Raw genomic sequence first — 229,148 nt, 5'->3', positions numbered from 1 at the left:
GGTGACCCTGGCCGACCTGCAGGGGCAGAGCATCGAAGACTACGGCTACCAGCTCGGCCGTCACTGGGGCATTGGCCAGAAAGGCAAGGACAACGGCGCGCTGTTGATCGTCGCCCCCCAGGAGCGCAAGCTGCGCATCGAAGTCGGCTATGGCCTGGAAGAGCGCCTGACCGATGCGCAGTCGTCGGTGATCATCAACCGCATCATCACCCCGGCGTTTCGTCGTGGCGAGTACAGTCAGGGCATCGTCCAGGGCACGGCGGCGATACTCCAGGTGCTGGGCGGCAACCCCTTGGCCGAGCCTTCGCGGGCGCTGGGCAACGATGGTCAGGACGGTGCGCCGGCCTGGGGCATCGGATTGTTCATCCTGCTGATCCTGGTGGTGTTCGCCCTGCAGTCGCTGGGCCTTGGCGGCAGCGGGCGCGGCGGCATGGGTGGCGGTTTCGGCGGCGGCTACGGCGGCGGCGGTTTTGGCGGCGGCGGTGGCGGAGGGGGCTTCAGTGGTGGCGGGGGCAGCTTCGGCGGCGGTGGATCGTCGGGGGGCTGGTAAATGAACAACAACGAGTAGCGCAGCCCATGACTTTGCTCACTGAACAACAACAGCGCCAGGTCGCTGAAGCCATTGCCCGGGTCGAGCGGCATACTGATGCCGAACTGGTCACGGTGCTGGCCAGCCGCGCCGACGACTATGCCTATATCCCCTTGCTGTGGGCCAGCCTGCTGGCTCTGGTGGTGCCGGGCGTCGTCCATTACCTCAGCGGCTGGATGAGCGTGCACAGTTTGCTGATCGTGCAGTGGCTGACCTTTATTGCCTTGTGCCTGCTGTTTCGCATCCCGTCGCTGACCACCCGCCTGATTCCGCGCTCGGTGCGCCACTGGCGCGCGGCGAACCTGGCCCGCCGGCAGTTTCTCGAGCAGAACTTGCACCACACCGTGGGTGGCACCGGCATGCTGATCTTTGTCAGCGAGGCCGAGCGCTATGTCGAGATCCTCGTCGATGAAGGCATCTCCCGGCACCTGGACAACAAGGTCTGGGACGCGATCGTCAAGCGCTTTACCGCACAGGTGCGCCAGGGCCAGACACTGCAGGGGTTCGTCAGTTGCATCGAGGCCTGCGGCGAGCTGCTGCGCACCCATGTGCCGCAGACTCACGAGCGCAACGAGCTGCCCAACCGCCTGGTGGTGCTCGGTTAGCCGCGGCGACATCGGTCGACAAAAGCTGTGCAGGGAAAGCGCATCCACGTAAAATTCCCGGCACTGCGCATCCCTGCGCCCCCTCCGCAACCCGAGGCAGCCTTTCCCGATGTCCGATTCCCCCACCGCCCAGGCCGCGCCGGATGCGCGTGCGCAGTTTCTGAGCCTGCTCGCCACCAGCCTGGAACAGAACGCCCTGATCAAGCTGGTGCTGGCGCGCCATGTCGGCAACGAAGAAACCCTGCAGCGCATCATCGCCAAGCCGCTGACGGTCAAGGGCCAGGCTTGCGTGTCGTTTGTCTACCGTTACAAGACCCGCGACATCACCCGCAACCTGGGCAACGATGAAGCCCTGGCGCTGGTCGATGAGCTGCTGCCGGCGTCGTTTCGCAACGCCCATCTGCTCAGCCTCAGCGACGAAGCGCAGCTGGAATTCAGCAAGAAGGGCAAGCCGATGCTCCATCGCAGCGCCGTGCAGCAGGCGCGCCAGGCGCCGGCCGGGGAGCATGACCGGGAGAAAAAGCGCTACCTGGAGCTGAGCCGGCCGTTCTTGCACGACCTGGGCGTGACCGACAAGCAGCAGGCGCTGATCCCGGCGATGTCGCGCAAGTGGAAGCAGATCAACAAGTTCATCGAAGTGTTTTCCCATGCCCTGAATTCGGCGCCGCTGGCCGCCGACCAGACGCTGCGGGTGGCCGACTTCGGCTCGGGCAAGGGCTACCTGACTTTCGCCATCCACGATTACCTGCGCAATACCCTGCAGCGCGAGGCGCAGGTTACCGGCGTCGAACTGCGCGCGGACATGGTCGAGCTGTGCAACGCCGCGGCCTCGCGCCTGGAGCACCCGGGCCTGGTGTTCGAATGCGGTGACGTGCGCAGTGTGGTGCCCAGCGCCATCGAGGTGATGATCGCCTTGCATGCCTGCGATATCGCCACCGATTACGCGATTCATACCGGCATTCGTTGCGGCGCGGCGATCATCATGTGCTCGCCGTGCTGCCACAAGCAGATCCGCCCGCAACTGCACAGCCCAGGCTTGCTCAAGCCGATGCTGCAGTACGGATTGCACCTGGGCCAGCAGGCCGAGATGCTCACCGACAGCTTGCGCGCCTTGTACCTGGAAGCCTGCGGTTACGAAACCAAGGTTTTCGAGTTCATTTCCCTGGAGCACACCAACAAGAACAAGATGATCCTGGCGGTCAAGCGCCAGGCACCGGTTGAGGCTTCAGCATTGATGGAGAAGATCCAGCAGCTCAAGGACTTCTACGGGGTCAAGGAGCATTGCCTGGAGACCTTGTTGCGCGCCGATGGCTTGATTCCTGCCTGAATCATCGCGGGGCAAGCCCGCTCCTACAAAGGCGGTGCACAGAGGCCAACTCTGGGAGCGGCGGTGCGACGCCTCGACTTGACCCGCGATCGCGTCAGCCCAGGCCCCGCACAGGCGCAGGCTGCACCCGGGTCTTGCGCCCCAGCACCACCGTGGCAATCACCCCGGCGGCAAACAGCCAGGTAATCGGCTCGACCTGCTCGCCAAAGAACAGCGCCGAAAAGGCGATGGTGAAGAAGATCTGCAGCAGCTGGATCTGGCTTACCCGGGCAATGCCGCCCAGGGCCAGCCCGGCGTACCAGGCAAAGAAGCCGATGAACTGCGAGAACAGCGACACATAGCCGAACGCCCACCAGGCCTTGGCACTTACCGGCCCCTGGTGCTGCAAGGCCAGGTAAATCACCGGCCCGAGCAACAGCGGCGCCGACAGCACCAGCGCCCAGCAGATCACCTGCCAACCGCCCATTTCCCGCGCCAGCCGGCCGCCTTCGGCATACCCCAGGCCGCCCACGGCAATCGCCGCGAGCATCAGCAGGTCGCCGGCCTGGATCTGCCCGGCACCCATGATCATCGCGTAGGCCAGCACCAGCGCACTGCCCAGCGCGGCGCAGGCCCAGAAGGCTTTCGATGGCCGCTCATGGGACAACCAGGCGGCGTACACCGCCACGCATAAAGGCTGCAGGCCGTTGACCAGTGCTCCGTGGGACGCCGGCACGCTTTGCATGGCCCAGGCCGAGAACACCGGAAAGCCGAGGATCACCCCCAGCGCTACCAGGCTCAGGCCCTTGATCTGCGCCCAGGTTGGCCATTTTTCCCGGCGCCAGAGCAGCAGCGCCGCAGCCGGGATCGCCGCCAGCAAGGCCCGCCCCAGGCCGTTGAGCAAGGGGTGTAGCTCCTGCACGACGATGCGCGTCATGGGCAGGGTCAGGCTGAAAATAATCACACCGAGAAGGCCAAGGGCCATCCCGGTGTTTTCGCGGCTGGACATACGGAGCGCCTGTGGCAGATAAGTGCTTTCATTGAGCCACAGGGCGGACGGATGATCTTGTTACAGTTGCTGACAAGTTCATCCGTACAGTTGCCTCAGAAGAAGCGGGTGATGCTGACCTTGGCGTTCCGGCCCTGGCTGTAGGCGTACTCGCCACTGAGCTCGGAGCGGTAGTCCTTGTTGAACAGGTTGTCCACCGTCAGGTTCACCTCGGTGCCTTTCAGGTAAGGCTGCTGCGGCTTCCAGTTGGCGAACAGGCCATGGATCTGATAGTCGTCGTTGGCATAGTGGTCGTAATAGCGATCACCCAGGGCGCTGGCCGGGCCTTCGCGGTAGTTGTCGCTCGGCAGGCGGTCGGTCTTGCGCACGAACTGCGCCTGCCAGCCGACCTTGGCGTCCCAGCTGGGGATCTTCACACCCAGGGTGGTGATCCATTTCGGTGCCGGAATGTCCTTGGCCCAGACGTCCGGCCCCCAAGGGTTGGTGTAGGCGCCTTCATGTCGGCCGGTCATCCACGAGTAGGACACCGAACCGAACAGGTAGGTCGAGTCGTAGAAGCTTTCGACCTCGAAGCCCTTGATGGTCACACCCTTGAGGTTGCGGTAGTTGGACATCAGGCCTTTACCGCAGGCGTCGGAGATGCTTTCGCCCTTGGCCAGCTGTGCTTCGCAGCCGATGCCGGTGGCCTTGAAGATCTCGTCCTTGATCTCGTTACGAAACAGCGTGGTGCGGATCTGCATGCTGTCGTCAGCGGTGAAGACGTTGGCAAAGTCGGTGACGTTACCGGCACGCAGGGCGGTGATGCGTTCCGGGTCGAGGTTGCGGCTGCTGGCGGTGCGGCTGCCGATGCCCTGGACTTCGTATTGCTCATCAAGCACCGGAGCGCGCCAGGTCTTGCTGTAGTCGGCAAAGAAGGCGGTGTTGGCGGTGGCTTTCCAGAACACTGACAGGCGTGGCGACCAACCGGTGTAGGTTTTTTCGCTGTAGTCGTGGCCATTCTCGGCAACGTTGTAGTACGGCGCCTGGTTCGGCTTGCCCTTGTTGGCAACATGGTCGTAGCGCAGCGACGGGGTGATGGTCACGTCACCGAGGGTGATGGCGTCCTGGATGAAATAGCCCTGGCTGTCGACGGTGCCGCTGGGCATGAAGTACGGCTGGTAGTGGCCGTTGTTGTACTTGGGAATCTCGTAGCTTTTGCCGGGCATCCACATCTGTGTGTCACGGTCGTGGTGGCGGATCTGAAAGCCGCTGGTGAAGGCGTGCTCCAGCGGGCCGGTGGTAAACAGGCTGGTGTTGCGCACATCGAGCATCTGGTCCTGGTATTCGGTGTCCATCTTGCGCCCGCCGGTGGACGGCTGGAAGAACGCCGTGGCATCGCGCTCGTCGGTCTGCTTGGTGTCGGACTCGGAGTATTTGACCTGCAGGTCGATCAGCGGGTTGTTCACCGGCTGGTACTTGTAGGTGGTCGACCAGGTGGTGTCGGTGGTCGTGCGATTGGCCAGGAAGCGCTTGAGGGCATCCTTGTAGCCGAACCTGTTGATGTCCGACTGGGTCGGCGGCGTCGGGTAGGCGGTGGAAGAGAACGGCGCCCAGCGCTCACTTTCCGAGCGCGACCAGGAGAAGCCCAGGCTGTGCTCGTCGGTAAAGTGCAGGTTGGCCTTGAGCAGCGCGCCGTCCAGGTCCAGGGCACTGTTGGGCAGGCGCTGGGGGTTGATCGGGTAGCGGCCCTCGGGGTCGGGCAGGGTACCGGCCAGTTTCATGTCATCGCCGTCACGCTTGGTCAGGTACACCAGGGCGTCCATGCGGCCATCGTCGGTGCGACCGAACAATGCCGAGCTGTAGACCTGCTGATGGTCGTTGCTGGCATAACCATACTTGAGCATGGCGCCGCTGTTGCGACCTTCCTGGAGCAGGTCGGGGGCGTCCTTGGTGGTCATGTTGACGCTGCCGCCGAAGCCGCCGTTGCCGGTGTAGATCGAGTGCGGGCCCTTTTCTACTTCGATGTTCTTGATCAGCTCCGGCTCGATGAAGATGGTGCCTTGCTGATAGCGCTCAAAGCCGCTCTTGGTCGCGCCGTCGACGGTCATCGGCACGTCTTCGGCATCGCCCAGGCCCCAGATGTTGATGGTCTGGCCGCCGGGCTTGGCCGAACCGCCCATGTTCACCCCGGGCAGGGTCGCGAGCACGCTGGGGATGTTGCTCGGCTGATAGCGGTCGATGTCTTCCTGGGTCAGGGTCGAGCGGCCGACGGTGCTCGGGTCGACCTGCTGGCCGTTACCCACCACACTCACCGCGCCAAGCTGGATGCTGTTGTCGGCGGTAGCATCGTTGTCTTCACGCAGGCGCACCACATAGGTGTTGCCGACCTTGACCAGGGCAAAGCGGCTGTTGTGCAGCAACTGGCTGATCGCTTCGAGCGGTTCGTAAGCACCTTGCAGGGCCGGGGCCTGGACGCTGTTGAGCAAGGATTCGTCAAACAGCAGCTGCAGCTTGGCCTGCTGCGCCAGCTGGCTTAGCGAGGTTGCCAGCGGCTGCGCCGGCAGGTTCAGTTGCACCGGTGCGGCCTGGGCCTGCAGGCTCAGGGCCAGGCACGCGGCCAGCAGCGAAGGACGAACAGACAACGGCTTGAAAGGAGCAAACGCACGCAAGATAAAACCCCCCAATACGGCAACAAAGGCCAGAAAAGGCCTGCAGTGATTACGCAGACGGGAGGAAGACGCAGGGCTGCGGAAAACCCTCACATGCGAATGAAAAATATTCTCAAATTACTGTTTGCGTTCGATCCGCACCCGACCGTCGGCAAGGTTCACCGCCTTGATCGGCAGCAGCACTGGCAGCGCAGTGAGCAGGGCGTCAGGGTCGTTGACGTCGAGATTGCCCGAGACCTTGTAGCGGCCCAACGAGGGATCGGCGAGCAGCACCGGTGCCGTACGGTAGAGCGATAATTCGTCGATCAGGCTGGCCAGTTCGCGGTTGCGAAAACTCACGTGGCCGCTGCGCCAGTCGGCGATTTCTGCAGCGCTGAGGTTGTGCACGTTGAGGCTGCCGCGGGCCAGGTCATAAACCGCTCGCTGGCCGGCGCTCAATAGCAGCGGCGGGCGATTCTCGCCGGGGGTTTCCAGCGCTACCTGGCCGTGGGCGACGCTGAGCACCAGCTCCTGCTGGCCGCGGCGCAGGTCGAAACCGGTACCCACCACGCGTACCCGGGCGTTGCCGGCATCGACGAACAGCGGCCGCTCCTTGTCGGGCGCCACTTCGATGTACAGCTGGCCCTGGTCGAGGCGAATCAGCCGGCGTTCGTTGTCAAAACTCAGGCTCAGCCGGGTGCGGGCGTTAACGTCCAGCTGGCTGCCATCGGGCAGGGCCAGGTGTTGTGGGCGTTCGCTCTGCGCGGCCAGTTGTTGCTGGTGATGGCGGTTCGGCAGGCCGAGGTTGGCCGCCAGCAGCGCACACACCAGCCCGGCGGCGATGGCCAGGGCCGGGCGCCAGCGCAACGGTTGGCGGCTGGGCAGGGCGACCGGTTTGTTCAGGCTCTTGAGCGCAGCCAGGTCGTCCCAGAGCTGTTCGAACTGGGCATAGGCGCGGGCATGCTCGGGGTTTTGCAGCCACTGGGCGAAGGCCTTGCGGGCTGCGCGCGAGTTGTCGTTGCGGTTACGGGTAAACCAGCTGGCCGCCTGGGCATCGATGCTGCGCTTATCGATTTCAGGAGTGGGGGTCATTCTGGCTGCTCCATGCCGTTGTCACTGTCCAGGCGATGCTTGCAATGCAGCAGGGCCGCGGCGATGTGCTTTTCCACCATGCTTACGGAAATGCCCATGCGCGTGCTGATCTGCGCCTGCGTCAAACCTTCGAAGCGGTGCAGCATAAGGGCTTCGCGGCGGCGCGGCGAGAGTTCGGCGAGGACAAGTTTCAATTGTTCCAGGCGTTGTTGCTGCTGGGCATGCTTGAGCGGGTCGCTGGCGGTGCCGGCCGGTGTCTGTTCGCTGGCCTGGGCATCCTCGTCGAGCACGCTGTGGCGCACCTTCTGCCGACGCCAGTGATCGCTGAGCAGGTTGCGCGCCATCTGGAACAGGAACGCCCGTGGTTGCTCGACCCGCGCCCGGTCGCGATAGCCCAGCCACTGGGTGAACACGTCCTGGGTCATGTCTGCCGCATCGTTGGCATTGTCCATGCGCTTGCGCAAAAAATGCAGGATGTCGGCATAGAACCCGCGGCAGGTGTCGTGGGCAAAAGGGTCGGGTTTGGGGCGCGGCATGCAAGCTTTCCAGGACGGACCGGAGAGAAAGGTTGCGAATGGTATCGAGAATAATTGTTATTTACCATGCCTGTTTTTGTCGCCGCTCAATGTCGTTTGCGGATCGGCACCGGCACCGGCACTTCCAGCCCGGGCGCTCCCAGCGGGTGGCTGCTGGCATCGAAGAAGTGCAATTGCAGCGCGGGCATATCGGCAAAGCGCTGCACGTAGTGCTGCTTCTGGCTGATGATCGAGGCTGCGCTTAACGGCCGGATGGCGATGGCCAGGTGCGCCGGGCGTGCTTGCTTGATCGCCTCCAGCAGGTGGCGGTCGGTGCTGTCCAGGTGCTGGCCGAAAATGCACAGGCCGCCTTGATGGCCGGCCAGTTCACCAAGCGCCCAGCTTAAGTAATCGGAACTGCGGATGGCCTTGAGCTTGTCGTCGCTGCTGCTTTCGTTGACGAACAGCGGCACATCACCGGGGGTGTTGACGGCAAAGCCGTCGAGCAACTGGCCGTCGCTGGCGCTGCGCTGGCGGGTGCTGCCGTCCTGCTGCTTGAGCAGGTGCAGGCCGCCGTGCAGGTACAGCAGGCGCGTGCCCGGGCCGCGAGTGCGGCGGATATCGAAGTTGCCGTCTTCGTCGAACAACTGCTGGAAACCTTCCGGCTTCTGGCTGGCGGCCCAATGGCAGATCAGGTCGTAGTTGCTGGAGTAGACGCTCTGGTAGTTGCCCAGCTCGCGGTTGATCTGTTGCAAGGTCTGGCTTGGCAGCATGCGCCAGGGGATGTGCACGCTGCGGATGGCGTGGATCAGCGCTTCCTTGATCGCGTAGTAACGGTTCAGCGGCGCCGAGGAGCTGATCGCCAGCGCGGCGTTGATCCGCACCGTGGTGTTCAGGGCACTGAGCACCGGTTCGAACAGCTCGCTGCCCAGCGACTTGAACAGCGCCTGATCGCTCAGGTTCAGGGGCTTGTGCCGCACCCGCTGGGCCTCCTCGAACAGCGAGAAGTAGCTGAACGGCCGCCACAATGCACGGCTGGCGCCATTGCCCAGCAGCAGGCCGCTGCAGGGGTGGCTGGCGTTCAGGTCTGGCCAGTGGTTGAGGCTGGCGTCGAGGTCGGCGTGGGGCATCGGGCATCTCTGTGGCAGGGCAGGCAATCGCCGGCGACTTTAGCATGCAACCGGTCTGTCATCAGCGTTGGCGACTATGCTGGATTCGCTGCGCAGCAAAGGAAGCCTGAAGATGTTCAAAACCGTTAAACATGTATGTTGCCTGGCGCTATTGCCGCTGGCGGCGCTTGCCGAGGCCGGGCCGGGCAGTGAATTGGCCAGGGCGCAGGGCATTGCCTACCCGGCGGTGATCGCCCATCGCGGCGCCTCGTATGATGCACCGGAGTCCACGGCGCCGGCCTACCGGCTGGCACGGGAGCTGGGCGCCGATTACCTGGAGCTGGACCTGCAACGCTCCAGCGACGGCGTGCTGGTTGCTGTGCATGACGATAACCTGCTGCGCACCAGCGACGTGGCCGAGCGCTTTCCCGAACGCCAGGACCAGCCGGTGAGTGCCTTCACCCTGGCCGAGCTGAAATCCCTGGACGTCGGCAGCTGGTTCAACAAGGCCTACCCCGAACGTGCCCGGGCAAGCTTCAAGGGTTTGAAAATCCAGACCCTCGATGAAGTCATGGACATCGCCGCGGCCAACCCGCAACGCCAGCCCGGCTTGTACATCGAAACCAAGGTGCCGAACCTGTTTCCCGGTATCGAAGCCGACCTGAACAAAGCCCTGCAGGCCCGTGGCTGGCTCGAGCGGCCGGGCAGGGTGGTGCTGCAGAGCTTTGACCGCAACAGCCTGGCGCTGCTGCACCAGCACATGCCCCAGGTGCCCAAGGTGCTGTTGCTGTGGATCGGCAAGGGCAGCATCGAGCCCGCCTCGCAGCAGACCTTCGCCGAATCCGGTGAAGCCGACAAGGCCGCCTTCTATGCCCGTCAGCAACCCCGGGACAAGGCCGAGTTCGTGCGCTGGCTGGATTACGCCAAGGCCGCCGGCGCCATCGGAACCGGACCGTCGGCGGCGCTGGCCGGGGGCGGCGCGCAGAGTTACGCCGACCTGGTGCAGCCGTGGATGAACCAGCTCAGCCACGACGAGGGCCTGCTGGTGCACGTGTACACCGTCGATGAACCGGTGGATTTTCGCCAGGTGCTGGAGGCGGGTGTGGACGGCATCTTCAGCAACCGCAGCGGCCAGCTGCTGCGCTATCTGGGCCGCCCCAGTGCCCGCAGCGAGGCGCAGATCCTGCGTGCCGAGGGCTACTGAGAGGCTGGCTGGCGCCGCGCGGCTGCCGTAGACTTCGCGCCTTGCACGGACTTTCAGGACACTGCCCCGATGACCTTTTCGCTGCTGCTCGCGGTAATCGCTTCCGGTTTTATCTACGGTATTACCCCGGGCCCCGGCGTGCTGGCGGTGCTCGGCATTGGCGCCACCCGCGGGCGCCGCGCCGGCGCGGGGTTTCTTTGCGGGCACTTGCTCGGCGATGTGCTGTGGTGCAGTACCGCATTGGTGGCGATCGTCGGTGCCCGGCAAATCGGCAGTTCGGTGTTCGACATCCTCGGTGTGATCAGCGGCCTGTACCTGTTCTGGCTGGGCATGCGCGCCTTGCGCAGCCGCCCGGGCAGTGGCGACGGCGAGCAGGGGCCGGTGCGCAAGCCGTTCTGGCATGGCGTGGTATTTGGCCTGACCAACCCCAAGGCCTACCCGGTGGCGGTGGCGACGTTCACCGCCTTGCTCTCGAGCCGCGCCGAAGCGCTGGACTGGTCGATGCTGCCAGCCTTGATCGCCCTGAGCTTTGTTGGCGGCTTGCTGGCCTACCTGATTCTGATCGGCGTGGTCGGTGCCCGCCATGTGCGCACCCTGTACACCCGCTACGAACTGTGGATCACCCGTGCCTGCGGGGTGATGTTCATTGGTTTTGCCGTCAATGCCCTGGCCCACGCCTTGCCAGGGCTGCTGCCGCGCAACAGCTGAGGGCTGGCAGAAGGCCGTAGAGGTATGTGAGAATGATATGAATTCCTATTCATGTTTATCTTCCACGCCGGACCTTCATGACTTCGCTCTCCATGCCCTGGACCGCCGCTGCTCCGGCCCTGCAGGCGGTCGTCGACGATCTGCTGGCCAATTACAGCGACCTGCGCCGTTACCTTTGTGGCCGCCTGCGTAACCCGGATGATGCCGCCGACATTGCCCAGTCAAGCTTTGCCCAGGCTTACGCCCATGCTCTGAACGCGCCGGTGGTCAACGCCCGGGCGTTACTGTTCCAGGCCGCGCGCAATCTGTGCATTGATCAGTACCGGCGGCGCAGCAACGAGCTGGCGGCGCTGGAAGACTGGCTGAGCCGCGTCGATGTGCTGAGCCCCAGCGTCGAAGACATCATTATCGCCCGCGAGCAGTTGCAGCAATTGATCGAGCGTATCGAGCGCATGCCGCGCCTGCGCCGCGAGGTGTTCGTCCGTGTGCGTTTGCACGGCCAGCCCCATCGCCAGGTATGTGCTGAACTTGAGCTGTCGGCCAAGGCCGTAGAGCTGCACATCGCCCGGGCGGTGTTCGATTTGTCCGAGCTGAGCCTGGCGGCACGGCATGTCTGAGTCGTCGCCGGTTTCTCCACGCAAGGTGCAGCAAGCCCTGACCTACCTGGCCGCGCTGAACAGCGACGACCCGCAGCGGGTGCAGCAGACACGTGGCCAGCTGGAGCGTTGGCGCGGCAAAAGCAGTGAGCACGAACGGGCCTGGCAAGAGGCCGAACAACGCTGGCAACTGGTGCATCGGCTGACCCCGCAACTGCGCACGGCGGTAACGCCGGAGCCGGTCAATCTCAGTCGTCGGCGTCTGCTGCGCCAGGGCGGCGGCTTGCTGGTGGCGGTGGCCGGGGCCAGTTGGCTGGGCTGGTTGTGGCGGCGTGCGCCGCAGTTCGATCGCCTGCTGCAAACCGTGCATGCCGAGCCGCCGCGGCGGGAGATTCTGCCCGATGGCAGCCAATTGTTGCTGGCGGCCGAAACCAGCTTGCGCATCGAGTACAGCAACGGCTTGCGCCAGGTGCGCCTGCTGCAGGGCAATGTCTATTTCGATGTGGCGCGCGAGCGCATGCGACCGTTTCTGATCAGCACCCGCTTGGGCGAGGTAGAAGTGCTGGGCACGGCCTTCAGCGTCAGCGATCGCGGTGGCGAGATTCAGGTCGCGGTGGCTCGCGGGCGGGTCGAGGTGCGTGGCCTGCGTGAGGGCTCGCAGGTGTTGCAGGCGGGTGAGCGCATCAACCTCGACGCATACGGGCGCCTGCTCGCGCGCAGGGCTGATGTGCATGCTGCAGCGAGTCTTGAGCATTGGCAGCGGGGCTGGTGGTCGTTTACCGATACGCCGCTGGCCGAGGTAATCGCCGAGGTCAACGCCTATGCCCTGCAACCGGTGACCCTCGTGGCTAGCGCCGCCCAGTTGCACCTGACCGGTAGCTTCCCCAGCAACCAGCCGGAAATGCTCCTGCAGGCGCTGCCGAAAATCCTCCCGGTGAGCCTGGTCAACCAGGGGCAGCAGCGCACCCTGCAACGGCGCTGAAAATAATTTTGAGGGGTAACGCCGAGGTGGCCCGTCTTCATCGCTGAACCCACCTCTGCAAGGACAGATCATGTCGCTTCCCCATGCCCGCCCGGCACACCCTGTGGCTTTTCCCGGCACCCTGCGTCGATTGGCGCTGGCCTGTGCCCTGGGCAGCGCCAGCCTGTTGCCATTGAGCGCGGCCCATGCCGCCGCCCTGGCTGCCGATGCGCCGGCCTTGAGCCTGAACCTGCCGGGCCAGTCCCTGGAAGCCGCGGTGCATGCCCTGGCCCGCGAAGCCGGGGTGGCCATCGCCGCCGACAGCCAGTTGCTGGCTGGCCGTAGTGCCCCGGCCTTGCAGGGTCGGTTCACCTTGCAGCAGGCCTTGCAGCGCTTGCTGGCCAACAGTGGCCTGGTGGCCAGCGAAGAGAACGGCGTGATCATTCTGCGCAGCCTCGACAGCGATGGCGCCCTGACCCTTGGCGAGCTGAACATCAACGCCAACAGCAACGCCAACGGCATCCCCGAGACCTACAGCGGTGGCCAGGTCGCCCGTGGCGCGCGGCTGGGCATGCTGGGCAATCGCGAGGTGATGGAGACGCCGTTCAACGTCACCGCCTACACCGCCCAGCACATGGAAAACCAGCAAAGCGGCACGGTTGGCGCGGTGCTGCGCAACGACCCGTCGATCCGCTTCAGTACCGGCGAAGGCCACGCCTACGAGAACTTCATGATTCGTGGCTACTCCCTCGATTCCACCGAGCTTGCGCTGAACGGCCTGTACGGCCTGGCCCCGGACGGCCACGTGGCGACCGAGTTTCTGGAACGTGTCGAGGTGCTCAAGGGCCCCGGTGCCTTGCTCAACGGCATGGCGCCCAACGGCGGCGTCGGCGGGGTGATCAACCTGGTGCCCAAGCGCGCCGGCGAAGCACCGTTGACGCGCCTGACCAGCAGCTACGTGTCCGACGGTTATATCGCCAACCATATCGACCTGGGCCGGCGCCTGGGCGATGAGCAGCGTTTCGGCATCCGCTTCAACGGCGTCTACGGCAGCGGCGAAACCGGTGTCGACCAGCAGTCCAAGGACCGCACCCTGGCGTCGCTGGGCATGGACTATCGCGGCGATGGCTGGAAGCTCGAGCTGGACGCTTACGAAAGCCATGAAAAGCTCGAAGACGGCAGCCCGATGATGGCCGGCTTCAGCAAGCTGGGGCATGTCACCAAGGCGCCGAAACCGGACACCAACATCCTCGACGGCATCTACGCCAAGCAAGTCAGCAAGGCCGTGGTGCTGCGCGGCGAATACGACCTCAACGACGACTGGACCGCCTACGCCAGCGTCGGCAGCGCCCGAACCCGCTACAAGGGCTTTCTCAACGGCACCCGGGTGATCGTCACCGGCGCCAACGGCGATGCCAGCGGCGAGACCTACAACCAGGCCGGCTACACCCACAGCCTGTCCACCGAAGCCGGAGTGCGGGGCAACTTCGTCACCGGCCCGGTGAACCACCAGGTGGTGTTGAGCACCACCTTGCTGCACCAGGATATCGGCCGCGCCGCCACCGTTACCAGCAAGAAATACCTGACCAACATCTACCACCCGGGCAAGCCGATCATTGCCGGCGATATCGGCTCCAGCGACAAGACCGGCGACAACACCCTGTCCAGCTTCGCCGTCGCCGACACCCTGGGCTTTATCGACGACAAGGTGCTGCTGACCCTGGGCGTGCGCTCGCAACGGGTGCGGCAGAAGATGAGCAACCCGGCCTACGACGAACGCGCCCTGACCCCGGCCCTGGGCCTGGTGCTCAAGCCCTGGGACGCGCCGGTGTCGCTGTACGCCAACTACATCGAAGGCTTGACCCAGGGCGGCATGGTCACCGACCTTGCCGCTGCCAACTACGGCGAGCAGTTCGCCCCGTACAAGGCCAAGCAGATGGAGGCCGGGGTCAAGTGGGACCTGGGCGACTTCACCCACACCCTCAGCGTGTTCCAGATCGAGAAACCGAGCATGCTTCTGGACCGCGCCAGCAACCGTTACACCGACGATGGCGAGCAGCGTAACCGTGGCGTGGAATGGAACCTGTTCGGCTCGCTGACCCCGAGCGTGCGCCTGCTCGGTGGCGTCACCTACACCCGCGCCGAGCTGACCCGCACCGCTGGCGGCAGCTTTGACGGCAACACCGCCCGTGGCGTGCCGGCCTGGTCGGCCAACCTCGGCGCCGAGTGGGACACCCCCTGGATCGAGGGCCTGACCCTGACCGCGCTGGGCATCCACAGCAGCTCGCAATACCTCGATAGCGCCAACGACCTGAAGATCCCGCAATGGACCCGCTATGACCTCGGCGGTCGCTACAGCACGCGTATCCTCAGCAAGGACGTGGTGCTGCGCGCAAGCCTTGAGAACGTCGAGAACCGCGCCTACTGGGCCGGAGTGTTCAACGACGGTTACGCCACGGTCAGCGAGCCGCGCACGCTGAAACTCTCCGCCAGCATCGATTTCTGAGGTGACCATGCAATTATTCAATCAATGGCGCTGCGCCCTGGCGCTGGCCCTGTGCATGAGTGGCAGCGCGATGGCCAGTAGCGGCAACCTCCTGCAACCTGGGCAAACCGTCAGCGCCAGCTTTGCCCAGGGCCAGCAATCGGTCTGGACCTTACAGCTCAAAGCCGGCGACCTGGTTCAGGGGCGGCTGCTGGGCGATGCCAGCCTGCGCCTGCTCGATGCCCAGGGCCAACCTGTACGGCTGCTCATCGATGGCCAGGACCAGCCGCGCGAGTTCATTTTCATCGCCGAGCGCGATGGCGCCTATGGCCTGCGCGCCGAGGCGCTGGCCAGCCGCGCGCAAGCCACTTATGCACTGACCCTAAAGCAAGTAATCGCGGCCAGCGAGCAGAAGCGCACGGCCGCCCCGTTGCCAAGCCCGACCCTGCGCGAGTTGCAGCAACAGCTGGCTCAGGGCGCGAGTACCGAAGCCTTCTGGCAGGCCCGTCAGCAGCAGGGCACGCCGATGGTCGAAAGCGTGGCAGACCAGCCCGGCATGGCCCTGGTGACCTTCCTCTGGCGCGGAGCGCGGGACAACGTGCGGGTGTTCGGCGCGCCCTCGGGCAATCATGATGAACTGCAACGCCTGGGCGACAGCGACGTGTGGTTTCGCAGCTATCTGCTGCCGGCGTCTGCGCGCCTGAGCTACCAGATGGCCCCGGATGTTCCGGCCTCCGATGATCGGCGAATGATCCTCGCCAGCACTCGCCGCGATCCGCTCAACCCCAACGGCTTTGCCGATGGCAGCGGCGACCCGTTCCTCTCGCGCTCACGCCTGGAATTGGCGGCAGCACCGGAGCAACCCTGGGTTGCCGAGCGTCCCGGTATTGCTCGGGGCAGCCTGGAACGCAAGGTGTTGAGCAGTAAATTGCTCGGCAACGAGCGTGACGTTTACCTGTACCGCCCGGCGCAGTGGCAGCCGGGCGCCAAGGGCCAGGGTTTGCTGGTGCTGTTCGATGCCCACGCCTATACCCGCCAGGTGCCGACCCCGACGATTCTCGACAACCTGATCGCCGATGGCCTGATCCCGCCGACCGCGGCGTTGATCATCGCCAACCCCAGTGACCTCAGCCGCCAGCAGGAACTGCCGCCCAACCCGCAGTTCGCCCGCTTCATGGCTGAAGAACTGATGCCCTGGGCGCGCCGGCAAGGTCTTGCGGCAGCGTCAGAGCGCACGGTGGTGGCCGGTTCCAGCTACGGCGGCCTGGCGTCGGCCTACCTGGGCCTCAAGCACCCGCAGCTGTTCGGCAATGTCTTGAGCATGTCCGGTTCCTACTGGTGGGGACGTGAGGGCGAAGAGCCGGGCTGGCTCACCCGCGAATACGTCAAGGCACCCAAGCAAGCGCTGCGCTTTTACCTGCAGTCGGGCCTGTTCGAAGGGCCGAAAATCCTCGACACCAACCGCCATCTGCGTGACGTGCTGCTGGCCAAGGGGTATGCGGTGGAGCAGGTCGAGTACCCGGCCGGGCATGATTACCTGCAGTGGCGGGGCAGCTTGCCGTGTGGCTTGATCAGTTTGATCGGCAACGTTGCGCAAGCGCCCGAGGCCTGTCAGCTCCGGTAATGGCTCGATCGCGGGGCAAGCCCGCTCCTACCCATCTGTAGGAGCGGGCTTGCCCCGCGATGTCGTTTCCATCCCCGGTACCGTTGCCCTGCGACTGCGATTGCGCCACAACCGATACGCCCGGATCCCCGAGCGTACCGAGCCAAACAGCAAGCCGTTCTCCATCTCCCGCGCGATCCCCGAACGCACCAGCATGCGCAAGAAGCGTCCGCGTGCCCGGGCGATACCGAAGTAGATGCCGCGGGCTGTCAGGGTATCGCGCACCTCGCGCAGGGCCGCAATACCGCTGACATCGATGGAACTGACCGCTTCGGCATCGAACAGCACCGCGCGTGGTTGCTCCTCGCGCTGCACCGCCTCGAGCAAACGCATCTTGAAATAGTCGGCATTGAAGAACAGGATCGCATCGTCAAAGCGATACACCACCAGCCCCTGCACCGTGCGCGCATCCTGGTGGCGGCGGATGTCGACCTGGCCCTCGATGCCCGGCACCCAGCCGAGCACCGCATCGGTAGGCTGGTAGATGCTGTAGAGCAAACGCAGGATCGCCAGGGTCACAGCGATGATGATGCCCGGCAGCACACCGACGCCGAGCACGCCGACGGTAGTCAGCACGCACAGCCAGAACTCGAAGCGGCTGAGGCGGTAGATTTTTTTCAGCGACTGCACATCGATCAGCCCCCAACCGGCCATCAGCAAAACCGCACCGAGGGCAGCCTGGGGAATCCAGGCCATGGGCGTGGTGAAGGCCAGCAGGATCAGGGCGATGACCAGGGCGGCGATTATCCCCACCAACTGGCTTTTGCCGCCGACCATGTCGTTGACCGCGGTGCGCGAGTCGGCGCCGCTGATGGCAAATCCCTGGGAAACCCCAGCGGCGATATTGGTGACCCCGAGCGCGAGGAACTCATGGTTGGCGTTGATCGCATAGCCATGGCGGGCAGCAAAGCTGCGGGCAGTCAGCATGGCGCTGCAAAAGCTCACGGTGGCGATACCCAGGGCGTCGCGCAACAGGCTTTTCATTTCTTCCAGATTGGTTTGCGGCCAGGCCAGTTCCGGCATGCCGGCCGGCACCGGGCCGAGGATCGCCACGCCAAAGCGGTCGAGGCCAAACAGCCCGACTACCAGGGTGGCCACTGCCACGGTGACCAACGCCGCCGGCAGGCGCGGGTAGCGGCGCGGCAACCAGATCAGCAAACCCAGCCCGGCAACGCCGATCACCAGGGTCAGCCAGTGGATTTCGCCCAGGCGCTGCAGCAGGTTGATCAGGCTGAGGACAAAGCCGTTACCCTCGATCTGAAAGCCCAGCACCTTGCCCAGTTGCCCGGCCAGCAGGCTCAGGCCGATACCGTTGAGGTAGCCGATAAGGATCGGCCGCGAGAAAAAACTGGCAATGAACCCGGCCCGCGCCAGCCCGGCACCGATCAGCATCAGGCCAACGAGGATGGTGACAATCACCGACAACTGCGCCAGCCGCGCCGGATCGCCCATGGCCAACGGCGCAATGGCTCCGGCGACCATGGCGCAGGTGGCGGCATCCGGGCCGACCATCAATTGCCGCGAACTGCCGATCAGCGCATAGACCATCATCGGCAGGATGCACGCATACAACCCGTACTGCGGTGGCAGGCCGACGATCTGCGCATAGGCGATGGCGATGGGAATCTGGATCGCCGCCACCGACAGGCCGGCCTGCAGGTCATGACGAAACCATTCGCGGCGGTACTGCAACAGATTGGCCAGGCCAGGCAGCCAGCGGGAGAGAAACATGCACGGATCCTTTCGAGTGTTTCGCGGTGGGCTATTAAAGCGCAGCGCGCGGCGCCTGGGCAGGGCGCCAAGTCAAAAACACTGCTGTTAAGTCTGGCTCAAGCCGTGGAGAATGCCGGGCGATTACAGGGACAGTGAATGGATACCGATGGAACGCAGGATCAATCGCTGGAAAAAGCGCGCAATGTTGCTGAGCCTGGCCTGGTGCTGTAGTGCCCAGGGCCAGGGCGACATCTTTGGTAGCGGCGGCGACGTCGATGGCATGTTGACCCTTGGAGCCACGTTTTATCTGCCTTTCATGCTCACTGGCGCAACCACCTATGGACCCACCATGGCCTCTGAGGCCAGTTCCGGCAAAGATGGCAAACGCGTGATGGCGCAGGCTCGCAACGATGCTGCGGCGTTCATTGCCAGCGACGGGGCTTACCGGGGTGTCTATCTGGAATCGGCGTTGAACTGGTTGCGTAGCGAAGGGCGTGCGCCAGGCGCAACGGATCGCGAGCTGGCCCAGGGAATACTGGTGCTGGCAGCAGTTGAAGCGAAGGGGATCTAGCGAAACAGCCACCAGAGTGGTGGCCAGGGCCTCAGCGACGCTGAAACCTGAAGGAAGCTGGAGCGGGTGAAGGGAATCGAACCCTCGTTATCAGCTTGGGAAGCTGGAGTAATGCCATTATACGACACCCGCTTTCAGGGCTGACTTTGTACCAGAACTTCGTCGCGATTTGAAGCCCTATGTTGCTTAAGCGTCATCTGCCGGTGGCCAGTAGCGCGAGGTCGTGCATCTTCTGTTTGGCCTTTTGGGCCGTTGATGCAGGAGGCTGCGCTACCGGCGACCGTGCCGCTCAGATAGCCAGTGCATGATGCTCCTGGGTGTAGCTGTAACGCGGGCGCGATTCCTTCAGGGCAGGTTTGAGAAAACCCAGCAGGGCTTCGCGGGTATCGCGGCAGGCGGCCTTGTGTTCCATGTCGAGGAAGTGGCCGGTGGCGCGGATCTCGCGAAAGTGGCTGTTGCGCACGTGTTGGCCGAACTGGCGGGCATCTTCGGTGGTGGTGTATTCGTCCCACTCGCCATTCATGAACAGCACCGGAATGTCGATCACCCGCGCCGCCCGCAGGGCATCGCCCAGGTCGTGGTCGAGCACCTGGTTGATGTGAAAGTGCATCTGCGCGTATTCGTGGTTGTCCAGGCTGCTGACGTGGCGGTAGTTGAAGCGCTTGAACAGCGACGGCAGGTGCTTGCCGATGGTGTCGTTGACCAGGTTGCCGACCCGGTAACGATCGCAGGCGCTCAGGTACTGGCAACCGCGTTCGAGGTAGTCGCGCATCGGTTCGTTGATTACCGGCGAGAACGAGCTGACCACCGCCTTTTCGATGCGCCGCGGCTTGTGCGCCAGGGCCAGCAGGGTGCAGGCGCCGCCCCAGGAGAAGGACATGACGTGATCGGCGCCAAAGTGGTCGATCAGCTCCAGGAGGATCTGCCCTTCGGTTTCCTTGGTCAGCAAATGTTCGTTGCGGTTGTGCGCCTTGGACTTGCCGGCGTAGGGCTGGTCATACAGCACCACGTTGAACTGTGGGTGCAGGTTGCGCACCGTCTGGGCAAACGAGGCCGTCGTGGCCAGCGAGCCATTGATCAGGATGATCGTCTTCTCAGCGGCATCTGCGCGATAGAACTCCGTGTAAACCCGATACTGACCTTGTATATCAAGCACAGCGATTTCTGGCCTCATGTCGTCGACTCCTGGCGCAAAAAGGGTGTTCGCACATGCAAGGATGCGCGTTCTTTATGACAGGTAGGCATACGCCTTGAAGAGAAGCTGAGGGCCCTGGTCGATCCGCGTGGCACGTTGGTCGACCGGTATTGTTCTAGGAGGGCAATCTGCCGGACGCCGGGGCTTCGAGGCACTGGTCGCTGGCAAAAAGGTGTCTTGGACTACGATCGTGACTGACTGGTCACATGCAGACCGACGATTGGATTCAAGCAGGCACCCGGGCAACCCGCAAGTGCCGTTGGGACAATTGACGAAAATTTTCCGCCAGGCGGTCGCTGGCTCAGATCGCCCGGATTTCTTCAGGGTGGAGCGCGCGGTACTGACCGGGCTGCAGGTTGGGGTCCAGCTGCAACGGGCCCATGCGTTCGCGGTGCAGGCGCACGACCTTGTTGTCGAAGTGGCCGAACATGCGCTTGACCTGGTGGTAGCGGCCTTCGACGATGCTCAGGCGCGCGCTGCGTGGGCCGAGCAAGGTCAATTCGGCGGGCAGGGTGGTGAGGTCTTCAAAGGCGAAGTAGAAACCCTGGCGGAATTTCTCGATGTAGTGCTCGCCGATTTCCTGCTCGGTCTCGACGTAGTAAACCTTGGGCAGCTTGGTTTGCGGCTGGGTCAGGCGCCGCGACCACAGGCCATCGTTGGTCAGCAGCATCAGCCCGGTGGTGTTGAAGTCCAGGCGCCCGGCGATGTGCAAATCCTCGGTGTCGGCTTGGTCGATCAACTCGATCACCGTGGGGTGCTGCGGGTCCTGGGTGGCGCTGACACAACCCTGGGGTTTGTGCAGCATCAGGTAGCGCAATGGGCGCCCGGCCTGCAGCAGTTGCTCGTCGACTTCGATGCGGCTGAATTCGCGTACCTCAAAGTGCGGATCGCTGACCCGCTGGCCATCCACGCGCACGCGCTGCTGTACCAGCAGCAGGCGGACTTGCTGACGGCTGAAGCAGGGCAGGTTGCTGAGGAAGCGATCGAGACGCATACAAAACCAGGTGCAGGGCGCGACAGTTTAACCGGCTGGCGTGGCCTTGGCTGCCTGCAATTGCGCCTCGACCTCGGCGCAGCGCGGGCACAGGCAGGCCTGGTTGCGCAGTTCGGCGGGCAGGGCTTCGAGTACCTTGGGGTCGATGCTCACGCCGTAGCACCAGCAGGCCTGGGCGGCCGTACGCGGGTCGGCCAGGCTGCAATCGTTGCTGGCGCCGCAGGCGGGGCAGCGGCGGCTGTCATTCATGATCGGGGCTGTTCATGGTCGGTTCGGGGTATCTCGCTGCAGACACGGTTGCGCCCACTTTGTTTGGCCCGGTACAGGGCACGGTCGGCGCGGGCGATCAGGCTGTGCAGGGTATCGTCGGCCTGCAGGTTGCTCAAGCCGATGCTGGCGGTCAGGTGGATCGGCTGCTCGGCATAGGTAAAGGCCAGGGCCTCGGTCTTGCTGCGAATCTTCTCGGCCACCGCCGCGGCGTTCTGGCTGTCGGTGTCCTTGAGCAGCACGATGAATTCCTCACCACCCCAGCGGCAGATGATATCAGCATGGCGCAGGCATTCCTCCAGCACCTGGGCGAACTGGCGTAGCACTTCGTCGCCGGCCAGGTGGCCATGGGTGTCGTTGAGCGCCTTGAAGTGGTCGAGGTCGATCAGCAGGGCGATCAGCGGCTTGGGTTCGCGCTGGGCTTCCTGCAGCGCTTGCGCGGCCAGCAGGTCGAAGCCACGGCGGTTGGGCAGGCCGGTGAGGCTGTCGAGGGTGGCCAGGGCTTCGATGTTGTCCTGATGGCGCTTGACCATGGCATTGAGCAGCGACAACACCACCAGGGTGATCATCGCGCATATCGCCAGGTTCAGGTACAGCGACTGGCGAATGGCATCCATGGCGCCGTCTTCGCGCTTGTCGACGAACAGGTACCAGTTCAGTTCCGGCACCAGGCGCACGTTGAGGAAATGACTATGGCCATCGCTGCTGTTGTATTCATGGCTGCCGCTGACCGGTTGTGGCATTTGCCCGAGCCCGTCCAGTTCGACCAGCGGCTGCCCGGTCCTGGCGCCATGGGGACCGCCATTGGAGCCGGTAAGTACGATACGCCCCTGCGGATCGACGAAGAACACCTGGCGCTGGTAGCGCTGCTGGTAATCGTCGATCAGGCGGATCACCGCCTCGACCGTCAGGCCGATGCCGGCAACGCCGATGAACTTGCCGTCGTAATCGAACACCCGGTAGTTGATGAACACCGTGAGACGGTCCTGGTTGGCCATGTCGAGGTCGACGTTGATCTCGTAGGGCGTGTTCATTTTCAGTACCCGCTGGTACCAGGCATCACGGGGTTCTTGCGGGTCGATTTTCTTCAGAACGCCTTTGGTCTGGTAATAGATACCGCTGTTGCTGGAGACGAAGAACGCCGTATAGGCGTGGTGCTGGCGCATGATTTCGTCCAGGTAACGGGTGACCTGGGCGGTGTCGCGCTCGCCGCCCAGGGCCCAGTCGCGCAAGAAGGTGTCGTGAGCCATCATCGACGAGATCAGGATCGGGCGTACCAGGTCTTTCTGGATTTCCGAATAGACCGTATCGGAGGTCAGCGGCAGCTCGGTGTTGACGATGTTGTCGCGAATCGAGCTGCGTGAGGCGAAGTAGCTGAGCAGGGAGGTCGCCAAGAAGCCGCAGGCGAGCAACAGCAGTAATGTCAGGATCAGCGAGCGCTGCGAAAACAGGGCGGAACGAGGCGGCATGACATTCCCGGTCTGTAGGCCAATGGCCTTCATTCTAGTGGTGTGGCAGAAAAATAACTTTACGATTTTTAAGGGTATCGGCCTTGTATCAATTTATTGCAGCAATGGCACCGGACCTGGTTTTGACAGTCTTATTCAATGTCGATGAACACTTGCCGATCGACGCCGACCAGCGCCGCTGGGATGGGCAGTTTCGCGGTCCGGGAGGCCGCCATGTATCGCCGACTTCTACTGCTTGCAGTGTTGGGTTTGCTGACCACCGCCTGTGTCCCCTATGGAGGTAACGGTTACTACCGCACCGAGGTCTACACCGCCGATCGCTATGGCTATCCGGGGTACTACCGGCCGTCGTATCCCTACAGCCGCGGCTACTATGTAGCACCGCAGCCGCGCTACTACGTGGTGCCACCTTTGCGTTACTACGCGCCGCCACCGCACTACTACCGTCCGGCGCCCCACGGCTATTACCGGGAAACGCCGCATAACTACTACAAGCCTTACCCGGGGCGCGGCCATGACCGCTACCGCCAGGGATCGTCACGTCACGAGCGCAGCCGTGACGGCTGGCCGGATCGCAACTGGCGCCGCTGAGGCGCCATTCAGGCCAGGTCCGCCAAGGGGTGACGACCTTCCCACGCCTTGCTGAAATGCGCTTCAACCACTGCCGTTGGCACCTGGGCGATATCTGCCCAGTGCCAGCGCGGTTTCTGGTCTTTGTCGATCAGCCGTGCGCGCACCCCTTCGCTGAACTCCGGATGCTGGCAGCAATTGAGGCTCAGGGTGTATTCCATCTGGAACACCTGGGCCAGCGACAGGTACTTGGCACGCTGGATTTGCTCCCAGACCAGGTGCGCGGTCAGCGGGCAGCCTTCGAGCATGGTCTGCGCGGCCTTGGCCAGCAGCGGGTCGGCGTGGTTGCGCAGCTGGGCGATGGCACGCCAGGCGCACACCGGGTCGGCGACATCGAGCAACGCGTCGATCTGCTGGCGCCTGGGCAGCCACTGGGCTTCTGGCCTTTGCGCCTGGGCGCCGTTCTGCTGGGCCTTGAGCAGGCTGTTGAGCTGCAGGGCGGTCTGCTCCTGCCAGTTCAATTGCAGCAGGTCGTCGAGCAACTCTTCCTGCTGGCTTTCGCCCAGCAGACGGTCGGCCAGGCCCAGGTCGAGGGCATCGGTGGCGTTGATCGGCGCGCCGGTAAGGCCGAGGAACAAGCCCAGCTTGCCGGGCATGCGCGACAGAAACCAACTGCCGCCGACATCCGGATACAGGCCGATGCTGATCTCCGGCATGGCCAGGCGGCTGCTGGGGGTGACCACGCGTACACTGGCCCCCTGTAACAAACCCATGCCGCCACCCAGCACATGGCCGTGGCCCCAGCAGATCAGCGGTTTGGGGTAGGTATGCAGGCGGTAGTCGAAGCGGTATTCGGCGGCAAAGAACTGCGCGGCCAGGGGCGGTACCCGGCCGGGATGGTCAAGGCAGGCCTGGGCCAGGCTGCGCACCTCGCCACCGGCGCAGAAGGCCTTGGCGCCTTCGCCGCGCAGCAGCACGCAGACCACATCCGGGTCATCGGCCCAGGTCTTGAGCTGTTCGTCGAGTACCTCGATCATCGGCAGCGACAAGGCATTGAGGGTTTGCGGCGTATTGAGGGTGGCAACGCCGATGCGCGCGCCGTCGACGCCGGTGAGTTCTTCGCACTGTACTGCAGCCATGGGCGACCTCGTGGTTGATCCGCACAAGTATGGCCGCTGCTGGCGATTTCGGCGGTCGCCGGTCGGATCGATTGACAAGCGCAGGCAGCTTTCCTAGTGTCGCGCCATTGTTTTACGGACCCGACCATGACTGACGACGATCGCATCAAACTTGAACCGAGCTGGAAAGAGGCCCTGCGCGCCGAATTCGACCAGCCCTACATGCACCAGTTGCGCGCGTTCCTGCGCGAAGAGCACGCTGCCGGCAAAGAGATCTACCCACCTGGCCCGCTGATCTTCAACGCCCTCAACTCCACCCCGCTGGACCAGGTCAAGGTGGTAATCCTCGGTCAGGACCCGTACCACGGCCCCGGCCAGGCCCATGGCCTGTGCTTCTCGGTGCAACCGGGGGTGGCAACGCCGCCGTCGCTGGTGAACATCTACAAAGAGCTGCAGCGTGACCTCAACATCGAAATCCCCAAGCACGGCTGCCTGCAATCCTGGGCCGAGCAGGGCGTGTTGCTGCTCAACACCACCATGACCGTCGAGCGCGCCAATGCCGCGTCTCATGCCAACAAGGGCTGGCAGTTCTTCACCGACCGCATCATCGAAGTGGTCAGCGAGCACCAGCCCAACAGCGTATTCCTGCTCTGGGGCGCCCATGCCCAAAGCAAGCAGAAACTGATCGATGCCACCAAGCACCTGGTGCTCAAGTCGGTGCATCCATCGCCGTTGTCGGCCTACCGTGGCTTTCTCGGCTGCGGCCATTTCAGCCAGGCCAACCGCTTCCTCGAGCAGCGCGGGCTGACCCCGATCGACTGGTGTTTGCCGCCGGTTTGAAGCTGGCTACCTAGCATTTTTGTCAGTTTCGCGGCCAACGTCATAGGTATTAACTAGCTCCATCTTCTGAACAGGGGTGGAGCAAATGACGAACCGTCCGCTGGATACTGACTTGCTGCCGGCCCCCAGCATGCCAGTTGCCTTGCCGCCCGGTCCCAACGAGCACGCCTACCTCATTCACCGCAGTGATCGCCAGAGCGATCTCGAGGTGGTTATTGAAGAGGTATGGCCGGACCATGTCTCATTTGGTGAAACACAGGTGCGCCTTTACTGGGGGGCGGATCATGTTGACACCCAAACGCTTCCCGCTTTTTTTGATCCCCAGCAGTACTTTCCTCTTCACCTGTCCGTCCCCGCAAACAAGCTGCTGACGCCGGGCGAGTTCGGTGTTCGCTATGAAGTGATCGCCGGCAACGTTAGTCACTCGGAGTCCGTATGGGTGCTGATCGATACCGTGGCTCCCAATTATGGCGAACCTGGCGAGGTGCTGGGCTTTGCCGGCATCCCGCACGTTATCACCGAGCAAGTGCTTGCGGCCAATGGTCAGCAGTTGACCGCAACCACCACCTGGGAGGACATCCGCTATGGCGACGAGCTTTTCTGGTTCTGGATAAATACGCGTGGACCCACTACCGAGCTGCGGTTGGAGGATGCTGATGGCAGGGTGTGCGTCAGCGACCCGAGCCGGCCGGTGCAGGTGGTCATTCCGGGTGAGCTTGTTCGTCAGCGACAAAATGGCTTGCGCTCTTGTATCTACCGGCTCAGGGACCGCTCGGGTTACTCGGGTGATGTTTCCAAACCCAAGGACTTTGAAGTCGCGCTGGCGGCGGCACCTGTGCTGCTGCCACCAGAAATCCCCCGTGCGCAGCCCGATGGCCTGATCGATCTGGAAGATGCGCGCAGTGGCGTGGAGGTCGAGGTCCCGTTGATCGCCCACGCAAGCCCTGGCGATGAGGTAGAGGCCTTCTGGAACGGGCAGACCCTTGGCAAACAGAGCGTTGCATCGGCCTGGCCATTGCGTTTCCCGGTGTCATGGGCGGTGCTGAGCCTGGGGGCGCTGGACAACGTGATCGAAGCGCCGGTGCGTTATCAATGGAGGCCATTGAGCGGTGTGGGCGCGGGGTCTCCGGTTGTTACGGTACACGTCAACATAACCGTCGCTGGCCCCGGCAATCCGGAGAATCCGGGACCGGTCAACCCTCGTCTGCCCTTACCCGTCGTACTGGGCAAGACCGCAGACAACCACCTGGTTGAAGAAGACATCGGCTTTGCTGCGCAGGTTCGGATCACCCTGCATCCGCAATTGTTGGTCGATCAATGGCTGGGCGTGTACTGGGGCGCTCACACCCAAGCCTTCGAGCATCAGTTGACCGCGACAGACATCAGCCGAGGGGAGGTGGTGATCGAAGTTCCCTGGCCCATTGTTGAAGCTCAACCTAACCACGAAGCGCTGCCGGTGTTCTATCACACCTTCAATGGCTTCAATTACCAGCATTCGCCCAGTGCCTCGGTACTGGTTGAACTCTCGCTGCAGCGCGATCTGCCTGCCGCAACCTTTCCTGATGCCGACCGGAACTTGTGGATCAATTGTAATAGCGTGTGGCCGCCTTACCGGGGCATACGGATAAAAGTCGAGGGTGGCGCGCACCTGCAAATCGGTGACCGGGTGCGGTTGTCCTGGCAAGGCTGCCGGAACACCAATGGTTCGGCGCCCATCGCCGAAACGGCCATTGATCTGGATAAAGACCAACCGTTAAGCGCAGATGAAGTTCGCGATGGCTTTGTTCTGCTGTTGTTACCCTTTAGTCCTTTCATTGAGTTGCCTGGCGAAGTACCAGGTTCGGGGTTGGTGTCCTATCGCATCACCCGCTCAAACGGGCGTCGTCACTATTCCCAGTTGAGCTTTGTACGGGTGTCCATTGTGTATCCCGGGGGAACGTACTGTCGCGGCTAATTTAGTGCCGTGCGCTGAGTGTGGTCGTGACACAGGAATGTACTGGTCAATGAACCTTGAAAATTTGTTGGTTGGTGCTGGAACCCAAGTAGTTTAATTTAATTCCATCTCGGAGTTGGATCATGAACTTGCCAGAGAAAAAAGCCGGTGTGCTCGCTATTCCATCGTCGCCGAATAACAGTCGGGATGTTCCGCAACTCAATCCGCAGAATACATTGGAGGATGTGCCCGGGGAATCCCCGCCGCAACCGAACTTGTTGCCAAGAAGTCAGTGGGACAGAGGGCTTCAGTTCAAAATCGACCCTTTTGTCGGTCAACCTTCTTTTGGTAATCAAGGGCGCTTGATTGTTAAACTGGCCTCTGTTGAGGGGGAGGTTGAAGTTGTCAATCAACGCGTGCCGTGGCCGCCTCAAGCTGCAGACTTCGAAACGCTATATACGGTTTCCATTGCACAACTGGGTAACAATCACGGTGCGCGAACGCTGAACTACGAGATCTTTACCCCCGACGGCAATCGTCAATTGGGCGGTGCACTGACAGTGTCGATCGATAGCATTGCACCGGGTGACGCTACTCTACCTTCCGCCGACTTTGTCGATCCGGAACTTGCAGAAGGCTACATGACCCGAGAGTACCTGGAGGCCCGCACTCACGTTGATTTGCAAATCCCAGATTACAGCGGCAGGCAGCCTCAGGATCTGGTCCAGGTGTTTATTCGCGAGCAATCGCTGCCGGTGTACCCTGGTGTAGTACCGACGGGCACTGGCAGCTTTACCGTGGCCATTGAGTCCAGCCGCTTTCTGGCTTCTTCGCCAGGCCGTCGGCTGATTGAGTATGTGCTTTACGACCGTGCAGAGAACCCTAGCGTTCGCTCCTTTGTCATGCCGTTCGAATTGGTCCTGCATCCGATTCCGACCGGTTTGCTTGCGCCGACCATGCCCAATGCGCCTACCAACCTGGCGCAAGCGCGGGAGGGGGCCCTGGTCGAGATCCTGACGTATGACAATCCAGAAGTTGGCGACAGGCTCCAGCTTTTTGTCAATGACGATATCGTCGCCGTTACTGAACTTGGCAGTGGATTCAGCTTTCCGCTGGAGCTTCGCATCCCCTATCCATTGTGGATGAGCCTGGTTCCTGCTAATGGCAGCATCAAGCTTCACTATATTGTTTTGCGCGGTATTCCGGTGGCCTCACCCGATGCAAACTTCGACTACGACATGCGCGTAGTAGGGCCGGATCCGGATCCGCAAGATCCCGATCCGGTCAACCCTGAAATCCATACACCCACCGTCGTGCCGCCTGTTTCGGATACTGACAACCAACTGACACCCGATGATGCGAATCAACCTGCAACCATCCGGATCGCCTTGTACGACGGCGCCAAGCCTGGGGATGTGGTGACCGCGGTGTATGGCCACTTGCACACCCGGCTGGCGCCCGTCATTTTGCCAGACCCGCTGGTTGACCCTCTGGAATTTGATTTGCCTTGGGCAACAGTTCTACTCAATGGGCCGGGCACTGCGGTACCGCTTTACTATGAAATTTCCGATGGAACCCCTGAGGGTAATCATCAAGAGTCGGCAAGCCAGAGTGTATCGGTCAGGGTTGCGGAGGTGGTCGAGTTGGTCTCGGTGACGGTGCCTGATGTCAACAACAATGGCTTCATTGCCTGCTGTGAGCGGCCGTGGGAAGGCATCCGCATTCAGATGAAGGATGCTGAGCACGTCAAAGAAAATTACCACTTTGAACTGGACTGGCTACTTTACGATATTGGTAGCGGATTTCCCGGCACGCCTGTCGACGCTACACGCTATACTTTTGCGCCTCAGAGCGATGGTTCGGATCTTGTGAATTTCACTTTTACGGCCGCTGAAATAGCGAACGGAAAAGTGTTCACGGTACCCGGTTCACCTTATGCAGAAGGTACAGCCAATGGTTACTTTGCTGTGCGCTGGCGGCTATTTAACGGTGGGGTGCTCATTGGTGAGTCGGATATTCACAATAATGGTTTCAGTGTTTTGAACCAGGGCGGATGTATTTGCGGTCCGAGTGAGATGTGTGGCCAAAACTGCCGCGGCACATAGCGTCAGATCATTGGTAGCCTGTCATCACTGTTGATTCACCTTATAGGCTCCTAGGATTATTCCTACATAATTCTAGGAGCCTAATCTTTAACCTTCGCGCTCCCTAAGTAACCAGGCGCTTCGGTCAGACAGATCACTAGCGCTGATTGGAGAGCGAAACAAATCATGAAAACAACCCCACGTACGTCGCAACCGCGTAACCGGACGATCAAGGCGATTTCAACCCTTCCATTTCTGTTGCTGGCTGACACCGCATTGGCCATTGTCATCGAGGGCCCGTACACGGTCGATGCCCAGCACACTCTGACGCGTTTCGACCTGCGTCCGGGCGCGCAGCTCACGGTGCAGAAGGGCGCTCGTACCTTGAATATCGCTGCCGACCAGGCAGCCATGAGTCTCACCGGAGCCTCGGTCACGGCAACTGTGGGGACAGGCGTGAGGTTGCTTGACAGTCAGGCCGAAATTACCCAAAGCCGTATTGTCAGCAATGACGGTGTCGGTTTGCAGTTGGTTCGGGACTTGAACAGCGGTAACCATTCTGTCGCACGGGTCAGTGATAGCCAGGTTTCCGGCACTAATGCCGGCGCCTGGGTAACCGCCCGGAGTGAGCTGTATCTGCAAGGTAGCCAGGTCAAGGCAAGCGACTCCAATGGTTGGGGCGTCTTGCTACTCAATGGGCAACTGCAAGCGCGTGACAGCCTGATTGAGGGCGGGGGCATTGGTGTACTGATTGCCAACGAAAATGCCGGCCAACAAGGTGTGGGCGGGCTGGTCGATCTGGATGGCACCCGGGTGGTCGGCGAGGACGCTGCAGCCATCGAGGTGCGTAGCGCACAGGCGCAAATCAGGGTCGCCAACGGTTCGACCTTGCATGGCGGCAATGGCAACCTGCTGGAAGTGACCGAAGGTGGCTCGGCCACTGTCGAGGTCAGCCATTCCGAATTGCTGGGCGATGTACAGGTGGGCGACGCCAGCAACCTGAAGCTTACGCTTGACCAAGCGAAAATGCAGGGTGATGTGCGGGTCGACGGGCTTGGTGAGGCGAGCGTAAGCCTGATCAACTCCGCGCAGCTGCGGGGCAATCTGCACAATGTTCAAGCGCTGAACATCGCTAGCCAGGCCAACTGGATCATGGACGGCTCGAATCAGGTGGCAGCACTGAACCTTGACGGTGGGCAGGTCAGCTTCGGCGATTCCGGTGCTTTCCATCAGCTTGACGTCGGCACCCTGACGGGCCAGGGCACCTTCCATATGGCCGTTGATTTTGCCACGGGTGAAGGTGATCGCCTGAACGTGACTGGCGAGGCCAAAGGGGAGCACAGCCTGGCGATCAAAGCCAGCGGGCTGGAGCTTGATGCGGTTGAGCGGGTTACCGTGGTCACTACCGGCGGCGGCGATGCCGAGTTCAGCCTGGTGAACGGTCCGGTCGACCTGGGTGCGTTTTCCTACGGCTTGACCAAGGAAGGCAACGACTGGCATCTGGACACCGAGAAGAAGGTCATCAGCCCCGGCACCCGTTCGGTCCTGGCGCTGTTCAATACCGCACCGACCGTGTGGTACGGCGAGCTGTCGTCGCTGCGTACCCGCATGGGCGAGTTGCGCTACAACGAAGGTAAAAGCGGCGCCTGGGGCCGTGCCTATGGCAGCAAATACAACGTTGCCGAGTCGTCTGGCACCGCCTACAAGCAAACCCAGCAGGGCTTCACCCTGGGTGCCGATGCCCAGGTGGGCGACAGCCAGTGGCTGGTCGGTGTGCTGGCCGGTCATAGCAAGTCCGACCTGGACCTGAGCCGCGGTACTACCGGTACGGTCGACAGCTACTACGCCGGTGCCTACACCACCTGGCTGGACCAGGACAGCGGTTACTACTTTGACGCGGTGGCCAAGGTCAACCGCTTCGACAACAAGTCCAAGGTGGCGATGAGTGACGGCAGCCAGGCCAAGGGCAACTACAAGACCAACGGCGTCGGTGCGTCGGCCGAGTTCGGTCGTCATATCAAGCTCGATGACGGCTACTTCGTTGAGCCTTTCGCCCAAGTGTCGGCAGTGAGCATCCAGGGCGCGTCCTACGACCTGGACAGCGGCCTGAAGGCTGAAGGTGACCGTACTACTTCGGTGCTGGGTAAGGCCGGTGCCACGGTGGGTCGCAACTTTGATCTTGGCGAGGGGCGCTTTGCCCAGCCGTACCTGCGCGCTGCCGCGGTGCACGAGTTCGCCAAGAACAACCAGGTCAAGGTCAACGACAACGTGTTCAACAATGACCTGTCCGGCTCGCGTGCCGAGGTCGGTGCCGGTATTGCCGTGTCGCTGTCCGAGCGCCTGCAGTTGCATGCCGATATCGATTACAGCAACGGCGACAAGATCGAGAAGCCGTTCGGTGCCAACGTCGGGGTGCGTTTCACCTGGTAAGCCCGCAATGAAAAAGAGGAAGCCTTGGCTTCCTCTTTTTTTGTTTCAGTCGCAGCGTTTGTCCCAGTGCCTGAACAACGGCTCGGCCAGAAACAGCACGAACAGCAAACGCATGACCTGCAGCGCCGTCACCAGTGGCACCGACAGTTGCAGGGTTTCGGCGGTCAGGCTCATTTCGGCGATGCCGCCGGGCATCATGCCCAGGGTCAGCGAGCGCAGGTCGAGGTTGGTCATGACGCTGAGCACGCACGCGGCCAGGCCGGCGATCAGCATGGTCAAGGCTGTGGCAATCAAGGTGCGGCCGAGAAACGACGGTGCCCGGCGAAAGAACGCGCGGTTGAAGTGACAACCCAGGCCGCTGCCGATCAACCATTGGCCGATCTGGCTGGCGCCATCGGGCAGGGCCACCTGCAGGTTGGCGCTGACACTGGCCACCGCCGCCACCAGCAACGGCCCGAACAACCACGGGTTGGGTTGCTTCAAACGCTGCCAGCCCAGGGCCAGCAACACGCCCAGCGGGCAGATAACTACCAGCCAGCCCCAGTTGACGCTACCGGTATGGGTCAGCGGCACGCCATTGCCGAGCAGGAACTTGAACAGCGCCGGCACGCACAGCACCACCGCCAGCACCCGCAGGCTTTGCGCCGCCGCCACCTGGCTGAGCACCGCGCCGTTACGGGCGCCGAGGTTGACCATCTCCCCGGAACCGCCGGGCATGCTGGAAAAGAACGCCGTGGCGCGGTCTTCGCCAGTACGGCGCAGCAACCACACCCCGACCACACTGGAAACACTGGTGATCAGCGCCCCGCAGAAAATCAGGCCGAAGTTGCTCGCCACCTGCTCGACCACCGCCGGGGTGAAGTGCAGGCCGATACCGATACCGATGATCCACTGCCCGCACTTGCGCCCACCGGGGATCTCGCTCAATTGCCAGGGCGTCAGGCAACGCACGAGGATGATCGCCAGCAACGAGCCGACCATCCACGGCAGCGGCCAGCCGACCCTGCTGGCGAGGTAACCGCCGGCCAGGCCGACCAGGCCGGTGGCCCAGTACAGTTTCAAGCGGCCATCAGACATCGGCCAGGGCACGACGCTGAAGGCTGCGCTTGCGCCAGATGCGCAGCAGCGGCAAAAGCATCATGGCGATGGTCAGGCCCCACACGCTCATGCTGATCGGGCTTGACCAGAGGATGTCCAGGGCACCATTGGAGATCGACAGCGCCCGGCGCAGGTTCTGCTCCATCAACCCGCCGAGGATGAAGCCCAGCAAGATTGGCGACAGCGGGAAGTCCAGCTTGCGCAGGATGTAGCCGAAGATACCGATGCCGATCATCAGGAACAGGTCGAAGGTGGTGGCATGCACCGCGTACACACCGATCGCGGTGATGATCGCGATCACCGGCACCAGCGCCCAGTTCGGCACGGCGAGGATGCGGGTGAAGATGCGGATCATCGGGATGTTGAGGATCACCAGCATGATGTTGGCGATGAACAACGACGCGATCAGCCCCCAGACGATGTCCGGTTGCTGGGCGAACAGCATCGGCCCCGGGGTGATGTTGTACAGGGTCAGGGCGCCGATCATCACGGCGGTGGTGCCCGAGCCGGGTACGCCGAGGGTCAGCATTGGCACCAGGGCGCCGCAGCAGGAGGCGCCGATGGCGGTTTCCGGTGCGGCCAGGCCGCGCTTGTCGCCCTTGCCGAAGGTGCCGCTGGCACCGGCGATGCGCTTTTCGGTCATGTAGGCCACGGCGCTGGCCAGGGTTGCGCCGGCACCGGGCAGCACGCCCATGATGAAACCGAGCAGGCCGCAGCGAATGTTGACGACGAATACCGAGGCCGCTTCCTTGAAATTGAACAGCATGCGCCCGGTGGCTTTCACCGCTTCGTGGCCATGGTGGGTTTTTTCCAGCAGCAGGAGAATCTCGCTGATGGAGAACAGGCCTAGGACCAGCACCACGAACTGAATGCCATCGGCCAGGTGCACGCTGTCACCGGTGAAGCGGTACACGCCGCTGTTGGCGTCGATGCCGACACTGGAAAGAAACAGCCCGATCAGCGCGGCGATGAAGGTCTTCAACGGCCGGTCACCGGCCATGCCACCCAGGCAGACAATGGCGAACACCATCAGCACGAAATACTCCGCCGGGCCGAAGGCGATCGCCCATTTCGCCAATAGCGGCGCGAACAGCACCATGCCGCAGGTGGCGATGAAGGCGCCGATGAACGAACTCCAGGCCGACAGCGACAGCGCCACCCCGGCCAGGCCCTGGCGGGCCATGGGGTAGCCGTCGAGGGTAGTCATGACCGTCGACGCTTCACCGGGGATATTGAGCAGGATCGAGCTGATCCGCCCGCCGTATTCGCACCCCAGGTACACCGCTGCCAGCAGGATCAGCGCCGACTCGGGCGGCAGGCCGAGGGCGAAGGCAATCGGAATCAGCAGCGCCACGCCGTTGATCGGGCCCAGGCCCGGCAGCAAGCCGACCACGGTGCCGATCAGGGTGCCGCACAGGGCGGTAACCAGGTTGTAGGGGCTCAGGGCGACGCCGAAGCCCTGGCCGAGATAACCAAGCGTATCCATGTCAGTTCTCCAGAACGTCGAGCAGGCCGAGGGGCAGGGGCACATCCATCACACGGTCGAACAGCCAGTACAGGGCGATGCTCATCAGGCCGATGATCACCACGCTGGGCAACCAGCGCCCGCCATACAGGCGCGCCATCGGCACGCCGATGAGGATGCTGCTGACAATGAAGCCCAATGGCTCGAAGGTGGCGGCAAAGACCAGCAGCAAGGCGACGCAGAGGCCGATCTTGTTCAGGGTTTCGCGGTCCAGTTCGGGTTCGTCGTCCTTGTGCACGATCGGCGTGGGACGAAAGGCCAGGTACAGCAGGCCCGCGGCCATCAGGCCGAGCATCAGCAAGGGATAGGCACGTGGCCCGACCGGTTCGTAGGAAAAGGCTGCCTGGTAGGGCCAGGCCATTACGGCCAGGGCGGCGCACAGCGCCAGCAAAAACAGGGCGAAGAGACGTTGCAGGATCATTGCGGAATCCTCTTTTCGCGGGGCAAGTGGGAGCGGGCTTGCCCCGCGATGCGTTCGAAAGGGGAGAGGCTTACTGAATCAAGCCAAATTCCTTGGCCAGGGCCTTGTAGTCAGCCACCTGCTTCTTGACGTAGGTGTCCAGCTCGACACCGGTCATGGCGAAGGGGAACAGCTCGCGCTGATCGCGCAGCTTGGCGAACTCTTCGGAGGCCAGCAGCTTGTCGAACGAGGCTTTCCACCAGTCGTACTCTTCATCGGTGACTTTCGGCCCGAGGTAGAAACCGCGCACCACCGGCCAGACGATGTCGTAGCCCTGTTCCTTGGCGGTGGGGATGTCCTTCATTTCCGGCTCGTCCAGGCGGGTTTCGGCGAACACCGCAAGCAGGCGCATGTCACCGCTCTGGATGTGCGGCATGGAGTCGGAGATGTCGGTACTGCCGACCTGAATGTGCCCGCCGAGCAGCGCCGTGGCGATTTCGCCGCCGCCTTCCAGGGCCACGTAGCGCAGGTCGCGCGGGTTGATCCCGGCGGCCTTGGCGATCAGCGCGGTCTGCATCCAGTCCTGGCTGCCGACGGTGCCGCCGGAGCCGATCACCACCTTGCTCGGGTCTTTTTTCAGCGCCGCGACCAGGTCGTCGAGGGTCTTGTAGGGCGAATCGCTTTTCACGGCAATGGCACCATAGCTGGTGCCTACCGCCGCCAGCCAGCGCACGGCGTTTTCATCGAAACGGCCGAACTTGCCCTGGGCCAGGTTCAGCAACGAACCACTGGACCAGGCCACCAGGGTGCCGGCATCGGCCGGACGCTGGGCGACCACCGCGTTATAGGCCACCGCGCCGACACCGCCGGGCATGTAGGTGACGCGCATCGGTTTGCTGAGGATCTTTTCGTTGACCAGGGCGCTTTGCACCAGTTTGCAGGTCAGGTCGAAACCGCCGCCGGGCGAAGCCGGGGCGATGCATTCAGGGCGTTTCGGTTCGCCCGCCAGAACGTTGCCGGCCAGCAGCAGGCAACCGGTGGCGAGGGCAATGCGGCGCAGTGAAAAAGTCATCGTGTCTCTCCGTGAACGTTATTGTTATCAGGGATTACCACAGCGCAAGGCTGTAACTCACCAGCAGTCGCACTTCGTCGGCATCGCGGGCGAAGTTGGAGCGGAAGGTGGCGTTGCGCAGGCGCACGGCGACGTTTTTCAGGGCGCCACTTTGCACCACGTACTTGAACTCGGTGTTGCGTTCCCACTCCTTGCCCTCGCCACCATTGGCCAGGCTGACATTATCGCCGCTGATGTAGCGGCTCATGAAGGTCAGGCCGGGGATGCCGAGCTTGCTGAAGTCGTAGTCGTAACGGGCTTGCCAGGAGCGCTCGTCGGCGCCGGCGAAGTCGTTGATCTGTACGAAGTTGACCAGGTACGGGTCGGCGCCATCGACATAGGGGAAGGCGGTGTCGCCGGACAGGTGCTGGTAGCCGGCGCTGAGCTTGTGGCCGTTCAGGCCGTAGCTGAGCATGCCGTTGAGCGCGGTGTTGTCGATGTTGCCACCGCGGGCCTGGCCCTGGTCGTCACTGAAGGCCATGCGCAGGTCGGCGCCGAAGGTGCCCGGGCCCCACGGCTGGGAGGCGATCAGGCCGACGAAGTGCTGGCGGTAGACGTCATCGAGCTGGGCCCAGTGGTAGCTGCCGGTGATCTTGTCGGTGAACCTGTAGTCCAGGCCGGCCATGTCGAAATGGTTGCCGGCGACGGTGCCAAGAAATCGGCTGTTCTTGTTGTTGAGGGCGATGTCCTCGTTGTTGGTGCTGTCGCGGTCGCGGGCTTTTTCCAGGCGCCCGCCGGTGAAGGTCAGGTTGCTGATTTCGCCCGAGGTCAGCAGGCCGCCCTCGAAAGTCTGCGGCAGGATGCGCCCGTCGTTTGGCTGCAGGGTTGGCAGCTCCGGGATCAGCGTGCCGATCTTGAGTTCGGTCGCGGAGATCTTCACCTTGCCGGTCAGGCCGAGCTTGGAATACTCGTCGGCGGCGCGGCCATCGTCGTGGGTTGGCAGCAGGCCGGTGCCGGTGCGGTCGGGGCTTGAGTCGAGCTTGATACCGAGCATCCCCAGGGCATCCAGGCCGAAGCCTACAGTACCGTCGGTATAACCTGACTCGAAATTGAGCATGAAGCCCTGGGCCCATTCGTCACGCTTGGATTGCTGGGCGCTGGTGCCATCGCGAAAGTCGCGGTTGAAGTACATGTTGCGGGTTTCGAAGCTCGCCTTGCTGTCATCGAAGAAGGCGGCCTGGCTCAACGGGGCGACGCCGGCAAGGGCGAGGGCGCTGGCAACTGCGGTCTGGCGGGAAGGTAGACGTCGGGTAGGCGCGTACGCCTGCGGCTGCATGGACAGCATCGTGGAGTGACTCCGTTATTGTTCTTATTAGTTCGGACCTTGGGTCCGGTTTTACGGCAAGCAGAGTGAGCCGTGAGAGGATGCTAGGGCTTGAACCTTTCGCTAACCTTTCAGCAGCTTTTGATTGCGCCGAAGGCTTCACAGGCGGGCTGTCGGTTGTACACTCCGCGCCATTGAACGCGACGCAAAGGGGAGAAATCGATGCGTGTGCTGCTCGTCGAAGACCATCTGCAACTGGCCGAAAGCGTGGCCCAGGCCCTGAAAAGCACCGGCCTGACCGTGGATGTGCTGCATGATGGCGTGGCCGCCGACCTGGCCCTGGCCAGCGAGGAATACGCCGTGGCGGTACTCGATGTCGGCCTGCCGCGGATGGACGGCTTCGAGGTGCTGGCGCGCCTGCGGGCCCGCGGCAAGACCGTGCCGGTGCTGATGCTGACCGCGCGCAGCGACGTCAAGGACCGGGTTCATGGCCTGAACCTGGGCGCCGACGATTACCTGGCCAAGCCGTTCGAGCTGACCGAGCTTGAGGCGCGGGTCAAGGCCCTGCTGCGCCGTAGCGTGCTCGGTGGCGAGCGCCAGCAGCGCTGCGGGCCGCTGGTTTACGACCTCGATACCCGGCGCTTCACCCTCGGCGAAGAGCTGCTGACCCTGACCTCCCGCGAGCAGGCGGTGCTCGAAGCACTGATTGCGCGGCCCGGGCGGGTGATGAGCAAAGAGCAGCTGGCCGCCCAGGTGTTCGGCCTGGACGAAGAAGCCAGCGCCGACGCCATCGAAATCTACGTGCACCGCCTGCGCAAGAAGCTCGACGGCCATGCCGTGGCGATCGTCACCTTCAGGGGGCTCGGCTACCTGCTCGAGCACAAAGATGCGTAACAGCGACAGCCTGCGCGGGCGACTGCTATGGAACCTGGCAATCCTGCTGGTGGTGCTGATGCTGGCCAGCGGCCTGAGCGCTTACTGGAACGGCCGTGAAGCCGCCGACACCGCCTACGACCGTACCTTGCTGGCCTCGGCACGGACCATCGCCGCGGGCCTGTCGCAACGCGACGGCACCCTCAGCGCCGATGTGCCCTACGTGGCCCTGGATACTTTCGCCTACGACAGCGCCGGGCGTATCTACTACCAGGTCAACGATATTCACCAGCGCTTGATCTCCGGCTACGAAAACCTCCCGGCGCCGCCGCCCAATACTCCGCGTACCGACGATTACCCGGCCCTGGCGCGCTTTTACAACGCCCGTTACCTGGGGCAGGACGTGCGCGTGGTCAGCCTGCTCAAGGCGGTCAGCGAACCGAACATGAACGGCATGGCCGAAATCCGCGTGGCCGAAACCGAAGAGGCGCGGGTGCGCATGGCCCGCAGCCTGATGGCCGATACCCTGCTGCGCCTGGGTATGCTCGCCCTTGGCGCGCTGATGCTGGTGTGGTTTGCCGTCAGCGCCGCCCTGCGTCCGCTGGAGCGCTTGCGCAGCGCTGTGGAAGAACGCCAGCCCGATGACCTGCGGGCCTTACCGGTGGTCCAGGTGCAGCGCGAGCTGAGCCCGCTGGTGCGCGCCCTGAACCACTTTACCGAACGCTTGCGCGGCCAGTTCGAACGCCAGGCGCAGTTTATCGCCGAGGCCGCCCATGAACTGCGCACGCCGCTGGCAGCGCTAAAGGCGCGGGTCGAACTGGGCTTGCGCTCCAACGAGCCGCAAGTCTGGCGCGAAACCCTTGAGGCCGCCGCGCAAGGCACCGATCGCCTGACCCACCTGGCCAACCAGTTGCTGTCGCTGGCGCGGGTTGAAAACGGCGCCCGGGCGATTGCCGAAGGCGGCGCGCAATTGCTCGACCTCAGCCAATTGGCCCGTGAGCTGGGCATGGCCATGGCGCCGCTGGCCCATGCGCGTGGCGTCGCCCTGGCCCTGGAGACCGAGGGGCCGGTGTGGGTGCGCGGCGAGCCGACGCTGCTCAATGAGCTGCTGAGCAACCTGGTCGATAACGCCATGGCGTATACGCCCAAGGGCGGCGATGTGATTCTGCGCGTGGTTGAGCCGGGCATTCTCGAAGTCGAAGACGACGGCCCGGGGATTCCTGAAAGCGAGCGCGAAAAGGTCTTCGAGCGCTTCTACCGGCGCGGCGCCCAGGGCACTGGCCTGGGCCTGGCGATTGTCGGCGAGATCTGCCGCGCGCACCTGGCGCAGATCAGCCTGCACGATGGTGAGCGTGGCGGCTTGAAGGTGCGGGTCAGCTTCAGCGCTGACTAGCGGAACATCGCCTTGGCATTTAGCAGGTCGCTGGCCTGCAGTTCAGTGCCGGTAGGCAGGCCAAGGTGGCGGTAGGCGGGCAGGGCGGCCAGCGGCCGTTCCTTGCTGTTGCTGCTGAGCACCTGGGCGATCTGCACAATATCGACGTAGTCGACCTTGTCGGTGCCGCGATCCAGGTCCTGGATCAGCCCGGGCAGGTGCACCAGTTGCTCGGGGAACTCCCAGACGCTGAGGATCTTGTCGCCCAGTGCCGGGTGAATCTGTTCGATTACATAGTTCAGGCTGACCGGGTCGGAGAGCAGCTCGTTGTGCTCTTCGGCATACAGCAGGATCGGCAGTGCGCCAATCTGATGAACCAGGCCAGCGAGGGCTGCCTGGTCCGGCTTGAGCTGGGTGAATCGCAGGCACAGCTCATAGCTGATGCCAGCCACTTCGAGGCTTTTTGACCAGATCTCGCGCATTTTTTGCTCAACCACATCCGAGCGGGCATGGAAGATCTGCTCGATCACCAGGCCGATCGCCAGGTTGCAGCTGTAGTTGATGCCCAGGCGGGTGATGGCCGTTTGCAGGTCGGTGACCTCGGTGGCGGCGCGCAGCAAGGGGCTGTTGACCACCTTGATCAGGCGCGCCGACAACGCTGCATCGCGACCGATCACCTTGCTCAGGGTACTGACGCTGATCTCGCTGTCTTCGGCGGCTTCGCGAATGCTCAAGGCCACTTCCGGCAGGGTCGGCAGCACCAGGTCATCGTTGTCGATGGCGCTCAGCAGGTGGGCCTGGATCATCTCGGCCATCTTGTTCATGGTGATTCTCTACCGCAATTGACGAGTGCCCCGCCCGTGCAGGGCGGGCGCAGGCTCAGCGCTGGATTTCGCGATCGCGGTCCAGTTCGTAAGGAAGCGTCAGCAGCTCCAGGCGCGGACCTTCGGCGCTGCCCAGGTGCAGGTTGTTGTCGGCAACCGCGTCGGCGGTCAGCACGGCCAGCAGTTCGCAGCCCTGTTCACTGCGGGCAGCCAGTACCACTTCACCAACGGAGGAGTTGTGGGTGGGCGAGAACACTTCGGTGCCGGGCTGCGGCAGGTCACCCTCGGCCAGGGCCAGGCGGTACTGGCGGCGCTTGAGCTTGCCCAGGTACTGCATGCGCGCGACGATTTCCTGGCCGGTGTAACAGCCTTTCTTGAAGCTCACGCCACCCACGGCCTGCAGGTTGATCATCTGCGGAATGAACAGCTCGCGGGTTTGCAGCATGACCTGGCCGATACCGGCGCGGATCTGTCCGAGCAGCCAGTCGTTGAGCCCGGCCTCGGCCAACTGCGCCGCCAGTTGCGCTTGCACCGCCGGGGCCTGCTCGGCAGGTACCCACAACTCGATGCGCCCAGCCGATACGGCAATGGCGACCAAGCCGTTGTGACGGGTGACCGCGTCAGTCTGCACCGGCACTTCCAGGCCCAGGGCCGGCAGCGCGGCTGCACCGTCGTGCAGGCCGAAACGCACCCAGGCAGCGCTGTCGTCGGTCAGCTTGGCCTTGGAGAACACTGCGTACTTTTTAAGGTCGGCCAGTTGCGGTTCGAGCAGTTCGCGGGTCATCGCCAGCAAGTAGCCATCGCCCTCGGAGAGGATGCGAAAGCTCGACTGCATGCGGCCCTTGACCATGCAGCGGGCGCCAAGGCTGGCGGTATGCTCGTTGAGGTAACTGATGTTGCAGGTCAGCTGGCCTTGCAGGAACTTGCCGGCGTCCGAGCCGCGGACGGCGAGAACGCCTTCGTGGGAAAGGGTGCAGAAAAAAGCGGAATCGGCCATGGTTTATCGCAAGGTGATAGGACTGGGGCCCATGATAGAGCGCTGTCGGCAAAATAGGTAGTTGAGTACAGGCCTCTGTCATTATTTGCTCACATGTCCGGACCAACGTCGCGTGTCCCCCGGGCGCTGGCTCTGTATACTGGCGGCCTATTTTTGGAGGGCTTCATGGTCGAACAAATTGAACTCAACAAGCTCTTTTGGCACAGCCGCCGTGGCATGCTCGAGCTGGACGTGTTGCTGGTTCCTTTCAGCCAGGACGTTTTTCCAACCCTGAGCCCGGAAGACCGGGAACTGTACTGGCGCTTGCTCGGCTGCGAAGACCAGGACATGTTCGGCTGGTTCATGGAGCGCAGCGAGTCCGAAGACCCGGAGCTGCAACGCATGGTTCGCATCATCCTGGACCGTGTCCAGCCCAAGTGAGCGTTTCGAATGTCGCTGGCAGGGCTCAAGGGCACTGTTGGCGGCATACCTGGCCAGCCTGCTGCTGGCCTTGCTGGCCCTGAGCCTGCTGCAGGTGCCCCTGTGGCTGCGCCTGGCGGCCATTGCCTTGTGCCTGCTGCATGGCGCCTGGGTCATTCCCCGGCGCATCCTGCTGACCCACCCCAACGCCATTACTGCCCTGCGCCGCGATGCCCACGGCTGGCAGTTGTTCAGCCGCGCCCAGGGCTGGCAGGCGGTGCAACTCAAGCCCGACAGCCTGGCCTTGCCCGGATGCGTGGTATTGCGTTTTCGCCGGGCCGGGCGGCGTTTCAACGAGGGCCAGTGCATCGCCTTCGACGCGCTGGAGCCGGTGCAGCACCGGCGCCTGCGTTTGCGCCTGAAATTCAGTCGGCGTAGGTGGGCGGCTGCAGGATAGTGTCGCGGGCCTCTGTGAGCATGCCCGGGTAATCCAGGGTGTAGTGCAGGCCGCGGCTTTCCTTGCGTTGCATGGCCGAGCGGATCATCAGTTCGGCGACCTGGGCCAGGTTGCGCAATTCGATCAGGTCGCGGCTGACTTTGTAGTTGCTGTAGAACTCGTCGATCTCATCGAGCAGCAGGCGCACCCGGTGTTCGGCGCGCTGCAGGCGCTTGTTGGTGCGCACGATACCGACGTAGTCCCACATGAAGCGCCGCAGTTCGTCCCAGTTGTGCGCGATGATCACGTCTTCGTCCGAATCGGTCACCTGGCTGGCATCCCAGCACGGCAGCGCCCGGGGCATTGCAGTCTGGTCCAGGCGAGCGACGATGTCGTTGGCCGCCGAACGCCCGTAGACGAAACATTCGAGCAGCGAGTTGCTGGCCATGCGGTTGGCGCCGTGCAGGCCGGTAAAACTGGTTTCGCCGATGGCGTACAGGCCCGGCACGTCGGTCTGGCCTTGTTCGTCGACCATCACTCCGCCGCAGGTGTAATGGGCGGCCGGTACTACCGGGATCGGCTGGCGGGTGATGTCGATGCCAAAGCCCAGGCAGCGCTCGTAAACGGTGGGGAAGTGGCTTTTGACGAATTCGGCCGGCTTGTGGCTGATGTCCAGGTAGACGCAGTCCACCCCCAGGCGCTTCATTTCATGGTCGATGGCGCGGGCGACGATGTCGCGCGGGGCCAGTTCTTCGCGCGGGTCGAAGCGCGGCATGAAACGCTCGCCATTGGGCAGCTTGAGCAGGCCGCCTTCGCCGCGCAGGGCTTCGGTGATCAAAAAGCTCTTGGCCTGCGGGTGGTACAGGCAGGTCGGGTGGAACTGGTTGAACTCAAGGTTGGCCACCCGGCAACCGGCGCGCCAGGCCATGGCGATGCCATCGCCGCAGGCGCCGTCGGGGTTGCTGGTGTAGAGGTAGACCTTGGCTGCGCCGCCGGTGGCGAGCACGGTAAAGCGCGCGCCGAAGGTGTCGACTTCGCCGCTGGTGCGGTCCAGCACATACGCTCCCAGGCAGCGATCGCCGTCCAGGCCCAGGCGCCGCTCGGTGATCAGGTCGACCGCTACCCGTTGTTCCAGCAGCTCGATGTTCGGCCGCAGCCGCGCTTGCGCCAGCAGGGTGGTGAAGATCGCCGCGCCGGTGGCATCAGCGGCGTGGATGATGCGCCGATGGCTGTGGCCGCCTTCGCGGGTCAGGTGGAACTCGAAGCCGCTTTCTTCATCGCCGGCGTGTTCGTCGCGGGTAAAGGGCACGCCCTGGTCAATCAGCCACTGGATCGCTTCGCGGCTATGCTCAACTGTGAAGCGCACGGCGTCTTCGTGACACAGGCCGCCACCGGCATTGAGGGTGTCTTCGACGTGGGACTGCACCGTGTCGGTGTCGTCCAGCACCGCGGCCACGCCGCCCTGGGCCCAGAAGGTCGAGCCGTTGGCGAGGTCGCCCTTGCTGAGCACGGCGACGCGCAGGTGACCGGGGAGGGTCAGGGCCAGGCTGAGGCCGGCGGCGCCGCTGCCGATCACGAGAACATCATGTTGGAATTGTTGGCTCATGTCAGGACACTAGTATCTGAAGGGGGGGATCGGCACAATAGTCAGGCGCTTATGGCATTGTGAAACTATCGTGAATCTGGACCGGCTGCCTTTATAGCAGCCCCAAGGCCCTGATTTCCAATGGCGCTTGTGCAGTCCAGGGAGCCTTTTGTGGGAACTTTCCGTGATGTACGGATATCCATAGAAGGATGCCCGCACGCCACAATGCCGCGGCGACGCATGGCAGGCGCCCCTTGAAGGCACTGTTTGCGTATTCGAGACCCGATTATCGACGCAGCCGGCCGTGACCGCGCTGCGTTTTTCGTGCGAGCCGACCAAGGGCCGCAGGAAACTTGCTTGGAGGGGAGAACTTTTGCGCAAAGCCCGAGTCTATGGTTGCAAGCCTGAACGATGGCAGGTGCAACGCTCCTTCGAGTTCACTGAGGAGTGTTCATGCTAACCCAGGAAGAGGATCAGCAGCTTGTCGAGCGCGTGCAGCGTGGCGACAGGCGAGCGTTCGATCTGTTGGTGCTGAAGTATCAGCACAAGATTCTCGGGTTGATCGTGCGTTTTGTCCACGACACCCATGAAGCCCAGGATGTGGCGCAGGAAGCTTTCATCAAGGCTTACCGGGCGCTTGGTAATTTTCGCGGGGACAGCGCCTTTTATACCTGGCTGTACCGCATTGCCATCAACACGGCAAAAAACTATCTGGTGTCCCGCGGTCGGCGGCCACCAGACAGCGATGTAAGTTCCGAGGATGCGGAATTTTACGACGGCGATCATGGCCTCAAGGATCTGGAGTCCCCCGAGCGCGCGTTGTTGCGAGATGAGATCGAAGGCACCGTCCATCGGACCATCCAGCAACTGCCAGAAGATTTGCGTACGGCGTTAACTTTACGTGAATTCGATGGTCTGAGTTACGAGGACATTGCGAGCGTCATGCAGTGTCCGGTGGGTACCGTGCGCTCTCGAATCTTCCGCGCTCGGGAGGCCATAGACAAAGCCCTGCAGCCGTTGTTGCAGGAAACCTGAGACAGCGGCGACAGCCAAGAGAGGAACCGCCATGAGTCGTGAAGCTTTGCAGGAATCGCTGTCCGCGGTGATGGATAACGAAGCGGACGAACTGGAATTACGACGGGTGTTGAATGCCGTCGATGATCCCGAAACCCGTGCCACCTGGTCGCGTTACCAGGTAGCCCGTGCAGCCATGCACAAAGAGCTGGTACTGCCACAGCTGGATATCGCCTCGGCCGTATCCGCAGCCCTGGCCGATGAAGCCGCTCCGGCCAAGGTCTCCCGTGGACCCTGGCGCAGCCTGGGCCGCCTGGCCGTTGCCGCTTCGGTGACTGTCGCGGTACTGGCCGGTGTACGCCTGTACAACCAGGACGAAATCAGCGGTGCCCAGCTGGCTGCCCAACAACCGGCGCAGCAAGGCCTGAGCTTGCCACAAGCACAGGGCCCGGCCGTATTGGCAGGCTATAGTGAAAGTGCAGAACAGCCAGGCCCGATGGCCAATGGCGTGCTGCAGGGGCAAACCGGCTGGCACGACCAGCGTCTGCCTGGCTACCTGCGTCAGCATGCTCAGGAAGCAGCCCTCAAGGGTACCGAGAGCGCTCTGCCGTATGCACGTGCAGCCAGCCTGGAAAATCGCTAAGTAAGGAGGATCATGCGCGCGCTACCTCTCATACCGCTGCTGCTGGGTGGCTGGTTGACGCTACCGGCCCTTGCCGCCAACTCCTCTGCGCAGGCAGGTGACTGGCTCAAGCGTCTGGCCCAGGCCGAGCAACAGCAGAGTTATCAGGGTACTTTCGTTTACGAGCGTAACGGTAGCTTCTCCACCCACGACATCTGGCATCGCGTCCAGAGCGGCAAAGTCAGCGAGCGGCTGTTGCAGCTCGATGGCTCGGCCCAGGAAGTCGTGCGTGTCGACGGGCAGACCCAGTGCGTAAGCGGGGCCCTGGTACCGGGAGTGGCCAACACGCCGGAGTCTGCGGCGCGAGTGCTTGATCCTCTGAAACTGATGAGCTGGTACGACCTCGGGGTCGCCGGCAAATCGCGGGTGGCCGACCGTGAAGCGGTAATCGTCACCCTTACCCCGCGTGATCAACACCGCTATGCCTTCGAGCTGCATCTGGATAAAGAGACCGGGCTGCCGCTCAAGTCGTTGATGCTCGACGACGGTGGGCGATTGCTCGAGCGTTTCCAGTTCACTCGCCTGAATACCGCCGTCGCACCAAGCGATGAACAGCTCAAGGCCAGTGGCATCTGCAAGCCGGTTGCCCAACTGACCGCGCAGGCTGCACAACCTGTCACCGGCTGGCGATCGGACTGGTTGCCACCTGGATTCGAGCTGATCACCAGCTCCGTGCGCAAGGACCCGCAAAGCAAGAATGCCGTTAGCAGCCTGATGTACGACGACGGCCTGGCGCGCTTTTCGGTGTTCGTCGAAGCCCTCGACAAAGGCTCGGCCGCCGATATCCGCACGCAGCTGGGCCCGACGGTTGCCGTCTCGCGGCGCCTGACCACGCCCCAGGGCGAAATGATGGTGACTGTGGTGGGCGAGATCCCTATCGGCACCGCCGAACGCATTGCGCTGTCCATGCGCGCCCAGTATGCCCAGGCTAAAAAATGAGGCGCAGGCAATGAGGCTGACAGGTCGAGGATTGCTTGGCTGACATGATTGGCAAGCTTTGCAGTTTGCAAAAACTCCAGAATTTTTCTATAGGTCAGTCCTTTCGGGGGCTGGCCTTTCCTGCTTCTGCAGGTCCCTACTGCTAACCACGCTCGTTGTGACGGGAGCCGTATGTCAATACCACGCTTGAAAACCTACCTATCGATGGTCGCCGCCGTGTTCATGCTCGGTCAGGTGCTCACCGCCCAGGCCGAAGCCCTGCCGGACTTCACCACCCTGGTCGAGCAGGCCTCGCCTGCGGTGGTGAACATCAGTACCAAGCAGAAACTGCCGGACCGCAAGTACGCCGCCGGGCAGATGCCTGATCTTGAAGGCCTGCCGCCGATGTTCCGCGAATTCTTCGAGCGCAACATGCCGCAGACGCCGCGTTCGCCGCGCGGTGACCGCCAGCGTGAAGCGCAATCGCTGGGTTCGGGCTTCATCATCTCCAGCGACGGTTACGTGCTGACCAACAACCATGTGGTCGCCGACGCCGATGAGATCATCGTCCGCCTGTCGGACCGCAGCGAGCTGCAGGCCAAGCTGGTCGGCACCGACCCGCGCACCGACGTGGCCCTGCTCAAGGTCGAAGGCAAGGACCTGCCGACCGTCAAGCTGGGTGACTCCGAGAAGCTCAAGGTCGGTGAGTGGGTGCTGGCCATCGGTTCGCCGTTCGGCTTCGACCATTCGGTGACCAAAGGTATCGTCAGTGCCAAGGGCCGCACCCTGCCCAACGACACCTACGTGCCATTCATCCAGACCGACGTGGCGATCAACCCGGGTAACTCCGGTGGCCCGCTGTTCAACATGAACGGCGAAGTGGTGGGTATCAACTCGCAGATCTTCACCCGTTCCGGTGGCTTCATGGGCCTGTCGTTCGCCATCCCGATCGATGTCGCGCTGGATGTTTCCAATCAGCTGAAGAAAGACGGCAAGGTCAGCCGCGGCTGGCTGGGCGTGGTGATTCAGGAGGTCAACAAGGACCTGGCTGAGTCCTTCGGTCTCGACAAGCCGGCCGGTGCCCTGGTCGCCCAGGTGCTGGAAGATGGCCCGGCCGCCAAGGGTGGCCTGCAGGTCGGTGACGTGATCCTGAGCATGAACGGTCAGCCGATCGTCATGTCTGCCGACCTGCCGCACCTGGTCGGTGGCCTCAAGGATGGCGCCAAGGCCAAGCTCGACATCATCCGCAATGGCAAACGCCAGTCGCTGGACATCACCATCGGCGCACTGCCGGATGAAGATGCCGACATCACCACCAACGCCAATGGCGGCGTCGAGCGCAGCAGCAACCGCCTGGGTGTGTCGGTGGCCGACCTGACCGCCGAGCAGAAGAAGTCCCTCGAGCTCAAGGGCGGCGTGGTCATCAAGGAAGTCCAGGACGGTCCGGCAGCGCTGATCGGCCTGCGTCCGGGGGACGTCATCAGTCATCTGAACAACCAGGCGATCCTTTCGGCCAAGCAGTTCACCGAAATCGCCAAAGAGCTGCCGAAGAACCGGTCGGTGTCGATGCGCGTCCTGCGTCAGGGCCGCGCCAGCTTCATCACCTTCAAACTGGCTGAATAAGCCGGCTTGAGCAGAAAAGGGCAGCCTCGGCTGCCCTTTTTTCTGGGCGCCGCGCAGGTTTCCCGGGGCATGCACCGATTTCCCACAATCGCGGTACCCACAGTTCACGTGACGCCAACGTCAAGCTTCAGGTACAATTCCCGGCTATTTTTCGGTGGGCGTCCGGCCCGCAGCCTTTTTGAGTGTTGACCCGTGAGTGATTTGAGTCATATCCGCAATTTCTCCATCATCGCCCACATTGACCATGGCAAGTCGACCCTGGCCGACCGCTTCATTCAGATGTGCGGTGGCCTGACAGCGCGTGAAATGGAGGCCCAGGTACTCGATTCCATGGACCTGGAGCGTGAACGCGGTATCACCATCAAAGCCCACAGCGTCACCCTGCACTACAAGGCGCAGGACGGCAAAACCTATCAGCTGAACTTCATCGACACCCCTGGCCACGTTGACTTCACCTACGAAGTCAGCCGCTCGCTGGCGGCCTGTGAAGGTGCCTTGCTGGTGGTCGACGCCGGCCAGGGTGTAGAAGCCCAGTCGGTCGCCAACTGCTACACCGCCATCGAGCAGGGCCTTGAGGTCATGCCGGTACTGAACAAGATGGACCTGCCCCAGGCCGACCCGGACAAGGTCAAGGACGAGATCGAGAAGATCATCGGTATCGACGCCACCGACGCCGTGGCCTGCAGCGCCAAGAGCGGCATGGGCGTCGACGAGGTGCTCGAGCGCCTGGTGCACACCATCCCGGCGCCTACCGGTGACATCGAGGCGCCGCTGCAGGCGCTGATTATCGACTCCTGGTTCGACAACTACCTGGGCGTTGTCTCCCTGGTGCGTGTCCGTCACGGCCGGGTGAAGAAGGGCGACAAGATCCTGGTCAAGTCCACCGGCAAGGTCCACCTGGTCGACAGCGTCGGTGTGTTCACCCCCAAGCACACCCAGACCGCCGATCTCAAGGCCGGCGAAGTAGGCTTCATCATCGCCAGCATCAAGGACATTCACGGCGCGCCGGTGGGTGACACCCTGACCCTGAGCACGACCCCCGAGGTCGAGGTGCTGCCAGGCTTCAAACGCATTCAACCGCAGGTGTATGCCGGTCTGTTCCCGGTCAGTTCCGATGATTTCGAAGATTTTCGTGATGCATTGCAGAAACTGACCCTGAACGACTCGTCGCTGCAGTACCTGCCGGAAAGCTCCGACGCCCTGGGCTTCGGCTTCCGTTGCGGCTTCCTCGGCATGCTGCACATGGAGATCATCCAGGAGCGCCTGGAGCGCGAGTACGACCTGGACCTGATCACCACCGCGCCGAGCGTAATCTTCGAGGTCAAGCTCAAGACCGGCGAAACCATCTACGTCGACAACCCGTCGAAGCTGCCGGACGTGTCCTCGGTCGAAGACTTCCGTGAGCCGATCGTTTCGGCCACCATCCTGGTGCCGCAGGAGCACCTGGGCAACGTCATTACCCTGTGCATCGAGAAGCGTGGCGTACAGCGCGACATGCAGTTCCTCGGCTCGCAGGTGCAAGTACGCTACGACCTGCCGATGAACGAAGTGGTACTGGACTTCTTCGACCGCCTGAAGTCCACCAGCCGCGGCTACGCCTCGCTGGACTATCATTTCGACCGCTACCAGTCGGCTAACCTGGTCAAGCTCGATGTACTGATCAACGGTGACAAGGTCGACGCCCTGGCGCTGATCGTGCACCGCGACAATGCGCACTACAAGGGCCGCGCATTGACCGAGAAGATGAAGGAACTGATTCCTCGGCAGATGTTCGATGTGGCAATCCAGGCCGCCATTGGCGGGCAGATTGTTGCGCGTACGACTGTCAAGGCGCTCAGAAAGAACGTACTGGCCAAATGCTACGGTGGTGACGTTAGCCGTAAGCGCAAGCTGTTGGAGAAGCAGAAGGCCGGTAAGAAACGCATGAAACAGGTCGGCAACGTGGAAATCCCACAAGAAGCCTTCCTCGCCGTGCTCAGGTTGGATAGTTAGGTCCTATGTCGCTAAATTTCCCGCTGTTGCTTGTCATCGCCGTCGCCGTCTGCGGTCTGTTGGCCCTGGTCGACCTGCTGTTCCTGGCCCCGCGCCGGCGTTCGGCGATCGCCAACTATCAGGGCAGCGTCAGCCAGCCAGAAATGGCAGTGGTCGAGCGCCTGAACAAGGAACCGTTGCTGGTCGAGTACGGTAAATCGTTCTTCCCGGTGCTGTTCATCGTCCTGGTGCTGCGCTCGTTCCTGATCGAGCCGTTCCAGATTCCTTCGGGGTCGATGAAGCCGACCCTGGAAGTGGGCGACTTCATCCTGGTGAACAAGTTCTCCTACGGGATCCGCCTGCCGGTGATCGACAAGAAGGTCATCGAGGTGGGTGATCCGCAGCGCGGCGATGTCATGGTGTTCCGCTACCCGAGCGACCCGAACGTCAACTACATCAAGCGTGTGGTTGGCCTGCCGGGCGATCAGATTCGCTACACCAGCGACAAGAAGCTGTTCGTCAACGGTCAGGCGATCGCCGAGCAGCTGGTCGGCACTGAGCCGGGTACCCTGGGCAGCGCCGAGCTGTACAAGGAAAAGCTCGGTGAAGCCGAGCACCTGATCCGCAAGGAAATGAGCCGCTACCGCATGCCGCCTGACCAGCAATGGACAGTCCCGGCCGGCCATTACTTCATGATGGGCGACAACCGCGACAACTCCAACGACAGCCGTTACTGGGATGATCCCAACATTCCCAAGGAACTGCACGGCATGGTCCCGGACCAGAACATCGTCGGCAAGGCCTTCGCGGTCTGGATGAGCTGGCCAGAGCCTAAACTGAGCCACTTCCCGAACCTGTCGCGGGTCGGCCTGATCAAGTAACACCACAACGGCGCTGTCCTGGGACAGCGCCGAATGCGTTTCTGGCATAGGCTGTGTTCAGGGAAGCCTGGATTCAACCGACCACCCCGGCCAGCGAGCATGAGCCAAACAGTCTTTCAGGATGTTGATTTGAACAATGCGTTAAATCCGACGGTAGCCCCGATGGCGGCGTACCGAGTTGCAAAGTGTGAGCCCCGCGCCCAGGCGTGCGGGCTGAATTTCGGCCACGAACTGCGCGTGGGTACACTGTGAGCGTTTCCTTGAGCCGCCTCGAGCGCCAGCTCGGCTACACCTTCAAGAACCAGGAGCTGATGCTGCTGGCCCTGACGCACCGCAGTTTTGCCGGGCGCAACAACGAACGCCTCGAGTTCCTCGGCGATGCGATCCTCAACTTCGTCGCCGGTGAAGCGCTGTTCGAGCGCTTCCCCCAGGCCCGCGAAGGCCAGCTGTCGCGCCTGCGTGCGCGGCTGGTCAAGGGCGAGACCCTGGCGGTACTGGCCCGGGGCTTTGACCTGGGCGAATACCTGCGCCTGGGTTCGGGCGAGCTGAAAAGCGGCGGTTTTCGCCGCGAGTCGATCCTGGCCGATGCCCTGGAGGCGCTGATTGGCGCCATCTACCTGGATTCGGACATGCAGACCGCTCGCGAGCGGGTACTGGCATGGCTGGCGGGTGAATTCGAAAGCCTGACCCTGGTCGATACCAACAAGGACCCGAAAACCCGTCTGCAGGAATTCCTGCAGTCGCGGGCCTGCGAACTGCCGCGCTACGAAGTGGTGGATATTCAAGGTGAACCCCATTGCCGGACGTTTTTCGTCGAATGCGAAGTGACCCTTTTGACTGAAAAAAGCCGAGGGCAAGGCGTCAGCCGGCGTATCGCCGAGCAAGTCGCGGCCGCCGCAGCACTGATCGCCCTGGGCGTGGAGAATGGCAATGACTGATACCAACACTACCCGCTGCGGCTATGTCGCCATTGTCGGCCGCCCGAACGTCGGCAAGTCGACCCTGCTCAACCACATCCTTGGGCAAAAGCTCGCAATCACCTCGCGCAAGCCGCAGACCACCCGCCACAACATGCTCGGGATCAAGACCGAAGGTGATGTGCAGGCGATCTACGTCGATACCCCGGGCATGCACAAGAGCAACGAAAAGGCGCTCAACCGTTACATGAACAAGACCGCTTCGGCTGCCCTCAAGGACGTCGACGTGGTGATCTTCGTGGTTGACCGCACCAAATGGACCGACGAAGACCAATTGGTGCTCGAGCGCGTGCAGTACGTGCAGGGCCCGGTGATCCTGGCGATCAACAAGACCGACCGGATCGAAGAGAAAGCCGACCTGATCCCGCACCTGCAATGGCTGCAGGAGCAACTGCCGAACGCCGAGATCGTGCCGATCTCGGCCCAGCAGGGGCACAACCTCGAAGCGCTGGAAGGGCTGATCGCCAAACACCTGCCGGAAAACGAGCACTTCTTCCCGGAAGACCAGATCACCGACCGCAGCAGCCGCTTCCTGGCCGCGGAACTGGTGCGCGAGAAGATCATGCGCCAACTCGGCGCCGAGCTGCCGTACCAGATCACCGTCGAGATCGAAGAGTTCAAGCAGCAGGGCAAGATCCTGCACATCCATGCGCTGATCCTGGTCGAGCGTGACGGCCAGAAGAAGATCATCATTGGCGACAAGGGCGAGCGGATCAAACGCATCGGCTCCGAGGCGCGCAAGGACATGGAAGTGCTGTTCGACGCCAAGGTCATGCTCAACCTCTGGGTCAAGGTCAAGGGTGGCTGGTCCGACGATGAGCGCGCCCTGCGCTCGCTGGGCTACGGCGACCTCTGATCGCTCCAGGCCCGGTAGCGTCCGTTGCCGGGTCGAACCTTTTCTGAAGCGCCGCTCATGGAACTGCCAGTTGGCCAACCGGCCTACGTGCTGCACAGCCGGGCCTACCGTGAAACCAGCGCGCTGGTGGATTTCCTCACCCCGCAAGGACGCCTGCGCGCGGTCATGCGCCGTGCCCGTGGCAAAGGCGGCAGCCAGGTGCGGCCGTTCGTCCCGCTTGAAGTCGAGTTTCGCGGCCGCGGCGAGCTGAAGAACGTCGGCCGTCTGGACAGCGTCGGTGTCGCTGCCTGGCTGCACGGCGATGCGCTGTTCAGCGGGCTGTACCTCAACGAGCTGCTGATTCGCCTGCTGCCGGCTGAAGACCCGCATCCGGTGGTATTCGAACACTATGCGGCGACCTTGCAGGCGCTGGCCGCCGGTCGCCCGCTGGAGCCGCTGCTGAGGGCGTTCGAGTGGCGCCTGCTGGACGAACTGGGCTATGCCTTCGCCCTCGATCACGACGTCAACGGCGATCCGCTGGCGGTCGATGGCCTGTACCGCTTGCAGGTCGATGCCGGGCTCGAGCGCGTCTACCTGTTGCAGCCGGGGCTGTTCAACGGTGCCGAGCTATTGGCCATGGCTGAAGCCGCCTGGGAAATCCCCGGTGCTCTGGGCGCCGCCAAGCGCCTGATGCGCCAGGCCCTGGCCGTGCACCTGGGAGGTCGGCCGCTGGTCAGTCGCGAACTGTTTCGCAAGCGCTGAACAACGTCGTATGCTGTGGGGCTCAATCTTCAGGAGAGCCTCTTCGTGACTCAAAGCAACCGCATGCTGCTCGGCGTGAACATCGACCACGTGGCGACCCTGCGCCAGGCGCGTGGTACCCGCTACCCGGACCCGGTCAAAGCCGCGCTGGACGCCGAAGAAGCCGGTGCCGATGGCATTACCGTGCACTTGCGCGAAGACCGCCGGCACATCCAGGAGCGTGACGTGCTGCTGCTCAAGGATGTGCTGCAGACGCGCATGAACTTCGAAATGGGCGTCACCGAAGAAATGATGGTGTTTGCCGAGCGCATTCGCCCGGCGCACATCTGCCTGGTCCCGGAAACCCGTCAGGAGCTGACCACCGAAGGCGGCCTGGACGTCGCCGGTCAGGAAGCACGGATCAAGGCTGCGGTTGAGCGCCTGTCGCGCCTGGGCGCGGAAGTGTCCTTGTTCATCGATGCCGACGAGCGTCAGATCGAAGCCTCGCGCCGTGTCGGTGCGCCGGCCATCGAGCTGCACACTGGCCGTTATGCCGATGCGCAAACCCCGAGCGAAGTGGCTGAAGAGCTCAAGCGCGTGGCCGACGGCGTAGCCTTTGGGCTCGGCCAGGGCCTGATCGTCAATGCCGGTCACGGCCTGCATTACCACAACGTTGAAGCGGTGGCGGCGATCAAGGGCATCAACGAACTGAACATCGGCCATGCGCTGGTGGCCCATGCGCTGTTCGTTGGCTTCAAGTCGGCGGTGGCGGAGATGAAGGCGCTGATTCTGGCCGCCAGCCGGCACTGACAGATTCGACGCCAATCCTGTGAGAGCTGGCAAGCCAGCTCCCACACGATTGGGTGTAGGTTCATTTATTCGGTAGTATCGGCAAACACCAGGCTAAACCGCGTCACCCCCTGCAGCTCGCTCTGCACCTCAACCCGCCCGCCATGCACCTGCATGATCGAGCGCACGATTGCCAGCCCCAGCCCGGTACCGCCTTCCAGGCGCGAGCGCCCCGAGCCCACGCGGTAAAAGCGCTCGAACAGGTGCGGCAAATGCATCGCGGCAATACCGGGACCGCGATTTTCCACTGATACCCACACCGAGCCGTCGCGGCGTTCAATCGCGATGTTGATCGGCTGGCCCTCATCGCCATGGCGAATCGCATTGCTGAGCAGATTCGACAGCGCCCGCTGCACCATCAAGCGATCCCCCATCACCGTGCCCCAGCCCTGTACGCGCAGGGCAATACCTTTTTGCTCGGCGTTGCATTCGAACAGCTCGCAAACCCGCTGCACCTCGTCGGCCAGCACCACCGGCTTGAGCGGCACCTGCGCCTGCGGCTGGCTGACCTGGGCGAGGAACAGCATGTCGTTGATGATGCGGTTCAGCCGGGTCAGCTCTTCGATGCTGTTTTCCAGCGCTTCACGGTATTGCTCGTTGGAGCGCTCGCGGGTCAGGGTGACCTGGGCCTTGCCCATCAGGTTGCCGATGGGCGTGCGCAGTTCATGGGCAAGGTCGTCGGAAAACTGCGACAACCGCTGCACGCCGTCGTCCAGGCGGTCGAGCATGATGTTGATACCACCGGCCAGGTCGCCCAGTTCTTGCGGCAGGCCGGTTTCCGGCAGGCGGTGGCTGAGGGTTTGCGCCGAGACCTGTTCGGCCACCCGGCGAAAACGGCGCAATGGCAGCAGCCCGCGCTGGACCAGCTTCCAGGCGCCCAGGCCGATCAGCACCAGCAGCAGCGGCAAGGCCCACAGGGTCGAGCCCAGGTAGGCCTGGAGCAGGGCATGGTCGTCGGCGCGGTTGACCGTCAGCAGTACCCGCACCAGGGTGCCGTCCTGCAAGCGCATCAGCCGCGAGGCGGTGAGCAGGTGTTCGCCGTCCTGGTCGCGCCAGGGGCTGAAAGCCAGGTGCGGGCCGCTTTCGATCTGCAGCAAGGCGTTGGCTTCCAGGGCCGGGCCTAGAGTGAGCAGGGCTGAGTGACGGCCGGTCAGGGCAATGACGCTCAGGCTCAGGTTGTCGTGGCCCATGACCACATCCAGCAACGGATGCACCGGCGTGCCCAGGTCGGCGGCCTTGAGGTCAATCGTCAGGCTGTGTTCGATCTGCGCCATCTTGTTGGCCAGGTGCTTGCGTGCACGGCTGTCCAGCTCATGGTCGAGGGCAAATACCGCAAGGCATGCGAGCAGCAGCACCAGCGCCGCGCCCATCAGGCTGACGCTCAGGCCCAGGCGCAGCGACAGGCGCGCAGGTTTCATTCGCGGGCCTCAAGTACGTAGCCGACGCCGCGCAGGGTGTGGATCAGCTTGTTGTCGAAAGGATCGTCGATTTTCGCCCGCAGGCGGCGGATCGACACTTCCACCACGTTGGTGTCGCAGTCGAAGTTCATGTCCCAGACCAGCGAAATGATCTGTGTGCGCGACAGTACCTCGCCGCTCTGGCGCATCAGCAGGTGCAGCAGGGCGAACTCCTTGGCGGTCAGGTCGATGCGCTGGCCGCTGCGGTAGGCGCGGTGGCGGCTGGGGTCCAGCTCCAGGTCGGCGACCTTGAGGGTATTCGGTTGCAGGGCCTGGTCGTTGCGCCGCAACAGGCTGCGGATGCGCGCCAGCAGTTCGGGGAACTCGAAGGGCTTGAGCAGGTAATCGTCGGCGCCCAGGTCCAGGCCCTTGACCCGATCGGCCAGGCGGCCGTGGGCGGTGAGCATCATGATCCGCGTGCTGGACTCGGCGCGCAGGCGCTGCAGCACGGTCCAGCCATCGAGCTCGGGCAGGTTGACGTCGAGAATCACCAGGTCATAGGCCTGCTGGCGCGCCAGGTGCAGGCCGTCGGCGCCAGTGTGGGCGCAATCGACGATGTAGCCGTTTTCGCGCAGGCCCTGTTGCAGGTATTCGGCGGTGCGCAGTTCGTCCTCGACAATCAGTAGACGCATGGGATGACTCGTTGGCAGTGAAAGGCGCTGATTCTCAACCCTGTAGTAACTGTAAGGTCAAGCGCTGGAGTGCATTGAGCGGCGGATACTAAGCCATCCGCGCCTGCGGTTTGCCTGGATTACAGATTTGTAATACTTGAGTCATCCTGGCGATAAACCCCGATTACTAGAGTGCGGGCTCCGATCACGGCGCAGGAGTCCGCCATGTTCTGCACCCTGGAGCGGCCAGGCACAGGCCCTGGCCGACTATTGCTGGCCCTGTTGTTGCTGGCCTTGCCGTCGCTGGCCCTGGCGCAGGAGCCCGTATTAACGCTGGAATCGGCGCTGCAGACGGCCCGTGACAACAACCCCGAGCTGGCTGCGGCGCGTTGGGGCATCGACATTGCCGAAGGCGAGCGGCGCCAGGCCGGTGTACTGCCCAACCCGCAACTGAGCTGGGAAGTGGAAGACACCCGCAAAGGCTCGCAGACCACCACCGTTGGCGTCAGCCAGCTGTTCGAGCTGGGCGGCAAACGGGGGGCGCGCCTGGACGTTGCCGGCCGCGATGCCGAGCTGGCGGCGCTGGAACTGGAACGCCAGCGCAACGTGCTGCGGGCCGAGGTTATTGCTGCCTTCCAGGCCGCTGCCCAAGCCCAGGAAGGCTTGCAACTGGCCGAGCAGTCGTTGCGCCTGAGCGAGCGTGCGCTGCAAGTGGTGCAAGGCCGGGTCAGGGCCGGTAGCGCCTCGCCGGTCGAGGCTACCCGCGCCCAGGTGCAACTGTCAGAAGTGCGCCTGGAGCAGGGCCGCGCCGAGCAGGCGCTGACCGTTGCCTACCAGCAACTGGCCGCCGTCACTGGCGCTGCCAGGGTGCAGTTCAGCCGCGTTGACGGCGGCCTGCAGGCGAACAACGACATCCCCAGCCGCACACTGCTGCTCGATCGCCTGGAGCAGACGGCCGACTTGCGCCTTGCCCGCCTGCAGATCGACCAGCGCGAAGCCGCCCTGGGCCTGGCCCGCAGCCAGCGTATTCCCGACCTGACGGTCAGCGTCGGCAGCCAGTACAGCGAAACCGACCGCGAGCGCATCAATGTGGTCGGGCTTTCGGTGCCGATTCCTTTGTTCGATCGCAATCAGGGCAATGTGCTGGCCGCTGCCCGGCGCGCCGACCAGGCCCGGGACCAGCGCAATGGCGCCGAACTGCGCCTGCGCAGCGAAGTGGTCCAGGCCCTGGCACAGTGGAGCACGGCGGCCAGCGAGGTGCAGACCTTCGACCGCTCGATCCTGCCTTCGGCGCAGCAGGCGCTGGATGCCGCCACCCGCGGCTTCGAGCGCGGCAAGTTCGCCTTCCTTGATGTACTCGACGCCCAACGCACCCTGGTGGCTGCGCGCCTGCAATACCTGCAGGCCCAGGCCCAGAGCAGCGAGGCACGGGTGCGCCTGGAACGGATCTTTGGCGACCTGAGCCTCGCCAGTCGCTGATCGCGACCATCACCCGACACTTTGCTGAGGAACCTGCATGAACAACAAGTCCATCACGCTGCTGGTCGCGGCCCTGCTGCTCGGCCTGGGCCTGGGCGTGCTGCTGGCGCGCCAGGGCGGCCCGGTTGCCGCCGCCCCTGCCGCCGCCCACGCCCATGCCGAAGGCGATCATGAAGAAGAGGAACATGGCCAAGCGGAACAAGCCGAAGAAGGTCATGAAGAGGAGGGCGCGCTGACCCTAAGCCAGGAGCAGATAGATCTCGCCGGTATCGAGCTGGCCGCCGTTGCCCCGCGCCAACTGCAGCGCAGCCTGGCGCTGCCCGGCGAGATCCGTTTCGACGAAGACCGCACCGCGCACCTGGTGCCGCGCGCAGCCGGGGTGGTCGAGTCGGTCGCCGTGGTGCTCGGCCAGCAGGTCAAGGCCGGCGATCTGTTGGCGGTGATCGCCAGCCCGCAGATCTCCGAGCAGCGCAGTGAACTGGCGGCCAGCCAGCGCCGCCTGGAACTGGCGCGCAGCAGCTACCAGCGCGAGAAGGACCTGTGGCAAGAGGGCATTTCCGCCGAGCAGGATTACCAGCAGGCGCGCCAGGCCCTGCAAGAGGCAGAAATCGCCCAGGCCAATGCCCGGCAGAAGATCAGCGCCCTGAGCGGCAGTGTTGTGCTGGCCGGCGGCAACCGCTACGAGTTGCGCGCACCGTTTGCCGGGCAAATCGTCGAGAAGCACTTGGTGCCGGGCGAGGTGGTCAACGAAACCAGCGCCGCCTTCACCCTTTCGGACCTGTCACGGGTCTGGGCGACTTTCGGCGTGGCGCCCCGTGACCTGCCCAAGGTGCGCGCCGGCATGCCGGTGACCATCGTTGCCAGCGAGCTGGGCCAGCAGGTGAGTGGCACGGTTACTCATGTCGGCAGCCTGCTCGGTGAACAGACCCGTACCGCCGCCGTGCGCGTCACCCTCGACAACCCGCAAGGGGCCTGGCGCCCCGGCTTGTTTGTCGCCGTGCAGGTGCCCACCGAGCAGTATGCCGCCGCCCTCAGCGTACCGGACCAAGCCCTGCAGACCCTGGAAGAAAAGCCCACGGTGTTCGTGCGCACTGCTGAAGGCTTTATCGCCCAGGCGGTTGAGCCGGGCGCCAGTGCCAACGGTTTCGTCGAGATTCGCAAGGGCCTGCAAGCCGGCCAGCAAGTAGCGGCTCAGGGCAGCTTCATCCTCAAGTCGGAGCTGGGCAAGGCCAGCGCCGAACACGCCCACTGACCGGGAAGCTCACATGTTCGAACGCCTCATACAATTTGCCATCGAACAGCGCCTGATGGTGCTGCTGGCGGTGCTGCTGATGGCTGGGCTTGGGGTTGCCAGCTACCAGAAGCTGCCGATCGACGCCGTGCCGGACATCACCAACGTCCAGGTGCAGATCAACACCCAGGCCGCGGGCTTTTCGCCGCTGGAAACCGAGCAACGCATTACCTTCGCCATCGAAACCGCCATGGCCGGCTTGCCGGGGCTGGAACAGACCCGTTCGCTGTCGCGCTCGGGCCTGTCGCAGGTGACGGTGATTTTCGAAGAAGGCACCGACCTGTTCTTTGCCCGGCAACTGGTCAACGAGCGCCTGCAGCAGGCACGTGAACAATTGCCCGAAGGCGTTGAAGCGGCCATGGGGCCGATCTCCACCGGCCTTGGCGAGATTTTCCTGTGGACCGTCGAAGCGGCTGACGATGCGCGCAAGGCCGATGGCAGCCCGTACACGCCGACCGACCTGCGCGAGATCCAGGACTGGATCATCAAGCCGCAACTGCGCAACGTGCGCGGGGTGGCGGAGATCAACACCATCGGCGGTTTCGCCAAGGAATACCAGATTGCCCCAGACCCCAAACGGCTGGCGTCCTACAAGCTGACCCTGGGCGACCTGCTCACCGCCCTTGAACGCAACAACGCCAACGTCGGCGCCGGCTATATCGAGCGCCGTGGCGAGCAGTTGCTGATCCGCGCGCCGGGGCAACTGGCCGGTCTCGATGACATTGCCAATATCGTCCTGGCCAACGTCGACGGCACGCCGATCCGCGTGCGCAATGTCGCCGAGGTCGGTATCGGTCGTGAGCTGCGCAGCGGCGCGGCAACCGAGAACGGCCGCGAAGTGGTGCTCGGCACGGTGTTCATGCTGATCGGCGAGAACAGCCGCACGGTGTCCCAGGCGGTGGCGCAAAAGCTGGTAGAGGTCAACCGCTCGCTGCCGCCAGGGGTGAGCGCGATCACCGTCTACGACCGCACCAACCTGGTCGACAAGGCCATTGCCACGGTGAAGAAGAACCTCATCGAAGGCGCGATCCTGGTCATCGTCATTCTATTCCTGTTCCTCGGTAACATCCGTGCGGCGCTGATCACCGCCATGGTCATCCCGTTGTCGATGCTGTTCACCTTCACCGGCATGTTCAGCAACAAGGTCAGTGCCAACCTGATGAGCCTGGGCGCGCTGGACTTCGGCATCATCGTCGATGGCGCCGTGGTGATCGTTGAAAACGCGATCAGGCGCCTGGCCCATGCCCAGCAGCATCACGGCCGCCTGCTGACCCGTTCCGAACGCCTGCACGAAGTGTTCAATGCCGCCCGCGAAGCACGCCGGCCGCTGATTTTCGGCCAGTTGATCATCATGGTGGTGTACCTGCCGATCTTTGCCCTGAGCGGGGTCGAGGGCAAGATGTTCCACCCGATGGCCTTCACCGTGGTCATCGCCTTGCTCGGCGCCATGCTGCTGTCGGTGACCTTCGTGCCGGCGGCCATCGCCCTGTTCGTCACCGGCAAGGTCAAGGAAGACGAGAACCTGCTGATGCGCAGCGCCAAGCGTGGTTATGCGCCGCTGCTCAAATGGGTCATGAGCCATCGCCCGCTGGCGTTCTCCCTCGCCGCGATTACCGTGCTGCTTTCGGGTGTGCTGGCCAGCCGCATGGGCAGCGAGTTCGTGCCGAGCCTGAGCGAGGGCGACTTTGCCCTGCAGGCCCTGCGCGTGCCCGGCACCAGCCTGAGCCAGTCGGTGCAGTTGCAGCAGCGCCTGGAGCAAAGCGTGCTCAGCCAGGTGCCGGAGGTAGAGCGGGTGTTCGCCCGCACCGGTACCGCCGAAATCGCCTCGGACCCGATGCCGCCGAATATTTCCGACAGCTACGTGATGCTCAAGCCACAAGAGCAATGGCCCGATCCGGGTAAGAGCCGCGAGCAACTGATCGCCGATATCCAGCGTGCCAGCGCGCGGGTGCCGGGCAGCAACTATGAGTTGTCGCAGCCGATCCAGTTGCGCTTCAACGAGCTGATTTCCGGGGTGCGCAGTGATGTTGCGGTGAAGGTGTTTGGCGACGACATGGCGGTGCTCAACAGCACTGCGGCGAAGATCGCCAGTACCTTGCAGGCGGTGCCGGGCGCCTCGGAAGTGAAGGTCGAGCAGACCTCGGGGCTGCCGGTGCTGACCATCGACGTTGACCGCGACAAAGCCGCGCGCTATGGGCTCAACGTCGGCGATGTGCAGGACACCATCGCCGTGGCCGTTGGCGGTCGCCAGGCCGGGACCTTGTATGAAGGCGATCGGCGTTTCGACATGGTGGTGCGCTTGTCCGACACCCTGCGTACCGATATCGACGGCCTGTCGCAGTTGTTGATACCGGTGCCGGCCAGCAGCGGCAGTGGCGGCCAGATCGGCTTTATCACCCTGGGCGATGTCGCCAGCCTTGAGCTGGTGCAGGGCCCCAACCAGGTCAGCCGTGAAGATGGCAAGCGCTTGGTGGTGGTCAGCGCCAACGTGCGCGGTCGCGATATTGGCTCGTTCGTCGACGAGGCGGCGGCGCGCATCGACAGCCAGGTGAGCATTCCGGCCGGTTACTGGACCCGCTGGGGCGGTCAGTTCGAGCAGTTGCAGTCGGCGGCGCAGCGCCTGCAAGTGGTGGTGCCAGTGGCGTTGCTGCTGGTGTTCGGCCTGTTGTTCATGATGTTCAACAACCTCAAGGACGGGCTGCTGGTGTTCACCGGCATTCCGTTTGCCCTGACCGGCGGGGTGGTTGCCCTGTGGCTGCGGGATATCCCCCTGTCGATCTCGGCGGGCGTGGGCTTTATTGCGCTGTCTGGGGTCGCGGTGCTCAACGGCCTGGTGATGATTGCCTTTATCCGCGGCCTGCGCGAGCAAGGTCGTTCGCTGCACCAGGCGATCGACGAAGGCGCACTGACGCGCTTGCGCCCGGTGTTGATGACTGCCCTGGTGGCGTCCCTGGGCTTTATCCCCATGGCCCTGGCCACCGGCACCGGTGCCGAAGTGCAGCGACCGCTGGCCACTGTGGTGATCGGCGGCATTCTCTCGTCGACGGCGCTGACCTTGCTGGTACTGCCGGCGTTGTATTACTGGGCGCACCGCAAGGATGAAGAGCAGGAGGTCGCATCCGAGGTGACGAAACTGTAATTCGCCGCTCATCTTCGGGTTATTCAGCCCTTGTCAGGATACCCATGGCGCCCGCATTGCGGGCGCCATGGGTATCTCTGCCAATAATCAGGAGTTGAAGATGGGGAACAAATCCACAGCCTGTTTTACCGGCGCCCTGGCCCTGGCCAGTTGTGCGACCGCCAATGCCGTCAGCCAGCCCGCAGGCGGAGGCTTTGTCGAAGACAGCAGCCTGACGGTGCTCAGCCGTAACTTCTATTTCAACCGCGACTACCGTAACGGTGAGCAATCGCCTACCGGCAAGGCCGGTTACGCCGAGGCCTGGGCCCAGGCCTTTATCGCCCGCTTCGAGTCAGGTTACACCGAGGGCACGGTCGGTTTTGGCCTGGATGCCCACGCCATGCTCGCCCTCAAGCTCGACAGCGGCGATGGCCGCAGCGGCGGGCGCAGTTCGTTCGACATGCTGCCGGTGGACCGCAATGGCGATACCGCCAGCAACTTCAGCAAGCTCGGTGGCGCGATCAAGGCGCGCTTGTTCGACACCGAGCTCAAGTTCGGTGACGTGTTCCCGACCACTCCGGTGGTGCATTTCGGCGACTCGCGGCTGTTGCCGGAAAGCTTCACCGGCTGGACCCTGGAGAACACCAGCCTGGCCGGCCTGAAAGTGCAGGGCGGGCGCCTGCATGCCATGAGCCAGCCGCTGTCGAGCAACAACCGCGACGGTTTCGTGACTTTCTACGCCGGCCCCGTGGATTCGCCCTGGCTGGGCTATTTCGGCGGCGATTACCAGGCCACCGACAACCTCAGCCTGAGCCTCTACAGCAGCCGCCTGAAGGACGCCTGGGACCAGTACTACGCCGGAGTCAGCTACAAGTACCCGATCACCCGCGACCTCACCGGCTTTACCAGCTTCAACTACTACAAGGCCAAGGACGAGGGCCAGCAACTGCTCGGCACGTTCGACAACGACATCTGGAGCGCCCGCGTTGGCGTCAGCTATGGCGCCCACACCCTGGCCTTGTCGCACCAGCGCAACCAGGGTGACAACGATTTTGACTATCTGCGCCAGTCCGACTCGATCTACCTCGACAACTCGATCCAGTACAGCGACTTCAACTCGCCGAAAGAGCGCTCGTGGATGCTCCGTTACGACCTCGACATGGCCGCCTATGGCGTGCCGGGCCTGTCGTTCATGAGCCGCTACGGGCGCGGCAGCGGCATTGATTACTCCGATGCCAACGGCGTGTACATGCGCCGCGATGCCGAGGGCAACCCGCTGACCGGGCAGAAGCGCTGGGAGCGCGATATCGAGGCGAAGTATGTGGTGCAGTCCGGCAGCCTCAAAGACCTGTCGCTGCGCGTGCGCCAGGCCACGACCCGGGCCACGGCATTCGAATCGGACCTCGATGAGGTGCGCCTGATTGTCGAGTATCCGCTGACCGTGCTGTAAGGCGAATCTTGCAGCACTGTAATGTCCGCCTCACCTTGGCGTTAGCTTGCCCCCCGTAAGATTGAACTGTCCTGAAATTCAATCACGAGGTGAGCAACATGAGCCTGAACAAGTATGTGCTGATGGCCGTATTGGCCCTGGGCAGTAGCGCGGCACTGGCCGAAGGCGGGGCGGAGCGTTCCAGGCAGTTCTGGGAAAACTTCCGCCTCAGCCAGGAGCAGATTCACGGCAAGAAGGACCAGGCCGTGGCCGAGTCCGAGCGTGAGAGCAAACAGAAGCAGGTCGCCAAAGAGTAGCTCCGTTCACCTTGGAAGCTCCCCAGCTCCTTTGGAAAAGGTGAATCTTCGGCGCCCGTTACGGGCGCCTGTTTTATTTGCGCGCCACCAGTACGGCGCGGCGCGGCGCTGGCAGGCCTTCGATGGTGCGGCTGTGGTCGTCGGGGTCGAGGAAGTCGCTGAGCGACTGGTAGCGCATCCACTCGGTGCTGCGCTGTTCTTCGATGCTGGTGGTGCTGACATCGACGCAGCGCACATCGCTGAAACCGGCACGGCGCAACCAGCGTTCAAGGGCCGGCACCGACGGCAGGAACCAGACGTTGCGCATTTGCGCGTAGCGGTCTTCCGGCACCAGCACCTGGTTTTCGTCGCCTTCGATCACCAGGGTTTCCAGCACCAGTTCACCGCCCTTGACCAGGCAGTCCTTGAGCGCCAGCAGGTGCTCGATGGGCGAGCGGCGATGGTAGAACACGCCCATGGAGAACACCGTGTCGAAACCTTCGAGGTTGGCCGGCAGGTCCTCCAGGGCGAAGGGCAGGTGCCAGGCCGGCAGCTGCGGCAGGTAGCGCTGCACCGCCTGGAACTGGCAGAAGAACAGCCAGTTGGGGTCGACGCCGATGACGCTGTCGGCTCCGGCGCCGAGCATGCGCCACTGGTAGTAACCATTACCGCAACCGACATCCAGCACCCGCTTGCCCTTGAGGTCCAGGTGCGGGGCGACGCGCGACCACTTCCAGTCCGAGCGCCATTCGGTGTCGACGTGCACGCCGAACAGGTCGAACGGCCCCTTGCGCCACGGCGACAGGCCCATCAGCGCCTGCTGCATGCGCGCGCGGGTGTCGTCGTCGCAGTCGCAATCGAGGTTGAGGCCGTTCTGCAGATCGATGCGCGTGGGTTCCAGCACTGGCAAGGCATCCAGCGCCGCTTGCCAGCGTTCCAGGTCGCCATGACCTTTTTCCATCTTGGCGTCGAGTTGCGCTTGCAGGCCTTGCGCCCATTGCGCCAGGGGGGTGCCCGCCAAGCGGCGGACCAGGGGGGACAGATCAATCATGGCAGGGCAATCAACGAGGCAAAGTTAAGGCATTGGAACCAGGGCACAACCTTGGAGAAACCAGCCGCCAGCAGGCGCTGGCGGTGTTCTTCGAGGCTGTCGGGCTTCATCACGTTCTCGATGGCGCTGCGCTTCTGGGCAATTTCCAGTTCGCTGTAGCCATTGGCGCGCTTGAAGGCCACGTGCAGGTCGGTGAGCAGCGCGTGTTCATCCGCGTCTTCGAAGCGCAGCTTCTCCGAAAGGATCAGCGCACCGCCCGGCAGTAGCGCCTGGCGAATACGTGTGAGCAGCTCCAGGCGTTGTTCGGGGGCAATGAACTGCAGGGTGAAGTTCATCGCCACCACCGAGGCCGGCTGGAACTCAAGGGCAAGGATGTCGCCTTCGATCACCTCGACCGGCAACAGCTCCTGGAACATCGAGTCCTGGGCATTGAGGTACTGCCGGCAGCGCTCGACCATGGCCGCCGAATTGTCGATGGCAATCACCCGGCAACCGTCGCTGCGCACATGCCGGCGCAGCGCCTGGGTCACCGCGCCGAGCGAGCTACCCAGGTCATACAAGGCGGTGTTGGGCTGGGCGAACTGGGCGGCGAGCACGCCGAGGTTCTCGACAATGGTCGGGTAACCGGGCACCGAACGCTTGATCATGTCCGGGAACACCCGCACCACGTCTTCGTTGAAGGCGAAGTCGGGCACCTGGCCAAGGGGCTGGGCGAAAAGGCGGTCGGGTTCTTTGCTCACGGGGGCAATCCAGGCGTTGGGCGGTAAAAGGCCGGCATTTTAGCCAAACTGGCGCCAGGATGCATGGCCCGCTGACCAGCGCGGCCTACTTGACCGTGATTGCGCAGTCGAAGGTCTGCACCGGGCGCACTTCCGGGGCCCAGGGTTGCTGGTAGACCAACAGCAGATGGCCTTCACCGGCGCCCTGGGCCTGGAAACGCCACACCGATTGCCCGGCGCTACCGACGATGCCGGCATCTTCCGGGTGGCTGTAGACCTCGGGGCCGAGGCTACGCAGGATGCCTGCGGCCGGGTTCTGCACCAGCCAGCGATAGCCGGTGCTGGGGTTGCTCGGTAGGGTCAGGGTGAGGTTCTGGCCGTTTTGCAGTTGCAGCGGGCAGTCGGCCTGGTTGTCCAGTTCGACGTTGTGCACAGGTTTTTGTGCGCAGGCAGCTAGCAGGGCAAGGCCCAGGGGAACGAGCAGGCGGGCGGCAGTCATGATGGCTCCGGATAGGCGACGAAAGCGCAGCATAACCGAAGATGATCGCGGGGCAAGGGCCTGCATCGTCTGTGGGAGCGGGCTTGACCCGCGATGAGGCCGGTACAGCCAGCACTCCAGGTGAAGCCTGAATTGCGCCCGCTGCGCGCCCGATCGCGGGGCAAGCCCGCTCCCACATCTATGGTCCGGGGTTAGAACAGCACCTTCGCCACATCACTGAAGCGCTTGGCGAAGTGCACGCTCAAACCCTCCTTGAGGTAATCCGGCAATTCTTCGAAATCACCGCGGTTGGCTTCCGGCAGGATCAGCTCGAAGATTTTCTGCCGCCGCGCCGCAATCACCTTCTCGCGCACCCCGCCAATCGGCAGGACCTTGCCGGTCAGGGTCAGCTCGCCGGTCATGGCCACGCCTTTCTTCGGCGCCTGGTCGCGCGCCAGCGACAGCAGCGCACTGGCCATGGTCACCCCGGCGCTGGGGCCGTCCTTGGGCGTGGCGCCTTCGGGTACGTGCAGATGAATGAAGGCCTCGTTGAAGAAGCTCGGATCACCGCCATATTGCTTGAGGTTGGCGCTGACGTAGCTGTAGGCAATTTCAGCGGACTCTTTCATCACCTCACCCAACTGGCCGGTGAGCTTGAAACCACGATTGAGGGTGTGGATGCGCGTCGCCTCGATCGGCAGGGTAGCGCCGCCCATGCTGGTCCAGGCAAGGCCGGTGATCACGCCTTTGCCGGTCAGCACCTGTTCGCTGCGAAACACCGGCATGCCCAGTGACGTTTCGAGGTCCTTGGGGCCGATCTTGATCTTTTTCTCGGGATCTTCGAGCAGTTGCACCACGGCCTTGCGCACCAGCTTGCCCAGCTGTTTTTCCAGCTGGCGTACCCCGGCTTCGCGGGCATAACCCTCGATCACCGTGCGCAAGGCGCTGTCGCTGATGCTCAGGCTGGTCTTGGCCACCCCGGCCTTTTGCAACTGCTTGGGCCACAGGTGGCGCTTGGCGATGGCCAGTTTTTCTTCAGTGATATAGCCGGACAGGCGGATCACTTCCATGCGGTCGAGCAACGGCCCGGGGATCGAGTCGAGGGTGTTGGCGGTGCACACGAACAGCACCTTGGACAGGTCCAGGCGCAGGTCCAGGTAATGGTCGAGGAAGTCGACGTTCTGCTCCGGGTCGAGGGTTTCCAGCAGCGCCGAGGCCGGGTCGCCCTGGTAGCTCTGGCCCATCTTGTCGATCTCGTCGAGCATGATCACCGGGTTCATCACCTCGACGTCTTTCAGCGCCTGCACCAGTTTGCCCGGCTGGGCGCCGATGTAGGTGCGGCGATGGCCCTTGATCTCGGCCTCGTCGCGCATACCGCCGACGCTGAAACGGTAGAACGGTCGGCCCAGGGATTCGGCAATCGACTTGCCGATGCTGGTCTTGCCAACCCCCGGCGGGCCTACCAACAGCACGATGGAGCCGCTGATCTCGCCTTTGTAGGCACCCACGGCGAGGAACTCGAGGATGCGTTCCTTGATGTCATCGAGGCCGGCGTGATGCTGGTCGAGCACCTTGCGCGCGTGCTTGAGGTCGAGCTTGTCCTTGCCGTAGACCCCCCAGGGCAGGGCGGTGGCCCAGTCCAGGTAGTTGCGGGTGACGGCGTACTCGGGCGAGCCGGTCTCGAGGATCGACAGCTTGCCCAGCTCTTCGTCGATGCGCTTTTGTGCGGCTGCGGGCAGGGTCTTGCCTTGCAGGCGCTGCTCGAATTGTTCGAGGTCGGCACTGCGGTCGTCTTTGGTCAGGCCCAGCTCCTGCTGAATGACCTTGAGCTGCTCCTTGAGGAAAAACTCGCGCTGGTGCTCGCCGATCTGCCGGTTGACCTCGGCGGAGATCTCGTTCTGCAGGTGCGCGACTTCGACCTCTTTACGCAGCATCGGCAGGACTTTTTCCATGCGCTTGAGCATCGGTACGCAGTCGAGCACTTCCTGCAGCTGATTGCCGGTGGCCGAGGTCAGCGCCGCGGCAAAGTCGGTCAGCGGCGACGGATCGTTGGGACTGAAGCGGTTGAGGTAGTTCTTCAGCTCTTCGCTGTACAGCGGGTTGAGCGGCAGCAGCTCCTTGATCGCGTTGATCAGGGCCATGCCGTAGGCCTTGACCTCGTCGGTCGGCTCGCTGGGTTGATGCGGGTACTCGACCTCGACCAGGTAAGGCGGGCGATGGTGCTTGAGCCAGGTACGGATGCGCACCCGGGTCAGGCCCTGGGCGACGAACTGCAACTTGCCGTTCTCGCGGCTGGCGTGGTGAACCTTGACCAGGGTGCCGTACAGCGGCAGGGCCGAGGTGTCGAAATGACGGTGGTCTTCCGGCGGCGTGTCCATGAAGAACAGGGCCAGGGAGTGGTGCGGGGTCTTGGCGACCAGGTCCAGGGTTTCGGCCCAGGGTTCTTCATTGACGATCACCGGCAATACTTGCGCGGGGAAGAACGGGCGGTTGTGGATCGGGATGATATAGACCTTGTCCGGCAGCTGTTGGCCCGGCAAAGCAAGGCTATGGCCGCTGTTTTCGGCGGCTTCGAGATGCTCGACTTCGGCGTTTTCCTCGGGACGTTCCGGTAGATCCTGCTGATCGCTCATGGCGCACCTGCTCAATGACTATGGTGCTTAGATGGGGCGGGTGGAGCAAAGATTCAAGCTTCAAGCTACAAGCCGCACGTGAGGAGCGCGGTGCTTGCAGCTTGAAGCTTGTAGCTGGCAGCTAAGGCCTACTCAGCCAGTTTGTAAGCGATTACGTAATCGCCCATCTTGGTACCCAGCGAGCCGTGACCACCAGCGGTCACCAGCACGTACTGCTTGCCGTCCTTACCGGTGTAGGTCATCGGCGTGGCCTGGCCACCGGCCGGCAGGCGCGATTTCCACAGTTCCTTGCCGGTGTTGCTGTCATAGGCACGCAGGTACTGGTCCAGGGTGCCGCTGAGGAAGCCCAGGCCGCCGGCGGTGACGATCGAGCCGCCCATGCTTGGCACGCCAATCGGCAGGCCGATCGGGATCGGCGAGCTATCGCGGCTGGTGCCGTTCTTGTGCTTCCACACTACCTGGTTGGTGGTCAGGTCGATACCGGCCACGTAACCCCAGGCTGGCGCCTGGCACGGTACGCCCAGTGGCGACATGAACGGGTGCATGATCACCGCATAGGGTGCGCCGGTGTTCGGCTGCACACCGCTGGTTTCGCTCTCGCGCTTGCTGCCGGCGGCGACTTCGGCGCGCGGCACCATCTTCGAAACGAAGGCCATGTAGTTGGGGCTGGTGAACAGCAACTGGCGGACCGGGTCGACCGAGACGCTGCCCCAGTTGAACACGCCGACGTTACCCGGGTAGACCAGGCTGCCCTGCACCGACGGTGGGGTGTACTGGCCTTCGTAGCGCAGTTCGCGGAACTGGATGCGGCAAAGCATCTGGTCGAACGGGCTGGCGCCCCACATGGCCTGTTCGGTCAGGTCCGGGCCGAGCAGGTTGAGGTCCGAGCGGGCCTGGGTCGGCGCGGTATGATCGCCTTCGACCGCACCTTGCGGTACCGGGATTTCGCGGATCGGCACGATCGGCGTACCGTCGCGACGGTCGAGCACGTACAGGCTGCCTTGCTTGGTCGGGGCGATCAGCGCAGGTTTGACGCCGTCTGCGGTCTTCAGGTCGAGCAGGGTTGGCTGGCTGCCGACGTCCATGTCCCACAGGTCGTGGTGGGTGAACTGGTAGTTCCAGCGGACTTTGCCGTTGGCAAGGTCCAGCGCAACGATACCGGCGCTGTACTTCTCGGCGCCCGGGGTGCGATCAGCGCCCCACTGGTCGGGGGTCTGGTTGCCCAGCGGGAGGAAGACCATGCCCAGTTTTTCGTCGACACTTGCCAGCGACCACATGTTCGCCGAGTTGCGGCTGTAGGTCTTGCCCGGCGCCAATGGTGCGGTGTCGTCCGGGTTGTTGCTGTCCCAGTTCCATACCAGGCGGCCATCGTGCACGTCGTAGGCGCGGATCACCCCGGACGGCTCGTTGGTCGACTCGTTGTCGGTGACATGGCCGCCGATGATCACCAGTTCGCGGGTGATCGCCGCAGGCGAGGTGGAGTAGTAACCGCCGGCGGTGAACGGGCCGATGCCGGTGGTCAGGTCGATCACGCCCTGGTTGCCGAAACCTTCACAGACCTTGCCGGTGTCGGCGTTGAGGGCGATCAGACGGGCGTCGGCAGTCGGCAGGTAGAGGCGACGCGGGCAGGCGACGGCAACGGCCTGGCCGGCATCGCTGATTTTCGGCGCCGGGCTGCCGTCAACGTTGACGTAGTTGTTTTCGTCGTAATACGACACACCACGGCAGGTCATATGGGCGAAGCCCTTGAAGCCCACCGGGCTCTTGATCTGCGGGTCGAAACGCCAGATTTCGGCACCGGTGTCCGGGTCCAGGGCCAGCACCTTGCTGTGGGCGGTGCAGGCGTACAGCTTGCCGTTGACCTTCAGCGGGGTGTTCTGGTTGGTCAGCTCGACCGGGTCGTTGTCGGTCGGCAGGTCGCCAGTGCGGATGCGCCAGGCTTCCTGCAGCTTGTGCACGTTCTGCGGGGTGATCTGGCGCAGCGGCGAGTAGCGGTCGCCGAATTCGGTACGGCCGTAGGCCTGCCACTCGCCATCCGGCATCTGCGGCGCAGTGCTGCTCATCTCGGCGCTTTCGCGGCCCAGCTCGCCCTTGATTTCACCCGGGTGGGTGAATTGGCTGGCCACTGCAGTAGCGCCCGATAGCACTACGGCCAGGCTCAGCAGGCCGCTGTTGACCTTGGACGGGTTGCCCAGCAGCGGGCGGCGTGCCCACGGCAGCAGCAACACCACACCCAGGGCGAACCACAGGGCCAGGCGCGGCACCAGCTGCCACCAGTCCAGTCCCACTTCCCACAAGGCCCACAGCGTGCTGCCGAGCAGCACCAGGCCATACAGGCCCAGGGCGTGGCGGCGCAGGGCCAGCAAGAGGATGCCGGACAGGGCGAAGCCGATGCCGGCGATCAGGTAATACAACGAACCGCCCAACTGGCTCAGTTTGATACCGCCAGCCAGCAGGGCCAGGCCCATCAGCAACAACAGCACACCGATCAGTCGCGGCAGCCAGCGGGTTCTACTCAAGGCACCATCAGTGCTCATCGTGTGTTCTCCGTTAGGTGAAAAGGGTGGTTAGAAACTGCTCTGGATCTTGATCCCGCCGATCAGCGCGTCATCGACCTGGCTCACGCCACCGGGGTGGCGGATGTACTGCAGGTTCGGGCGCACGGTCAGCCAGTCGGCCAGGTGGATGCCGTAGTACAGCTCGGCGCTGTATTCGGTGTCCTGGATCGGACGGAACAGGGAGTCGTTGAAGTCGCTGACGTCGCGGGCCTGGTTGATGGCCTGGGCGTTCTTGCGGTAGGCAGGGTTGACGTGCACGCGTGCCAGGGCGAAACCGATGTCGTCCTTGGCGCGGGCATCGAAGGGCCCCTTGTACACCACACCTGCCTGAACATAGTTGTCGATGGCATTGGTCTTCTTGTCGTGCAGCGTGGCGTTGGCGAATACGCTCAAACCACGCGAATGGTCAGATGCCAGCGACGTCACCTGTTGCTGGGCACCGAGCCAGAAGCCGTGCTTGCTCGAACTGCTGCGGTAAGCCTGGCCGCTCAGTGCTGCCGGTTGATCGTTGCTGTCCTTGTAGACATCGCTTGCCTTGGCATTACTGTAGTAGTAACCGGCGCGATATTCCCCTTTCAGGCCATTGACCGCCGGGCTCCACACCAGTTCGACCGGAATCACCGCGCCCTGGGTGCCGCTGCCGCTGAGCTTGAAGCCGTTGCCGCGATCGAGGTTGGAAGGGTTCTGTTCGTAGGCGCCGATCTGCGCGTACAGCTCGGGAGTCAGGTTGTACTTGACCCGCAGGGCCCACTGGCTGACCGGCCAGTTGTACCAGATGTCACCGACCCAGTTGCCCACCTGCGAGCCGCAGAACGCCAGGTTCTGGAAGTCGCACGGGAAGCTGTTGAAGTCCTCGCCCTGGCCGAAGCGGCCGAATTTCACATCCAGCGCGCCGTCGAAGTATTTCTGCTTGATCCACATCTGCGTCAGCCGCCAGGTTTGCCCACGTCCCCAGACTTCCTGGGCCGAGGTAAAGCCGCCAACGCGCGGGTCGTTGATGCGGTCATTACTGATGTTGTTGCCGTGACGCTCGGTGACCGTCAGCTGGAACTCGGCATCATGCCAGCCAAGGATCTTCTGCAGGTCCAGGTGGGTGCCGAGGGCGAACTGGTCGCTGTAGCGCGCGGTCTTGTCGTTGTCATGGCCGCCGTGCAGGTTGGCGCCCATCTCGCCGGTATAACCGAGGGTGAAGTCGTAGCCGCGTTCAGCCAGCTCCGTGCGGGTGCCGCCCCAATCGCCAAGCATCCATGGCGAGTCGCTGGCGAACATCGCCGCGGCCTGGGCGCAAGGCGCGAGGCTGGCGATGGCCAGACCCGAAAGCAGTGTCCGGGTGGCGGGGGAAAAGCGGAAACGATCGTTCTGAGGCATGAGATAGCGCTATCTTTTGATTATTGAAAAAACGGCAAGGCCACCGAGTTCCGAGGATCATCGGCGATAAAGCTGCAGGGAAATAGACTGAAGCGGTTCAGCTTGCGGCGGGGAGGATATAGCTGAACTTGTAAGAAAAAAAGTCAATTCAGCAAGAGGCACCGTTGCCGGATTGGTAACAGTGCGGTTGAGGCAGGCGACTCTGATCCGCTGTGGGAGCCAGCAAGGCCGGCGCCCACAGGGGGCTATTGTTTTAGAAGGTGGTACGCAAGCCGACTTCGACACTGCGCCCTGGTGCCGGGGCGATGTCACGCAGGATCGAACTTGAGTAGCGCACGGTCTGGTCGGTCAGGTTCTCGCCCCGGACGAAGGCCAGCCACTGGCTCTGGCCGATATCGAAGCGGTAGCCGACGCTGGCGCCGAGGGTGGTGTAGCCGTCGGTGCTGGTCTCGTTGGCCGGTTTCTTGTGCTGAGCGCTGGCGTGCTGCACGTCCACCCGCGCCTGCCAGCGATCCAGTTCCCACAACAGGCCGCTGTTCAGGCGCAGCGGGGCGATGCGCGGCAGGTCTTCGCCGGTGTCGAGGTTCTTGGCCCGGGTATAGTCGCCGGACAGCTCCAGGGCAAAGCTGCCATAACGGTTCTGCGCCAGTTGCCAGCGGTCCTGGGCCTCGATGCCGTAGAAGCGCGCGCGAACCCCGTGGTAGAGGTATTCGGGTACATCGCCGCCGTGGTCATGATCATGGTCGTGATCGTGGTCTTCATCGCCGTGATCATGGTCGTGGTCGTGGCCTTCGCGCAGGTTGCCGCTGGCCAGCAGGCCGATGTAATTGCGAAAGTGGCTGTAGAACACACCGACGCTGCCCTTGTGCGTGCCGTTGTCGAAGCGCAGGGCCAGGTCGCTGGAGATGGCTTTTTCCTTGCTCAGGTTCGGGTCACCGACCTCGTAGGTGCCGGTGGCGACGTGGGCGCCGTTGGCGTACAGCTCGTAGAAGGTCGGAGCACGCTCGGTGTAGCCCAGGGTCGCGGCCAGGGACCACACCGGGGTCAGCTCGTAGACCGCGCCGGAGGACAGGCTGGCGGCGGTGAAACTGCTTGAACGATCAGCCTCGGCAAAACGTTCGCTGCCCTTGCTGTCGGGTTCGACCCGGGTGTGCTCCAGGCGCCCGCCGAGGCTCAGGTTCAGGCGTTCGGTGGCTTGCCACTGCTCGAGCATGAACAGCGCCAGGCTGTTGGTGTCGGTGTGCGGCACGAAGGCTTCTTCGCCGAGGGCGGAGAACTCGTTGCGGCTGACCTGGGCGCCAATCACCCCTTCGACTGGCCCCAGTGGCTGATGCCGCGCCTCGACCCGCGCCTCGTAGCCTTTGTTCTTGAAGGTGGTGTGCACCTCGCCGCTTTCCAGCTCGCGGTGCTGGTAGTCGGTATAGCCAAGATCGACCTTCACCGAACTGAACGGGCCGTCGAGGTCGCGCAACTCCGAAGCGAAGCCGTAATGATCCTGCTGCATGTCCAGGCGCACGCCCGGTTCGGCCACCGAGCCGTAGTTGGAGTCATAACGGCTGTAGGAAAGGCCCGCATAGCCGTGATCCCAATGGTAGGAACCGCCAACGGCACCGCCGTCCTGGCGACCGTCGCTGTTTTCCAGGCGATGCTTGCTGCCCGGTTCGTCGGCGTCGCGCACTTTCGAGCTGCGGGCTGCGCCTGGGATGCGCAGGTCATTGAACTGGCGGCTGTTGGCGTCCAGGTGCAGGGCGAAGCGGCCATCACCAGCCTCCAGCTTGCCGGCGCTGCTGCGGGTGGTGTCGGCGCCGCCATAGCGCAGCTCGCCGGCGCCGTGAATGCCGTCGATGGGCGAAGTCGGAATGCGGTTGTCGAAGCTGTTGACCACCCCGCCGATGGCGTTGCCACCGTAGAGCAGGGCGGCCGGGCCGCGGACGATTTCGATACGCTCGACGGTGGCCGGGTCTAGCGGTACGGCGTGGTCATAGGACAGCGACGAGGCATCCAGGGCGCCAACGCCGTTGCGCAGGATGCGGATCCGGTCGCCGTCCAGGCCGCGGATCACCGGGCGGCTGGCACCGGGGCCGAACCAGGTCGAGGCGACGCCGGGCTGGTTGTTGAGGGTCTGGCCGAGGCTGCCTTTTTGTTGCAGGGCCAGGTCGTCGCCATCGAGCACAGTGGTGGGCGCAGCCAGCTCGCTGTTGCCCAGCGGGTTGGCGGTGATCACCTGGGGTTGCAGTTCGACAGCCTGGCTCACGGGGGACGCGAGCCAGAGCGCAGCGGCAAGGGGAGAGAGGCGCAGGGGTAAGTGACGCATGGAGGAAAGGGGTCCTTGGCAGTGTTATAGTGTTGATACAATATAACATTACCATCAAAGATAAAACGCTCAAGCGCTGGCTAGAGCCTTTGCCCACACTAGAATGTCTGTTAGCAGCACCTGGGATGCGAAAAGTCTGAAGACTTGCAGCCGTGCCTCGGCTAAGGTGCGCACCTTTCGTTGGCTGGAGCACAGGCATGACCGCCGCTAATCAAAACCCGCTGCATGGCGTGACCCTGGAGCAGATCCTTACCGCGCTGGTCGCGAAGTACCAATGGGACGGCCTGGCTGAGCGCATTGATATCCGCTGCTTCAAGAGCGACCCGAGCATCAAGTCGAGCCTGACCTTCTTGCGCAAGACCCCCTGGGCCCGCGAGAAAGTCGAGCGCCTGTACCTGAAAATGCAGCGCGGCCGCTGAGCCGGTGAGCCGGCGCAGGCTGCTGATTGCCCTGGCTGCGTGCCTGGGCTGGAGCGCGCTGGCGATCCAGATGTACCTGCTGTTGCTGGCACGCTGGCAGGAGCAGGCGAGCCTGCTGGGCGGCCTGGTGACCTTGTTCAGTTTTTTCACCGTGCTCAGCAACACCCTGGTCGCGGTGGTGCTGAGCCACGCGGCATTCGGCCGCGAGTCGGCGCTGCGACGGTTCTTCCTCGCGCCCTGGGTCAGTTCCGGGATTGCCGCGAGCATTATCCTCGTGGGCCTGGCCTATAGCCTGTTGCTGCGGCACCTGTGGCACCCGCAAGGTTGGCAATGGCTGGCGGACGAGCTGCTGCACGATGTCATGCCGCTGCTGTTCGTGGTCTATTGGTGGTGCTGTGTGGAGAAGGGCAGCCTGCGTTTCAGGCATTTGCTGGCCTGGCTGCTGTATCCGCTGGGGTATTTTGCCTACGCACTGCTGCGCGGGCATGTGATAGGTGTCTATCCCTATCCGTTCATCGATGTGGCCGAACTGGGCTATGGCCAGGTGCTGCTCAATGCGCTGGCGATTCTCACCGGGTTTGTCGCCATCAGTCTGCTGTTGCTCGGCCTCGATCATTGGCAGGGCGGGCGCCTGGCCAAGGCCAGGACGCAACCCTGAGGCAGCCGTTCATTCGTCGTGCGGGTCGAGCTGCCAGTACGAGGCGGCTTTGATCAGGTCTTCCTTGACGCCCTTGTCATCGATCAGCAGGCGCTTGGCCTTACGCATCAGCGATTTTTCCAAGGCTACCCAGGTATACAACTGACCGCTTGGCAAGGACAGATCCTTCACTACTTCAAGCAGATCCTGCTGCTGGCGCAGAACCCAGATCACTTCGACCTGCGCGGCGCTGGCCAGTGCTTGTTGCTCCTGGGCATTCTCGATCTCGATCACTGCCAGCACCTTGCGGCCGGCCGGCAGTTCTTCCAGGCGCCGGGCGATGGCCGGGATCGCGGTTTCGTCACCGACCAGCAGGTAGCTGTCGAAGATATCCGGGACCACCAGCGAGGCCCGTGGCCCGGCCATGTTGAGCACCTGGCCGACTTGCGCCTGGGCCGCCCAGGTCGAAGCAGGGCCGTCGCCGTGCAGGACAAAGTCGATGTCCATCTCGCCGCCGGCCAGGTCGATGCGCCGCGGCGTGTACTCGCGCATGGTCGGGCGCAGGCCGTCGCGGCTGAAGTCGAGGTTGTCGAGCACGGCCTGTTCTTCTGCCGAGCAGGCGAACATCAGTTTGACGTGATCGTCGCTGCCAACGCTGGTAAAGCCCTGCAGTTCTGGCCCGCCGAGGGTGATGCGGCGCATGCGCGGGGTCAGCTCGGTGACCCGCAGCACGTTCAGGCGGCGGTGCTTGATCTCGTGGTTGACGCGGTGAATGGTGGCGTTTTCGCTAACAGTCATTCGGCTTGCTCCGTTGAGGTCGCAATGGGCCCTGCGACGATGGCTTTGGCGGTGTCGTTGAGCAGGGTGCGGACCCGCTCGATTTCTGCCGGGTTCCAGCGCCCGCTGTGCATCTGCAGGGCATGGCGCAGGTTGTGGACCGCTTCGTGGATCTCGGCCGGGCGGTCGTGGCCGCGCAGCGAACGCTTGCTGACTTCAATGCGCATGCGCACCCCGTCCAGGGCGATGGCCTGGTCGGCCAGGGACTTCTCCCCGGCTGCGGTAATGCCGTAGAGGCGCTTGCTGCCCTGGGTCTGGCCGCTGATCAGCTCGGCTTCTTCAAGAAAATTCAAGGTCGGGTAGATCACCCCGGGGCTGGGGCTGTAGCTGCCATCGAAGAGGCTTTCGATCTGGCGGATCAGGTCGTAGCCGTGGCAGGGCTGCTCGGCCAGCATCGACAACAACAGCAGTTTCAGGTCGCCTGGGGCAAACACGCGGGGGCCGCGATCGCCGCGTTCACGGCCGTGACGGCGTTCGAAGCCGTCATGCCGGTCGCCATGCTCGCGGTGGGGATGATGGTCACGCATGGGGGATCTCCGTTTGCGTTAGATGTATCTTCAGATATTACTCAAGATATATCTTAAAGCAAGCGCGAGAATAAGAATATTTCTCATGAAAAGCGTAGGACGTGCTGAATTCGTGTAGGAATGCTTAAGGTTTTTCCTACAAGCGCCTCAGATTGGCTTGATCTACACCCACGGAAATCACCCCTAAGATTCGCCACGTTTTCTTCACCTGTGAGTATTTCACCGTGGCGCGTTCAATTTTTTTCATCAGCCTGCTCTGGGGGCTGTCGTTTTTTGCCCAGGCCAATTTCTCCGTTACCCAAATCGCTCGCGAGCACACGGTGCGGCACGAGCTGGAAGCCAACCTCGATCGTCTGGTCGAGCGTGCACACGAGTTGATCGGCGTGCCGTACCGCTGGGGCGGCATGTCGGTCAAGGGCGGGTTTGATTGCAGCGGCCTGCTGGTCTACCTGTTCCGTCACGAGGCCGATATCAGGATTCCGCGTACCACCGCGGCGATGCTCAAGTCCGGTGCCCGGACCATCAAGCAGAGCCAGTTAAAACGTGGCGACGCGGTGTTCTTCAACCGTAATGGCCAGGGCCGGATCGGCCACGTCGGCCTGTACATCGGCGAAGGGCGTTTCATCCACGCCCCACGAACCGGCAAGAACATTCGTATCGATTCGCTGAGCAACAGTTACTGGGCCAAAAGCTACACGACCGCCAAGCGCTTCCACTAACGCTGGACCATCCGCGGCGGCTTGCACAGGGTGTGGCTGCCTGGTTCCAGGTAGGGCATCAGGATTGGCGCCATGCCCTTGAGCACCTGCACCGGCAAGGCCGAGGTAAAGCGGAAGGATTCCGCCGCACGGCCAGGCACGAAGGCGGTGAGGGTGCCGAAGTGGTTTTCGCCGAGGTAGAACACGAAAGTCGCGGTGCGGTTCAGCGAGCGTGAGCCGATCAGCCGCCCGCCGGCACCGAAGCTTTCGATGCGATTGTCGCCGGTACCGGTCTTGCCGCCCATCACCAGCGGGGTGCCGTCGGCCAGTTTGAAGCTGCCCGACACCCGCCGCGCAGTACCGGCGTCGACCACTTGCGAGAGGGCGCCGCGCAGGGCCCGGGCAACTTCCACCGAGAGCACCCGCTGGCCGAGGTCGGGGTCGCTGGTCAGGCGGGTTTCATACGGGGTGTCGGCGGCGAAGTGCAGGGTGTCGATGCGCAGCACCGGCAGGCGTACGCCATCGTTCTGGATGATCCCGATCAGCTCGGCCAGGGCTGCCGGACGGTCGCCGGAGCTGCCGATGGCGGTGGCCAGCGACGGCACCAGGTGGTCGAACGGGTAGCCGACACGTTTCCAGCGCTGATGAATATCGAGGAAGGCTTCGATTTCCACCAGGGTGCGGATACGGCTGTCGCGTGCGCCCTTGTGCCGGCTCTTGAACAGCCAGCCATAGACTTCCTGACGCTCGAAGTGACCGGCCTCAGCCGCCTCCTGGAAGGTGGCGCTGGGGTGCTGGAGCAGGTAGCCAAGCAGCCACAGGTCCAGTGGATGGACCTTGGCGATAAAGCCCTGGTCGGGCAGGTCGTAGGCGCCCGGGCGGTAGGCTTCGTACAGCTCTTGCAGGCGTTTCTCGGTGACGGTGTTCTGCTTGGTCGCCGGGGTCTTGTTCTCGACCCGGTCCTTTTTCAGGTGCGCCTGGACGAACGCGTTGAAGGTCGCCTGGTCAGCCTCGGGAAACAGGTAGCGGTGCACTGCGGCCAGGCGGATCGGGGTGACCCGCAGGCTGTCGAGGAAGGTGTCCAGGCGCTGCTGCGACGTCTTGCGCTGGTACTTCTTCCAGAACCTGCGCATGTAATCGGTGCCTTCCTTGTCGGCAAAGCGTGCCAGGTACTCCTGGCGGCGTGGCTCGGCATCGTCCTTGAGCAGGCTGGCGCTGTTGCCCGGCTGCTGGTAGGTGCTGTAGCGCACCAGGTCGCGCATCAGGCGAATAAACGGCAGGTTGATCGACTCGCGCAAGGCGTCTTTGAGGGTAGGGATACGGCCGTTGTCTTCCTTGCGAAAGTTGTTGAACACATGCAGGCCGCCGCCAGTGAAGAAGGCTTCGCCGGGGCTGGCGGAATACTTGCGCTCAAGGGCGGCGTTGAGCATGGCGCTGAGGTCGCGGTACTTGTTCTGGATCAGGTAGTCGATGGCCCAGCGGGTAATGAAGTCCAGTTCCGCCACCGGGACTTTTTTCAGCTCCGCAGCCGGGGTGTTGGCGTACTTGTCGTGCAGTTCGCCGATGATTTCCAGGTAGCTGGTCAGCACTCGCAGCTTGGCGGTCGAGCCCAGCTCGAGCTTGCTGCCTTCGTTGATGTCGAACGGCTGGTCGGTGCTGTCGGTCTGCACCCGCACCCTTGAGCCGTCGGCGGTGCGTTCGAGCAGGGTGAAGCTATAGCGCACCTGGGTGGTACTGGTCGGGGTCAGCAGGCGTTCGCCGAACAGGCCCATTTTTTCCGCAAAGGCCGGGTCGGCGAGGTCCTTGAGGTACTGGCTGACCTGGCCCTGCAAATCCGACTGCAGGGTGCTGGTGGCCGACAGGTCGAGACGGTCGAGGTCGTACAGTGGCCGGCCGAGGGCCGAAGACAGCCGGCTGCGGGCAACGCTGATGCCTTTGTTGGTGACGATTGGCTGAATGGTCGGCTGGGCCACCCAGTCGCGGTAGATGGCCTTGCTGGCCAGGGCGGCGTCCGCCAGCGGCTTGTCGATGATGTTGCTGGCCGCGAGGATGCGGATGTGGCTGTCGGTCAGCAACGCCAGTTCCGCCCGGCCCTTGGACAAAAAGTGCGAGGGCCGGCGTTGAGCGATCATCAGCGACAGCACCTGGCGCAGGGCCAGGCCACGGGCGGCGAGGCTGGCCGGGTCGGTGTCGGTGGACGACAGGGCCTGGTTGACCTGGGCGAAGTCGGCGCCGTACCAGACCCGCAAGCCTTCGGCCATGCCATGTACTTCACCATGCCCGGGAACCGCCGACAGCGGCACGCTATTGAGGTAATCACGGACGATGCGCTGGCGGGCTTGCAGGGTCTGCGGGCCATCCTGATAAGCGCGCACGCTGGCGGAAATCATCTGGCGAATCTTCTCGCTGCCCGAGGCGGTCAGGCCGTCGGGCGAATGCCGGTATTTTTCCAGTTGGGTCGCCAGGGTACTGCCGCCTGCCGACTGGCCGGGCAGGGCCAGGTACTTGGCCACCTGGGTGTAGGCCGCTTTGGCGAAGCGCGGCCAGTCCACGGCGGGGTTGTTCAGTGGGTCGTCGGGGTCGAGCAGGTCGCGGTTCTCGATGAACAGCAGGCTGTGGACGATGACCGGCGGGATCGAGGCGAAGTCGGGGTACAGGTGCTGCGGGTAATGAAACTGGTACAGGGCGTCGCCCTTGCAGTCGGTAATCGACAGGCCTGCCTGAATCTTCTCGGCATAAGGCACGAAAAAGCCATGATCGACGTAGTCCATCAATGCGGGCGAAAAACGCGTCTGTTCATTGATGACGTAGTCCCGCTTGAGCAGGCGCGGCAGGAACTCCCCCAGCGAGCTGTAGCCCAGGCGCTTGTCGAACGGGCCGTCGCCAGGGTAGCGAATGGCATCGCTGGGGCCGGGTTGCATGGAATAACTGAGGGTCGCGGCGAACTGGCTGAATTCTCGCGCCTGCAGGCGCGAAGTGCGCATTTCTTCGGAGGCGGCATAGCCCAGGGCGATCAGGGCGAGCAGCAGCACCAGCCACAAAAGGCGCCACCAAAGACGGCGCTGGCGTGGGCTTTTCGGCAATGGCGAAGGTTCGAGGTGTTCAGAGGGAGCTTCCGTACTGTTCGGTTCCGATTGCCACAATGCGCCCATAGTCTTCAGCCCGGCTACGTATTTTCGTCTTGCTTGCCTGAAGCTTAGACGGTGGCCGGGTTTGGTGAAAAATTTGTAGTCAGTTGCCGGGCATTTCCTAAAAACGTGTCAGAAATGCGCCTTTGGTGGAGCTTGAATTGCCCCGTTTTGGTGCTATGTTAGCCGCCCTGTTTCCTGCAGAGGCTCTAGCACGGGGAATGCCCCTCCGTAGAAGCGGTTTTTGCCGAGAGTTCTCGCCAAATATCGCGCTTTATACAGTGAAATGCCCTGCAGGGGCCTTTCTATACTGCTCGCCCCTTTCGCTCTGCCGGTTTTGCACACCCGGCAGACGGGTCCGCTCACAAGGTGGTGCCCGGCGAGGCAGCGCATCCAGCCTATCGGCGGTGCCAGGCCTGCACGAATGGTCATATCCAATAACAAAATGAGGTTGTATTTCTATGCCAGTCGGCAACCACCCTTCTCATGGTGAGACCGCCCAGGGCGGCCCACTCAAGCGAGAACTCGGCGAACGCCACATTCGCCTGATGGCGCTGGGCGCCTGTATCGGTGTCGGCCTGTTCCTCGGTTCGGCCAAGGCCATCGAAATGGCCGGTCCGGCCATCATGCTGTCGTACATCATTGGCGGTCTGGCGATCCTGGTGATCATGCGCGCCCTTGGCGAGATGGCCGTGCACAACCCGGTAGCCGGCTCGTTCAGCCGCTACGCCCAAGACTACCTCGGCCCCCTGGCGGGTTTTCTCACCGGCTGGAACTACTGGTTCCTGTGGCTGGTGACCTGCGTGGCGGAAATCACCGCGGTGGCCATCTACATGGGCATCTGGTTCCCGGAAGTGCCGCGCTGGATCTGGGCCCTGGCGGCCCTGGGCAGCATGGGCGCGATCAACCTGATCGCGGTCAAGGCCTTCGGTGAGTTCGAGTTCTGGTTCGCCCTGATCAAGATCGTCACCATCATCGCCATGGTCCTGGGCGGCGTCGGCATCATCGCCTTCGGTTTCGGCAACGATGGCGTGGCCATGGGCATCTCCAACCTCTGGAGCAACGGCGGCTTCATGCCCAATGGCGTGACCGGCGTGCTGATGTCGCTGCAGATGGTGATGTTCGCCTACCTGGGCGTCGAGATGATCGGCCTGACCGCCGGTGAAGCGCGCAACCCGCAAAAGACCATTCCCCAGGCCATCGGCTCGGTGTTCTGGCGCATCCTGCTGTTCTACGTCGGCGCCCTGTTCGTGATCCTGTCGATCTACCCGTGGAACGAAATCGGCAGCCAGGGCAGCCCGTTCGTGATGACCTTCGAGCGGCTGGGCATCAAGACTGCTGCCGGTATCATCAACTTCGTGGTGATTACTGCCGCGCTGTCGTCGTGCAACGGCGGCATCTTCAGCACCGGGCGCATGCTCTACAGCCTGGCGCAGAACGGCCAGGCGCCGGCCACCTTTGCCCGCACCTCGAGCAACGGCGTACCGCGCAATGCCTTGCTGCTGTCGATCGCAGCCTTGCTGCTGGGCGTGCTGGCCAACTATCTGGTGCCGGAGAAAGTCTTCGTCTGGGTAACCGCCATTGCCACCTTCGGCGCGATCTGGACCTGGGTGATGATCCTCCTGGCCCAGCTGAAGTTCCGCGCCGGCCTGAGCAACGCCGAGCGCGCTGCCTTGAAGTACCGCATGTGGCTGTGGCCGCTGAGCTCCTACCTGGCGCTGGCGTTCCTGATCCTGGTGGTCGGCTTGATGGCCTACTTCGAGGAAACCCGCGTAGCCCTGTACATCGGCCCGGCGTTCCTGGTGATGCTGACCGTGCTGTACTACGTGTTCAAGCTGTCGCCAAACAGCGTGGAACAGCGCGCGGCAAGTTCGGCGTCCTGATCCTCGCGTAAGTAAAAAATCCCGTATCCTTGGATACGGGCTTTTTTTTGGTTCTTCACGGAATCCCGGGGGCTATGATTCTTGGATTGGGTTGCGGGCTTATCCATTCGGTGTGGCGCCGCTGTTGGCCCCTTCCGCCCTTACGGCGGGTCCCTTTTGTTCTTGTGTATGGACCGGAGACATCGCTGACACATGTACGGGGACATGGTTGACACATTATCGCTTGCCATCCGGGTTGTTGAAATCGATGGTTCTCAGCTTGCGGTGGCAGAAGTAGACGTCGAAGTGATCAGGTCCCTTCTCGCTCGGGCGCAAAGCCAAAATGTGGCCCACCAGCGCTTTTGCTATCCGGAATGAGCGCTTCCTGAAGCGGAACTGACTATCGTAGGGTTTGACTAGGATATCTTCGGGTCCGTATTCAAAGGTTGGTACCCGGCTTGGAAACGGCCGTGTGCTCATCTGGTAGCGCTCCCTCGGTACTTGGTAGTCCAACTGCTGGTGGGGTCGCTTGTAGTTGTAGACGCCACGCCACAGGTCGAACGCCTCCTGCGCCTCCCGCAAATCACGGAAGGTGCGGTCCCTGAGCACCTCTGTCTTGAGCGTTCGGTGGAAGCGCTCGTCTTTACCGTTGGTCTGTGGGTGCCCTGGCCGGCTGAAGGTCAAGCGTATGCCCAGACGCACTATCCAGATCCCTAGTGGCGTCAGCTCTCCAGGGTTTCGTGGTGCCCCCCAGGGCGCGCCATTGTCTGCGTTGATCTGCAGGGGAAGGCCATACCGCCTGAACAGATCGGTCAGGTGCTCCTGGACCAATTCGGTTCGCTGATGCGCACAGGCTTGAATCGCCAAGTTGAAGCGCGAGTGATCATCGATCAACGTCAACGGGTAGCACGGCCCCTGACCTGTCTGGAAGAAGCCTTTGAAGTCGATCTGCCAGAGATCATTAGGAGCCTCGCGTTCATAGCGTTTCCACGGCGTAGCTGCAGCACTGGCTTCGGAGGTGATCAGCCCGTGGCGATGCAGAACATTGGTGACGGTACTGGCGCAAATGCGCTGACCCAGTAGATGCCTGATCTTGCGGCCACCCCAGGCAGGGTGCTCCTTGCGGATGGCGATCACTTCTTTCTCAAGCCCACGATCCGTCAGCCTAGGGCTGCTGGCAGGTTTTCTGGATCGTTCCAAAAGGCCTGCCGCACCCTCCTGCCGGTAGCGGTTAAGCCACTTGTAACCTGTCTGGGGACTGATACCGAAGCGTCGGCACAACTCCCTGACATTGGCGTCTGGGTGATTGGCCAGATGAACGAACTCTTCTCTCAAGCTCATGGCGTCTCTCGCGTTCCAAGGCATGGTCGAATTCCCGGCAGGTTTGCTTGCCGAAAAGTGTCAACCATGTCCCCGTACACCTGTCCACCATGTGTCCGGTCCATACATTCTTGGCAAAAGGAACCAAAACCGCTCGCTCCAGCATACGGCCCTACGCTGCGCTCCGGGTTCCTTCGCTACGGTGCCTTCCAGGGGCATCGCGGCCTACGACTTGCTTCGCCAAGTCTACGTCTCGCGACTTCGGCTCAGGCCGAAGGGTGCTACGCACCAGCCCCCTCCAGACACCTACGCTCAGCCTCCTGAAGTCGCGAAGTTACGGGCGGCGCCTGCACTGATGCATCTACGAAAGCAGATGTTGGCGAAGCCATGCTGACGCAGGAGCGGGACAGCCCGCTGATAAAACGAACACCAACTTGATCTTGATATTCATGCACGCACTTCCAGACGCCGCGAAAAGCGACTTCAGGAGGCCGAGCGTAGGTGCCTGTAGGGGCGGTGCGCAGCACCTTCGGCGGCAGCCGAAGACGCGAGATGTAGACTTGCAAAGCAAGTCGTAGGCCGCGATGCCCCGGAAGGTGCCGTAGCGAGGGGACCCGAAGCGCAGCGTAGGGCCGTATGCAGGAGCAAGCGGTTTTGCCTACTTCTTCCCAAGAGAAAAGTAGGCCGCCGTAAAGGCGGAAGGGGCCAGCAGCAGCCCCACACTGAATGGATAAACTCGCAGCCTCAACATCCCAACCCGGGATTCCGTGAAGAACCTTTTTTTACCTGCGCAAATCAGGTAGCAACCGCCCGCATCGGCTGGGTCAGGCGCTTGTTGAAGTCCAGCCAGGCACCGAGCAGGGCCATGATCGCGACGCCCACCAGGGCGGTGAATACCTGCATGGCAAAGGCATCGCCGGCCATGGCATTGATCATGTCCGCCAGCGGCGCCAGCAGCACCCCCAGGCAGAATACTTCAAGCGAATAGCGGCCCATGCGCCCGGTTTGCTGCGCCAGCCAGTTCTGCGTCCAGCCGCTGCCGGGCAGCAGCTTGGCGGTGACGTAGGCCAGGGCCAGGAAGTGCAGCAAGCGCACCGGCGACAGGTCGGTCTTGCTGATCGGGTACAGCAGGTTGTTGAGGCTGGCCGGCATCCACGCATCGTGAATCTCTGGCCAGCGCCAGGACAGGGTAATGATGCCGGCTGTCAGCGAATAGGCGGCAGCTGCCAGGAACAGTGGCTGGCGGCGCAACGGTCGGGTTTGTGCTGGCCGCGCCTGCTGCCCGTACAGCGCCGCGGCGCCGCCCAGCACGAACAGGAATTGCCAGGTGACCGGGTTGAAGTACCACACGCCATCGGAAAAATTCGCCAGGTTCCAGCCCATGCCGGGGGCCGCCAGGTACACCGCCATCGATACACCGACCACCGCCAGGGTGTTGCGCATCAGCAGCCCCAGCCCCAGCGCCAGGCCGGCCAGTAGCACGATGTACAGCGGCAGCGGGTCCATCAGGTTGGGTTTGAAGCGCAACAGCAGCTCGTCGGTCAGGGCTTGCTGAGGGTTGGTGACGAAGTGGGTAAGACCCATTTCCTCGACCAGGTCGCGAGTTTCTACATGGCTGTTGGCAAAGAACACGATGCCCATCAGCATCGCCAGCAGGAAGATATGCACCACATACAACACCCAGGTGCGGCGCAGGATTTTCACGCAGGCGATCAGATAACCGTCGCGCTGCAGCACCTTGCCGTAGGCCAGCACTGCAGCGTAGCCGGCAAGGAAGACGAAAACCTCGGCGGCATCGCTGAAGCCGATGTTACGCAGGGTGATCTGGCCTAAAGGGTTGTGGGGGACGTGATCCCAGAAAATGAAGATCAACGCCAGGCCTCGAAAGAAATCGATGCGCGGGTCGCGTCCGTTAAGCATGGCAGCGGGCTCTTGAACAGTGGGTTTAATAGTGACAGGCAGACGCCGGCAAACACACGCGCCGCACGTCGGGCGGGGGGCAGGGTGGCGGTATTGGCAGCGAATTGCAAAAGTTGCGTATTACCGGATGTCTCGATTGTCCCTTGAGCAGCAGACCGTTGGTCGTAAATCGTTCGCTCCTGTTATTAGTATCAGTAGACGAACCGCCAATGGCGTGGCCTGCTGAGCCCAGGCGCAACGGTCAGCGAGGCGTGACAGGCAATGGCCAGCATATGGAAAGGATTTTCCACCTACAGCGTAATCGGCATCGCCAACTCCCTGGTCCATTGGCAGCTTTTTTTCGTCCTGCGGGTAGCATTCGATCTCAGTCAGGCCCTGAGTAATTTGCTGGCATTCTGTGTTGCCGCGACTCTTTCCTTTTATGTAAACGCCCTCTACACCTTTGCCGGGCCGCCCTCGATCGGCCGCTACTTGCTGTTCATGCTGTGCCTGGGCGCCGTCAGCCTGGCCGTGGGCTGGCTGGGCGATCATTGGCGGTTGCACGGGATGATCACCGTCGCGAGCTTTTCTCTGATCAGCCTGACCTGCGGCTTCTTGCTGGCAAAATGGGTGGTGTTTCGCAGGTCGGAGCCATGAACGTCTCGCTGATTGTGTCGTTATTCAACGAGGAACGCAGTGCTGATCCTCAGGCCGCTGCCACCTCTTGCGGCTCGAAGCTGTCCGCCCGCGCCATCTGCCACATCCGCGAATAGAACTCGCCGTTGACCTCGCCGTTGAGCAATTCACCCGGCTTGAGGAACACATGCATCTGCGAGAACAGCTTGATCTCGGTGGCCGAGATGCGCCGCACCAGGTGCTTGGCTTGCAGTTGCGAGGGGTGATCGAGGCCGGCGGCGGCGAGCATTTCAGCCAGGGCCTTGAGGGTGTTGTGGTGAAAGTTGTGCACCCGCTGGGCCTTGTCGGGCACCACCAGGGCGCGCTGGCGCAGCGGGTCCTGGGTGGCAACGCCAGTCGGGCACTTGTTGGTGTGGCAGCTTTGCGACTGGATGCAGCCGATGGCGAACATGAAGCCGCGCGCCGAGTTGGCCCAGTCGGCGCCGATGGCCAGGACGCTGGCGATGTCGAAGGCGCTGACGATCTTGCCGCTGGCGCCGAGCTTGATCTTGTCGCGCAGGTTCAGGCCCACCAGGGTGTTGTGGACGAACAGCAGGCCTTCGCGCAGTGGCACGCCGATATGGTCGGTAAACTCCACTGGCGCCGCGCCGGTGCCGCCTTCCTTGCCGTCGACGACGATGAAGTCGGGCAGGATGCCGGTTTCCAGCATGGCCTTGGCGATGCCCATGAACTCCCAGGGGTGGCCGAGGCAGAACTTGAAGCCCACCGGTTTGCCACCCGACAGTTCACGCAATTGGGCGATGAACTGCATCATCTCGATCGGGGTAGAGAACGCACTGTGGCGTGACGGCGAAATGCAGTCTTCACCCATCATTACCCCGCGGGTTTCGGCGATTTCGCGGGTGACCTTGTGCTTGGGCAGGATGCCGCCGTGGCCGGGTTTGGCGCCCTGGCTCATCTTGATTTCGATCATCCGCACCTGCGGGTTGCGCGCCTGCTCGGCAAAGCGCTCGGGGTCAAAGCGTCCGTCCGAGGTGCGGCAGCCAAAGTAGCCGCTGCCCAGTTCCCAGGTCAGGTCGCCACCGTGTTCGCGGTGGTAGGGGCTGATGCTGCCTTCACCGGTGTCGTGGGCGAAGTTGCCCAGCTTGGCGCCCTGGTTCAGGGCACGGATGGCGTTGGCGCTGAGTGAGCCGAAGCTCATCGCCGAGATATTGAACACCGACGCCGAGTACGGCTGCGTGCACTGCGGGCCGCCGACGATTACCCGAAAGCTCGACGGGTCGCTGAGCGGCGCCGGGCGCATGGAGTGGCCGATGAACTCGAAACCGGACTGGTACACGTCGATCAGGGTGCCGAAAGGCTTGTCCGAAGCTTCGTTCTTGGCCCGCGCATACACCAGCGAGCGCTGCGCCCGGGAAAATGGCAGGGCATCGCTGTCGGCTTCAAGCAAGTACTGGCGGATTTCCGGGCGAATGCCTTCGACCAGGTAGCGAATATTGCCCAGGATCGGGTAGTTGCGGCGCACCGCGTGACGGCTTTGCAGCAGGTCGCCAAGGCCGATCAGGCTGAGCACGGCGGTCACCACGGTGAACGGCCACAGCCATTCGTGGTGGAGGAAGGGCAGGCTGACCAGGGTGAACAACACACAGGCAGCGAAGAAGGCGTAGCGGCTGAGAAGTGACAGGCTCATACGGTTTCCTTGCGATGGCACGGTCAGGCTCAGGGCCTGGACAAACCCCGACCTTAGCCCGGTTGGGGTTTCCAGCGCCAGCCCGCAGCGCGCAAGGGCTGCAAGCTTCATCTTGGAATCGAAAATCATTTGTATTTGCGAGCAATTGATATGTTATATAGTATCAGCTCTTATTCGTTCATTTTCCCAAGAGGCTTGGCCATGAAACCCGGCATTCACCCCGACTATCGCCCCGTGCTGTTCCACGACACTGCCGCCGATGTGTACTTCCTGATCGGCTCGACCGTCGACACTGACCGCAGCCACACCCATAGCGACGGCAAAACCTACCCCTACGTGGCCCTGGATGTTTCCAGCGCTTCGCATCCGATCTATACCGGCCAGCAACGCAAGACCACGGTCGAAGGTCGGGTGGCCGGTTTCAACAAGCGCTTTGCCGGGTTCGCCGCGCCGCAGGTCAAGTGACCAGAGCAGCATCGCGGATCAGGCGATCGCGCCATTCGCCATGCGCCGCCAGTTCATCTTCTGCATTGAACTGGAGCTTGCCGGCAATCAGCATCGCCACCGGCACACCATCGCGATAAAGCAGGCGATTGCCGCTGACTGCAGGCACCTTGCTGCCAGGCAGCAGGGTGCCGACCAGGTTCAGCGGGTCGCTGGCGCTGATCGCCACCAGGCTGCCATCGAGCGGGCGCCGGCGCACTTCGCGCAGCAGTGCCACGGCCTCGGGCAGGGCGAACTGCTCGCCGGCCAGGCCGCTGATAAAGCGCCCGCCACGGATTTCGCCGCGGGCTTCCAGGCGGTGGTAGCAGCGCAGCAGCTCGCGCCAGCTGGGCAGCCAGTCGGCCTCGCGATCCAGCAAGCGCCAGCACATCACGCCATAGCGGCGCAGCAAGGTGCGGGCGATGTGTTCAAGGTCCTCGTCACGCTTGGCAGTGGGTTTGCGCAACAGCGCCCAGCGCCCGGCGTCTTCCATACCGCCGAACAATGGCCCGCGACCGCGGCGATGGCTACGGCCCTGGCGTTTGCTCGCCGGGGTAATCAGTGCACGCAGGCCGGCAAAGCTGTCGGCGCTGATCAAACCGGCGGCCACCAGCTCTTGCAAGGCGTTTTCCAGTTCGCTGGGCAGCAGGTGGGCGTCGTGCACCAGCTCATCGAAGAACAATGCGCCGTGTTCGCTCAACACCGTGTGTACGCGTTGGGCTCGCAGGCCCAGTTCGCTGCTGTCCAGCGCCGGGCTCAGGGCCCGCCACAAGCCCAGGCGGGGGCGTGGCAACAGCACCAGCGGCGTGCTGCGCAGGGTGCTCGCCGCGGCGCTCGGGGCCAGGCGCGCCCAGGCATATTTGCCGGCGCGGCAGGCCTCGTCGAGCCAGCGCGGGCTGTAGTCTTTGAGCCGGGTGGGCAGCAGGTCGCTTTCCCAGGCCGCCGCCGCTGCCGGGTAACCTTCGAACTGATCGAGCACGGCGCTCAGCGCGGCCTGGCCTTGCAGGCGCGAGCCGGGTGCCAGGTGCTGCCAGTCGAACAGAAAGCGGGTGAAGTTCTGCAGGCTGACCGGTTCGATTTCCCGGCGCAGGCGCTTGATGGTGTAGCGATGAATCCGCGCCAGCAGGTGCCGTTCGCACCATTGCAGCGCCTGCTGGCCCGGTTGCTGGTTCGGTTGCTGATTTGGTTGAAAGTAGTACCCGCGCATCACGTAGCCTTCGCCTTCCAGGCGGGCCAGGGCCTGCTCGATGGCGCTGACCGGCAGTTGCAGCGGCGCGGCAATCTGCTCGGTCGTCAGCGGGCCGAAGCCGCTCAGGCGTGCGCGCAGCAGCTCGACCAATGCGGCTTCGGCGTCCATGGCCTGATCAAAGCCGGGCAGGGCGCTGACGTCGGGTGTCAGGGGTGCGTTTGGGTACAGGGCGCGCAGCAGCATCAGGCGTTCGCGGGCCAGCCACAATGCTTGGCCACCGCTCAGTTGCAGGCGGCAGGCGCGGCCTTCATTGCCCAGCGCCGCCAGCCACTCTTGCCAGCCGTCATTGGCCTCGGCTTCGGCCTGGCTGATGCAGGCCAGGCTCATCAAAGCCTCATGCATTTCATCGCTGCGGGTGGGCGTCGGCCATGCCTCGCTTTGTACGGCGGCGATGGCCTGCGGGTCGAGCGCGCCGAGGTCATCGCTGCTTTGCGCCTCGTTCCAGCGGCGATTGAGTACGGCCTGGGTGCGTCGTTCTTCTAGCGGCGCATCATCCAGGAAGGTATAGGGCCGGGCGTTGAGAATGGCCGAGGCCAGCGGCGAAGGCGCGGGGAGGTCACGGGCAATCAGCGTGATCTGGCCGTGTTCGATACGCCGCAGCAGCGCCAGCCAGCCTTCGCTGTCCATGGCTTCGTGCAGGCAGTCGTCGAGGGTCTGCTCGACCAGTGGGTGATCGGGAATCTGCCGCTCGCCGGCGAGGTTTTCCAGGCAGGCAATCTGGTCGGGGAACACTGCGGCTATCAGGTCTTCGCTTTTCATCCGCTGGATTTGCGGCGCCACCTTGCGCCCGCCGACAAAGCGCGGCAGGGCCAGCGCGGTGCCGGCATTCCAGCGCCAGCGCACGCCGAACAGCGGCGCATCGAGCAGGGCCTGGATCAGCACCGCCTCGGCGCTGTTGCTGTGCAGGTAACGCCAGACTTCTTCGAGGGCAAAGCTGTGGCTGGCCGACAGCGACAGGACAATCGCATCTTCGCTGGCCGCCGCCTGCAGCTCGAAGTTGAAGGTACGGCAGAAGCGCTTGCGCAGGGCCAGGCCCCAGGCGCGGTTGATGCGGCTGCCGAACGGTGAATGGATGATCAGCTGGGTGCCGCCGGACTCGTCGAAAAAACGCTCCATCACCAGGGTCTGCTGCGAGGGCAGGGCGCCGAGCACCTGGCGGGTATGGGCCAGGTATTCAAGCAACTGCTCGGCGCTGTCCAGGCCCAGGCTCAGCTCGGCCGTCAGCCAGTCGAGCAGCGGTTGCAACTGGCCGTCGGCAGCGCCCAGGCGCTGGTCGATCTCGCCTTGCAAGCGTGCCACGCCTGCCGACAACTCGTCACTGCGCCCCGGCGCTTCACCGAGCCAGAACGGGATGCTCGGCGGCAGGCCCTTGGCGTCCTCGACCCGCACCCGGCCGCTTTCCACGCGCAGGATGCGGTAAGAGGCGTTGCCCAGCTGGAAGATATCGCCAGCGATGCTTTCCACCGCGAAGTCTTCGTTGACCGTGCCGATGTTCAGGCTCTGCGGTTCGAGCACCACGCTGTAGTCGGCGTTATCGGGGATGGTGCCGCCGCTGGTCAGCGCCGTCAGTTGCGCGCCACGGCGCCCGCGCAGGGTACCGTTGACCGCATCGCGGTGCAGATAGGCGCTGCGGATACCCTGGCGACCATTGAAGCCTTCGCCGAGCATGCGCAGCAGCGCCTGGTAGTGGCCTTGATCCAGCTCGGCGTAGGGCATGGCCCGGCGCAGGCAGTCGAACAGCGCCTGTTCATGCCACTCCTGGCTGCTGACTTCGGCGACGATCTGTTGCGCCAATACGTCCAGCGGTGCCTGCGGCACCTGCAGGCGATCGAGCTCGCCGCGCCGTACGCAATCGAGCAACGCTGCGCATTCGATCAGGTCATCGCGCGACAGCGGGAACAGCCGACCCTTGGGCGTGCCTTCGACCTGGTGCCCGGAGCGCCCGACTCTTTGCAAAAACGCGGCAATCGAGCCGGGCGAGCCGATCTGGCAGACCAGCTCGACCTCACCGATATCAATGCCCAGCTCCAGCGAAGCGGTGGCCACCAGGACCTGCAGCTCACCACGCTTGAGCCGTTGCTCGGCGTCCAGGCGGTACTCCTTGGCCATGCTGCCGTGGTGCGCGGCCACCGCGTCGCGGCCCAGGCGTTCACTCAAATGGCGGGTCAGGCGCTCAGCCAGGCGCCGGGTGTTGACGAACACCAGGGTGGTGCGGTGCTCGCGGGCCAAAGCCGCCAGGCGATCGTAGACCAGGCCCCAGACATCCGTGGCCATCACCGCGCCAAGCGGCACCGGCGGCACTTCCAGGCCCAGGTCGCGGGGGCGGGCATGGCCGATATCGACAATCGCGCACTCGCGCCCCTGGCCCACCAGAAACTGCGCCACGCGCTCGACCGGGCGTTGCGTGGCCGACAGGCCGATGCGCCGCAGTGGCCGCCCGCACAGCGCTTCAAGGCGTTCCAGGCTCAGGGCCAGATGGCTGCCGCGCTTGTTGCCGGCCAGGGCGTGGATTTCGTCGACGATCACCGTGTGCACGCTGGCCAGGCCCTGGCGCCCGGAAGCCGAGCCGAGCAACACATACAGCGATTCGGGGGTGGTCACCAGAATATGCGGCGCCTGGCGGCGCATGGCTGTGCGTTCTTTTTGCGGGGTATCGCCGCTGCGCACCGCCGTGCGGATCTCCAGCGGCGCCAGGCCTTGTTCGGCCAGTACCGCGTTGATCCCGGCCAACGGCGCCTGCAGGTTGATCTGGATATCGTTGGACAGCGCCTTGAGGGGCGAGACGTAGACCACCTGGGTCTGGTCCGGCAGCTGGCCGGCGGCCAGACCCTGCGCGAACAGCTCGTCGAGAATGGCCAGGAAGGCGGTGAGGGTTTTGCCCGAGCCGGTAGGCGCTGCCACCAGCAACGATTGCCCGCTGCCGATCAACGGCCAGGCCCGGGCCTGGGCGGCGGTTACCGTCGGGAACTGGCGCTGGAACCAGGTGCGGACCGCGGGGTGGAAGGCGTCCAGTTCCGGGTGCTTGCGGGCGGGAAGATTCATGGCCTGTTTATGCGGCCAATGGCGCGGGGTTGCAAGGGGCGTTCGTCAGACCGGCCCAGGATTGAAAGGCACCTGCCAACATGTGATCCTTGCGCGCTTTCCTGTTCACGAGCGTCCCATGAGCAAAACCATCCGCATCGCCGCCGCCCTCCTGCTTGACCCGCAAGGCCGTACCCTGCTGGTGCGCAAGCGCGGTACCCAGGCGTTCATGCAGCCTGGCGGCAAGATCGAGGCCGACGAGCAGCCGGTCAGCGCCCTGGCCCGCGAGCTGTTCGAGGAGCTGGGCCTGGCGATCGAGGCGCAGGACGCCGAATATCTGGGCCAGTTCAGCGCCCCGGCCGCCAACGAGCCGGGTTTTGTCGTCCAGGCCGAGATTTACAAGGTGCACACCGCCATGCCGGTCGAGCCTGCCGCGGAAATCGAAGAGGTGGTCTGGGTCTCGGCGCGCAAACAACTGACCCTTGAGCTGGCGCCGCTGACCCGGGACTTGATTCTGCCGCTGTACCGGCAGTTAACTACAGCACCTGCCTGATCTCACTTGCAAAGGAATGCCGATGATCCCCACCCATGAATGGCTGCTGTTTATCGGCGCCGCGCTGCTGATGGTGCTCACCCCCGGGCCGAACATGATCTACCTGATTTCCCGTTCGATCTGCCAGGGCCGCATGGCCGGGGTGACGTCGCTGCTGGGGGTGGTCGGCGGCTTTCTGGTGCACATGACGGCCGCAGCCATTGGCCTGACTGCTTTGTTCATGGCCGTGCCGCTGGCCTACGACCTGCTCAAGTGGGCCGGTCCCGGCTACCTGCTGTGGCTGGCCTGGCAGGCGGTCAAGCCGGGTGCCCGTTCGCCGTTCGAGCCTCGCGAGCTGGCGCCGGACTCGCCGCGCAAACTGGTGTTGATGGGTTTTCTGACCAGCGTGCTCAACCCCAAGGTGGCGGTGTTCTACCTCTCGGTGCTGCCGCAGTTCGTCTCGCCGGAAAACGGCTCGGTGCTGCTCCAGAGCCTGGCCCTGGGCCTGACCCAGATCGCCGTAAGCTTTTCGGTCAACCTGCTGATCGCATTGTTCGCCGCCGGCATCGCCGGTTGGTTTGTGCGCTACCCGCTGTGGCTGATGCTGCAGCGCTACGTGATGGGTTTCGTCCTGGCCGGCCTGGCGCTGCGCCTGGTGCAGGAGCAACGCCGGGCGGTGTAAGGCTCAACGTACCGCACTGACGCCATCGAGGGTCGAGAACGAGGTGTCCTTGGCGGTCAGCAAAAAATCACGCATGTATGGCGCATCGAGCATGTCACTGCGCACCGCCGCGTAGAGCGTGGCGAACAGGCCTTTCTCGCCCAGGCGCTTGGCCTTCACGTAGCCGCGCGAGCTGTACTCGTGCAGGGCCCAGTGCGGCATGCCGCAGACCCCGCGGCCGCTGGCCACCAGTTGCATCATCATCACCGTCAATTCGGCCGTGCGCACCTGCGCGGGCTCGACGTCGGCCGGCTCCAGGAAGCGGGTGAAGATGTCCAGGCGGTCACGCTCTACCGGGTAGGTGATCAGGGTCTGCGTGGCCAGGTCTTCCGGCACCATGTACGGCTTGTGCGCCAACGGGTGCTGGTTGGCCACGGCGAGCATGGCTTCGTAGGTAAACAGCGGCACGTAAGTGATGCCGCTGAGCTCCAGCGGGTCGGAGGTCACCACCAGGTCGAGGTCGCCGCGGGCCAGCGCCGGCAACGGGGCGAAGGCAAAGCCCGAGGCCAGGTCCAGTTCGACCTCCGGCCAGGCATCGCGGAACTGGTCGATGGTCGGCATCAGCCACTGAAAGCAACTATGGCATTCGATGGCCATGTGCAGGCGCCCGGCAGTGCCGCCGGCCAGGCGGGCGATGTCACGCTCGGCGCCGCGCAACAATGGCAGGGTGGCATCGGCCAGCTGCAGCAGGCGCAGGCCGGCGCTGGTAAAACGCAGCGGCTTGGTCTTGCGCATGAACAGCGGCATGCCCAGGCGCTCCTCGAGCTCCTTGAACTGATGGGACAGTGCCGACTGGGTCAGGTGCAGGCGTTCAGCGGCCTCGACCAGGCTGTCGGCTTCGCGCAAGGCGTGCAGGGTTTTCAGGTGGCGAATTTCCAGCACCGAGGGGCTCCATGAGTAAACTTTGAGATGAACACGAATTTATTGAGTTTGTCTCATGTTGGTCTGACTGTCGACAATAGCGTCATCTTTTACAGGGAGGACGTTTTCTCATGGCACTGGCCCACAACCTTGGATTCCCGCGCATCGGCGCTGACCGCGAACTGAAAAAAGCACAAGAAGCCTACTGGAAAGGCGATCTCGATCAGGCCGGCCTTGAAGCCGTTGGCCGCGAACTGCGTGCCCGTCACTGGCAGGTGCAGAAAGACGCCGGGATCGAGCTGCTGCCGGTTGGCGACTTTGCCTGGTACGACCAGGTGCTGACTCACTCGCTGACCTTCGGTGCAATTCCCGAGCGCTTCGCCCAGGTTACCGGTGATAACGGCCTGCCGACCCTCGATACCCTGTTCGCCATGGCCCGTGGCGCCAGCACCTGCTGCGGTGCCAGCCACGGCCAGACGCAATATGCGCAAGAGCTGACCAAGTGGTTCGACACCAACTACCACTACCTGGTCCCGGAATTCAGTGCTGACCAGCGCTTTTTGCTCAGTTGGGAACAACTGTTCGAAGAAGTCGCCGAAGCCCAGGCCCTCGGCCACGCGGTGAAACCGGTGCTGATCGGCCCGCTGACCTACCTGTGGCTGGGCAAGGCCAAAGGCGGCGAGTTCGACAAGCTCGACCTGCTTGAGCGCCTGCTGCCGGTGTACGGTGAAATCCTCAGCCGCCTGTCGCGCCAGGGTGTGGAGTGGGTGCAGATCGACGAGCCGATCCTTGGCCTGGACCTGCCGCAGGAATGGAAGAACGCCTTCGAACGTGCCTACCACATCCTCCAGTACTCGCCCCTGAAGAAACTGGTCGCCACCTACTTCAGTGGCCTGGAAGACAACCTCGGCCTGGCCGTCGGCCTACCGGTGGATGGCCTGCACATCGACCTGGTGCGCGCCCCGGAACAACTGCCGGCCGTGCTCGATCGCCTGCCAACCTACAAGGTACTGTCGCTGGGTGTGGTCAACGGCCGCAACGTCTGGCGCTGCGACCTGGACAAGGCCCTGGAGCAGCTGCAACAGGCCCAGCAGCGCTTCGGTGCCAACCTCTGGGTCGCCGGTTCCTGCTCGTTGCTGCACAGTCCCGTGGACCTGTCCCGTGAAGACAAGCTCGATGCCGAGCTGAAAAGCTGGCTGGCCTTCGCCGTGCAAAAGTGTGAAGAGATCGCCGTGCTGGCCAAGGCCCTGGAAACCCCGCACCTGCCAGCAGTACAAAACGCCCTGAGCCACAGCCGCGCGGTACAGAAAAGCCGTGCCGAGTCGCCACGCATTCACAAGCCGCAGGTCCAGGCGCGCCTGGCCGCCGTCACCGCTGCCGACAGCCGGCGTCAGTCGGCCTTCGCCCAGCGTATCGAAGCCCAGCGTCAGCGCCTGCAACTGCCGGCATTCCCGACCACCACCATCGGTTCTTTCCCGCAGACCTCGGCGATCCGCCTGGCGCGGCAGGCCTTTAAGCAGGGCAAGCTCTCGGCCAACGATTACACCGATGCCATGCACAGCGAGATTCGCCATGCCGTGCAGGTCCAGGAGCGCCTGGGCCTGGACGTGCTGGTGCACGGTGAAGCCGAGCGCAATGACATGGTCGAGTACTTTGCCGAGCAGCTGGACGGCTATGCCTTCACCCGCTTTGGCTGGGTGCAGAGCTACGGCTCGCGTTGCGTAAAGCCTGCGATCATCTACGGCGACCTCAGCCGTCCGCAGGCCATGACCGTGGCCTGGATCGAATACGCCCAGCGCCTGACCAGCAAGGTCATGAAGGGCATGCTGACGGGCCCGGTGACCATGCTGATGTGGTCGTTCCCGCGCGAAGACGTGTCGCGCAAGGTCCAGGCCGAGCAACTTGCCCTGGCCATTCGTGACGAAGTGCAGGACCTGGAAGCCGCCGGTATCAAGATCGTGCAGATCGACGAAGCCGCGTTCCGTGAAGGTCTGCCGCTGCGCCGGGCGCAATGGCAGCAATACCTGGGTTGGGCGGTGGAAGCCTTCCGCCTGTGCTCAAGCGGCGTGCGCGATGAAACCCAGATCCACACCCACATGTGCTACAGCGAGTTCAACGATGTGATCGAAGCGATCGCGGCCATGGACGCCGACGTCATCACCATCGAGACTTCACGTTCGGACATGGAGTTACTGGAGGCCTTCGAAGCTTTCGACTACCCCAACGACATCGGCCCGGGCGTCTACGACATCCACTCACCGCGGGTGCCGGACACGGCCGAGATGGTCAAATTGATGAGCAAGGCGGTCAAGCGCATCCCGGCTGAACGCCTGTGGGTCAACCCGGACTGCGGCCTGAAGACCCGTGCCTGGCCGGAGACTGAAGCTGCGTTAATCAATATGGTCGCGGCGGCGCGGCAACTGCGCAGCGAACTGGCGTAGAGCGCGAACCGGGCATCCTGTTCAAGGATGCCCGGTGTGGTTTCAGAAGAGGTTGGCGAAGACACGTTCGGCCAATGGCCGGCCCAGGTCACCTCGCCAGATTTGCACTTCTTCGATCTGGCTGCTTTGCCATTCTGTGCCCAGTTTGCGCTGGGCCGGTATTTTCAAATGGGCTTTGTCGAACTCGGCAAAGCGCGGCTTCTGCTTGTTGTAATGGAAGTGCGCATACCAGAGGGTACGTCGCGGTTGTTGGGTGCGATCATAGATGACGTACTCCTGCAGAAAGTCCGGACGTCCATCGGGGCGTTTTCTTAGTTCCACAAGGCCGCCAACCTTTTCGATCTCCAGCACACCCCGTTGATTCTCTAAGTACTCAAGGTGGCCGCCGTTAGGCTGTTTGGTTTGCAGAATTTGCTGGACGCGCAGTTGACGTCCATCGTTCACCAGCTGTCTTGCGGCTTCGCGCAGTTCGTTGATCAAGTCGTCGGTGGGGCTTAGGCGTTCGATTGTGTTGGCGGCAGCATTCAGGTCGTCGGCCCGTTTGAGCATCAAGTCCTCAAGGCTGGCGGGTTCCAGATTTTGAGTGGCATAACCATCTACTTTGTTGCGAAACGCAGAGGATCCGTCGAGAAACTTGCGTGCCTCGGAGCGGCGTTGTGAAAGCGACGGTTGACTGGCTGAACCTGCGGACGTGTCGGGGTTTTGCAGGATGAACTTACCGTCGGCGCCTTGAATGTAGATTTCGTCACGGCCATTGATGCCCGTGAGCGTGTAGGTGTTGCGCTGTTGTGTGGGAGTACCAATAAGGTAAAGGTCGTCAGTGGTCTGAAACACCCGAGCGCTTGTGGGCTGGTTTTTCGGCACGGTTGGAAGATTTTCGGTGGGTGTATTCAAGTAGCGGCTGTAGTAATTGATGCTGTCGTCGAGGCGACTCTCTAGTACCTTTACAACAGCGGCGTCGAAGTACTCATCATCGCTGATGCTCCAGTAGCGCAGATTGTTCTTGAAGGCTTGAAGTTCATCGACCCCTTGTTTGAGTATTGCACTGCGTTGCGCTCTGCTATGGCTGACCGAAGCAAGCTGGCTCAGGGCATAGAGCATCCGGTCAAGGCGATTGCGCGGTGCTGACAATTTTATCTGAAGATTGGCCCAGCCTAGGTCGAAACCGCTTAGTGGTTTACTGATCAGCTCTTTGAGCTGGTCGATTCGCAGGCCGTTGAGCACCACGGGTGTTAGGGAATCGGTCACTTGGTCGATGTCGCTGATATAGTCCCGTCGGTCAATGCCCCGGGTGATTTTGAGTTTCCAGATCCTCATGTTGTCGAGATGGCGTGCCATCAGTTCAAGCGCTTCAAGAATGTTGCGGCGAAGGGGCAGTGCCTGATTTCTCTTCTGCGCCAGTTGACGGGCAAGGGTGTAAAAAACCTCTCCTGCGGTTCCGTCCGCCGCCAGGGTTTGCGGGATTCTCTGGACCAGTCTGTTGACCTCCAGGCCGATGTTCGCTATTTCGGTATTAATAGACTCGATGCGTGTGATGGCGTTGTTCAATCTGAGGTGGTAACGGCTGGTCAGCATTTTCGCTGTGACGCTCATTTGATCTTTTGTTGCCTGGGCATTGGAGCGTGTTGCCAGTGCCAGGAAGTCTTCGTAGGTTGTGTACAGCGCAATTGCGTCCTTGATGTCCTTTTCGAGCTCTTGTTCTGTGACAGCGAGCCCTTGGCGGTGTTTGTCATTGACTCTGCGTGTTTGCAGTTGAAGGGCTTCACCGTCTGACCTTAACTTGTTTAAAAGCCTTTGGTATTGGCGCTGACGCAGATCTGTCCATGATGTCGGCAGCCGCTCGCGAATCGCCGCTGGCCAGTACGGTGCCAGGGCGTCCACCAAGTTTCCCAGCACCTGCCCGCCGCCTGCACCGCCGCCACGCAGGTGCACGCCATACAGCGCGAAATGGGTGTCCCACTGGCCGTTTTCATTCAGCGCGATATTTTTCCGCCAGGTCTTGAACTGTGTGCCACGCAGACGCCAGGTGTGTTCCGTCTCCAGCCATTGCACCTGGCAGGGGCGGTCGCCCACCAGGATAAAGTCGCCTTTAGCGTGCTGGTAGATGCCTTTGTATTTGCCGATTCGACCCGGTTCGATTCCGGCCAATGACAAGGGGGCCTGATACTCATAACCTTCAAAGCGTGCCAGGCGTCGGGCCGTGCTGGCGCTTACAGGGCCGATGCCAGCCGTCGGGCCAGCTTGCAGCAGTTGCAACTGGCGTTTGCGAGTCAGCAGGCGCGCAGTCAGGGCCTTGATACTCAAGCCTGGCAGCAGGTCAATGGCGGCATCGATGAAGGCCAGCAGGGCTTGTTCGAGGGACTCCAGCGCCTTGTATACTTCATCCTGCAGCAATGCCCTGATCCCCTTGGCACAGGCGTCGAAAAAGTCGTAGACACTGACGACGCTGCCTATCACTGGTATGAAACCCAGTGCCATCTTGATGTAGTTGAAAACCATCCCGCTCTGGTAGGCAAAGTTTTCCAGCCACAGGTCACGGTTCGATCGCGAGGTCGCTCTGTGGGCTTCGAGCCTGCGTCCGGCTTGGGCATCCAGCAGGTGCTGGGCCAGGGATGTGGTCGAGGGCCACGCCGAACCCAGGCCGATGATGCCGTCGAAACGGTGCTCGATGGCCTGGCGCATCCGCGAGCGGTGATTCTCCGGATTGCCCAGCAGAGCGCGGTCGGCAAGGTAGTCGATCTCGCCGCTTTGTTTGCTCAGTTCATACAAGCCGGCGCGGGCCTCTTCGAGGCTAGAGTATTGGCGCACCAGCCGGGTTGGATGGTCGGGGCGGTAGAGCACGGTGACGCCGCTATTCTGGTCAGTGACGAAAGTGACCCCGGACAGTGTGGTGCCGTAGCTTTCGGTGTCCTCGCCCCCTGCGGTCAACCGGGCGGGGATCAGGCGAATGTCGTGGCCGTCGGCCAGGTAGGCCGCTGCGCTATCGGCGTCGATGGCGATGTTGAAAATCTTCTGGCCCTTGTCGTCCAGCTCGCCCTTGGCCCTGGCCTGAACACTGTGCAGCTTGAGCATCTGACGAAAAGGTTCGCCCAGGCATTGGCGACGATAGGCCCGGGCAAAGGGGCTTTCATGAGTGCCACGATATACTTCGGAGAGTTTATCCTCGTACTTCTGGGCCAGATCCAGGTCACTGGCTAGGTCGCTCAGGTAGGTTTTGTCGATGCCGTCTGTCAGCTGTTGAGCCAGCGTCTGGTCCGGCGTTTGCAACTTGAGCTTAAGAAAGCTCAAGCGGTCGCGCATCGCCTCGTCGACGTTCTCCAGCAAAAGATTTTCCAGCGTCAAGTCTACCCAAGTGCTGCTGGGCTTGAGCGTCAGCTTCGTGGCAATGCCCTGCGGGCTTGTGCTGTCGACCACAACCCGGACCCACGCGGCGCTCTGTGGCAGGTGGAGGGTGATGGGGCTGTCATCGTATTCAGGAAAGTCCAGCTTCAGGCGCTGGCTTACGAGCTGGCGGCAGAACAGGTCGATGGGCGGCAGGTCGCGAGCGACAAGCGCCTGGGCGCGGTACATGGCGGTAATGAAGCCAAGGGTGCCGGACTTCAGCTCTTGGCGGTCACCGTCGGACAGGCCTGCCAGCCAATCCAGGGAAATGTTGCTCAGAGCGGCACTGGTCTCCTGTTCCTGGATTAAGGTGAACGCATACTCGCGGGCGGCATGCCGAGGCACGCTCAGGCGCTGCGCCAGCGTTTCGCTCACCGCCGCGGACGATGGGTCGCCAGCGAGTGCAATCGTGGCTTGGGCAGCTTGGGCAAAGTGATGGGCCAGCACCTGGGCCAGGACATCGCCGGTCACCGGGCTCAGGCTCAAGGACTCATTTTCCTCGGCACTGACCGCGAAGCAGCGTGCAAGCTCGTCATGGTTGGCGCAGCGCAGCAATCCGCCGGCCTCGCCTGGCCAGTACAGCAGCAGGCTGTGCGCCGCGTCATCGCTCTGCAGGGTTACCACCAGGCAGCCGTGCAGGGTGGTGCTGGTAGAGGTTTCGGTGCCCTCGTCCATCGACGTCGAGGTGAGCACCGGATGTGCCGCGACGATGCTGGAACCCTGGCGCGGGAAGCTTTCGGGGTGATCGAGAAGACTTTCCAGCCATCTCATTTCCTCGTCGTCGATCTGTCCCATCAGGTTCTGGAAGCGGGCATGGGCACGTAAGCCCTGATAATGCGCCTTGAGCAAATCTGCACTGGCAGCAGGGGGGGGCTCGGTGGCCCAGGTGTTGGCTTGTAGCTGTTGCTCGATGGCCTGTTCTGCTTGTTGGCAAGCATCCTCCAGGGCTTGCTGATGATCCTTGAGCGATTGCAGATTGGTTTCGGCCAGGCTGGCCATCAGTGTCTGCTGGGTGATGATCTGTTGCAGGCGGATGGGGTAGGGAATGTCGAGGCTCAGGCTGCCGAAATCATAGAGCGAACGCGGCTGGGGGGCGTCGCTGTCTAGCATTTCAATGGCCGGCGCCACGCTCAATGCTATTGAATCACGCTGCTGGGTATCGACCCAATGGATGAGCGACAGGGCGAGTTCGCCAAATTGCTGGATATCTGCGCCGGGCTTGTTGTCCAGTGCGTCCAGACGCTTATTGAGAAGGCTGTTGAACAGCGAGGCGAAGCCGGCCGAGAGGCTGTCTTGGCTTTCATAGCTGAAGCTTGAGGCCGAGGAGCCCATGGCCTTTTCCAGATTCGACTGGGAGGTGTAGGCACTGAAGTTGGGCGTGCTGCCGGGGCGATAGAGCATCAGTTGCGGTTCGTCTTCGATGTTGAACAGCAGCGCCCCCGGCATGACTTGGCCGTCAATCGAAAGTGTCCTGATATCGATGGGTTTGCCTTCCTGGCGGAGCCATTCAGGGTTATTGAGCACGCCGCTGACCGAGCGCTGCTGTTGAGCATTGAAGTTTCCCGTTGCCACCGCCACATCCCAACTGGCCCTGAAAACCTCCAGGTACTGGTTCAGGGCATGACTGCGGCGGCTGATGGCGGTATCCGAGGCCCGCGCATGCCAGTAGTCATCCCACTGCCGTCTGACTGCTGCGGGAATATCCAGTTGGGCAAGTGTGGCGAGCAACTGCGTGGGTGTCAGGCGCATAAGCGGATGATCGGCGCCCAGGCCTGTCAGTTGGGCGCGCTGGTCGAGGTCTGCCGGGGGCTGAGGATATTGGCGCGTGTGGGCCGCAAGGGCGACCAGGCTGACATCGCTGTGGTGCGTGTCAGAAATCTTGAATCGCAGAGCAGTACTGAGCGGATCGACACCCAGCTGTTCGCGTACTACGTCCTGTAGTGTCTGGTAAACGCCGGGTGCTTGTGCAAGCAAGGAAGTGAAGGTATCGCGATGGTCTTTCCAGCGTTTGCTGGCATCTGCCAGCAACGCAGTGTCGTGGTTTATGACTGAAATGAAATCCACAGGAGAGTGAGGGGCGGGGACTTCTGGCAAATCGCTCATGGCGGTATCCCAAACGTGAAGTTATGGCCGGAAATGGCGTTCACATTGGGCGCGAGGCGTTGCCGCTAGATGCGGTACATAGGTACTGCGGATAACCGTCGGGCGACATTCATCAAACTGTCACGCAACTGTGGCAGCGCGCTTGAACGAATTTCATCAGACTCGCGCTCTACTGGGGATTTGCATTCTGGTGTTTCGCTCATGCGGGCTTTGGTTTTTTTTCTGGCGCTGATGTGCGCCATTCCTTCTTTTGCAGCGTCGCGTTGCGACGTCAACGTGCCCACTGAACGGGTCGAGCTGGCGCAGGTCAGCCTGGCTTACCAGAGTATCGGGCGTGATTCTGACCCGGCCTTGCTGCTGGTCATGGGCCTGGGCGGACAACTGATCCACTGGCCCGATGAAGTGGTGGTGGCCCTGTGTCAGCAGGGCTTTCGGGTGATCCGCTACGATAACCGCGATGTCGGCCTGTCCAGCTGGAACCAGGCGCCAGACGACGCCAACCTGACCTTCGAAGTACTGCGCTACAAGCTGGGTTTGCCGGTGGCCGCGCCTTACACCCTGAGCGACATGGCCGAAGACGGCCTGGGGTTGATGGATGCCCTGCAGGTCGAGCGCTTTCATGTCCTGGGCGTGAGCATGGGCGGCATGATCGCCCAGCATCTGGCGGCGCTGGCACCGCAGCGGGTCGAGAGCCTGACCCTGATCATGTCCAGTTCCGGTGCCCAGGGCCTGCCGGCACCAAGCCCGGCGCTGGTGCAGTTGCTGGCCAGGCGCGGTGCGCCGAATCGCGAGGTGGCGCTTGAACAGCAGGCCGACTTGCTGGCCGCCTTAGGCAGCCCCGAGGTCAAGGATGATCGTCAGGCGCTGCTTGAGCAGGCAGCGATAGCCTACGACCGCGCCTTCAACCCCGAAGGGGTCAAGCGCCAGATCATGGCGATCCTCGCCGAACAGAGCCGGGTTGAGCTGCTCAACAACCTGCGCCTGCCGACCCTGGTGGTGCATGGCACCGCCGACCCGCTGCTGCCGGTGATGCATGGCGTACACCTGGCCGCGCACATCAAGGGCAGCCAGCTACGCCTGATTCCAGGCCTGGCGCATCGCTTTCAGGAGCAGTTCAAAGGGCCGTTGCTGGGTGCGGTGTTGCCGTATCTGAACACGCAGCGCCTGGCCGATACCCATGTGGCGGTGTATTGAGACTGCTGCTGCCCTGAACAGGTCAATGCAACCTGACCCAGACACTCACCAGCACCGTCGCCGCCACCAGCCAGGCCAGGGTCGCCAGGGCCAGCGAAGTTTCCAGGCGCAGGCGCTCGACCAGCAGGTACAGCGTCGCCAGGTAAACGAAGTAGGGGATGATCGACCACGCACTGAACAGGATGGTGGTCTTCAGGTCCTCCAGTGAACGCCCCTTGCCGACGATGTAGTGGGCGATCAGGGCGAAGGTCGGGAACAACGGCACCAGGCCGGCTATGTAGTAGTTGCGGGTCTTGGCCAGGGCGGCAAGGATCACCACCACGGCCGCACCCAGGCAGGCTTTGAGGATCAGGTCCACGTTTTGTTCCGTTTCTGCGGCCGGTCAGCCCAGGCCATACTTTTTCACTTTGTCGAACAGCGTGGTCTTGGCCATGCCCAGCTCCTGGCTGGCCTGGCTGAGGTTGCCGCCGGTACGTTGCAGGGCATCGCCGAGCAGGTTGCGCTCGAAGGCCTCGACCGCTTCGGCAAAGCCCAGGCCCTGGTTGGCGCTGGCACCGGCCTTTTTGAATGCCGGCAAACCCAGGGCATAGCGCTCGGCGACGTTGCGCAGTTCGCGCACGTTGCCTGGCCAGTCGTGGGCCATCAACCGCGACAGGGTCTGGCTGTCCAGTTGCGGGACTTCCCGGTCGAAGCGCAATGACGACTGCTGCAGGAAGTGTTCGAACAACTGCAGGATGTCTTCGCGGCGTTCGCGCAGCGGCGGCAGTTCCAGGGTCACCACGTTCAGGCGGTAATACAGGTCGCTGCGAAACTGCCCGCTCTGGCCCAGGGCGTCGAGGTCGGACTTGGTCGCGGCGATCACCCGGCAATCGACGGCGATGCTCTGGTTCGAGCCCAGGCGTTCCAGGGTGCGTTCCTGCAGCACGCGCAGCAGCTTGATCTGCAGGTTCAGCGGCATGCTTTCGACTTCGTCGAGGAACAGCGTGCCACCGTTGGCGTGCTCGATCTTGCCGATACGGCGCTTGCCGGCGCCGGTAAAGGCATTGGCTTCGTGGCCGAAAATCTCGCTTTCGAACAGGTTCTCCGGCAGACCGCCGCAGTTCAGCGCCACGAACGGCGCGCCCTGGCGGCGGCTGAAATCATGCAGGCAACGGGCGACCAGTTCCTTGCCGGTGCCGGTCTCGCCCTCGATCAACACATTGGCCGAGGTATCGGCGACGTTGGCGATCAGTTCACGCAGGTTCTGCATGGCCGGCGAGCGGCCGATGATTCGCCCTTCAAGGGTACTCTGCCCGGCCAGTTGCCGGCGCAGGGCAAACACTTCGCGGGACAGCCCGCGCTGCTCCAGGGCACGGCGCACCACTTCGACCAGGCGCTCCGGGGCGAAGGGTTTTTCCATGAAGTCGTAGGCGCCGTTGCGCATGGCGCCGACCGCCATGTCGATATCGCCGTGGCCGGTGATCAGCACCACCGGCAGGCTGCGGTCGCGGGCCTTGAGGCGGCTGAGCAGTTCCAGGCCATCGATGCCGGGCAGGCGGATGTCGCTGACAACGATGCCGGCAAAGTCATCGCCGATGCGCTGCAGGGCCTCTTCGGCGCTGCCGACGCCTTCGCAGGCAATGTCTTCCAGGGCCAGCGCCTGCTGGCAGCCGAGCAGCACATGCGGGTCGTCTTCGACGATCAGGACAGTTAGGGGCGCTTGGTTCATAGGGACTCGGCTGATTCTGTGGGGGCATTGACCAGCGGCAGGCCGAGCACGAACGCAGTACCGCCGCTGGCGGGGTGTTCGACGCTGAGGCTGCCCTTGGCGGCGGCGGCGAGGCTGGCAGACAGGGTCAGGCCCAGGCCCAGGCCGTGCTCTCCCGGTTTGGTGGTGAAAAACGGTTCGAACAGGTGCTTGCGTGCTTCGTCATCGATACCGTGACCGTTGTCGCGTACGCGCAGGCGGTACTTGTCGCCCTGCAGCTCGCCTTCCAGCCACAGCTGCGGCATCGGTTGCGCGGCCATGGCATCGAGGGCGTTGCCGATCAGGTTGACCAGAATCTGCTCCAGGCGGGTCTGGTCAATGGCCAGCTTCTGGTCTTCGTAGTTGCTGTGCAACTGCAGGTGACAGCCGGCGATGCGGTTGCCCAGCACTTGCAGGCTGGCCTCGACGGCCTTGCCCAGCGAGGCCTTGCCGCTGTCTTCGCCTCGGCGGGCGAAGGAGCGCAGGCTGGCGGTGATGCGGCCCATGCGGTCGATCAGGTCGTTCATGGTGCGCAGGTTGGTGCTGACGGTTTCCAGCGCGCCGCGTTCGAGGAAGCGCACGCTGTTGCCCGACAAAGTGCGCAGGGCCGCCAGCGGCTGGTTCAGTTCGTGGGCGATGCTGGTCGACATCTGGCCGATGGCGGCCAGCTTGCCGGCCTGGACCAACTCGTCCTGGGCGTGGCGCAGGGTCTGCTCGGCATGTCGGCGTTCGCGGATCTGGCCCTTGAGGCGTTCATTGCTGGCGCGCAGGTCGGCGGTGCGTTCGGCGATCTTGCGCTCCAGCTGGCTGTTGGCTTCTTCCAGCGCTTCACGGGCGGCCAGGCGCGTGGCGATCACCTTGCGCCGTTCGTTCCAGGCAATCAGCAGGATCGCCAGCAGGGCAAAGGCGACGCCGACCAGGATGCCCTGGACCATGGATTCGCGGCGCAGATCCTGCAGCGGCGTGAGCAGGGTGAAGTGCCAGGGGGTGTCGCTCAGGCGCCGGGTTTGCGCCAGGTACGCCACTTCGCGGCGGCCATCGCCGAGTTCGGCATTGGCCGGGAAGCTCAGCTTCTCGACGCCGTCGGCGATTTTCTCCCGCGACAGCGGCTCCAGTTCATTCAGCGGCCACCAGTAGTACTGCAGGCTGCGCGCCAGGCGTTCCTTGATTTCCGGGGTCAGCGGGCGCACCGACTTGAGCCGCCGTGCCGGGTCGCTGGAAAGGATGATGATGCCGTTCTCGTCGCTGACGAACGCCTCCAGGCGCGCCCGTTGCCAGCGCTCTTCCATGGCCTCAAGGCGCACCTTGATCACCGCCACGCCGATGATCTTGCCGTGTTCTTCCAGGCCGTGGGCGAGGAAATAACCCGGCTCCCCGGTGGTGCTGCCGATGCCATAAAAGCGCCCCGGCTGGCCGCGCACGGCGTCCTGGAAATAGGCGCGGAACGACAGGTCTTCGCCGAGGAAGCTGTCGACATCGCGCCAGTTGCTGGTGGCCTGGACCCGGCCGCTGGTGTCGAGGACGAAGATCGCCCGGCTGCGACTGCGGCGGTTCAGGCCTTCAAGGTATTCGTTGACCGCCTGGCGGTGTTCGCCATCGGCTTCGGTGAGCAGGCTGGAAACGCTGTTTTCAAGCTCCAGCAGGCTTGGCAGGTAGGTGTACTTGCTGATCTCGCTCTCGACCGCGCGCGCGTGCAGCTCGAGCTGGCGCTCGCCGTTTTCGCTCAAGGTGCGGATGCCGTTGTGTTCGCTGATCATGAAGCCGGCCACGCCCAGGCCGATCATCAGCAGGATGATCAGTGGCGGTAACAGCAGCTGGCGAATCAGACGGGGTTTCACGGCAAGGGCAGGCTTGGCAGGGCGAAAGAGCGTAGGGTCGCATTTCATCACAGTAGCCTTGGTACGGCCAGCACGCTCTGCCGGCGTACACCGGACAGAGCGTGATGATCACCTCAGTGTTGCAGGATCTTGCTGAGGAAGTGCTGGGTACGCTCATCGCGCACGCTCTGGTCACCAAAGAACTCTTCCTTGGTGCAGTCTTCGATGATGTTGCCCTTGTCCATGAAGATCACCCGGTTGGCGACCTTGCGGGCAAAGCCCATTTCATGGGTCACGCACATCATGGTCATGCCTTCGTTGGCGAGCTGGACCATGACGTCGAGTACTTCGCTGACCATTTCCGGGTCCAGTGCCGAGGTCGGTTCGTCGAACAGCATGACGATCGGGTCCATGGCCAGGGCGCGGGCAATCGCCACGCGCTGTTGCTGACCACCGGAGAGCTGGCCCGGGTGCTTGTGGGCATGCGCCGAGAGGCCGACCCGCTCAAGCAGTTGCAGGCCCTTCTTGGTGGCTTCTTCCTTGCTGCGGCCGAGCACCTTGATCTGCGCGATGGTCAGGTTTTCGGTGATGGTCAGGTGCGGGAACAGCTCGAAGTGCTGGAACACCATGCCGACCCGCGAACGCAGCTTGGGCAGGTTGGTCTTGGGGTCGGCGATCGAGGTGCCGTCGACCACGATGTCACCCTTCTGGAAGGGTTCCAGGGCGTTGACGCACTTGATCAGGGTCGATTTGCCCGAGCCCGACGGACCGCAGACGACAACCACCTCGCCTTTCTTGACCTCGGTGTTGCAGTCGGTCAGAACCTGGAAGTCCCCGTACCACTTGTTGACGTTCTTGATGGAGATCATACGGTTATCCTTTTCTGCAGACGCTTGACCAGGAAGGAAGCGGAGAAGCTGATGACGAAGTACACGGCGCCGGCAAACACCAGGAACTCGTTGGAGCGCCCGATGATGTCGCCACTGGCCCGTGCCGAGTTGAGGAAGTCGACCAGGCCGACGGTATAGACCAGCGAGGTGTCCTGGAACAGGATGATGCTCTGCTGCAGCAGCAGCGGGGTCATCTTGCGAAACGCCTGAGGCAGGATGATCAAGCGCATGGTCTGGCCGTAGGTCATACCCAGGGCTTGGGCGGCGCCCATCTGGCCCTTGGCGATCGACTGCACGCCGGCGCGGACGATTTCACAGAAATACGCCGCCTCGAACATCATGAACGCCACGACGCAGGAGGTGAACGCCCCGATCGGGGTGTCTTCGCCAGTGATCCAGCGCAGCACGAACGGTACCGCCAGGTAGAACCAGGTGATCACCAGCAGCAGCGGGATGGAGCGAAAGTAGTTGACGTAGGCGCCGGCCACGTTCGACAGCAGCTTGTTCGACGACAGGCGCATCAGGGCCAGGATGGTGCCCAGTACGATACCGCCGACAACGCCCATGACCATCAGCTGCAGGGTCATGAGCATGCCGTTCCACAGGCCCGGCAGGGCAGGAATGATTCCACTGAAGTCCATTATTTACCCCCCACGGAGATCAGGCCGGGCACGGCGACTTTCTTCTCGACCAGGCGCATCAGCAACATCAGGCCCATGTTCAGGGTGAAGTAGATCAGGGTCGCCAGGGTGAAGGCTTCAAACAGGTTGGCCGAGAACTCGGCGGTCTGTTTGGTTTGCGCCAGCAGCTCCATCAGGCCGATCAGCGAGGCCACCGAGGAGTTCTTGAACACGTTCAGAAATTCCGAGGTCAGCGGCGGAATGATGATCCGGTAGGCTTGCGGCAGCAGCACGTTCCAGTACACCTGCGGCAGGCTGAAGCCCATGGCGCGGGCGGCGGCTTCCTGGCCGCGGGGCAGCGCCTGAATGCCGGTACGCACCTGCTCGCAAACACGCGCGGCAGTGAACAGGCCCAGGCAGACGATCACGCTGATCAACGCCGAGGTGGTCGGGTTGAGGTCCTGCTTGTACCACTCCTGCAGGTTCTCTGGCAGCAGGTCGGGCACCAGGAAGTACCAGATGAACAGCTGCACCAGCAGCGGTACGTTACGAAAGAGTTCCACGTAGGCGGTGGCAATGCCCGACACCAGACGGTTTGGCACGGTACGCATGACGCCGAGTATCGAACCCAGCAGCAAGGCAATGATCCAGGCGGCGATGGCAATGGCGATGGTCCAGCCCAGGCCGGTGATGTACCAGTCCAGATAGGTTTCGCTGCCCACGCCAGTGGACTTGAAGAATACGCCCCAGTCCCAGTTGTAATTCATCGGGATCTCCCCTCAGATCAGTTTTTCACGGGCACCTTCGAGCATCCGGGGGCGCGCGAGGCACCCTCGGATGAAAGGTTAGACACTAACTAGCTGGGGATCAGGACTTCTTTTCGTCTGCAGCTTTGTCGGTTGGTTCGGCGATCAGCTTCTTGAGTTCGTCGCTCATCGGGAACTGCAGGTTCAGGCCTTTAGGTGGCACTGGCTGGTTGAACCACTTGTCGTAGATCTTGTTGATCTCGCCCGACTTGTAGAGGGCGACGATGGCATCGTCGACGGCTTTCTTGAACGCAGGATCGTCCTTGCGGACCATGCAGCCGTAGATTTCATAGGACTGCGGGGTGCCGACAATTGCCCAGCCCTTCGGGTTCTTGGCCTTGGCCATTTCACCGGCGAGCAGTGCGTCGTCCATCATGAAAGCCACGGCACGGCCGGATTCAAGCATCTGGAACGACTCGCCATGGTCTTTGGCCGAGATGACGTTCATCTTCATCTGCTTGTCGGCGTTCATGGCCTTGAGGATGCGCTCGGAAGTGGTACCGGCGGTGGTAACCACGTTCTTGCCGGCCAGGTCCGCGAAGTCTTTGTACTTGGCGTTTTCCGGCTTGCCGTCTTCTGCTTTGGTCAGCAGGCGGGTGCCCACCTCGAAGATACCGACCGAGAAGTCGACCTGCTGCTGGCGCTCGACGTTGTTGGTGGTCGAGCCGCACTCGACGTCAACGGTGCCGTTCTGGACCAGCGGGATACGGGTCTGGGAGGTGACGAGGTTGTATTTGACCTTCAGGTCCGGCTTGTTCAGGTCCTTTTTCAGGGCCTCGACGATTGCCAGCTGGATGTCATGGGAGTAACCGACGGGTTTGCCCGAAGCGTCGGCGATGTAGGAGAACGGAATGGAAGCGTCGCGGTGCCCCAGGGTAATGGTGCCCGACTCGTTGATCTTTTTCAGGGTGCCGGTCAGTTCGGCAGCGAAGGCTGGCGCGCTGATCAAAGCGGCCGCAACAGCGGCGCCCAACAGATGGGGAACGATACGCATCAAAATTTCCTCGACGTTGTTTTTTTTATGGAGCCGTTGGCCGGCTCTTTCGTTCAGCGAACACTGCAGTGAAGCGTTTTGCGCATTCGGGTACTGAGTGTAGAGCATGACTCGTGCCAAGCCCTGATTTCGATCATAACGCCATGAAAAATCGGGGGATTAATCTTTTTTGACGGTTTGCGGAAGGTAGGATTCGTCCGGATGGCCGAATGAGGTGGTGTTTAGTGTTCGGAAATCCGAATGAATGGGTTCATCGCGAGGCTTTGCCCCGCGATGATGTTCAGCGATCAGGCCGCCTGAACCCGCGCGCGGTTCAGTTCCAGGCGCTGCAGGTAATCCTGCAACGCCTGTTGTTCGGCGGCGGTAGTGAACAGCCCCAGCTTGCTCCGGCGCCAGAGGATGTCGTCGGCATTCACCGCCCATTCCTCGCTGCACAGGTAATCCACCTCGCGGGTGAACAAGCCGCCGCCAATCGCCTCACCCAGGTCTTGCGGGCCCTGTACGCCTTCGAGCAGGCGCCAGACGCGGCTACCGTAGGTGCGTGCCCAGCGCTTGGCAATCTCCACCGGCAACCAGCCACAGCGGGCCAGGATGGCATCCACCAGCGCCTGCGGGGTGCTCATGTCTTCACCGCCCGGCAGGGGAGCGCTGGCGGTCCAGCTGCCGCGCATCTGGGAGAAGAACGGCGCCAGTTCGCTCATGGCCGACTCGGCCAGTTTGCGGTAGGTGGTCAGCTTGCCGCCGAACACCGATAGCAGCGGTGCTTCGCCGGTGCTGGCCGACAGCGCCAGGGTGTAGTCGCGGGTGACGGCCGACGGGTTGTCGGATTCGTCGTTGCACAGTGGGCGAACACCGGCATAAGTGTGGAGGATATCGGCGCGGCTGAGCTGGTGGTTGAAGTGCTCGTTGACCACTTTCAGCAGGTAATCGGTCTCGCCCTCGGTGATAGCTACCTTGGCCGGGTCGCCGGTGTACTCGTGGTCGGTGGTGCCGATCAGGGTGAAGCGTTCCAGGTACGGAATGGCGAAGACGATGCGCTGATCTTCGTTCTGCAGAATGTAGGCATGTTCGCCGTCGTACAGTTTTGGCACGATCAGGTGGCTGCCCTGGATCAGGCGGATGCCGTACGGCGCATCGAGCTTGAGGTCGTCCTGGATGAACTTGGCCACCCACGGGCCCGCGGCATTGACCAGGGCGCGGGCCTTGATCGACTGCTGGCTGCCGTCGGCGTTTTCCAGTTGCACGTTCCACACCCCATCGACCCGGCGGGCGCTGATGCAGCGCGTGCGGGTCCGGATGTCGGCGCCTTTTTCGCGAGCGGCCATGGCGTTGAGCACCACCAGGCGGGCGTCATCGACGGCGCAGTCGGCATATTCGAAGCCACGGGTAATCGCCGGTTTGAGCGGGTTGCCCGGGCCAAAACGCAGGCTGCGCGACGCACCGAGCTGCTTGCGCTTGCCCAGGTTGTCGTAGAGGAACAGGCCGGCGCGGATCATCCAGGCCGGGCGCAGGTGTGGGCGGTGCGGCAGCACGAAGCGCATCGGCTTGACGATGTGCGGCGCCTTGGCCAACAGCACTTCGCGCTCGGCCAGAGCCTCACGCACCAGGCGGAATTCGTAATGCTCGAGGTAGCGCAGGCCGCCGTGGATCAGCTTGCTGCTGGCCGAGGAGGTATGGCTGGCCAGGTCGTCCTTTTCGCAAAGGAACACCGAAAGACCGCGTCCGGCTGCATCGGCGGCAATCCCCACACCGTTGATGCCACCGCCGATTACAGCGAGGTCATAGATTTCGGCAAGGGCGGGCGATGGCAAGCTGGATTGGGACACGGGTGGCCTCCTGAAGGTCTTTCCGACATCGAATCTGAACATTAATGTTCACTTTCGAAAATACTAGCGCAACAGAATGCGGCTCGCCAGTCACTTCCCATAGAAAATACTGATCAGATGACAAATAAATGAAAAATAACGAACATTCGAGCTGCCACCGTTGCGGTGGCAGCGTGCGCCGGCTCAGACCACTTCGAGGCGGATCTTGTACTGGTTGAGCAATTGGCTGAGGGCGGGGACCGGCGCCTGGTCGGTCACCAGGCAGTCGATCAGGCTGATCGAGCCCAGGCGCACCATGGCATTACGGCCGAACTTGCTCGAGTCGGCGGCCAGGATCACCTGGCGGGCATTGGCGATGATCGCCTGGGAGACACGCACTTCCTGGTAGTCGAAATCCAGCAGGCTGCCGTCCTCGTCGATGCCGCTGATACCGACCAGGGCGAAATCGACCTTGAACTGGTTGATGAAGTCGACACTGGCCTGGCCGACCACGCCGCCGTCACGGCGCACGTTGCCGCCGGCCAGCAACACTTCGAAATCGTCCTTGGCACTGAGGATCGACGCCACGTGCAGGTTGTTGGTGATGATTTTCAGGTGGTTGTGGTTGAGCAGGGCGCGGGCGATGGATTCGGTAGTGGTACCGATATTGATGAACAGCGAAGCGTGGTCGGGAATCTGCGCGGCAATCGCTTCGGCGATGCGCTGCTTTTCATCGCGCATCTGGTCGGCGCGCATGGCATAGGCGGTGTTTTCGATGCTGGAATCGTAGGCCGCGCCCCCGTGGTAGCGGCGCAGCAGATTGACCTCCGCCAGCTGGTTGATATCACGGCGGATGGTTTGCGGGGTGACGACGAACAGCTGCGCCATTTCTTCGATACTGACATAACCGCGTTCGCGGACCAGTTCGAGGATTTGTTGTTGGCGAGGGGGCAGATTCATGGGCGGTCCTTTGGGGCAGCCGGGCAAATTGCGCCATGAAAACAGCTCAAGCTACAAGCTGCAAGCCACAAGATGATTCGCGTCTTACGCACTTGCAGCTTGTAGCTTACAGCTTGCGTCTACTGCCTACTCTTCGTGCGGTTCCCAATCGCGGGTGCGATCCACGGCTTTCAGCCAGCCGGCATACAGCTTCTCTTTGGCCACTTCGTCCAGTTGCGGAGTGAACTCGCGCTCGATGATCGCCTTGCCGCGCAGTTCATCCAGGCCGCTCCAGAAACCGCAGGCCAGGCCCGCCAGGTAGGCGGCGCCGAGGGCGGTGGTTTCGCGCATTTGCGGGCGCTCGACACAAGTGCCGAGGATGTCGGCCTGGAACTGCATGAGGAAATTGTTGGCGACAGCGCCGCCGTCAACCCGCAGTTCGCTCAGGCGCTGGCCGCAATCCTGCTGCATGGCGTCGAGCACGTCGCGGGTCTGGTAGGCGATCGACTCCAGCGCCGCGCGGATGATGTGATCGACCTTGACCCCGCGGGTCAGGCCGAACAGTGCGCCGCGGGCGTACGGGTCCCAGTACGGAGCGCCGAGGCCAGTGAAGGCCGGCACCAGGTATACGCCGTTGCTGTCCTTGACCTTGCTGGCGAAGTACTCGGTGTCGTGGGCATCGTTGACGATCTTCAGTTCGTCACGCAGCCACTGAACGGTAGAGCCGCCGTTGAACACCGCGCCTTCCAGGGCGTAGGCCACTTCGCCGCGCGGGCCGCAGGCGATGGTGGTGAGCAGGCCGTGGGAGGAGGTCACTGCCTTGTCGCCGGTGTTCATCAGCAGGAAACAGCCGGTGCCGTAGGTGTTCTTGGCCTGGCCGGGCTCCACGCACATCTGGCCGAACAGCGCGGCCTGCTGGTCGCCAGCGATACCGGCAATGGCGATACCGCTCTTGGTGCGGCCGTAGACTTCCGAGGAGCTGCGCACCTCGGGCAGCATCTGCCGAGGGATGTTCAGCACCTCGAGCATCTTCTCGTCCCACTCCAGGGTGTGGATGTTGAAGAGCATGGTGCGCGAGGCGTTGGTGTAGTCGGTGACGTGCACTTTGCCGCCGGAGAATTTCCAGATCAGCCAGCTGTCGACGGTGCCGAACAGCAAGTCGCCACGCTCGGCGCGCTCGCGGGCGCCTTCAACGTTGTCGAGAATCCACTTGAGCTTGGTGCCGGAGAAGTAGGGGTCGGTGACCAGGCCGGTGGTTTCGCGGATGTAGTCCTGCAGGCCGTCACGCTTGAGCTGCTCGCAGATCTCGGTGCTGCGCCGGCATTGCCAGACGATGGCGTTGTACACCGGGCGGCCGGTCTCCTTGTCCCAGACCACGGTGGTTTCACGCTGGTTGGTGATACCGATGGCGGCGACCTGGTCATGGCTCAGGCCAGCCTGGGCCAGGGCTTCGACCATGGTCGCGCTCTGGGTGGCGAAGATTTCCATCGGGTCGTGCTCGACCCAGCCGGCTTGAGGGTAATGCTGTGCGAATTCGCGCTGCGAGGTGCCAACTACGTTGGCGTCACGGTCGAAAATGATGGCCCGCGAACTGGTCGTGCCCTGGTCCAGGGCAATGATGTAGTTCTTGTTCTGGGTGTCTGTCATGTCGTTGGCCTTGCACTAAATGGGGTAGAGATCAGGGCGCGGCGAGCCTGGCTCGCCACCGCAGGCATCAGGATGCCTGGGTCTTGCCCTGAGGGTTGGCGTCGGTCTGGGCGTTTTCGCTCTCGGCAACCGGCAGGTTGCGGGCGATCACGCCGCGGTACAGGGCGGCCCCAAGGCTCGCTCCTATGATCGGCGCAAAAATCGGAATCAGGAAATAGGGAATATCACGACCGCCAGTAAAGGCGACTTCGCCCCAGCCGGCGAGGAAAGTCATCAGCTTGGGCCCGAAGTCCCGCGCCGGGTTCATCGCAAAGCCGGTCAGCGGGCCCATGGCGCTGCCGATCACGGCAATCAGCAGGCCAATCAGCAGGGGTGCCATGGCGCCACGCGGCAAGCCGTTGTTGTCGTCGGTCAGGGCCATGATCACTGCCATCAGCACGGCGGTGATGATCACTTCGACCAGGAAGGCCTGGCTGGTGGACAGCGCCGGGTGCGGGTAGGTGGAAAACACCGAGGCCAGCTCAAGGCTGGCCTGGCTGCCGCGGATCATTGCGTGGGCCTGTTCGAAATCGAAGAACAGGTTGCTGTACAGCGTGTAAACCAACGCCGCGCCACAGAAGGCGCCGGCGATCTGGGCAACGATGTAGAACGGTAGTTTGTGCTTCTCGAAACCGGCGAACAGGCACAGGGCGATGCTCACGGCCGGGTTCAGGTGCGCGCCGGACACCCCGGCGGTGAGGTAAATCGCCATGCTCACGCCGACGCCCCAGATGATGCTGATTTCCCACAGGCCGAAGCTGGCACCCGCAACCTTGAGCGCAGCAACGCAGCCGGTGCCGAAAAAGATCAGCAGCGCGGTGCCGAGAAATTCGGCCATGCACTGGCTTGAAAGTGTTGGTTGTCGCAGAGCAGTCGTCATTCGTTACCTCGGTTCTTGTTGTTGTGAGGCGCAGTGAGCGCTCGACAAAAACCCGACAGAAATCCCCATTTCGGTCGGGCGGCGGCAGGAAATGCACCTTATCGGGGCATAGCTATATTCAGAATCGAAAAAATATAGACAAGAAACGCTTATGTCAAAGGTCGAAAGTGAACCACCGTTCACAATCTGACTATTGGTGGCGCTGATGGGCGTTGGTTGCGCCTGGGCTTTTGCCCTAAAGTAACCGGCGAAATGGCATTCACCCTTCTGCTTGGAGTCCTGCATGACCCCCGCCCTGGATCTGCTGAAAAAGGTTCGCGCCGAACACCACATCCACAGTTACGAACATGACCCCAAGGCTGCGTCCTACGGCCTGGAGGCGGCGGAAAAGCTCAACCTAGAGCCCGCACGGGTGTTCAAGACCTTGCTCGCCTGCAGCGAAAAGGGTGAGTTGCTGGTAGCGGTAGTGCCGGTAGTCGGTAGTCTGGATCTGAAAGGTCTGGCCCATGCGGCCGGGGTGAAGAAGTGCGAGATGGCCGATCCGGCGGCGGCGCAGCGCTCGACCGGTTACCTGTTGGGCGGGATCAGCCCCTTGGGGCAGAAAAAGCGCCTGCGCACTTTTATTGATGAAACCGCTCAAACCTTTGAAACAATTTTCGTCAGCGCTGGCCGCCGCGGCCTGGAAGTCGAGCTAGCTGCGGCAGTGCTGGCCGAGCATAGCCAGGGTAAATTCGCCGCCATTGGCCGCGACTGACATCTGTATGCTCAAAATCGCTTGATTCTGTCTCTGTCGGCCGAGGCTGTCTGGCGGGCATGCTCTGCGGCCCGCCACTCTGAGATTCACCTCATGCCGCTTGAATTCCATCAGGTCGATGCCTTCAGCGACCGTCCTTTCGCTGGCAACCCGGCCATGGTCTATCGCCTCGACAGCTGGCTCGCCGATGAGCTGATGCAGCAGATTGCCGCCGAACACAACCTGGCCGAGACCGCGTTCGTCGTCCCCCATGCCGAAGGCTGGCAGATCCGCTGGTTTACCCCGAGCACCGAAGTGCCGCTGTGTGGCCATGCAACCCTGGCCAGCGCTCATGTGCTGTGGGAGGTCTATAAAGAGCCCGGTGAGCGCTTGTTGTTCCAGAGCAAGTCCGGTCCGCTGAGCGTCAGCCGTGACGGTCCGCGCCTGCAACTGGATTTCCCCCGGGTCGAGCCACAGCCGTTGAATGAAGCGGTAGCGGTGGCCGAAGCACTGGGCTGCCCGGTGCTGGAAGTGTGGAAAACCAGTGAGCTGCTGGTTCGGGTCGAATCCGAGCAGGTGTTGCGTGCCTGTACCCCGGACATGGCGGCACTGGCGCAATTGCCGGGGCTGGGGGTGATCGTTACCGCGCCGGGTATCGAACACGATTTTGTTTCGCGCTACTTTGCGCCGGGTATCGGCATTCCTGAAGATCCGGTGACCGGCTCTACCCATTGCAGCCTGATCCCATACTGGGCGCAGCGCCTGGGCAAGAACGAGCTGCGGGCGTTCCAGTGTTCGAGTCGCGGCGGCGAATTGTTCTGCCGGCTGGAAGGGGAGCGGGTGAAGATTGGTGGGTATGCCAGGCGTGTGGCCAGCGGGGTTTTGACGCTGGACTGACAAGGCCTACGCCCGCAGGGTAGAACGCAGACCTTGTGGGGGCCGGCTTTGCCGGCGATGGGCTGCAAAGCAGCCCCGCTGTCAGACCGCCGAGCTATACCGACGAACGCCGTTCTCCGGCACCGGCAACTGCGCTGCGACACTGCCAGGCACGGCAAACACCACCAGGTGATCCGCCGCCACTTCGATCCCCACTTCGCTGCCGACCTGATGGTCATTGTGGCTCGGGAAAATCGCTTCCAGCTGGCTGCCGGTCGGCAGTTGCAGGCGGTAGAGGGTCGAGGCGCCGAGGAAACTCTTGCCGACGATCAGCGCTTTGAGCTCGCTGTCCGGTGCATGAATGATGTCGTCCGGACGCAGCAGCACATCCACGGCGCTGCCGGGCGTCAGGGTATAGGCGCGGTTGCCGCGCAGCTCGCCGAGCTCGGTGCGTACCGACTCCGGGCTGGTCAGCTGGCCACGAATGAAATAGCCCTGGCCGATGAAGCTGGCTACGAACGGTGTCAGTGGTTCGTGGTAGAGGTTGTAGGGGGTATCCCACTGCTCCAGGCGACCTTCCTTGAACACCCCGACGTGATCGCTGACGGCAAAGGCTTCTTCCTGGTCGTGGGTGACCAGGATTGCGCTGGTGCCGCGGCTTTTGAGGATGTCGCGCACCTCGTGGCTCAGGCGTCGGCGCAGCTCGACATCGAGGTTGGAGAACGGCTCGTCGAGCAGCAGCAGTTGTGGCTCGGGCGCCAGTGCGCGGGCCAGGGCCACACGTTGCTGCTGGCCACCGGAAAGCTCGTGCGGGTAGCGTTTGCCCAGGCCGCCGAGCTTGACCAGCTCGAGCATCTCGTCGACCACCTGGCGCTGCTGCGGGTGCTTGCCGATGCCGAAGGCGATGTTCTCGGCCACAGTCAGGTGCGGGAACAGCGCGTAGTCCTGGAACACCATGCCAATCCGGCGTTTCTCCGGTGCCAGGGTGAACCCGGCTTTGGAGATGACTTCGCCGCCCAGCTGGATTTCGCCCTCGTGCACCGGCTCGAAACCGGCGATGGCGCGCAGGGTGGTGGTCTTGCCGCAGCCGGAGGAGCCCAGCAGACAACCGATGTCGCCGGCGTTCAGGTGCAGGTTGAGGTTCTGGACGATGCGCTGCTCGCCATAGCCACAGGCGAGCTCGCGCAGGTTAAGCAGTAAAGGTTGACTCATGCGTGGTGATAGGCCGGTTCAACAAGAAATTCGAGAAGCGCCTTCTGTGCATGCAAGCGGTTTTCGGCCTGGTCCCAGGCGACCGAACGGGGGTCGTCGAGCAGGTCCAGGCTGATTTCCTCGCCGCGATGGGCGGGCAGGCAGTGCATGAACAGGGCATCGGGTGCTGCCAGGTCGAGCAGTTCGCGGGTTACCTGGTAAGGCGCGAACAAGGCCAGACGCCGTGCAGTTTCCTCTTCCTGACCCATGGAAGTCCAGACATCGGTGCTCACCAGGTGGGCGCCCTGCAGGGCTTCTTTGGGTTCACGGAAGATTTGCACGCGGTCACCGGCCTGGGCCAGGAACTGCGGATTGGGCTCGAATTCGGCCGGGCAGGCGATGCGCAGCTGGAAGTCGAACTGGATGGCCGCTTCTATATAGCTGTTGCACATGTTGTTGCCGTCGCCGATCCAGGCCACGGTCTTGCCCTGGATGGCGCCGCGGTGCTCGAGGAAGGTCTGCATGTCGGCCAGCAGCTGGCACGGGTGCAGATCGTCGGACAGGCCGTTGATCACCGGTACGCGCGAATTGGCGGCGAATTCGGTCAGGGTGCTGTGGGCAAAGGTGCGGATCATCACCGCATCGAGCATGCGCGACATGACGATGGCGCAATCGCCGATCGGCTCGCCGCGGCCCAGCTGGGTGTCCCGTGGCGAGAGGAAGATGGCCTGGCCGCCGAGCTGGATCATGCCGGCTTCGAACGACAGGCGGGTGCGGGTTGAGGACTTCTCGAAGATCATCCCCAGCACGCGGTTTTTCAGCGGTTCGAACAGTACGCCGCGGTTACGCAGGTCCTTCAGCTCGATACCTCGACGGATCACACTGAGCAGTTCTTCGGGTGTGAAATCCATCAGGGAGAGAAAGTGCCTAGCGCTCATGTTTGACTACCTTTTTGCAACAGACCGCAGATCAGCCATACCGGTTTTTTTTAACAACGGAAGTGACCTGCGGCGAAAGCCGCACGGGGCGACGAATTAGGGGAAGACGCAATACTATAATTAAATGTCGCGTCATACCAAGAGGGGGTTTCGTCGCCGATGTTTCAGGCAGTGTCGTAACCCGTTGGATAGAAGCTTTTTTTATACGTTACACAGGGGTTTTACACTGCCTGCCAGCGCCTTGGCAAACCCGGTAGCGGGCCTGTGCTGAATCGCCTTGCCTGATGGACGAAGATTCACGCGACGAACCTCACTGGCCGCAAGCTCGGGTCAGGCTCATAGTCGGTTGATCCCAGACACCCGAGCAAGAGGTGGCCATGAACAAGACCCAGCATCACCGTGCCTGTCATCTGTGCGAAGCCATCTGCGGCTTGACCCTGGAAATCACCCACGAGCCCGACGCCCCACGGCGTATCAGCTCGATCAAGGGCGACCCCGAAGACAGCTTCAGTCGCGGCCACATCTGCCCCAAGGCGGTGGCCCTGCAGGATATCCAGAACGACCCTGACCGACTGCGCGCGCCGCACAAGCGTGTCGGTGACAGCTGGCAAGCCATCAGCTGGGAGGAGGCCTTTGCACTGGCTGCGCAAAAGCTCTGGGCCATCCAGCAGGCCCATGGGCAGAACGCCGTGGCGGTCTACCAGGGCAACCCCAGCGTGCACAACTACGGGTTGATGACCCACAGCAACTACTTCCTCGGCCTGCTCAAGACCCGCAATCGTTTCTCCGCCACCTCGGTGGACCAGCTGCCGCACCACCTGACCAGCTACCTGATGTACGGCCACGGCTTGTTGTTGCCGATCCCTGACATCGACCACACCGAGTTCATGCTGATCCTGGGCGGCAACCCGCTGGCCTCCAACGGCAGCATCATGACCGTGCCGGACGTCGAGAAACGCCTTAAGGCGATCCAGGCCCGTGGCGGCAAGTTGGTGGTGGTCGACCCGCGCCGCAGCGAGACTGCGGCGATGGCCAACCAGCATGTGTTCATTCGCCCCGGCACTGACGCGGCGCTGCTCTGTGGCCTGCTCAACACCCTGTTTGCCGAAGGCCTGACTCGCCCCTCGGCCTTGCCGGTGGATGGCCTGGACAGGGTACAAGCGGCCATTGCGCCGTTCACCGCCGAGGCCATGAGCGCCCTATGCGGTGTCGACGCCACGGTGATACGCCAGTTGGCGCGGGATTTCGCCAGCGCCGACAAGGCCGTTTGCTACGGGCGCATGGGCGTCTCGACCCAGGCCTTCGGCACCTTGTGCCACTGGCTGGTGCAGTTGCTCAACCTGGTCAGCGGCAACCTCGACCGTGTCGGTGGCGCGCTGTGTACCGAGCCTGCGGTGGATCTGGTGGCGAGTACTTCAGGCGGGCATTTCAATGCCTGGCAGAGCCGGGTCTCGGGGCTGCCCGAGTATGGCGGCGAATTGCCGGTGGCGGCCCTGGCCGAAGAGATGCTGGTTGAAGGCCAGGGGCAGGTTCGCGCGCTGGTGACGGTGGCGGGTAACCCGGTGTTGTCCACGCCCAATGGCCGCCAGCTTGAACGCGCCCTGGACGGTCTTGAGTTCATGCTCAGCATCGACCTGTACATCAACGAGACCACCCGTTACGCCGACCTGATCCTGCCGTCCACCTCGGCATTGGAGAACGATCACTACGACACCACCTTCAACCTGTTTGCGGTGCGCAATGTCAGCCGCTTCAATCGGGCCATCCTGCCCAAGCCCGAAGGTGCCTTGCATGACTGGGAAATCTTCGTCGGCCTGGCCAAGGCCTTTGCCGCCCTTAGCGACAAGCCTTTGAAACCGACCCTGCCGCCGGCACAAATGATCGATATCGGCCTGCGCCAGGGCCGCTATGGCGAGGCCTCGGCGTTCAAGCTGTCGCTTGAGACTCTCGACCAGCACCCCCATGGCATCGACCTGGGCCCGCTGCAGCCCAACCTTGCTGCACGCCTGAAGACGGCTAACCAACGGATTCAGGCCGCACCCCAGGAGATCCTCGGCGACCTGCAGCGCTTTGCCGGGCAGCAGCCGCTGGCGGCGGGTCAACTGCTGCTGATCGGGCGCCGCCATGTGCGCAGCAATAATTCATGGATGCACAACTATCATCGCCTGGTGAAAGGCAAACCCCGTCATCAGTTGTTGATGCACCCGGACGACCTGGCCGGTCGCCAGTTGCAGGATGGCCAGCGTGTGCGCGTCAGCTCGCGGGTCGGCGAAATCGAGGTCGAAGTGCAGGCCAGCAGCGACATGATGCCGGGGGTGGTCAGCCTGCCGCATGGCTTTGGCCATGCCCGTGCCGGGGTGCGCATGGAAATCGCCCAGCCCGGCGCCAGCGCCAACGACCTCACCGATGAGCGCCAGCTCGATGCGGTGTCGGGTAATGCGGCGCTTAACGGCGTGCCAGTGCAGGTGGTTGCGGCCTGATATCGGCAAGGCCGAGCGTCCTGCTCGGCTTTCCGATACAATGCGTCACCGTGCCGACAACCAGGTCGGAAAGTTCAGCCGCGAGGTGCTTCATGGATATCATCGAAACAATCAAAGAGCAGATTGCCAACAACACCATTCTGCTTTACATGAAAGGCTCGCCGAATGCCCCGCAGTGCGGTTTTTCGGCCAAGGCGGCGCAAGCCGTGATGGGTTGCGGCGAGAAATTCGCTTACGTGGATATCCTGCAGAATCCGGAAATCCGCGCCAACCTGCCAAAATACGCCAACTGGCCGACCTTCCCACAGCTGTGGGTTGCCGGCGAGCTGGTCGGCGGTTCCGACATCATGGCTGAGATGTTTGCCAACGGCGAACTGCAGACCCTGATCAAGGACGCTGCAGCCAAGGCTGAGGCGGCCAAGGCCTGACCCCAGGTTTGGTCAAAAAAAGCCCCGCAGTGCGGGGCTTTTTTGTGCCTGTAGGGCAGGGCAGCGAACTTACTCGCCCATTTGCGACTGCAGGTAGTTCTCCAGGGAGACCTTGTCGATCAGGCTCAGCTGGGTTTCCAGCCAGTCGATGTGCTCTTCCTCGGCTTCGAGGATGTCTTCGAGCAGCTCACGGCTGCCGAAGTCGCCGACGGTCTCACAGTGGGCGATGGCGGCCTTGAGGTCGACCAGGCCTTTTTGCTCGATCTTCAGGTCGCACTCGAGCATTTCCTTGGTGTGTTCACCAATCAGCAACTTGCCTAGGTCCTGGACGTTGGGGATGCCTTCGAGGAACAGAATACGCTTGATCAATTTGTCAGCGTGTTTCATCTCTTCGATGGATTCTTTGTACTCGTGCTTGCCGAGCTTCTCCAGACCCCAGTCCTCGTACATGCGCGCATGCAGGAAGTATTGGTTGATTGCGACCAGCTCGTTTCCGAGGATCTTGTTGAGATGCTGGATGACGCTAACGTCGCCTTTCATGATGGGGTCCTGCCCTGTAAGTGTGTCTATAAAGGCAAGTCTGAGCCCCGCAACTTCTACTGTCAAACCTAAGTTATTGAATAATAAATGAAAATTAATCGGAATAAGAATGTTTGTGTTCCGCGTTAAACCCCTAACTACTTGAATTACAGGCATAAAAAAACCGGACACTGGGTCCGGTTCTTGGAATTCGTTGAATTATGCTGCAGTAAATTCTACAGGATAGGGCAGGGCAGCCTGGCTGACCTGAAGCTCGGTGAGGGTTTCGCGCACCACCTGCTTGGCCAGGCAGGCACATTTGCCACACTGGCTGGCCACGTTGGTGGCGCTTCTGACTTCCTTGTAGCTGCAGCATCCTTCATAGATCGCATCGCGGATCTGTCCGTCGGTCACACCAACACAAAGACACACATACATAGGGCTGACCATCGCTGGTTAAGGCTCAATGCGAAGAAGCTTAATGTTAATGAGAATGCTTGTCAAAACTCTTTCTGTAATGGGCGAACTAGAGCGACCGACGGCAGATTATCGAGCGTTCGGACTGAAATTCGGCGAGCGGCGCCGGGCGGTGTATGATGGTCGGCCATTTCGCTGCCGGGCCAGTGCACGCTGGCCTGTGCAAGATGATTCCACCCCATCAGGAGATATCGCATGAGCGTACTCGTTGGCAAAAATGCCCCGGACTTCACCGTTCCAGCTGTTCTGGGCAACGGCGAAATCGTCGACAGCTTCAACCTGGCTTCGGCCATCAAGGGCAAGTACGGCCTGGTGTTCTTCTACCCGCTGGACTTCACCTTCGTCTGCCCGTCCGAGCTGATCGCCCTGGACCACCGCATGGCCGAATTCAAGGCGCGCAACGTTGAAGTGATCGCCGTGTCGATCGACTCGCACTTCACCCACAACGCCTGGCGCAACACCCCGATCAATGCCGGCGGCATCGGTCAGGTCCAGTACATCATGGCTGCCGACATGAAGCACGACATCGCCAAGGCCTACGACGTAGAGTCCGAAGGCGGCGTAGCTTTCCGTGGCGCGTTCCTGATCGACGACAAGGGCGTTGTCCGCTCGCAGATCGTCAACGACCTGCCACTGGGCCGTAACATGGACGAACTGCTGCGTCTGGTCGACGCCCTGCAATTCCACGAAGAGCACGGCGAAGTCTGCCCTGCCAACTGGAAAAAAGGCGACAAGGGCATGACCGCTTCGCCAGAAGGCGTTGCTGCTTACCTGAGCGAGAACGCTGGCAAGCTGTAATTGCCAGGCATAAAAAAACCGGCCTTGATGGCCGGTTTTTTTATGCGCGGTGCACAGGCTTCAGTCGTTGAAGTCCTGCCAGCCGCCCATTTCCTTCCAGCGGTTGACGATGCCGCAGAACAGCTCGGCAGTCTTCTCGGTGTCGTAACGCGCCGAGTGCGCCTCACGGCCATCAAAGTCGATGTCGGCGCTCTGGCAAGCCCGCGCCAGCACGGTCTGGCCATAGGCAAGGCCGGCCAAGGTGGCGGTGTCGAAGCTTGAGAACGGATGAAACGGGTTGCGCTTCATGTCGTGGCGGGCCACGGCGGCATTGAGGAAGCCCAGGTCGAAGCTGCTGTTGTGGCCGACCAGGATCGCCCGTTTGCAGCCATTGGCCTTGAGCGCCTTGCGCACGCCACGGAAGATGTCGGTCAATGCCGACTCTTCGCTGACGGCCATGCGCAGCGGGTGATCGAGCTTGATCCCGGTGAACTCCAGGGCCGCTTGCTCGATGTTGGCGCCTTCGAACGGCTCGACGCGGAAGAAATAGGTGTGTTCCGGGAACAGGAAGCCCTTTTCGTCCATGCCGATGGTGACTGCGGCGATTTCCAGCAGGGCGTCGGTGGCGCTGTTGAAACCGCCGGTCTCGACGTCGACCACTACCGGCAGGTAACCGCGAAAGCGTTCAGCCATCGGGTGGCGCGGACCGCCGCCATGACCTTCCTGGTCGTCTTCGTACTGATCTTCGCTCACGCAGTTTCCTCCAGCAGGCGCCAGCGCAGTTGCTCACCGGCGCGCAGCGGGATAACGGTCTGCTCGCCGAACGGCAAGCTGCTTGGGGCGGTCCAGCTGTCGCGGACCAGGGTAATCGTATCGGTGTTGGCCGGTAGGCCATAGAAGCTTGGGCCGTGCAGGCTGGCGAAGCCTTCGAGCTTGTCCAGCGCGTTACGCTGCTCGAATGCCTCGGCGTACAACTCGATCGCGGCATAGGCGGTGTAGCAGCCGGCACAGCCACAGGCGGCTTCCTTGGCGTGCTGGGCATGTGGCGCCGAGTCGGTACCGAGGAAGAACTTGCTGCTGCCGCTGGTGGCGGCGTCCAGCAAAGCCACCTGGTGGGTGTTGCGCTTGAGGATCGGCAGGCAATAGAAGTGCGGACGAATGCCGCCCACCAGCATGTGGTTGCGGTTGTACAGCAGGTGCTGGGCAGTGATGGTCGCGCCGACGTTGGCCGGGGCCTCGTTGACGAACTGCACGGCTTCGCTGGTGGTGATGTGTTCGAACACCACCTTGAGGGTCGGGAAGCGCTCGACCACACGGCGCAAGTGCTCGTCGATGAACAGCTTCTCGCGGTCGAACACGTCGATCTCGGGGCGCGTTACTTCACCGTGCACCAGCAGTGGCATGCCGACCTCGGCCATGGTTTCGAGCACCGGGAAGATCTTGTCGACACTGGTCACGCCGGAATCGGAGTTGGTCGTCGCGCCGGCCGGATACATCTTGGCGGCATGGACAAAACCGGTGGCCTTGGCCGCGCGGATTTCCTCGGGCTGGGTGCGGTCGGTGAGGTACAGCACCATCAGCGGCTCGAAACGGCTGCCGGCAGGGCGTGCGGCAAGGATGCGCTCACGGTAGGCACCGGCTTGGGCGGCGTTGCGCACCGGTGGTACCAGGTTGGGCATGATGATTGCGCGGGCAAAGGTGCGCGCAACGTCACCGACGGTATGCGGCAATACAGCGCCATCACGAAGATGGATGTGCCAGTCGTCGGGACGCAGGAGGGTCAGGCGGTCGGACATTGGGGATTCCAGGCGGGTCGAACTCAAGGTGAATGCTACCGGAAAAGCCGGTTACGAGCACTCGCTATCAAGTTTTGCCGCGACCGACCGATAGCGTGCAGGTATACCGTGAAAATCTGTGGAGCCGCCCGTGCGCCAGCGTTATCTAGCCCTGCTCAGTGTGTTTGCCAGCATGCCCGCCATGGCACTCACTTTCCAGACCCGTCTGGAGAACGTCGAGTGGAAGGTCGAAGGCGATCAGTTCGAATGTCGGCTGGTTCAACCCATTGCCGATTTCGGCAGCGGCGAGTTCGTTCGCCGGGCCGGCGAGCAGCCAACTTTCCAGCTGCGCTCAAGCAGTAACGTCCTCGGTGCCGGTTCCGCCACCCTGCTGGCGGCGGCCGCGCCGTGGCAGCCCGGACGTGGCGATATCAACCTGGGCGCGGTGCGCATGGCCCGCAGCGGCGTGCTTTTTACCAGTTCCCAGGGCCAGGCCAGCCGCTTGATCAACGGCCTGCTCGATGGCCGCAGCATCGTGGTGCGCAACTACGCCGGTGAAGCCGGGCGGACCATGGAAGTGCGGGTGTTGCCGGTCAAGTTCAGCAAGGCCTACGGCGACTATCAGGCCTGCGCGGCAAAACTTTTGCCGATGAATTATGACCAGGTGCGTCAGGCGCGGGTCGGCTTTCCGGGCGGCGGCATTGACCTGGATGCCGATGCCCGGGCACGCCTGGACGTGATCCTCGACTTCCTCAAGGCCGACCCCACTGTTAACCATATCGAACTCGACGGCCACTCCGACAACAGCGGCAACCGCCTGACCAACCGCGACCTGTCGCGGCGCCGGGCACTGGCGGTGATGGAGTACCTCAAGGCCCACGGTATTCCCGAAGAGCAGATCACCGTGCGCTTCCATGGCGAGCGTTACCCGCTGGCGCGCAACAACAGCGCAGCCAACCGCGCGCGCAACCGACGGGTGAATATTCAGCTTGATCGGGTTACGCCTGTCGAAAAGCCGCTGGAAAAGCCCGTTGAACCTGCAACCAAACCACCGGCCGCACCTGCTGCCGCAGCCAGTACCGCGAAGCCCGTCGCCAAGTCCTGAGGTGCGACCGTCCGTCGCGCTCTCGACAGTTCCTGTCGCTTTGTCGTCACAAGCTGTCGCCCCACTGTAAATTTTGTCGCAAGGCCGGTAGAATCGACGGCTTTCCGTACAACCCCGTGGAGTGATGGCATGGCGGACGTAAAAAAGGTCGTACTGGCGTATTCCGGCGGCCTTGATACTTCGGTGATTCTCAAGTGGCTGCAGGATACCTACAACTGTGAAGTGGTGACCTTCACCGCTGACCTTGGACAAGGCGAAGAGGTCGAACCGGCCCGCGCCAAGGCCCAGGCCATGGGCGTCAAGGAAATCTACATCGATGACCTGCGCGAAGAGTTCGTACGCGACTTCGTGTTCCCGATGTTCCGCGCCAACACCGTCTACGAGGGCGAGTACCTGCTGGGTACTTCCATCGCTCGTCCGCTGATCGCCAAGCGCCTGATCGAAATCGCCAACGAAACCGGCGCCGATGCCATTTCCCATGGTGCCACCGGCAAAGGCAACGACCAGGTCCGTTTCGAACTGGGTGCCTACGCCCTCAAGCCAGGCGTCAAGGTCATCGCGCCATGGCGTGAATGGGACCTGCTGTCCCGTGAAAAACTGATGGACTACGCCGAGAAGCACGGCATCCCGATCGAACGTCACGGCAAGAAGAAGTCGCCGTACTCGATGGACGCCAACCTGCTGCACATCTCGTATGAAGGCGGCGTGCTGGAAGATACCTGGACCGAGCACGAAGAAGACATGTGGCGCTGGACCAAGTCGCCAGAAACCGCCCCGGACGTTCCGACCTACCTGGAACTGACCTACCGCAACGGCGACATCGTTGCTCTGGACGGCGTTGAAATGTCGCCGGCCACGGTGCTGGCTACCCTCAACCGCATCGGCGGCGAGAACGGTATCGGTCGTCTGGACATCGTCGAAAACCGTTACGTCGGCATGAAGTCCCGCGGCTGCTACGAAACTCCAGGCGGCACCATCATGCTGCGCGCCCACCGGGCGATCGAGTCGATCACCCTGGACCGCGAAGTCGCTCACCTCAAAGATGAGCTGATGGTCAAGTACGCCAGCCTGATCTATACCGGCTACTGGTGGAGCCCTGAGCGTTTGATGCTGCAACAGATGATCGACGCTTCGCAGGTCAACGTGAACGGTGTCGTGCGCCTGAAACTGTACAAAGGCAACGTCATCGTCACCGGCCGCAAGTCCGACGATTCGCTGTTCGACGCCAACATCGCCACCTTCGAAGAAGACGGCGGCGCCTACAACCAGGCCGACGCAGCGGGCTTCATCAAGCTCAATGCCCTGCGCATGCGTATTGCTGCGAACAAGGGCCGCAAGCTGGTCTGAGGCTTGTTGTGCAGAAAAACCCCGGCCTGTGCCGGGGTTTTTTTTGCCTGAAGATTAGTGTGCCGGACCATTCAACGGCCGCGTCAGCAACACGGTTTGCCTCCTGCTTTCGAGATTGCACAAAATCCATTTGCTGTCCGGTGCGGGCGGGGATTTGAGTGCGTGCAAGGCGAAGTAGCTTATCAAGTCAGCCGCTGCGGGGCCGCGCAGGGTAATCGTGATGGTAGTGCATCCGCTATTAATGGCGGGTACTTTCGCTGTTTCGATTGCTTCCGGAGTTTCTATGGGGCAGTCGGCTGGAGTATCAACCGAACTGGAAGTAACAAGGACGGGGGGTGGAGACTCAAGAGTAGTTTTTGCATCGGCAGTGTCAGGTGTTGGAATAACGCCTGGTGTCGGTTCGTTCAACTCAGGTGAGTAAAGCGATTTGTAGTTGAAGTTAAGGGTCAGGAAGAACAATACCGTGAGGAAGAACGGAAAGCCCACCAGGAACCAGGTATAAATACCCTGGCTGTCTTCACCCAGAAATGGCAGCGAGGCTAGCGCCGAGGCTTCGATGATGCCGGCGAAAATCGCAATGATCGTCAAAGGGCTTTTCGGCTCGATTTTGCTCATCCAGGATTCCCATGTGCCCACCGGGGCAAGTTCGCAGTAGCTGCGAGGTTTACATGGGCTGCGCCATGCCAGGCAGCATGCTGTGTTTCTCGGTTGGGTAATGTGTCCAGTGCTGATATGTAACGATTATACACAAATTGCAATATTGGTTTTATCAAACAGGTCTATAGGATATTTCCTTCAGGTAATAAGGCTAGGTTTTATAGGTTATTTTATTCTCTGGTGCTACCGTGATAGAGAAAGTTTTTTACGGCCTTTACACGGTCTGCAATTACCAGCGAGATGTTGATTCCTTAAAGAATTATTGGTAATTCCCGCTTGTAGGATAATTCTTTAATGGTTGTAGGTTGTGTCCTTGTGTGCATTTGCTTGTTAATGGCGCAATACAATATGTCGTGTAACTAGGCTATTGTGCTGGCTCAAAAAATAGAACAGCGAACAATTGGATTTTGCCCATGAATAAAGTCCTGATCGTGGATGATCATCCGGTCATTCGCCTGGCTGTACGCATGTTGATGGAGCGGCATGGTTATGAAGTCATTGCCGAGACGGATAACGGCGTGGACGCATTGCAGCTGGCACGCGAGCATGGTCCGGATATCGTTATCCTGGACATCGGCATCCCCAAACTTGACGGCCTTGAGGTGATCGCCCGGCTGACCGCCAACAATGCCAGCATCAAGGTGCTGGTACTGACCTCGCAGGCGCCCGGGCACTTTTCCATGCGCTGCATGCAGGCAGGGGCTGCAGGCTATGTCTGCAAGCAGCAGGACCTGACCGAGTTGCTTAGCGCTATCAAGGCAGTGCTTTCCGGGTATAGCTACTTCCCCAACCAGGCACTGCATTCGGTTCGCTCGAACCTGGGCGGCGCCAGTGAGGCGGACATGGTCGAGCGTTTGTCGGGCCGGGAGATGATGGTGCTGCAGCAACTGGCCCGCGGAAAAACCAACAAGGAGATTGCCGATGGCATGTTCCTCAGCAACAAGACGGTGAGTACCTACAAGACGCGACTATTGCTCAAACTCAATGCTCGCTCGTTGGTTGACCTGATCGAACTGGCCCAGCGCAACGGGCTTGTTTGAAACGCCCAGAAACAACAAAGCCTCCATCAAGGAGGCTTTTGTGATCTGTCGGTATCGATCCTTCAGAGGTCGAAGTCGTAATCGGCCAGCTGTTTTTGCAAGCGACGTTCTTCCAGCAGGTTGTCGATGGTGCGGCGTTTGCTCAGGTTGGTTTTTGCCACTTCAACAACGGGCTCGTCGTCTGCCTCGTCAGTGACGAGGTCGTCATCTACAACCAGGTCTTCTTTATCGGTGCTCATAAGTCACTCCAAGCCAAGAGGGCCATTGGCGCACCTTATAGCGAGAAATTTTGACCGGGTAAAAAAGATTTTTTCAATCGACCAAGCTGTCTTTTCACTATCGGCTCAATCGTCCGAAGTTTTCTGCTTGTACTCGCACAAATCTTCGATCCGGCAACTACCGCAACGGGGTTTGCGCGCCTGGCACACATAGCGCCCGTGCAGGATCAACCAATGGTGGGCGTCAAGCAGGTACGGCTTGGGCACGAACTTCATCAAGGCCTTTTCAACTTCCAGAACGGTCTTGCCCGGGGCAATGCCGGTGCGGTTGCTGACCCGGAAAATATGCGTATCAACGGCCATGGCCAGTTGCCGAAAGGCGGTGTTGAGCACCACGTTGGCGGTCTTGCGGCCAACCCCGGGTAGTGCTTCAAGCGCTTCGCGGGTTTCTGGTACCTGGCTGCCATGTTGCTCCATCAGCAGGCGACAGGTTTCGATGACGTTTTTCGCCTTGCTGTTGTACAGGCCGATGGTCTTGATGTACTCCGACAGGCCGTCAACACCCAGGGCATGGATGGCTTGCGGGGTATTGGCGACCGGGTACAGTTTGGCCGTGGCCTTGTTTACGCTGACGTCGGTAGCCTGTGCCGAGAGGATGACCGCAATCAGCAGTTCGAAAGGATTGGTGTAGGCCAGCTCGGTTTTCGGCTCGGGGTTGTCTTCATGCAACCTGCGAAAAATTTCCAGGCGTTTGGCGGCATTCATGGGGTCAAAGCGTTCCTTGACGACGGGAAAGGGCTCGCCGTTGGCAAACCCGGTTATACAGGGCGAGTATCAGGCCCAGAAGGATCAGGGCGCCGGGCAACATGCCGGCCAGGCGCAGGTTGGCAAACTCATTGAGCAGCTGGCGCGTGAACCCTGCGGCCATGCACAGCGCAGCAAATGCTGCCAGTGTGGTAGCTGCGGTACGCCAGCGGGCACTGTTACCCAGGGCCAGCTCGAACAGCAGGCATTGCACGGCGATCAATGCCGGATAGCGGCCCAGCTCCAGTGCCAGCGGCAGGGCCCAGGCGCGCAAGCCTAGCTCAAGGCAGGTGACCAGCAGGGCGGCCATCAGCACGCTTGCGAACAGGCGGGCGCCAGCGTCCAGCTGTTTGCGCAGGGGTGTCATGCACAGACGGTGCAGGCCGACGGCCACCAGGCTTAGCAGCGCCATGGTGCTGGCCTGCAGCAATGTCTGGGTGGCGCCCAGCACGGGCGCCAGGCTTATTGCAGCGAGCCATTGCCTATTCATCCGCACCTGCGCTTAGCAACTGTTGGCGATGCTCGTCGAAATAGCGCAGGGCATCGTGGGTGGCTTGAATGACGGCGCGGGAGGTGACGGTGGCACCGGCCAACTGATCGAACTGGCCGTTGTCACGCTTGAGCGCCCAGGCTGAATCAGGCGTGTTTTGCCGGCTGTTGCCGACAAAGCCTTGCAGCCAGGTGTTGCCGGGTTCCACCAGCTTGCCGCCCAGGCCTGGCGTCTCCTGTTGTTGCAGCACCTTGACGCCGATCAGGCGCCCCCCCTCATCAATGGCAATCAGCAGGTCCAGCGGACCGCCGTAACCCTGGCTCTGGCTGTGTAGCACAACGGCGCTCGGCTGGCCTTTCAAGGTTGCCAGATAGCCTGCGAGCAGCCGGCTGTGGTCCAGGTTGGTGGCGCCCACAGTCAGGGGCTGTTGCAGCGGTTGGTTGTCGTAGGCCTGCTGCACCAGCACGCTCAGCCAGCGTTGGGCCTTGAGCTGCTGCTCGGCGGCAGTGATGCGCGCGGTGGTGAACTGTTGCCAAAGCACCGTGCCACCCACGGCCAGCACGGCAAGGCTCAGTAGTAGGGCGGTGGTGCGAATCGACGAGGTGCTCATGATGTTTGCCCGCGTTCTGCCCAGCGCTCCAGGGACGGAACACAAAGATTCATCAGCAGGACCGCGAAGGCGGCGCCGTCGGGGTAGCTGCCCCAGGTTCTGATCAGGTAGATGAGCAAGCCCGCGCCGACGCCAAACAGCAGCTTGGCCTTCGGGCTTTTCGCTCCTGAAACCGGCTCGGTGACAATGAAGAACGCCACCAGCATGGTCGAACCGGACAGCAGGTGCAGCAACGGCGAGCCGTTGGAATCCGAGCCCGAGCCGTTCCAGCACAGCAGGCTGGCCACGAACAGGCTGGCCAGCAGGCCGACCGGCGCATGCCAACTGATGACCTTGCGGTGCAACAGCAGCAAGCCGCCGAGCAAAAAGGCCAGGTTGACGAATTCGCTGCCGCGACCGCCAAGGTGGCCGAAGCCTGGATGACTGGCGAACAACTCATCGATGGTCAGGCTGCGGTTGTTGCGCAGGCCGTCGAGTACCGTGGCTTGCGCCCAGGCGTCGGGCTGGTTGCCCAAATCAAGGCCGAACACTTGCTGCAGCGTGTCGGTCAGGCCCAGCACCTGGGTGACCGGCCACTGGGTCATGTGCTGCGGGAACGACAGCAACACCAGCGCATAGCCGAGCATCGCCGGGTTGAACAGGTTCTTGCCGACGCCGCCGTACAGTTGCTTGCCCAGGGCAATGGCACTGCTGGCGGCAATTACTGGCAGCCACCAGGGCGCGTAGGCGGGCAGTGCCGCTGTCAGCAGCACCGCAGTCACCAGGGCGCTGCCGTCGTTCAAGGCTGGCAGGCCTGGCCGTTGTTGCAGTCGCAGCAGCGCCGCTTCAGTTGCCAGCGCCGCAACGGCGCACAGCAGCAGGTTCAGCAGCAGCCCCCAGCCATGCAGCCACAGCAGGGTCAGCAAGCCGGGTGCGCTGGCCAGCAGCACCATGGCCATGGTGCTGCGCAGGCGCTCGCTGCTATCAGCCGTGGCCATTGGCGGCCGCCGGTTGCAGTGCTTGCAGGCGAGCCTGGGCCTGTTGCGCTTCGTGCTCAAGTTCAGCCAATTGTGCTTGCTGGGCCTGGTTCGGCGCCTCGCCAAAGGCGCTTCGGGCCTTGCTCAGTTGCGCCCGGCTCATGGCGGCGGCGATTTTTGCCTGCTTCAGCGCTGCATCGGCGGCCGCGGCTTTCTGCGCCTTGACCCGTTCGATGGCGGCCTTGATCGGGTCGTCGACAGCGGCGCCCGGCGTGGTGATTGTGGCAGTGGCCGCACGCTGGCTGCGGGCCAGGCGGTCGGCCTGCTTGCGGGCTTCTTCGCGCTGCAGGCGGTTGTTGCGCTGCTCGAAGCGCCGCCGCGCCTGGTTACGCTTGTGGCTGCGGGCCTCGAGGGTCTGGGCATCTTCGGCCAGGCCGCCGACAATCGGCACGATGTTGCTGTTGGCGGTCAATGGCAGCAGGTCGATGCAGTCCACCGGGCACGGTGCTACGCACAGGTCGCAGCCGGTGCATTCGGCGCTGATCACGGTGTGCATCAGCTTGGCCGCACCGATGATGGCGTCCACCGGGCAGGCCTGGATGCATTTGGTGCAGCCGATACATTCGGCTTCACGGATATAGGCGACTTGCGCCGGTGCACGGCCGCGCTCGTGGTCGATCTCGATCACCGGCACGTGCAACAGCTTGGCCAAGGCTGCGATGGTTTCGCCGCCTCCGGGTGGGCATTTGTTGATCGCTTCGCCCGCCGCCAGGCCTTCGGCGTAAGGCCGGCAACCAGGATGGCCACATTTGCCGCATTGGGTCTGCGGCAACAGGGCGTCGATGCGTTGAATCAAGCTCATGGGTTGAATAGTCCGTTGAATCCGAGAAACGCCATGGCCATGATCCCGGCGCCGATCAGCTCGATCGGCAGGCCGCGAAAGGCCAGGGGGATGTCATCGTGGTCGCTGCGCTGGCGCAGGTCGCTGAACAGGCCCAGGGCCAGCCAGAAACCCAGGCCACCGCCCAGGCTCCAGCCCAGGGTTTGCAAAATCCCATAGCTGCCTTCACTGGCTTGCAGGCTCAAGCCTAGCAGCGCCAGGTTACCCACCATCAGGGGCAACAAACCGTCGAAGGGCAGGGTTGGCAGCAGGCGTGTCAGCACTGCGAGCAGCGGCTTGATCGGTAACACGCACAGCGCCAGGAACACAAACAGGCGCAGGTATTCAAGCTGCAGGGGCAGCAACGCCAGGTGATAAATCAGTTGCCCAAGCCCGACCGCCACTACCAGCGACACCAGGGTCGCCAGGCCCAACGCATGCACCTGGCGCCGATCCGGATCGGTGTCGCTGCGCAGCAAGGGGTCGATGGCCAGCCCCTGGTGCAGGACCAGGTTGTTGATCAGCGCGGCGCTGACCAGGGCCAGGAAGAATTCGCTCATGAGGGGGCCGAATGCTGAGGCTGTCCGCCATTATCCGGCAATGACGCGAAGATGAGAACGCCCCGGCCGCAATCGGCCGGGGCGTGAGCCTTACTTGATGCGCTGGCCCGGCTTGGCGCCGCTGTCAGGGCTGAGCAGGTAGATTTCTTCACCGCCGGGGCCTGCGGCCATGACCATGCCTTCGGAGATGCCGAAACGCATTTTGCGCGGCTTGAGGTTGGCGATCATCATGGTCAGGCGACCTTCGAGCTTGGCCGGGTCCGGGTACGCCGACTTGATGCCGGAGAACACGTTGCGTTGCTCGTCACCGATGTCCAGGGTCAGGCGCAGCAGCTTGTCGGCGCCCTCGACGGCTTCGGCCTTGAGGATCAGGGCCACCCGAAGGTCGACCGCGGCGAAGGTGTCGAAGTCGATCTCGGCCGACAGCGGATCCTTGGCCAGTTCGCCATTGCCGGTGACAACGCTGGTCTGGCTGGCGGCCAGGTCTTCCTTGGAAGCGGCGGTCATGGCTTCGACCTTGGCCGGGTCGATGCGGCTCATCAGCGCCTTGAACGGGTTGAGCTGATGGTTGCTCAGGCGGGTCTGGTGATCGGCCCAGGTCAGTGGCGCGACATTGAGGAACGCCTCGGCGTCGGCGGCCAGCACCGGCAGCACCGGCTTGAGGAAGATTACCAGCTGGCGGAACAGGTTAATGCCCTGGGCGCAGATCGCCTGGACTTCGTCCTGCTTGCCTTCCTGCTTGGCCAGCGACCACGGCGCCTTGTCGGCGATCCAGGCGTTGGCGCGGTCGGCCAGGGCCATGATTTCGCGCATGGCACGGGCAAAGTCACGGCCTTCATAGGCTTCGGCAATACCCGGGGCGGCAGCGAGGAAGGCCTCGGTCAGTTCCGGTGCGGCGTCGCCGGCCACCATGACGCCGTCGTTACCCTTGTGGATGAAGCCTGCACAGCGGCTGGCGATGTTGACTACCTTGCCAACCAGGTCGGAGTTGACCTTCTGGATGAAGTCTTCAAGGTTCAGGTCGAGGTCGTCGACGCCGCGGCCCAGTTTGGAGGCGTAGTAGTAACGCAGGTATTCCGGCGCCAGGTGATCGAGGTAGGTGCGGGCCTTGATGAAGGTGCCGCGCGACTTGGACATCTTCGAACCGTTGACGGTCAGGTAGCCGTGCACGTTGATGCCGGTCGGCTTGCGGTAGCCGGCGCCTTCGAGCATGGCTGGCCAGAACAGGGCGTGGAAGTTGACGATGTCCTTGCCGATGAAGTGGTACAGCTCGGCTTTCGAATCCTTGTTCCAGAACGCGTCGAAGTCCAGCTCCGGGCGGCGGGCGCACAGGTTCTTGAAGCTGGCCATGTAGCCGATCGGGGCGTCCAGCCAGACGTAGAAGTACTTGCCCGGCTCGTCGGGAATCTCGAAGCCGAAGTACGGCGCATCACGGGAGATGTCCCATTCCTGCAGGCCAGCATCCAGCCATTCGGCGATCTTGTTGGCCACCGCGTCCTGCAGGGTACCGCTGCGGGTCCACTGCTGGAGCATGGCCTGGAAGTCTGGCAGCTTGAAGAAGAAGTGTTGCGAATCCTTGAGCACCGGGGTGGCGCCGGAAATCGCCGACTTGGGGTTCTTCAGCTCGGTTGGTGCGTAGGTGGCGCCGCATTTTTCGCAGTTGTCGCCGTACTGGTCTTCAGCCGCGCACTTGGGGCAGGTGCCCTTGATGAAGCGGTCGGCCAGGAACATTTTTTTGTCCGGGTCGAAATACTGGGTGATCGAGCGGGTAGCGATGTGCCCGGCGTCACGCAGCTTGAGGTAGATCTGGCTCGACAGTTCGCGGTTTTCTTCGGCGTGGGTCGAGTGGAAGTTGTCGAAGTCGACCAGAAAGTCGGCGAAATCCCCGCTGTGCTCGGCCTGGACGGCGGCAATCAGTTGCTCGGGGGTGATGCCTTCTTTCTCGGCGCGCAGCATGATGGCCGAGCCGTGGGCGTCGTCAGCGCAGACATAAATGCACTGGTTGCCGCGAAGCTTCTGGAAGCGCACCCACATGTCTGTCTGGATGTACTCGAGCATATGGCCAAGGTGAATGGAACCATTGGCATAGGGCAGGGCGCTGGTGACGAGAATCTGACGTGGCTCGGACATGGGGGCTCGGCTACTTTTTTCGGCTACTTGAGATGAAACGGTGATCGGCCACTATAAAACGCCGGGAAATATATTTCACCCCATGGACGTATCTGAAGAGGGATGACGGGTTAGCATAGTGGTCTGTTTTGCTCAGTCTTTATCACGGGAGTCTCCATGAGTGCCGTCACTCGCGCAGCCGTCGAAGCCGTTCTTCGCCAGTACACCGACCCATACCTGAACCAGGACCCGGTCAGCGCCGGCTGTGTCCAGGCCATTGATATCCAGGGCGATCGCGTCAGCGTGCAGCTGCAACTGGGCTATGCCGCCGGCCTGTTCAAAAATGGCTGGGCGCAGGTGCTGCAAACGGCTGTCGAAGGTCTCGACGGGGTTACCTCGGCGCGGGTCGAAATCAACTGCGTGATCGCCGCACACAAGGCCCAGGCGCAGATCCCGGGCCTGGCCAACGTCAAGAACATCATCGCCGTGGCCTCCGGCAAGGGCGGTGTCGGCAAATCGACCACCGCCGCCAACCTGGCCCTGGCCCTGGCTCGCGAAGGCGCGCGGGTAGGCATTCTCGATGCCGACATCTATGGCCCGAGCCAGGGCGTGATGTTTGGTATTGCCGAAGGCACCCGCCCGCAGATTCGCGAGCAAAAGTGGTTCGTGCCGCTCAAGGCCCATGGTGTCGAGGTCATGTCCATGGCTTTCCTGACCGACGACAACACGCCGATGGTCTGGCGCGGTCCGATGGTCTCCGGGGCCTTGCTGCAACTGGTGACCCAGACCGCCTGGGACGATCTCGACTATCTGGTGATCGACATGCCGCCTGGCACCGGCGACATCCAGCTGACCCTGGCGCAGAAAGTCCCGGTGGCCGGCTCGGTGATCGTTACCACCCCGCAAGACCTGGCGCTGCTTGACGCCAAGAAGGGCGTGGAGATGTTCCGCAAGGTCAATATCCCGGTGCTGGGCGTGGTCGAGAACATGGCCGTGCACATCTGTTCGAACTGCGGCCATGCCGAGCATCTGTTCGGTGAGGGCGGTGGCGAGAAGCTGGCGGCGCAGTACGGTGTCGAACTGCTGGCCTCGTTGCCGCTGTCGATGCTGATCCGCGAACAGGCCGACAGCGGCAAGCCGACGGCGATTGCCGAGCCGGAAAGCCAGATCGCCATGGTCTACCAGGAGCTGGCCCGTCAGGTCGGTGCACGGATCGTGTTGCAGGAAGCGGCGGCGCCGGCGATGCCGAATATCACTATCAGCGAGGACTGAGGTGATTTTCGCGGGGCAAGCCCGCTCCTACGGTAGGAGCGGGCTTGCCCCGCGATGAGGTCAAAATCCAGGGCATAAAAAAAGCCCCACCTGTTAAGGGCGGGGCTTTCTTCAAGCTGTAAAGCGGAAGTTAGATAACTTCTACTTCTTCAGCCTGCATGCCTTTCTGACCGCGGGTAGCGATGAAAGAGACCGCTTGGCCTTCTTTCAGGCTTTTGAAGCCGTCAGCTTTGATGGCTTTGAAGTGTACGAACAGGTCGTCACCGGATTGTGGGGTGATGAAGCCGAAGCCTTTTTCATCGTTGAACCACTTAACGGTACCGGTTTGGCGATTGGACATGGTCTGTCTCCTTGGACAAAGTTAACTACGACTCAGGAAACGCCCTGGCCGAGACTGAGTGCAAAGAGGCAGAAAATTCATGAAGATGGGTTGATCGAAATCTTGCATCAGGTAGATATTCTCAGTGACACGTGCAGCACAGTGGCGTCACCTTAACCCTTTTTCCAGAACGTGCCAATGGTCTTGTGACGCTTTCTCATAATTCATGACTGACGGTGCCTCGCGCTCCCGTGCAGGCCCCGTGGTACGGGGATCCGACGGTTGATGCTGCATGGAACTTTGAACCCGGCGCCGGGCCCGGTAAGATGCGCCACAGAATTTTTTCACCACGCAATTTCAGGACACCCCGCCATGAGCATCAAATCGGACAAGTGGATTCGCCGCATGGCGCAGGAACACGGCATGATCGAGCCGTTCGTCGAGCGCCAGGTGCGCGGTGAGAGCGACAACCGGCTGATCTCCTTCGGCGTCTCCAGCTACGGCTACGACGTGCGCTGCGCCGACGAATTCAAGGTGTTCACCAACATCAACTCGGCGACCGTCGATCCGAAAAACTTCGACGCCGGCAGCTTTGTCGACGTCAAGAGCGACGTCTGCATCATCCCGCCGAATTCCTTCGCCCTTGCCCGCACCGTCGAATACTTCCGTATCCCGCGCAACGTGCTGACCATCTGCCTGGGCAAGAGCACCTACGCCCGCTGCGGCATCATCGTCAACGTCACCCCGCTTGAACCCGAGTGGGAAGGTCACGTGACCCTGGAGTTCTCCAACACCACCACGCTGCCGGCGAAAATCTACGCCAACGAAGGCGTGGCGCAGATGCTCTTTCTCGAATCCGACGAAGAATGCGAAGTGTCCTATAAGGATCGTGGCGGTAAATACCAGGGCCAGCGCGGCGTTACCCTGCCACGCACCTGAGGCGACAAGGCGAGGGAATTCCTTGCCTGCGGCGTACTCCAAAGAGTTGAACTGTTCCGCCCGGCAACACGCCAGGCGGACGTCAACCAGGAGCCGCCCATGAAACTCGACCCGACCATCAGTGCCAAGCTGGCCGTGCTGCAGCCCAACAGCGTTGGGATGTTGGCCTGGTCGCTGCTGGCCCATCCGCACCCGCACATCCTCCACGCAGGCGGCGTGCCCGGTCAGCCTGATCCAGACACGCCTATCCCTGCACAGCCGGGTGATACCCCGCCGATGGAGCCGGGTGAGCCCACTCTGCCTGACGAGCCGCCACCGGCCCCCGTCGCCTGACCGCTACTTGAGGTTGCCGCTGAGAAACTGACGCAGGCGTTCGCTTTTTGGATTGCCCAGTACCTCGTCCGGCGGCCCTTGCTCCTCCACCAACCCCTGGTGGAGGAACATCACCTGGCTCGCCACCTTGCGTGCGAAGGCCATTTCGTGGGTCACCATGATCATGGTCCGACCCTCTTCGGCCAGGCCCTGAATCACCCGCAACACTTCGCCGACCAGCTCCGGGTCCAGCGCCGAGGTCGGCTCGTCGAACAGCATGACTTCCGGCTCCATGGCCAAGGCCCGGGCGATGGCCACCCGTTGTTGCTGGCCGCCGGAGAGAAATGCCGGGTATTGATCGGCCACCCGCGGTGCCAGGCCGACTTTGTCCAGGTAGCGCCGGGCGCGTTCTTCGGCCTCGTGCTTGCTCACGCCCAGCACCCGTCGCGGCGCCATGGCGATGTTGTCCAGCACGCTCAGGTGGCTCCACAGGTTGAAGTGCTGGAACACCATGGCCAGGCGCGTGCGCAGGCGCTGCAGCTCGTCCGGATCGGTGACGTGCAGGCCATGATGGTCCTGGGTCATGTGCACCGGCTTGCCATCGAGGGTCATGCTGCCTTCGTTGGGTTGCTCGAGGAAGTTGATGCAGCGCAGGAAGGTACTCTTGCCCGAGCCGCTGGCGCCGATCAGGCAGATCACGTCGCCGGTCCTGGCCTTGAGCGATACGCCCTTGAGCACATGGTGCTCGCCGTAGCGTTTGTGCAGGTCTTCGATGGTCAGTTTGTACATGCGCAGGCTCTAAAGGTAAGGGGTCAAGGCGACAGCAGGTAGCCGCTGCGGTAGGCCTGGTTGCCGGCCACATGGGCGATGACCATGCCGGCGGTGGCCATGCGCCGCAGCGAGCGGGCATAGAGCAGGCCGGGCTGGCTGTTGCGCACCGCGGTGACCCGGTCGCTGAGCGGGTCGATAACTTCGGCGATCAGTTGGTCGGCCTGTAGGTACTGGCCCGGCTTGGCGTGGAACACCAACAGGCCGCCCAGCGGCGTTGCCACCGGTTCCACCCCGGCCAGCGGCGTTGCCGGGTAGCTGAGGGCGGGCAAGGTGGCAGGTTCGCCTTCAATGGCGCCGTAACGGGTCAGGTAGTCGAGAATCGCCGTGCAGTCCTGTTCCGCCAACGGATGGCTGACATCGCCCTGGCCACGCAATTCGACGGTCACCGAAAAGCTGCCCTGGGGGATCGGGAACTGCTTGGCGAAGCGCTGCTGCAATTGCCACCAGACCAGGGTGAAACATTCATCGAAGGACTGTCCACCCGAGTCGGTGGCCAGCAGGCTGGCCTGGGCGCCCAGGTAGCGCGACAGCGGTTCGACCTGCGGCCAGGCTTCGGGGGTGGTGTACAGGTGCGCCACGGCTTCGAAGTCGCAGTGCAGGTCGAGCACCATCTCGGCGTCGCAGGCCAGGCGTTGCAGGGTCAGGCGCTGGGATTGCAGCGGGGTGTGCGCGGCATGGGCATCCAGGGCGCGGCGCAGGCTTTCACGGATCAGGGCAATGTTGTGCTGCGGATCCTGGGTCAGGTGATCGGCAATCTGGTCGCCGATCTGGTCGCTCAAGTCAACGAAGTGGCGGTTGAAGTTCTCGCCGCTTTGCAGCTCGTAACGGCCCAGCGGCACATCCATCAGTACCTGTTCCAGGCCTACCGGGTTGGCGATCGGTACCAGCACGATTTCGCGGCGCAGCAGGCCCTGGGCCTCAAGTTCGGTCAGGCGTTGCTTGAGGTGCCAGGCCACCAGCATGCCGGGCAGTTCATCGGCATGCAGCGAGGCCTGGATGTAGATTTTGCCGGCGCCGCGGGGGCCGAAGTGAAAGCTGTGGATCTGGCGGGCAATGCCTGGAACCGGCGCCAGAATGTCATGGGTCGAGTGATGCATATCAGTCCTAGTGTGTCGGTCCTAGAAAAGCCAGCCAGCGACGTTCGGCGATGCGAAACAGCCCTACCAGGGCGAAGGTCACGCACAGGTAGATCAGCGCGGCGATGCCGAACGACTGAAAGGTCAGAAATGTGGCCGAGTTGGCGTCGCGGGCGACCTTGAGGATGTCCGGCACGGTGGCGGTGAAGGCCACCGTGGTGGAGTGCAGCATCAGGATCACTTCGTTGCTGTAGTAGGGCAGCGAGCGGCGCAGCGCCGACGGCATGATGATATAAGCATAAAGTTTCCAGCCGCGCAGGCCATAGGCCTTGGCGGCCTCGACTTCACCATGGTTCATGCTGCGGATCGCCCCGGCGAAAATCTCCGTGGTGTAGGCGCAGGTGTTGAGGGCAAAGGCGAGGATGGTGCAGTTCATCGCATCGCGAAAAAAGCTGTCGAGCAGCGGCTGCGCGCGCACCGCTTCCAGGCTGTAGATCCCGGTGTAGCAGATCAGCAACTGGATATACAGCGGCGTGCCGCGGAACAGGTAGGTATAGAACTGCACGGGCCAGCGAACCCAGAAGCGCGGCGAAACCCGCGCAATCGACAACGGGATCGAAACCACGAAGCCAATCGCCAGGGCTGCGGTGAGCAACCACAGGGTCATGGCCAGACCGGTGATGTGGGTGCCGTCGGTGTAGAGGAAGGCACGCCAGTATTCCTGCAAGAGCTCGATCATCGGATGGCCTCCCGGGTGCCGACGTTGTAGCGCCGTTCCAGCCAGCGCAGGGCGACGTTGGAGGCGCTGGTGATCAACAGGTAGATGAACGCCGCGACCATCAGGAAGTAGAACAGCTGGTAGCTGCTCTTGCCGGCGTCCTGGGCGGCCTTGACCAGGTCGGCCAGGCCGATGATCGACACCAGAGCAGTGGCCTTGAGCATCACCATCCAGTTGTTGCCGATGCCGGGCAGGGCGAAGCGCATCATTTGCGGAAAGACCACGAAGCGAAAGCGTTGCAGGCGCTTGAGGCCGTAAGCAGTGGCCGCTTCGACCTGGCCGCGCGGCACGGCGAGAATTGCGCCGCGAAAGGTTTCGGTGAAATAGGCACCGTAGATGAAGCCCAGGGTGATGACCCCGGCGGCGAACGGGTCGATTTCGATGTATTCCCACTCCATGGCGTCGGTGAGGCTGGTCAGCCAGGTTTGCAGGCTGTAGAAAATCAGCAGCATCAGCACCAGGTCAGGCACGCCGCGAATCAGCGTGGTGTAGGCCTGGGCGATCAGACGCAGCGGGCGCAATGGCGAGAGCTTGGCACTGGCGCCGAGCAGGCCCAGGCCAACGCTGACCAGCAGCGACATGAAGGACAGTTTGAGGGTCATCCAGGTGCCCTGCAGCAGCAAGGGGCCGAAGCCCTTCAAGCTGAATGCCGAGAGCCCCAGGAACTGCAGCAGGTCTTCGAACATGAAGCGAACCTATGCCAGTGGACGCGATCATGCGGGAACCGGCGTTTGCCGGTTCCCGCAGTGGTTATTTGCCGCTGTAGAGGTTCAGGTCACCGAAGTGCTTTTTCTGGATCGTGGCGTAGGTGCCGTCGTCGTGTAACGCTTTGATACCTTTGTCCAGGAGTGCCTTGAGCTCAGTGTTACCTTTTTTGATACCGACTGCGGTCTTGGACGGCAGCAATTCGCTGTCGACCGGCTCACTGACTTCATAGTCGGCGCCTTGTGGCGACTTGAGAAAGCCCAGTTCGGCCTGGAGCATGTCCTGGATCGAGGCATCCAGGCGTCCGGAGGTCAGGTCGGAATAGACCTGGTCCTGGTTCTGGTAGGCCTGGGTCTTGACCCCGGCCTTGTCCAGCACGGCCTTGGCGTAGGCTTCCTGGATGGTGCCTTGCTCGTAGCCGACAGTCTTGCCCTTGAGCGAGGCCGGGTCGGCGGTCAGGCCTGCACCTTTCTTGAACACCAGGCCGGTAGGGCCGGAGAACAGCTCGCTGGAGAAGTCGATGACTTTTTCCCGTGCCGGGGTAACGGTCATCGACGAGATCACTCCGTCGAACTTGTTGGCCTTGAGCCCCGGAATCATGCCGTCAAAGTCACTTTCCACCCACTTGCACTTGACCTTGAGCTCAGCACAGATGGCATTGCCCAGGTCGATGTCGAAGCCCACCAGGGAACCGTCGGCGGCTTTCGATTCGAACGGTGCATAAGACGGATCGACGCCGAAGCGCAGCTCCTTGTATTCCTTGGCCAGGGTGTTCCCCGCAGCCAGACACAACGCGAGTGCGGAAAGCGTCAGCCATGCTTTTTTCATTGTGTGTCCTTGGATTCGCAAAGTGTTGGGGTGGCAAAGGGCCGTTACCGGTCGATGCCAGACAACACAGTGATAGCAAGTTTCACACCATATTCCAGGCCAGCCCCACATTCAGTGGGAACTGGCCTTGCCTGCGAGGGGCCGCAGCGCGGCCCCGAATAGCCTCAGTATCGCGCATCCACCGGCTTGCCGCCGTTGGGCCAGTCCTTGACCTTGTCCGGGAAGTCCGGCCGTGGCTGTTGCGAGAACCAGGCCGCGACGTCCACTGCCTCCTGATCACTCAAGCCGCCCTGGCCCAGGGGGAATTTCTCGTGAAAGCCGATCGGCATGTTGCGTTTGACGAACGCCGCAGCGGTATAGGTGCGGGCCATGCCGGCGCCGATGTTGAACGACTGATCGCCCCACAGCGGCGGGTACACCAGGCTGCCGTCTTCACGGGCCAGGCCCTCGCCATTGCTGCCATGGCACACCGCGCACTGCTCGGCATACACCTGCTTGCCGTTGTCCAGGTCTGGCTTGATCGCTGTGTCGATCTTGCCGACCCCACGCCCGGCCACTTTGTCGCCCGGCTGGGTGTTCATCTTCATCCAGTCGAAATAGGCCACCATCGCCTGCATGTCCGCCGATTGCGGCGGGATTGGCTTGCCGTTCATCGAGCGCCGGAAGCAGCCGTTGATGCGCTCTTCAAGGGTGACTTCCTTGCCTGCCCGCGGGGCGTAGCTGGGGAAGAACGCCGAGACGCCGACAAACGGCGAGCCGTCGGCCACGGTGCCGGCATTGAGGTGACAGCTGGTGCAGTTCAGCGCGTTGCCGACGTTGTCCGGCAACAGCTCGCGGGTTTGCAGGTGCAAGCGCATGCCGCGGATCACCTGGTCGGCGTTGGCTGCGGCGAGCAGGTTGGCCAGGCGCGGGGTTTCAAAGGCGCTGGAGTCGGTGGTCTGCGGATTGAGCTGGTCACGCAGGGTTTTCACCTGCTTGGCAGTGATCGGCGAGCTGTTGTTGCCCCAGCGACCGCGCACGAAGGTGAGGATCTCGGCGATCTCTTGATCGGCCAGGCGGGCGAAGCCAGGCATGGTGTAAACCCGCGAATGGGTGGCGGTTTGCGCGGTTTCCCAGCCGGTGAGGGTGATGTGCAGCAGCGAGGTCGGGTTGGTCGAGGCGATGCTCGGGTTGCCGGCCAGTGGCGGGAACAGGCCCGGGACCCCACGCCCGTCCGGGCGGTGGCAATCGCTGCAGAACTGGGTGTAGCCCAGGCCGCCACGGCTGCTGAACAGGTCATCCGGGGCAACGGCTGCGGCCAGCGGGATATCCGGCATCGGCAGGTCATCCTTGCCCGGCGGCAGCGATTTCAGGTAGCTGGCGATAGCCACCAGGTCGCCGTCGCTGAAGTGCTGGGTACTGTGATGAATGACGTCGGCCATGTTGCCCGACACCGTGGCAAAGCGGTTCTGCCCGGTCTTGAGCAATTGCACGGTGTCTTGCACGGTCCACAGGTTGCGCAGGCTCAGGGCCTGCCAGTGCTCTACGGTTTCACCGGCGAGGAAGTGCTTGCCGCTGCGGCCGGCGTCGCTCATGGCCTTTTCCTGGAAGGCGATGCCGCGTGGGGTATGGCAGGCACCACAATGGCCCAGGCCCTGCACCAGGTAGGCACCCCGATTGAGCACTTCGTCCTTGGCGGGATCGGGCTCGAAGGGCTCGCTGTCGACGAAGGCGAAGTTCCACAGCGACAGGCCCCAGCGCATGTTGAACGGCCAGCTCATGTCCGCTTCCTGGTTGGACTGGCTGATCGGCGTCACGCCCTGCATCAGGTAGGCGTACAGGGCGCGCATGTCCGCTTCGCTCATTTTCGCGTAGGACGGGTAGGGCATTGCCGGGTACAGGTTGGTGCCGTCCGGGGTCACGCCTTCGCGCATGGCCTTGTCGAACTGCTCGAAGCTGTAGCGGCCGATGCCAGTGTCCGGGTCGGGGGTGATGTTGCTTGAGTAGATGGTGCCCATCGGCGTTTTCAGCTGCAGGCCACCGGCCATTTCCGGTGCTTGCGGTGCGGTGTGGCAAGCAATGCAGTCGCCGAGCTGGGCGATGTATTTGCCTCGGGCAAGCAGCTCGCTGTCGGCCGCCGCTGCCGGGGGCGGCTCGCTGGCGAATACGGAGAACGAGAACACGGTCGTGGCCACCAGGGCCAGACGGGAGAAGGCAGATGCCATTGCATTATTCCTTTAGTCACCTGGCCTGGGGTGGTCCCCTGGGCGCAGGGCTGCAATCGTTTTTATGGTTCATCAGGCAGAGGCGGGTAACGAAACCTGCCTCAGTTTCGTTGTAAGGGATTTGTCGGCGGGGGCTGTTGATATGGATCAGCGCAGCCGGCATTGCACCGGCTGCGCGTGCGGATTGCGCGGTTTTACCTGCCCGGTACCAGGGTCAGGCGCTTGTTGCCGTAGGCGCGCTCGAAGTTTTGTGGTTGCAGCGGCAGGCTCATGTAGCGGCCCTTGAACCAGGCATCCAGACCATCGGCAAAGTGCGGGCTGGCCGGGTTGCCGGACTGGCCGCTACTGCTTTGCAGTTGCAGCGGTTCAATCTGGCCGAAGTCCACCACCATGCGCAGCGACGGTGCCAGTTGTGCGTTGAAGTCCTTGCCCCAGGCGTAGGGCGCAAGGTTCAGGGTGCTGTGGTCGCCGCCCGTGGCCAGCGGGCCGCGACTGACCGCGTCACCCAGGCCATGAAAAGTCGGCGCCGGCCAGCGGTACTGGTGCAGTTTGCCCCATTGCCAGGCGCGCTGATTATTGCCCAGTTGCACTTCGCCGGCAGTGATTGCTGCTGCCAGGCTGCGGGCAAGAATGGCCGGCTTGTCTTCTTTTTGCGCGGTGTTCTGATCGTCCCAGAACGGGCTGTCTTCGCGACCGAGCAAGTGGTCGGCCTGGGCCGAGTACGACAGCCGGGCGTTACCGACAAAAGCCTGCCAGCTCGGGCTGGATTCAGGGCCGAGCTCGTCGAGGAAGGTCAGCTTGGCGCTTTCCTGCAGGAACAGTTGGTACAGGGCGGCATCTGCCGAGGTGGTGCTCAGTCGGCCGTCGAAGGCCATCAAGCGGGTGTAGGCTTCGCGTGCCTTGGTCCGTTGCTCGGCAGGCAGGGCGTCGATTGCCTGCTTCAGCGGTTGGGCCATGCCGGGGGCTTGGAACATTTTCTTCAGCTTGTCGGCAAACAGCGTGGTCTGGTCGCTTTGCATCAGCATCAGGCTGCGGCTGTCGTGCTTGCCGTTGCCGGCCAGTTGCGCCAGGCGCTCGGCACGCTCGGGGTAGTACCAGCTGTTGGACAGCTGCATGCCATAGCCTTTGGGCACGCTGCGCTGGTTGGCATTGCCGATCCAGCCTTGGGGCGGGTCCTGGTCGTAGGGGTGGAGCATCGGGTCGGCGTAGCCGTCCCAGTCGTAGCGACCGTCCCAGCCCGGCGACGGCAGCAGGCCCTGGCCCTCGCGGCGGTTGGGGAAGCGCCCGCTGACCTGCCAGCCGATATTGCTGGCGTCGGCAAATACGAAGTTCAGCGCCGCAGCGCCAATCTCGCGGGTGTTGTCGAAGGCGCGCTCAACATTCTGCGCCCGCGACAGGTTGAAGAACGCATCCAGGCTCTGGTCGCCCTTGAGCTCGGGCATGCGCAGGGCCAGGCCCAGGCTGGCGTTCTGCGGCTGGCCGAGCAGGGTGCCGTGGCGGGTGTCGTACAGGGTTTCACGCAGCGGGCGCTGGCCCTTGATGAAGAAGGTTTCGTTGCGGGCCTGGGCTGGCAGCCATTTACCGTCGGCCTGGTACATCAGGCGGCTGCCTTCCTTGCGCAGTTTTTCCAGGAACAGGTCCTGGTTGTCGGCCATCACCGCGCTGGCGCTCCAGGCCAGCTTGCCGTTGTAGCCTGAAAGCACCAGCGGCAGGCCGGCGATGGATACGCCAGCGGCCTGGTACTTGGGCGAACGGATCTGCACCGGGCTCATCGCCCAGGCACCAAGGGTATCGCTGGCCATCAGGCTCTTGCCGCTGCGGCTACGCTGCGGGGCAATCGCCCAGTTGCTCGAGCCGGCGCTGCCGAGCAGGTTGAGTGCGGCCAGTTGCTCGCTGACTGCGGTCAACGGTGCCAGGCCCGCGAGCTGGGTGTTCAGGTTCAGGCCTTTGAGCTTGTCGGTTTCGCCCAGCGCCAGCGGTTCGTCAGGGTAGCTTGGCAGCAGCCAGGCCAGTTTGTCGGTACCGACTTTTTGCGCCAGGCCCAGGGCTGCGAGTTCTTCCTGCAGGTTGACCGACTGGCTGAAGTTGTACAGGCAGAAGATCAGCGCCGAGTCCTCGGGCTTCCAGTATTCCGGACGGTAGCCGCTTTGCGCCAATGGTGCCGGCAGCTTGTCGCGGTAGCGGAACATATAAGCGTTGACGCCACGGGCATACACCTCGAAGAAACGCTTGAGGCGTGGCGAGGCATCGGCATACAGCTGGTTGGCGCTGGCCTTGAGGTTGGCCGCGCGCATCAGGCGGTCGACTTCCAGCACGTCGGCACCGGCCATTTCCGCCAGCCGGCCTTGAGCCAGCAGGCGCATGCCAACCATCTGCCCGATGCGGTCACCGGCGTGGATATAGCCCAGGGCGAACAGCGCGTCGTGGAAGTTGTTCGATTCAATCAGCGGCATGCCCAGGGCGTTGCGGCGCACCGACACATTCTGTGCCAGGCCTTTGAGCGGTTGCACGCCCGTGGCAGGCAGCACGCTGTCGCGCTGGCCGGCCATCTGGCAGCCACCCAGGCTAAGCAGCCCGAGCATCGCAGCGGCTACGCCGAACCGGGGGGTAAAAGGGGGAAGGGCTGGCGCGGCCATGATCAGGCTCCTGCAGGGCGTGGCGGTAAAAGGCGCTACGTTAGTGAGCGCGATCACACCATGCAAGCGGGGCGCAGCCTTTATTTTCACCAGCTGACGAGGCGTCGGGCCGGCAGGGGAGCTAGCGGTCGCGCCGGCGTACTGCGCAAGCGCCGACCACTAGCAAAAGGCCGCGATCAGGCGCCGTGGCACTTCTTGAACTTCTTGCTGCTGCCGCATGGGCACGGATCGTTGCGGCCGACGTCCTTCAGGGCGTTGCGCACCGGCTCCTGGTGGCCGTGGTTGCAGTGCGGGCCGTGTACATGGCCATGGTCATGGTCGTGATGATCATGATCGTGGTTGCAGTCAGGGCCATGGACATGGGGTTGCTGGGTCATCTTGGGTTACTCCGGAATAAGATCGCCGGGAATTATCTCACCACTGCGCGACAAGTGCAGGTCGCGGGCGAAGAATAATCCGCTGCTCATCTCACCTTCCAGGCGATAGCGCAGTGGGCCTTCGCTGCCTTTGAGCAGTTTGGCCAGGGGTTTGACCTGCTGCCAGAGGTTGGTGCGCACCGGGATCTTGAAGATGCGCCGCGCGTGCGGGCCGACACTGCGCCACAGGCTGGCCTCGCCTTCGGTCAACGGCAGGTCGTTGATCAGCACCTTGTAGCCCAGGTAACGGATGAACAGGCGGCTGTCGTTGGGGTTGTCGACCTGGACATGCAGTACGAATTCCTGCTGCAGCAGGCGCATCTTCAGCGGTTCAACCTTGAGCAGATGCACCTGTGGGTCCTGGTAGTCGCTGTCCAGCCAGCTGGCGCAGCCCGCCAGTTGCAGGAGCAGAACGCTGATCAGCAGCAGGCGGGCCATCAGCTCAGCTACCCAGGTAACTGGAGCAGCACTTCTTGAACTTCTGCCCGCTTTCGCATGGGCAGGGATCGTTGCGCGTGGCCTTGAGGCCGACGGTCGGATCAATGAAGTACCAGCGGCCGTGGTTCTGCACAAAGGCCGAGCGTTCGCGATGGCAATGCTCGCCATCGCTGTCGTGCCAGCGAGCGGTAAAGGTGACGAAGGCATGTTCGGGCTTGCCGCCGAACACCTCGGCGCCTTCGACTTCAAGGCCCAGCCAGGTGCTCTGCTGGCTCCAGTTGCGGATCGCCTCGCGGTCGAGCCCGGCTTGCTGCGCTGGCAGGGTGGTGGTCACCAGATAGTCGACCAGCCCCAGCACGTAGGCGCTGTAGCGCGAGCGCATCAGGGTCTGCGCGTCGGGGGCGGGGAGCCCAGCGTGATAATGCCCGCAGCAGGTATCGAGCAGATCGCCGCTACCGCAAGGACAAACCGAGACACTCATTGCTTCACCACCAGTACTTGCCAAAATTTTCCGGGTTGGCCCAGAACTTGGCGTTGAGCCAGTCCGGGACCTGTTTGTATTCACGTAGATCATAGGTGAACAGGTTCAAAACCTGCGCATCGCGCTGGAATTTTTCACTGGCTTGCAGGGCCAGGGCGAAGAAGTCGGTTTCTTGCCAATCGCAGGCGCTCAGGTCGGCCAGCACCGCCACGCGGCTGGCATTGAGGTTGCGGATGCCGCCGAGCAATTGCAGGCCATCGCGTTTGCTCAGGTGCTCGAGGCAATCGACCAGCAGCGCCAGGTCGAAGCGTTGCGCCGCAAGCTCGGCCGGCAGAGCGCCGGGGTTGGCCACGGCGATTTGCGCCTGCGGGTGCGCGTGGGCGAAAGCCTCCAGAGCCGGAAAGCGCTCACCTATCAATAGCAGGCGTTGTGGCGCATAGCGATCAAGCAGGGCGGCCAGGGCCTGTTGCGGGGTGCGCTGGGAAAAACCGTCCATCATCGGGAATCCTCGGTCAGATGGGGCAAGACTAACGGTCTGGCGCCACTTGGCATAGTGCCGCGGCGCCGCATCATGGCCTATTGCTGGCGGATATCAATGAGGCGGTCTTTACTCCCAGAGCATCGGTTTTGCACCGATTCCCCCTAGGAGATGCAACAAAATGAGCATAGTACGCACAGCATTACCTCTGGTTCTGCTAACCAGCGTGTTGACTGGTTGTGCAGGTTTGCAAAAAACCGACTGGCCGAAGTGTGCTGCCGTCGGGGGCGTAGGCGGCGCAGCCCTGGGCGCTATCGAGAGCTCCAGCTGGGCAGGCTGGGGCGCGCTGCTTGGCGCGGGCATGGCCGCCGGTTACTGCTGGGCCCACGGCGATGGCGACGAAGACGGCGATGGCGTGCCGGACAGCCGCGACAAGTGCCCGGGCACGCCACGTGGCGTGCAGGTCGATGCCAACGGATGCCCGCCGGAGCCTGTCGCCGTGGTCGAAGAAGTCGCCGTGGTCAAGGAAGAGGTCATTGTCATTCGCGATGTTCACTTCGAGTTCGATTCGGCCAAGCTGACCGCAACCGACAAGGAGCGCCTCAATACCATTGCCACGCGCCTGAAAAACGAAGCGGCGAGCGCGCGCTTGAGTGTCACTGGCCACACCGACAGCAAAGGCTCCGATGCCTATAACCAGAAACTCTCGGAGCGCCGCGCGCATTCGGTCACCGAATACCTGATCGAGAGCGGCGTGCCACGTGCCAGCTTCGTCTCGGTGCGCGGTGCCGGTGAGACCCAGCCGGTTGCCGACAACGCCACTGCCGATGGCCGGGCGCAGAACCGTCGTACGGAAATTCGCATCGAGCGCTGAAGCGCCAGCGGCCTGCGGCTTGAGAAGTACCGCAGGCCGGTCTTTACTCCTGTGTGACCGGTAGAGGCCGGTGACACAGGAGCAATTCTCATGAGTGTTCTCTTCAAGGCCACACTGCCGGTCCTTCTGGCCGCAAGCCTGCTCTCCGGTTGTGCGACCCACAGCGATGGCAGCGCCCCACTCAATCAAAGGACCTGGCCTATCTGCAGCCTGCTTGGCGGCCTGGTCGGTGGCGGTCTGGGTGCCATCGAAAGTTCCGCCTGGGCAGCCGGTGCCGGTGCTGCCGGCGCGATTGCCGGCGGCCTGATCTGTTATGCCCAGGACGGTGACGAGGATGAAGACGGCGTGTTCGACCGTCGCGACCTCTGCCCCGACACGCCGGCCAACACCCCGGTCAGCCATACCGGTTGCCCGCTGCCGCAATACCCAGCGAGCCAGAAAGCGCCGGAGCCTGCACCGACCTCGGAAGTGATTACCCTCAGCGACCAGGGCGCGGTGATGTTCGCCTTTGACTCGGCGCAGTTGACCAGCGCGGCCCAACAGCAGTTGCAGGCGCTGACCAGCAAGCTCAATGGCGCCAATGTAACCAGCGTCAAAGTCGTCGGCCATACCGACAGCCAGGGCTCGGACGCCTACAACCAGGCGCTGTCCGAACGGCGGGCCAGCAGTGTTGCCGAGTACCTGATCAGCCAGGGCCTGTCGCCCGCCAAGGTCACCAGCCAGGGCCAGGGTGAAAGCCAGCCTGTCGCCGATAACGACACTGATGCCGGGCGGGCGCAGAACCGCAGGGTGGAACTGCACCTTAATTGATCGGGCCACTGACACAAGGACTGGCACAAGGAGCGTGTCAGCCGTTACTGTTGCAGGCGATGCCAGCACCCCTGGCATCGCCACCGAAAAATAACAACGGGGGGCGCCTATGCAAGGGTTACTGGGGCTGGCCAAGGCCCTGACTGTGGTGTTCTGGTGGGTGGTACTGGTCAATCTGCTGATACCGCTGGAGCACCCCTTCCACCTGCTGATCAATGCCGCCGGTGCCGCCCTGCTTGGCCTGCACTTGCTGGAAGTATTGATGTTCAATGGTTGCCTGCGTGAGCGCAGCCATCGTTGGTTCGATCGCTTGCAGATCCTGCTGGTCGGTATTTTTCATGTTCTTTCAATTCCGGCACCCCGCAAGGAAGCTGCTAATGCGTAAATTGATCATTCTGGCTGCATTGTTCAGCCCCCTGGCCCTGGCCGACGCCATCAGCGTGGCGGCCCACTCGGTGCTGCGCCTGCCAAACAAGGCCAGCGTCGTGCATTTGCAGCGCCTGGAGGTTGCTGATTCCGCCACCCTGGTGCTGCCCGCCAGCCTGGTCGATCTCAGGGTCGATGAGTTGCACTTGGGCCAGGAGGCGCGAATTGCCATCGTGCCGGCCGAAACCACCCTGCAGCTTGAAGTGCAACGGGCCAGCTTCGGCGAGGGCAGCCAGATCGTTGCCCATGGTGCCCCGGGCACTTACGAAAAAGCGGCAAAGGCCGGGCGCAACCTGGAACTGCAACTGCATGAGCTCAAAGCCTCGACCCTGGCCATTGATGCCCGTGGCGGCGCCGGTGCGCCGGGTTATGTCGGCCTTGATGGCGCCAATGGCAAGCCGGGGGGCTGCACCTGGGGCCAGGCCAGCCGCGGCGCCAATGGCGACAACGGTGGCAATGGCCATGACGGCGCGCCGGGTGGCCGGGTGCGGCTGGCGTTACCGGCAGGTTTTCCTGCTGAGCGCATCGTGGTCCAGCTTGATGGCGGTGCGCCAGGCGTGGCGGGTGCAGCCGGCAAGCCGGGGGCCGGTGGCGCAAGCAAGGGCTGCCTGGTGTACAGCACTGCGGGTGGTGCGGCAGGCAAACCTGGGGCTGCGGGTCAGCCGGGAGCGGCGGGTGCAGTTGGAGAGTTGATCTTGCAGCGCCTGTAAAAGCACGCGCCGGCCCCTGTTGGAGCCGGCTTTGCCGGCGACGGGCTGCAAAGCAGCCCCTTGACCTGGTTCACCACAGCACCCCACCCGACAACACCACCGCAATCCCCAGCACCAGGTTAAGCCCGACCATCCGCCGAATCCTCGCCATCACCGCCGCACCCGCCGGCCAGTCCTCAGCCTGCACCGCCTGGCGCAGTTCCGGGTACAGCAACGACTGGACACGAAAGAACACGGCAAACATCGCAATCGCACCGCCGATCATCACCTGGACATGCCGTGGCGTGGTCTCGAAGCTGGCAAAACGGGTGTTGACCATGAACATACCGCTGATCGCCAGCACCGCGATTGCGATCCATACCCAGCCAAAAAAACGCTGAAACACTTCTACCCACAGGCGTAGGCGAGCGGGGCCTTCCAGGGCTGCAACCGCCGCCGGGCGCAGGATCAGCCAGGCAAAGAACATCCCCCCGACCCACACCAGGGCGGCCAGAACATGCAGGCTGTAAGACAGGGCAAAGACGGGCATGGGGATCTCCATTCGGCGCAAAGGGCAATAGCGGGGTATGATAGCGACCCAATCGAAACACTGAAAATTTATCCAGCCCTTCGGGCGCCCGACACCATGATCAGCAACGAACTCAAAACCACGATTCAGGGCGCCTATTCGCGTTTTCTCGAAGCCAAGAGCCTCAAGCCGCGCTACGGCCAGCGTCTGATGATTGCCGAAGTGGCCAAGGTGCTTGGCGATATCGACTGTGACGACGAAGGCCGGCGCGTCGGTGAACCAGCGGTGGTCGCGGTCGAGGCCGGCACTGGTACTGGCAAGACAGTGGCCTATAGCCTGGCCTCGATTCCGGCGGCCAAGGCGGCCGGCAAGCGCCTGGTGATCGCCACCGCCACGGTTGCCCTGCAGGAGCAGATCGTCTTCAAGGACCTGCCCGACCTGATGCGCAACAGCGGCCTCAATTTCAGCTTCGCCCTGGCCAAGGGCCGTGGCCGCTACTTGTGCCTGTCGAAACTCGACGTGCTGCTGCAGGAAGGCCAGGCGCAATCGGCCACTGCCCAGCTGTTCGAGGAAGAAGGCTTCCGGATCGAGGTCGACGAGGCCAGCCAGAAGCTGTTTACCAGCATGATCGAGAAGCTCGCCGGCAACCGCTGGGATGGCGATCGTGACAGCTGGCCCCAGGCTCTGGAAGACCAGGACTGGGCGCGCCTGACCACCGACCACAGCCAGTGCACCGGGCGCCATTGCCCGAACTTCGGCCAGTGCACCTTCTACAAGGCCCGCGAAGGCATGGGCAAGGTCGATGTAATCGTCACCAACCACGACATGGTTCTCGCCGACCTGGCCCTGGGCGGCGGCGCCGTGCTGCCGGACCCGCGCGACACCATTTATGTATTCGACGAAGGCCACCACCTGCCCGACAAGGCCATCGGCCATTTCGCCCATTACACCCGTTTGCGCTCAACTGCCGACTGGCTCGAGCAAACCGCCAAGAACCTGACCAAGCTGCTGGCCCAGCATCCGCTGCCGGGCGACCTGGGCAAATTTATCGAGCAGGTGCCGGAGCTGGCCCGCGAGATCAAGGCCCAGCAGCAGTTCATGTTCAGCGCCTGCGAGCAGGTTGCCGATTTCCGCCCGGGCGAAGACATGGAAGGCCGTGAGCGGCCCCGTCATCGTTTCGAAGGCGGCGTGGTGCCTGAGCACATGCGCGAGATGGGCATCGAGCTGAAAAAGGGCTTTTCGCGCCTCAGCGACCTGTTCACCCGCCTGACCGAGCTGCTCAAGGAAGGCATGGATGGCGAGGTCAATATCGGCATCGCCAGCCATCAGGCCGAGGAGTGGTACCCGCTGTTCGGCAGCCTGCTGATGCGCGCCCAGGGCAACTGGGAGTTGTGGACCGCCTTCACCGCCGAAGACCCGGAAGACAGCCCGCCCATGGCCCGCTGGCTGACCCTGGCCGAAAGCGGCGCGTTGTTCGATATCGAGGTCAATGCCAGCCCGATCCTTGCCGCCGAAATGCTTCGGCGCAACCTGTGGAACGTCGCCCACGGCGCCCTGGTGACCTCGGCGACCCTGACGGCACTGGGCAAGTTCGATCGTTTTCGCATGCGTGCCGGGCTGCCCAAGACCGCTGTTACCAGTGTTGTGCCGAGCCCCTTCCACCACGTTGACGCCGGCGTGCTGCGGGTGCCAGACCTGCGTGCCGACCCGCGCGATGCCGCCGCCCACACCGCGGCGATCATCCGCGACCTGCCGGAGCTGGTGGAAGGCTCGCGCGGTTCGCTGGTGCTGTTTTCCTCGCGCAAGCAGATGCAGGACGTGTTCGATGGCCTGGACCGCGACTGGCGCAAGCAGGTGTTCATCCAGGGCAACCTGTCCAAGCAGGAAACCCTCAACAAGCACAAGGCGCGGGTCGATGGCGGTGATTCCAGCGTGCTGTTCGGCCTCGCCAGCTTCGCCGAAGGCGTCGACCTGCCGGGCGCATATTGCGAGCACGTGGTAATCGCCAAGATTCCTTTCGCCGTGCCGGATGACCCGGTCGAAGCCGCCCTGGCCGAATGGATCGAGGCCCGTGGCGGCAACCCGTTCATGGAGATTGCCGTGCCGGACGCCTCGTTGCGGCTGATCCAGGCCTGCGGGCGGCTGCTGCGCACCGAAGAGGACCGCGGCACCATCACCCTGCTTGACCGGCGGGTGGTCACCCAGCGCTACGGCAAGGCTATTCTCAATGCGTTGCCACCGTTTCGCCGGGAAATTTCCTGAAAACCCGGAGCGCAATGCTCCGGGCGTTGTCTATCACTCAGTTCAAGGCCCCATGGGCCCTCAAGGAGAGCTCCAGCCCTATGATTCGCCGTACCTTGCCTGCCGTATTCGCACTGTTGTTCAGCACGCCGCTGCTGGCTGGGCAACAGACGCTGTTCAGCTTCGTTCGCCCGGCCGCTGTGGTCAATGTGCTGACCGAAGATGCCAGCCTGCCGCAGTACAACGCAGAGCAGACGGCCGAGGGCGAGGTGCTGCGCCGCGTGGTGTTCAACCCGGTGGCGCAGCCCAAGCTGCGCCTGACCCCGCAGGCCGGGGCCTGGGACTGGTCCAGCGCCACGGCCCTGACCTTGCGTCTGCAAAGTGCCATGGACTGGGCACTGACCGTCGATGTCACGGTGCTAAGCAGCGACGGCAAGACCCTCACCAGCCGCATCGACCTGCCGGCGGGCCCGGCGCAAACCGTCTATGTGCCGCTCAAGGCCAGTTCGCCGCTGAGCCAGGGCATGCGCGCCGGGCCGCCGATGCCTTGGGTGCACGAGGGCCAGAGGGTACTGCTGACCAGCAGCGCTGGCGAGGTCGATCTCAAGCAGGTGGTGTCGGTGACCTTGTCGATGAACAAGCCCAACGTCGCCCAGAGCATCCTCATCGAGCGCGTCGGCACCCAGGATGACGAGCAATTGCAAAAGGCCGTGTACACCGGCCTGATCGACGGCTATGGCCAGTCGACCCGCGGTCGCTGGCCGGAAAAGATCGTCAGCGATGACCAGCTCAAGGCCGCCGCCGGCCGCGAACAGCAGCAGCTCAAAGGCTGGCTGGGCGAACGCAGCAAGCTCAAGCTCGACAAGTTCGGTGGCATCACCGAAGGCCCGGCGTTCGAGGCCAAGGGCTTCTTTCGCACCGAGAAACGCGAAGGTCGCTGGTACCTGGTGACCCCCGAAGGCCATCCATTCTATTCCCTGGGCGTCAACACCGTGGCAGCCGACGGTGGCCGCACCTATGTAGCAGGGCGCGAGAGCATGTTCAGCGCACTGCCGCAAGCAGGTGAGGCGCTGGCGCAGTTCTACGGTGAAGGCAACAACAACGACGGCAATGGCTCGGCCCGTGGTCGCAACTTCAACCAGGGGCGCTGGTTCGACTTCTATGCCGCCAACATCGAGCGCAGCCATGGCACGCCGTGCACGCCGGTGGCAGCCAGCGACAAGGCGCCGGCGCTGGAATGCCCGCCCGCGGGCCTGGACAAGCAGCGCTGGCAGGGCCATACCCTCGACCGCCTGCAGGCCTGGGGCTTCAATACCCTGGGCAACTGGAGCGAGCCGACGCTTGGCCAGGCCAACCGCATGCCGTACACCTTGCCGCTGTCGATCGTCGGTGACTACACCAGCATCAGCACCGGCATGGACTGGTGGGGCGGCATGCCTGACCCGTTCGACCCGCGCTTTGCCATGGCCACCGAGCGTGCGGTGGCGATTGCCGCCCGCGATCACCGCGACGACCCCTGGCTGATCGGCTACTTTGCCGACAACGAGCTGGCCTGGGCCGCCCCCGGTGACGATCCCAAGGCCCGCTACGCCCTGGCCTACGGCACCTTGCGCCTGACCACCGATGTACCGGCCAAGCGTGCCTTCCTCAAGCAGTTGCGCGACAAGTACCGCAACCAGGCCGGCCTGTCCAAGGCCTGGGGCATCGATCTGCCCGCCTGGGAGCTGATGGAAGACCCAGGGTTCGAACCGCCGCTGCCAAGCCCTGAGCACCCGGAAATCGAGGCCGACTTCAAATACTTCCAGAAGGTCTTCGCCGAAACCTATTTCAAGACCATTTCCGACTCGCTGAAGTGGCATGCGCCCAATCATCTGTTGCTTGGCGGCCGTTATGCCGTGAGCACCCCGGAAGCAGTCGGCGCCTGTGCCGAGTACTGCGACGTCATCAGCTTCAATTTCTACACGCCCAAACCGCAGGACGGCTACGACTTCAACCAGCTCAAGGCGCTGGACAAGCCGGTGCTGGTCTCCGAGTTCCAGTTCGGCTCCCGCGACCGCGGCCCGTTCTGGCCGGGGCCGATGGAGGTGGCCAAGGAAGAGGGCAGGGCGCCGGCCTATGCCAGCTTCATCAAGGCCGCGCTGGATGAACCGTCAATCGTCGGTGTGCACTGGTTTCAGTACCTCGACCAACCTGCCAGCGGGCGCCTGCTCGATGGCGAGAACGGCCATTTCGGCCTGGTCGGCATTACCGATGTACCGTTCCAGGGCTTTGTCGACGGCGTGCGCAAGAGCAATCTGCAAACCCAGGAACAGTTCGGTAAAACCCTGGTGACCCCGGAAAAAGCGCCGAAGACTCCCTGACACCTGCTGCCGGGCATGCACCGCCCGGCTTCTGTCTGTTCCCAAATCGTGCGCAGGCTGAAACAATGCACAGCCATTTGATAAGCCGGTTTCGCGGGAGTTGCTGGGTGCAGATTCAGGGTCATTACGAGCTTAAGTTTGAAGCGGTACGTGAAGCCTTTGCGGCGCTGTTCGACGATCCTCAGGAGCGTGGCGCGGCGCTGTGCATCCAGGTTGGCGGCGAAACCGTCATCGACCTCTGGGCCGGCAGCGCCGATAAAGACGGCGCCGAGGCCTGGCACAGCGATACCATTGCCAACCTGTTCTCCTGCACTAAGATGTTCACCGCCGTGACCGCCCTGCAGCTGGTCGGCGAAGGCAAGCTGGCCCTGGATGCGCCGGTGGCGCGGTACTGGCCGGAGTTCGCCCAGGCCGACAAGCAATCGATTACCTTGCGGCAACTGCTCAGCCATCGCGCCGGTGTGCCGGCCCTGCGTGAGCTGATGCCGGCCGAAGCCCTCTACGACTGGCACGCCATGGTCCAGGCACTGGCTGGCGAATCACCGTGGTGGACCCCGGGTACGGCCCACGGCTATGCGGCCATTACCTTTGGCTGGTTGATCGGCGAACTGATTCGCCGTGCCGATGGCCGCGAGCCAGGCGAATCGATCGTCGCCCGCACGGCCAGGCCGCTGGGCCTGGACTTTCATATCGGCCTTGGCGAAGAAGACTTCCCCCGCGTTGCGCATATCGCCCGCAGCAAAGGCAACATGGGCGACGAGGCGGCCCAGCGCCTGCTCCAGGTCACCCTGCGCGAGCCGCAAGCCCTGTCGACCCGGGCCTTTACCAACCCGCCGGGGATGCTTACCAGCGTCAACAAACCCGAGTGGCGGCGCATGCAGCAACCGGCGGCCAACGGCCACGGCAACGCCCGCAGCCTCGCCGGTTTCTACGCAGGCCTGCTCGATGGCAGTTTGCTGGAGTCGGAGCTGCTCGATGAGCTGACCCGCGAGCACAGCCTTGGCCAGGATCGGACTTTGCTGACCTCGACCCGTTTCGGTCTTGGCTGCATGCTTGACCAGCCGAGCGTCGCCAACGCGACCTTTGGTCTGGGCGCGCGCGCCTTCGGTCACCCGGGGGCGGGCGGTTCGGTGGGCTTTGCCGATCCGGAACACGATGTTTCCTTTGGTTTTGTTACCAATACCCTGGGCCCTTACGTGCTCATGGACCCTCGGGCGCAGAAGCTGGTGCGGGTATTGGCCAGCTGCCTTTGATCGGTTAACCCCCATGGGGCCTGAACCCTTTGGCTATTCTGAATTCCAAAGCCCTGCATTGCTGGGCCAAATTTCTTTCATTTTCATGGTGTATCGCTGATGTCTTCGCATAAATCCTTAGCTCTCGCCCTGTGCCTGGCCGTGACCGGCTGCGCGCAGCATCCTCAAAAAGACGGGGCCGCAGATGCCGGCTTCAACTGGTGGCCGTTTGGCTCGGACCAGGTCGTCGACAAGGAAGTTAAGGAAGTGGTCACCGAAAAAGTCGCCAAGGCCGACGCCAAGTCGGAAAGCGCCAGCCGCTGGTGGTGGCCGTTTGGTGACGACGCCAAGGGCAAGGCCGCTGCCGTACCGAAAATCGACCACAAGGCCACCCAGGCCTGGCTGGACAGCTACGAGCCAAAGCTGCGCGAAGCGATCAAGGACAGCAAGTTCGAAGTCGAGCGCCGTGAAGACGTATTGGTCGTGACCGTGCCGGTCGACAGCTCCTACAATCCGGATCGCCCAGCGATGCTGCTGCCGGTCACCCTCGGCCCGATCACCCGGGTCGCCAAAGCCGTCGAGGCCGACAAGCAGACTGCCGTGCTGGTCCTGGGGCATGCCGACACCAGCGGTGTTGCCGCCGCCAACACCAAACTCAGCCAGGAGCGCGCCGGATCCGTGGCGGCGATCTTCCGCCTCAGCGGCCTGGAGCGTGATCGCCTGATGTTGCGCGGCATGGGCTCGCAAATGCCGCGTGCAGCCAACGACAGCGTTGAAGGCCGTGCCTTGAACCGTCGTGTAGAACTGGTACTGACCCCGCAGAACACCATGGTTGCCCTGCTGGCCAAGTACAAGCAGCCAACCCCGAGCCCGGCCGAACTGGTTGCCGTGCAGGATGCCAAGGCACCGGCCAAGGCTGCAGCGAAACCGGCTGCCAAGCCTGCAGCCAAGGCGCCAGCGAAAAAAACCACTGTGGCCAAGAAAGCCGCGCCGGCCAAGGCCGCTGCCAAGAAGCCTGCCGCCAAGCCAGCGGCGAAGAAGGCCGCGGCGCCAGCAGCGAAAAAAGTCGCTGCCAACACCAGCCCTGCGAAGACCAACTGATCGTCAAGGAACGCAGTAATGACCCAGTCCCTGGCCGATATGCGCCGCGATTACACCCGCGATGGCCTGACCGAAGCCCAGGCTCCGGCGCAGCCGTTCGCGTTGTTTCGTCAATGGTTTGATGATGCTTTGAAAACCGAGCAGCCGCCGGTAGAAGCCAACGCCATGACCCTGGCGACGGTGGATGCCGAAGGCCGCCCGCATTGCCGGATCGTCCTGCTCAAGGGCCTGGACGAGGAGGGTTTTACCTTCTTCACCAACTACGACAGCGCCAAGGGCCAGCAACTGCTGGCCAACCCGTTCGCGGCCATGACCTTCTTCTGGCCGGCGCTGGAGCGTCAGGTGCGTATTGAGGGCCGGGTGGTCAAGGTCAGCCCGCAAGAATCGGACGAGTATTACCAGGTGCGCCCGCTGGGCAGCCGCCTGGGCGCCTGGGCCTCACCGCAGAGCCGGGTGATCGCCGACCGCGCCGAGCTCGAGGGCCTGGTCAAGGCCACCGAACAGCGCTTTAGCGACAACCAGCCACACTGTCCGGAGCACTGGGGTGGCTACCGCCTGCTACCCGAGCGCATCGAGTTCTGGCAGGGCCGCGCCAGCCGCCTGCACGACCGCCTCAACTATCGCTTGCAGCAAGGTAACTGGCTGCGTGAGCGCCTCGCGCCTTAATCGGCCTGGTAACCGGCGGCCTCGCGTTCCAGCCAGGCCGCCAGTTCACTGCGTTTGACCTTTTGCGCCTTGGCGCTGTCCAGACGTTGTAGCATGAAGGCTTTCTTGCCTTCGTCCTGGCCTGCCAGCGACAAGGCCAGGTCACGGTCCATCCAGCGCTTGATGCGAACGTAGATCCACCAGTGGAAGTACAAGCCTGCCACGGTGGTTATGACGACGATGAAGTAATCCATGTCTATCCTTGCGCTAGAAGTTTCTACAGGCTGCCCCGATAGCAACAGGCTGTACGGAAGCTGAATGGAAGCAATTTTACCCCGCATGTGTCGTGACAGTCGTCAATGCGCGGAGTCTAATGAGCATCTGTCTTACGGAGATCATCCAATGCGTAAATCTGTTCTGCTGGTGGCAAGCTTCACCACAATGTCGCTGCTGCTTGGTGGTTGTGCCTCGAGCCTGACCGGCGATTCGTACTCCCGTGATGAAGCGCGCCGTGTGCAGACCGTGCGCATGGGCACCATCGAGTCCCTGCGGCCGGTAAAAATCGAAGGGACCAAGACCCCGATCGGCGGCGGCGCCGGTGCCATCGTCGGCGGCGTCGCCGGCAGTGCGGTAGGTGGTGGCCGCGGCAGTATCGTTGCCGCCGTGATCGGCGCCGTGGCCGGTGGCCTGGCAGGCTCCGCCGCCGAAGAAGGCCTGACCCGCACCCAAGGCGTGGAAATCACCGTGCGTGAAGATGACGGCAGCATGCGTGCCTACGTGCAGGCCGTGCAGCAGAACGAGATCTTCCGCGTCGGCGAGCGTGTGCGGATCATGACCGTCGACGGCACCAGCCGCGTCACTCACTGAGTTTTGCACCACCCATTAAAAACCCCGACTCGGCAACGCCGGTCGGGGTTTTTTATTGCCTTGAGACTCAGGCCGTGACGGGCTTGCGACTCGACAGCGCGGTGATGCCATAGCCGATCAGCGCGGCCAGAATGGAACCGGTGAGAATGCCCATGCGGTCCATGCCGGCGTATTCGCTGCTACCCGGCACGAAGGCCAGGGAGCCGACAAACAGGCTCATGGTGAAGCCGATGCCGCAGAGAATCGCCACACCCAGCACCTGGCCCCAGTTGGCACCCGCCGGCAAGGCGGCCATGCCTGCCTTGATCATCAGCCAGGCGAAGCCGAACACGCCGAGGGTCTTGCCTACCAGCAAACCTACGGCAATGCCCATCGGCACGTGATGGGTGAAGCTTTCGAGGCTGACCCCGGCCAGTGACACACCGGCGTTGGCGAAGGCGAACAGCGGCAGGATGCCATAGGCAACCCAGGGGTGCAGGGCATGCTCCAGGCTCAGCAGCGGCGAAGGCTCGGCGTTCTTGGTGCGCAGCGGAATGCACAGCGCCAGGGTGACACCGGCCAGGGTGGCGTGCACACCGCTCTTGAGCACGCAGACCCAGAGGATCAGGCCGACCACCATGTACGGGCCAAGCTTGACCACGCCCATGCGGTTCATCGCGATCAGTACCAGCAGGCAAGCTGCCGCCAGGCCCAGCGACAGGCTCGACAGGGTACCCGAGTAGAACAGGGCGATAACGATGATCGCCCCCAGGTCGTCGATGATCGCCAGGGTCATCAGGAACAGCTTGAGCGAAACCGGTACGCGCTTGCCGAGCAAGGCCAGCACGCCGAGGGCGAAGGCGATGTCGGTGGCCATGGGGATTGCCCAGCCAGCCACGGCAGCCGGGTTGTCCTTGTTGAGGAACCAGTAGATCAGCGCCGGTACCACCATGCCGCCGATAGCGGCTGCGCCGGGCAAGACGATCTGCGAAGGCTTGGACAGATGCCCGTCGACCACCTCGCGCTTGACCTCCAGGCCAATCAGCAGAAAGAACAGGGCCATCAGCCCGTCGTTGATCCATAACAACAGGGGCTTGGCGATTTTCAGCGCGCCAATCTGGGCGACTACGGGAACATCCAGCAAGCCGTTGTACAGGTACGACAAGGGCGAGTTGTTGATGATCAAGGCCAGGGCAGCTGCAGCAATCAGTAATAGACCGCTGGCAGCTTCCAACTGAAAGAAACGAGTGAAAGTGCTACGCAGGGGCAAGGGCGCTCTCCATCCTGAAGGTTCTGATAGGGGCACACCCTACCCTGTGGTGATATTCTTTAAAACAAAAACTATATTCTTTTTTGTTATAAGCTGTAACCAACTCACGCCATGCAGCCTAGCAGTTGCAGTCGATAATTCACCGTGGCTGTATCTGTAGCAATTATCAGAATTTTCCTAACATGTTCTGCTGAACTTCGAACTTTTTGCCCGAGAATCGACCATGACCGATCACCGCCAGTGGGCCCGTGAAGCCATCCGCATCATCGAAGCGGACTTCCAGCGCAGCGCCGATACCCACCTGATCCCGCTGCCGCTGCCGGGGTTTCCTGAGGTTGAGCTGTATTTCAAGGATGAGTCGAGCCACCCCACTGGCAGCCTCAAGCACCGGCTGGCGCGTTCGTTGTTTCTTTATGCCCTGTGTAACGGCTGGTTGCGTCCGGGCGCGCCGGTAATCGAGGCGTCGAGCGGCTCGACGGCGATTTCCGAAGCCTACTTTGCGCGCTTGCTTGGGCTGCCCTTCATTGCCGTGGTACCAGCCAGTACCTCGCAGGAAAAGATCGCCCAGATCGCCTTCTATGGTGGCCAGAGCCACCTGGTGCAGGATCCGACGCAGATCTACGCCGAGTCCGAGCGTCTGGCCCGGGAAAGCGGCGGACACTTCATGGACCAGTTCACCTATGCCGAGCGCGCTACCGACTGGCGGGCGAACAACAACATCGCCGAGTCGATCTTTGCCCAGATGCGCTTCGAGCAATTTCCCGAACCGAGCTGGCTGATTTCCAGCCCCGGTACCGGTGGCACTACCGCGACCCTGGGCCGTTACGTGCGTTATCGCCAGCACGCCACCCGGGTGTTGTGCGCCGATGCCGAGCGCTCGGTATTTTTCGACTGCTACAAGACCGGTGACCGTTCCCTGCGCCTGGACTGTGGTTCGCGCATCGAAGGCATCGGCCGGCCGCGGGTCGAGGCGTCGTTCCTGGCGCAGGTGATCGACGCCATGGTCAAGGTGCCGGACGCCCTGTCACTGGCGGCCATGCATTACCTGGCCCAGCGCCTGGGGCGGCGGGTCGGCGGCTCCAGTGGTACCAACCTGATCGGCGCCCTGGCGGCGGCGCAACACATGCGCGCGGCGGGGGAGGCCGGCTCGATCGTGGCGATCCTCTGCGACGGCGGCGATCGCTACGCCACTACCTACTATGACCAGGACTGGTTGAGTGGGCAGGGGTATCAGCTGGAGGGGATGATCGCGGCGGTGACGGCGTGTGTCGAGCGCGGTGAAGCGCTGCCGGAGTCGGTATTGCGCGAGGGTGTTTGAAGGCGGGCTGCCTTGCAGCCCATCGCGGATCACGTCGAGTCGTCGCACCGCCGTTCCCACAGGATTGCAGATATCTCTGTGGGAGCGGCGGTGCGGCGACCCGACTTGACCCGCGATAGCTACTTAGGCCTGCAGACCGAGCATGCTGCGCGCCACCGCTTCCGCAATGCGAATCCCGTCGACACCTGCGGAAAGGATCCCGCCGGCATAACCAGCACCTTCACCCGCCGGGAACAGGCCCTTGAGGTTCAGGCTCTGCATGCTGGCATCACGGGTGATGCGCAGCGGCGATGAGGTGCGGGTTTCGATCCCGGTCAACACCGCGTCTGGCAGGTTGTAGCCCTTGATCTGCCGATCGAAGGCTGGCAATGCTTCGCGAATGGCTTCGATGGCAAAATCCGGCAGGCTTGGCGCCAGGTCGCCGAGGTTCACCCCCGGTTTGTAGGACGGCTCGACACTGCCGATGGCGGTGGACGGCCGTCCGGCAACGAAGTCACCGACCAGTTGCGCAGGTGCCTGGTAGTTGCTGCCGCCCAGCACGTAAGCGTGGGCTTCGAGTTTTTCCTGCAGCTCGATACCGGCCAGCGGGCCACCCGGGTAGTCCTGCTCGGGGGTAATGCCGACAACAATACCGGAGTTGGCATTGCGCTCGTTACGCGAGTACTGGCTCATGCCGTTGGTGACTACCCGGCCCGGCTCGCTGGTAGCGGCAACCACGGTGCCGCCCGGGCACATGCAGAAGCTGTAGACCGAACGGCCGTTCTTGGCGTGGTACACCAGCTTGTAATCGGCTGCACCGAGTTTCGGGTGGCCGGCATACTTGCCCAGGCGCGCCTGGTCGATCAGCGATTGCGGGTGCTCGATCCGAAAACCGATGGAGAACGGCTTGGCTTCCATGAACACGCCACGGGCGTGCAGCATGCGGAAGGTGTCACGGGCACTGTGGCCCAGGGCCAGGACGACGTGGCGCGAGTGCAGCTGTTCGCCACTTTCCAGGACTACGCCATTGAGCTGGCCGTCGTCCATCAACAGGTCGGTGACCTTCTGTTCGAAGCGTACTTCGCCGCCCAGTGCCTGAATTTCCTGGCGCATGTTTTCGACCATGCCGGTCAGACGGAAGGTACCGATGTGCGGCTTGCTGACGTAGAGGATCTCGTCCGGTGCACCGGCTCTGACGAACTCGTGCAATACCTTGCGGCCGTGGTGCTGCGGGTCCTTGATCTGGCTGTACAGCTTGCCGTCGGAGAAGGTCCCGGCGCCGCCTTCGCCGAACTGCACGTTCGACTCGGGATTGAGCACGCTTTTGCGCCACAGGCCCCAGGTGTCCTTGGTGCGCTGGCGAACTTCCTTGCCGCGCTCGAGGATGATCGGCTTGAAGCCCATCTGCGCCAGCAGCAGGCCGGCGAAAATCCCGCACGGGCCGAAGCCGACCACAATGGGCCGCTCCTGCAGGTCGGCAGGTGCCTGGCCAACCACTTTGTAGCTGACATCGGGGGCGACGTTGACGTTGTGATCGTCGGCGAACTTTTGCAGCAGTTCGGCTTCGTTGCTCGCCTGCAGGTCGATGGTATAGATGAACAGCAGCTCGCTGTTCTTCTTGCGCGCATCGTAGCTGCGCTTGAACAGGGTGAAGTCCAGCAGTTGCTCGTCGCTGATCCCAAGGCGTTGCACGATGGCCTCGCGCAGGGCTTCATCAGGATGATCCAGCGGCAGCTTCAGTTCGGTGATTCGTAACATGGCAGGGTCCAGTATCCCGGCCATGAACGGCCGGCGGCTTTACACAAACCGCCAAGTATAAGCTGTTCGCCGCCTTTGCAGGCAGGTTAAACGCAGGCGCCGATGATCAGTCGTTGCGTGAGCCACCGTAGTAGGCGCAGCCGCGCAGGGTCTGGCCGTCCACCCGTAGCTCGGCGATCAGATGCTGGACACTGCCGGTGGCGCTGTCGACGCAGCGTTGCGGAGCGACCCAGAGCTCGACTTTCTGGCCGTTGGCCTCGGTGTTGAGGCTGAAGCGCCCGTCGGGCAGCTGTTCTTCCAGGAAAGGGACCGCCAGTGTTGGCTGGCCGAGGCGTTCGAGGACCATGCCCTTGCCGCCGGCCTTGAGGTTCCAGTCCGGCTCGTGGCCACTGGCGCGCAGGGTCAGGCGCTTGAAGTTGGGGTCGCTGCAGGCGCTGCTGGAGTGTTCGATGCGGTACAGGCGTTGTACGTTCAACTGGCCGTCGTTGCCGGCCTTTGCGCTGGCCGACAAGGTACCGCGCACGTCGGCGAACAGGGTGCCGGGGGTGGCCGCCAGCGCGCTGGCTTCCTGCAGCAGGCCGGTGTTGCCGCTGTCGGTCACGGCAAAGCGGCGGGTCTCTTCACAGGGCTTGAACAGCAGCTGTCCGCCCTGGGCCGTCAGTTCGCCCTGCATGCGGGTCTGGCCGGCGGTAGAGGCGGCTTGCGGTTTTTCAGCCAGCATCTGGCAGCCGGCGAACAGCGGCAACAAGGCGACAAGCAACAGCGAAGGGGCGGCACGCATCAAGCAAACTCCAGCATCTCGAGCAAAAGGTGCCGCCACGTTACGCAGGCTGGTCGCCGATCACAAGGCCTTAGCCCACCTGGTAGGTCTGGCCGGTTTGCAAACCTTCGACGCTCTTGGCATAGGCCAGTGCCACGTCGGCGGCCGGAACGGGTTTGAAACCGCGAAAATATGGCGCATAGGCCGGCATGGCTTCGACCAGTACAGTGGGGCTGATGGTATTGACCCGCAGGCCACGGGGCAATTCGATGGCGGCAGCTTTGACGAACGCATCGAGGGCGCCGTTAACCAGCGCGGCCGAGGCCCCGGTGCGAATCGGGTCGCGGTTGAGGATGCCGCTGGTAAAGGTGAACGAGCCGCCATCATTGATGAACTCGCGGCCGATCAGCAGCAGGTTGACCTGGCCTATGAGCTTGTCGTTCAGGCCCAGGGCGAAGTGCTCTGCGTTCATTTCATCGAGGGCGGCGAAGGTGACATTGCCGGCGGCGCAGACCAGGGCGTCGAAGCGGCCGGTTTGCTCGAACAGGCGCCGGATCGAGGCACTGTCGCTGATGTCCACCTGATAGTCGCCGCTGCTGCGGCCGATGCGCAGCACTTCATGACGTTGCTCCAGCTCTTTGGCAACCGCCGAACCGATGGTACCGCTGGCGCCGATCAACAAGATTTTCATTGAGCCATTCCTCGTAGGGTGTGTAGACAAGGCTCAAGTCTAGGGTGGATTTTTCTGTAGATAAGCGTGCTAATAGGCAACCTTTGGTTTTCATCTGGAAACAATCCATGAGCGACCTCGATGACCTGGCGGCCTTTGCCGTGCTGATGGATGCCGGCAGCTTTACCTTGGCCGCGCAACAACTGGGCTGGAGCAAGGGGCAACTGTCCAAGCGCATCAGCGCCCTTGAAGCCAGCCATTCGGTGAAGTTGCTGCACCGCACTACCCGGCGGCTGAGCCTGACCGCTGCCGGCGCCATGTTGCTGCCCCAGGCGCAGGCACTGGTGCGGCAAATGGAAGGGGCGCGGCAAACTCTGGCCATGCTCAAGGACGAACTGGCGGGACCGGTGCGTATCACCGTGCCGGTGTCGTTGGGCGAGACGTTTTTTGAAGGATTGCTGCTTGAGTTCGCCGCTCGCTACCCGGACCTGCAAGTGGAGCTTGAGCTCAATAACGGCTATCGCGACTTGTTGGGCGACGGCTTTGACCTGGCGATTCGCACCGATGTCCAGGATGACGCGCGACTGGTTGCCCGCCCGGTGCTGGCCATGCAGGAGCTGACATGCGCCAGCCCGGCCTACTTGCAGCGCTATGGCGAACCGATGGTGCCGGGCGAACTGAGCAGCCATCGCTGCCTGCTCAACAGCCATTACAGCGGCCGTGAAGAGTGGTTGTATCACCAGCAGCACGAACTGTTGCGGGTGCAGGTGGCGGGCAGCTTTGCCAGCAATCATTACAGTTTGCTGAAGAAGGCGGCGCTGTTGGGCGCCGGGGTCGCCCGTCTGCCGTCGTACATGCTCCATGCAGAACTGGCTGACGGCCGCTTGCAGTGGTTGCTGCGCGACTATCAGACGCGCAGCGTGCCGTTGTTCCTGGTGCACCCCTATCAAGGCGGGATGCCGCAGCGGGTCCAGGTGCTGGCCGATTACCTGCTGGCCTGGTTCAGGCGCAGCAGCCAGGCCTTGCGGACCCTGTAGGGGTTACATCTTGTCGTCGTGCATTTCGTTTTTCATCATCTTGCCGTTCTTGTCCATCTTCTTGTCCATCTTCATGTCGTTGCTCATGTCCATCTTCTTGTCGTCGGCCATTTTCTTGTCCATTTTCATGTCTTTCTCCATGCTTGCTTCCTTGCTCATTTTCATGTCGTCGGCGGCGTGGACAACAGGCAGAAAGGCCAGGCTCGAGCCCAGGGAGAGGATAAGTGCGGCGGCGCTGAGGGACTTGTTCATGATGAGGCTCCAGTAGTAAGGGGAGGTTAGAGCCAGCGCTTCTGGCCCACCTGCAGCACTAGAGTCCGGTGCCCTGGAGGCGTTACAGCAGGCAAGAAAAAAGGCCCGAAGGCCTTTTTTCATTTGTGGCATATAGCGTCTGGCATCAACCGCCCAGGTAGGCGTCGCGGACTTTCGGGTCGGTCAGCAGCGCTTCACCGGTGCCTTCCATCACCACCCGGCCGTTTTCCAGCACATAGGCACGGTCGGCGACTTTCAGCGCCTGGTTGGCGTTCTGTTCGACCAGGAACACCGTCACGCCATCACGGCGCAGTTGTTCGATGATGTCGAAGATCTGCTGGATGATGATCGGTGCCAGGCCCAGCGATGGCTCGTCGAGTAGCAGCAGCTTGGGTTTGCTCATCAGCGCCCGGCCGATGGCGAGCATCTGCTGCTCGCCGCCGGACATGGTGCCGCCACGCTGGCTGAAGCGCTCCTTCAGGCGCGGGAACAGTTGCAGGACCTTGTCCATCTGCTCCTGGTAATCGCCCTTGTCGGTGAAGAAACCGCCCATGGCCAGGTTTTCTTCCACGGTCAGGCGGGCGAACACGCGGCGGCCTTCAGGGACCACAGCGATGCTCTTGCGCATGATGTGCGAGGACGGCTGGCCGACCAGCTCTTCACCCAGGTAGCGGATGCTGCCGCTGCTCGCTTGCGGCGAGCCGCAGAGGGTCATCAGCAGGGTCGATTTGCCGGCACCGTTGGCACCGATCAGGGTGACGATCTCGCCCTGGCGGATCTCGACGTTGACGCTGTGCAGTGCCTGGATCTTGCCGTAGAAGGTGGAAACGTTTTCGAACTGCAGCATTTACGCTTCCCCCAGGTAGGCTTTGATCACTTCAGGGTTGTCGCGGATCTGTTCCGGCGTACCGTCGGCCAGGGGCGTGCCCTGGTTGATCACCACGATGTGGTCGGAGATGCTCATGACCAGTTTCATGTCGTGCTCGATCAGCAGCACGGTGACGTTGTGCTCTTCACGCAGCACGCTGATCAGCGCCTTGAGGTCTTCGGTCTCTTTCGGGTTGAGGCCGGCCGCCGGTTCGTCGAGCATGATGATCCGTGGACGGGTCATCATGCAGCGGGCGATTTCCAGGCGCCGTTGCTGGCCGTAGGCAAGTGTACCGGCGGGGCGGTTGGCGAACTCGAGCAGGTCGACCTTCTCCAGCCAGTACCGTGCGTACTCTTTTGCTTCCAGCTCGCTGCGGCGAAAGGACGGGGTCTTGAGCAGGCCGGCGAAGAAGTTGGTGTTCAGGTGCCGGTGCTGGGCGATCAGCAGGTTTTCCAGGGCGGTCATCTCTTTGAACAGACGCACGTTCTGGAAGGTCCGCACCACACCCTTGCGGGCGATCTGATGGCCGGCCAGGCCCTGGATCGGCTGGCCGTCGAGCAGGATACTGCCGGCGCTCGGCTTGTAGAAACCGGTCAGGCAATTGAACACCGTGGTCTTGCCGGCGCCGTTCGGGCCGATCAACGCCACTACCTGTTTTTCCTTGACGGTCAGGGCCACGCCGTTGACCGCCAACAAGCCGCCGAAGCGCATGCTCAGGCCGCTGACTTGCAGAATTTCGCGGCTCATCGACGCAGCTCCATATGTGGACGTTGCATAGGCAGCAGGCCTTGCGGACGCCAGATCATCATCAACACCATCAGCGCACCGAACATCAACATGCGGTATTCGCTGAATTCACGCATCAGCTCAGGCAGCAGGATCATCACGATGGCCGCGAGGATCACGCCCAGTTGCGAGCCCATGCCGCCGAGCACGACGATGGCGAGGATGATGGCCGATTCGATGAAGGTGAACGACTCCGGTGTCACCAGACCCTGGCGTGCGGCGAAGAAGCTGCCGGCGAAACCGGCGAAGCAGGCACCCAGGGTGAACGCCGAGAGCTTGATGATGGTCGGGTTCAGGCCCAGTGCGCGGCAGGCGATTTCGTCTTCACGCAGGGCTTCCCAGGCGCGACCGATCGGCATGCGCAGCAGGCGGTTGATCACGAACAGCGCCAGCAACGCCAGCAGCAGCGCCACCAGGTAGAGGAAGATCACCTTGTTGATCGAGTTGTACTGCAGGCCGAAGAACTCGTGGAAGGTCTGCATGCCCTCGGCGGCCTTGCGTTCGAAGGTCAGGCCGAAGAAGGTTGGTTTCTCGATGTTGCTGATCCCGTTGGGGCCGCCGGTAAGGCCGGTGAGGTTTCGCAGGAACAGGCGGATGATTTCACCGAAACCCAGGGTCACGATGGCCAGGTAGTCGCCGCGCAGACGCAATACCGGGAAGCCGAGCAGGAAGCCGAAGGTCGCCGCCATCAGGCCGGCGATCGGCAGGCAGATCCAGAAGCTCAGGCCGTAGTAGTGCGACAGCAGGGCGTAGCTGTAGGCGCCGACGGCATAGAAGCCGACATAACCCAGGTCGAGCAGACCAGCCAGGCCGACCACGATGTTCAGGCCAAGGCCCAGCAACACGTAGATCAGGATCAGGGTGGCAATGTCGACCGCGCCGCGCGAGCCGAAGAACGGCCAGACCAATGCAACCATGATCAGACCGATGATTATCCAGCGCTGGGTCTTGGGCAGGGTCAGGAAGTTGCTCATGGCCGGCGAGATCAACTTGCGCCCGGAGCGCTGGCTGGTTGCCGCGCTCCACTGCTTGTCGAACAGCACGCGCAAGAACATCAGCACCGAACACACGGCGATGACCGTGAGGGTGAAAGGCCCCTGGCTGTGAACAATCAGGTTGATGCCGTCAATGCTGAGCTTCAGGCCCAGCACCGGGAAGGCGACGGCCCAGACCAGCAAGGCGCTGAAGAACGCCTGTTTAAGATTTTTGTTCATACTTTTTCAACCTCCGGACGGCCGAGGATGCCGGTCGGACGGAACAACAGCACCAGAACCAACAGGCCGAATGCCACGACGTCCTTGTACTGGTCACCGAAGATATCGGCGCCAAAGGCTTCAGCCACCCCCAGCACCAGCCCGCCGAGCATGGCGCCCGGAATGCTGCCGATGCCGCCCAGCACAGCCGCGGTAAAGGCCTTCAGGCCCACCAGGAAACCGGCGTTGGGGTTGATCACCCCGTACTGCATGCTCAGCAGCACGGCCGCCACGGCCGCCAGGGCGGCACCGATGACGAAGGTCAGGGCGATGATGTTGTTGGTGTTGATGCCAAGCAGGTTGGCCATCTTGATGTCTTCGGCACAGGCCCGGCAGGCCCGGCCCAGACGCGAGCGGGAGATGAACAGGGTCAAACCGGTCATGGCCACCAGGGTGACTACGAAAACCAGGATCTGCATGTAGGAGATCAGCACTTCCTCTGCGCCGCCCGGGCCGAAGGAGATACTCCCAGGGATCAGGTTGGGGATGGACTTGTCCTTGGAGTCCTGGGATAGCAATACGGTGTTTTGCAGGAAAATCGACATACCGATGGCAGAAATCAGCGGGATCAACCGGTTGCTGTTACGCAACGGACGGTAGGCGACCCGTTCGATACTGTAGCCATAGGCACTGGTAACGAAGATCGTGGCGACGAAGGCGACGGTCATCAATATCGGCAGTGAATCGATCCCCATCATGGCCAGGCCCGCAAGGGCGATGAAGGCCACGTAGGAACCGATCATGTACACCTCGCCATGGGCGAAGTTGATCATTCCAATGATGCCGTAAACCATTGTGTAGCCAATGGCTATCAAGGCATAGGTGCTGCCAATGGTCAGACCATTAACCAGCTGTTGGAAGAAGTGATAGATCTCAGGCATTACAGCGCTCCTAAAAACCTGATACGCATTTCACTGGTGGGGATGCCCCCGGCCTGGTCTTGTGGTCTTGGCCACTTCGGCACAGGCAACTGCCAGCGAACCGCTGGTGACGGTTTTAAGATTTTCAGGTGAACCTGCTCCCGGATCGCGGGAATCAGGCCCATGAACCTCGTAAAACAAAGCCCACTGCTCGCACAGTGGGCTTGTAGTCATATAGTCAGACGGGATTACTGAGGGGAAACTTCGGTTTTAGGTTTGCCGAAATGCCATTCGTAGACCACGAATTTGAAGTCTTTCAGGTCGCCTTTGGCGTCGTACGACAGGTCGCCGGTCGGGGTCTTGAAGGTGCCGGCATGGATGGCTGCAGCCACTTTGTCGGTGTCTTCGGACTTGGCCGCCTTGATGCCTTCGGCGATCAGCTCGACAGCCGAGTAGGCCGGGAACACGAACGGGCCGCTTGGGTCTTTGCCGTCAGCCTTGATGGCATCGGCGATGGCCTTGTTCGCAGGGTCGGCGTCGAAGGATTTCGGCAGGGTCACCAGCAGGCCTTCGGAGGCGCCTTGGGCGATCTGCGAGATGGAGTCGTTACCGACACCTTCAGGGCCCATGAACTTGGCGTTCAGGCCTTTCTCTTTGGCTTGACGCAGGATCAGGCCCAGCTCCGGGTGGTAGCCGCCGTAGTAGACGAAGTCGACATTGGCTTGCTTGAGCTTCTGGATGATCGAGGAGAAGTCCTTGTCGCCGGCGTTCAGGCCTTCGAACACGGCAACCTTGACACCTTTGCCTTCGAGGGTGGTTTTGACCGCGCTGGCGATGCCTTCACCGTACTGCTGTTTGTCGTGCAGTACCGCAACCACTTTCGGTTTCACATGGTCGGCGATGTAGTTGCCAGCCGCAGGGCCCTGGGCGCTGTCCAGGCCGATGGTGCGGAAGATCAGCTTGTAGCCGCGGGAAGTGATTTCCGGGCTGGTGGCAGCCGGGGTGATCATGATCACGCCTTCATCTTCGTAGATGTCGGACGCAGGCTGGGTGGAGCTGGAGCACAGGTGGCCGACCACGTATTTGACGCCGTCGTTGACCACTTTGTTGGCGACTGCCACGGCCTGTTTAGGGTCGCAAGCGTCATCGTATTCTTTGGCTTCAAGCATCTTGCCGTCGACGCCGCCCTTGGCGTTGATGTCCTTGATGGCCTGTTTTGCACCGATGAACTGCATGTCGCCGTACTGAGTGACCGGGCCGGTTTTCGGGCCGGCGATGCCGATCTTGATGGTATCGGCTGCAAACGAATGGCTGGCAACCCCGGCCAGAACCATTGCGGCAAACAGTTTGGAAATCTGCTTAGTAGCCTTACTCATAGTGCTCCACTCATTCTGTTGTAATTTTTATAGTCCTGGCGGCCAGAGCTTGAGGACCGGATCAGGTTCCATGAGAGGCCACGCCTCGTCACGGACCCGGATAACCCCCGGAACGGCCCTGGCAACTGTACCGGTACAGTGTAGAGCGCTGCTTTGTCGCTTGAAAAGCAGGCCCGCCGGGGCAAAAACCAGGGGTGTCGCCTAATCGACAGAAAGTTATAGAAAAACGCCGTTGTTTTGCCAGTTTCTCTGGTCAAACCCGGGCATTTACTACCTTGTCGATCAATTACTTATTTTGAAACTGGGTTTTTCTGCAAAAATACCGACCTTTATCGCGGTCGAATTATTTCTGGTAGGAACCCATGACAGATCAACCAAGCACCCTCTATGCCAAATTGCTCGGCGAGACAGCAATAATCGAGTGGAAAGCGCTGGAGCGTTTTTGGGCCAAGGGTGACCTGATTTGGGTCGAGCCGACCCTGGACCTGATCGATGTTGCACAGGCAATGGCCGAAAACCGTAGCGAAAGCGTCGCTGCATGGCGTAATGCTGGCACTGTCGGAGCGGTCACTGCAGAGCAGGCACTAGACCTTCAGAGCCGCGATCCAGAGATCTGGGCCGTGGTGGTCTCGCCGTTTATTGTGATTCAGGAAAAGACCAACGGCTGATCACGCGCCAAAATGGTGCGTGAAAATGCACAGCGGGATGGTTTTGGTGCGCGGGACTGTTCAGCCGGGGTGGCTGTTGGTAACAGTTGGGTGTGCCAAGGCAGTGCGGTAACAGTCTGATCGCGGGGCAAGCCTGCTCCTACCGATGTAGGAGCGGGCTTGCCCCGCGATGCTTTCAATCAGTAATCCACTTTGCCGGTATGGCTGTTCAACGAGATCACCCGGGTCTTGCCGATGCGGTGACGGTAGATCTCACGCAGGTATTTCACCGCTTTCTTCACGCATTCGCGTGATAGCCGGATGTCATTGATCGAGACGAACTTGCTCTTGTCGTTGATCAGCTCGCGGTATTTCTTCTCGTACATCGGTTTGATCGCGTACCAGTTGGTATCGAGGATCTTCGCCGGGTTCTCGAACTCGTTGAGCAGGTCATCGATGCGGTCTTCATCGAAGGCATCGCTGGTGATGAACTCAAGGATGGCATTGTCCAGGGTATCGTCGAAGCGGTACGGGTTACGCGCAAAACAGCGCTTGATAAAGGCCACGATCAGGGTCAGGAAGTCGTCCGACAGGCACGGGCTCTTGGCGATCAGGGTGGTCAGCGACAGGTTCGCCGAGGCACCGATCACCAGCGCATAGCGCTTGAGCGTGGTGTTGGGGAACAGGCTGTTGAGGTGAGTCTTGAGCCGGTTCAGGTCCATGTACGACAGCTTGTAGTCCTTGGGCAGCGACACGATCGACACCACCGACGAGCAGTTCTTGAAAAAATGCAGGTCGTGCAGCGCCGCCGCGTCGTAGCCGGAGGCCTGGTATTGCTCAAGGGCGGCGCGGTAGCGGCGGGATTCAATCGGCAGCAGGCTGATGCCTTCGATCGCCTGGGTCACCTTGTTGAAGTGCGGCAGGTCGATGGAGCGGAAGAACAGGTCGTCGATGTTCAGCCGTGGCTGCTCTTTCTCGAACACCTTGAATTTGTCCGAGCTGGGCGAGGGCTGTTCCGGCACTACCGATTCGGCGTAGGCGATGGCCACGGGGCCTGCCAGGCTCATGAACAGGTCGTTGGCATCCAGGCGGATGGTTTCGCCGATGTCGATGCCGGCACGACGGAAGTAGTTCTGGTCGTAGTCGGTGGTCACTGCCTGGGCGGTGAGGATGTTGAAGATCTGCTGGGAGATGTACTGGTTGGCATGCTTCTCCATGGCGTTGACGTCGATGTTCTGGATGTTGCCGTCATCGTTCTCTTCGGCGTAGCGCATGATGTCGTTGGAAATCAGCATCATCGCGTTCCAGGGGCGGATGCGGCCCATGACGCTGGCCTCGCTGCTGTCTTCATTGTCGAAGTTGTACGAGAAGTCCCATTCCTCGGACAGGTACTTGCACAACAACCGGCCGGCGTTGATGTGCAGGGCTTCGGACATTTCGCTGCGATGATCGGAGATGTTCGGCAGCACGCAGATACCGCTGGTGAAGATCGGCTCGAAGACGAACGAATGACCGCTCTTGCCGTCGTTCTCGTCGGCCGGCTTGGTGTCGAACGTCTTGTTCATGTACGAATATTGCTGGGCCAGGCCGAACTCCGAAGCCATGCCCGAGCCGGTACCGCCACCGGCGCTGAAGATGTAGAAATACAGGCGTGACTGGTTGGCCTTGATCCCGCAGGAGTCGATCAGGTACGAGTGGATCAGCTTCCAGTCGGCGCTGGAGAAGCGGTGGGTTTCCTTGTTGAGGATGATCTTGGCCAGGTACTGGCCGAGGATCGGCGCGTTACCGGCGCCACCGGCATGGACTTCCGACAGGTCCATGATTTTCATTTTGCTGTAGTCGCGGATAAAACCGCTCTTCTCACCCTTGCGCGAAAAACGGATGCGCCCGGCGATGTCCTTGTCGAGGTCGCCGAGCATCACCAGCGGCTCTACCAGGAACACCGGCTTGGTGCCCTTGTTCTGCACCAGGCGCAGGTTGTTGCGAATCCAGCGCGCCGGGCTGTAGTTCGGTTCGCTGCCGGCGCGGTCTTCGTTGTTGAATTCGTTGAGGTAGAAGGTCCTGGCGTTGTATACAAGTTCTGCGACATCCAGGGCGATGTTCGAGCCACAACGGCCCAGGCCAATCAGGCACACCGAGGGGAACTGCTGGTCCAGGCGCAACTGGGTGTCGTCTTCGACATGCACGCTGGGCGGGAACACCAGGTCACGCAGGCCATCGAGGTTGTCGAGGATGCGCTGGATATCGGTTTCGGTGAAGTACAGGTACTGCTGCGGGTTGAGCGCCCGCGGGCTGTAGTAGCTCGAGCCGGGAGCGCTGTACGCGGGAGTGGGTGATGTCAGCTCGGAAACCGCGTTGGCAGAAGTAGTCTTGGAGGTCATTTTGCGCCATTTGCCTGGGGGTGGGTGGCTGTTCTAGTAGGTAGCATAGAGCCATCACTGGATGAGGTTCGCGACTGTATCAGTGCGCATTTGGCGTGGGCGATAGGGGTTAACCCGATGCCTGTGTAGGAGTTTTCCTTGCCACGCCTGCAAACTGAATCGTCCGATCAGTCAACTTCTTTAATCTGTCTGGAGCTGTACATGAGCACTGCACGTCCTTCGTTGGGGTTTGCCGGTATCGGGCTGATGGGCTTGCCCATGTGTCGGCGGTTGCTGGCCGCGGGTTATCCGCTGACGGTGTGGAACCGCTCGGCGGACAAATGCGCCGAACTGGTCAAGGCCGGTGCCCGCCAGGTGGCGACTCCGGCCGAGCTGTGCCAGCACGCCGAGGTGCTGATGCTGTGCCTGGCCGACACGGCGGTGGTGCGCGAGGTGGTGTTTGGTGAGCAGGGCATTGCTGGCGCAGGCAAGGCCGGCCAGTTGCTGGTGGATTTCTCCAGCCTCGAGCCGACCGCTACCCGTGAGATGGCCAGCGAACTGGCGGCGAAAACCGGCATGCACTGGCTCGACACCCCGGTCTCCGGCGGCACGCCAGGCGCCGAAGCCGGCACTTTGGCGATCATGGTCGGTGGTGAGGCGGCCGACCTTGAGCGCGTGCGCCCGCTGTTGTTGACCCTTGGTCAACGCGTGACCCACATGGGGCCGGTCGGGGCAGGGCAGGTAACCAAGGCCTGCAACCAGATGATCGTTGCCTGCAATGCGCTGGTGATTGCCGAGGTGGTGGCGCTGGCCGAGCAATCAGGCGTCGACGCCAGCCTGATCGCCGAGGCCCTGGCGGGTGGTTTTGCCGATTCAAGGCCGCTGCAGATCCTGGCCCCGCAAATGGCCGCCAGTCGCTTCGAGCCGGTGAAGTGGCACGTGCGCACCTTGCTCAAGGATCTGGATAGCGCGGTGAAATTTTCCCGCGAACAGGGTTCGTCGACCCCGATCAGCGGCCTGGCCGCCCAACTGATGCGCTTGCATGGTAGTCAGGGCTATCTGCAAAAAGATCCGGCGACACTGATTGATCTGTACCGGCGTAAGGATTGATGCTGCTCAGCGCCTGTTCATGGCGCTGGTTGAGTTCGCCCAGGATCGGCCGCAGTTCACCCAGTGGCACGGGCCGGCTGAGCAGGTAGCCCTGGAGGTAATCGCAGCCTTGCTGGGCGAGGAACTGGTACTGCTCGGTGGTTTCAACGCCTTCGGTGATCACCTGCAGGTGCAGGGTGTGGGCCATGACGATGATGGCCTGGACGATTTCCATGTCCTGACGGCAACGCGGTACATCCTGAATGAACGAGCGATCGATCTTCAGGGTATCCAGCGGCAAGCGCTTGAGGTAGGCCAGTGACGAGTAGCCGGTGCCAAAGTCATCGATCGACAGCGACACGCCCTGGGCGCGGATGCGCTTGAGCAGGGCGATGGTGTTGTGAATGTTGCCCATCAGCGCGTTTTCGGTGACTTCCAGCTCCAGCTGGCGCGCCGGAATGCCGGCCTGACGCAGGGCATCTTCGACTTCCTGGGCCAGTTCTTCGCGGGCCAGGGTCAACGCCGAGCAGTTGACGGTCACCTTGAGCCCGTCATAGCCGTGACGGTTGAGCTGGGCCAGGTCTTCGCAGGCATGGCGCAACACCCATAGGTCGAGTTCGGCGATCAGGCCGTTGGCTTCGGCAATGCCGATGAAGCGGTCCGGGCTGAGCAGCCCGTGCTGTGGATGTTGCCAGCGCACCAGGGCCTCGAGCTTGGCCACCTGGCCGCTGTGAAGGTCGAAAATCGGTTGGTAGTGGATGCGCAGGCCACGTTCTTCGAGCAGGGCGATGCGCAGTTCTTCTTCCAGTTGCAGCTCGAGGGTGGCGCGGGTTTTCAGGTTGCTGTTGAAGAAGTTCAGGTTGTTGCGCCCGCAACCCTTGGATTGATACAGGGCCAGGTCGGCGTTTTTCAACAGCTCGTCACAACTGCGGCCATCATCGGGGAACACGCTGATACCAATGCTGGTGGTCATAACCATGCGCCGACCGGCCAGGTCGATCGGCTCCTTCATCTTCTGCATGATGCGCTGGGCCAGGTGCCGGGCCTCATCGCGGCTGTGCAGGGCGGTGAGGATGCAGAACTCGTCGCCACCGAAACGGGCGACCACATCCTGGCTGCGGGTGGCGGTCTTGATGTGCGCGGCAATCACCTTGAGCAACTCGTCGCCTGCATCATGGCCAAGGCTGTCGTTGATGCGCTTGAAGTGATCGATGTCGAGGAACATCACCGCCAGCATGCCGTCATTGGCGGTTTGCTCGGCCAGGCGCTCGGCGAACACCTGGTTGAAGCCGCGGCGGTTGACCAGGTTGGTCAGGGCGTCGTAGTGGGCGGCCTGCTGCAAGGACACCCGGGCCTGGTCGAGCTGGCTGAGCAGCACGTTGACCCGGCGCAGGTCGTGCTCCTTGCTTTGCAGCTTCTTGTCCGAGAGCGCGGCGCTGATGCTGCTGGCGCTGATCAACAGGGTAATGAAGGCGATGGTCAGGCTCAGTTGCAGGCTGTTGTCGCTGACCGGCAGCGACAGCGCGGTGTCCGCGGGTAGTACCAGGGTCAAGGCGGCCATGCCCAGCAGATGGGTCGCGACAATGCCGCCGGCCATCAGCAGGCTGGCGCCGTATTTCATCAGTTGAAAGAGGGTGCCGCTGCCATTGCGCAAATAACGGGCGAACAGCAGCGCCGCGAGGCTGGTGGCGATGGCGGCAGCGACCGAGGCGGCGAACAGGTCGGGGCGATAGAACTGCTGGGCGCTGGAGCGCATGGCGGCCATGCCGGTGTAGTGCATGGCAATGATCCCCAGGCCGAAGCACACCGCCGCTTGCAGGTAGTGGCGCGGCAGCAGTTGCTGGCGGCTCAGGGTGTTCATGGCCATCCAGCCGGCCAGCAGCATGATCAGCAGCGAGACCCCGGTCAGGGCCACGTCGTAGTGAACCTCCAGCGGCGTTTGCAGGGCCAGCATGCTGATGAAGTGCATGGCCCAGATGCCGCCAGCCAGACAGCAGGCGCCGAGCAAGCGCCATTGCCGCTGGGCCGCGGGTTGCTCGACGTGGCTCAGGCGCTCGGCCATGTCGAGGGTGGCGAAGCTGCCGGCACAGGCGATCAGAAAGGCAAGCAGCACCAGGTAGGGGTTGTGCCTGCAATCGAGAAGGATCTGTCCGGTTGCCGGAAGTTCGGCGAGCATTTGCAGCCCCAGCCACTCCATAGCATGCCTCTTTTTCGAGTTGGCACTCGTCCCCCTATAGCCCGCTTGGAGACCGTTGTGCAGGAGTATAGGAACTCAGCATTAGTCCATCCTGAATAATGGCATATTGATTCCTACGATTTGGTCATTGAACCAATAGCGCCGGGTTCTAAAACCGCGAATGGTTACAATTACCCGGTATCAGTCCGGTCAATGGTGGCAGACAGATCGGCAAGTGCCCTCTAGATTCAGTTCGGCGTGCTGGAAAGCCCCGAACAATAATAACGAGGGACTGATCGATGCAGAGCTCCACTCAAGCGGCCAACGCCTGGCGAATCCTGTTCCTGCTGTTTCTGGCCAACCTGTTCAACTTCTTCGACCGCACCATTCCCGCCATCATCATCGAGCCGATCCGCCTGGAATGGCACCTGAGCGACTTTCAGATCGGCTTGATCGGTACCGCCTTCACCCTGGTCTATGCGATTGCCGGCCTGCCGCTGGGGCGCCTGGCCGATAACGGTTCACGCAGCAAACTGATGGGGTGGGGGCTGATGGCCTGGAGCGGGTTGACAGCGGTCAATGGCATGGTCGGCAGCTTCTGGAGCTTTTTGCTGGTGCGCATGGGCGTAGGCATCGGTGAGGCCAGCTATGCGCCAGCCGCCAACTCACTGATCGGCGACCTGTTCCCCGCCGAAAAACGCGCGCGGGCCATGGGCATTTTCATGCTCGGCCTGCCGTTGGGCCTGTTGCTGGCGTTCTTCACCATCGGTGCGATGGTGCAGGCCTTTGACAGCTGGCGGGCGCCGTTCTTTATCGCCGCAGTGCCCGGGTTGTTGCTGGCGCTGTTCATGTTCATGATCCGCGAACCGGCGCGCGGCGCGGCGGAGTCGGTGGCGATCTCCCAGGCGCCCGTGGACCGGCCGTTGCGCCGGGTTCTGAGTGTGCCGACCTTCTGCTGGCTGGTGCTTGCGGGCCTTACCTTCAACTTCGCCACCTACGCCTGCAACTCGTTCATGGTGCCGATGCTGCAGCGTTACTTTTTGCTCTCGCTGCAGCAGGCCGCGGTGGCCACCGGGGTCATTGTCGGCCTGACCGGGCTGGTTGGCCTGACCCTTGGCGGCTGGATTGCCGACAAGGTACACCAGCGCTTTGCCAACGGGCGCTTGTTGTTCGGTGCCCTGAGCATGCTGATCGCCACCCTGGCCACCGCCTGGGCACTGCATGCCGGGCGGATCGAGATCGGCGTGTTCGTGGCGGTGTTCGGTGTCGGCTGGTTGTTTGCCTACAACTTCTATACCTGTGTCTACACCGCGATTCAGGATGTGGTGCAGCCGCGTCTGCGGGCCACGGCCATGGCGCTGTTCTTTGCCGGGCTTTACCTGCTCGGTGGCGGCCTGGGGCCGGTGGTGGTGGGGGCGCTTTCGGACCATTTTGCCGTGGCGGCTATGCAGGCAGCGGGGGCGGTGCAGATGAGCGAGGCATTCAAGGCTGAAGGCCTGCACGGGGCGATGTACCTGATACCGGTGGCGTTGATGTTGACGCTGGTGTTTCTGCTGCTGGCCTCGCGGTGCTTCAGCCGGGATGCGCAGAGGATGCGCGAGGGGATGGTGGCTGACAGCGAAATGATGGCCGCCAAGCCTGTGGTGGCTTGAAAAAGCATCGCGGGTCAAGTCGAGTCGTCGCACCGCCGCTCCCACAGAATCACCAATATCTCTGTGGGAGCGGCGGTGCGACGACTCGACTTGACCCGCGATTGAACCGATGCAAATTATCCGGCGACCAGCACCCGAATCGCTTCCAGGCGCAGCGCCGCTTTATCAAGCATCGCCAGGCCTTGTTCACGCTGCTTGCGCAGGGCGTCGATTTCGCTGTCGCGAACGGTCGGGTTGACCGCTTGCAGGGCGATCAGGCGCGCCAGCTCTTCATCGGTTTGCGCCGCCAGCCGGCGTTGGGCTTGGGCGACACGTTCGGCATGGCGCGGCATGATCTTGGCTTCGCCGTCGTTGATCCGCGGCGCCAGCACGTCGCGCTGGGCCTGGATGAACTTGTTGGCGCTGGCCTTGGGCACGCTTTCGAGCTGGTCGTTGAGGGTCTCGAAGGACACCCGCGAAGCCAGGTCGTTGCCGTTGGCGTCGAGCAGGCAGCGCAGCGCGGCCGGCGGCAAGTACCGGCCCAGCTGCAGGGCGCGCGGAGCCACCACTTCACTGACGTACAGCAGCTCCAGCAGCACGGTGCCGGGCTTGAGCACCTTGTTCTTGATCAGCGCCACCGAAGTGTTGCCCATCGAACCGGACAGCACCAGGTCCATGCCGCCCTGGACCATCGGGTGCTCCCAGGTGATGAACTGCATGTCTTCACGTGACAGCGCCTGGTTGCGGTCGTAGGTGATGGTCACGCCTTCGTCGTCGCCCAGCGGGAAGCTGGCGTCGAGCATTTTTTCGCTCGGCTTGAGGATCAGGGCGTTTTCCGAGTGGTCTTCACTGTCGATGCCAAACGCGTCGAACAGGGTTTCCATGTAGATCGGCAGGGCGAACTGGTCATCCTGCTCAAGGATCGCCTCGACCAGCTCCTGGCCTTCACCGGCGCCACCGGAGTTGAGCTCCAGCAAACGGTCGCGACCACTGTGCAGCTCGGCTTCGAGGCGCTCGCGTTCGGCACGGGCCTCGTCGACCAGCGCTTGCCACTCATCGTCATCGCCGCTTTCGAGCAGCGGCAGCAGGCGCGGGCCAAACTGGTGCTGCAGGGCGTTGCCGGTCGGGCAGGTGTTGAGGAAAGCGTTCAGGGCCTGGTTGTACCACTGGAACAGGCGCTCTTGCGGGCTGTTCTGCAGGTGCGGCACGTGCAGCTCGATGGTGTGCTTCTGGCCGATGCGGTCCAGGCGGCCGATACGCTGCTCGAGCAAGTCCGGGTGGGCTGGCAGGTCGAACAGCACCAGGTGGTGGGCGAACTGGAAGTTGCGGCCTTCACTGCCGATTTCCGAGCAGATCAGCACCTGGGCGCCGAATTCTTCGTCGGCGAAGTAGGCCGCAGCGCGGTCGCGCTCAAGAATGCTCATGCCTTCATGGAACACCGTCGCAGGGATACCGGAACGCACGCGCAGGGCGTCTTCCAGGTCCATGGCGGTTTCGGCGTGGGCGCAGATCACCAGGACCTTGACCCGCTTGAGCATCTTCAGGGTGTCGATCAGCCAGTCGACCCGAGGGTCGAAGCGCCACCAGCGCTCTTCTTCACTGCCTTCGCTCTGGGACTGGAAAGCAACCTCAGGGTACAGCTCGGCGTGCTCGCCCAGCGGCAGCTCCATGTACTGGTCGGGGTTGGGCAGCGGGTAGGGGTGCAGGTTGCGCTCAGGGAAACCCTGGACCGCCGCGCGGGTGTTACGGAACAGCACGCGGCCGGTGCCGTGGCGGTCAAGCAACTCGCGAATCAGGCGGGCGCTGGCCTGGGTATCGCCATCGTTGACCGCAGCCAGCAGGGCTTCGCCTTCGGCACCGAGGAAACCCTCGATGGTGGCGTGGGCCTTGGGCGACAGGCGGCCTTCGTCAAGCAGCTCCTGGACCGCTTCGGCTACCGGGCGATAGTGCTCGCTTTCGGCGCGGAACGCGGCCAGGTCGTGGAAACGGTTCGGGTCGAGCAGGCGCAGGCGCGCGAAGTGGCTGTCCTGGCCCAGTTGCTCCGGGGTCGCGGTGAGCAGCAGCACGCCGGGGATGACCTCGGCCAGTTGCTCGACCAGGGCGTACTCGGGGCTGACCTGGTCTTCATGCCAGACCAGGTGGTGCGCCTCGTCGACCACCAGCAGGTCCCAGCCGGCGGCAAACAGCGCGTCCTGGGCCTTTTCGTCTTCAGTCAGCCATTCCAGGGCAACCAGCGCCAGTTGGGCATCTTCGAAGGGGTTGCTGGCGTCGCTTTCGATAAAGCGCTCGGCATCGAACAGCGCAACCTGCAGGTTGAAGCGCCGGCGCATTTCCACCAGCCACTGGTGCTGCAGGTTCTCCGGGACCAGGATCAGCACACGGCTGGCGCGGCCCGAGAGCAACTGGCGATGGATCACCAGGCCGGCTTCGATGGTCTTGCCCAGGCCTACTTCGTCGGCCAGCAGAACCCGCGGGGCGATACGGTCGGCCACTTCACGGGCGATATGCAACTGGTGGGCAATCGGTTGCGCGCGGGTGCCGCCCAGGCCCCAGAGCGACGACTGCAACTGACGGCTGGTGTGCTCGAGGGTGTTGTAGCGCAACGAGAACCACGGCAGCGGGTCGATCTGCCCGGCGAACAGGCGGTCACTGGCCAGGCGGAACTGGATGAAGTTCGACAGCTGGGTTTCCGGCAGGGTGCGCGCCTGGTTCTGCGCGTCCAGGCCATGATAGACCAGCAGGCCGTCGACATCCTCGACCTCGCGCACGGTCAGCTTCCACCCTTCGAAATGGGTGATCTGGTCGCCAGGCGAGAAGCGCACCCGGGTCAGGGGCGCATTGCGCAGGGAGTACTGGCGGGTGTCGCCAGTGGCCGGGTAGAGCACGGTCAACAAGCGGCCGTCCTGTGCCAGAACGGTCCCCAGACCTAGCTCGGCTTCGCTGTCGCTGATCCAGCGTTGCCCCGGTTGATACTGCTGCGCCATACTGCCTGACTCCCGCCATGAAAAAGCCGACTATCTTAACGGATAGCTCTGTGCAGACCAAAGAGTCTAGCAACTTCATCGACGAAAACCGCTGTCGCCATTGAGGGCCCGATACAGCCATGCCGATCTCCAACCCGTGGTTCATCCGAACGCTGGCCGTGGCGGGCGTGCTTCTGCTGGCTGCCTGTGACAACAAAGGTTTCGAAATTCTGGCGCCGATTCCCGCTGCGCAACTCGAGGCCCTGGGCGTGCAATCGCCGCTGCAGAGCGTGCATTACCACGACCGCGAGGGCGAAGGTTTGCTGGTGCTCAGCCGCAATGACGACCAGGTCAGCGATGAAGAGACCGATCAGGACGTCGATCGCGTGGTGCTCACGGCAACGCTGTATGAGCGCCAGGGCGATGACAGCTTCAAGCCGCGCTGGAAGATCGAGAACGAGACCACCTGCTCCGGGCTCGACCTGGATGTCGGCTTTTATACCGACGTCAGCGGCGTCAGTGACCTCGACAACAACGGCTTGGCCGAGCTGACGGTCGCCAGCCACGCCTTTTGTGGCGGCGGCGTCGACCCCCATGAACTGCGTGTCGAGTTGCGTGAGGGCCAGGCCAGCTATGCTATCAATGGCCAGTCGCTGATCGCTATCGAGGGCGAGCAGCCATATGGCGGTGAGCGCGAAGACAGCCCGTCGCTCAAGGATGCACCACAAGTGTTGCGCGATCACGTGAACGACGTCTGGAACAAAGTGCTCAAACGGCCGTGGAGCGAAGCCCAGCCCGCCCCGACGGACGAGGACGAAGAACAGTAGCCGGCAACTGTGAAGCGCCCCGCACATTTTGCCGGCACTGGCTCAAGGCCCGTGGCCATCAGCCGACACACTGGCGACAGGAGATCATCCCATGCTGCCGCCCCTCATCCCGCTCAGTGCTGCACCCGTGACACAACAACTGGACCCGGTAAAGCCGACGCCAGACATCAAGCCCGTGGTCCCGGCGCAACCGAGCTCCAGCGACAGTACCATTGACCTCAAGCAGCGTGACCCGGAGCAGGCCGCGATCCTCTTGCGCGAAGAGCAGCGCCGCCAGCAGCGCCGACGCCCGTCGAGCCAGGACGAAGAGCTGTACCAGGCGTTGCCCGGCGATGAAGTCAACGCCGACAACACCGTGCCGGTAGCACCCTTGATGGGTGAGCAGCCGCGCCAGGGGCTGCTGGTGGACATCGAAGTCTGAAGATACAAGCGCCACTGGTCAGCGCCGGCTGCAGCCTTCATGATTGCAGCTCTGCAGTCAGCTTTCCGAGCCCGCCATGAGCCAAGAAAACAACCTGATCGACCTCGGTGCCGAACGTGCACGCCGGGTCCACGACCTCAATGAAAAGCGTCTGAACGAAGTTCGTCAGGCGTTCGAGCAGGCCATGCCGCTGGGCAAGGCCAAGAAGAAAAAGCCCAAGGGCAAACCCAAGAAGCGTTGAAAACTTGATGCAGGTCAAGCCTGCACCCGCCTTGCGCGCCCGGTTCCGGGCGCTATTGACCTCGGTCAATTTCCTCCCCCGAGCCATTCGCTACCTTAAGCCCATCGGACAGGTTCAGGCGAATGGAGGCCGACATGTTCTTCGATAATGTGGTTATCGCTGGAGTGATTACGGTCGGTCTGATGCTGATGTTCTTCGTCGGATTCGGAATATTCATCTGGAAAGACTCGAACAAGCGCAAAGAGCGCTGATCCTTTCCAGTCACGAGCACGCAAGGCATTTAGGGCGACTTCGGTCGCCCATTTTTTTGTCTGGTGAAAAAACCTTTCAGCTCCTCTGGACTATTAATAGTTAGCTAGCTAATAATTAAGCCCTGAACTTCTCGCTTCATCCTGACTATCTTTACTACACCGTCGTTCAAGGTGCGTCCCGTGCCCATCACGTTGCAGGCCCTGCTGGCGCCAAACAAAATCGCTGTGCAATTTGCCCTCAAAACCCTGCTTGGTGGCGGCCTGGCCCTGTGGCTGGCGCTGCGCTGGGGGCTTGAGCAGCCGGCCTGGGCACTGATGACCGCGTTTATCGTTGCCCAGCCGCTGTCGGGGATGGTGGTGCAGAAGGGCCTGGCACGTCTGCTCGGCACCCTGGTCGGCACGGTCATGTCGGTGCTGTTCATTGGCGCCTTCGCCCAGACCCCGTGGCTGTTCCTCTTCGCCCTGGCCTTGTGGCTGGCGCTGTGCACCGCCTGCTCGACCTTGCTGCGCAGTGCCTGGGCTTATTCGTTCGTGCTGGCCGGTTACACCGTGGCAATCATCGCTTTGCCGGCCATCAACCATCCGCTGCTGGTGTTCGACCAGGCGGTGGCGCGCTGTACCGAAATCTGCCTGGGGATTGTCTGCGCCACGGCCACCAGCGCCTTGCTCTGGCCGATGCGCGTCGAGCAACAGCTGAGCGGGCAGGCGCGCCAGGCCTGGCAAAGCGGGCTGCAGGCCGCCAGCGCCGCCTTGAGTGGTGAAGAACAGGGGCGCAAGGGCCTGCTGGAGATTCTCGGGCGCATCGTGGCGGTGGATTCCCAGCGTGAACATGCCTGGTTCGAAGGCAGCCTCGGCCGTCAGCGCGCCCGGGCGATTCGCGGGCTGAGCCAGAAACTGCTGGTGCTGCTGCGCATTTCCCGTTCGGTGCGCCGGCAATGGCGGCAACTGGATGAACAGCAGGCGCAGCACCTGGCGCCGTGGCTGGAAGAGGTTCAGGCGCTGCTGGCCAGCCCCGACCAGGCCAGCCTGTTGCTGTTGCGCCAGCGCGTCTGGGATGCAGCCCACGATGAGCAAATCAGCTCCGCCGAGCATTACTGCCTGGCGCGCCTGACCTTGCTGCTGGACAACGCCATGGCCGCGACCCTGGCCCTGCGTGGGGTAGAGGAGGGCAAGCCGGCCGTCGATGTACCCGACAGCCTGGCGGTTCACCGCGATGTATCGCTGGCGCTGCTGTTCGGCTCGCGCAGCGCCCTGGCGTTCCTGGCCATGGCCAGCTTCTGGTTGGCCACTGCCTGGCAGGCTGCCCCCGGTGGCCTGGTGCTGACCTGCGTGGTCTGCAGCTTGTTCGCCAGCCGCGAGAATGGCGCGCAGATCGGCATGAGTTTTTTGCGCGGGATACTGTTGGCGATACCGGTGGCGTTCGTGGTCGGGCAGATCCTCCTGCCGGAGCTCAGCGGTTTTGCCATGCTCTGCCTGGCCATGGGCGTGCCGCTGTTCTTTGGCGCCCTGGGCATGGCCAATCCGCGTATTGGCGCCACCGCTACTTCTTATTGCCTGCACTTTATCGTGCTGGTGGCGCCGCTCAATGTCATGAGTTTCGATGTCGCCAACTTCTTCAACAGCGCCCAGGCCATGCTCATGGGGGTCGGCGCCGCGGTGCTGGCGTTCAAGTTGCTGGTGCTGCGCAACCCGGCCTGGCATGGCAAGCGCCTGCGCGCTGCCACCCAAAGCGACCTGGTGCGCCTGACCCGCCGCGACCTGCGCGGCGCCGACAGCTGGTTTGGTGGACGCATGGCCGATCGCCTGTTGCAACTGGCCCGGCACTACGGCGCCTTGCCCGAACAGGAGCGCGGGCGTTGGGACGATGGCCTGCACGGCCTGGATATCGGCGACGAGCTACTGCACCTGCGCATGTGCCTGGCAGTCGCCCAGGCGCCGGTGGCCGCCGCCGAGCGCCAGTACCTGCAACAACTTGAATCAGTATTGGCCAGCGGCCCGGCCCCGGGGCGTGGCCAGCGCCTGGATGCGGCCAGCGAGCAGTTCATCGACGCACTGCAGAGCGTGCCTTCGAGTGACCCGCTGCGCCTGGCCATCGGTGCTGTGCTGCAATTGCAGAAGAGCTGGGGCAAGTGGTGCCGTCGACAGGAGGAAATCCATGGGCTTGCGTGAATGGGCGCTGGGCGGTGTGTTGCTCAGTCCGTTTCTGCTGTATGTGTTGTTGGCCTTGCTGCTGACCGGGGTGTTGCGCCTGTTGTTGCGCTACACGCCGTTGGGGCGCTGGGTCTGGCATGAGGCGTTGTTCGACTGCGCGCTGTTCGTTTGTATTCTGACCCTGGTGACCCACGTGCTGGGGCCGTTATAAGGAGTGTGACCATGCGTGCTGCTGTACGTATCGCAGTAACCCTGTGCCTGGTGGCGGTGGCGATTTTTGCCGGCTGGAAGCTCTGGCAGTACTACATGCTCACGCCCTGGACCCGTGATGCGAAGATTCGCGCCGACGTGGTGATCATTGCCCCGGACGTGTCTGGCTGGGTGCGTGAGCTGAAGGTGCGTGACAACCAGCAGGTCAAGGCCGGCGAGTTGCTCATGTCGATCGACCGTGATCGTTTCGAAGCGGCCCTGGACAAGGCCAATGCCGTGGCCGAAACCCGCCAGCAGCAACTGCGCCTGCGTGAGCATGAAGCCTCGCGCCGTGCTGCCCTTGGCCCTCAGGCGATCAGCGCCGAACTGCGCGAAAATGCCCAGATCAACGCCGCCGTTGCCCGTGGCGAATTGCGCGAAGCGTTGGCCGAGGTCAAGGTCGCGGCCATCAACCTGGCGCGCAGCCAGGTCAAGGCGCCGCGCAGCGGGCATATCACCAACCTGCGCCTGGCCGAAGGCAACTACGTCAATGCCGGGCAGTCGGTGATGGCCCTGGTGGACGACTCGACCTTCTACGTCCAGGCCTACTTCGAAGAGACCAAGCTGCCACGCATCCGCGTCGGTGACCCGGTCAAGGTCTGGCTGATGAGCGCTGGCGAGCCGATGCAGGGGCATGTCGAGAGCATCAGCCGCGGCATCACCGACCGCAACGCCAACCCCGACAGCCAGTTGCTCGCCGAAGTAGAACCGACCTTCAACTGGGTGCGCCTGGCCCAGCGCATTCCGGTGCGGATCAAGCTTGATCAGGTGCCTGAAGGGGTCAACCTCAGCGCCGGCATGACCGCCAGTGTGCAGGTGCGCGAGGACCAAGTGCAGCGCTGAGCGCTTAAAGAAACATGCCGCCGGAGACTTCCAGACGCTGGCCGGTAATCCAGCCGCCGCCATCGCCAAGCAACTGGGCGCCCGCGGCCCTGGCTTCGAATATCAACAGGACGGTGCCACGCGGTACGAGGCAATGCCGGGGGGCATCACCGTCAACAGCAGCAACGGGTGCGGGCATTCATGGACTGGCTGGCGCAGTTGCTTCAGGCACCACTCGATCAAGCGGCAAGCGAAAGGTAAACAGCGTACCGGCTTCGGCGCTCGACACCACCTCCATGCGCCCGCCGTGGGCCAGGGCAATCTGGTTGGCGATATACAGGCCCAGGCCCAGGCCGGGTTGCGGCGCATCATCGCGTGGCCGTGAAAAGGGCTGGAACAACTGCGCCATCACCTGGGGTGCAATCGGTTCACCGAGGTTGTGCACACCGAGGACGAACACCCGCTCGCGGATATCGGCCATGACATTTACCGGGCTGTCGGCGGCGCCGTGGGTGAGGGCGTTGGCAATCAGGTTGGACAGCAGTTGGGTGACCCGTTCACGGTCGCATTGGATGTCGCCGAGATCGCCGATGTTCAGCCGAATCAAGCGCTGCGGATGCACCCGTTGCAGCTCCGAAGCCACGTGGCTGAGGGCGTCGGCCAGATCCGGGCAGGGTTGGACGTTGATCATGATGCCGTTGCCCAGGCGGCCACGGGCAAAATCCAGGACATCGCGGACCAGCTGGTTGGCGCGCCGGCCACAGGTCAGGATGTGCTGGGCGATGGCGCGGCTTTTTTCGTCTTGCAGGCGCTGGCTGAGCAGTTCGGCACCGGCGGTGATGGCGAACAGCGGATTGCGCAGGTCGTGGCCGAGCACTGCGATGAACTGTTCACGCAAGTCGGCGATGGCGCGTTCTTCTTCCAGGGCCTGTTCGGTTTGCTGGGCGTTCTCTTCGCTTTCGATCTGGATCGACAGCAGGCGGGCGAAAGACTCCATCATCGGCTGGATGGCGCTGCCCTTGAGATTGGCCGGCAATGGGTCGAGGGCGCAGATGGTGCCGAAGAAGCTGCCGTCGGTGCGAAACACCGGCACCGAAATATAGCTTTCGAACTTGTAGATACGCGGGGTGTGGTGGTTGCAGTACAGCTCGTCTTCGCTGGCCTTGTCGATCACGATGGTCTGGTGGCTGGCGCGGATCTCGTGACACAGGGTGGTGATCAGGTCGAGTTCGCCGCCGACCTCCAGGCCAAAGCCCAGCGAGTCGAGCACCGCGCAGGCCGTCCAGCTGCTGTCGGTGACCCGGGCGACGGCGGCGAAACGCAAGCCGGTGGTCTCGCAGATCACCTGCAGGATGGCCGGTACTGCGTTGATTCGGCTGATCGTGGCGATATCGGAAGTGACGGCGGTGCTCATGAATCATCCACGTTCGCTGACTACTGGAAGGCGTTGAGAAAGATAAGTCTAGCGAGCAACTGCCGCTTGGGTAAAAAAATCCTTTACCGAATGCGATGAATTTCCATTAACCTTGATCCCCGAGTTGCCCGCCAGAGCGCAACCCCTATCGCCCAGCGTGCCAATCCCCTTTTTCAAGTGAGGTTTGACATGCACATCACATCCCAGGACATCTGCGCCGCTGCTGACCAGCTCAAGGGCTTTGTCGGCTTTCATCGCAAGCTTGGCAAGCACATCGTGCGTTTCAGTGAAGACTCGTTCGGCATGGACGTGGCTGACGACAGCATCACCCCGAGCAACGAATTCGTCTGGCAGGCCGCCGAGGCCGAGGTCATGACCTTGAGCCGAGCCTTGATCGAGATTCTTCTGGCGCAGAACGTCGATGAACGGTTGAATGTGACCGAGCCGCTGCGGGTTTACCTGCGCCGCAAGGATTTGCCGGAGATCGCCGCGCAGCGACGGCTGCGGGCCTGAGCGGCCACATCGCCGGCGTTGCCGGCGGTGCTTTTCAACTATGCGCCGCCCAGACCGGCGGGGTGCGCCCGCGCCAGGGCAACACCTGCTCCAGTTGCCCGGCCAGGCTCAGCAGCAGGCGCTCCCCCGCAGCCCCGGCGGTAAACTGCATACCCACCGGCAAGCCGCTGGCCGGATCCTGATACAGCGGCAGCGACATCGACGGCGTACCGCCGATGTTGGCCAGGGCGGTGAAAGGCGAGTGGTTGAACACCCGGTGCATCCAGCCCAACCCGTCGAGCTGTTCCTGGCCGGCGTTGTAGGCGCCGATCACCGGCGGCAACTGGCTCAGGGTCGGGCTCAGCAACAGGTCAAAACGCTTGAAGAACCCGCCCAGTTGCCGGCTGACCTGATTGCGCTGGTCCATCGCCGCCAGCAGGTCGGTAGCCGGCAGCGCCTGGCCGTAACGGTTAAGCGCCAAGGTTGCCGGTTCAAGCCAGTCAGCATCGAGCGGGCGACCCGTCTGGGCACTCAATGCGTCGAGCCAGGCTGCGGTATTGCTGGCCCAGAAGCGCGCGTTCATCTCGACAAAAGCATCCCACGACAGGCCGATGTCCAGGTCTACCTGCTCGCACCGGTGGCCAAGACCTTCAAGGGTGCGGACCAGGCCCTGTAGCGCCTCGAGCATCAGCGGATCGCTGCGCTGGCCATTGAGCGGATGCAACTGCACGGCAATTTTCAACGGCCCAGGCGCTTGCTTGAGCGCACTCAGGTAACTGCCCTGTGCTGGCGCCACCTGGAACGGGTCACCGGGTTCTGCCCCGGCCATGCAATCGAGCAGCAGGGCGCTGTCACGCACCGAACGGCTGAGCACCCCCTGTACCGCCAGGCCGTTCCAGGCCTCGTCCAGGAACGGCCCCATGGAAATCAACCCGCGGCTGGGCTTCAAGCCAAACAAGCCGCAGGCTGCAGCCGGCACCCGGATCGAACCGCCGCCATCGGTGGCATGGGCCACCGGCACCATGGCGCTGGCTACCGCTGCTGCCGAACCGCCGCTGGAGCCACCGGCGCTGCGGTTCAGGTCCCAGGGGTTGCGGGTCGGGCCGCACAGGCGCGATTCGGTGGTGGTGCTGATCGCCAGTTCCGGGACGGTAGTGCGCCCCAGGGTGAGCAATCCTGCGCGGCGAAACCGCTGCATCAGGAACGAGTCGGCACTGCTGCCGGTGCCCTGGGCCAGGCGGCTGCCGAACTCATGAGCACGGCCCTGCATGCTGATCGCCAGGTCCTTGATCAGAAACGGCACGCCATACAACGGACCTTCAGCAGCGCTTGGCAGAGGTTCGTCCTGCCAATGTTCAGCCAGCGCATTGAGCCGGGGTTCGACGTTGGCGATGGCTTGCTGCGCCGCAGCCTGCACTTCAACGGCACTGACTTGCCTTCGAGCAATCAGCTCGGCCAGGCCAATGGCATCGAATTGCACATATTCACTCACCTTCATTGCGCACTCCCGGGGCAATTGACGATAAAATACCGATGGGTATCGAGCGATACTCGAGAGTATAGAGTGATACTGATTAGTATCGTCGTCAACCGGAGTCTGCCCATGCGTTCGCAACGAATCGCCCGCTTGCCCCCGCGCGAGCGGGTCCTGGATGCCGCCCACGAGCTGTTTTTCAACGAGGGCATCAGCCGTGTCACCGTCGATGCCATTGCTGCCAAGGCAGAAACCACCAAGATGACCGTGTACCGGCATTTTGAATCCAAGGACGTGCTGGTAGTGGAGTGGTTGCGTCTGTTGATGGCCGAATACGATGAGCTATGGGCGCGCCTGGCCGAACAGTTCAACGGCCAGCCGACGCGACAGATCCTCGGATTTGCCGAATTCCTGGTCCAGGAACCGCTGCTGTCTTCGCACCGTGGCTGCGCCTATACCAACACCCTGGCGGAGTTGCCGGTGTGTGACAGCCCGGCACGCGAGTTGATCGAGGCGCACAAGCGTCGTCAGGCGGCGCGCCTGGTGCGCTTGTGCAAAGAGGCAGGGATGGTCGAACCGCAGCAGGCAGCGTTCGAACTGACGCTGCTGCTTGAGGGGGTACAGATCGTTGCGCAGAACAAGGGCTTCGACCAGGTCGGGCCGAACCTGCTCAAGCTGGTGCGGGCGCGGTTGGGGTTACCTGCGGCCTAGGAGACGCTGGCGCGGTTGTTGTCGGCAGATTGCAGCAGCGCCTCGAAAGCCAGTTTGTCGATCGGTTTGCTCAGGTAGTAGCCCTGCACCTCGTGGCATTGCTCCTTGCCCAGGGCCTTGAGTTGCTGCTCGGTCTCCACCCCTTCGGCGGTCACGGTCAGGCCCATGGCCTTGCCCAGGTTGATGATCGCCTGCACCACGGCGCGGTCGTTGCCATCGCTGCTGAGCCCGGCGATGAAGCGCTTGTCGATCTTGATGCTGTCGAACGGGTAGGTACGCAGGTAGCCCAGCGACGAGTAACCGGTGCCGAAGTCATCCATGTTCAGGCGCACGCCCAGTTCCTTGAGCGCGTTCATGGTGCCCAGCGCACCTTCGATATCGTTGAGCATCACGTTCTCGGTGATCTCCAGTTCCAGGCGCTGGGCTGGGAAGCCGGTCTCGACCAGAATCTGGTGAACATCCCTGACCACGTCGCTGCGCGAGAACTGCGCAGGCGAAAGGTTGACCGAAACCAGCAGGCCGGCCGGCCAGTTGCGCGCGGTTTCGCAGGCTTCGCGCAGCACCCAGCGGCCCAGGGGCACGATCAGGTCGGTCTGCTCGGCCAAGGGGATGAAGGTGTCCGGGCCTAATAGACCCTCGACTGGATGCTGCCAGCGCACCAAGGCCTCGACCGAGACGATCTCGAGGGTCTCGAGGCGGTAGCGGGGCTGGTAGTGAAGGATGAACTCGTTGTTTTTCAGCGCCTTGCGCAAGTCGTTTTCCAATTGACGGCGGTACTGGATCTGCTCGTTCATCTCTGGCGAGAAGTAACGCCAGGTGTTCTTGCCCTCGGCCTTGGCCTGGTACAGGGCGATGTCGGCGCAGCGGATCAGCTCGCCGGCATCGAAGCCCTGCAGGCGCGTTTGCGCCACACCGAGGCTGGCGCCGATGTGCAGGGCCTGTTCTTCGAAGTAGATCGGCTGGTGCAGGCTGTCGATCAAGCGCGCGCAAAAGCGGTCGATTTCGTTGCGGCTGTCCATGCCGTTCATCACCAGCACGAACTCGTCGCCACCCAGCCGCGCCACCAGGTCGCCGTCGCGGGTCGATTCGCGCAGGCGCGCGGCTACCTCAAGCAGCACGGCGTCGCCGGCAGCGTGGCCGAGGGAATCGTTGATCGGCTTGAAGCTGTCCAGGTCAAGCAACAGCAAGGTCAATGGAGTGGCGTCCTGGCCCTTGAGCAATGCCTGATCAAGAAAGCGTGAGAGCTTGTTGCGGTTGGCCAGGCCCGTCAGCGCGTCGTGCATCGACAGGTGCTGGATGCGCGCATGGGCCGCCACCTCATCGGTAATGTCGCTGGCGGTGCCGCGATAGCCGACCAGCTTGCCATCGAACACGATCGAGCGCGCCGAGACCCGGCAGAAGCGCACCTGGCCGGTATGGTCGCGGTAGGCGCAGCGCAGGTTGGCGACCTGCTGCGAGTCGGAATCGGCCTGGTTGTCGAGCCACTGGATCAGCGGCGTGGTCTCGCAACTGAGCAATTGATTGAGCGGCTGGCCCAGCCAGTCTTCACTCTGAAAACCGGTCACGGCGACGAAGCGCTGGGACAGGTAGCTGAGGCGGTGATGGCGGTCGGTTTCCCAGATCCAGTCCGAGGCCGCCTCGGCCACGGCGCGAAAGCGTTGCTCGCTGGCTTCCAACGCCAGGTTGCTGGCTTGCAGGCGGCGCAGGTTGGCATCGATTTGCCGTGAAGTGCGCAGGGCATAGCGGAAGAAGTACACCATCAGCAGGCCCAGCACCAGCATGGCGCCAAGCAGCGGCGGCAACACGGCCCAGAGCAGTTGGTCGCCAGGGCGCGGGGTGATCCAGTCGAGCCGGTAGCCGGTGTCGCCGAGCATCAGGCTGGGCTGGTCCGCCAGCGGCGCGTTGGCTTTTTCGATGTGCATGCCGGCAAGGCCGACACCGGTGCCCAGGCGGGTGAGTTTTTCCGGGGTCAGCTGATCGACGAAGAGCATGACCGAGGTGGTTTGCGGGTCGATGCTCAGCACCTCGTCGTCCGGGCGAATGGCGGCGGCAACCAGCACGGCGGGCCAGCCGTTGAATAACACATGCTCGGTGATCTGCTGGCGCTCGGCTGCAACTTTGCGCGCCTTGGCGATAATCGGGCCCAACGGGTTCTCTATATAGGTGCTCGCCGGCGCCTTGCTCAACTGGCCTTTGAACAGGGCGTATTTGGTGGTTTGGTCATCGACGACGAACACCCCTTCGTAGCCGCTGGCGGTGTACAGCGAATCGCCGACGTTCTTCTCGTCATAGGCCCAATGCAGGTCGGGGCTGGCATTGAGGTGCTCGTAAGCGGCGTTCCATACCGCGTAGCTGGAGAGAAACTGGCGCGACGACTCCAGGCGCTGGTCCAGGGCTTTATGGGCGTAGAAACTGCTTTTCTCCCGCTCGTTGGCATTGAGCGTGGTGGCGATGTTGAACAATGCCCCCAGGGCGATCAGGCAGGCCAGGGCGAACAACGCGGCAATCGCGGCAATAAGCTTGCGCGTCTGCAGGCTGGGGCGCTGGCTGGCTGGCGGAACATCGGCAATCCTGTCCATACGCGAGCTGTTCCTTAATGAAGCAGCATCCCTGCGGCCGTACCGCAAGGACGAACGTTCAGTCAGGATAGGCCAGCTTCAGCGCGCTGAGGTCCGAATGGGCGAAATTGACCTGGTTACGCCCGGCTTTCTTCGCGCAGTACAGGGCTTTGTCGGCCTCGTTGAGCCAGGCTTCAGGGTCGGACAGGGCCGCGCTGCAACTGGCCAGGCCGATACTGAGGCTGATGCGCAGCTCCGGCAGTTGCGGGTTGCGGTAGCTGCCAACCCGCTCGCGCAGGCGTTCCATGGCCTGACTGGCGTGTTCCATGTGGGTATCCGGCAGAATCACGCAGAACTCGTCACCGCCGTAGCGTCCGGCCAGGTCATCTTCGCGCAGGGTGCGTTTGAGCTCGTTGCTCAACTGGTGCAGGACGCAATCGCCGACCACATGGCCGTAGGTGTCGTTGATGGCCTTGAAATGGTCAATATCGATGATCGCGATCACCGCCTCGCGGCCTTGCTGCTGGCAGATCTGGAACTTGAGCTGCAGCAGGTCCTTCCATGAGCCGTGATTGAGCAGGCCGGTGAGGCTGTCGGTACGGCTCAGGGCGCTTAGCCGGCGCTTGTGCTCAGACAGCTTCATCGCCAGGCGGTAGCAGACCCAGCCAACGGCCATGGGATACAGGGTCAGCATCGGCAGGCAGGCATAGACCTGCAGGGTGCTGGCATGCAATTGCAGCCCGGGGCCGAACAGGGCTATCGACAGCAGCATGCCCAGGCCCTGGATCAGCAGGCCCTTGATGAATAGGCGCTGGCCACCGGCAGCGAAGTTGTTCATGGCCATCATCGCCAGGATGGTCACGCTGGGCAGGGGATTGAACTGCAGGGTGGCGGTCCAGAACCCGCCCATCAGCGAGTCCAGTTGCAGGTTGCGGTACTCGGCGTGATACGGAACCTTGGCGCGCAAGGCAATCTGATAAGCCAGGTGCGGCCACACCAGGCCGTTGAACAGCAGCAGGCCCCATACCCAGGCGGGCACCGGCAGGCTGGAAATCCCGGCCATAACGCTGAGCATGCCGATCCCCAGGCCGATGATGCGCGGCAGGTAGATCCGCTTTACAAATGAAAGTCCTTTGCCGTTTTTCTTTTCCATCATGGATGCTGGTCTGTTCCGGGGCGCCGTTTATCGCATAAATGCTGTCAATATTGTTGAACAATCGCAGGCTGTTGAAAAATGGCCTTACAAGCCATTTCACGGTTGATGCAATCACTGTGGGGTACCATGAAACTTACCTTCATCCTTGGAGTGTTTCTGCTCATGGCCCCACTGACTCCCCAGGCCGGTGAACCGGCGCAACGCCAGGATGGGCGCTATCGCAACCAGGCGCAGTTGCCCCAGGACGGGGTGATGAAAAAACTGCGTATCGGCCTCAAGTACCTGTTCCTGAAAAAGCCCGCCGATACCCGCCCCAGTGTCAGCATCGCGGTGCAGCCACTGAGCCGCCAGCAGTTGCTCGAGGCCCCGGACCACAGCGTCTGGCGCCTGGGGCATTCCACGGTACTGCTGAAACTGCGCGAGCGCTTCTTCATTACCGACCCGGTGTTCGCCGAGCGCGCCTCGCCGGTGCAATGGGCCGGGCCCCTGCGCTTTCACCCGCCACCGCTGAAACTCGAGGAGTTGCCGCCGTTGACCGCGGTGATCCTCTCCCATGACCACTTTGACCACCTCGACGAGCAGGCCATACGCCAACTGGCCGTTAGCGCCGAGCACTTTATTGCGCCTTTGGGGGTGGGCGATATTCTGATCGGCTGGGGCGTACCGGCGGCCAAGGTCAGGCAGCTGGATTGGTGGCAGGAAACCAGCGTCGAAGGTGTGCGATTTGTCGCCACCCCGGCGCAGCATTTTTCTGGCCGCGGCCTGTTCGACAGCAACAGCACCCTGTGGGCCTCCTGGGTGATGATCGATGATCAGCTGAAAGTGTTCTTCAGTGGCGATACCGGCTATTTCGACGGCTTCAAGGAAATCGGCAGGCAGTACGGTCCCTTCGACCTGACCCTGATCGAAACCGGCGCCTACAACGTCAATTGGCCTGATGTACACATGCAGCCCGAGCAAAGCCTGCAGGCGCACCTCGACCTGCGCGGGCGCTGGCTGCTGCCGATTCATAACAGCACCTTCGACCTCTCCACCCACAGCTGGCATGAACCCTTCGACCGTATCCTGGCCCTGGCCAACGCGGCGCAGGTACCTTTGAGCACGCCGCAGATCGGCGAGCGGGTCAGTATCGAGCAGCCACACAGCGGGCCGGCCTGGTGGCAGCCCAAGCCACAACGGGAATTACGCAAGGGCGGTGAGCGGGCGCTGGCGGCGCGCGAGCCCTAGGGCTCCTTGTCTGCCGACGGTTGTTTGTGCTGCTCACGGCGGGGCAGGGCGGAGGGTGGCTTGCCGCTATCGCTGCGCACCTGGGCGTGGCTGATCAGGGCGAATATAAAGCTGCCGCCAATGATGTTGCCGATCAGCGTCGGTGCTGCGAAGTCCAGCCAGAAGGCCGCCCAGCTTACCTCTCCGGCCCAGACCAGGTAGGAAACTTCCACCGAGCCTACAACAATATGGGTGAAATCACCCAGGGCCATCAGGTAGGTGATCATCAGGATGATCCATACCTTGGCAGTCTCCATCGACGGGATCATCCACACCATGGTGGCGATCATCCAGCCCGAGATGATGCCCTTGGCGAACATCTGGTTCAGGTCGTTCTCCATCACCTTGCGGCCAACGTCGAGAAAGGCGACGTCGGTCTTGCTGTCGAAGATCGGCAGGTTGAGCATCACGTAAGACACCAGGATGGTGCCGGCCAGGTTACCGACCAGCACCACCGACCATAACCGCAGCAAGCGGCCGAAGTTGCGCACGGTCGGTTCGGTCATTACCGGCAACACCGCCGTCAGGGTGTTTTCAGTAAACAGTTGCTGGCGGGCGAGGATCACCGCGAGAAACCCGGCCGAGTAGCCGAGGCTGGCAATCACCTGGCTGCTGTCGCCTTGCGGCAGGCGCGAATAGAACAGCCCCATGGCCATCAGTGACAGGCCCATGGTCAGGCCGGCAGCCAGCGCCGACCAGAACAGTGCGGCAATGGTGCGCTCCAGTTCCTGGTCACCCTGATAACGAATGATCTCGTGTAGCACCGCCGCGCGGGGCGGCTGGTTGTGGCTGACTTCCTGCTCTTCGTCTGCAGACAGGCCCGGGGTCTTGCCGCTTTGCGCTTCACTCATGGCGGTGGCTCATCTTGTAGGGTGCCTTATCTACAGATCAACGCGGCTTTGAATAGTTGCTTTAAAGGATGGTAGCTTCAAGCTTCAAGCTACAAGCTTCAAGCTTCAAGTTGAGCGCGGTGCTGCCGCTTTTACTTGCAGCTTGAAGCTTGTGGCTTATAGCCAAAACGCCCCCGCTGAAACAAAGTTGAAATAAGTCCTTGACGCCCCCGCAGATCTCTCTATAATTCGCCCCACTTCCGGCACAGTCGGAACTGAAAACTCCTTGAGTTTCAAAGAGTTAGCGGTTCCAGGGTCATCCGGAGGTGCTTCGATCGAAAGATCGGCAGCGGTGAAAAAGGCAGTTGACAGCGGTTTGAAACGCTGTAGAATTCGCCTCCCGCTGACGAGAGATCGCAGCGAGTCAAGTGGTTGAAGTTGAAAGAGAAATTCTGAAAAACTTCAAAATAAACGCTTGACAGGCTCTGAGGAAAGCGTAGAATGCGCGCCTCGGTTGAGGCGAAAAGCTCTTAACCAACCGCTCTTTAACAACTGAATCAAGCAATTCGTGTGGGTGCTTGTGAGCTCAGACTGATAGTCAAAAAGATTATCAGCATCACAAGTGGCTACACGAAAATCGAAAGATTTGAAAGTAAGTCATTTGAGATTGCTGAGCCAAGTTTAGGGTTTTCTCAAAACCCAAGCAGTATTGAACTGAAGAGTTTGATCATGGCTCAGATTGAACGCTGGCGGCAGGCCTAACACATGCAAGTCGAGCGGATGAGAAGAGCTTGCTCTTCGATTCAGCGGCGGACGGGTGAGTAATACCTAGGAATCTGCCTGGTAGTGGGGGACAACGTTTCGAAAGGAACGCTAATACCGCATACGTCCTACGGGAGAAAGCAGGGGACCTTCGGGCCTTGCGCTATCAGATGAGCCTAGGTCGGATTAGCTAGTTGGTGAGGTAATGGCTCACCAAGGCGACGATCCGTAACTGGTCTGAGAGGATGATCAGTCACACTGGAACTGAGACACGGTCCAGACTCCTACGGGAGGCAGCAGTGGGGAATATTGGACAATGGGCGAAAGCCTGATCCAGCCATGCCGCGTGTGTGAAGAAGGTCTTCGGATTGTAAAGCACTTTAGGTTGGGAGGAAGGGTACTTACCTAATACGTGAGTATTTTGACGTTACCGACAGAATAAGCACCGGCTAACTCTGTGCCAGCAGCCGCGGTAATACAGAGGGTGCAAGCGTTAATCGGAATTACTGGGCGTAAAGCGCGCGTAGGTGGTTCGTTAAGTTGGATGTGAAATCCCCGGGCTCAACCTGGGAACTGCATCCAAAACTGGCGAGCTAGAGTAGGGCAGAGGGTGGTGGAATTTCCTGTGTAGCGGTGAAATGCGTAGATATAGGAAGGAACACCAGTGGCGAAGGCGACCACCTGGGCTCATACTGACACTGAGGTGCGAAAGCGTGGGGAGCAAACAGGATTAGATACCCTGGTAGTCCACGCCGTAAACGATGTCAACTAGCCGTTGGAATCCTTGAGATTTTAGTGGCGCAGCTAACGCATTAAGTTGACCGCCTGGGGAGTACGGCCGCAAGGTTAAAACTCAAATGAATTGACGGGGGCCCGCACAAGCGGTGGAGCATGTGGTTTAATTCGAAGCAACGCGAAGAACCTTACCAGGCCTTGACATGCAGAGAACTTTCCAGAGATGGATTGGTGCCTTCGGGAACTCTGACACAGGTGCTGCATGGCTGTCGTCAGCTCGTGTCGTGAGATGTTGGGTTAAGTCCCGTAACGAGCGCAACCCTTGTCCTTAGTTACCAGCACGTTATGGTGGGCACTCTAAGGAGACTGCCGGTGACAAACCGGAGGAAGGTGGGGATGACGTCAAGTCATCATGGCCCTTACGGCCTGGGCTACACACGTGCTACAATGGTCGGTACAGAGGGTTGCCAAGCCGCGAGGTGGAGCTAATCTCACAAAACCGATCGTAGTCCGGATCGCAGTCTGCAACTCGACTGCGTGAAGTCGGAATCGCTAGTAATCGCGAATCAGAATGTCGCGGTGAATACGTTCCCGGGCCTTGTACACACCGCCCGTCACACCATGGGAGTGGGTTGCACCAGAAGTAGCTAGTCTAACCTTCGGGAGGACGGTTACCACGGTGTGATTCATGACTGGGGTGAAGTCGTAACAAGGTAGCCGTAGGGGAACCTGCGGCTGGATCACCTCCTTAATCGACAGACATCAGCTGTCTTATGAGCTCCCACACGAATTGCTTGATTCATTGAAGAAGACGATTGGGTCTGTAGCTCAGTTGGTTAGAGCGCACCCCTGATAAGGGTGAGGTCGGCAGTTCGAATCTGCCCAGACCCACCAATTACATGTGGTGCAGCCTGTAGCAATACGGGGCCATAGCTCAGCTGGGAGAGCGCCTGCCTTGCACGCAGGAGGTCAGCGGTTCGATCCCGCTTGGCTCCACCACCTTCTACTGTCAAAGCTTAGAAATGAATATTCGTATCGAATATTGATTTCTGAACTTTTTCAGAATCGTTCTTTAAAAATTTGGGTATGTGATAGAAAGATAGACTGGACAGCACTTTCACTGGTGTGTGTTCAGGCTAAGGTAAAATTTGTGAGTAATTACAAGTTTTCGGCGAATGTTGTCTTCACAGTATAACCAGATTGCTTGGGGTTATATGGTCAAGTGAAGAAGCGCATACGGTGGATGCCTTGGCAGTCAGAGGCGATGAAAGACGTGGTAGCCTGCGATAAGCTTCGGGGAGTCGGCAAACAGACTTTGATCCGGAGATCTCTGAATGGGGGAACCCACTCAGCATAAGCTGAGTATCTTGTACTGAATACATAGGTGCAAGAGGCGAACCAGGGGAACTGAAACATCTAAGTACCCTGAGGAAAAGAAATCAACCGAGATTCCCTTAGTAGTGGCGAGCGAACGGGGACTAGCCCTTAAGTGGCTTTGAGATTAGCGGAACGCTCTGGAAAGTGCGGCCATAGTGGGTGATAGCCCTGTACGCGAAAATCTCTTAGTCATGAAATCGAGTAGGACGGAGCACGAGAAACTTTGTCTGAATATGGGGGGACCATCCTCCAAGGCTAAATACTACTGACTGACCGATAGTGAACCAGTACCGTGAGGGAAAGGCGAAAAGAACCCCGGAGAGGGGAGTGAAATAGATCCTGAAACCGTATGCGTACAAGCAGTGGGAGCCTACTTTGTTAGGTGACTGCGTACCTTTTGTATAATGGGTCAGCGACTTATATTCAGTGGCGAGCTTAACCGAATAGGGGAGGCGTAGCGAAAGCGAGTCTTAATAGGGCGTTTAGTCGCTGGGTATAGACCCGAAACCGGGCGATCTATCCATGGGCAGGTTGAAGGTTAGGTAACACTGACTGGAGGACCGAACCGACTACCGTTGAAAAGTTAGCGGATGACCTGTGGATCGGAGTGAAAGGCTAATCAAGCTCGGAGATAGCTGGTTCTCCTCGAAAGCTATTTAGGTAGCGCCTCATGTATCACTGTAGGGGGTAGAGCACTGTTTCGGCTAGGGGGTCATCCCGACTTACCAAACCGATGCAAACTCCGAATACCTACAAGTGCCGAGCATGGGAGACACACGGCGGGTGCTAACGTCCGTCGTGAAAAGGGAAACAACCCAGACCGTCAGCTAAGGTCCCAAAGTTATGGTTAAGTGGGAAACGATGTGGGAAGGCTTAGACAGCTAGGAGGTTGGCTTAGAAGCAGCCACCCTTTAAAGAAAGCGTAATAGCTCACTAGTCGAGTCGGCCTGCGCGGAAGATGTAACGGGGCTCAAACCATACACCGAAGCTACGGGTATCACTTAGGTGATGCGGTAGAGGAGCGTTCTGTAAGCCTGTGAAGGTGAGTTGAGAAGCTTGCTGGAGGTATCAGAAGTGCGAATGCTGACATGAGTAACGACAATGGGAGTGAAAAACTCCCACGCCGAAAGACCAAGGTTTCCTGCGCAACGTTAATCGACGCAGGGTTAGTCGGTCCCTAAGGCGAGGCTGAAAAGCGTAGTCGATGGAAAACAGGTTAATATTCCTGTACTTCTGGTTATTGCGATGGAGGGACGGAGAAGGCTAGGCCAGCTTGGCGTTGGTTGTCCAAGTTTAAGGTGGTAGGCTGAGATCTTAGGTAAATCCGGGATCTTAAGGCCGAGAGCTGATGATGAGTTGCCATTAGGCGACGAAGTGGTTGATGCCATGCTTCCAAGAAAAGCTTCTAAGCTTCAGATAACCAGGAACCGTACCCCAAACCGACACAGGTGGTTGGGTAGAGAATACCAAGGCGCTTGAGAGAACTCGGGTGAAGGAACTAGGCAAAATGGCACCGTAACTTCGGGAGAAGGTGCGCCGGTGAGGGTGAAGGACTTGCTCCGTAAGCCCATGCCGGTCGAAGATACCAGGCCGCTGCGACTGTTTATTAAAAACACAGCACTCTGCAAACACGAAAGTGGACGTATAGGGTGTGACGCCTGCCCGGTGCCGGAAGGTTAATTGATGGGGTTAGCTAACGCGAAGCTCTTGATCGAAGCCCCGGTAAACGGCGGCCGTAACTATAACGGTCCTAAGGTAGCGAAATTCCTTGTCGGGTAAGTTCCGACCTGCACGAATGGCGTAACGATGGCGGCGCTGTCTCCACCCGAGACTCAGTGAAATTGAAATCGCTGTGAAGATGCAGTGTATCCGCGGCTAGACGGAAAGACCCCGTGAACCTTTACTATAGCTTTGCACTGGACTTTGAATTTGCTTGTGTAGGATAGGTGGGAGGCTTTGAAGCGTGGACGCCAGTTCGCGTGGAGCCATCCTTGAAATACCACCCTGGCAACTTTGAGGTTCTAACTCAGGTCCGTTATCCGGATCGAGGACAGTGTATGGTGGGTAGTTTGACTGGGGCGGTCTCCTCCTAAAGAGTAACGGAGGAGTACGAAGGTGCGCTCAGACCGGTCGGAAATCGGTCGTAGAGTATAAAGGCAAAAGCGCGCTTGACTGCGAGACAGACACGTCGAGCAGGTACGAAAGTAGGTCTTAGTGATCCGGTGGTTCTGTATGGAAGGGCCATCGCTCAACGGATAAAAGGTACTCCGGGGATAACAGGCTGATACCGCCCAAGAGTTCATATCGACGGCGGTGTTTGGCACCTCGATGTCGGCTCATCACATCCTGGGGCTGAAGCCGGTCCCAAGGGTATGGCTGTTCGCCATTTAAAGTGGTACGCGAGCTGGGTTTAGAACGTCGTGAGACAGTTCGGTCCCTATCTGCCGTGGACGTTTGAGATTTGAGAGGGGCTGCTCCTAGTACGAGAGGACCGGAGTGGACGAACCTCTGGTGTTCCGGTTGTCACGCCAGTGGCATTGCCGGGTAGCTATGTTCGGAAGAGATAACCGCTGAAAGCATCTAAGCGGGAAACTTGCCTCAAGATGAGATCTCACTGGAGCCTTGAGCTCCCTGAAGGGCCGTCGAAGACTACGACGTTGATAGGTTGGGTGTGTAAGCGCTGTGAGGCGTTGAGCTAACCAATACTAATTGCCCGTGAGGCTTGACCATATAACACCCAAGCAATTTGAGCGAAAGCCAGATTGCGGTGTTGTGAAGACTGCACAGCCGAGAATTTGTAACTCACAAACATCACATACCCGATTCGCTGGAGTGTCTAACAAGACCTTCTGGCAACAGAATTTCTTGACGACCATAGAGCATTGGAACCACCTGATCCCATCCCGAACTCAGCAGTGAAACGATGCATCGCCGATGGTAGTGTGGGGTTTCCCCATGTGAGAGTAGGTCATCGTCAAGATTAAATTCCGAAACCCCTATCTGCATATGCAGGTAGGGGTTTTGTCTTTCTGGCGATTCAACTGCTAGTCGCGATCCCTGTGGGCGCCGGCCTTGCCGGCGATGCAGGCAACGCCTGATTAGCTGGAAACACCTGCTAGCATGATTGCCCTTTCCCCAACCCAAGACCATTCCCGCCCCAGCTTCAGACCCGCCTGACTGTCTTATCTAACCGAGTGTCCGCTTAACTGGCGTCCCTCCATAATGATAAGAAGGCCAACGCCCATGTCTGCAAATGCTGCCCCGATCAGTCTCTCTCGCGCCTGCCATCTGGTTACAGGAGCTGGCGTATGACCCTGCCCAAACTCGCCATAGGAACCCTGGGCGGTACCCTGAGCATGCTCCAGTCAGCGTCAGGCGAAGGTGTCACGCCGGGCCTGGACAGCTTGCAGATGCTCGCCGACGCGCCCGGGCTTGCAGATCTTGCGCACATCTCGGCGAAAACCCTGCAACTGTTACCCAGTGCCTCGTTGTCGTTCATTCAACTGATCGATGTCCTGTACTGGGCCAAATCCCAGGTGGAAGAGGGCGCCCACGCCGTGGTGCTGAGCCAGGGCACTGACACCCTGGAGGAGGTAGCGTACTTTCTCGAACTGCTCTGGCCCTTCGATGCGCCATTGATCCTGACCGGCGCCATGCGTGCCGCCAGCGAGCCTGGCGCTGACGGCCCTGCCAATCTGCTGGCAGCGGTGCGGGTGGCGCTGGATGCGCAGAGCCGCGGTCGTGGTGCGTTGGTAGTGATCAATGATCAGATCCATGCCGCGGCCCATGTGCGTAAAACCGAGAGCCTGGCCATGGCCGCTTTCAGCTCACCGCACTTCGGCTGCGAAGGCCTGCTGATAGAGGGGCGTGTCTGCTACCTGAAACCCGCCCGGCCGCGTCAGCCGTTACCCGAACCCTGGCGCCTGGATCAGCGTGTGGCGCTGCTGGAGGCTGATTTTGCCGCCGATACCCTGCTGCTCGAGCAAGTCGCCGGGCTTGGGTATGAAGGGCTGGTGATCGCCGGGTTCGGCGCCGGGCATGTGTCGGCAGCCTGGGCCAAGTGCTTGGGATACATCACCACCCGGATGCCAGTGATTATTGCCTCGCGAACCGGTTCGGGGCCTACGGCAAATCACACCTATGGCTTTGACGGCGGCGAAATGGACCTGCAACGCAAAGGCGCACTGATGGCGGGTTTCTTGTGTCCGCGCAAATGCCGGGTACTGCTGTGGGTGCTGATCGGCTGCGGGATGGATGACGAGCTGGAGCACTGGCTGGCCGGGTATCGTCAGCCGCGATGAGGGGAAGGTCACGTGGGGCCGCGTGTCGGCCCCACGTGTCTTCGCAGGGGCGCTTAGACGAAGCGCTGAGGTGCTACGCCGCGCGGGAGGCGGCTGCTGCCAGGCAGGGCGCTCAGGCGTACACGCCAGTTGGTCTTGAAGCAGAACGTGCTCGGGGCAGGGCTGGCCTTGGCCATGCGTTGTTTACGCAGCTCTGCCAGGGACGGGGTGGATTTCTTGGCCGACGCAGGCGACTCCGTCTTGACCAGGGACCGCTGACACGATTTGCAGGAAACCTGGTCAGGGGTGGAGGTGCTGGTGAGGTTATTACCGGCGCGACCGCAAGCGACTGCGTCGCCGCTGGTTGAGTAGTGCATTACCAAGCTGTACATCTCCAAACATATGAACAAAAGCCCCCTATTTTCGCACAGGTTGGCGGCGGATGCGGCGCCATCGTCAACGCGATGCTGGAGGCTTGAGTCAGAAGGTTGAAGAGCAGCGTTGTTTACAGGGGAGAAATGGTACCGAGTGCGCCAATCGCAATGGCCAGCGCCAGAAAACCCACGACGAAGATTGCAAGCTTACCCATGGAGCGCTCCAGATGAAGGTTTTGCGGTGCAGCGCCAGGCTGCAGTCGCGAAATGCGCCCGGTAGAGCGGGGCGCAGGACTATTTTCGCTCTGGCGCTGTTACCGAAACAGATTCAGATGGCGCGGCAAAATGCGGATCAGATCAACTGGAGTGCTGTTGTTCAACGTCGCCAGGCGCCTTCAGGCACTTCAACCTCCCGCTCGGCTTGCGCCAGGGCGCGCTTCAAGCCCTCGGCATCAAAGGGTATGCAATAAGCCGGTTTGGCCCGTTCGAACCGCCAGCTTTCATCCAGGCCCCCGGCATCGACCGCGTCGTAACCCAGGTCGTCGAGCAGCCTGCTAACCACCGATTTCGCTTCATCATCATCGCTGGCAACAGGCAGGGCGCGCCGATCTGCTGCGCCGCTACCACGGGCGTCTTTCTCCAAATCCTGGGCAAGAATTGCATTGAATACCTTCACTACCCGCGAACCCGGCAGATGCTCGGCAAGCAGGCGACTGGTAGTGGTTTCGAAACGGTCCAGCGCAGGAAACAGACCATCGCGGTCCGGGTAGTAGTTGTTGGCGTCCATGACGATTTTGCCCTGCAGCCACTGCGCGGGCACGCTGTGGTAGTGCGCGAAGGGAATTGCCAGCAGTACCACGTCAGCAAACCGTGCAGCTTCTTCTGCACTGCCCACTTCGCAGCCGAGAATGCCGCTGCGCACGCTGCTCATGGTCTGCGGCCCCCGTGAGTTGCTGAGCATCACCTTATGCCCGGCGGCCAGCGCCAGCTGCGCCACTGCCCGGCCGATAAAACCTGCCCCGATTATGCCAATGCGCATGTCCTTGCTCCGTTGCGTGATAGGAGCGTTTATGATGATTGGCAACCAGCAGTAGATAAATTACCAAGTTGTATCGAGTGTCGTTACCAGGAGTGTTGAATGATGGATCGCCTGACCAGCATGGGCGCCTTTGTAATGGCCGCTGAAGAGGGGTCCTACGCCAGTGCGGCGCAGCGTCTGGGCATGTCGCCGCAGATGGTGGCCAAGCATGTAGCCGCCCTGGAGCATCGCCTGGGCGCGCGCCTGCTCAACCGTACAACTCGACGGCAAAGCCTGACCGAGCTTGGCAGCGCCTATTACGAGCGCTGCAAGCATATCCTCAGCGAGGCGCAGGCGGCCGACTCCCTGGCGCAGGTCATGAATGATACGCCGCGGGGCAAACTGAAGGTCAGTGCGCCAGTTACCTTTGGCTCCTACAGCCTGATGCCAATGGTGACCGACTTTCTACGCCAGTACCCGCAGGTCGAAATTGACCTGCACCTGACCGACCGTTTCGTCGACCTGGTCGAGGAGGGCTTCGAAGTGGCATTTCGCATCGGCCCCCTGGGCACTTCCAGCCTCACCGCCAGGCCCCTGGCACCTTACCGCCTGGTGACCTGCGCTTCACCGCGCTACCTGACCGCCCACGGCATCCCACGAACGCCAGCCGATCTCGAACAGCACGAATGCCTGGGCTACGCCTACTGGTCGCGCCCAGCCGACCGTGAATGGCAATTCGTCCAGGGCGATACGCTGCACAAGGTGCAGGTCACCAGCCGTTTGCAGGTCAACGAGAGCAGGGCGCTGATGTCAGCGGCGCTGGATGGCTTCGGCATTGTGCTGGGGCCGGAAGACTTTCTGCGCCCGGCGCTGCAAAGTGGCGAGCTGGTGCGGGTGCTGGCGGACTACCAGCCACCGAGCCGGCAGATGCATTTGCTCTATACGGCAAGCCGTCAGCGCACGGCCAAGCTTCGGTGCTTTGTCGAGACTGTACTTGGGCGTTTCGCTGAGGCTTGAGCAGGACAAATAAAAAAGGCCGCCTAGCGGCAGCCTTTTGTTGTCGAACATGAACGTGGAAATCAATCCCAGCTCAACGCCCCGCCAGTCTGATACTCGATAACCCGCGTCTCGAAGAAGTTCTTCTCTTTCTTCAAGTCCATGATCTCGCTCATCCATGGGAACGGGTTGGTGGTACCTGGGTACTCTTCCTTCAGGCCGATCTGCGACAGGCGACGGTTGGCGATGAACTTGAGGTAGTCCTCCATCATCGCTGCGTTCATGCCCAGCACGCCGCGCGGCATGGTGTCGCGGGCGTATTCGATTTCCAGCTGGGTGCCCTGCAGGATCATCTGCGAGGCTTCTTCCTTCATTTCGGCATCCCACAGGTGCGGGTTTTCGATCTTGATCTGGTTGATCACGTCGATACCGAAGTTCAGGTGCATGGACTCGTCACGCAGGATGTACTGGAACTGTTCGGCAACGCCAGTCATCTTGTTGCGACGACCCATGGACAGGATCTGGGTGAAGCCGCAGTAGAAGAAGATGCCTTCCAGGACGCAGTAGTAGGCGATCAGGTTGCGCAGCAGCTCTTTGTCGGTCTCGACGGTGCCGGTGTTGAACTCAGGGTCGGAGATCGCGCGGGTGTAGCTCAGGCCCCAGGCGGCTTTTTTAGCGACCGACGGGATCTCGTGGTACATGTTGAAGATCTCGCCTTCATCCATGCCCAGCGACTCGATGCAGTACTGGTAGGCGTGGGTATGGATCGCCTCTTCGAAGGCCTGGCGCAGGATGTACTGGCGGCACTCGGGGTTGGTGATCAGGCGGTACACGGCCAGGGCCAGGTTGTTGGCAACCAGGGAGTCGGCGGTGGAGAAGAAGCCCAGGTTGCGCATGACGATACGACGCTCGTCATCGGTCAGGCCTTCCGGGTTTTTCCACAGGGCGATGTCCGCGGTCATGTTGACCTCTTGCGGCATCCAGTGGTTGGCGCAGCCGTCCAGGTACTTCTGCCAGGCCCAGTCGTATTTGAACGGTACCAGCTGGTTGAGGTCGGCGCGGCAGTTGATCATGCGCTTTTCATCAACCGCGACGCGGGCAGCAGAACCTTCCAGCTCAGCCAGGCCTTCGGCGATGTCGAGTTTGTCCAGGGCAGCCTTGGCGCGTTTGACCGCTTCGGAGTCGTCGGCAGTCACGGCGCGCGCTTCCAGGGCAGCAACACCGCCAGCGTTATCGAGCTTGTCGATGCCTGCGGCAGCAGCTTGAGTGGCGGTAGTGCCTTTGGCGGCTTCTTCGCCTTCGTCTTTATCGAATTCGTCCCAGCTCAGCATGGTGGGTCTCCTGCTTGAGGGCCATATCAGTATGGCCGGTGGATCTTGGTTGCGGTGCTTGCGGTTGGGTACTGCGGTGCACGCAAAAACTTGGAATGCTTCCCCGGGCTGAGGCCCTCGGGGGAGGTCGGGGTGGCCCCGACCTTGTTGTTCGGCGCTTTGGAAAGGGGGCGGCAGGGCCGGCCCTTTCGCGGGTCAAGCCCGCTCCTACAGGGAGCGGGCCTTCAGGCGCTTATTGGCAGGCTTCGCAATCCGGCTCGTCGATCGCGCAGGCCTTTGGTACCGGAGCAGGGCCGGCTGGCGCTGCTTGTACCGGGGCGCTGTCGCCACCGCTGGAGACGGCGTTGAGCTTGCCGGTGTTGATGGTCGACTTCTCGGTGCTGGTCGCGGCCAGGGCACGGAGGTAGTAGGTGGTTTTCAGGCCACGGTACCAGGCCATGCGGTAGGTCACGTCGAGCTTCTTGCCCGAAGCGCCGGCGATGTACAGGTTCAGCGACTGGGCCTGGTCGATCCACTTCTGGCGACGGGAGGCGGCATCGACGATCCACTTGGTTTCCACTTCGAAGGCGGTCGCGTAGAGGTCTTTGAGCTCTTGCGGAATGCGCTCGATCTGCTGCACCGAACCGTCGTAGTACTTCAGGTCGTTGATCATGACCGAGTCCCACAGGCCGCGGGCCTTGAGGTCGCGAACCAGGTACGGGTTGATCACGGTGAATTCGCCCGAGAGGTTCGATTTCACGTACAGGTTCTGGTAGGTCGGCTCGATGGACTGCGATACGCCGGTGATGTTGGCGATGGTCGCGGTCGGCGCGATGGCCATGATGTTCGAGTTACGAATACCTTTTTGTACGCGGGCACGCACCGGCGCCCAGTCCAGGGTTTCGTTCAGGTCGACGTCGATGTACTTCTGGCCACGGGCTTCGATCAGGATCTGTTGCGAATCCAGCGGCAGGATGCCTTTGGACCACAGCGAGCCCTGGAAGGTCTCGTAGGCGCCACGCTCGTCGGCCAGGTCGCAGGACGCCTGGATGGCGAAGTAGCTGACCGCTTCCATCGACTTGTCGGCGAACTCGACGGCAGCGTCGGAGCCGTAAGGGATGTGCTGCAGGTACAGCGCGTCCTGGAAGCCCATGATGCCCAGGCCGACCGGACGGTGCTTGAAGTTCGAGTTACGCGCTTGTGGCACCGAGTAGTAGTTGATGTCGATCACGTTGTCGAGCATGCGCACGGCGGTGTTGACGGTGCGCTGCAGCTTGGTGGTGTCCAGCTTGCCATCGACAATGTGGTTCGGCAGGTTGATCGAGCCCAGGTTGCAGACCGCGATCTCGTCCTTGTTGGTGTTCAGGGTGATCTCGGTGCACAGGTTCGAGCTGTGCACCACGCCCACGTGCTGCTGCGGCGAACGCAGGTTGCACGGGTCCTTGAAGGTCAGCCATGGGTGGCCGGTCTCGAACAGCATCGAGAGCATCTTGCGCCACAGGTCTTTGGCCTGGATGGTCTTGAACACCTTGATCTTGTTGTACTCGGTCAGGGCTTCGTAGTACTCGTAGCGCTCTTCGAAGGCCTTGCCGGTCAGGTCGTGCAGGTCTGGCACTTCCGATGGCGAGAACAGGGTCCACTTGCCGTCATCGAAGACGCGCTTCATGAACAGGTCAGGGATCCAGTTGGCGGTGTTCATGTCGTGGGTACGACGACGGTCATCACCGGTGTTCTTGCGCAGCTCGATGAATTCTTCGATGTCCAGGTGCCAGGTTTCCAGGTAGGCACAGACAGCGCCCTTGCGCTTGCCACCCTGGTTAACGGCGACGGCGGTGTCGTTGACCACTTTCAGGAACGGCACGACGCCCTGGGATTTACCGTTGGTGCCCTTGATGTAGGAGCCCAGTGCACGCACAGGGGTCCAGTCGTTGCCCAGGCCACCGGCGAATTTCGACAGCATGGCGTTGTCGTGGATCGCGTGGTAGATGCCCGACAGGTCGTCCGGCACGGTGGTCAGGTAGCAGCTCGACAGCTGCGGGCGCAGGGTACCGGCGTTGAACAGGGTCGGGGTCGAGGCCATGTAGTCGAAGGACGACAACAGGTTGTAGAACTCGATGGCACGGGCTTCTTTGTCTTTCTCTTCCAGCGCCAGGCCCATGGCCACGCGCATGAAGAACACCTGAGGCAGCTCGAAGCGTACGCCATCCTTGTGGATGAAGTAGCGGTCGTACAGGGTCTGCAGGCCCAGGTAGGTGAACTGCTGGTCGCGCTCGTGGTTGATCGCCTTGCCCAGTTTGTCGAGGTCGAAGTCGGCCAGCGCAGGGTTGAGCAGTTCGAACTCGACACCCTTGGCGATGTAGGCAGGCAGGGCCTTGGCGTACAGCTCGGCCATTTCGTGGTGGGTGGCGCTCTCGGCGACTTCGAGGAAGCCCAGGCCTTCGGCGCGCAGGGTGTCCATCAGCAGGCGGGCGGTCACGAACGAGTAGTTCGGCTCGCGCTCGACCAGGGTACGGGCGGTCATCACCAGGGCGGTGTTGACGTCGGTGAGGGCCACGCCGTCGTAGAGGTTCTTCAGGGTTTCGCGCTGGATCAGGTCGCCATCGACTTCGGCCAGGCCTTCGCAGGCTTCGCTGATGATGGTGTTCAGGCGGTTCATGTCCAGTGGCGCCAGGCTGCCGTCGGCGCGGGTGATGCGGATGCTCGGGTGCGGCTGCACGCCGGCGTCTTCGGCGTGGCCACGGGTGGCACGCTCCTTGGCACGCTGGTCGCGGTAGATCACGTAGTCACGGGCGACTTTCTGTTCGCCGGCACGCATCAGGGCCAGTTCGACCTGGTCCTGGATTTCTTCGATGTGGATGGTGCCGCCCGAAGGCATGCGACGCTTGAAGGTCGCGGTGACTTGTTCGGTCAGGCGGGCAACGGTGTCGTGGATGCGCGACGAGGCGGCGGCGGTGCCGCCTTCAACTGCGAGGAACGCTTTGGTGATGGCCACGGTGATCTTGTCATCGGTGTAGGCGACGACAGTGCCGTTACGCTTGATCACGCGCAGTTGGCCCGGAGCGGTGGCAGCCAGATCCTGGTTCGAATCAGCGGCCTGCGGCGCCTTGGCCTGCGGGTTCTCGCGAGTTGTGTCGGTTTGCATGGGTGTCTCCACGTTCTCTAAGTATGTTTAGGCGCTTTGTGAGCGCCAACCGTTCCGTCCGAAAGCCCAACAACCGACCTTGAGGGCGCGCAGGAACGAGCGTTCCGGCATGCCGCACAGGTCGGGCATACTCACTTCGGGACAGTTCAGGAATTAGGGCAAATGCTTGCCGCTCCCTGGCCGAAGTCAAAGGTCTTGAATCTACGACTCAAAACTGTTGCTGTCGGGTGTGCCGATGGCTTGCAACACCCGTACCCGAAACAACACCCTCCAAGGGTTTGCAACGGAAGCCTGCGCAGGAGCGGTTTGGCTGCTGATCTCTTCTAAAGTTCCAGCAAAAAATCTAGCCGTTGAGGGCTTGAGTTCTCTGCTTGACTTGTGCTTGGGATTTTCAGAAAACCCCAAGATGTAGTGTTTTGTTTCGCTTGGGATACAAGATAATGCGGTCTTGGGGGTAATGCAAGGTCGCGGTCTGTGGATAACTTGTGCGTATTTTGTGAGTGATTTCACTCAACCCCTTGTAGGCCGCGTCTTAGCGCGCAATGACCGCCCGTCACCGATTTTTTCGCGGGGCAAAGGGTCGCAGGCGGATTTTGCGGGCGCGAACCCTATCACAAAAAATCGGCTTGTCCGAGCGCCTTGCCCACTGGTTTTTTACTGCGGGTAACGGCGGTTGGCAGGCGCCGGTGCCCGACGTAGTATCCGGGGCCAATGTTGCCTTTTGGTGATCTGGGCACTCTTTATAACAACAAGCTGTTGAGGTGAGCCGTGGAGCAGAGCAGTCGGGTATTGATCGTCGAGGATGACCAGCGGCTGGCTGACCTGACCCGTGAATACCTGCAGGCCAATGGCTTTGTCGTGGACGTGGAGGGCGATGGCGCCCGGGCGGCGGCGCGGATCATCGCCGAGCAGCCCGACCTGGTGATCCTCGACCTGATGCTGCCTGGCGAGGACGGCCTGAGTATCTGCCGCAAGGTGCGCAAGCAGTACCCCGGGCCGATCCTGATGCTGACCGCGCGCAGCGACGACCTCGACCAGGTCCAGGGCCTGGACCTGGGTGCCGACGACTACGTGTGCAAGCCGGTGCGCCCACGCCTGCTGCTGGCACGCATCAACGCCCTGCTGCGGCGCAGCGAGGCTGCGGCCGAGCCGCAAGTACCGCAAGCTTTGCAGTTCGGCCCGTTGCGGGTCGATAACACCTTGCGCGAGGCCTGGCTGTACGACAGCGGCATCGAACTGACCAGCGCCGAGTTCGACCTTTTATGGTTGCTGGTAAGCAACGCCGGGCGCACCTTGTCGCGCGAGGAGATATTCACCTCCCTGCGCGGCGTCGGCTATGACGGCCAGGACCGCTCCATTGATGTGCGTATTTCGCGCATCCGCCCGAAAATAGGCGACGACCCGGAGCACCCACGGATGATCAAGACCATCCGCAGCAAAGGCTACCTGTTCGTTCGTGAAGCGGCCCAAGCCATGGGCCAGGTGCCATGAACTCGATCTTTTTGCGCATCTATGGCGGCATGCTCGCCGCCCTGGTGCTGGTGGCGGTGCTTGGCGTGCTCAGCCTGCACCTGCTCAACGAGGTGCGCGCCGGCCAGTACCGCGAACGCCTGGCCCACGGCACCTTTACCCTGATGGCTGACAACCTGGCGCCGCTGGATGCTGTCGAGCGCAAGCGCGCGCTGTTGATCTGGGAGCGCCTGCTGGGGATTCCCCTGGAGTTGCAGGCGCTGAGCAGTACTGCGCTGGACGGTAGCCAGCGCAGCGGCTTGCAGCGTGGGCAGGTACTGGTCGAGAAGACCGGCCCGCACGCGGCCAAGGTGCTGCGCCAGGTCGGTGATCAGGATTTGCTGCTGGTCGGTGAAGTGCAGCAGATCAGCGAGCAACTGGCCCGCGCCACTATTTATCTGCTCGCCGATGAACTGGTGCGCTACCCGGTGGCCGAGCAGCCCCAGCGCCTGGCCGCCCTCAAGCAGAGCAAGGGTTTTGGCTTCGACCTGCGCCTGCAGCGGGTCAATCAGACCGACATGGACGAAGACCAGCGCCGGCGCATCGATGAAGGCGACACGGTGATGGCCCTGGGCAAGGACGGTGACTCGATCCGCGTGTTCGCCGGCCTGGTCGGCACGCCCTGGGTACTGGAAATCGGCCCGCTGTACCAGATGAACCCCTATCCGCCGCAGTTGCTGGTACTGATTGCGGTGCTGGGCCTGTGCCTGATCGGCCTGATCGTCTACCTGTTGGTGCGCCAGCTGGAGCGGCGCCTGTCGGGGCTTGAGGCCGCGGCAACGCTGATCGCCCAGGGCAGCCTGGAAACCCGCGTGGCGGCCGACGACGCCGACTCGGTCGGGCGCCTGGCCGCAGCGTTCAATGGCATGGCCGAACACCTGCAGCGCTCGCTGACCATCCAGCGCGAGCTGGTGCGGGCGGTGTCTCACGAGCTGCGCACGCCGGTTGCGCGCTTGCGCTTTGGCCTGGAGATGATCGCCAGCGCCAGTAATGACCAGGCCCGGGACAAGTACCTGACCGGCATGGACGGCGATATCCAGGACCTCGACAAGCTGGTCGATGAGATGCTCACCTACGCGCGCCTGGAGCAGGGCGCGCCGGCCCTGCATTTCCAGCGCGTCGACCTGGATGCCTTGCTCGACCAGGTGATCGCTGAGCTGGCGCCGCTGCGCCGCGAGGTGCGGGTGCTGCGCGGTCCCTGCCAGGGCGGCGAGAAGGGCCCGGACGGGCAGGGGCCGTGGGTCGAGGCCGAGCCGCGCTACCTGCACCGGGCGCTGCAGAACCTGGTCAGCAATGCCATGCGCCACGCCGAATCACAGGTCAGCCTCAGCTATCAGCTGGGCCTGCAACGTTGCCGGATCGATGTCGAGGACGATGGCCCCGGCGTGCCGGAAAGCGTCTGGGAGCGCATCTTCACCCCCTTCACCCGCCTCGACGACAGCCGCACGCGTGCCTCTGGCGGGCATGGCCTGGGCTTGTCGATCGTGCGGCGGATCATTTACTGGCATGGCGGGCGGGCGTCTGTGGGGCGCAGTGAGCGCTTGGGCGGCGCCTGCTTCAGCCTCAACTGGCCGCGCAACCAGGACGGCGCATGAGTTCGCCGATCGCCCTGCAGGCGTTGCTCGACGAAGCCCGCTTCGATGCCTTGCTGCTGGCATTGTATGGCCCCGAACTGATGCCAGCGCAGCGGCCGGTGCTGGTCTCGCAGTGGTCCAAGTACTACTTCGCGCTGGTCTGGCGGACGTTGCGCGAGGGTGCAAGCCTGGCGGCTTTCAGCCAGACATCGCTGCTGCTGGATGAGCGCGGCTTGCCGCTTGCGCTGATCGCCGACGGCGCCCCCTGCCAGGACCTGCTGGCTGAGCATCTGCAACCGCTGGTTGCGCGCCTGGCCGAGCGGGGCGCGCTGGCAACGGCGGTGTTGTGGGGCAATGCCGGTGATTGCCTGGATCAACTGCTGCAAGGCAGTGGCGACAGCTCAGGCTTGCAGGTGCTGCTGTCAACGCCCGGCAGCCCTTTGTATGCCGCCGTCAGCCAGGATGCTCGAGGACAGCGTCGGCGCCGCACCTGCTGCCTGAGTTACAAGGTCGACTGGGTCGGGCATTGCGAGCATTGCCCGTTGCTGCCCTGAAACTCAGACGCTGACCAGGCTCAACAGCTGGTCATCCTGCAGGCAGAACTGCCCCTCGAGCTCTCGGCCGTGGTGCCAGTGCGCCGACAGGTCGGTCAGCAGGCGCAGGCGCGCATGGCCGTCTGCGGACCACTCCAGCACTTCGGCATGCTCGAAATAGAAGCGCTGCTTGACGATCGGGTAGAGCGCCTTGAACAGGCTTTCTTTCAGCGAGAAGGTCAGGGTCACGGTCAGGCCCACCTGGCTGGGGTCCATACGCTGCAGTTCGGCGTCGGTAAGAATCTCCCGGGCCAGGCGTTCGGCGCGCTCGTCGCTGAGCAGGCATTCCTGGTCCAGGCCCAGGCCCTGGCAATCGCTGCTGCGCGCCACCACAGCGGCGGCCCAGCCTTTGCCGTGGGTGATCGAGCCGCAGATGCCGGCCGGCCAGATCGGCGCGCGGTCTTCATCGGTGCCGGGGACATAGTCGCGGCCATCGAGCTGCATCAAGGCGGCGCGGGCACACACCCGGCCGGCCAGGTACTCGGCCTGGCGCTTGGCCACCGAGCGTTGCAGGCTGGCGGTTTGCTCGATACCGGCGCGAGCGAAGTCGTCGCTGGCAAGCAGGGCGGGGTCGAACGGGCAACTGACCAGGATAGCGCCGGAGACCGGACGCGGCAGGGGCCAGTGGTGCAGGAGCGGGGCGCAGCAGGTGGGCAGTCGGTTCATGACCGGTATTGTGCCGTGGCTGCTGCCAACGTGTCACGGTGTAGGAGCGGGCTTGCCCCGCGCTAGCGGCGGGTCTGTCACACCGCTATCGCGGGGCAAGCCCGCTCCTGCCGGGGGTCAACCTTTAGTGAAGATCTTCTTGAAGAACGCCTGCAGATCCGCCCACGAGCTTTCATCCGCCGCCTTGTTGTAGCCAATATCCGGCCCGCCATGCTCGCCATGGCTGAGGCGGTCGGCATCGGGGTTGGTAAAGCCGTGCTTGGCCCCGGGAATGCTGACGAACTCATAGGTCGCCCCGGCTGCGTCCATTTCTTCCTTGAATTTCTCCACCTGCTCCGCGGTCACCATGCTGTCGCTGGCGCCATGCTCTACCAGCACTTTGGCCTTGACGCTGCCCGCTGTCGCCGGCGTGTTGGTGACCAGCGCACCATGGAAGCTGGCCACCCCGGCCAGCGCTTCACCACGGCGCGCGGCGTCGAGCACCACCTTGCCGCCGAAACAGTAGCCGATGGCGGCGATCTGCTTTTTATCGGTCTGTGGCTGAAGCTTGAGCAGTTCAACCCCGGCATCGAAGCGCTCGGCTGCCGCGCTCGGGTCTTTCAGCGCGGCAGCCATGAACGCCTGGGCATCGGCCGGGTGCTCGGTGTGCTTGCCGTCGCCATACATGTCGATGGCCAGGGCGCTGTAGCCAAGCCCGGCAAGGTCGCGGGCGCGGCGCTTGGCATAGTCGTTGAGCCCCCACCATTCATGCACTACCACCACGCCCGGGCGTTTGCCCTCGGCGGCGTCGTCGTAGGCGTAATAGCCGACCAGGCGCTTGCCATCGGCATCCTGGTAGGGAATCTCACGGGTTTGCACCGCCGCCTGGGCCAGGCTGGCGGCACCGATCAGGGCCAGAGCGAGCAGACAACGCATGGTCGTACTCCTTGATTGCAGTCGGTTTTGCTCTCAGTGCAGCTGTTCAGCCGAGGTTCAGCCAGGGTTCAGCGGCGGTTCAGGAGGGCTTGCTTACTCTAGCTTCCACACCAACACAGTGCATCACCTGGAGTACCACACGATGAAAAAGCTCAACACCCTGCTGCTCACCGTTGCTTTCCTTGGCGCCAGCGCCGCCGCCCAGGCCGCTGACACCACCTTCGCCGGCGTCACTTATGGTCAGACCAGCGACAAGATGAAAAAGTCCGGCCTGTTGACCCGCAACACTGATCACCTGAACACCGACGGCATCATCAGCAAGGACAGCACCTACGGCATCCGCGTCGGCCAGATGAACGACCAGGGCCGCTACTACCTGACTTATGACAACGTCTCCAACGACCACAGCGGCCTGAAAGTACGCCAGGAAAACCTCCTGGGCAGCTACGACATGTTCTACCCGCTGGGCAACACCACCAAGCTGTTCGGTGGCGCCAGCGCCGGCCTGACCAAGATGAGCATGGAGTCCTCCGGCTACAGCCGCGACACCGACACCGGTTACGCCATCGGCCTGCAAGCCGGCGTGCTGCAGCAAGTCAGCGACAATGCCTCGGTTGAACTGGGCTACCGTTACCTGCGCAGCAACGCCAGCACCGAGTTGTCCGAACATGACGGTCCGAAAGTCGGCAGCCTGCGCCTGAACAGCAGCGCCCAGACCTACCTGTCGGCCAACTACGCGTTCTAAGTCGCCTGGCGATGTCCGAACCGGCCTGCATGCGCACGGCCGGTTCGCTGTTATTCTGCATTCGTCTACAAAATTGACTGGCCAATGAAGGCCGGCACGGGTCTGGAGGAGCGTATGAAACTGCTGGTGGTCGAGGATGAGGCACTCTTGCGTCATCACTTGTACAGCCGCTTGACGGAAAGCGGGCATGTGGTCGAAGCGGTGGCCGATGCCGAGGAGGCCCTGTACCAGGCCGAGCAGTTCAACCATGACCTGGCGGTGATCGACCTGGGCCTGCCGGGCATGAGCGGGCTCGACCTGATCCGCCAATTGCGTTCCCAGGGCAAGAGTTTCCCGATCCTGATCCTCACCGCCCGTGGCAACTGGCAGGACAAGGTCGAAGGCCTGGCCGCCGGCGCCGACGACTACGTGGTCAAACCCTTTCAGTTCGAAGAACTCGAAGCCCGTCTCAACGCCTTGCTGCGCCGCTCCAGCGGCTTTACCCAGTCGACCATCGCTGCCGGTCCGCTGGTGCTCGACCTCAATCGCAAACAGGCCACCCTCGACGAACAACCCCTGGCGCTGACTGCCTATGAATACCGCATCCTCGAGTACCTGATGCGGCATCACCAGCAGGTGGTGGCCAAGGACCGCCTGATGGAGCAGCTGTACCCGGACGATGACGAGCGCGACCCGAATGTCATAGAGGTGCTGGTCGGCCGCCTGCGGCGCAAGCTTGAGGGCAGCAACGGCTTCAAGCCGATCGATACCGTGCGCGGCCTGGGTTATCTGTTCACCGAGCGTTGCCGATGATCCGTTCGTTACGCCTGCGCTTGATGCTGGCGGCTGCGGTGCTGGCGCTGCTGTTCATGCTCGGCTTGCTGCCGGCCTTGCAGAAGGCCTTCAGCCTGGCCTTACAGGAATCGATCGAGCAGCGCCTGGCCTCGGACGTCACTACCTTGATTTCCGCCGCGCGCATCGAGAAAGGCAACCTGCAGATGCCGGTGCTGTTACCCGACGAGAAATTCAACCTGCCCGACAGCCGCCTGCTCGGCTACATCTACGACCGCCAGGGCAACCTGGTGTGGCGCTCACGGGCCACGGCGGATGAGAACATCAACTACACCCCGCGCTACGACGGGCGCGGCAACGAGTTTGCGCGGATTCGCCAGGACAACGGCGAGGAGTTCTTCGTCTACGACGTCGAGGTTAAGCTGCTTGGCGGCAAGACCGCCGCCTTCAGCATCGTCGCCCTGCAACCGGTGCGTGAATACCAGCACACCCTCGACGGGCTGCGCGAAAAACTCTACCTGGGCTTTGGCGCGGCGTTGCTGGCGTTGCTGGTGCTGCTCTGGGCCGGCCTGACCTGGGGCCTGCGTTCGCTGCGGCAGATGAGCCGCGAGCTTGATGATGTCGAATCCGGTGCCCGCGAAGGCCTGAGCGGTGAGCACCCGCGGGAGTTGCTGCGCCTGACCGATTCGCTCAACCGCCTGCTGCGCAGCGAACGCGAGCAGCGCCGGCGCTATCGGGATTCGCTCGGCGACCTGGCCCACAGCCTGAAAACCCCGTTGACCGTGCTCCAGGGCGTCAGTGAGAGCATGGCCCAGCGCCGCGAAGACCGTGAGCAGGCGCGGGTACTGCAAAGCCAGATCGAGCGCATGAGCCAGCAGATCGACTACCAGTTGCAGCGCGCCAGCCTGCGCAAGAGCGGCCTGGTGCGCCACCAGGTGCAGTTGCGACCATTGCTCGACAGCCTGTGCAGCACCCTGGCCAAGGTCTACCGCGACAAACATGTGCACATCAGCGTGGACGTGCCGGCCAACGCCATGGTGCCCATGGAGCAGGGCGCCTTGCTCGAGCTGCTCGGCAACCTGCTGGAGAACGCCTACCGCCTGTGCCTGGGCCAGGTACGCATCAGCCTGCAAGCCACCGCCGTACAGGTGGTGCTGTGCATCGAGGACGACGGCCCGGGCGTGCCGCCCGACCAGCGCGAACGCATCCTCCAGCGTGGCGAGCGCCTCGACCGGCAGAACCCGGGGCAGGGCATTGGCCTGGCGGTGGTCAAGGACATCATCGAAAGCTACGACGCCACCCTGACCCTCGATGACTCGCCGCTGGGCGGTGCGGCCTTTCGCATCCGTTTTGAGCTGGAGCGAAATACCTAGGCGGATTACCGCCATCATTGTCACAAACCTTTGCATGGCGTGCGGAAATCCGCCAACCCCAGCCCCTCGACCTGCAACCTCTTTGTGCATCGCAGCCCCGTAAAACCGGGGCTTGCACCGTTAAAGCGCATTTTGGCATCGGGCTTGCTATGGACTCATCAGAGTTCTGCCAGGCAGCTCGACACAACAAATCCCTCCAGTGCAGGAGGGTTCGCGCTTTAGGTACCCCGCATCCTGGGAAGGATGAGCCGGTACCCTTGAGGAATTAGCCATGACGACGCGTCAGCCACTGTACAAATCGCTGTATATCCAGGTGTTAGTAGCGATCACCATCGGTATCCTGCTGGGCCATTACTACCCTGAAACCGGCGTGGCCCTGAAGCCACTGGGTGACGGGTTCGTCAAACTGATCAAAATGGTCATCGCCCCGATCATCTTCTGTACCGTGGTCAGCGGCATCGCCGGCATGCAGAACATGAAATCGGTCGGCAAGACCGGTGGCTACGCGCTGCTCTACTTCGAAATTGTCTCGACCATCGCCCTGATCATCGGCCTGGTGGTGGTCAACGTGGTCAAGCCTGGCGCCGGCATGCACATCGATGTCAGCACCCTCAACGCCAGCAGCGTGGCCGCTTACGCCGCCGCCGGCGCGCAGCAGACCACCGTCGGCTTCCTGCTCAACATCATCCCCAACACCGTGGTAGGCGCCTTCGCCAACGGCGACATCCTGCAAGTGCTGATGTTCTCGGTGATCTTCGGCTTCGCCCTGCATCGCCTGGGTGCCTACGGCAAGCCGCTGCTGGACCTGATCGACCGCTTCGCCCATGTCATGTTCAACATCATCAACATGATCATGAAGCTGGCGCCGGTCGGTGCCTTCGGTGCCATGGCCTTCACCATCGGCCAGTACGGCGTCGGTTCGCTGGTGCAACTGGGCCAGCTGATGATCTGCTTCTACGTCACCTGCGTGCTGTTCATCCTGGTGGTGCTCGGCGGTATCGCCCGCGCCCACGGTTTCAGCATCCTCAAGCTGATCCGCTACATCCGTGAAGAGCTGATGATCGTCCTCGGTACCTCCTCTTCGGAGTCGGCGCTGCCACGCATGCTGACCAAGATGGAGCGTCTGGGCGCGAAGAAATCCGTGGTTGGCCTGGTGATCCCGACCGGCTACTCGTTCAACCTCGACGGCACCTCGATCTACCTGACCATGGCCGCGGTGTTCATCGCCCAGGCCACCGACACCACCATGGACATTACTCACCAGATCACCCTGCTGCTGGTGCTGCTGGTGGCTTCCAAAGGTGCTGCCGGCGTTACCGGTAGTGGCTTCATCGTCCTCGCCGCAACCCTGTCGGCCGTTGGCCACCTGCCGGTTGCCGGCCTGGCGCTGATCCTTGGCATCGACCGCTTCATGTCCGAAGCCCGCGCCCTGACCAACCTGATCGGCAACGCTGTGGCCACCGTGGTCGTGGCCAAGTGGGTCAAGGAACTGGACGAAGACAAGCTGCACGCCGAGTTGGCGTCCGGCGGCTCGCCGCTGACCGACACCCGCCCGATGGATGACCTCGGTGTGGCTGAAGGCCCTGCTCGCTAACAGGCAGGCTGCGTAGCGCAAAAAGCCCATCTTCGGATGGGCTTTTTTGTGTGTGCGGGGGCTTCATCGCGGGGCAAGCCCGCTCCTGCAGATGGGGGGGAGCGGACTTGCCCCGCGATGCTTTATTCCACCCGGGTCTCGCCGCTATACACCAGGGTATGGCGGCAGCGCCGGCACAGGTAGCGCCGCCCCTGGCGCACCAGGCTGTGGCGTTGCGCCGAGAACGGGAAGTCGCTGCCAGCGCACGGGCAGCGGTAGATGTAGCGGGTGACCGTGCGGCGCTTGACCGCGTAGTTGTGGCAGCGGTGTGGCGGCAGCTCGTACACGCCGCGCATGATCAGCTGCCATTCCTCGCCATGGGGCTGAATACGCTCGCCAAACAGTTGGTGGGCCACCAGGTGGGCGACCTCGTGGGGTACGGTCTGCTTGAGGAAGTCTTCGCTGTTTTCGCGGTACAGCTGCAGGTTGAAGCGCAGCAGGTTCTCGTGCAGGTGCGCGACGCCGGCCTTCTGGCCGCGCAGCTTGAAGCTGACTTCGGGGCGCGGGAAGGGCCGTTTGAAAAAGGTTTCGGCTTGCTGGTAACAGGTTTCGACGCGGGATTTGAGCAGTTCGGGCATATCGGGGAACACTCCTGGCCGACAATTATGCCGCAACCGCGGCGGCGCTGCCGAGCCACCTGTCAGTGCACAGTATCAGGCCGCCTTGCGGCGGCCTGATGGTGAGTGCACCTATGTTGCTGTTTCTAATAATTCAGGTCAGTTGGTGTAGACGGGCCCCACGCCCAGTCCCCAGACAATCACGGTGAAGGCCATGATGGCGACCAGCACCACCAGCCCTACCGCCAGTACCGAACTCGAGAACAGAAAGCCCTCATCGGAAGGAATGTTCATGAAGGTCGGCAAGCCGACATACAGCAGGTACACCGTGTAGCACACCGCTGCGGTGCCGACGATCATGCCCAGCCACAGGTGCGGGTACAGCGCCGCCAGGCCGCCGACGAACAGGGGCGTCGCGGTGTAGGTGGCAAAGGCGATGCAGCGCGCCAGGCTTGGGTTGGCATCGTAGGTGCGGGCCATCCAGTGGATGAACGCGCCCATCACCGCCACGCCGCCGAGCATGGCCAGGTAGGACATGATGGTCATCCACAGCGCGCTTTCCTGGGTCAGCATGACCGGTGCGCGATCGCCGATGACCCAGCCGACCTGGGTGGTGCCGATAAACGCCGAAACCGCCGGGATCGCGGCGAGGATCAGCGTGTGGGTCAGGTACATGTGGCTGATGCTTTCTTCTTCACCGCGTATTTCTTTCCATTCCTGATCGGGATGGGTAAATAGCCCAACAACGTGATGGATCATGCCGGTCACTCCTTTCGTTGTTGCCATCGCCCCCCAGCGGAGCGCTTGCGGCCCCAAGTCTGGGCCAGAGGTTGGAGGTCACCTTTGTGTGGCCTTATGTCGCAGTATAGGAAGGCGTTCGCCGCATAAAGCCAGCTTTTTAGAGCAAATCGCGCTGTCAGGGCCGTGCTTAAGCACGATGCAGTCTTTATCGGATTGGCCTACGCCCACTGGCGGTTTAAGGGTAAAATGCTCGGCTTTTGTCACACCTCGCGGATTCCAAGCGCTATGGGCACCCTTTCGGTCAACCAGAACAAACTGCAAAAACGCCTGCGTCGTCTCGCCGGCGAAGCCATCACCGACTTCAACATGATCGAAGACGGTGACAAGGTCATGGTCTGCCTGTCCGGCGGCAAAGACAGCTACACCATGCTCGATGTTCTGCTGCACCTGCAGAAAGTGGCGCCGATCAAGTTCGACATCGTCGCGGTGAACATGGACCAGAAGCAGCCGGGCTTTCCCGAGCACGTGCTGCCGGCCTACCTCGAGGCCCTTGGCGTCGAGTATCACATCGTCGAGAAAGACACCTACTCGGTGGTCAAGGAACTGATCCCGGAGGGCAAGACCACCTGCTCGCTGTGCTCGCGCCTGCGTCGCGGCACCCTGTACACCTTCGCCGATGAAATCGGTGCGACCAAGATGGCCCTGGGGCATCACCGCGACGACATCGTCGAGACCTTCTTCCTCAACATGTTCTTCAACGGCACCCTCAAGGCCATGCCGCCCAAGCTGCGTGCCGACGACGGGCGCAACGTGGTAATCCGCCCGCTGGCCTACTGCAGCGAGAAGGACATCCAGGCCTACTCGGACATGAAGGAATTCCCGATCATCCCGTGCAACCTCTGCGGCTCCCAGGAAAACCTGCAGCGCCAGGTGGTCAAGGACATGCTGGTGGAGTGGGAGCGCAAGACCCCGGGGCGTACCGAGAACATCTTCCGTGGCCTGCAGAACGTGGTGCCGTCGCAGCTGGCTGACCGCAACCTGTTCGACTTCACCAGCCTGAAGATCGACGAAACCGCCACCCCGCGCTTTGTCGACGTGCTGAACATCTGACGGCCATGCGCGATTACCAATGGCTGCATGAGTATTGCCTGAACCGCTTCGGCTCGGCCGCCGCCCTCGAAGCGCACCTGCCCCAGGCGAAAAGCCCTGAGCAGTTGCGTGAGATCGGCGCCGACCGCTACCTGTCGACCCTGGCCCTGCGGGTGTTTCGCGCCGGCTTGAAGCACAGCCTGGTGGACGCCAAGTGGCCGGCCTTCGAGCAGGTATTCTTCGGTTTCGACCCGCAAAAGGTCGTGCTGATGGGGGCCGAGCACCTGGAGCGGCTGATGCAGGACACGCGCATCATCCGCCACCTGGGCAAGCTCAAGAGCGTGCCGCGCAATGCGCAGATGATCCTCGACATCGAGAAGCAGCACGGCAGCTTTGGCGCGTTCATTGCCGACTGGCCGGTGACCGACATCGTCGGCCTGTGGAAGTACCTGGCCAAGCATGGCAACCAGCTGGGCGGGCTGTCGGCGCCGCGTTTCTTGCGCATGTGCGGCAAGGACACCTTCATCCCCACCAATGACATGGCCGCGGCGCTGATTGCCCAGGACATCATCGACAAGCCGCCGACCAGCCAGCGCGACCTGGCCCTGGTGCAGGAAGCCTTCAACCAGTGGCATGCGCAGAGCGGGCGGTCGCTGTGTCAGCTGTCGGTGATGCTGGCGCACACCGTCAATCACTGAAATCGCTGGTGCCGCCATCGCTGGCAAGCCAACTCCCGCAAAACCCTGTGGGAGCGGCGATGCGGCGACCCGACTTGCCCCGCGATGAACTCACCGCCTAGTGCGAACCTTCTCCGGCCAACCGCCGCTCATACTGAAAGCGCCAGCGCACATACAGCAAGGCACTGACGAACAGCGCCAGGCTGATCGCCACTTCCAGCCAGCCGAACAGCGCCCGCGCCGGGTCGAAGGCGGCGAGCACGCCCTTGATGAAGTACAGATTGACCACAAAGCAGGTCCAGGCATGGGCGCGGGCGTTGCCCAGCAGCATGCCCGGCAGCAGCAGGGCCAGCGGCACCAGCTCGATCGCCAGGATCACCCCGACCCGCGCACCATGAAGGTCGGCGAACAGCAGGTTGTTCAGGGTCAGCAGGGCGACCAGGCCGAAAAAGCTCGCCAGGCTCAGCGCCCGGGTCAGGCGCAGGCGCGGCGCCAGCCATTCGAGCGACGGCAATACCTTGGGCTTTTTAGCCACGGCCGTTCTCCAGTAGTTTGGCGGTAGACGCCAGACGCTGGCCCAGGGCGCGGCACAGGGCGATTTCGTCGGCATCCAGATCGCGCTTGCCGTCGGCGCCGGCATGGTGGCTGGCGCCATAGGGCGTACCGCCGCCACGGGTTTCCAGCAGTGCCGACTCGCTGTAGGGCAGGCCCATGATCAGCATGCCGTGGTGCATCAGCGGCAATAGCATCGACAGCAGGGTCGATTCCTGGCCGCCGTGCAGGCTGGCGGTGGAGGTGAACGCCGCCGCTGGCTTGCCGACCAGGCCGCCGCTCAGCCACAGGCTGCTGGTGCCGTCGATGAAGTACTTGAGCGGTGCGGCCATGTTGCCAAAGCGCGTCGGGCTGCCCAGGGCCAGGCCCGAGCAGTGGCGCAGGTCGTCGAGGCTGGCATACAGGGCGCCGGTGTCGGGGATGTCCGGGGCGACGGCTTCGCACTCGGTGGAAATCGCCGGTACCGTGCGGATACGTGCTTCAAGGCCGGCCATCTCGACGCCGCGGGCAATCTGCCGGGCCATCTCGCTGGTCGAGCCGTGGCGGCTGTAGAACAGGATCAGGATATACGGCGCGCTCACGGCAGGATCTCCAGCACCTTCTCTGGTGGCCGGCCGATCGCGGCTTTATCGCCGGCAATCAGGATCGGTCGCTCGATCAGCTTCGGGTGCTGGACCATGGCCTCGATCAACTGCGCCTCGCTGAGGCTGGCATCGGCCAGGTTGAGCGTCTTGTATTCGTCTTCACCGCTGCGCAGCAGCTGGCGGGCACTGAT

Annotated in this window: 195 protein-coding genes, 3 tRNA genes, 3 rRNA genes and 2 pseudogenes (2 of these 203 running past the window's edge); 96 read left to right on the top strand and 107 right to left on the bottom strand. The window is 62.4% G+C overall.

The genetic code is table 11. From position 1 onward, the window contains the following. The 3 genes from LOY37_RS21630 to LOY37_RS21620 form a co-directional block, all read left to right on the top strand. A protein-coding gene (locus LOY37_RS21630; protein ID WP_093379987.1) for a YgcG family protein crosses the window boundary here: on the top strand, positions 1-550 show its 3' portion. Its footprint begins 188 nt before the window's first position; 550 of the gene's 738 nt are visible here — the last part of the coding sequence; its start codon lies off the left edge, out of view; it ends in the stop codon at positions 548-550. A gap of 26 nt (positions 551-576) precedes the next feature. Then, a complete protein-coding gene (locus LOY37_RS21625) occupies positions 577-1,194 on the top strand; it encodes a TPM domain-containing protein (RefSeq protein WP_093379990.1) in 618 nt (205 codons plus the stop codon). Between the two features lie 109 nt (positions 1,195-1,303). After that, positions 1,304-2,521, top strand: a complete 1,218-nt coding sequence (locus LOY37_RS21620) for an SAM-dependent methyltransferase (RefSeq protein WP_258715689.1) — start codon at positions 1,304-1,306, stop codon at positions 2,519-2,521. 94 nt (positions 2,522-2,615) lie between these two features. Here LOY37_RS21620 and LOY37_RS21615 read toward each other — a convergent pair whose 3' ends face one another. The 5 genes from LOY37_RS21615 to LOY37_RS21595 form a co-directional block, all read right to left on the bottom strand. Further along, positions 2,616-3,509, bottom strand: a complete 894-nt coding sequence (locus tag LOY37_RS21615) for a DMT family transporter (RefSeq protein WP_045197562.1) — start codon at positions 3,507-3,509, stop codon at positions 2,616-2,618. 95 nt (positions 3,510-3,604) lie between these two features. Further along, on the bottom strand, positions 3,605-6,160 hold the full coding sequence (locus LOY37_RS21610; RefSeq protein ID WP_404944405.1) for a TonB-dependent hemoglobin/transferrin/lactoferrin family receptor: 2,556 nt from the start codon (positions 6,158-6,160) through the stop codon (positions 3,605-3,607). A 114-nt stretch (positions 6,161-6,274) separates the two neighbouring features. Further along, complete coding sequence (locus LOY37_RS21605; RefSeq protein WP_195884914.1) at positions 6,275-7,228, bottom strand: FecR domain-containing protein; 954 nt, start codon at positions 7,226-7,228, stop codon at positions 6,275-6,277. Next, positions 7,225-7,764, bottom strand: coding sequence for an RNA polymerase sigma factor (locus LOY37_RS21600; RefSeq protein ID WP_093379999.1), 540 nt, complete (start codon positions 7,762-7,764; stop codon positions 7,225-7,227). Before LOY37_RS21600 ends, LOY37_RS21605 begins: the two co-directional genes overlap by 4 nt. A gap of 86 nt (positions 7,765-7,850) precedes the next feature. Further along, a complete protein-coding gene (locus LOY37_RS21595; protein WP_258607898.1) occupies positions 7,851-8,873 on the bottom strand; it encodes a DUF4917 family protein in 1,023 nt (340 codons plus the stop codon). 112 nt (positions 8,874-8,985) lie between these two features. Between LOY37_RS21595 and LOY37_RS21590 the strand changes: the two genes are divergently transcribed. The 6 genes from LOY37_RS21590 (at position 8,986) to LOY37_RS21565 (ending at position 16,430) form a co-directional block, all read left to right on the top strand. Continuing rightward, positions 8,986-10,056: a glycerophosphodiester phosphodiesterase gene (locus tag LOY37_RS21590; RefSeq protein WP_258715688.1), complete on the top strand. Its 1,071-nt coding sequence runs from the start codon at positions 8,986-8,988 to the stop codon at positions 10,054-10,056. A 69-nt stretch (positions 10,057-10,125) separates the two neighbouring features. After that, positions 10,126-10,764, top strand: coding sequence for a LysE family translocator (locus LOY37_RS21585; protein ID WP_045197570.1), 639 nt, complete (start codon positions 10,126-10,128; stop codon positions 10,762-10,764). Positions 10,765-10,841: 77 nt separating this feature from the next. Further along, positions 10,842-11,381: an RNA polymerase sigma factor gene (locus tag LOY37_RS21580; protein WP_213603380.1), complete on the top strand. Its 540-nt coding sequence runs from the start codon at positions 10,842-10,844 to the stop codon at positions 11,379-11,381. Beyond that, positions 11,374-12,342: a FecR domain-containing protein gene (locus tag LOY37_RS21575; protein WP_258715687.1), complete on the top strand. Its 969-nt coding sequence runs from the start codon at positions 11,374-11,376 to the stop codon at positions 12,340-12,342. Before LOY37_RS21580 ends, LOY37_RS21575 begins: the two co-directional genes overlap by 8 nt. 70 nt (positions 12,343-12,412) lie before the next feature. Further along, a complete protein-coding gene (locus LOY37_RS21570) occupies positions 12,413-14,827 on the top strand; it encodes a TonB-dependent receptor (RefSeq protein WP_258715686.1) in 2,415 nt (804 codons plus the stop codon). A gap of 7 nt (positions 14,828-14,834) precedes the next feature. After that, positions 14,835-16,430, top strand: a complete 1,596-nt coding sequence (locus tag LOY37_RS21565) for an alpha/beta hydrolase-fold protein (protein ID WP_258715685.1) — start codon at positions 14,835-14,837, stop codon at positions 16,428-16,430. 27 nt (positions 16,431-16,457) lie between these two features. Here LOY37_RS21565 and LOY37_RS21560 read toward each other — a convergent pair whose 3' ends face one another. Further along, a complete protein-coding gene (locus LOY37_RS21560; protein WP_258607887.1) occupies positions 16,458-18,200 on the bottom strand; it encodes a SulP family inorganic anion transporter in 1,743 nt (580 codons plus the stop codon). 148 nt (positions 18,201-18,348) lie between these two features. Between LOY37_RS21560 and LOY37_RS21555 the strand changes: the two genes are divergently transcribed. Then, complete coding sequence (locus tag LOY37_RS21555) at positions 18,349-18,753, top strand: DUF2388 domain-containing protein (RefSeq protein WP_258715684.1); 405 nt, start codon at positions 18,349-18,351, stop codon at positions 18,751-18,753. A 58-nt stretch (positions 18,754-18,811) separates the two neighbouring features. Here LOY37_RS21555 and LOY37_RS21550 read toward each other — a convergent pair. The 5 genes from LOY37_RS21550 to LOY37_RS21530 all read right to left on the bottom strand — a co-directional run bounded on the left by LOY37_RS21550 (position 18,812) and on the right by LOY37_RS21530 (position 22,678). Beyond that, a tRNA-Gly gene (locus LOY37_RS21550) sits at positions 18,812-18,885 on the bottom strand. 157 nt (positions 18,886-19,042) lie between these two features. Further along, complete coding sequence (locus LOY37_RS21545; RefSeq protein ID WP_258715683.1) at positions 19,043-19,927, bottom strand: alpha/beta fold hydrolase; 885 nt, start codon at positions 19,925-19,927, stop codon at positions 19,043-19,045. Between the two features lie 322 nt (positions 19,928-20,249). Continuing rightward, a complete protein-coding gene (locus LOY37_RS21540; protein ID WP_258715682.1) occupies positions 20,250-20,942 on the bottom strand; it encodes a pseudouridine synthase in 693 nt (230 codons plus the stop codon). A gap of 27 nt (positions 20,943-20,969) precedes the next feature. Beyond that, on the bottom strand, positions 20,970-21,191 hold the full coding sequence (locus tag LOY37_RS21535) for a cysteine-rich CWC family protein (RefSeq protein WP_045197585.1): 222 nt from the start codon (positions 21,189-21,191) through the stop codon (positions 20,970-20,972). Next, positions 21,188-22,678: a sensor domain-containing diguanylate cyclase gene (locus LOY37_RS21530; protein WP_045197587.1), complete on the bottom strand. Its 1,491-nt coding sequence runs from the start codon at positions 22,676-22,678 to the stop codon at positions 21,188-21,190. The genes LOY37_RS21535 and LOY37_RS21530 overlap by 4 nt, the downstream gene beginning before the upstream one ends. Before the next feature lie 213 nt (positions 22,679-22,891). On the opposite strand from LOY37_RS21530, the gene LOY37_RS21525 reads away from it, so the two are divergent. Then, positions 22,892-23,269, top strand: coding sequence for a hypothetical protein (locus LOY37_RS21525; RefSeq protein ID WP_258715681.1), 378 nt, complete (start codon positions 22,892-22,894; stop codon positions 23,267-23,269). Between the two features lie 8 nt (positions 23,270-23,277). On the opposite strand, the gene LOY37_RS21520 is transcribed toward LOY37_RS21525, so the two are convergent. After that, complete coding sequence (locus LOY37_RS21520; RefSeq protein WP_258715680.1) at positions 23,278-24,387, bottom strand: enoyl-CoA hydratase/isomerase family protein; 1,110 nt, start codon at positions 24,385-24,387, stop codon at positions 23,278-23,280. A 126-nt stretch (positions 24,388-24,513) separates the two neighbouring features. Here LOY37_RS21520 and ung point away from each other — a divergent pair, with 126 nt between their 5' ends. From ung to LOY37_RS21500, 4 genes are all read left to right on the top strand, one after another. Further along, positions 24,514-25,206: a uracil-DNA glycosylase gene (ung, locus tag LOY37_RS21515; RefSeq protein WP_258715679.1), complete on the top strand. Its 693-nt coding sequence runs from the start codon at positions 24,514-24,516 to the stop codon at positions 25,204-25,206. 85 nt (positions 25,207-25,291) lie between these two features. Beyond that, positions 25,292-27,160, top strand: coding sequence for a hypothetical protein (locus LOY37_RS21510; protein ID WP_258715678.1), 1,869 nt, complete (start codon positions 25,292-25,294; stop codon positions 27,158-27,160). 122 nt (positions 27,161-27,282) lie between these two features. After that, the gene (locus LOY37_RS21505; RefSeq protein ID WP_258715677.1) at positions 27,283-29,244 is read left to right on the top strand and encodes a hypothetical protein; all 1,962 of its coding nucleotides are present in this window, start codon (positions 27,283-27,285) and stop codon (positions 29,242-29,244) included. Positions 29,245-29,409: 165 nt separating this feature from the next. Continuing rightward, entirely contained in the window at positions 29,410-31,653 is a 2,244-nt protein-coding gene (locus tag LOY37_RS21500; RefSeq protein ID WP_258715676.1) for an autotransporter outer membrane beta-barrel domain-containing protein, read from the top strand. Between the two features lie 45 nt (positions 31,654-31,698). Here the strand turns inward: LOY37_RS21500 and LOY37_RS21495 are convergent, their stop codons facing one another. From LOY37_RS21495 to LOY37_RS21475, 5 genes are all read right to left on the bottom strand, one after another. Continuing rightward, the gene (locus LOY37_RS21495) at positions 31,699-32,730 is read right to left on the bottom strand and encodes an AbrB family transcriptional regulator (protein WP_258715675.1); all 1,032 of its coding nucleotides are present in this window, start codon (positions 32,728-32,730) and stop codon (positions 31,699-31,701) included. Beyond that, positions 32,723-34,237 (bottom strand): tripartite tricarboxylate transporter permease, encoded by a 1,515-nt coding sequence (locus LOY37_RS21490; protein WP_258715674.1) that lies wholly within the window; start codon positions 34,235-34,237, stop codon positions 32,723-32,725. Before LOY37_RS21490 ends, LOY37_RS21495 begins: the two co-directional genes overlap by 8 nt. Position 34,238: 1 nt before the next feature. Beyond that, positions 34,239-34,697 carry a tripartite tricarboxylate transporter TctB family protein gene (locus tag LOY37_RS21485; RefSeq protein WP_045197606.1) on the bottom strand — a complete coding sequence of 153 codons (459 nt, stop codon included), beginning with the start codon at positions 34,695-34,697 and terminating at the stop codon, positions 34,239-34,241. A 70-nt stretch (positions 34,698-34,767) separates the two neighbouring features. Next, positions 34,768-35,748 (bottom strand): tripartite tricarboxylate transporter substrate binding protein, encoded by a 981-nt coding sequence (locus LOY37_RS21480; RefSeq protein WP_045197609.1) that lies wholly within the window; start codon positions 35,746-35,748, stop codon positions 34,768-34,770. Between the two features lie 34 nt (positions 35,749-35,782). Further along, the gene (locus LOY37_RS21475) at positions 35,783-37,072 is read right to left on the bottom strand and encodes an OprD family porin (RefSeq protein WP_258607877.1); all 1,290 of its coding nucleotides are present in this window, start codon (positions 37,070-37,072) and stop codon (positions 35,783-35,785) included. A gap of 201 nt (positions 37,073-37,273) precedes the next feature. Between LOY37_RS21475 and LOY37_RS21470 the strand changes: the two genes are divergently transcribed. Together LOY37_RS21470 and LOY37_RS21465 are read left to right on the top strand one after the other, a co-directional pair. Next, on the top strand, positions 37,274-37,945 hold the full coding sequence (locus LOY37_RS21470; RefSeq protein ID WP_045197613.1) for a response regulator: 672 nt from the start codon (positions 37,274-37,276) through the stop codon (positions 37,943-37,945). Beyond that, complete coding sequence (locus tag LOY37_RS21465; protein ID WP_045197615.1) at positions 37,938-39,317, top strand: sensor histidine kinase; 1,380 nt, start codon at positions 37,938-37,940, stop codon at positions 39,315-39,317. The genes LOY37_RS21470 and LOY37_RS21465 overlap by 8 nt, the downstream gene beginning before the upstream one ends. Here LOY37_RS21465 and LOY37_RS21460 read toward each other — a convergent pair. Both LOY37_RS21460 and LOY37_RS21455 read right to left on the bottom strand, forming a co-directional pair. Continuing rightward, entirely contained in the window at positions 39,314-40,120 is an 807-nt protein-coding gene (locus tag LOY37_RS21460; RefSeq protein ID WP_045197617.1) for an HDOD domain-containing protein, read from the bottom strand. The genes LOY37_RS21465 and LOY37_RS21460 overlap by 4 nt on opposite strands. Positions 40,121-40,175: 55 nt before the next feature. Beyond that, on the bottom strand, positions 40,176-41,117 hold the full coding sequence (locus tag LOY37_RS21455) for a folate-binding protein YgfZ (protein WP_258715673.1): 942 nt from the start codon (positions 41,115-41,117) through the stop codon (positions 40,176-40,178). 165 nt (positions 41,118-41,282) lie between these two features. Here LOY37_RS21455 and LOY37_RS21450 point away from each other — a divergent pair, with 165 nt between their 5' ends. Together LOY37_RS21450 and LOY37_RS21445 are read left to right on the top strand one after the other, a co-directional pair. Further along, positions 41,283-41,537, top strand: a complete 255-nt coding sequence (locus LOY37_RS21450; RefSeq protein WP_045185642.1) for a succinate dehydrogenase assembly factor 2 — start codon at positions 41,283-41,285, stop codon at positions 41,535-41,537. Further along, positions 41,521-41,973: a protein YgfX gene (locus tag LOY37_RS21445; protein WP_045197622.1), complete on the top strand. Its 453-nt coding sequence runs from the start codon at positions 41,521-41,523 to the stop codon at positions 41,971-41,973. Before LOY37_RS21450 ends, LOY37_RS21445 begins: the two co-directional genes overlap by 17 nt. Here the strand turns inward: LOY37_RS21445 and nadB are convergent. Beyond that, positions 41,942-43,558: an L-aspartate oxidase gene (nadB, locus tag LOY37_RS21440; RefSeq protein WP_258715672.1), complete on the bottom strand. Its 1,617-nt coding sequence runs from the start codon at positions 43,556-43,558 to the stop codon at positions 41,942-41,944. The two genes, LOY37_RS21445 and nadB, sit on opposite strands and share 32 nt — an antisense overlap. Positions 43,559-43,990: 432 nt before the next feature. Here nadB and rpoE point away from each other — a divergent pair, with 432 nt between their 5' ends. The 10 genes from rpoE (at position 43,991) to pdxJ (ending at position 53,989) form a co-directional block, all read left to right on the top strand. Beyond that, positions 43,991-44,572, top strand: coding sequence for an RNA polymerase sigma factor RpoE (gene rpoE / locus LOY37_RS21435; protein WP_010220971.1), 582 nt, complete (start codon positions 43,991-43,993; stop codon positions 44,570-44,572). 31 nt (positions 44,573-44,603) lie between these two features. Beyond that, on the top strand, positions 44,604-45,194 hold the full coding sequence (locus LOY37_RS21430; protein WP_038999040.1) for an RseA family anti-sigma factor: 591 nt from the start codon (positions 44,604-44,606) through the stop codon (positions 45,192-45,194). Between the two features lie 12 nt (positions 45,195-45,206). Then, on the top strand, positions 45,207-46,172 hold the full coding sequence (locus LOY37_RS21425) for a MucB/RseB C-terminal domain-containing protein (protein ID WP_258715671.1): 966 nt from the start codon (positions 45,207-45,209) through the stop codon (positions 46,170-46,172). 204 nt (positions 46,173-46,376) lie between these two features. Beyond that, on the top strand, positions 46,377-47,774 hold the full coding sequence (locus LOY37_RS21420; RefSeq protein ID WP_176794323.1) for a DegQ family serine endoprotease: 1,398 nt from the start codon (positions 46,377-46,379) through the stop codon (positions 47,772-47,774). A gap of 192 nt (positions 47,775-47,966) precedes the next feature. After that, positions 47,967-49,766, top strand: coding sequence for a translation elongation factor 4 (lepA, locus tag LOY37_RS21415; protein WP_045197631.1), 1,800 nt, complete (start codon positions 47,967-47,969; stop codon positions 49,764-49,766). Positions 49,767-49,771: 5 nt separating this feature from the next. Next, positions 49,772-50,626, top strand: coding sequence for a signal peptidase I (lepB, locus tag LOY37_RS21410; RefSeq protein ID WP_045197633.1), 855 nt, complete (start codon positions 49,772-49,774; stop codon positions 50,624-50,626). 248 nt (positions 50,627-50,874) lie between these two features. Further along, positions 50,875-51,564, top strand: a complete 690-nt coding sequence (gene rnc / locus LOY37_RS21405) for a ribonuclease III (RefSeq protein WP_010220977.1) — start codon at positions 50,875-50,877, stop codon at positions 51,562-51,564. Continuing rightward, positions 51,557-52,459 carry a GTPase Era gene (era, locus tag LOY37_RS21400; protein WP_045197636.1) on the top strand — a complete coding sequence of 301 codons (903 nt, stop codon included), beginning with the start codon at positions 51,557-51,559 and terminating at the stop codon, positions 52,457-52,459. Before rnc ends, era begins: the two co-directional genes overlap by 8 nt. Before the next feature lie 57 nt (positions 52,460-52,516). Next, on the top strand, positions 52,517-53,200 hold the full coding sequence (gene recO, locus LOY37_RS21395; RefSeq protein ID WP_045197638.1) for a DNA repair protein RecO: 684 nt from the start codon (positions 52,517-52,519) through the stop codon (positions 53,198-53,200). Positions 53,201-53,263: 63 nt separating this feature from the next. Beyond that, complete coding sequence (pdxJ, locus tag LOY37_RS21390; RefSeq protein WP_267954166.1) at positions 53,264-53,989, top strand: pyridoxine 5'-phosphate synthase; 726 nt, start codon at positions 53,264-53,266, stop codon at positions 53,987-53,989. Between the two features lie 65 nt (positions 53,990-54,054). On the opposite strand, the gene LOY37_RS21385 is transcribed toward pdxJ, so the two are convergent. Together LOY37_RS21385 and LOY37_RS21380 are read right to left on the bottom strand one after the other, a co-directional pair. After that, complete coding sequence (locus LOY37_RS21385) at positions 54,055-55,446, bottom strand: heavy metal sensor histidine kinase (protein WP_258715670.1); 1,392 nt, start codon at positions 55,444-55,446, stop codon at positions 54,055-54,057. Continuing rightward, positions 55,443-56,117 (bottom strand): heavy metal response regulator transcription factor, encoded by a 675-nt coding sequence (locus tag LOY37_RS21380; RefSeq protein ID WP_045197646.1) that lies wholly within the window; start codon positions 56,115-56,117, stop codon positions 55,443-55,445. The genes LOY37_RS21385 and LOY37_RS21380 overlap by 4 nt, the downstream gene beginning before the upstream one ends. Positions 56,118-56,321: 204 nt before the next feature. On the opposite strand from LOY37_RS21380, the gene LOY37_RS21375 reads away from it, so the two are divergent. From LOY37_RS21375 to LOY37_RS21355, 5 genes are all read left to right on the top strand, one after another. Then, positions 56,322-57,575 carry a TolC family protein gene (locus tag LOY37_RS21375; protein ID WP_093380056.1) on the top strand — a complete coding sequence of 418 codons (1,254 nt, stop codon included), beginning with the start codon at positions 56,322-56,324 and terminating at the stop codon, positions 57,573-57,575. A gap of 37 nt (positions 57,576-57,612) precedes the next feature. Then, entirely contained in the window at positions 57,613-58,827 is a 1,215-nt protein-coding gene (locus LOY37_RS21370) for an efflux RND transporter periplasmic adaptor subunit (RefSeq protein WP_045197651.1), read from the top strand. Between the two features lie 13 nt (positions 58,828-58,840). Next, entirely contained in the window at positions 58,841-62,005 is a 3,165-nt protein-coding gene (locus LOY37_RS21365; RefSeq protein ID WP_258715669.1) for a CusA/CzcA family heavy metal efflux RND transporter, read from the top strand. A gap of 100 nt (positions 62,006-62,105) precedes the next feature. Then, positions 62,106-63,434: an OprD family porin gene (locus tag LOY37_RS21360; protein ID WP_309475535.1), complete on the top strand. Its 1,329-nt coding sequence runs from the start codon at positions 62,106-62,108 to the stop codon at positions 63,432-63,434. Between the two features lie 98 nt (positions 63,435-63,532). Then, complete coding sequence (locus LOY37_RS21355) at positions 63,533-63,730, top strand: hypothetical protein (RefSeq protein WP_045197655.1); 198 nt, start codon at positions 63,533-63,535, stop codon at positions 63,728-63,730. Between the two features lie 73 nt (positions 63,731-63,803). Here LOY37_RS21355 and cmoB read toward each other — a convergent pair whose 3' ends face one another. From cmoB to LOY37_RS21320, 7 genes are all read right to left on the bottom strand, one after another. Then, the gene (gene cmoB / locus LOY37_RS21350) at positions 63,804-64,760 is read right to left on the bottom strand and encodes a tRNA 5-methoxyuridine(34)/uridine 5-oxyacetic acid(34) synthase CmoB (protein ID WP_258715667.1); all 957 of its coding nucleotides are present in this window, start codon (positions 64,758-64,760) and stop codon (positions 63,804-63,806) included. Continuing rightward, a complete protein-coding gene (cmoA, locus tag LOY37_RS21345; RefSeq protein WP_093380069.1) occupies positions 64,757-65,500 on the bottom strand; it encodes a carboxy-S-adenosyl-L-methionine synthase CmoA in 744 nt (247 codons plus the stop codon). The genes cmoB and cmoA overlap by 4 nt, the downstream gene beginning before the upstream one ends. A gap of 85 nt (positions 65,501-65,585) precedes the next feature. Then, a complete protein-coding gene (locus LOY37_RS21340) occupies positions 65,586-65,978 on the bottom strand; it encodes a protease inhibitor I42 family protein (protein ID WP_045197660.1) in 393 nt (130 codons plus the stop codon). Between the two features lie 191 nt (positions 65,979-66,169). Next, entirely contained in the window at positions 66,170-68,590 is a 2,421-nt protein-coding gene (gene lon, locus LOY37_RS21335) for an endopeptidase La (RefSeq protein ID WP_258715666.1), read from the bottom strand. A 128-nt stretch (positions 68,591-68,718) separates the two neighbouring features. After that, the gene (locus tag LOY37_RS21330) at positions 68,719-71,127 is read right to left on the bottom strand and encodes a glucose/quinate/shikimate family membrane-bound PQQ-dependent dehydrogenase (protein WP_123564639.1); all 2,409 of its coding nucleotides are present in this window, start codon (positions 71,125-71,127) and stop codon (positions 68,719-68,721) included. Positions 71,128-71,157: 30 nt separating this feature from the next. Next, positions 71,158-72,516, bottom strand: a complete 1,359-nt coding sequence (locus LOY37_RS21325) for a carbohydrate porin (protein ID WP_045197666.1) — start codon at positions 72,514-72,516, stop codon at positions 71,158-71,160. A 253-nt stretch (positions 72,517-72,769) separates the two neighbouring features. Further along, the gene (locus LOY37_RS21320) at positions 72,770-74,830 is read right to left on the bottom strand and encodes a TonB-dependent receptor (RefSeq protein WP_258715665.1); all 2,061 of its coding nucleotides are present in this window, start codon (positions 74,828-74,830) and stop codon (positions 72,770-72,772) included. A gap of 197 nt (positions 74,831-75,027) precedes the next feature. Here LOY37_RS21320 and LOY37_RS21315 point away from each other — a divergent pair, with 197 nt between their 5' ends. Both LOY37_RS21315 and LOY37_RS21310 read left to right on the top strand, forming a co-directional pair. Then, entirely contained in the window at positions 75,028-75,249 is a 222-nt protein-coding gene (locus tag LOY37_RS21315; protein ID WP_045197670.1) for a VF530 family DNA-binding protein, read from the top strand. 4 nt (positions 75,250-75,253) lie between these two features. Continuing rightward, positions 75,254-75,907: a Pr6Pr family membrane protein gene (locus tag LOY37_RS21310; RefSeq protein ID WP_258715664.1), complete on the top strand. Its 654-nt coding sequence runs from the start codon at positions 75,254-75,256 to the stop codon at positions 75,905-75,907. 9 nt (positions 75,908-75,916) lie between these two features. Here LOY37_RS21310 and LOY37_RS21305 read toward each other — a convergent pair whose 3' ends face one another. Together LOY37_RS21305 and LOY37_RS21300 are read right to left on the bottom strand one after the other, a co-directional pair. Then, a complete protein-coding gene (locus LOY37_RS21305) occupies positions 75,917-76,684 on the bottom strand; it encodes a siderophore-interacting protein (RefSeq protein ID WP_213603415.1) in 768 nt (255 codons plus the stop codon). Then, positions 76,681-77,250 (bottom strand): PadR family transcriptional regulator, encoded by a 570-nt coding sequence (locus LOY37_RS21300; protein ID WP_045197676.1) that lies wholly within the window; start codon positions 77,248-77,250, stop codon positions 76,681-76,683. The genes LOY37_RS21305 and LOY37_RS21300 overlap by 4 nt, the downstream gene beginning before the upstream one ends. Positions 77,251-77,474: 224 nt before the next feature. Here LOY37_RS21300 and LOY37_RS21295 point away from each other — a divergent pair, with 224 nt between their 5' ends. Continuing rightward, positions 77,475-77,969 (top strand): C40 family peptidase, encoded by a 495-nt coding sequence (locus LOY37_RS21295; RefSeq protein WP_045197678.1) that lies wholly within the window; start codon positions 77,475-77,477, stop codon positions 77,967-77,969. Here LOY37_RS21295 and LOY37_RS21290 read toward each other — a convergent pair. After that, positions 77,966-81,100: a transglycosylase domain-containing protein gene (locus LOY37_RS21290; protein ID WP_258715663.1), complete on the bottom strand. Its 3,135-nt coding sequence runs from the start codon at positions 81,098-81,100 to the stop codon at positions 77,966-77,968. The two genes, LOY37_RS21295 and LOY37_RS21290, sit on opposite strands and share 4 nt — an antisense overlap. A gap of 437 nt (positions 81,101-81,537) precedes the next feature. Between LOY37_RS21290 and LOY37_RS21285 the strand changes: the two genes are divergently transcribed. Then, complete coding sequence (locus LOY37_RS21285; protein WP_045197680.1) at positions 81,538-82,959, top strand: amino acid permease; 1,422 nt, start codon at positions 81,538-81,540, stop codon at positions 82,957-82,959. A 216-nt stretch (positions 82,960-83,175) separates the two neighbouring features. On the opposite strand, the gene LOY37_RS21280 is transcribed toward LOY37_RS21285, so the two are convergent. Together LOY37_RS21280 and LOY37_RS21275 are read right to left on the bottom strand one after the other, a co-directional pair. After that, positions 83,176-84,303, bottom strand: coding sequence for an IS481 family transposase (locus LOY37_RS21280; RefSeq protein ID WP_258715123.1), 1,128 nt, complete (start codon positions 84,301-84,303; stop codon positions 83,176-83,178). A 750-nt stretch (positions 84,304-85,053) separates the two neighbouring features. Continuing rightward, positions 85,054-86,178 (bottom strand): OpgC family protein, encoded by a 1,125-nt coding sequence (locus LOY37_RS21275; protein WP_213603425.1) that lies wholly within the window; start codon positions 86,176-86,178, stop codon positions 85,054-85,056. Between the two features lie 261 nt (positions 86,179-86,439). Between LOY37_RS21275 and LOY37_RS21270 the strand changes: the two genes are divergently transcribed. Continuing rightward, on the top strand, positions 86,440-86,814 hold the full coding sequence (locus LOY37_RS21270; RefSeq protein WP_258715662.1) for a GtrA family protein: 375 nt from the start codon (positions 86,440-86,442) through the stop codon (positions 86,812-86,814). A gap of 49 nt (positions 86,815-86,863) precedes the next feature. Here LOY37_RS21270 and LOY37_RS21265 read toward each other — a convergent pair whose 3' ends face one another. Next, positions 86,864-88,483 (bottom strand): FMN-binding glutamate synthase family protein, encoded by a 1,620-nt coding sequence (locus LOY37_RS21265; protein ID WP_258715661.1) that lies wholly within the window; start codon positions 88,481-88,483, stop codon positions 86,864-86,866. 201 nt (positions 88,484-88,684) lie between these two features. Here LOY37_RS21265 and LOY37_RS21260 point away from each other — a divergent pair, with 201 nt between their 5' ends. Next, on the top strand, positions 88,685-88,948 hold the full coding sequence (locus LOY37_RS21260; RefSeq protein ID WP_045197685.1) for a type B 50S ribosomal protein L31: 264 nt from the start codon (positions 88,685-88,687) through the stop codon (positions 88,946-88,948). On the opposite strand, the gene LOY37_RS21255 is transcribed toward LOY37_RS21260, so the two are convergent. Further along, the gene (locus LOY37_RS21255; RefSeq protein ID WP_258715660.1) at positions 88,941-93,257 is read right to left on the bottom strand and encodes a DEAD/DEAH box helicase; all 4,317 of its coding nucleotides are present in this window, start codon (positions 93,255-93,257) and stop codon (positions 88,941-88,943) included. The genes LOY37_RS21260 and LOY37_RS21255 overlap by 8 nt on opposite strands. 118 nt (positions 93,258-93,375) lie before the next feature. Here LOY37_RS21255 and LOY37_RS21250 point away from each other — a divergent pair, with 118 nt between their 5' ends. Both LOY37_RS21250 and LOY37_RS21245 read left to right on the top strand, forming a co-directional pair. Further along, entirely contained in the window at positions 93,376-93,789 is a 414-nt protein-coding gene (locus LOY37_RS21250) for an NUDIX domain-containing protein (RefSeq protein ID WP_258715659.1), read from the top strand. Positions 93,790-93,811: 22 nt separating this feature from the next. After that, positions 93,812-94,450 carry a LysE family translocator gene (locus LOY37_RS21245; RefSeq protein ID WP_258715658.1) on the top strand — a complete coding sequence of 213 codons (639 nt, stop codon included), beginning with the start codon at positions 93,812-93,814 and terminating at the stop codon, positions 94,448-94,450. Positions 94,451-94,453: 3 nt separating this feature from the next. Here the strand turns inward: LOY37_RS21245 and metR are convergent, their stop codons facing one another. Beyond that, positions 94,454-95,371 (bottom strand): transcriptional regulator MetR, encoded by a 918-nt coding sequence (metR, locus tag LOY37_RS21240; protein WP_258715657.1) that lies wholly within the window; start codon positions 95,369-95,371, stop codon positions 94,454-94,456. 110 nt (positions 95,372-95,481) lie between these two features. On the opposite strand from metR, the gene metE reads away from it, so the two are divergent. Next, complete coding sequence (metE, locus tag LOY37_RS21235; protein WP_258715656.1) at positions 95,482-97,791, top strand: 5-methyltetrahydropteroyltriglutamate--homocysteine S-methyltransferase; 2,310 nt, start codon at positions 95,482-95,484, stop codon at positions 97,789-97,791. Positions 97,792-97,833: 42 nt separating this feature from the next. Here metE and LOY37_RS21230 read toward each other — a convergent pair whose 3' ends face one another. Next, on the bottom strand, positions 97,834-103,275 hold the full coding sequence (locus LOY37_RS21230) for a dermonecrotic toxin domain-containing protein (RefSeq protein ID WP_258715655.1): 5,442 nt from the start codon (positions 103,273-103,275) through the stop codon (positions 97,834-97,836). A 201-nt stretch (positions 103,276-103,476) separates the two neighbouring features. On the opposite strand from LOY37_RS21230, the gene LOY37_RS21225 reads away from it, so the two are divergent. Then, the gene (locus LOY37_RS21225) at positions 103,477-104,469 is read left to right on the top strand and encodes an alpha/beta fold hydrolase (RefSeq protein ID WP_258715654.1); all 993 of its coding nucleotides are present in this window, start codon (positions 103,477-103,479) and stop codon (positions 104,467-104,469) included. 22 nt (positions 104,470-104,491) lie between these two features. Here LOY37_RS21225 and LOY37_RS21220 read toward each other — a convergent pair whose 3' ends face one another. From LOY37_RS21220 to LOY37_RS21170, 11 genes are all read right to left on the bottom strand, one after another. After that, a complete protein-coding gene (locus LOY37_RS21220) occupies positions 104,492-104,818 on the bottom strand; it encodes a GlpM family protein (protein WP_176794324.1) in 327 nt (108 codons plus the stop codon). Positions 104,819-104,851: 33 nt separating this feature from the next. Then, positions 104,852-106,177, bottom strand: a complete 1,326-nt coding sequence (locus tag LOY37_RS21215) for a sigma-54 dependent transcriptional regulator (protein WP_093380107.1) — start codon at positions 106,175-106,177, stop codon at positions 104,852-104,854. Next, positions 106,174-108,081: an ATP-binding protein gene (locus LOY37_RS21210; RefSeq protein ID WP_093380110.1), complete on the bottom strand. Its 1,908-nt coding sequence runs from the start codon at positions 108,079-108,081 to the stop codon at positions 106,174-106,176. Before LOY37_RS21210 ends, LOY37_RS21215 begins: the two co-directional genes overlap by 4 nt. Before the next feature lie 65 nt (positions 108,082-108,146). Beyond that, entirely contained in the window at positions 108,147-108,881 is a 735-nt protein-coding gene (locus LOY37_RS21205; protein WP_045197706.1) for an amino acid ABC transporter ATP-binding protein, read from the bottom strand. Beyond that, on the bottom strand, positions 108,878-109,546 hold the full coding sequence (locus LOY37_RS21200) for an amino acid ABC transporter permease (protein WP_176794325.1): 669 nt from the start codon (positions 109,544-109,546) through the stop codon (positions 108,878-108,880). Before LOY37_RS21200 ends, LOY37_RS21205 begins: the two co-directional genes overlap by 4 nt. Then, entirely contained in the window at positions 109,543-110,289 is a 747-nt protein-coding gene (locus tag LOY37_RS21195; RefSeq protein WP_045197710.1) for an amino acid ABC transporter permease, read from the bottom strand. Before LOY37_RS21195 ends, LOY37_RS21200 begins: the two co-directional genes overlap by 4 nt. Positions 110,290-110,389: 100 nt before the next feature. Further along, positions 110,390-111,322 (bottom strand): glutamate/aspartate ABC transporter substrate-binding protein, encoded by a 933-nt coding sequence (locus tag LOY37_RS21190; protein WP_045197712.1) that lies wholly within the window; start codon positions 111,320-111,322, stop codon positions 110,390-110,392. Positions 111,323-111,609: 287 nt separating this feature from the next. Further along, entirely contained in the window at positions 111,610-113,148 is a 1,539-nt protein-coding gene (gene glpD, locus LOY37_RS21185) for a glycerol-3-phosphate dehydrogenase (protein WP_258715653.1), read from the bottom strand. Positions 113,149-113,331: 183 nt separating this feature from the next. Then, a complete protein-coding gene (locus tag LOY37_RS21180; protein ID WP_045197716.1) occupies positions 113,332-114,087 on the bottom strand; it encodes a DeoR/GlpR family transcriptional regulator in 756 nt (251 codons plus the stop codon). Between the two features lie 126 nt (positions 114,088-114,213). Next, on the bottom strand, positions 114,214-115,713 hold the full coding sequence (glpK, locus tag LOY37_RS21175) for a glycerol kinase GlpK (RefSeq protein WP_093380122.1): 1,500 nt from the start codon (positions 115,711-115,713) through the stop codon (positions 114,214-114,216). Between the two features lie 67 nt (positions 115,714-115,780). Then, positions 115,781-116,632, bottom strand: a complete 852-nt coding sequence (locus LOY37_RS21170) for an MIP/aquaporin family protein (protein WP_045197720.1) — start codon at positions 116,630-116,632, stop codon at positions 115,781-115,783. A 283-nt stretch (positions 116,633-116,915) separates the two neighbouring features. Between LOY37_RS21170 and ybaK the strand changes: the two genes are divergently transcribed. Together ybaK and LOY37_RS21160 are read left to right on the top strand one after the other, a co-directional pair. After that, positions 116,916-117,386 carry a Cys-tRNA(Pro) deacylase gene (ybaK, locus tag LOY37_RS21165; RefSeq protein WP_258715652.1) on the top strand — a complete coding sequence of 157 codons (471 nt, stop codon included), beginning with the start codon at positions 116,916-116,918 and terminating at the stop codon, positions 117,384-117,386. Between the two features lie 93 nt (positions 117,387-117,479). Beyond that, positions 117,480-118,262, top strand: a complete 783-nt coding sequence (locus LOY37_RS21160) for a PhzF family phenazine biosynthesis protein (protein WP_258715651.1) — start codon at positions 117,480-117,482, stop codon at positions 118,260-118,262. Positions 118,263-118,343: 81 nt separating this feature from the next. Here the strand turns inward: LOY37_RS21160 and LOY37_RS21155 are convergent, their stop codons facing one another. Further along, the gene (locus LOY37_RS21155; protein WP_045197726.1) at positions 118,344-119,453 is read right to left on the bottom strand and encodes an ABC transporter ATP-binding protein; all 1,110 of its coding nucleotides are present in this window, start codon (positions 119,451-119,453) and stop codon (positions 118,344-118,346) included. After that, positions 119,450-120,370: an ornithine carbamoyltransferase gene (gene argF / locus LOY37_RS21150; RefSeq protein WP_045197728.1), complete on the bottom strand. Its 921-nt coding sequence runs from the start codon at positions 120,368-120,370 to the stop codon at positions 119,450-119,452. Before argF ends, LOY37_RS21155 begins: the two co-directional genes overlap by 4 nt. A gap of 377 nt (positions 120,371-120,747) precedes the next feature. On the opposite strand from argF, the gene LOY37_RS21145 reads away from it, so the two are divergent. Both LOY37_RS21145 and grxD read left to right on the top strand, forming a co-directional pair. After that, entirely contained in the window at positions 120,748-122,850 is a 2,103-nt protein-coding gene (locus LOY37_RS21145; protein WP_258715650.1) for a molybdopterin oxidoreductase family protein, read from the top strand. 92 nt (positions 122,851-122,942) lie between these two features. Further along, the gene (gene grxD / locus LOY37_RS21140; protein ID WP_045197731.1) at positions 122,943-123,278 is read left to right on the top strand and encodes a Grx4 family monothiol glutaredoxin; all 336 of its coding nucleotides are present in this window, start codon (positions 122,943-122,945) and stop codon (positions 123,276-123,278) included. A gap of 69 nt (positions 123,279-123,347) precedes the next feature. Here the strand turns inward: grxD and bfr are convergent, their stop codons facing one another. Continuing rightward, the gene (gene bfr, locus LOY37_RS21135) at positions 123,348-123,818 is read right to left on the bottom strand and encodes a bacterioferritin (protein WP_045197734.1); all 471 of its coding nucleotides are present in this window, start codon (positions 123,816-123,818) and stop codon (positions 123,348-123,350) included. Positions 123,819-124,016: 198 nt separating this feature from the next. Further along, a complete protein-coding gene (locus LOY37_RS21130; RefSeq protein WP_010221037.1) occupies positions 124,017-124,235 on the bottom strand; it encodes a bacterioferritin-associated ferredoxin in 219 nt (72 codons plus the stop codon). A gap of 234 nt (positions 124,236-124,469) precedes the next feature. Between LOY37_RS21130 and LOY37_RS21125 the strand changes: the two genes are divergently transcribed. Continuing rightward, complete coding sequence (locus LOY37_RS21125) at positions 124,470-125,072, top strand: peroxiredoxin (RefSeq protein WP_010221038.1); 603 nt, start codon at positions 124,470-124,472, stop codon at positions 125,070-125,072. Between the two features lie 60 nt (positions 125,073-125,132). On the opposite strand, the gene rnt is transcribed toward LOY37_RS21125, so the two are convergent. Beyond that, positions 125,133-125,744 (bottom strand): ribonuclease T, encoded by a 612-nt coding sequence (gene rnt, locus LOY37_RS21120; protein ID WP_267954172.1) that lies wholly within the window; start codon positions 125,742-125,744, stop codon positions 125,133-125,135. A 56-nt stretch (positions 125,745-125,800) separates the two neighbouring features. Beyond that, complete coding sequence (gene pyrC / locus LOY37_RS21115; protein WP_045197738.1) at positions 125,801-126,847, bottom strand: dihydroorotase; 1,047 nt, start codon at positions 126,845-126,847, stop codon at positions 125,801-125,803. 130 nt (positions 126,848-126,977) lie between these two features. Here pyrC and LOY37_RS21110 point away from each other — a divergent pair, with 130 nt between their 5' ends. Further along, the gene (locus LOY37_RS21110; RefSeq protein WP_258715649.1) at positions 126,978-127,931 is read left to right on the top strand and encodes an OmpA family protein; all 954 of its coding nucleotides are present in this window, start codon (positions 126,978-126,980) and stop codon (positions 127,929-127,931) included. A gap of 129 nt (positions 127,932-128,060) precedes the next feature. After that, positions 128,061-129,278 (top strand): argininosuccinate synthase, encoded by a 1,218-nt coding sequence (locus tag LOY37_RS21105; RefSeq protein ID WP_038999115.1) that lies wholly within the window; start codon positions 128,061-128,063, stop codon positions 129,276-129,278. A gap of 54 nt (positions 129,279-129,332) precedes the next feature. Here LOY37_RS21105 and LOY37_RS21100 read toward each other — a convergent pair whose 3' ends face one another. Beyond that, entirely contained in the window at positions 129,333-129,893 is a 561-nt protein-coding gene (locus LOY37_RS21100; protein WP_258715648.1) for a hypothetical protein, read from the bottom strand. A gap of 455 nt (positions 129,894-130,348) precedes the next feature. On the opposite strand from LOY37_RS21100, the gene LOY37_RS21095 reads away from it, so the two are divergent. Further along, positions 130,349-130,975: a response regulator transcription factor gene (locus LOY37_RS21095; protein WP_045197743.1), complete on the top strand. Its 627-nt coding sequence runs from the start codon at positions 130,349-130,351 to the stop codon at positions 130,973-130,975. Positions 130,976-131,037: 62 nt separating this feature from the next. Here the strand turns inward: LOY37_RS21095 and LOY37_RS21090 are convergent, their stop codons facing one another. The 8 genes and pseudogenes from LOY37_RS21090 to metG all read right to left on the bottom strand — a co-directional run bounded on the left by LOY37_RS21090 (position 131,038) and on the right by metG (position 137,623). After that, positions 131,038-131,214, bottom strand: coding sequence for a PA3496 family putative envelope integrity protein (locus LOY37_RS21090; protein WP_258607824.1), 177 nt, complete (start codon positions 131,212-131,214; stop codon positions 131,038-131,040). A 105-nt stretch (positions 131,215-131,319) separates the two neighbouring features. Next, positions 131,320-131,958, bottom strand: coding sequence for an endonuclease III (nth, locus tag LOY37_RS21085; protein ID WP_045197747.1), 639 nt, complete (start codon positions 131,956-131,958; stop codon positions 131,320-131,322). A gap of 4 nt (positions 131,959-131,962) precedes the next feature. Continuing rightward, entirely contained in the window at positions 131,963-132,487 is a 525-nt protein-coding gene (locus tag LOY37_RS21080) for an Rnf-Nqr domain containing protein (protein ID WP_258715647.1), read from the bottom strand. Continuing rightward, positions 132,480-133,097: an RnfABCDGE type electron transport complex subunit G gene (locus LOY37_RS21075; protein ID WP_258715646.1), complete on the bottom strand. Its 618-nt coding sequence runs from the start codon at positions 133,095-133,097 to the stop codon at positions 132,480-132,482. Before LOY37_RS21075 ends, LOY37_RS21080 begins: the two co-directional genes overlap by 8 nt. Next, positions 133,094-134,074, bottom strand: a complete 981-nt coding sequence (locus tag LOY37_RS21070) for an RnfABCDGE type electron transport complex subunit D (RefSeq protein WP_258715645.1) — start codon at positions 134,072-134,074, stop codon at positions 133,094-133,096. Before LOY37_RS21070 ends, LOY37_RS21075 begins: the two co-directional genes overlap by 4 nt. 7 nt (positions 134,075-134,081) lie before the next feature. Continuing rightward, a pseudogene (gene rsxB / locus LOY37_RS21065) lies at positions 134,082-134,915 on the bottom strand (electron transport complex subunit RsxB); the annotation flags it as partial. Beyond that, on the bottom strand, positions 134,912-135,493 hold the full coding sequence (locus LOY37_RS21060; protein WP_045197758.1) for an Rnf-Nqr domain containing protein: 582 nt from the start codon (positions 135,491-135,493) through the stop codon (positions 134,912-134,914). The pseudogene rsxB and the gene LOY37_RS21060, both read right to left, overlap by 4 nt. Positions 135,494-135,583: 90 nt before the next feature. After that, positions 135,584-137,623, bottom strand: coding sequence for a methionine--tRNA ligase (metG, locus tag LOY37_RS21055; protein ID WP_045197760.1), 2,040 nt, complete (start codon positions 137,621-137,623; stop codon positions 135,584-135,586). Between the two features lie 156 nt (positions 137,624-137,779). On the opposite strand from metG, the gene apbC reads away from it, so the two are divergent. Further along, positions 137,780-138,874: an iron-sulfur cluster carrier protein ApbC gene (gene apbC, locus LOY37_RS21050; protein WP_045197762.1), complete on the top strand. Its 1,095-nt coding sequence runs from the start codon at positions 137,780-137,782 to the stop codon at positions 138,872-138,874. Between the two features lie 130 nt (positions 138,875-139,004). Here the strand turns inward: apbC and LOY37_RS21045 are convergent, their stop codons facing one another. Continuing rightward, positions 139,005-139,214 carry a cold-shock protein gene (locus LOY37_RS21045; protein ID WP_010221054.1) on the bottom strand — a complete coding sequence of 70 codons (210 nt, stop codon included), beginning with the start codon at positions 139,212-139,214 and terminating at the stop codon, positions 139,005-139,007. A gap of 351 nt (positions 139,215-139,565) precedes the next feature. On the opposite strand from LOY37_RS21045, the gene dcd reads away from it, so the two are divergent. Both dcd and LOY37_RS21035 read left to right on the top strand, forming a co-directional pair. Further along, positions 139,566-140,132: a dCTP deaminase gene (gene dcd, locus LOY37_RS21040; RefSeq protein ID WP_028943496.1), complete on the top strand. Its 567-nt coding sequence runs from the start codon at positions 139,566-139,568 to the stop codon at positions 140,130-140,132. Positions 140,133-140,231: 99 nt separating this feature from the next. Further along, entirely contained in the window at positions 140,232-140,465 is a 234-nt protein-coding gene (locus tag LOY37_RS21035; protein ID WP_045197764.1) for a hypothetical protein, read from the top strand. Positions 140,466-140,468: 3 nt separating this feature from the next. On the opposite strand, the gene LOY37_RS21030 is transcribed toward LOY37_RS21035, so the two are convergent. From LOY37_RS21030 to LOY37_RS20980, 11 genes are all read right to left on the bottom strand, one after another. Next, positions 140,469-141,233 carry an ABC transporter ATP-binding protein gene (locus tag LOY37_RS21030; RefSeq protein ID WP_045197766.1) on the bottom strand — a complete coding sequence of 255 codons (765 nt, stop codon included), beginning with the start codon at positions 141,231-141,233 and terminating at the stop codon, positions 140,469-140,471. Between the two features lie 23 nt (positions 141,234-141,256). After that, positions 141,257-142,372 carry a succinylglutamate desuccinylase/aspartoacylase family protein gene (locus tag LOY37_RS21025; RefSeq protein ID WP_258715643.1) on the bottom strand — a complete coding sequence of 372 codons (1,116 nt, stop codon included), beginning with the start codon at positions 142,370-142,372 and terminating at the stop codon, positions 141,257-141,259. 7 nt (positions 142,373-142,379) lie between these two features. After that, the gene (locus tag LOY37_RS21020) at positions 142,380-143,090 is read right to left on the bottom strand and encodes an ABC transporter permease (RefSeq protein WP_038999132.1); all 711 of its coding nucleotides are present in this window, start codon (positions 143,088-143,090) and stop codon (positions 142,380-142,382) included. Next, positions 143,087-143,815 (bottom strand): ABC transporter permease, encoded by a 729-nt coding sequence (locus tag LOY37_RS21015; RefSeq protein WP_045197771.1) that lies wholly within the window; start codon positions 143,813-143,815, stop codon positions 143,087-143,089. Before LOY37_RS21015 ends, LOY37_RS21020 begins: the two co-directional genes overlap by 4 nt. A gap of 64 nt (positions 143,816-143,879) precedes the next feature. After that, positions 143,880-144,662 carry a transporter substrate-binding domain-containing protein gene (locus tag LOY37_RS21010; protein WP_045197773.1) on the bottom strand — a complete coding sequence of 261 codons (783 nt, stop codon included), beginning with the start codon at positions 144,660-144,662 and terminating at the stop codon, positions 143,880-143,882. Between the two features lie 164 nt (positions 144,663-144,826). Further along, the gene (locus LOY37_RS21005) at positions 144,827-146,866 is read right to left on the bottom strand and encodes a c-type cytochrome (protein WP_195884865.1); all 2,040 of its coding nucleotides are present in this window, start codon (positions 146,864-146,866) and stop codon (positions 144,827-144,829) included. 194 nt (positions 146,867-147,060) lie between these two features. Continuing rightward, the gene (locus LOY37_RS21000; RefSeq protein ID WP_258715642.1) at positions 147,061-149,502 is read right to left on the bottom strand and encodes a penicillin acylase family protein; all 2,442 of its coding nucleotides are present in this window, start codon (positions 149,500-149,502) and stop codon (positions 147,061-147,063) included. A 176-nt stretch (positions 149,503-149,678) separates the two neighbouring features. Beyond that, positions 149,679-149,879, bottom strand: coding sequence for an SEC-C metal-binding domain-containing protein (locus LOY37_RS20995; RefSeq protein WP_010221064.1), 201 nt, complete (start codon positions 149,877-149,879; stop codon positions 149,679-149,681). A 6-nt stretch (positions 149,880-149,885) separates the two neighbouring features. Then, positions 149,886-150,356 carry an LEA type 2 family protein gene (locus LOY37_RS20990; protein WP_093380165.1) on the bottom strand — a complete coding sequence of 157 codons (471 nt, stop codon included), beginning with the start codon at positions 150,354-150,356 and terminating at the stop codon, positions 149,886-149,888. 4 nt (positions 150,357-150,360) lie between these two features. Further along, positions 150,361-150,837 carry a YchJ family protein gene (locus LOY37_RS20985; protein WP_045197781.1) on the bottom strand — a complete coding sequence of 159 codons (477 nt, stop codon included), beginning with the start codon at positions 150,835-150,837 and terminating at the stop codon, positions 150,361-150,363. A gap of 4 nt (positions 150,838-150,841) precedes the next feature. Continuing rightward, positions 150,842-151,336 carry a DUF6231 family protein gene (locus tag LOY37_RS20980; protein ID WP_258715641.1) on the bottom strand — a complete coding sequence of 165 codons (495 nt, stop codon included), beginning with the start codon at positions 151,334-151,336 and terminating at the stop codon, positions 150,842-150,844. Positions 151,337-151,496: 160 nt separating this feature from the next. Here LOY37_RS20980 and LOY37_RS20975 point away from each other — a divergent pair, with 160 nt between their 5' ends. The 4 genes from LOY37_RS20975 (at position 151,497) to LOY37_RS20960 (ending at position 154,135) form a co-directional block, all read left to right on the top strand. Continuing rightward, a complete protein-coding gene (locus LOY37_RS20975) occupies positions 151,497-152,189 on the top strand; it encodes an OmpA family protein (RefSeq protein ID WP_045197785.1) in 693 nt (230 codons plus the stop codon). Positions 152,190-152,279: 90 nt separating this feature from the next. Further along, complete coding sequence (locus tag LOY37_RS20970; RefSeq protein ID WP_093380174.1) at positions 152,280-152,999, top strand: OmpA family protein; 720 nt, start codon at positions 152,280-152,282, stop codon at positions 152,997-152,999. Between the two features lie 109 nt (positions 153,000-153,108). Beyond that, positions 153,109-153,384: a DUF1145 domain-containing protein gene (locus tag LOY37_RS20965; RefSeq protein ID WP_045197789.1), complete on the top strand. Its 276-nt coding sequence runs from the start codon at positions 153,109-153,111 to the stop codon at positions 153,382-153,384. Beyond that, complete coding sequence (locus tag LOY37_RS20960) at positions 153,377-154,135, top strand: collagen-like protein (RefSeq protein ID WP_258715640.1); 759 nt, start codon at positions 153,377-153,379, stop codon at positions 154,133-154,135. Before LOY37_RS20965 ends, LOY37_RS20960 begins: the two co-directional genes overlap by 8 nt. A 70-nt stretch (positions 154,136-154,205) precedes the next feature. Here the strand turns inward: LOY37_RS20960 and LOY37_RS20955 are convergent, their stop codons facing one another. Continuing rightward, the gene (locus LOY37_RS20955) at positions 154,206-154,664 is read right to left on the bottom strand and encodes a CopD family protein (RefSeq protein WP_045197792.1); all 459 of its coding nucleotides are present in this window, start codon (positions 154,662-154,664) and stop codon (positions 154,206-154,208) included. 96 nt (positions 154,665-154,760) lie between these two features. On the opposite strand from LOY37_RS20955, the gene dinG reads away from it, so the two are divergent. The 5 genes from dinG (at position 154,761) to pdxH (ending at position 162,243) form a co-directional block, all read left to right on the top strand. After that, positions 154,761-156,905, top strand: coding sequence for an ATP-dependent DNA helicase DinG (dinG, locus tag LOY37_RS20950; protein ID WP_045197794.1), 2,145 nt, complete (start codon positions 154,761-154,763; stop codon positions 156,903-156,905). A gap of 80 nt (positions 156,906-156,985) precedes the next feature. Continuing rightward, a complete protein-coding gene (locus LOY37_RS20945) occupies positions 156,986-159,244 on the top strand; it encodes a beta-galactosidase (protein ID WP_258715639.1) in 2,259 nt (752 codons plus the stop codon). Positions 159,245-159,351: 107 nt separating this feature from the next. Beyond that, on the top strand, positions 159,352-160,497 hold the full coding sequence (locus LOY37_RS20940; protein WP_258594637.1) for a serine hydrolase domain-containing protein: 1,146 nt from the start codon (positions 159,352-159,354) through the stop codon (positions 160,495-160,497). A gap of 99 nt (positions 160,498-160,596) precedes the next feature. Next, entirely contained in the window at positions 160,597-161,577 is a 981-nt protein-coding gene (locus LOY37_RS20935) for an OmpA family protein (RefSeq protein ID WP_258715638.1), read from the top strand. Positions 161,578-161,595: 18 nt separating this feature from the next. Further along, the gene (gene pdxH, locus LOY37_RS20930) at positions 161,596-162,243 is read left to right on the top strand and encodes a pyridoxamine 5'-phosphate oxidase (RefSeq protein ID WP_258715637.1); all 648 of its coding nucleotides are present in this window, start codon (positions 161,596-161,598) and stop codon (positions 162,241-162,243) included. Here the strand turns inward: pdxH and LOY37_RS20925 are convergent. Beyond that, complete coding sequence (locus LOY37_RS20925; protein ID WP_038999159.1) at positions 162,240-162,476, bottom strand: hypothetical protein; 237 nt, start codon at positions 162,474-162,476, stop codon at positions 162,240-162,242. The genes pdxH and LOY37_RS20925 overlap by 4 nt on opposite strands. A 148-nt stretch (positions 162,477-162,624) precedes the next feature. Here LOY37_RS20925 and LOY37_RS20920 point away from each other — a divergent pair, with 148 nt between their 5' ends. Next, entirely contained in the window at positions 162,625-163,089 is a 465-nt protein-coding gene (locus tag LOY37_RS20920; RefSeq protein ID WP_010221079.1) for a glycine zipper 2TM domain-containing protein, read from the top strand. A 67-nt stretch (positions 163,090-163,156) separates the two neighbouring features. On the opposite strand, the gene nhaA is transcribed toward LOY37_RS20920, so the two are convergent. Further along, entirely contained in the window at positions 163,157-164,338 is a 1,182-nt protein-coding gene (nhaA, locus tag LOY37_RS20915) for a Na+/H+ antiporter NhaA (protein ID WP_045197808.1), read from the bottom strand. Between the two features lie 223 nt (positions 164,339-164,561). Here nhaA and LOY37_RS20910 point away from each other — a divergent pair, with 223 nt between their 5' ends. Then, positions 164,562-165,656, top strand: a complete 1,095-nt coding sequence (locus LOY37_RS20910) for a PLP-dependent cysteine synthase family protein (protein WP_045197810.1) — start codon at positions 164,562-164,564, stop codon at positions 165,654-165,656. Between the two features lie 123 nt (positions 165,657-165,779). On the opposite strand, the gene LOY37_RS20905 is transcribed toward LOY37_RS20910, so the two are convergent. The 3 genes from LOY37_RS20905 to LOY37_RS20895 form a co-directional block, all read right to left on the bottom strand. Further along, entirely contained in the window at positions 165,780-167,393 is a 1,614-nt protein-coding gene (locus LOY37_RS20905) for an NAD(P)/FAD-dependent oxidoreductase (protein WP_045197811.1), read from the bottom strand. A gap of 106 nt (positions 167,394-167,499) precedes the next feature. Then, positions 167,500-168,174, bottom strand: a complete 675-nt coding sequence (locus LOY37_RS20900) for a COG3650 family protein (RefSeq protein ID WP_045197813.1) — start codon at positions 168,172-168,174, stop codon at positions 167,500-167,502. A 70-nt stretch (positions 168,175-168,244) separates the two neighbouring features. After that, positions 168,245-168,844, bottom strand: coding sequence for a short chain dehydrogenase (locus LOY37_RS20895; RefSeq protein ID WP_258715636.1), 600 nt, complete (start codon positions 168,842-168,844; stop codon positions 168,245-168,247). 107 nt (positions 168,845-168,951) lie between these two features. Between LOY37_RS20895 and LOY37_RS20890 the strand changes: the two genes are divergently transcribed. After that, positions 168,952-169,860, top strand: coding sequence for a LysR family transcriptional regulator (locus LOY37_RS20890; RefSeq protein WP_093380195.1), 909 nt, complete (start codon positions 168,952-168,954; stop codon positions 169,858-169,860). 3 nt (positions 169,861-169,863) lie between these two features. Here the strand turns inward: LOY37_RS20890 and LOY37_RS20885 are convergent, their stop codons facing one another. The 6 genes from LOY37_RS20885 to LOY37_RS20860 all read right to left on the bottom strand — a co-directional run bounded on the left by LOY37_RS20885 (position 169,864) and on the right by LOY37_RS20860 (position 175,255). Next, positions 169,864-170,112 carry a hypothetical protein gene (locus LOY37_RS20885; RefSeq protein ID WP_258715635.1) on the bottom strand — a complete coding sequence of 83 codons (249 nt, stop codon included), beginning with the start codon at positions 170,110-170,112 and terminating at the stop codon, positions 169,864-169,866. A gap of 145 nt (positions 170,113-170,257) precedes the next feature. Continuing rightward, positions 170,258-170,959, bottom strand: coding sequence for an ABC transporter ATP-binding protein (locus LOY37_RS20880; RefSeq protein ID WP_045197821.1), 702 nt, complete (start codon positions 170,957-170,959; stop codon positions 170,258-170,260). Next, positions 170,960-171,727 carry a high-affinity branched-chain amino acid ABC transporter ATP-binding protein LivG gene (gene livG, locus LOY37_RS20875; RefSeq protein ID WP_045197823.1) on the bottom strand — a complete coding sequence of 256 codons (768 nt, stop codon included), beginning with the start codon at positions 171,725-171,727 and terminating at the stop codon, positions 170,960-170,962. It lies immediately after the preceding gene. Further along, a complete protein-coding gene (locus LOY37_RS20870; RefSeq protein ID WP_258715634.1) occupies positions 171,724-172,980 on the bottom strand; it encodes a high-affinity branched-chain amino acid ABC transporter permease LivM in 1,257 nt (418 codons plus the stop codon). Before LOY37_RS20870 ends, livG begins: the two co-directional genes overlap by 4 nt. Then, a complete protein-coding gene (gene livH, locus LOY37_RS20865) occupies positions 172,977-173,900 on the bottom strand; it encodes a high-affinity branched-chain amino acid ABC transporter permease LivH (protein ID WP_028943524.1) in 924 nt (307 codons plus the stop codon). Before livH ends, LOY37_RS20870 begins: the two co-directional genes overlap by 4 nt. A gap of 227 nt (positions 173,901-174,127) precedes the next feature. Further along, positions 174,128-175,255 (bottom strand): branched-chain amino acid ABC transporter substrate-binding protein, encoded by a 1,128-nt coding sequence (locus LOY37_RS20860; protein WP_045197827.1) that lies wholly within the window; start codon positions 175,253-175,255, stop codon positions 174,128-174,130. A 362-nt stretch (positions 175,256-175,617) separates the two neighbouring features. Between LOY37_RS20860 and LOY37_RS20855 the strand changes: the two genes are divergently transcribed. Continuing rightward, positions 175,618-175,923 carry a DUF2288 domain-containing protein gene (locus LOY37_RS20855; RefSeq protein ID WP_045197829.1) on the top strand — a complete coding sequence of 102 codons (306 nt, stop codon included), beginning with the start codon at positions 175,618-175,620 and terminating at the stop codon, positions 175,921-175,923. A 179-nt stretch (positions 175,924-176,102) separates the two neighbouring features. Here LOY37_RS20855 and LOY37_RS20850 read toward each other — a convergent pair whose 3' ends face one another. Then, positions 176,103-178,283, bottom strand: coding sequence for a hypothetical protein (locus LOY37_RS20850; protein WP_045197831.1), 2,181 nt, complete (start codon positions 178,281-178,283; stop codon positions 176,103-176,105). Positions 178,284-178,484: 201 nt separating this feature from the next. Between LOY37_RS20850 and LOY37_RS20845 the strand changes: the two genes are divergently transcribed. Then, a complete protein-coding gene (locus LOY37_RS20845) occupies positions 178,485-179,372 on the top strand; it encodes an NAD(P)-dependent oxidoreductase (protein WP_258607804.1) in 888 nt (295 codons plus the stop codon). Here LOY37_RS20845 and LOY37_RS20840 read toward each other — a convergent pair. Next, on the bottom strand, positions 179,272-181,548 hold the full coding sequence (locus tag LOY37_RS20840) for a bifunctional diguanylate cyclase/phosphodiesterase (protein WP_258715633.1): 2,277 nt from the start codon (positions 181,546-181,548) through the stop codon (positions 179,272-179,274). The two genes, LOY37_RS20845 and LOY37_RS20840, sit on opposite strands and share 101 nt — an antisense overlap. Before the next feature lie 278 nt (positions 181,549-181,826). Here LOY37_RS20840 and LOY37_RS20835 point away from each other — a divergent pair, with 278 nt between their 5' ends. Then, positions 181,827-183,179: an MFS transporter gene (locus LOY37_RS20835; RefSeq protein WP_093380206.1), complete on the top strand. Its 1,353-nt coding sequence runs from the start codon at positions 181,827-181,829 to the stop codon at positions 183,177-183,179. Positions 183,180-183,295: 116 nt separating this feature from the next. Here the strand turns inward: LOY37_RS20835 and rapA are convergent, their stop codons facing one another. Further along, on the bottom strand, positions 183,296-186,142 hold the full coding sequence (gene rapA / locus LOY37_RS20830; RefSeq protein ID WP_258715632.1) for an RNA polymerase-associated protein RapA: 2,847 nt from the start codon (positions 186,140-186,142) through the stop codon (positions 183,296-183,298). 119 nt (positions 186,143-186,261) lie between these two features. Between rapA and LOY37_RS20825 the strand changes: the two genes are divergently transcribed. From LOY37_RS20825 to LOY37_RS20800, 7 genes are all read left to right on the top strand, one after another. Beyond that, positions 186,262-186,948, top strand: coding sequence for a M949_RS01915 family surface polysaccharide biosynthesis protein (locus LOY37_RS20825; RefSeq protein WP_195884853.1), 687 nt, complete (start codon positions 186,262-186,264; stop codon positions 186,946-186,948). Positions 186,949-187,039: 91 nt separating this feature from the next. Continuing rightward, positions 187,040-187,369, top strand: a complete 330-nt coding sequence (locus LOY37_RS20820; RefSeq protein ID WP_045197844.1) for a hypothetical protein — start codon at positions 187,040-187,042, stop codon at positions 187,367-187,369. A 76-nt stretch (positions 187,370-187,445) separates the two neighbouring features. Continuing rightward, the gene (locus tag LOY37_RS20815; protein ID WP_093380215.1) at positions 187,446-187,610 is read left to right on the top strand and encodes a hypothetical protein; all 165 of its coding nucleotides are present in this window, start codon (positions 187,446-187,448) and stop codon (positions 187,608-187,610) included. Positions 187,611-187,744: 134 nt separating this feature from the next. Continuing rightward, entirely contained in the window at positions 187,745-187,861 is a 117-nt protein-coding gene (gene ccoM / locus LOY37_RS27425) for a cytochrome c oxidase subunit CcoM (protein WP_010221102.1), read from the top strand. A gap of 180 nt (positions 187,862-188,041) precedes the next feature. Next, positions 188,042-190,030 (top strand): FUSC family protein, encoded by a 1,989-nt coding sequence (locus tag LOY37_RS20810; RefSeq protein WP_258715631.1) that lies wholly within the window; start codon positions 188,042-188,044, stop codon positions 190,028-190,030. Then, the gene (locus tag LOY37_RS20805) at positions 190,017-190,223 is read left to right on the top strand and encodes a DUF1656 domain-containing protein (protein WP_045197848.1); all 207 of its coding nucleotides are present in this window, start codon (positions 190,017-190,019) and stop codon (positions 190,221-190,223) included. The genes LOY37_RS20810 and LOY37_RS20805 overlap by 14 nt, the downstream gene beginning before the upstream one ends. 11 nt (positions 190,224-190,234) lie before the next feature. Beyond that, positions 190,235-191,104, top strand: coding sequence for an HlyD family secretion protein (locus LOY37_RS20800; protein ID WP_093380221.1), 870 nt, complete (start codon positions 190,235-190,237; stop codon positions 191,102-191,104). A gap of 4 nt (positions 191,105-191,108) precedes the next feature. On the opposite strand, the pseudogene LOY37_RS27420 reads toward LOY37_RS20800, so the two are convergent. Further along, positions 191,109-191,192: pseudogene (locus tag LOY37_RS27420) on the bottom strand (short-chain dehydrogenase); the annotation flags it as partial. Positions 191,193-191,282: 90 nt separating this feature from the next. Next, a complete protein-coding gene (locus LOY37_RS20790) occupies positions 191,283-192,497 on the bottom strand; it encodes an ATP-binding protein (protein ID WP_045197854.1) in 1,215 nt (404 codons plus the stop codon). Positions 192,498-192,686: 189 nt separating this feature from the next. On the opposite strand from LOY37_RS20790, the gene LOY37_RS20785 reads away from it, so the two are divergent. After that, a complete protein-coding gene (locus tag LOY37_RS20785) occupies positions 192,687-193,010 on the top strand; it encodes a DUF2025 family protein (RefSeq protein ID WP_045197857.1) in 324 nt (107 codons plus the stop codon). Between the two features lie 34 nt (positions 193,011-193,044). Here the strand turns inward: LOY37_RS20785 and LOY37_RS20780 are convergent, their stop codons facing one another. Further along, positions 193,045-194,487, bottom strand: a complete 1,443-nt coding sequence (locus LOY37_RS20780) for an amidase (RefSeq protein WP_258715629.1) — start codon at positions 194,485-194,487, stop codon at positions 193,045-193,047. 105 nt (positions 194,488-194,592) lie between these two features. On the opposite strand from LOY37_RS20780, the gene LOY37_RS20775 reads away from it, so the two are divergent. After that, a complete protein-coding gene (locus tag LOY37_RS20775) occupies positions 194,593-195,174 on the top strand; it encodes a TetR/AcrR family transcriptional regulator (protein ID WP_093380232.1) in 582 nt (193 codons plus the stop codon). On the opposite strand, the gene LOY37_RS20770 is transcribed toward LOY37_RS20775, so the two are convergent. Next, entirely contained in the window at positions 195,171-197,753 is a 2,583-nt protein-coding gene (locus LOY37_RS20770; RefSeq protein WP_258715628.1) for an EAL domain-containing protein, read from the bottom strand. The genes LOY37_RS20775 and LOY37_RS20770 overlap by 4 nt on opposite strands. Before the next feature lie 58 nt (positions 197,754-197,811). After that, a complete protein-coding gene (locus tag LOY37_RS20765) occupies positions 197,812-198,885 on the bottom strand; it encodes a diguanylate cyclase (RefSeq protein ID WP_258717217.1) in 1,074 nt (357 codons plus the stop codon). Between the two features lie 129 nt (positions 198,886-199,014). On the opposite strand from LOY37_RS20765, the gene LOY37_RS20760 reads away from it, so the two are divergent. Further along, entirely contained in the window at positions 199,015-200,115 is a 1,101-nt protein-coding gene (locus tag LOY37_RS20760; protein WP_045197868.1) for an MBL fold metallo-hydrolase, read from the top strand. Here LOY37_RS20760 and LOY37_RS20755 read toward each other — a convergent pair. Then, on the bottom strand, positions 200,112-201,005 hold the full coding sequence (locus tag LOY37_RS20755) for a formate/nitrite transporter family protein (RefSeq protein ID WP_093380241.1): 894 nt from the start codon (positions 201,003-201,005) through the stop codon (positions 200,112-200,114). The genes LOY37_RS20760 and LOY37_RS20755 overlap by 4 nt on opposite strands. Positions 201,006-201,695: 690 nt before the next feature. Between LOY37_RS20755 and LOY37_RS20750 the strand changes: the two genes are divergently transcribed. From LOY37_RS20750 to LOY37_RS20725, 6 genes are all read left to right on the top strand, one after another. Beyond that, positions 201,696-203,232: ribosomal RNA gene (locus tag LOY37_RS20750) — 16S ribosomal RNA — on the top strand. A 66-nt stretch (positions 203,233-203,298) separates the two neighbouring features. Continuing rightward, positions 203,299-203,375: transfer RNA gene (locus LOY37_RS20745), tRNA-Ile, on the top strand. A gap of 29 nt (positions 203,376-203,404) precedes the next feature. Beyond that, a tRNA-Ala gene (locus LOY37_RS20740) sits at positions 203,405-203,480 on the top strand. Positions 203,481-203,697: 217 nt separating this feature from the next. Then, positions 203,698-206,588, top strand: a 23S ribosomal RNA gene (locus LOY37_RS20735). Positions 206,589-206,722: 134 nt separating this feature from the next. Continuing rightward, positions 206,723-206,838: ribosomal RNA gene (gene rrf, locus LOY37_RS20730) — 5S ribosomal RNA — on the top strand. The 16S, 23S and 5S rRNA genes sit together here with 2 tRNA genes alongside, the layout of an rRNA operon. A gap of 328 nt (positions 206,839-207,166) precedes the next feature. Further along, positions 207,167-208,159, top strand: coding sequence for an asparaginase (locus LOY37_RS20725; protein ID WP_258715627.1), 993 nt, complete (start codon positions 207,167-207,169; stop codon positions 208,157-208,159). 729 nt (positions 208,160-208,888) lie between these two features. On the opposite strand, the gene LOY37_RS20720 is transcribed toward LOY37_RS20725, so the two are convergent. Then, positions 208,889-209,551, bottom strand: coding sequence for an NADPH-dependent F420 reductase (locus LOY37_RS20720; RefSeq protein WP_093380247.1), 663 nt, complete (start codon positions 209,549-209,551; stop codon positions 208,889-208,891). Positions 209,552-209,650: 99 nt separating this feature from the next. On the opposite strand from LOY37_RS20720, the gene LOY37_RS20715 reads away from it, so the two are divergent. Next, positions 209,651-210,547: a LysR family transcriptional regulator gene (locus LOY37_RS20715; RefSeq protein ID WP_258715626.1), complete on the top strand. Its 897-nt coding sequence runs from the start codon at positions 209,651-209,653 to the stop codon at positions 210,545-210,547. A gap of 62 nt (positions 210,548-210,609) precedes the next feature. Here LOY37_RS20715 and LOY37_RS20710 read toward each other — a convergent pair whose 3' ends face one another. Next, the gene (locus LOY37_RS20710; protein ID WP_045195614.1) at positions 210,610-211,857 is read right to left on the bottom strand and encodes a ribonucleotide-diphosphate reductase subunit beta; all 1,248 of its coding nucleotides are present in this window, start codon (positions 211,855-211,857) and stop codon (positions 210,610-210,612) included. A 232-nt stretch (positions 211,858-212,089) separates the two neighbouring features. Continuing rightward, positions 212,090-214,978 (bottom strand): ribonucleoside-diphosphate reductase subunit alpha, encoded by a 2,889-nt coding sequence (locus LOY37_RS20705; RefSeq protein WP_258715625.1) that lies wholly within the window; start codon positions 214,976-214,978, stop codon positions 212,090-212,092. A 768-nt stretch (positions 214,979-215,746) separates the two neighbouring features. Here LOY37_RS20705 and LOY37_RS20700 point away from each other — a divergent pair. From LOY37_RS20700 to fhuF, 3 genes are read left to right on the top strand one after another with little or no spacing between them, the layout of a single operon-like run. Continuing rightward, complete coding sequence (locus tag LOY37_RS20700; protein WP_045195610.1) at positions 215,747-216,469, top strand: response regulator transcription factor; 723 nt, start codon at positions 215,747-215,749, stop codon at positions 216,467-216,469. Further along, a complete protein-coding gene (locus LOY37_RS20695; RefSeq protein ID WP_045195608.1) occupies positions 216,466-218,082 on the top strand; it encodes an ATP-binding protein in 1,617 nt (538 codons plus the stop codon). The genes LOY37_RS20700 and LOY37_RS20695 overlap by 4 nt, the downstream gene beginning before the upstream one ends. Beyond that, positions 218,079-218,615 carry a siderophore-iron reductase FhuF gene (gene fhuF / locus LOY37_RS20690; RefSeq protein WP_258715624.1) on the top strand — a complete coding sequence of 179 codons (537 nt, stop codon included), beginning with the start codon at positions 218,079-218,081 and terminating at the stop codon, positions 218,613-218,615. Before LOY37_RS20695 ends, fhuF begins: the two co-directional genes overlap by 4 nt. A gap of 3 nt (positions 218,616-218,618) precedes the next feature. On the opposite strand, the gene LOY37_RS20685 is transcribed toward fhuF, so the two are convergent. Next, the gene (locus LOY37_RS20685; RefSeq protein ID WP_258715623.1) at positions 218,619-219,320 is read right to left on the bottom strand and encodes a 4'-phosphopantetheinyl transferase; all 702 of its coding nucleotides are present in this window, start codon (positions 219,318-219,320) and stop codon (positions 218,619-218,621) included. A 117-nt stretch (positions 219,321-219,437) separates the two neighbouring features. After that, the gene (locus tag LOY37_RS20680; RefSeq protein WP_258715622.1) at positions 219,438-220,235 is read right to left on the bottom strand and encodes a dienelactone hydrolase family protein; all 798 of its coding nucleotides are present in this window, start codon (positions 220,233-220,235) and stop codon (positions 219,438-219,440) included. 142 nt (positions 220,236-220,377) lie between these two features. Between LOY37_RS20680 and LOY37_RS20675 the strand changes: the two genes are divergently transcribed. The 4 genes from LOY37_RS20675 to LOY37_RS20660 all read left to right on the top strand — a co-directional run bounded on the left by LOY37_RS20675 (position 220,378) and on the right by LOY37_RS20660 (position 224,718). Beyond that, complete coding sequence (locus LOY37_RS20675; RefSeq protein WP_045195603.1) at positions 220,378-220,980, top strand: outer membrane protein; 603 nt, start codon at positions 220,378-220,380, stop codon at positions 220,978-220,980. Between the two features lie 114 nt (positions 220,981-221,094). Then, positions 221,095-221,772, top strand: coding sequence for a response regulator (locus LOY37_RS20670; protein WP_045195602.1), 678 nt, complete (start codon positions 221,095-221,097; stop codon positions 221,770-221,772). Further along, positions 221,769-223,124 (top strand): ATP-binding protein, encoded by a 1,356-nt coding sequence (locus LOY37_RS20665; protein WP_258607772.1) that lies wholly within the window; start codon positions 221,769-221,771, stop codon positions 223,122-223,124. Before LOY37_RS20670 ends, LOY37_RS20665 begins: the two co-directional genes overlap by 4 nt. Before the next feature lie 271 nt (positions 223,125-223,395). Beyond that, on the top strand, positions 223,396-224,718 hold the full coding sequence (locus tag LOY37_RS20660; RefSeq protein WP_045195599.1) for a dicarboxylate/amino acid:cation symporter: 1,323 nt from the start codon (positions 223,396-223,398) through the stop codon (positions 224,716-224,718). A gap of 122 nt (positions 224,719-224,840) precedes the next feature. Here LOY37_RS20660 and LOY37_RS20655 read toward each other — a convergent pair whose 3' ends face one another. Further along, positions 224,841-225,335, bottom strand: a complete 495-nt coding sequence (locus LOY37_RS20655; RefSeq protein WP_045195598.1) for a SprT family zinc-dependent metalloprotease — start codon at positions 225,333-225,335, stop codon at positions 224,841-224,843. Positions 225,336-225,473: 138 nt separating this feature from the next. Then, complete coding sequence (locus LOY37_RS20650; RefSeq protein WP_093380265.1) at positions 225,474-226,073, bottom strand: Yip1 family protein; 600 nt, start codon at positions 226,071-226,073, stop codon at positions 225,474-225,476. A gap of 267 nt (positions 226,074-226,340) precedes the next feature. Between LOY37_RS20650 and ttcA the strand changes: the two genes are divergently transcribed. After that, positions 226,341-227,165, top strand: a complete 825-nt coding sequence (gene ttcA / locus LOY37_RS20645) for a tRNA 2-thiocytidine(32) synthetase TtcA (RefSeq protein WP_038993896.1) — start codon at positions 226,341-226,343, stop codon at positions 227,163-227,165. A 5-nt stretch (positions 227,166-227,170) separates the two neighbouring features. Next, complete coding sequence (locus LOY37_RS20640) at positions 227,171-227,842, top strand: DNA-3-methyladenine glycosylase I (protein WP_258715621.1); 672 nt, start codon at positions 227,171-227,173, stop codon at positions 227,840-227,842. Positions 227,843-227,939: 97 nt separating this feature from the next. Here the strand turns inward: LOY37_RS20640 and LOY37_RS20635 are convergent, their stop codons facing one another. The 3 genes in view from LOY37_RS20635 to arsC are tightly spaced (each overlapping or abutting the next) and all read right to left on the bottom strand, a layout consistent with a single transcriptional unit that may run on beyond the window. Next, positions 227,940-228,356, bottom strand: a complete 417-nt coding sequence (locus LOY37_RS20635; RefSeq protein ID WP_093380269.1) for a DUF2069 domain-containing protein — start codon at positions 228,354-228,356, stop codon at positions 227,940-227,942. Then, positions 228,349-228,954 carry an NAD(P)H:quinone oxidoreductase gene (gene wrbA / locus LOY37_RS20630; RefSeq protein WP_093380271.1) on the bottom strand — a complete coding sequence of 202 codons (606 nt, stop codon included), beginning with the start codon at positions 228,952-228,954 and terminating at the stop codon, positions 228,349-228,351. The genes LOY37_RS20635 and wrbA overlap by 8 nt, the downstream gene beginning before the upstream one ends. Continuing rightward, positions 228,951-229,148 carry the 3' portion of an arsenate reductase (glutaredoxin) gene (gene arsC / locus LOY37_RS20625; RefSeq protein WP_093380273.1) on the bottom strand. It continues 156 nt past the right edge of the window, so 198 of the gene's 354 nt are visible here — the last part of the coding sequence; its start codon lies beyond the right edge, outside the window — the gene reads right to left on this strand; it ends in the stop codon at positions 228,951-228,953. Before arsC ends, wrbA begins: the two co-directional genes overlap by 4 nt.

Source organism: Pseudomonas sp. B21-012 (genome assembly GCF_024749305.1).
Classification (GTDB): Bacteria; Pseudomonadota; Gammaproteobacteria; order Pseudomonadales; family Pseudomonadaceae; genus Aquipseudomonas.
This window is presented reverse-complemented; position numbering and strand designations above follow the sequence as displayed.

Coding starts and splice junctions, on each gene's coding strand:
- LOY37_RS21625 (WP_093379990.1), top strand. CDS start 577: ATGACTTTGCTCACTGAACAACAACAGCGCCAGGTCGCTGAAGCCATT.
- LOY37_RS21620 (WP_258715689.1), top strand. CDS start 1,304: ATGTCCGATTCCCCCACCGCCCAGGCCGCGCCGGATGCGCGTGCGCAG.
- LOY37_RS21615 (WP_045197562.1), bottom strand. CDS start 3,509: ATGTCCAGCCGCGAAAACACCGGGATGGCCCTTGGCCTTCTCGGTGTG.
- LOY37_RS21605 (WP_195884914.1), bottom strand. CDS start 7,228: ATGACCCCCACTCCTGAAATCGATAAGCGCAGCATCGATGCCCAGGCG.
- LOY37_RS21600 (WP_093379999.1), bottom strand. CDS start 7,764: ATGCCGCGCCCCAAACCCGACCCTTTTGCCCACGACACCTGCCGCGGG.
- LOY37_RS21595 (WP_258607898.1), bottom strand. CDS start 8,873: ATGCCCCACGCCGACCTCGACGCCAGCCTCAACCACTGGCCAGACCTG.
- LOY37_RS21590 (WP_258715688.1), top strand. CDS start 8,986: ATGTTCAAAACCGTTAAACATGTATGTTGCCTGGCGCTATTGCCGCTG.
- LOY37_RS21585 (WP_045197570.1), top strand. CDS start 10,126: ATGACCTTTTCGCTGCTGCTCGCGGTAATCGCTTCCGGTTTTATCTAC.
- LOY37_RS21580 (WP_213603380.1), top strand. CDS start 10,842: ATGACTTCGCTCTCCATGCCCTGGACCGCCGCTGCTCCGGCCCTGCAG.
- LOY37_RS21575 (WP_258715687.1), top strand. CDS start 11,374: ATGTCTGAGTCGTCGCCGGTTTCTCCACGCAAGGTGCAGCAAGCCCTG.
- LOY37_RS21570 (WP_258715686.1), top strand. CDS start 12,413: ATGTCGCTTCCCCATGCCCGCCCGGCACACCCTGTGGCTTTTCCCGGC.
- LOY37_RS21565 (WP_258715685.1), top strand. CDS start 14,835: ATGCAATTATTCAATCAATGGCGCTGCGCCCTGGCGCTGGCCCTGTGC.
- LOY37_RS21560 (WP_258607887.1), bottom strand. CDS start 18,200: ATGTTTCTCTCCCGCTGGCTGCCTGGCCTGGCCAATCTGTTGCAGTAC.
- LOY37_RS21555 (WP_258715684.1), top strand. CDS start 18,349: ATGGAACGCAGGATCAATCGCTGGAAAAAGCGCGCAATGTTGCTGAGC.
- LOY37_RS21545 (WP_258715683.1), bottom strand. CDS start 19,927: ATGAGGCCAGAAATCGCTGTGCTTGATATACAAGGTCAGTATCGGGTT.
- LOY37_RS21540 (WP_258715682.1), bottom strand. CDS start 20,942: ATGCGTCTCGATCGCTTCCTCAGCAACCTGCCCTGCTTCAGCCGTCAG.
- LOY37_RS21535 (WP_045197585.1), bottom strand. CDS start 21,191: ATGAATGACAGCCGCCGCTGCCCCGCCTGCGGCGCCAGCAACGATTGC.
- LOY37_RS21530 (WP_045197587.1), bottom strand. CDS start 22,678: ATGCCGCCTCGTTCCGCCCTGTTTTCGCAGCGCTCGCTGATCCTGACA.
- LOY37_RS21525 (WP_258715681.1), top strand. CDS start 22,892: ATGTATCGCCGACTTCTACTGCTTGCAGTGTTGGGTTTGCTGACCACC.
- LOY37_RS21520 (WP_258715680.1), bottom strand. CDS start 24,387: ATGGCTGCAGTACAGTGCGAAGAACTCACCGGCGTCGACGGCGCGCGC.
- ung (WP_258715679.1), top strand. CDS start 24,514: ATGACTGACGACGATCGCATCAAACTTGAACCGAGCTGGAAAGAGGCC.
- LOY37_RS21510 (WP_258715678.1), top strand. CDS start 25,292: ATGACGAACCGTCCGCTGGATACTGACTTGCTGCCGGCCCCCAGCATG.
- LOY37_RS21505 (WP_258715677.1), top strand. CDS start 27,283: ATGAACTTGCCAGAGAAAAAAGCCGGTGTGCTCGCTATTCCATCGTCG.
- LOY37_RS21500 (WP_258715676.1), top strand. CDS start 29,410: ATGAAAACAACCCCACGTACGTCGCAACCGCGTAACCGGACGATCAAG.
- LOY37_RS21495 (WP_258715675.1), bottom strand. CDS start 32,730: ATGTCTGATGGCCGCTTGAAACTGTACTGGGCCACCGGCCTGGTCGGC.
- LOY37_RS21490 (WP_258715674.1), bottom strand. CDS start 34,237: ATGGATACGCTTGGTTATCTCGGCCAGGGCTTCGGCGTCGCCCTGAGC.
- LOY37_RS21485 (WP_045197606.1), bottom strand. CDS start 34,697: ATGATCCTGCAACGTCTCTTCGCCCTGTTTTTGCTGGCGCTGTGCGCC.
- LOY37_RS21480 (WP_045197609.1), bottom strand. CDS start 35,748: ATGACTTTTTCACTGCGCCGCATTGCCCTCGCCACCGGTTGCCTGCTG.
- LOY37_RS21475 (WP_258607877.1), bottom strand. CDS start 37,072: ATGCTGTCCATGCAGCCGCAGGCGTACGCGCCTACCCGACGTCTACCT.
- LOY37_RS21470 (WP_045197613.1), top strand. CDS start 37,274: ATGCGTGTGCTGCTCGTCGAAGACCATCTGCAACTGGCCGAAAGCGTG.
- LOY37_RS21465 (WP_045197615.1), top strand. CDS start 37,938: ATGCGTAACAGCGACAGCCTGCGCGGGCGACTGCTATGGAACCTGGCA.
- LOY37_RS21460 (WP_045197617.1), bottom strand. CDS start 40,120: ATGAACAAGATGGCCGAGATGATCCAGGCCCACCTGCTGAGCGCCATC.
- LOY37_RS21455 (WP_258715673.1), bottom strand. CDS start 41,117: ATGGCCGATTCCGCTTTTTTCTGCACCCTTTCCCACGAAGGCGTTCTC.
- LOY37_RS21450 (WP_045185642.1), top strand. CDS start 41,283: ATGGTCGAACAAATTGAACTCAACAAGCTCTTTTGGCACAGCCGCCGT.
- nadB (WP_258715672.1), bottom strand. CDS start 43,558: ATGAGCCAACAATTCCAACATGATGTTCTCGTGATCGGCAGCGGCGCC.
- rpoE (WP_010220971.1), top strand. CDS start 43,991: ATGCTAACCCAGGAAGAGGATCAGCAGCTTGTCGAGCGCGTGCAGCGT.
- LOY37_RS21430 (WP_038999040.1), top strand. CDS start 44,604: ATGAGTCGTGAAGCTTTGCAGGAATCGCTGTCCGCGGTGATGGATAAC.
- LOY37_RS21425 (WP_258715671.1), top strand. CDS start 45,207: ATGCGCGCGCTACCTCTCATACCGCTGCTGCTGGGTGGCTGGTTGACG.
- LOY37_RS21420 (WP_176794323.1), top strand. CDS start 46,377: ATGGTCGCCGCCGTGTTCATGCTCGGTCAGGTGCTCACCGCCCAGGCC.
- lepB (WP_045197633.1), top strand. CDS start 49,772: ATGTCGCTAAATTTCCCGCTGTTGCTTGTCATCGCCGTCGCCGTCTGC.
- era (WP_045197636.1), top strand. CDS start 51,557: ATGACTGATACCAACACTACCCGCTGCGGCTATGTCGCCATTGTCGGC.
- recO (WP_045197638.1), top strand. CDS start 52,517: ATGGAACTGCCAGTTGGCCAACCGGCCTACGTGCTGCACAGCCGGGCC.
- pdxJ (WP_267954166.1), top strand. CDS start 53,264: ATGCTGCTCGGCGTGAACATCGACCACGTGGCGACCCTGCGCCAGGCG.
- LOY37_RS21385 (WP_258715670.1), bottom strand. CDS start 55,446: ATGAAACCTGCGCGCCTGTCGCTGCGCCTGGGCCTGAGCGTCAGCCTG.
- LOY37_RS21380 (WP_045197646.1), bottom strand. CDS start 56,117: ATGCGTCTACTGATTGTCGAGGACGAACTGCGCACCGCCGAATACCTG.
- LOY37_RS21375 (WP_093380056.1), top strand. CDS start 56,322: ATGTTCTGCACCCTGGAGCGGCCAGGCACAGGCCCTGGCCGACTATTG.
- LOY37_RS21370 (WP_045197651.1), top strand. CDS start 57,613: ATGAACAACAAGTCCATCACGCTGCTGGTCGCGGCCCTGCTGCTCGGC.
- LOY37_RS21365 (WP_258715669.1), top strand. CDS start 58,841: ATGTTCGAACGCCTCATACAATTTGCCATCGAACAGCGCCTGATGGTG.
- LOY37_RS21360 (WP_309475535.1), top strand. CDS start 62,106: ATGGGGAACAAATCCACAGCCTGTTTTACCGGCGCCCTGGCCCTGGCC.
- LOY37_RS21355 (WP_045197655.1), top strand. CDS start 63,533: ATGAGCCTGAACAAGTATGTGCTGATGGCCGTATTGGCCCTGGGCAGT.
- cmoB (WP_258715667.1), bottom strand. CDS start 64,760: ATGATTGATCTGTCCCCCCTGGTCCGCCGCTTGGCGGGCACCCCCCTG.
- LOY37_RS21340 (WP_045197660.1), bottom strand. CDS start 65,978: ATGACTGCCGCCCGCCTGCTCGTTCCCCTGGGCCTTGCCCTGCTAGCT.
- lon (WP_258715666.1), bottom strand. CDS start 68,590: ATGAGCGATCAGCAGGATCTACCGGAACGTCCCGAGGAAAACGCCGAA.
- LOY37_RS21330 (WP_123564639.1), bottom strand. CDS start 71,127: ATGAGCACTGATGGTGCCTTGAGTAGAACCCGCTGGCTGCCGCGACTG.
- LOY37_RS21325 (WP_045197666.1), bottom strand. CDS start 72,516: ATGCCTCAGAACGATCGTTTCCGCTTTTCCCCCGCCACCCGGACACTG.
- LOY37_RS21320 (WP_258715665.1), bottom strand. CDS start 74,830: ATGCGTCACTTACCCCTGCGCCTCTCTCCCCTTGCCGCTGCGCTCTGG.
- LOY37_RS21315 (WP_045197670.1), top strand. CDS start 75,028: ATGACCGCCGCTAATCAAAACCCGCTGCATGGCGTGACCCTGGAGCAG.
- LOY37_RS21305 (WP_213603415.1), bottom strand. CDS start 76,684: ATGACTGTTAGCGAAAACGCCACCATTCACCGCGTCAACCACGAGATC.
- LOY37_RS21300 (WP_045197676.1), bottom strand. CDS start 77,250: ATGCGTGACCATCATCCCCACCGCGAGCATGGCGACCGGCATGACGGC.
- LOY37_RS21290 (WP_258715663.1), bottom strand. CDS start 81,100: ATGGGCGCATTGTGGCAATCGGAACCGAACAGTACGGAAGCTCCCTCT.
- LOY37_RS21285 (WP_045197680.1), top strand. CDS start 81,538: ATGCCAGTCGGCAACCACCCTTCTCATGGTGAGACCGCCCAGGGCGGC.
- LOY37_RS21280 (WP_258715123.1), bottom strand. CDS start 84,303: ATGCCTTGGAACGCGAGAGACGCCATGAGCTTGAGAGAAGAGTTCGTT.
- LOY37_RS21275 (WP_213603425.1), bottom strand. CDS start 86,178: ATGCTTAACGGACGCGACCCGCGCATCGATTTCTTTCGAGGCCTGGCG.
- LOY37_RS21270 (WP_258715662.1), top strand. CDS start 86,440: ATGGCCAGCATATGGAAAGGATTTTCCACCTACAGCGTAATCGGCATC.
- LOY37_RS21265 (WP_258715661.1), bottom strand. CDS start 88,483: ATGAGCCTGTCACTTCTCAGCCGCTACGCCTTCTTCGCTGCCTGTGTG.
- LOY37_RS21260 (WP_045197685.1), top strand. CDS start 88,685: ATGAAACCCGGCATTCACCCCGACTATCGCCCCGTGCTGTTCCACGAC.
- LOY37_RS21255 (WP_258715660.1), bottom strand. CDS start 93,257: ATGAATCTTCCCGCCCGCAAGCACCCGGAACTGGACGCCTTCCACCCC.
- LOY37_RS21250 (WP_258715659.1), top strand. CDS start 93,376: ATGAGCAAAACCATCCGCATCGCCGCCGCCCTCCTGCTTGACCCGCAA.
- LOY37_RS21245 (WP_258715658.1), top strand. CDS start 93,812: ATGATCCCCACCCATGAATGGCTGCTGTTTATCGGCGCCGCGCTGCTG.
- metE (WP_258715656.1), top strand. CDS start 95,482: ATGGCACTGGCCCACAACCTTGGATTCCCGCGCATCGGCGCTGACCGC.
- LOY37_RS21230 (WP_258715655.1), bottom strand. CDS start 103,275: ATGAGCGATTTGCCAGAAGTCCCCGCCCCTCACTCTCCTGTGGATTTC.
- LOY37_RS21225 (WP_258715654.1), top strand. CDS start 103,477: ATGCGGGCTTTGGTTTTTTTTCTGGCGCTGATGTGCGCCATTCCTTCT.
- LOY37_RS21215 (WP_093380107.1), bottom strand. CDS start 106,177: ATGAACCAAGCGCCCCTAACTGTCCTGATCGTCGAAGACGACCCGCAT.
- LOY37_RS21210 (WP_093380110.1), bottom strand. CDS start 108,081: ATGAAATGCGACCCTACGCTCTTTCGCCCTGCCAAGCCTGCCCTTGCC.
- LOY37_RS21205 (WP_045197706.1), bottom strand. CDS start 108,881: ATGATCTCCATCAAGAACGTCAACAAGTGGTACGGGGACTTCCAGGTT.
- LOY37_RS21195 (WP_045197710.1), bottom strand. CDS start 110,289: ATGAATTACAACTGGGACTGGGGCGTATTCTTCAAGTCCACTGGCGTG.
- LOY37_RS21190 (WP_045197712.1), bottom strand. CDS start 111,322: ATGCGTATCGTTCCCCATCTGTTGGGCGCCGCTGTTGCGGCCGCTTTG.
- LOY37_RS21180 (WP_045197716.1), bottom strand. CDS start 114,087: ATGAATCTGCCCCCTCGCCAACAACAAATCCTCGAACTGGTCCGCGAA.
- glpK (WP_093380122.1), bottom strand. CDS start 115,713: ATGACAGACACCCAGAACAAGAACTACATCATTGCCCTGGACCAGGGC.
- LOY37_RS21170 (WP_045197720.1), bottom strand. CDS start 116,632: ATGACGACTGCTCTGCGACAACCAACACTTTCAAGCCAGTGCATGGCC.
- ybaK (WP_258715652.1), top strand. CDS start 116,916: ATGACCCCCGCCCTGGATCTGCTGAAAAAGGTTCGCGCCGAACACCAC.
- LOY37_RS21160 (WP_258715651.1), top strand. CDS start 117,480: ATGCCGCTTGAATTCCATCAGGTCGATGCCTTCAGCGACCGTCCTTTC.
- LOY37_RS21155 (WP_045197726.1), bottom strand. CDS start 119,453: ATGAGTCAACCTTTACTGCTTAACCTGCGCGAGCTCGCCTGTGGCTAT.
- argF (WP_045197728.1), bottom strand. CDS start 120,370: ATGAGCGCTAGGCACTTTCTCTCCCTGATGGATTTCACACCCGAAGAA.
- LOY37_RS21145 (WP_258715650.1), top strand. CDS start 120,748: ATGAACAAGACCCAGCATCACCGTGCCTGTCATCTGTGCGAAGCCATC.
- grxD (WP_045197731.1), top strand. CDS start 122,943: ATGGATATCATCGAAACAATCAAAGAGCAGATTGCCAACAACACCATT.
- bfr (WP_045197734.1), bottom strand. CDS start 123,818: ATGAAAGGCGACGTTAGCGTCATCCAGCATCTCAACAAGATCCTCGGA.
- LOY37_RS21130 (WP_010221037.1), bottom strand. CDS start 124,235: ATGTATGTGTGTCTTTGTGTTGGTGTGACCGACGGACAGATCCGCGAT.
- LOY37_RS21125 (WP_010221038.1), top strand. CDS start 124,470: ATGAGCGTACTCGTTGGCAAAAATGCCCCGGACTTCACCGTTCCAGCT.
- rnt (WP_267954172.1), bottom strand. CDS start 125,744: ATGGCTGAACGCTTTCGCGGTTACCTGCCGGTAGTGGTCGACGTCGAG.
- pyrC (WP_045197738.1), bottom strand. CDS start 126,847: ATGTCCGACCGCCTGACCCTCCTGCGTCCCGACGACTGGCACATCCAT.
- LOY37_RS21105 (WP_038999115.1), top strand. CDS start 128,061: ATGGCGGACGTAAAAAAGGTCGTACTGGCGTATTCCGGCGGCCTTGAT.
- LOY37_RS21100 (WP_258715648.1), bottom strand. CDS start 129,893: ATGAGCAAAATCGAGCCGAAAAGCCCTTTGACGATCATTGCGATTTTC.
- LOY37_RS21095 (WP_045197743.1), top strand. CDS start 130,349: ATGAATAAAGTCCTGATCGTGGATGATCATCCGGTCATTCGCCTGGCT.
- LOY37_RS21090 (WP_258607824.1), bottom strand. CDS start 131,214: ATGAGCACCGATAAAGAAGACCTGGTTGTAGATGACGACCTCGTCACT.
- nth (WP_045197747.1), bottom strand. CDS start 131,958: ATGAATGCCGCCAAACGCCTGGAAATTTTTCGCAGGTTGCATGAAGAC.
- LOY37_RS21080 (WP_258715647.1), bottom strand. CDS start 132,487: ATGAATAGGCAATGGCTCGCTGCAATAAGCCTGGCGCCCGTGCTGGGC.
- LOY37_RS21075 (WP_258715646.1), bottom strand. CDS start 133,097: ATGAGCACCTCGTCGATTCGCACCACCGCCCTACTACTGAGCCTTGCC.
- LOY37_RS21070 (WP_258715645.1), bottom strand. CDS start 134,074: ATGGCCACGGCTGATAGCAGCGAGCGCCTGCGCAGCACCATGGCCATG.
- LOY37_RS21060 (WP_045197758.1), bottom strand. CDS start 135,493: ATGAGCGAATTCTTCCTGGCCCTGGTCAGCGCCGCGCTGATCAACAAC.
- metG (WP_045197760.1), bottom strand. CDS start 137,623: ATGTCCGAGCCACGTCAGATTCTCGTCACCAGCGCCCTGCCCTATGCC.
- apbC (WP_045197762.1), top strand. CDS start 137,780: ATGAGTGCCGTCACTCGCGCAGCCGTCGAAGCCGTTCTTCGCCAGTAC.
- LOY37_RS21045 (WP_010221054.1), bottom strand. CDS start 139,214: ATGTCCAATCGCCAAACCGGTACCGTTAAGTGGTTCAACGATGAAAAA.
- dcd (WP_028943496.1), top strand. CDS start 139,566: ATGAGCATCAAATCGGACAAGTGGATTCGCCGCATGGCGCAGGAACAC.
- LOY37_RS21035 (WP_045197764.1), top strand. CDS start 140,232: ATGAAACTCGACCCGACCATCAGTGCCAAGCTGGCCGTGCTGCAGCCC.
- LOY37_RS21030 (WP_045197766.1), bottom strand. CDS start 141,233: ATGTACAAACTGACCATCGAAGACCTGCACAAACGCTACGGCGAGCAC.
- LOY37_RS21025 (WP_258715643.1), bottom strand. CDS start 142,372: ATGCATCACTCGACCCATGACATTCTGGCGCCGGTTCCAGGCATTGCC.
- LOY37_RS21020 (WP_038999132.1), bottom strand. CDS start 143,090: ATGATCGAGCTCTTGCAGGAATACTGGCGTGCCTTCCTCTACACCGAC.
- LOY37_RS21015 (WP_045197771.1), bottom strand. CDS start 143,815: ATGTTCGAAGACCTGCTGCAGTTCCTGGGGCTCTCGGCATTCAGCTTG.
- LOY37_RS21010 (WP_045197773.1), bottom strand. CDS start 144,662: ATGAAAAAAGCATGGCTGACGCTTTCCGCACTCGCGTTGTGTCTGGCT.
- LOY37_RS21005 (WP_195884865.1), bottom strand. CDS start 146,866: ATGGCATCTGCCTTCTCCCGTCTGGCCCTGGTGGCCACGACCGTGTTC.
- LOY37_RS21000 (WP_258715642.1), bottom strand. CDS start 149,502: ATGGCCGCGCCAGCCCTTCCCCCTTTTACCCCCCGGTTCGGCGTAGCC.
- LOY37_RS20995 (WP_010221064.1), bottom strand. CDS start 149,879: ATGACCCAGCAACCCCATGTCCATGGCCCTGACTGCAACCACGATCAT.
- LOY37_RS20990 (WP_093380165.1), bottom strand. CDS start 150,356: ATGGCCCGCCTGCTGCTGATCAGCGTTCTGCTCCTGCAACTGGCGGGC.
- LOY37_RS20985 (WP_045197781.1), bottom strand. CDS start 150,837: ATGAGTGTCTCGGTTTGTCCTTGCGGTAGCGGCGATCTGCTCGATACC.
- LOY37_RS20980 (WP_258715641.1), bottom strand. CDS start 151,336: ATGATGGACGGTTTTTCCCAGCGCACCCCGCAACAGGCCCTGGCCGCC.
- LOY37_RS20975 (WP_045197785.1), top strand. CDS start 151,497: ATGAGCATAGTACGCACAGCATTACCTCTGGTTCTGCTAACCAGCGTG.
- LOY37_RS20970 (WP_093380174.1), top strand. CDS start 152,280: ATGAGTGTTCTCTTCAAGGCCACACTGCCGGTCCTTCTGGCCGCAAGC.
- LOY37_RS20965 (WP_045197789.1), top strand. CDS start 153,109: ATGCAAGGGTTACTGGGGCTGGCCAAGGCCCTGACTGTGGTGTTCTGG.
- LOY37_RS20960 (WP_258715640.1), top strand. CDS start 153,377: ATGCGTAAATTGATCATTCTGGCTGCATTGTTCAGCCCCCTGGCCCTG.
- LOY37_RS20955 (WP_045197792.1), bottom strand. CDS start 154,664: ATGCCCGTCTTTGCCCTGTCTTACAGCCTGCATGTTCTGGCCGCCCTG.
- dinG (WP_045197794.1), top strand. CDS start 154,761: ATGATCAGCAACGAACTCAAAACCACGATTCAGGGCGCCTATTCGCGT.
- LOY37_RS20945 (WP_258715639.1), top strand. CDS start 156,986: ATGATTCGCCGTACCTTGCCTGCCGTATTCGCACTGTTGTTCAGCACG.
- LOY37_RS20935 (WP_258715638.1), top strand. CDS start 160,597: ATGTCTTCGCATAAATCCTTAGCTCTCGCCCTGTGCCTGGCCGTGACC.
- pdxH (WP_258715637.1), top strand. CDS start 161,596: ATGACCCAGTCCCTGGCCGATATGCGCCGCGATTACACCCGCGATGGC.
- LOY37_RS20925 (WP_038999159.1), bottom strand. CDS start 162,476: ATGGATTACTTCATCGTCGTCATAACCACCGTGGCAGGCTTGTACTTC.
- LOY37_RS20920 (WP_010221079.1), top strand. CDS start 162,625: ATGCGTAAATCTGTTCTGCTGGTGGCAAGCTTCACCACAATGTCGCTG.
- LOY37_RS20910 (WP_045197810.1), top strand. CDS start 164,562: ATGACCGATCACCGCCAGTGGGCCCGTGAAGCCATCCGCATCATCGAA.
- LOY37_RS20905 (WP_045197811.1), bottom strand. CDS start 167,393: ATGTTACGAATCACCGAACTGAAGCTGCCGCTGGATCATCCTGATGAA.
- LOY37_RS20900 (WP_045197813.1), bottom strand. CDS start 168,174: ATGCGTGCCGCCCCTTCGCTGTTGCTTGTCGCCTTGTTGCCGCTGTTC.
- LOY37_RS20895 (WP_258715636.1), bottom strand. CDS start 168,844: ATGAAAATCTTGTTGATCGGCGCCAGCGGTACCATCGGTTCGGCGGTT.
- LOY37_RS20890 (WP_093380195.1), top strand. CDS start 168,952: ATGAGCGACCTCGATGACCTGGCGGCCTTTGCCGTGCTGATGGATGCC.
- LOY37_RS20885 (WP_258715635.1), bottom strand. CDS start 170,112: ATGAACAAGTCCCTCAGCGCCGCCGCACTTATCCTCTCCCTGGGCTCG.
- LOY37_RS20880 (WP_045197821.1), bottom strand. CDS start 170,959: ATGCTGCAGTTCGAAAACGTTTCCACCTTCTACGGCAAGATCCAGGCA.
- livG (WP_045197823.1), bottom strand. CDS start 171,727: ATGAGCCGCGAAATTCTGCAAGTCAGCGGCCTGAGCATGCGCTTCGGC.
- LOY37_RS20870 (WP_258715634.1), bottom strand. CDS start 172,980: ATGAACAAAAATCTTAAACAGGCGTTCTTCAGCGCCTTGCTGGTCTGG.
- livH (WP_028943524.1), bottom strand. CDS start 173,900: ATGCCTGAGATCTATCACTTCTTCCAACAGCTGGTTAATGGTCTGACC.
- LOY37_RS20860 (WP_045197827.1), bottom strand. CDS start 175,255: ATGAGTAAGGCTACTAAGCAGATTTCCAAACTGTTTGCCGCAATGGTT.
- LOY37_RS20855 (WP_045197829.1), top strand. CDS start 175,618: ATGACAGATCAACCAAGCACCCTCTATGCCAAATTGCTCGGCGAGACA.
- LOY37_RS20850 (WP_045197831.1), bottom strand. CDS start 178,283: ATGACCTCCAAGACTACTTCTGCCAACGCGGTTTCCGAGCTGACATCA.
- LOY37_RS20845 (WP_258607804.1), top strand. CDS start 178,485: ATGAGCACTGCACGTCCTTCGTTGGGGTTTGCCGGTATCGGGCTGATG.
- LOY37_RS20840 (WP_258715633.1), bottom strand. CDS start 181,548: ATGGAGTGGCTGGGGCTGCAAATGCTCGCCGAACTTCCGGCAACCGGA.
- LOY37_RS20835 (WP_093380206.1), top strand. CDS start 181,827: ATGCAGAGCTCCACTCAAGCGGCCAACGCCTGGCGAATCCTGTTCCTG.
- rapA (WP_258715632.1), bottom strand. CDS start 186,142: ATGGCGCAGCAGTATCAACCGGGGCAACGCTGGATCAGCGACAGCGAA.
- LOY37_RS20825 (WP_195884853.1), top strand. CDS start 186,262: ATGCCGATCTCCAACCCGTGGTTCATCCGAACGCTGGCCGTGGCGGGC.
- LOY37_RS20820 (WP_045197844.1), top strand. CDS start 187,040: ATGCTGCCGCCCCTCATCCCGCTCAGTGCTGCACCCGTGACACAACAA.
- LOY37_RS20815 (WP_093380215.1), top strand. CDS start 187,446: ATGAGCCAAGAAAACAACCTGATCGACCTCGGTGCCGAACGTGCACGC.
- ccoM (WP_010221102.1), top strand. CDS start 187,745: ATGTTCTTCGATAATGTGGTTATCGCTGGAGTGATTACGGTCGGTCTG.
- LOY37_RS20805 (WP_045197848.1), top strand. CDS start 190,017: ATGGGCTTGCGTGAATGGGCGCTGGGCGGTGTGTTGCTCAGTCCGTTT.
- LOY37_RS20800 (WP_093380221.1), top strand. CDS start 190,235: ATGCGTGCTGCTGTACGTATCGCAGTAACCCTGTGCCTGGTGGCGGTG.
- LOY37_RS20790 (WP_045197854.1), bottom strand. CDS start 192,497: ATGAGCACCGCCGTCACTTCCGATATCGCCACGATCAGCCGAATCAAC.
- LOY37_RS20785 (WP_045197857.1), top strand. CDS start 192,687: ATGCACATCACATCCCAGGACATCTGCGCCGCTGCTGACCAGCTCAAG.
- LOY37_RS20780 (WP_258715629.1), bottom strand. CDS start 194,487: ATGAAGGTGAGTGAATATGTGCAATTCGATGCCATTGGCCTGGCCGAG.
- LOY37_RS20775 (WP_093380232.1), top strand. CDS start 194,593: ATGCGTTCGCAACGAATCGCCCGCTTGCCCCCGCGCGAGCGGGTCCTG.
- LOY37_RS20770 (WP_258715628.1), bottom strand. CDS start 197,753: ATGGACAGGATTGCCGATGTTCCGCCAGCCAGCCAGCGCCCCAGCCTG.
- LOY37_RS20765 (WP_258717217.1), bottom strand. CDS start 198,885: ATGGAAAAGAAAAACGGCAAAGGACTTTCATTTGTAAAGCGGATCTAC.
- LOY37_RS20760 (WP_045197868.1), top strand. CDS start 199,015: ATGAAACTTACCTTCATCCTTGGAGTGTTTCTGCTCATGGCCCCACTG.
- LOY37_RS20755 (WP_093380241.1), bottom strand. CDS start 201,005: ATGAGTGAAGCGCAAAGCGGCAAGACCCCGGGCCTGTCTGCAGACGAA.
- LOY37_RS20725 (WP_258715627.1), top strand. CDS start 207,167: ATGACCCTGCCCAAACTCGCCATAGGAACCCTGGGCGGTACCCTGAGC.
- LOY37_RS20720 (WP_093380247.1), bottom strand. CDS start 209,551: ATGCGCATTGGCATAATCGGGGCAGGTTTTATCGGCCGGGCAGTGGCG.
- LOY37_RS20715 (WP_258715626.1), top strand. CDS start 209,651: ATGATGGATCGCCTGACCAGCATGGGCGCCTTTGTAATGGCCGCTGAA.
- LOY37_RS20710 (WP_045195614.1), bottom strand. CDS start 211,857: ATGCTGAGCTGGGACGAATTCGATAAAGACGAAGGCGAAGAAGCCGCC.
- LOY37_RS20705 (WP_258715625.1), bottom strand. CDS start 214,978: ATGCAAACCGACACAACTCGCGAGAACCCGCAGGCCAAGGCGCCGCAG.
- LOY37_RS20695 (WP_045195608.1), top strand. CDS start 216,466: ATGAACTCGATCTTTTTGCGCATCTATGGCGGCATGCTCGCCGCCCTG.
- fhuF (WP_258715624.1), top strand. CDS start 218,079: ATGAGTTCGCCGATCGCCCTGCAGGCGTTGCTCGACGAAGCCCGCTTC.
- LOY37_RS20685 (WP_258715623.1), bottom strand. CDS start 219,320: ATGAACCGACTGCCCACCTGCTGCGCCCCGCTCCTGCACCACTGGCCC.
- LOY37_RS20680 (WP_258715622.1), bottom strand. CDS start 220,235: ATGCGTTGTCTGCTCGCTCTGGCCCTGATCGGTGCCGCCAGCCTGGCC.
- LOY37_RS20675 (WP_045195603.1), top strand. CDS start 220,378: ATGAAAAAGCTCAACACCCTGCTGCTCACCGTTGCTTTCCTTGGCGCC.
- LOY37_RS20670 (WP_045195602.1), top strand. CDS start 221,095: ATGAAACTGCTGGTGGTCGAGGATGAGGCACTCTTGCGTCATCACTTG.
- LOY37_RS20665 (WP_258607772.1), top strand. CDS start 221,769: ATGATCCGTTCGTTACGCCTGCGCTTGATGCTGGCGGCTGCGGTGCTG.
- LOY37_RS20660 (WP_045195599.1), top strand. CDS start 223,396: ATGACGACGCGTCAGCCACTGTACAAATCGCTGTATATCCAGGTGTTA.
- LOY37_RS20655 (WP_045195598.1), bottom strand. CDS start 225,335: ATGCCCGAACTGCTCAAATCCCGCGTCGAAACCTGTTACCAGCAAGCC.
- LOY37_RS20650 (WP_093380265.1), bottom strand. CDS start 226,073: ATGATCCATCACGTTGTTGGGCTATTTACCCATCCCGATCAGGAATGG.
- ttcA (WP_038993896.1), top strand. CDS start 226,341: ATGGGCACCCTTTCGGTCAACCAGAACAAACTGCAAAAACGCCTGCGT.
- LOY37_RS20640 (WP_258715621.1), top strand. CDS start 227,171: ATGCGCGATTACCAATGGCTGCATGAGTATTGCCTGAACCGCTTCGGC.